Origin of the sequence: Kitasatospora sp. HPM-01-4, assembly GCF_051374625.1 — a bacterium.
Taxonomy (GTDB): Bacteria; Actinomycetota; Actinomycetes; order Streptomycetales; family Streptomycetaceae; genus Kitasatospora.
In genome coordinates, this window is sequence record NZ_JBPQGP010000005.1 from 8058226 (window position 1) to 8281794 (window position 223569).

The 223569-nt window shown below is 70.9% G+C and carries 213 protein-coding genes and 14 pseudogenes (1 of these 227 only partly in view); 116 read left to right on the plus strand and 111 right to left on the minus strand.

All coding sequences use genetic code 11. The features are described from left to right. Positions 1-496 carry the 3' portion of a class I SAM-dependent methyltransferase gene (locus tag ACSMTC_RS34855; RefSeq protein WP_436563734.1) on the plus strand. It extends 341 nt beyond the left edge of the window, so only the last 496 of its 837 coding nucleotides appear in the window; the start codon falls outside the window, past its left edge; its stop codon occupies positions 494-496. Positions 497-860: 364 nt separating this feature from the next. Here the strand turns inward: ACSMTC_RS34855 and ACSMTC_RS34860 are convergent, their stop codons facing one another. Next, positions 861-1376 (minus strand): DUF302 domain-containing protein, encoded by a 516-nt coding sequence (locus tag ACSMTC_RS34860; protein ID WP_436563735.1) that lies wholly within the window; start codon positions 1374-1376, stop codon positions 861-863. Further along, positions 1373-2131: a hypothetical protein gene (locus tag ACSMTC_RS34865; RefSeq protein WP_436563736.1), complete on the minus strand. Its 759-nt coding sequence runs from the start codon at positions 2129-2131 to the stop codon at positions 1373-1375. The genes ACSMTC_RS34860 and ACSMTC_RS34865 overlap by 4 nt, the downstream gene beginning before the upstream one ends. Positions 2132-2518: 387 nt before the next feature. On the opposite strand from ACSMTC_RS34865, the gene ACSMTC_RS34870 reads away from it, so the two are divergent. The 4 genes from ACSMTC_RS34870 (at position 2519) to ACSMTC_RS34885 (ending at position 7836) form a co-directional block, all read left to right on the plus strand. Next, complete coding sequence (locus ACSMTC_RS34870; protein WP_436563737.1) at positions 2519-4003, plus strand: glycoside hydrolase family 26 protein; 1485 nt, start codon at positions 2519-2521, stop codon at positions 4001-4003. A gap of 151 nt (positions 4004-4154) precedes the next feature. After that, positions 4155-4961, plus strand: coding sequence for a hypothetical protein (locus tag ACSMTC_RS34875; protein ID WP_436563738.1), 807 nt, complete (start codon positions 4155-4157; stop codon positions 4959-4961). Positions 4962-5056: 95 nt separating this feature from the next. Then, entirely contained in the window at positions 5057-6475 is a 1419-nt protein-coding gene (locus tag ACSMTC_RS34880) for a glycosyltransferase family 2 protein (protein ID WP_436563739.1), read from the plus strand. Between the two features lie 65 nt (positions 6476-6540). Further along, positions 6541-7836, plus strand: coding sequence for a glycoside hydrolase family 113 (locus ACSMTC_RS34885; protein WP_436563740.1), 1296 nt, complete (start codon positions 6541-6543; stop codon positions 7834-7836). A 32-nt stretch (positions 7837-7868) separates the two neighbouring features. On the opposite strand, the gene ACSMTC_RS34890 is transcribed toward ACSMTC_RS34885, so the two are convergent. Beyond that, on the minus strand, positions 7869-9896 hold the full coding sequence (locus ACSMTC_RS34890) for a hypothetical protein (protein ID WP_436563741.1): 2028 nt from the start codon (positions 9894-9896) through the stop codon (positions 7869-7871). A 690-nt stretch (positions 9897-10586) separates the two neighbouring features. Here ACSMTC_RS34890 and ACSMTC_RS34895 point away from each other — a divergent pair. Further along, positions 10587-11264: a DedA family protein gene (locus ACSMTC_RS34895; protein WP_436563742.1), complete on the plus strand. Its 678-nt coding sequence runs from the start codon at positions 10587-10589 to the stop codon at positions 11262-11264. A 43-nt stretch (positions 11265-11307) separates the two neighbouring features. Here the strand turns inward: ACSMTC_RS34895 and ACSMTC_RS34900 are convergent, their stop codons facing one another. The 12 genes from ACSMTC_RS34900 to ACSMTC_RS34955 form a co-directional block, all read right to left on the minus strand. Next, positions 11308-11559, minus strand: coding sequence for a hypothetical protein (locus tag ACSMTC_RS34900; RefSeq protein ID WP_436563743.1), 252 nt, complete (start codon positions 11557-11559; stop codon positions 11308-11310). Then, positions 11556-13109, minus strand: a complete 1554-nt coding sequence (locus ACSMTC_RS34905; RefSeq protein WP_436563744.1) for an FAD-dependent oxidoreductase — start codon at positions 13107-13109, stop codon at positions 11556-11558. Before ACSMTC_RS34905 ends, ACSMTC_RS34900 begins: the two co-directional genes overlap by 4 nt. Beyond that, complete coding sequence (locus tag ACSMTC_RS34910; protein ID WP_436563745.1) at positions 13106-13876, minus strand: ferric reductase-like transmembrane domain-containing protein; 771 nt, start codon at positions 13874-13876, stop codon at positions 13106-13108. The genes ACSMTC_RS34905 and ACSMTC_RS34910 overlap by 4 nt, the downstream gene beginning before the upstream one ends. A gap of 224 nt (positions 13877-14100) precedes the next feature. Further along, positions 14101-14988: a TIGR03621 family F420-dependent LLM class oxidoreductase gene (locus ACSMTC_RS34915; protein ID WP_436563746.1), complete on the minus strand. Its 888-nt coding sequence runs from the start codon at positions 14986-14988 to the stop codon at positions 14101-14103. Position 14989: 1 nt separating this feature from the next. Beyond that, entirely contained in the window at positions 14990-17932 is a 2943-nt protein-coding gene (locus ACSMTC_RS34920; RefSeq protein WP_436563747.1) for a condensation domain-containing protein, read from the minus strand. Positions 17933-17946: 14 nt separating this feature from the next. Next, the gene (locus ACSMTC_RS34925) at positions 17947-19509 is read right to left on the minus strand and encodes an amino acid adenylation domain-containing protein (RefSeq protein ID WP_436563748.1); all 1563 of its coding nucleotides are present in this window, start codon (positions 19507-19509) and stop codon (positions 17947-17949) included. Between the two features lie 35 nt (positions 19510-19544). Then, entirely contained in the window at positions 19545-19745 is a 201-nt protein-coding gene (locus ACSMTC_RS34930) for an MbtH family protein (RefSeq protein WP_436563749.1), read from the minus strand. A 4-nt stretch (positions 19746-19749) separates the two neighbouring features. Then, positions 19750-20502 (minus strand): thioesterase II family protein, encoded by a 753-nt coding sequence (locus tag ACSMTC_RS34935; RefSeq protein ID WP_436563750.1) that lies wholly within the window; start codon positions 20500-20502, stop codon positions 19750-19752. Further along, positions 20499-23660, minus strand: a complete 3162-nt coding sequence (locus ACSMTC_RS34940; RefSeq protein ID WP_436563751.1) for an amino acid adenylation domain-containing protein — start codon at positions 23658-23660, stop codon at positions 20499-20501. The genes ACSMTC_RS34935 and ACSMTC_RS34940 overlap by 4 nt, the downstream gene beginning before the upstream one ends. Further along, entirely contained in the window at positions 23657-25741 is a 2085-nt protein-coding gene (locus ACSMTC_RS34945; protein WP_436563752.1) for a type I polyketide synthase, read from the minus strand. The genes ACSMTC_RS34940 and ACSMTC_RS34945 overlap by 4 nt, the downstream gene beginning before the upstream one ends. After that, positions 25738-29025: a non-ribosomal peptide synthetase gene (locus tag ACSMTC_RS34950; protein ID WP_436563753.1), complete on the minus strand. Its 3288-nt coding sequence runs from the start codon at positions 29023-29025 to the stop codon at positions 25738-25740. The genes ACSMTC_RS34945 and ACSMTC_RS34950 overlap by 4 nt, the downstream gene beginning before the upstream one ends. A gap of 1 nt (position 29026) precedes the next feature. Beyond that, positions 29027-29365: a phosphopantetheine-binding protein gene (locus tag ACSMTC_RS34955; RefSeq protein ID WP_436563754.1), complete on the minus strand. Its 339-nt coding sequence runs from the start codon at positions 29363-29365 to the stop codon at positions 29027-29029. A gap of 552 nt (positions 29366-29917) precedes the next feature. Between ACSMTC_RS34955 and ACSMTC_RS34960 the strand changes: the two genes are divergently transcribed. Next, positions 29918-30415, plus strand: a complete 498-nt coding sequence (locus ACSMTC_RS34960) for a helix-turn-helix transcriptional regulator (protein WP_436563755.1) — start codon at positions 29918-29920, stop codon at positions 30413-30415. Between the two features lie 88 nt (positions 30416-30503). Here the strand turns inward: ACSMTC_RS34960 and ACSMTC_RS34965 are convergent, their stop codons facing one another. Continuing rightward, positions 30504-31145 carry a cyclase gene (locus ACSMTC_RS34965; RefSeq protein ID WP_436563756.1) on the minus strand — a complete coding sequence of 214 codons (642 nt, stop codon included), beginning with the start codon at positions 31143-31145 and terminating at the stop codon, positions 30504-30506. 302 nt (positions 31146-31447) lie between these two features. On the opposite strand from ACSMTC_RS34965, the gene ACSMTC_RS34970 reads away from it, so the two are divergent. Continuing rightward, complete coding sequence (locus ACSMTC_RS34970) at positions 31448-31981, plus strand: GNAT family N-acetyltransferase (RefSeq protein ID WP_436563757.1); 534 nt, start codon at positions 31448-31450, stop codon at positions 31979-31981. A gap of 101 nt (positions 31982-32082) precedes the next feature. Here the strand turns inward: ACSMTC_RS34970 and ACSMTC_RS34975 are convergent, their stop codons facing one another. The 3 genes from ACSMTC_RS34975 to ACSMTC_RS34985 all read right to left on the minus strand — a co-directional run bounded on the left by ACSMTC_RS34975 (position 32083) and on the right by ACSMTC_RS34985 (position 35276). After that, entirely contained in the window at positions 32083-32901 is an 819-nt protein-coding gene (locus ACSMTC_RS34975) for a GNAT family N-acetyltransferase (RefSeq protein ID WP_436563758.1), read from the minus strand. Between the two features lie 121 nt (positions 32902-33022). Further along, entirely contained in the window at positions 33023-34120 is a 1098-nt protein-coding gene (locus tag ACSMTC_RS34980) for a hypothetical protein (RefSeq protein ID WP_436563759.1), read from the minus strand. Between the two features lie 121 nt (positions 34121-34241). Further along, the gene (locus ACSMTC_RS34985) at positions 34242-35276 is read right to left on the minus strand and encodes a GlxA family transcriptional regulator (protein ID WP_436563760.1); all 1035 of its coding nucleotides are present in this window, start codon (positions 35274-35276) and stop codon (positions 34242-34244) included. Between the two features lie 209 nt (positions 35277-35485). Between ACSMTC_RS34985 and ACSMTC_RS34990 the strand changes: the two genes are divergently transcribed. The 8 genes from ACSMTC_RS34990 (at position 35486) to ACSMTC_RS35025 (ending at position 46268) form a co-directional block, all read left to right on the plus strand. Then, positions 35486-36202: a DJ-1/PfpI family protein gene (locus ACSMTC_RS34990; protein ID WP_436563761.1), complete on the plus strand. Its 717-nt coding sequence runs from the start codon at positions 35486-35488 to the stop codon at positions 36200-36202. A 396-nt stretch (positions 36203-36598) separates the two neighbouring features. Next, entirely contained in the window at positions 36599-37780 is a 1182-nt protein-coding gene (locus tag ACSMTC_RS34995; RefSeq protein WP_436563762.1) for a CaiB/BaiF CoA transferase family protein, read from the plus strand. Positions 37781-37810: 30 nt separating this feature from the next. Then, complete coding sequence (locus tag ACSMTC_RS35000) at positions 37811-38602, plus strand: enoyl-CoA hydratase/isomerase family protein (RefSeq protein ID WP_436563763.1); 792 nt, start codon at positions 37811-37813, stop codon at positions 38600-38602. Positions 38603-38629: 27 nt separating this feature from the next. Further along, the gene (locus ACSMTC_RS35005) at positions 38630-41017 is read left to right on the plus strand and encodes an acyl-CoA dehydrogenase family protein (protein ID WP_436563764.1); all 2388 of its coding nucleotides are present in this window, start codon (positions 38630-38632) and stop codon (positions 41015-41017) included. Between the two features lie 141 nt (positions 41018-41158). Then, positions 41159-42484, plus strand: coding sequence for a cytochrome P450 (locus ACSMTC_RS35010; RefSeq protein WP_436563765.1), 1326 nt, complete (start codon positions 41159-41161; stop codon positions 42482-42484). Between the two features lie 275 nt (positions 42485-42759). Then, a complete protein-coding gene (locus tag ACSMTC_RS35015; protein ID WP_436563766.1) occupies positions 42760-43620 on the plus strand; it encodes a PhzF family phenazine biosynthesis protein in 861 nt (286 codons plus the stop codon). A gap of 183 nt (positions 43621-43803) precedes the next feature. Next, positions 43804-44976, plus strand: a complete 1173-nt coding sequence (locus ACSMTC_RS35020) for a CopD family protein (RefSeq protein ID WP_436563767.1) — start codon at positions 43804-43806, stop codon at positions 44974-44976. Between the two features lie 557 nt (positions 44977-45533). Next, positions 45534-46268, plus strand: coding sequence for an MgtC/SapB family protein (locus ACSMTC_RS35025; RefSeq protein WP_436563768.1), 735 nt, complete (start codon positions 45534-45536; stop codon positions 46266-46268). 67 nt (positions 46269-46335) lie between these two features. Here ACSMTC_RS35025 and ACSMTC_RS35030 read toward each other — a convergent pair whose 3' ends face one another. Then, positions 46336-47724 carry an aminotransferase-like domain-containing protein gene (locus ACSMTC_RS35030; RefSeq protein WP_436564899.1) on the minus strand — a complete coding sequence of 463 codons (1389 nt, stop codon included), beginning with the start codon at positions 47722-47724 and terminating at the stop codon, positions 46336-46338. 72 nt (positions 47725-47796) lie between these two features. Between ACSMTC_RS35030 and ACSMTC_RS35035 the strand changes: the two genes are divergently transcribed. Next, positions 47797-48981, plus strand: coding sequence for a trans-sulfuration enzyme family protein (locus ACSMTC_RS35035; protein WP_436563769.1), 1185 nt, complete (start codon positions 47797-47799; stop codon positions 48979-48981). Between the two features lie 244 nt (positions 48982-49225). On the opposite strand, the gene ACSMTC_RS35040 is transcribed toward ACSMTC_RS35035, so the two are convergent. Next, positions 49226-50440 (minus strand): GNAT family N-acetyltransferase, encoded by a 1215-nt coding sequence (locus ACSMTC_RS35040; RefSeq protein ID WP_436563770.1) that lies wholly within the window; start codon positions 50438-50440, stop codon positions 49226-49228. A 364-nt stretch (positions 50441-50804) separates the two neighbouring features. On the opposite strand from ACSMTC_RS35040, the gene ACSMTC_RS35045 reads away from it, so the two are divergent. Further along, positions 50805-51431, plus strand: coding sequence for a CGNR zinc finger domain-containing protein (locus tag ACSMTC_RS35045; RefSeq protein ID WP_436563771.1), 627 nt, complete (start codon positions 50805-50807; stop codon positions 51429-51431). 113 nt (positions 51432-51544) lie between these two features. Here the strand turns inward: ACSMTC_RS35045 and ACSMTC_RS35050 are convergent, their stop codons facing one another. After that, the gene (locus ACSMTC_RS35050) at positions 51545-51703 is read right to left on the minus strand and encodes a hydrophobic protein (RefSeq protein WP_436563772.1); all 159 of its coding nucleotides are present in this window, start codon (positions 51701-51703) and stop codon (positions 51545-51547) included. Between the two features lie 247 nt (positions 51704-51950). On the opposite strand from ACSMTC_RS35050, the gene ACSMTC_RS35055 reads away from it, so the two are divergent. Continuing rightward, complete coding sequence (locus tag ACSMTC_RS35055; RefSeq protein ID WP_436563773.1) at positions 51951-52514, plus strand: hypothetical protein; 564 nt, start codon at positions 51951-51953, stop codon at positions 52512-52514. A 94-nt stretch (positions 52515-52608) separates the two neighbouring features. Beyond that, positions 52609-53217 (plus strand): hypothetical protein, encoded by a 609-nt coding sequence (locus tag ACSMTC_RS35060; RefSeq protein WP_436563774.1) that lies wholly within the window; start codon positions 52609-52611, stop codon positions 53215-53217. Positions 53218-53439: 222 nt separating this feature from the next. On the opposite strand, the gene ACSMTC_RS35065 is transcribed toward ACSMTC_RS35060, so the two are convergent. From ACSMTC_RS35065 to ACSMTC_RS35080, 4 genes and pseudogenes are all read right to left on the minus strand, one after another. After that, on the minus strand, positions 53440-53904 hold the full coding sequence (locus ACSMTC_RS35065; protein WP_436563775.1) for a DUF3147 family protein: 465 nt from the start codon (positions 53902-53904) through the stop codon (positions 53440-53442). After that, on the minus strand, positions 53901-54245 hold the full coding sequence (locus ACSMTC_RS35070; RefSeq protein ID WP_436563776.1) for a DUF3147 family protein: 345 nt from the start codon (positions 54243-54245) through the stop codon (positions 53901-53903). The genes ACSMTC_RS35065 and ACSMTC_RS35070 overlap by 4 nt, the downstream gene beginning before the upstream one ends. A 152-nt stretch (positions 54246-54397) precedes the next feature. Further along, positions 54398-54549 (minus strand): annotated as a pseudogene (locus tag ACSMTC_RS35075) (short-chain dehydrogenase); the annotation flags it as partial. Positions 54550-54663: 114 nt separating this feature from the next. Further along, on the minus strand, positions 54664-54837 hold the full coding sequence (locus tag ACSMTC_RS35080) for a CsbD family protein (RefSeq protein WP_436563777.1): 174 nt from the start codon (positions 54835-54837) through the stop codon (positions 54664-54666). A gap of 1079 nt (positions 54838-55916) precedes the next feature. Here ACSMTC_RS35080 and ltrA point away from each other — a divergent pair. Both ltrA and ACSMTC_RS35090 read left to right on the plus strand, forming a co-directional pair. Beyond that, positions 55917-57689 (plus strand): group II intron reverse transcriptase/maturase, encoded by a 1773-nt coding sequence (ltrA, locus tag ACSMTC_RS35085; protein ID WP_436558653.1) that lies wholly within the window; start codon positions 55917-55919, stop codon positions 57687-57689. Positions 57690-58275: 586 nt separating this feature from the next. Continuing rightward, positions 58276-58734, plus strand: a complete 459-nt coding sequence (locus ACSMTC_RS35090; RefSeq protein ID WP_436563778.1) for an SRPBCC family protein — start codon at positions 58276-58278, stop codon at positions 58732-58734. Between the two features lie 211 nt (positions 58735-58945). Here the strand turns inward: ACSMTC_RS35090 and ACSMTC_RS35095 are convergent, their stop codons facing one another. The 6 genes and pseudogenes from ACSMTC_RS35095 to ACSMTC_RS35120 form a co-directional block, all read right to left on the minus strand. Then, positions 58946-59230 carry a DUF6213 family protein gene (locus ACSMTC_RS35095; protein WP_436563779.1) on the minus strand — a complete coding sequence of 95 codons (285 nt, stop codon included), beginning with the start codon at positions 59228-59230 and terminating at the stop codon, positions 58946-58948. A gap of 236 nt (positions 59231-59466) precedes the next feature. Continuing rightward, positions 59467-59609 (minus strand): annotated as a pseudogene (locus ACSMTC_RS35100) (L-threonylcarbamoyladenylate synthase); the annotation flags it as partial. Positions 59610-59712: 103 nt separating this feature from the next. Beyond that, positions 59713-60924, minus strand: a complete 1212-nt coding sequence (locus ACSMTC_RS35105) for a cytochrome P450 (protein ID WP_436563780.1) — start codon at positions 60922-60924, stop codon at positions 59713-59715. A gap of 35 nt (positions 60925-60959) precedes the next feature. Beyond that, complete coding sequence (locus ACSMTC_RS35110; protein ID WP_436563781.1) at positions 60960-62330, minus strand: NAD(P)/FAD-dependent oxidoreductase; 1371 nt, start codon at positions 62328-62330, stop codon at positions 60960-60962. Continuing rightward, a complete protein-coding gene (locus ACSMTC_RS35115; RefSeq protein ID WP_436563782.1) occupies positions 62320-62529 on the minus strand; it encodes a ferredoxin in 210 nt (69 codons plus the stop codon). The genes ACSMTC_RS35110 and ACSMTC_RS35115 overlap by 11 nt, the downstream gene beginning before the upstream one ends. An 83-nt stretch (positions 62530-62612) precedes the next feature. After that, positions 62613-62849 (minus strand): MarR family transcriptional regulator, encoded by a 237-nt coding sequence (locus ACSMTC_RS35120; protein WP_436563783.1) that lies wholly within the window; start codon positions 62847-62849, stop codon positions 62613-62615. Positions 62850-63026: 177 nt separating this feature from the next. Between ACSMTC_RS35120 and ACSMTC_RS35125 the strand changes: the two are divergent. Beyond that, positions 63027-63438: pseudogene (locus ACSMTC_RS35125) on the plus strand (NAD(P)H-binding protein); the annotation flags it as partial. Here the strand turns inward: ACSMTC_RS35125 and ACSMTC_RS35130 are convergent. The 3 genes and pseudogenes from ACSMTC_RS35130 to ACSMTC_RS35140 form a co-directional block, all read right to left on the minus strand. Further along, positions 63404-63626 (minus strand): annotated as a pseudogene (locus tag ACSMTC_RS35130) (hemerythrin domain-containing protein); the annotation flags it as partial. The pseudogenes ACSMTC_RS35125 and ACSMTC_RS35130 sit on opposite strands and share 35 nt — an antisense overlap. 160 nt (positions 63627-63786) lie before the next feature. Next, positions 63787-63969, minus strand: a complete 183-nt coding sequence (locus ACSMTC_RS35135; RefSeq protein ID WP_436563784.1) for a hypothetical protein — start codon at positions 63967-63969, stop codon at positions 63787-63789. Further along, complete coding sequence (locus ACSMTC_RS35140; RefSeq protein ID WP_436563785.1) at positions 63944-64639, minus strand: HSP18 transcriptional regulator; 696 nt, start codon at positions 64637-64639, stop codon at positions 63944-63946. Before ACSMTC_RS35140 ends, ACSMTC_RS35135 begins: the two co-directional genes overlap by 26 nt. Before the next feature lie 109 nt (positions 64640-64748). Here ACSMTC_RS35140 and ACSMTC_RS35145 point away from each other — a divergent pair, with 109 nt between their 5' ends. The 3 genes from ACSMTC_RS35145 (at position 64749) to ACSMTC_RS35155 (ending at position 67037) form a co-directional block, all read left to right on the plus strand. Beyond that, entirely contained in the window at positions 64749-65183 is a 435-nt protein-coding gene (locus tag ACSMTC_RS35145) for an Hsp20/alpha crystallin family protein (RefSeq protein ID WP_436563786.1), read from the plus strand. Between the two features lie 451 nt (positions 65184-65634). Continuing rightward, entirely contained in the window at positions 65635-66039 is a 405-nt protein-coding gene (locus ACSMTC_RS35150; RefSeq protein WP_436563787.1) for a DUF2267 domain-containing protein, read from the plus strand. A 428-nt stretch (positions 66040-66467) separates the two neighbouring features. Continuing rightward, entirely contained in the window at positions 66468-67037 is a 570-nt protein-coding gene (locus ACSMTC_RS35155) for a type 1 glutamine amidotransferase domain-containing protein (protein ID WP_436563788.1), read from the plus strand. Between the two features lie 148 nt (positions 67038-67185). Here the strand turns inward: ACSMTC_RS35155 and ACSMTC_RS35160 are convergent, their stop codons facing one another. Continuing rightward, positions 67186-67392, minus strand: coding sequence for a hypothetical protein (locus ACSMTC_RS35160; protein ID WP_436563789.1), 207 nt, complete (start codon positions 67390-67392; stop codon positions 67186-67188). Between the two features lie 787 nt (positions 67393-68179). Between ACSMTC_RS35160 and ACSMTC_RS35165 the strand changes: the two genes are divergently transcribed. The 4 genes from ACSMTC_RS35165 to ACSMTC_RS35180 are packed head-to-tail and all read left to right on the plus strand — an operon-like array spanning position 68180 to position 74657. Next, positions 68180-69967 (plus strand): thiamine pyrophosphate-requiring protein, encoded by a 1788-nt coding sequence (locus ACSMTC_RS35165; protein WP_436563790.1) that lies wholly within the window; start codon positions 68180-68182, stop codon positions 69965-69967. 3 nt (positions 69968-69970) lie between these two features. Beyond that, positions 69971-73042: an FAD-binding and (Fe-S)-binding domain-containing protein gene (locus ACSMTC_RS35170; protein ID WP_436563791.1), complete on the plus strand. Its 3072-nt coding sequence runs from the start codon at positions 69971-69973 to the stop codon at positions 73040-73042. After that, entirely contained in the window at positions 73039-73554 is a 516-nt protein-coding gene (locus ACSMTC_RS35175; protein WP_436563792.1) for a DUF1360 domain-containing protein, read from the plus strand. The genes ACSMTC_RS35170 and ACSMTC_RS35175 overlap by 4 nt, the downstream gene beginning before the upstream one ends. Next, the gene (locus tag ACSMTC_RS35180) at positions 73551-74657 is read left to right on the plus strand and encodes an enolase C-terminal domain-like protein (protein WP_436563793.1); all 1107 of its coding nucleotides are present in this window, start codon (positions 73551-73553) and stop codon (positions 74655-74657) included. The genes ACSMTC_RS35175 and ACSMTC_RS35180 overlap by 4 nt, the downstream gene beginning before the upstream one ends. A gap of 166 nt (positions 74658-74823) precedes the next feature. Here ACSMTC_RS35180 and ACSMTC_RS35185 read toward each other — a convergent pair whose 3' ends face one another. Further along, positions 74824-75396 carry a hypothetical protein gene (locus ACSMTC_RS35185; RefSeq protein WP_436563794.1) on the minus strand — a complete coding sequence of 191 codons (573 nt, stop codon included), beginning with the start codon at positions 75394-75396 and terminating at the stop codon, positions 74824-74826. A 376-nt stretch (positions 75397-75772) separates the two neighbouring features. On the opposite strand from ACSMTC_RS35185, the gene ACSMTC_RS35190 reads away from it, so the two are divergent. From ACSMTC_RS35190 to ACSMTC_RS35200, 3 genes are all read left to right on the plus strand, one after another. Continuing rightward, entirely contained in the window at positions 75773-76768 is a 996-nt protein-coding gene (locus tag ACSMTC_RS35190; RefSeq protein ID WP_436563795.1) for a PHP domain-containing protein, read from the plus strand. A gap of 108 nt (positions 76769-76876) precedes the next feature. Then, positions 76877-77788, plus strand: coding sequence for a Rieske (2Fe-2S) protein (locus tag ACSMTC_RS35195; RefSeq protein WP_436563796.1), 912 nt, complete (start codon positions 76877-76879; stop codon positions 77786-77788). A gap of 281 nt (positions 77789-78069) precedes the next feature. After that, positions 78070-78285, plus strand: a complete 216-nt coding sequence (locus ACSMTC_RS35200; protein WP_436563797.1) for a hypothetical protein — start codon at positions 78070-78072, stop codon at positions 78283-78285. A gap of 598 nt (positions 78286-78883) precedes the next feature. Here ACSMTC_RS35200 and ACSMTC_RS35205 read toward each other — a convergent pair. Together ACSMTC_RS35205 and ACSMTC_RS35210 are read right to left on the minus strand one after the other, a co-directional pair. Further along, entirely contained in the window at positions 78884-79822 is a 939-nt protein-coding gene (locus ACSMTC_RS35205) for a TIGR03557 family F420-dependent LLM class oxidoreductase (protein WP_436564900.1), read from the minus strand. Positions 79823-79941: 119 nt separating this feature from the next. Continuing rightward, positions 79942-80328 (minus strand): STAS domain-containing protein, encoded by a 387-nt coding sequence (locus ACSMTC_RS35210; protein WP_436563798.1) that lies wholly within the window; start codon positions 80326-80328, stop codon positions 79942-79944. 527 nt (positions 80329-80855) lie between these two features. On the opposite strand from ACSMTC_RS35210, the gene ACSMTC_RS35215 reads away from it, so the two are divergent. Then, positions 80856-81149, plus strand: a complete 294-nt coding sequence (locus ACSMTC_RS35215; protein ID WP_436563799.1) for a helix-turn-helix transcriptional regulator — start codon at positions 80856-80858, stop codon at positions 81147-81149. Positions 81150-81514: 365 nt separating this feature from the next. Next, positions 81515-81973, plus strand: a complete 459-nt coding sequence (locus tag ACSMTC_RS35220) for an ASCH domain-containing protein (protein ID WP_436563800.1) — start codon at positions 81515-81517, stop codon at positions 81971-81973. Positions 81974-82031: 58 nt separating this feature from the next. Here the strand turns inward: ACSMTC_RS35220 and ACSMTC_RS35225 are convergent, their stop codons facing one another. Then, the gene (locus tag ACSMTC_RS35225) at positions 82032-82532 is read right to left on the minus strand and encodes a hemerythrin domain-containing protein (protein WP_436563801.1); all 501 of its coding nucleotides are present in this window, start codon (positions 82530-82532) and stop codon (positions 82032-82034) included. Positions 82533-82950: 418 nt separating this feature from the next. On the opposite strand from ACSMTC_RS35225, the gene ACSMTC_RS35230 reads away from it, so the two are divergent. From ACSMTC_RS35230 to ACSMTC_RS35245, 4 genes are all read left to right on the plus strand, one after another. After that, positions 82951-83940, plus strand: coding sequence for a 1-phosphofructokinase family hexose kinase (locus ACSMTC_RS35230; protein ID WP_436563802.1), 990 nt, complete (start codon positions 82951-82953; stop codon positions 83938-83940). Continuing rightward, entirely contained in the window at positions 83922-84722 is an 801-nt protein-coding gene (gene surE, locus ACSMTC_RS35235) for a 5'/3'-nucleotidase SurE (RefSeq protein ID WP_436563803.1), read from the plus strand. The genes ACSMTC_RS35230 and surE overlap by 19 nt, the downstream gene beginning before the upstream one ends. 237 nt (positions 84723-84959) lie before the next feature. Continuing rightward, positions 84960-85613 (plus strand): HemK2/MTQ2 family protein methyltransferase, encoded by a 654-nt coding sequence (locus tag ACSMTC_RS35240; protein WP_436563804.1) that lies wholly within the window; start codon positions 84960-84962, stop codon positions 85611-85613. Then, positions 85597-85833, plus strand: a complete 237-nt coding sequence (locus ACSMTC_RS35245) for a CDGSH iron-sulfur domain-containing protein (RefSeq protein ID WP_436563805.1) — start codon at positions 85597-85599, stop codon at positions 85831-85833. The genes ACSMTC_RS35240 and ACSMTC_RS35245 overlap by 17 nt, the downstream gene beginning before the upstream one ends. Here ACSMTC_RS35245 and ACSMTC_RS35250 read toward each other — a convergent pair. Next, the gene (locus tag ACSMTC_RS35250) at positions 85801-86814 is read right to left on the minus strand and encodes an iron-containing redox enzyme family protein (protein ID WP_436563806.1); all 1014 of its coding nucleotides are present in this window, start codon (positions 86812-86814) and stop codon (positions 85801-85803) included. The two genes, ACSMTC_RS35245 and ACSMTC_RS35250, sit on opposite strands and share 33 nt — an antisense overlap. A gap of 212 nt (positions 86815-87026) precedes the next feature. On the opposite strand from ACSMTC_RS35250, the gene ACSMTC_RS35255 reads away from it, so the two are divergent. After that, the gene (locus ACSMTC_RS35255; RefSeq protein WP_436563807.1) at positions 87027-88199 is read left to right on the plus strand and encodes a macrolide family glycosyltransferase; all 1173 of its coding nucleotides are present in this window, start codon (positions 87027-87029) and stop codon (positions 88197-88199) included. A 51-nt stretch (positions 88200-88250) separates the two neighbouring features. Here the strand turns inward: ACSMTC_RS35255 and ACSMTC_RS35260 are convergent, their stop codons facing one another. Then, a complete protein-coding gene (locus tag ACSMTC_RS35260) occupies positions 88251-89771 on the minus strand; it encodes an SDR family oxidoreductase (RefSeq protein ID WP_436563808.1) in 1521 nt (506 codons plus the stop codon). A 727-nt stretch (positions 89772-90498) separates the two neighbouring features. Here ACSMTC_RS35260 and ACSMTC_RS35265 point away from each other — a divergent pair. Next, on the plus strand, positions 90499-91041 hold the full coding sequence (locus ACSMTC_RS35265; protein ID WP_436563809.1) for a hypothetical protein: 543 nt from the start codon (positions 90499-90501) through the stop codon (positions 91039-91041). Between the two features lie 563 nt (positions 91042-91604). Here ACSMTC_RS35265 and ACSMTC_RS35270 read toward each other — a convergent pair. The 3 genes and pseudogenes from ACSMTC_RS35270 to ACSMTC_RS35280 all read right to left on the minus strand — a co-directional run bounded on the left by ACSMTC_RS35270 (position 91605) and on the right by ACSMTC_RS35280 (position 94064). Beyond that, entirely contained in the window at positions 91605-92018 is a 414-nt protein-coding gene (locus tag ACSMTC_RS35270) for a (R)-mandelonitrile lyase (protein ID WP_436563810.1), read from the minus strand. A gap of 37 nt (positions 92019-92055) precedes the next feature. After that, positions 92056-92820: pseudogene (locus tag ACSMTC_RS35275) on the minus strand (glucose 1-dehydrogenase); the annotation flags it as partial. A 227-nt stretch (positions 92821-93047) separates the two neighbouring features. Next, complete coding sequence (locus tag ACSMTC_RS35280) at positions 93048-94064, minus strand: zinc-dependent alcohol dehydrogenase family protein (protein ID WP_436563811.1); 1017 nt, start codon at positions 94062-94064, stop codon at positions 93048-93050. A gap of 207 nt (positions 94065-94271) precedes the next feature. Between ACSMTC_RS35280 and ACSMTC_RS35285 the strand changes: the two are divergent. Together ACSMTC_RS35285 and ACSMTC_RS35290 are read left to right on the plus strand one after the other, a co-directional pair. Next, positions 94272-94500 (plus strand): annotated as a pseudogene (locus tag ACSMTC_RS35285) (transcriptional regulator); the annotation flags it as partial. 210 nt (positions 94501-94710) lie between these two features. After that, a complete protein-coding gene (locus ACSMTC_RS35290; RefSeq protein ID WP_436563812.1) occupies positions 94711-95124 on the plus strand; it encodes a hypothetical protein in 414 nt (137 codons plus the stop codon). Between the two features lie 45 nt (positions 95125-95169). Here the strand turns inward: ACSMTC_RS35290 and ACSMTC_RS35295 are convergent. Continuing rightward, positions 95170-95565, minus strand: a pseudogene (locus tag ACSMTC_RS35295) (GNAT family N-acetyltransferase); the annotation flags it as partial. Between the two features lie 174 nt (positions 95566-95739). Between ACSMTC_RS35295 and ACSMTC_RS35300 the strand changes: the two are divergent. Further along, positions 95740-95958 carry a hypothetical protein gene (locus ACSMTC_RS35300; protein ID WP_436563813.1) on the plus strand — a complete coding sequence of 73 codons (219 nt, stop codon included), beginning with the start codon at positions 95740-95742 and terminating at the stop codon, positions 95956-95958. Between the two features lie 72 nt (positions 95959-96030). Further along, positions 96031-96876 (plus strand): class I SAM-dependent methyltransferase, encoded by an 846-nt coding sequence (locus tag ACSMTC_RS35305; protein WP_436563814.1) that lies wholly within the window; start codon positions 96031-96033, stop codon positions 96874-96876. Between the two features lie 522 nt (positions 96877-97398). Here ACSMTC_RS35305 and ACSMTC_RS35310 read toward each other — a convergent pair. From ACSMTC_RS35310 to ACSMTC_RS35330, 5 genes are all read right to left on the minus strand, one after another. Next, on the minus strand, positions 97399-97692 hold the full coding sequence (locus tag ACSMTC_RS35310) for a hypothetical protein (RefSeq protein ID WP_436563815.1): 294 nt from the start codon (positions 97690-97692) through the stop codon (positions 97399-97401). Positions 97693-97890: 198 nt separating this feature from the next. Next, positions 97891-98895, minus strand: a complete 1005-nt coding sequence (locus ACSMTC_RS35315; protein WP_436563816.1) for an alpha/beta fold hydrolase — start codon at positions 98893-98895, stop codon at positions 97891-97893. Positions 98896-99232: 337 nt separating this feature from the next. Beyond that, positions 99233-99643: a hypothetical protein gene (locus tag ACSMTC_RS35320; RefSeq protein WP_436563817.1), complete on the minus strand. Its 411-nt coding sequence runs from the start codon at positions 99641-99643 to the stop codon at positions 99233-99235. Positions 99644-99819: 176 nt separating this feature from the next. Continuing rightward, positions 99820-100068, minus strand: a complete 249-nt coding sequence (locus ACSMTC_RS35325; protein ID WP_436563818.1) for a hypothetical protein — start codon at positions 100066-100068, stop codon at positions 99820-99822. A gap of 91 nt (positions 100069-100159) precedes the next feature. After that, the gene (locus ACSMTC_RS35330) at positions 100160-100648 is read right to left on the minus strand and encodes a GNAT family N-acetyltransferase (RefSeq protein ID WP_436563819.1); all 489 of its coding nucleotides are present in this window, start codon (positions 100646-100648) and stop codon (positions 100160-100162) included. A 119-nt stretch (positions 100649-100767) separates the two neighbouring features. On the opposite strand from ACSMTC_RS35330, the gene ACSMTC_RS35335 reads away from it, so the two are divergent. Then, positions 100768-101277: an HAD family hydrolase gene (locus tag ACSMTC_RS35335; protein WP_436563820.1), complete on the plus strand. Its 510-nt coding sequence runs from the start codon at positions 100768-100770 to the stop codon at positions 101275-101277. Positions 101278-101279: 2 nt separating this feature from the next. Here the strand turns inward: ACSMTC_RS35335 and ACSMTC_RS35340 are convergent, their stop codons facing one another. Further along, the gene (locus ACSMTC_RS35340) at positions 101280-101939 is read right to left on the minus strand and encodes a transposase (protein ID WP_436563821.1); all 660 of its coding nucleotides are present in this window, start codon (positions 101937-101939) and stop codon (positions 101280-101282) included. A gap of 262 nt (positions 101940-102201) precedes the next feature. Here ACSMTC_RS35340 and ACSMTC_RS35345 point away from each other — a divergent pair, with 262 nt between their 5' ends. The 8 genes and pseudogenes from ACSMTC_RS35345 to ACSMTC_RS35380 form a co-directional block, all read left to right on the plus strand. Then, complete coding sequence (locus ACSMTC_RS35345) at positions 102202-102432, plus strand: hypothetical protein (protein ID WP_436563822.1); 231 nt, start codon at positions 102202-102204, stop codon at positions 102430-102432. 132 nt (positions 102433-102564) lie between these two features. Beyond that, positions 102565-102906, plus strand: a pseudogene (locus ACSMTC_RS35350) (transposase); the annotation flags it as partial. A 200-nt stretch (positions 102907-103106) separates the two neighbouring features. Next, positions 103107-103856 carry a glycerol-3-phosphate responsive antiterminator gene (locus tag ACSMTC_RS35355; protein WP_436563823.1) on the plus strand — a complete coding sequence of 250 codons (750 nt, stop codon included), beginning with the start codon at positions 103107-103109 and terminating at the stop codon, positions 103854-103856. A 243-nt stretch (positions 103857-104099) separates the two neighbouring features. Continuing rightward, entirely contained in the window at positions 104100-105395 is a 1296-nt protein-coding gene (locus ACSMTC_RS35360; RefSeq protein WP_436563824.1) for an MFS transporter, read from the plus strand. 54 nt (positions 105396-105449) lie between these two features. Further along, positions 105450-106250: an SDR family oxidoreductase gene (locus ACSMTC_RS35365; protein WP_436563825.1), complete on the plus strand. Its 801-nt coding sequence runs from the start codon at positions 105450-105452 to the stop codon at positions 106248-106250. 57 nt (positions 106251-106307) lie between these two features. Beyond that, positions 106308-107771 carry an FAD-binding oxidoreductase gene (locus ACSMTC_RS35370; protein ID WP_436563826.1) on the plus strand — a complete coding sequence of 488 codons (1464 nt, stop codon included), beginning with the start codon at positions 106308-106310 and terminating at the stop codon, positions 107769-107771. A gap of 89 nt (positions 107772-107860) precedes the next feature. Beyond that, positions 107861-109300, plus strand: coding sequence for an FGGY-family carbohydrate kinase (locus ACSMTC_RS35375; RefSeq protein WP_436563827.1), 1440 nt, complete (start codon positions 107861-107863; stop codon positions 109298-109300). A gap of 120 nt (positions 109301-109420) precedes the next feature. Beyond that, positions 109421-109612, plus strand: a pseudogene (locus ACSMTC_RS35380) (short-chain fatty acyl-CoA regulator family protein); the annotation flags it as partial. A gap of 58 nt (positions 109613-109670) precedes the next feature. Here the strand turns inward: ACSMTC_RS35380 and ACSMTC_RS35385 are convergent. From ACSMTC_RS35385 to ACSMTC_RS35400, 4 genes and pseudogenes are all read right to left on the minus strand, one after another. Next, a pseudogene (locus ACSMTC_RS35385) lies at positions 109671-110300 on the minus strand (transposase family protein); the annotation flags it as partial. Between the two features lie 208 nt (positions 110301-110508). Further along, on the minus strand, positions 110509-111108 hold the full coding sequence (locus ACSMTC_RS35390; protein ID WP_436563828.1) for a DUF4913 domain-containing protein: 600 nt from the start codon (positions 111106-111108) through the stop codon (positions 110509-110511). Between the two features lie 247 nt (positions 111109-111355). Further along, the gene (locus tag ACSMTC_RS35395; protein WP_436563829.1) at positions 111356-112513 is read right to left on the minus strand and encodes a DnaB-like helicase N-terminal domain-containing protein; all 1158 of its coding nucleotides are present in this window, start codon (positions 112511-112513) and stop codon (positions 111356-111358) included. Then, the gene (locus ACSMTC_RS35400) at positions 112510-112743 is read right to left on the minus strand and encodes a hypothetical protein (RefSeq protein WP_436563830.1); all 234 of its coding nucleotides are present in this window, start codon (positions 112741-112743) and stop codon (positions 112510-112512) included. Before ACSMTC_RS35400 ends, ACSMTC_RS35395 begins: the two co-directional genes overlap by 4 nt. Positions 112744-113199: 456 nt before the next feature. Between ACSMTC_RS35400 and ACSMTC_RS35405 the strand changes: the two genes are divergently transcribed. After that, on the plus strand, positions 113200-113541 hold the full coding sequence (locus tag ACSMTC_RS35405; RefSeq protein ID WP_436563831.1) for a DUF5713 family protein: 342 nt from the start codon (positions 113200-113202) through the stop codon (positions 113539-113541). Between the two features lie 212 nt (positions 113542-113753). Here the strand turns inward: ACSMTC_RS35405 and ACSMTC_RS35410 are convergent, their stop codons facing one another. Both ACSMTC_RS35410 and ACSMTC_RS35415 read right to left on the minus strand, forming a co-directional pair. Beyond that, the gene (locus ACSMTC_RS35410; protein WP_436563832.1) at positions 113754-115541 is read right to left on the minus strand and encodes a type IV secretory system conjugative DNA transfer family protein; all 1788 of its coding nucleotides are present in this window, start codon (positions 115539-115541) and stop codon (positions 113754-113756) included. A 152-nt stretch (positions 115542-115693) separates the two neighbouring features. Further along, complete coding sequence (locus ACSMTC_RS35415; RefSeq protein WP_436563833.1) at positions 115694-116191, minus strand: hypothetical protein; 498 nt, start codon at positions 116189-116191, stop codon at positions 115694-115696. Positions 116192-116578: 387 nt separating this feature from the next. Here ACSMTC_RS35415 and ACSMTC_RS35420 point away from each other — a divergent pair, with 387 nt between their 5' ends. Both ACSMTC_RS35420 and ACSMTC_RS35425 read left to right on the plus strand, forming a co-directional pair. Next, positions 116579-116935 (plus strand): PRC-barrel domain-containing protein, encoded by a 357-nt coding sequence (locus ACSMTC_RS35420; protein WP_436563834.1) that lies wholly within the window; start codon positions 116579-116581, stop codon positions 116933-116935. 42 nt (positions 116936-116977) lie between these two features. Beyond that, a complete protein-coding gene (locus tag ACSMTC_RS35425; protein WP_436564932.1) occupies positions 116978-117136 on the plus strand; it encodes a hypothetical protein in 159 nt (52 codons plus the stop codon). 384 nt (positions 117137-117520) lie between these two features. Here the strand turns inward: ACSMTC_RS35425 and ACSMTC_RS35430 are convergent, their stop codons facing one another. The 4 genes and pseudogenes from ACSMTC_RS35430 to ACSMTC_RS35445 all read right to left on the minus strand — a co-directional run bounded on the left by ACSMTC_RS35430 (position 117521) and on the right by ACSMTC_RS35445 (position 119833). Next, positions 117521-117787, minus strand: coding sequence for a DUF4235 domain-containing protein (locus ACSMTC_RS35430; protein ID WP_436563835.1), 267 nt, complete (start codon positions 117785-117787; stop codon positions 117521-117523). A 492-nt stretch (positions 117788-118279) separates the two neighbouring features. Beyond that, positions 118280-118666, minus strand: a pseudogene (locus ACSMTC_RS35435) (SRPBCC family protein). Between the two features lie 9 nt (positions 118667-118675). After that, positions 118676-119536: a non-homologous end joining protein Ku gene (gene ku, locus ACSMTC_RS35440; RefSeq protein ID WP_436563836.1), complete on the minus strand. Its 861-nt coding sequence runs from the start codon at positions 119534-119536 to the stop codon at positions 118676-118678. Positions 119537-119539: 3 nt separating this feature from the next. Continuing rightward, on the minus strand, positions 119540-119833 hold the full coding sequence (locus ACSMTC_RS35445) for a hypothetical protein (RefSeq protein WP_436563837.1): 294 nt from the start codon (positions 119831-119833) through the stop codon (positions 119540-119542). 446 nt (positions 119834-120279) lie between these two features. Between ACSMTC_RS35445 and ACSMTC_RS35450 the strand changes: the two genes are divergently transcribed. Further along, on the plus strand, positions 120280-120561 hold the full coding sequence (locus ACSMTC_RS35450) for a hypothetical protein (protein WP_436563838.1): 282 nt from the start codon (positions 120280-120282) through the stop codon (positions 120559-120561). Between the two features lie 112 nt (positions 120562-120673). Next, positions 120674-121795: pseudogene (locus tag ACSMTC_RS35455) on the plus strand (aminotransferase class I/II-fold pyridoxal phosphate-dependent enzyme); the annotation flags it as partial. 358 nt (positions 121796-122153) lie between these two features. On the opposite strand, the gene ACSMTC_RS35460 reads toward ACSMTC_RS35455, so the two are convergent. From ACSMTC_RS35460 to ACSMTC_RS35475, 4 genes are all read right to left on the minus strand, one after another. Next, entirely contained in the window at positions 122154-123119 is a 966-nt protein-coding gene (locus ACSMTC_RS35460) for a TIGR03557 family F420-dependent LLM class oxidoreductase (protein WP_436564901.1), read from the minus strand. A 320-nt stretch (positions 123120-123439) separates the two neighbouring features. Then, positions 123440-123613, minus strand: a complete 174-nt coding sequence (locus ACSMTC_RS35465) for a CsbD family protein (protein ID WP_436563839.1) — start codon at positions 123611-123613, stop codon at positions 123440-123442. A 272-nt stretch (positions 123614-123885) separates the two neighbouring features. Continuing rightward, positions 123886-124908 (minus strand): SRPBCC family protein, encoded by a 1023-nt coding sequence (locus ACSMTC_RS35470; protein ID WP_436563840.1) that lies wholly within the window; start codon positions 124906-124908, stop codon positions 123886-123888. Positions 124909-124911: 3 nt separating this feature from the next. Further along, the gene (locus ACSMTC_RS35475; RefSeq protein WP_436563841.1) at positions 124912-125691 is read right to left on the minus strand and encodes a histone protein; all 780 of its coding nucleotides are present in this window, start codon (positions 125689-125691) and stop codon (positions 124912-124914) included. A 569-nt stretch (positions 125692-126260) separates the two neighbouring features. On the opposite strand from ACSMTC_RS35475, the gene ACSMTC_RS35480 reads away from it, so the two are divergent. The 8 genes from ACSMTC_RS35480 to ACSMTC_RS35515 all read left to right on the plus strand — a co-directional run bounded on the left by ACSMTC_RS35480 (position 126261) and on the right by ACSMTC_RS35515 (position 130033). After that, entirely contained in the window at positions 126261-126647 is a 387-nt protein-coding gene (locus ACSMTC_RS35480) for a gas vesicle protein GvpO (RefSeq protein ID WP_436563842.1), read from the plus strand. Positions 126648-126716: 69 nt separating this feature from the next. Further along, positions 126717-127151: a gas vesicle structural protein GvpA gene (locus ACSMTC_RS35485; protein WP_436563843.1), complete on the plus strand. Its 435-nt coding sequence runs from the start codon at positions 126717-126719 to the stop codon at positions 127149-127151. 2 nt (positions 127152-127153) lie between these two features. Further along, positions 127154-127867, plus strand: coding sequence for a GvpL/GvpF family gas vesicle protein (locus ACSMTC_RS35490; protein ID WP_436563844.1), 714 nt, complete (start codon positions 127154-127156; stop codon positions 127865-127867). 11 nt (positions 127868-127878) lie between these two features. Then, positions 127879-128127, plus strand: a complete 249-nt coding sequence (locus ACSMTC_RS35495) for a gas vesicle protein GvpG (RefSeq protein WP_436563845.1) — start codon at positions 127879-127881, stop codon at positions 128125-128127. A gap of 40 nt (positions 128128-128167) precedes the next feature. Then, positions 128168-128614 carry a gas vesicle protein gene (locus tag ACSMTC_RS35500; protein WP_436563846.1) on the plus strand — a complete coding sequence of 149 codons (447 nt, stop codon included), beginning with the start codon at positions 128168-128170 and terminating at the stop codon, positions 128612-128614. Then, positions 128611-129393, plus strand: coding sequence for a GvpL/GvpF family gas vesicle protein (locus ACSMTC_RS35505; protein WP_436563847.1), 783 nt, complete (start codon positions 128611-128613; stop codon positions 129391-129393). The genes ACSMTC_RS35500 and ACSMTC_RS35505 overlap by 4 nt, the downstream gene beginning before the upstream one ends. Next, a complete protein-coding gene (locus ACSMTC_RS35510; RefSeq protein WP_436563848.1) occupies positions 129390-129632 on the plus strand; it encodes a gas vesicle protein in 243 nt (80 codons plus the stop codon). The genes ACSMTC_RS35505 and ACSMTC_RS35510 overlap by 4 nt, the downstream gene beginning before the upstream one ends. Beyond that, on the plus strand, positions 129629-130033 hold the full coding sequence (locus tag ACSMTC_RS35515) for a gas vesicle protein K (RefSeq protein WP_436563849.1): 405 nt from the start codon (positions 129629-129631) through the stop codon (positions 130031-130033). Before ACSMTC_RS35510 ends, ACSMTC_RS35515 begins: the two co-directional genes overlap by 4 nt. A 148-nt stretch (positions 130034-130181) precedes the next feature. On the opposite strand, the gene ACSMTC_RS35520 is transcribed toward ACSMTC_RS35515, so the two are convergent. From ACSMTC_RS35520 to ACSMTC_RS35530, 3 genes are all read right to left on the minus strand, one after another. After that, a complete protein-coding gene (locus tag ACSMTC_RS35520; protein ID WP_436563850.1) occupies positions 130182-131213 on the minus strand; it encodes a YihY/virulence factor BrkB family protein in 1032 nt (343 codons plus the stop codon). 128 nt (positions 131214-131341) lie between these two features. Continuing rightward, positions 131342-132976, minus strand: coding sequence for a phytoene desaturase family protein (locus ACSMTC_RS35525; protein WP_436563851.1), 1635 nt, complete (start codon positions 132974-132976; stop codon positions 131342-131344). After that, complete coding sequence (locus ACSMTC_RS35530; RefSeq protein WP_436563852.1) at positions 132973-133476, minus strand: SRPBCC family protein; 504 nt, start codon at positions 133474-133476, stop codon at positions 132973-132975. Before ACSMTC_RS35530 ends, ACSMTC_RS35525 begins: the two co-directional genes overlap by 4 nt. 355 nt (positions 133477-133831) lie before the next feature. Between ACSMTC_RS35530 and ACSMTC_RS35535 the strand changes: the two genes are divergently transcribed. Continuing rightward, positions 133832-134392, plus strand: coding sequence for a hemerythrin domain-containing protein (locus ACSMTC_RS35535; protein WP_436563853.1), 561 nt, complete (start codon positions 133832-133834; stop codon positions 134390-134392). Between the two features lie 449 nt (positions 134393-134841). Here the strand turns inward: ACSMTC_RS35535 and ACSMTC_RS35540 are convergent, their stop codons facing one another. The 4 genes from ACSMTC_RS35540 to ACSMTC_RS35555 form a co-directional block, all read right to left on the minus strand. After that, positions 134842-135201 (minus strand): antibiotic biosynthesis monooxygenase family protein, encoded by a 360-nt coding sequence (locus ACSMTC_RS35540; RefSeq protein ID WP_436563854.1) that lies wholly within the window; start codon positions 135199-135201, stop codon positions 134842-134844. Positions 135202-135321: 120 nt separating this feature from the next. After that, positions 135322-137004: a WD40 repeat domain-containing protein gene (locus ACSMTC_RS35545; RefSeq protein ID WP_436563855.1), complete on the minus strand. Its 1683-nt coding sequence runs from the start codon at positions 137002-137004 to the stop codon at positions 135322-135324. A 194-nt stretch (positions 137005-137198) separates the two neighbouring features. Further along, positions 137199-137957, minus strand: a complete 759-nt coding sequence (locus ACSMTC_RS35550; RefSeq protein WP_436563856.1) for a formylglycine-generating enzyme family protein — start codon at positions 137955-137957, stop codon at positions 137199-137201. Positions 137958-138192: 235 nt separating this feature from the next. Beyond that, entirely contained in the window at positions 138193-139185 is a 993-nt protein-coding gene (locus ACSMTC_RS35555; protein WP_436563857.1) for a LuxR C-terminal-related transcriptional regulator, read from the minus strand. A 128-nt stretch (positions 139186-139313) separates the two neighbouring features. On the opposite strand from ACSMTC_RS35555, the gene ACSMTC_RS35560 reads away from it, so the two are divergent. From ACSMTC_RS35560 to ACSMTC_RS35600, 9 genes are all read left to right on the plus strand, one after another. Next, positions 139314-139481 (plus strand): hypothetical protein, encoded by a 168-nt coding sequence (locus tag ACSMTC_RS35560; protein WP_436563858.1) that lies wholly within the window; start codon positions 139314-139316, stop codon positions 139479-139481. A gap of 62 nt (positions 139482-139543) precedes the next feature. After that, the gene (locus tag ACSMTC_RS35565) at positions 139544-140740 is read left to right on the plus strand and encodes an ATP-grasp domain-containing protein (protein ID WP_436563859.1); all 1197 of its coding nucleotides are present in this window, start codon (positions 139544-139546) and stop codon (positions 140738-140740) included. Between the two features lie 20 nt (positions 140741-140760). Further along, positions 140761-141855 carry a peptidogalycan biosysnthesis protein gene (locus ACSMTC_RS35570; protein ID WP_436563860.1) on the plus strand — a complete coding sequence of 365 codons (1095 nt, stop codon included), beginning with the start codon at positions 140761-140763 and terminating at the stop codon, positions 141853-141855. A 95-nt stretch (positions 141856-141950) separates the two neighbouring features. Further along, positions 141951-142601, plus strand: coding sequence for a GTP cyclohydrolase II (ribA, locus tag ACSMTC_RS35575; protein ID WP_436563861.1), 651 nt, complete (start codon positions 141951-141953; stop codon positions 142599-142601). A gap of 37 nt (positions 142602-142638) precedes the next feature. Next, positions 142639-142794 (plus strand): hypothetical protein, encoded by a 156-nt coding sequence (locus ACSMTC_RS35580; RefSeq protein WP_436563862.1) that lies wholly within the window; start codon positions 142639-142641, stop codon positions 142792-142794. Positions 142795-142832: 38 nt separating this feature from the next. Then, on the plus strand, positions 142833-143906 hold the full coding sequence (gene ribD, locus ACSMTC_RS35585; protein WP_436564902.1) for a bifunctional diaminohydroxyphosphoribosylaminopyrimidine deaminase/5-amino-6-(5-phosphoribosylamino)uracil reductase RibD: 1074 nt from the start codon (positions 142833-142835) through the stop codon (positions 143904-143906). 45 nt (positions 143907-143951) lie between these two features. After that, positions 143952-145229: an ATP-grasp domain-containing protein gene (locus ACSMTC_RS35590; protein WP_436563863.1), complete on the plus strand. Its 1278-nt coding sequence runs from the start codon at positions 143952-143954 to the stop codon at positions 145227-145229. Further along, positions 145226-145948 carry a histidine phosphatase family protein gene (locus ACSMTC_RS35595; protein WP_436563864.1) on the plus strand — a complete coding sequence of 241 codons (723 nt, stop codon included), beginning with the start codon at positions 145226-145228 and terminating at the stop codon, positions 145946-145948. The genes ACSMTC_RS35590 and ACSMTC_RS35595 overlap by 4 nt, the downstream gene beginning before the upstream one ends. Then, positions 145945-147222: an MFS transporter gene (locus ACSMTC_RS35600; RefSeq protein WP_436563865.1), complete on the plus strand. Its 1278-nt coding sequence runs from the start codon at positions 145945-145947 to the stop codon at positions 147220-147222. The genes ACSMTC_RS35595 and ACSMTC_RS35600 overlap by 4 nt, the downstream gene beginning before the upstream one ends. A 65-nt stretch (positions 147223-147287) precedes the next feature. Here ACSMTC_RS35600 and ACSMTC_RS35605 read toward each other — a convergent pair whose 3' ends face one another. Further along, the gene (locus tag ACSMTC_RS35605) at positions 147288-147968 is read right to left on the minus strand and encodes an HAD family hydrolase (RefSeq protein ID WP_436563866.1); all 681 of its coding nucleotides are present in this window, start codon (positions 147966-147968) and stop codon (positions 147288-147290) included. 112 nt (positions 147969-148080) lie between these two features. Between ACSMTC_RS35605 and ACSMTC_RS35610 the strand changes: the two genes are divergently transcribed. Next, entirely contained in the window at positions 148081-149145 is a 1065-nt protein-coding gene (locus tag ACSMTC_RS35610) for an SDR family oxidoreductase (RefSeq protein WP_436563867.1), read from the plus strand. A 156-nt stretch (positions 149146-149301) separates the two neighbouring features. Here the strand turns inward: ACSMTC_RS35610 and ACSMTC_RS35615 are convergent, their stop codons facing one another. Both ACSMTC_RS35615 and ACSMTC_RS35620 read right to left on the minus strand, forming a co-directional pair. Beyond that, entirely contained in the window at positions 149302-150342 is a 1041-nt protein-coding gene (locus tag ACSMTC_RS35615) for a LacI family DNA-binding transcriptional regulator (protein ID WP_436563868.1), read from the minus strand. A 152-nt stretch (positions 150343-150494) separates the two neighbouring features. Then, positions 150495-150647: pseudogene (locus tag ACSMTC_RS35620) on the minus strand (IS982 family transposase); the annotation flags it as partial. Positions 150648-150751: 104 nt separating this feature from the next. Here ACSMTC_RS35620 and ACSMTC_RS35625 point away from each other — a divergent pair. Further along, a complete protein-coding gene (locus ACSMTC_RS35625; protein WP_436563869.1) occupies positions 150752-151531 on the plus strand; it encodes an SDR family NAD(P)-dependent oxidoreductase in 780 nt (259 codons plus the stop codon). 188 nt (positions 151532-151719) lie between these two features. On the opposite strand, the gene ACSMTC_RS35630 is transcribed toward ACSMTC_RS35625, so the two are convergent. Next, on the minus strand, positions 151720-152889 hold the full coding sequence (locus ACSMTC_RS35630; protein WP_436563870.1) for an IS630 family transposase: 1170 nt from the start codon (positions 152887-152889) through the stop codon (positions 151720-151722). A 100-nt stretch (positions 152890-152989) separates the two neighbouring features. Further along, positions 152990-154558 carry an MFS transporter gene (locus ACSMTC_RS35635; protein ID WP_436563871.1) on the minus strand — a complete coding sequence of 523 codons (1569 nt, stop codon included), beginning with the start codon at positions 154556-154558 and terminating at the stop codon, positions 152990-152992. 128 nt (positions 154559-154686) lie between these two features. On the opposite strand from ACSMTC_RS35635, the gene ACSMTC_RS35640 reads away from it, so the two are divergent. The 3 genes and pseudogenes from ACSMTC_RS35640 to ACSMTC_RS35650 form a co-directional block, all read left to right on the plus strand. After that, complete coding sequence (locus ACSMTC_RS35640) at positions 154687-155079, plus strand: MarR family winged helix-turn-helix transcriptional regulator (RefSeq protein ID WP_436563872.1); 393 nt, start codon at positions 154687-154689, stop codon at positions 155077-155079. 343 nt (positions 155080-155422) lie between these two features. After that, a complete protein-coding gene (locus ACSMTC_RS35645; RefSeq protein ID WP_436563873.1) occupies positions 155423-155965 on the plus strand; it encodes a GNAT family N-acetyltransferase in 543 nt (180 codons plus the stop codon). 544 nt (positions 155966-156509) lie between these two features. Next, positions 156510-156635 (plus strand): annotated as a pseudogene (locus ACSMTC_RS35650) (IS982 family transposase); the annotation flags it as partial. A gap of 111 nt (positions 156636-156746) precedes the next feature. Here the strand turns inward: ACSMTC_RS35650 and ACSMTC_RS35655 are convergent. Continuing rightward, entirely contained in the window at positions 156747-157187 is a 441-nt protein-coding gene (locus ACSMTC_RS35655) for a nuclear transport factor 2 family protein (protein ID WP_436563874.1), read from the minus strand. Between the two features lie 118 nt (positions 157188-157305). On the opposite strand from ACSMTC_RS35655, the gene ACSMTC_RS35660 reads away from it, so the two are divergent. Next, positions 157306-157878 carry a TetR/AcrR family transcriptional regulator gene (locus tag ACSMTC_RS35660; RefSeq protein WP_436563875.1) on the plus strand — a complete coding sequence of 191 codons (573 nt, stop codon included), beginning with the start codon at positions 157306-157308 and terminating at the stop codon, positions 157876-157878. Between the two features lie 198 nt (positions 157879-158076). Here ACSMTC_RS35660 and ACSMTC_RS35665 read toward each other — a convergent pair whose 3' ends face one another. Together ACSMTC_RS35665 and ACSMTC_RS35670 are read right to left on the minus strand one after the other, a co-directional pair. Further along, the gene (locus ACSMTC_RS35665) at positions 158077-158868 is read right to left on the minus strand and encodes a hypothetical protein (protein WP_436563876.1); all 792 of its coding nucleotides are present in this window, start codon (positions 158866-158868) and stop codon (positions 158077-158079) included. A 490-nt stretch (positions 158869-159358) separates the two neighbouring features. Continuing rightward, positions 159359-161353 carry a heavy metal translocating P-type ATPase gene (locus ACSMTC_RS35670; RefSeq protein WP_436563877.1) on the minus strand — a complete coding sequence of 665 codons (1995 nt, stop codon included), beginning with the start codon at positions 161351-161353 and terminating at the stop codon, positions 159359-159361. 98 nt (positions 161354-161451) lie between these two features. Between ACSMTC_RS35670 and ACSMTC_RS35675 the strand changes: the two genes are divergently transcribed. Continuing rightward, the gene (locus ACSMTC_RS35675; RefSeq protein WP_436563878.1) at positions 161452-161862 is read left to right on the plus strand and encodes an ArsR/SmtB family transcription factor; all 411 of its coding nucleotides are present in this window, start codon (positions 161452-161454) and stop codon (positions 161860-161862) included. Positions 161863-161969: 107 nt separating this feature from the next. Here the strand turns inward: ACSMTC_RS35675 and ACSMTC_RS35680 are convergent, their stop codons facing one another. From ACSMTC_RS35680 to ACSMTC_RS35705, 6 genes are all read right to left on the minus strand, one after another. Then, a complete protein-coding gene (locus ACSMTC_RS35680; RefSeq protein ID WP_436563879.1) occupies positions 161970-162575 on the minus strand; it encodes a cadmium resistance transporter in 606 nt (201 codons plus the stop codon). A gap of 193 nt (positions 162576-162768) precedes the next feature. Next, a complete protein-coding gene (locus ACSMTC_RS35685; RefSeq protein WP_436563880.1) occupies positions 162769-162957 on the minus strand; it encodes a hypothetical protein in 189 nt (62 codons plus the stop codon). A 269-nt stretch (positions 162958-163226) separates the two neighbouring features. After that, entirely contained in the window at positions 163227-164093 is an 867-nt protein-coding gene (locus tag ACSMTC_RS35690) for a universal stress protein (RefSeq protein WP_436563881.1), read from the minus strand. A gap of 551 nt (positions 164094-164644) precedes the next feature. Further along, complete coding sequence (locus tag ACSMTC_RS35695; RefSeq protein ID WP_436563882.1) at positions 164645-165097, minus strand: universal stress protein; 453 nt, start codon at positions 165095-165097, stop codon at positions 164645-164647. A 458-nt stretch (positions 165098-165555) separates the two neighbouring features. After that, positions 165556-166353: a sigma 54 modulation/S30EA ribosomal C-terminal domain-containing protein gene (locus ACSMTC_RS35700; RefSeq protein ID WP_436563883.1), complete on the minus strand. Its 798-nt coding sequence runs from the start codon at positions 166351-166353 to the stop codon at positions 165556-165558. A gap of 362 nt (positions 166354-166715) precedes the next feature. Continuing rightward, the gene (locus tag ACSMTC_RS35705) at positions 166716-167141 is read right to left on the minus strand and encodes an Hsp20/alpha crystallin family protein (protein WP_436563884.1); all 426 of its coding nucleotides are present in this window, start codon (positions 167139-167141) and stop codon (positions 166716-166718) included. A gap of 330 nt (positions 167142-167471) precedes the next feature. Between ACSMTC_RS35705 and ACSMTC_RS35710 the strand changes: the two genes are divergently transcribed. Continuing rightward, a complete protein-coding gene (locus tag ACSMTC_RS35710) occupies positions 167472-167612 on the plus strand; it encodes a hypothetical protein (RefSeq protein ID WP_436563885.1) in 141 nt (46 codons plus the stop codon). Positions 167613-167720: 108 nt separating this feature from the next. Here the strand turns inward: ACSMTC_RS35710 and ACSMTC_RS35715 are convergent, their stop codons facing one another. The 3 genes from ACSMTC_RS35715 to ACSMTC_RS35725 form a co-directional block, all read right to left on the minus strand. After that, entirely contained in the window at positions 167721-168593 is an 873-nt protein-coding gene (locus ACSMTC_RS35715; RefSeq protein ID WP_436563886.1) for a universal stress protein, read from the minus strand. 144 nt (positions 168594-168737) lie between these two features. Continuing rightward, positions 168738-169019: a dsRBD fold-containing protein gene (locus ACSMTC_RS35720; RefSeq protein WP_436563887.1), complete on the minus strand. Its 282-nt coding sequence runs from the start codon at positions 169017-169019 to the stop codon at positions 168738-168740. Next, positions 169016-169864, minus strand: a complete 849-nt coding sequence (locus ACSMTC_RS35725; RefSeq protein WP_436563888.1) for a slipin family protein — start codon at positions 169862-169864, stop codon at positions 169016-169018. Before ACSMTC_RS35725 ends, ACSMTC_RS35720 begins: the two co-directional genes overlap by 4 nt. Before the next feature lie 448 nt (positions 169865-170312). Here ACSMTC_RS35725 and ACSMTC_RS35730 point away from each other — a divergent pair, with 448 nt between their 5' ends. Genes ACSMTC_RS35730 through ACSMTC_RS35770 form a run of 9 tightly spaced genes read left to right on the plus strand, consistent with a single transcriptional unit; the run spans position 170313 to position 177905 of the window. Next, a complete protein-coding gene (locus tag ACSMTC_RS35730; protein WP_436563889.1) occupies positions 170313-170750 on the plus strand; it encodes a V-type ATP synthase subunit E family protein in 438 nt (145 codons plus the stop codon). Beyond that, the gene (locus ACSMTC_RS35735; RefSeq protein ID WP_436563890.1) at positions 170747-171670 is read left to right on the plus strand and encodes a V-type ATPase subunit; all 924 of its coding nucleotides are present in this window, start codon (positions 170747-170749) and stop codon (positions 171668-171670) included. The genes ACSMTC_RS35730 and ACSMTC_RS35735 overlap by 4 nt, the downstream gene beginning before the upstream one ends. Continuing rightward, on the plus strand, positions 171657-173057 hold the full coding sequence (locus ACSMTC_RS35740; RefSeq protein WP_436563891.1) for a V-type ATPase 116kDa subunit family protein: 1401 nt from the start codon (positions 171657-171659) through the stop codon (positions 173055-173057). Before ACSMTC_RS35735 ends, ACSMTC_RS35740 begins: the two co-directional genes overlap by 14 nt. Beyond that, positions 173054-173473: an ATP synthase subunit C gene (locus ACSMTC_RS35745; protein WP_436563892.1), complete on the plus strand. Its 420-nt coding sequence runs from the start codon at positions 173054-173056 to the stop codon at positions 173471-173473. The genes ACSMTC_RS35740 and ACSMTC_RS35745 overlap by 4 nt, the downstream gene beginning before the upstream one ends. A 14-nt stretch (positions 173474-173487) precedes the next feature. Next, positions 173488-173697, plus strand: a complete 210-nt coding sequence (locus tag ACSMTC_RS35750) for a hypothetical protein (protein WP_436563893.1) — start codon at positions 173488-173490, stop codon at positions 173695-173697. Next, positions 173694-174206 carry a hypothetical protein gene (locus ACSMTC_RS35755; protein ID WP_436563894.1) on the plus strand — a complete coding sequence of 171 codons (513 nt, stop codon included), beginning with the start codon at positions 173694-173696 and terminating at the stop codon, positions 174204-174206. Before ACSMTC_RS35750 ends, ACSMTC_RS35755 begins: the two co-directional genes overlap by 4 nt. Next, a complete protein-coding gene (locus tag ACSMTC_RS35760) occupies positions 174203-175909 on the plus strand; it encodes a V-type ATP synthase subunit A (RefSeq protein ID WP_436563895.1) in 1707 nt (568 codons plus the stop codon). Before ACSMTC_RS35755 ends, ACSMTC_RS35760 begins: the two co-directional genes overlap by 4 nt. Beyond that, positions 175906-177282: a V-type ATP synthase subunit B gene (locus ACSMTC_RS35765; RefSeq protein ID WP_436563896.1), complete on the plus strand. Its 1377-nt coding sequence runs from the start codon at positions 175906-175908 to the stop codon at positions 177280-177282. The genes ACSMTC_RS35760 and ACSMTC_RS35765 overlap by 4 nt, the downstream gene beginning before the upstream one ends. Continuing rightward, positions 177279-177905 carry a V-type ATP synthase subunit D gene (locus tag ACSMTC_RS35770; RefSeq protein ID WP_436563897.1) on the plus strand — a complete coding sequence of 209 codons (627 nt, stop codon included), beginning with the start codon at positions 177279-177281 and terminating at the stop codon, positions 177903-177905. Before ACSMTC_RS35765 ends, ACSMTC_RS35770 begins: the two co-directional genes overlap by 4 nt. Before the next feature lie 167 nt (positions 177906-178072). On the opposite strand, the gene ACSMTC_RS35775 is transcribed toward ACSMTC_RS35770, so the two are convergent. From ACSMTC_RS35775 to ACSMTC_RS35785, 3 genes are all read right to left on the minus strand, one after another. Further along, positions 178073-179245, minus strand: a complete 1173-nt coding sequence (locus ACSMTC_RS35775; RefSeq protein ID WP_436563898.1) for a putative PEP-binding protein — start codon at positions 179243-179245, stop codon at positions 178073-178075. 51 nt (positions 179246-179296) lie between these two features. Next, positions 179297-181180: an FAD/NAD(P)-binding protein gene (locus tag ACSMTC_RS35780; protein ID WP_436563899.1), complete on the minus strand. Its 1884-nt coding sequence runs from the start codon at positions 181178-181180 to the stop codon at positions 179297-179299. Between the two features lie 434 nt (positions 181181-181614). Beyond that, complete coding sequence (locus ACSMTC_RS35785) at positions 181615-182970, minus strand: nicotinate phosphoribosyltransferase (protein ID WP_436563900.1); 1356 nt, start codon at positions 182968-182970, stop codon at positions 181615-181617. A 363-nt stretch (positions 182971-183333) separates the two neighbouring features. Here ACSMTC_RS35785 and ACSMTC_RS35790 point away from each other — a divergent pair, with 363 nt between their 5' ends. Then, positions 183334-183969: a CBS domain-containing protein gene (locus ACSMTC_RS35790; protein WP_436563901.1), complete on the plus strand. Its 636-nt coding sequence runs from the start codon at positions 183334-183336 to the stop codon at positions 183967-183969. Positions 183970-184128: 159 nt separating this feature from the next. Here the strand turns inward: ACSMTC_RS35790 and ACSMTC_RS35795 are convergent, their stop codons facing one another. Both ACSMTC_RS35795 and ACSMTC_RS35800 read right to left on the minus strand, forming a co-directional pair. Further along, positions 184129-184377 (minus strand): DUF1918 domain-containing protein, encoded by a 249-nt coding sequence (locus ACSMTC_RS35795; protein ID WP_436563902.1) that lies wholly within the window; start codon positions 184375-184377, stop codon positions 184129-184131. Positions 184378-184694: 317 nt separating this feature from the next. After that, on the minus strand, positions 184695-185303 hold the full coding sequence (locus tag ACSMTC_RS35800) for a TetR/AcrR family transcriptional regulator (protein ID WP_436563903.1): 609 nt from the start codon (positions 185301-185303) through the stop codon (positions 184695-184697). 72 nt (positions 185304-185375) lie between these two features. Between ACSMTC_RS35800 and ACSMTC_RS35805 the strand changes: the two genes are divergently transcribed. Together ACSMTC_RS35805 and ACSMTC_RS35810 are read left to right on the plus strand one after the other, a co-directional pair. After that, on the plus strand, positions 185376-186197 hold the full coding sequence (locus ACSMTC_RS35805) for a class I SAM-dependent methyltransferase (protein ID WP_436563904.1): 822 nt from the start codon (positions 185376-185378) through the stop codon (positions 186195-186197). Positions 186198-186387: 190 nt separating this feature from the next. Beyond that, entirely contained in the window at positions 186388-187098 is a 711-nt protein-coding gene (locus tag ACSMTC_RS35810; protein WP_436563905.1) for an SDR family NAD(P)-dependent oxidoreductase, read from the plus strand. Between the two features lie 48 nt (positions 187099-187146). Here ACSMTC_RS35810 and ACSMTC_RS35815 read toward each other — a convergent pair whose 3' ends face one another. From ACSMTC_RS35815 to ACSMTC_RS35825, 3 genes are all read right to left on the minus strand, one after another. Continuing rightward, the gene (locus ACSMTC_RS35815; RefSeq protein ID WP_436563906.1) at positions 187147-187344 is read right to left on the minus strand and encodes a hypothetical protein; all 198 of its coding nucleotides are present in this window, start codon (positions 187342-187344) and stop codon (positions 187147-187149) included. A gap of 348 nt (positions 187345-187692) precedes the next feature. Beyond that, the gene (locus ACSMTC_RS35820; protein ID WP_436563907.1) at positions 187693-188931 is read right to left on the minus strand and encodes an alpha/beta hydrolase family protein; all 1239 of its coding nucleotides are present in this window, start codon (positions 188929-188931) and stop codon (positions 187693-187695) included. Between the two features lie 252 nt (positions 188932-189183). Further along, positions 189184-189837, minus strand: coding sequence for a TetR/AcrR family transcriptional regulator (locus ACSMTC_RS35825; protein ID WP_436563908.1), 654 nt, complete (start codon positions 189835-189837; stop codon positions 189184-189186). Between the two features lie 131 nt (positions 189838-189968). Between ACSMTC_RS35825 and ACSMTC_RS35830 the strand changes: the two genes are divergently transcribed. Next, complete coding sequence (locus ACSMTC_RS35830; RefSeq protein ID WP_436563909.1) at positions 189969-190931, plus strand: alpha/beta hydrolase; 963 nt, start codon at positions 189969-189971, stop codon at positions 190929-190931. A 173-nt stretch (positions 190932-191104) separates the two neighbouring features. After that, positions 191105-191182, plus strand: a complete 78-nt coding sequence (locus tag ACSMTC_RS35835; protein WP_436564903.1) for a hypothetical protein — start codon at positions 191105-191107, stop codon at positions 191180-191182. Between the two features lie 51 nt (positions 191183-191233). Here ACSMTC_RS35835 and ACSMTC_RS35840 read toward each other — a convergent pair whose 3' ends face one another. Together ACSMTC_RS35840 and ACSMTC_RS35845 are read right to left on the minus strand one after the other, a co-directional pair. Next, on the minus strand, positions 191234-191935 hold the full coding sequence (locus ACSMTC_RS35840) for a helix-turn-helix domain-containing protein (protein ID WP_436563910.1): 702 nt from the start codon (positions 191933-191935) through the stop codon (positions 191234-191236). A 17-nt stretch (positions 191936-191952) separates the two neighbouring features. Beyond that, positions 191953-192849 (minus strand): universal stress protein, encoded by an 897-nt coding sequence (locus ACSMTC_RS35845; RefSeq protein WP_436563911.1) that lies wholly within the window; start codon positions 192847-192849, stop codon positions 191953-191955. A gap of 229 nt (positions 192850-193078) precedes the next feature. Between ACSMTC_RS35845 and ACSMTC_RS35850 the strand changes: the two genes are divergently transcribed. From ACSMTC_RS35850 to ACSMTC_RS35865, 4 genes are all read left to right on the plus strand, one after another. Further along, on the plus strand, positions 193079-195817 hold the full coding sequence (locus ACSMTC_RS35850) for a bifunctional acetate--CoA ligase family protein/GNAT family N-acetyltransferase (protein ID WP_436563912.1): 2739 nt from the start codon (positions 193079-193081) through the stop codon (positions 195815-195817). A gap of 5 nt (positions 195818-195822) precedes the next feature. Beyond that, positions 195823-196506: a CBS domain-containing protein gene (locus ACSMTC_RS35855; RefSeq protein ID WP_436563913.1), complete on the plus strand. Its 684-nt coding sequence runs from the start codon at positions 195823-195825 to the stop codon at positions 196504-196506. Continuing rightward, positions 196503-197294 carry an HAD family hydrolase gene (locus ACSMTC_RS35860; RefSeq protein ID WP_436563914.1) on the plus strand — a complete coding sequence of 264 codons (792 nt, stop codon included), beginning with the start codon at positions 196503-196505 and terminating at the stop codon, positions 197292-197294. Before ACSMTC_RS35855 ends, ACSMTC_RS35860 begins: the two co-directional genes overlap by 4 nt. Positions 197295-197513: 219 nt before the next feature. Then, positions 197514-198050 (plus strand): hypothetical protein, encoded by a 537-nt coding sequence (locus ACSMTC_RS35865; protein WP_436563915.1) that lies wholly within the window; start codon positions 197514-197516, stop codon positions 198048-198050. A 64-nt stretch (positions 198051-198114) separates the two neighbouring features. Here ACSMTC_RS35865 and ACSMTC_RS35870 read toward each other — a convergent pair whose 3' ends face one another. Next, a complete protein-coding gene (locus ACSMTC_RS35870) occupies positions 198115-198555 on the minus strand; it encodes a universal stress protein (protein WP_436563916.1) in 441 nt (146 codons plus the stop codon). A gap of 95 nt (positions 198556-198650) precedes the next feature. Beyond that, positions 198651-200075, minus strand: coding sequence for an MBL fold metallo-hydrolase RNA specificity domain-containing protein (locus tag ACSMTC_RS35875; RefSeq protein WP_436563917.1), 1425 nt, complete (start codon positions 200073-200075; stop codon positions 198651-198653). A gap of 163 nt (positions 200076-200238) precedes the next feature. On the opposite strand from ACSMTC_RS35875, the gene ACSMTC_RS35880 reads away from it, so the two are divergent. After that, a complete protein-coding gene (locus ACSMTC_RS35880; RefSeq protein ID WP_436563918.1) occupies positions 200239-200940 on the plus strand; it encodes a CBS domain-containing protein in 702 nt (233 codons plus the stop codon). A gap of 143 nt (positions 200941-201083) precedes the next feature. Here the strand turns inward: ACSMTC_RS35880 and ppsA are convergent, their stop codons facing one another. Then, positions 201084-203444 (minus strand): phosphoenolpyruvate synthase, encoded by a 2361-nt coding sequence (gene ppsA / locus ACSMTC_RS35885; protein WP_436563919.1) that lies wholly within the window; start codon positions 203442-203444, stop codon positions 201084-201086. A gap of 553 nt (positions 203445-203997) precedes the next feature. Between ppsA and ACSMTC_RS35890 the strand changes: the two genes are divergently transcribed. The 6 genes from ACSMTC_RS35890 to ACSMTC_RS35915 all read left to right on the plus strand — a co-directional run bounded on the left by ACSMTC_RS35890 (position 203998) and on the right by ACSMTC_RS35915 (position 208237). After that, on the plus strand, positions 203998-204144 hold the full coding sequence (locus tag ACSMTC_RS35890) for a hypothetical protein (protein WP_436563920.1): 147 nt from the start codon (positions 203998-204000) through the stop codon (positions 204142-204144). Continuing rightward, positions 204123-204578 (plus strand): CBS domain-containing protein, encoded by a 456-nt coding sequence (locus ACSMTC_RS35895; protein ID WP_436563921.1) that lies wholly within the window; start codon positions 204123-204125, stop codon positions 204576-204578. Before ACSMTC_RS35890 ends, ACSMTC_RS35895 begins: the two co-directional genes overlap by 22 nt. An 11-nt stretch (positions 204579-204589) precedes the next feature. Then, positions 204590-205216 (plus strand): CBS domain-containing protein, encoded by a 627-nt coding sequence (locus ACSMTC_RS35900; RefSeq protein WP_436563922.1) that lies wholly within the window; start codon positions 204590-204592, stop codon positions 205214-205216. After that, positions 205213-206043: a universal stress protein gene (locus ACSMTC_RS35905; protein ID WP_436563923.1), complete on the plus strand. Its 831-nt coding sequence runs from the start codon at positions 205213-205215 to the stop codon at positions 206041-206043. Before ACSMTC_RS35900 ends, ACSMTC_RS35905 begins: the two co-directional genes overlap by 4 nt. A 236-nt stretch (positions 206044-206279) precedes the next feature. Beyond that, the gene (locus tag ACSMTC_RS35910) at positions 206280-206969 is read left to right on the plus strand and encodes a response regulator (protein WP_436563924.1); all 690 of its coding nucleotides are present in this window, start codon (positions 206280-206282) and stop codon (positions 206967-206969) included. A gap of 281 nt (positions 206970-207250) precedes the next feature. After that, a complete protein-coding gene (locus ACSMTC_RS35915; protein WP_436563925.1) occupies positions 207251-208237 on the plus strand; it encodes an Acg family FMN-binding oxidoreductase in 987 nt (328 codons plus the stop codon). 11 nt (positions 208238-208248) lie between these two features. On the opposite strand, the gene ACSMTC_RS35920 is transcribed toward ACSMTC_RS35915, so the two are convergent. Then, complete coding sequence (locus ACSMTC_RS35920; RefSeq protein ID WP_436563926.1) at positions 208249-209967, minus strand: sensor histidine kinase; 1719 nt, start codon at positions 209965-209967, stop codon at positions 208249-208251. A 79-nt stretch (positions 209968-210046) separates the two neighbouring features. Beyond that, complete coding sequence (locus ACSMTC_RS35925; protein ID WP_436563927.1) at positions 210047-210400, minus strand: hypothetical protein; 354 nt, start codon at positions 210398-210400, stop codon at positions 210047-210049. 300 nt (positions 210401-210700) lie between these two features. Here ACSMTC_RS35925 and ACSMTC_RS35930 point away from each other — a divergent pair, with 300 nt between their 5' ends. Further along, complete coding sequence (locus ACSMTC_RS35930; RefSeq protein WP_436563928.1) at positions 210701-211072, plus strand: winged helix-turn-helix transcriptional regulator; 372 nt, start codon at positions 210701-210703, stop codon at positions 211070-211072. A 147-nt stretch (positions 211073-211219) separates the two neighbouring features. Here ACSMTC_RS35930 and ACSMTC_RS35935 read toward each other — a convergent pair whose 3' ends face one another. The 6 genes from ACSMTC_RS35935 to ACSMTC_RS35960 all read right to left on the minus strand — a co-directional run bounded on the left by ACSMTC_RS35935 (position 211220) and on the right by ACSMTC_RS35960 (position 216750). After that, positions 211220-212257 (minus strand): zinc-dependent alcohol dehydrogenase family protein, encoded by a 1038-nt coding sequence (locus tag ACSMTC_RS35935; protein WP_436563929.1) that lies wholly within the window; start codon positions 212255-212257, stop codon positions 211220-211222. A 249-nt stretch (positions 212258-212506) separates the two neighbouring features. Continuing rightward, a complete protein-coding gene (locus tag ACSMTC_RS35940; RefSeq protein ID WP_436563930.1) occupies positions 212507-213073 on the minus strand; it encodes an NAD(P)-dependent oxidoreductase in 567 nt (188 codons plus the stop codon). A 68-nt stretch (positions 213074-213141) separates the two neighbouring features. Further along, positions 213142-214311 carry an ABC transporter permease gene (locus tag ACSMTC_RS35945; RefSeq protein WP_436563931.1) on the minus strand — a complete coding sequence of 390 codons (1170 nt, stop codon included), beginning with the start codon at positions 214309-214311 and terminating at the stop codon, positions 213142-213144. Next, on the minus strand, positions 214308-215006 hold the full coding sequence (locus ACSMTC_RS35950; protein WP_436564904.1) for an ABC transporter ATP-binding protein: 699 nt from the start codon (positions 215004-215006) through the stop codon (positions 214308-214310). The genes ACSMTC_RS35945 and ACSMTC_RS35950 overlap by 4 nt, the downstream gene beginning before the upstream one ends. Positions 215007-215047: 41 nt before the next feature. Next, positions 215048-216133: a peptidoglycan-binding protein gene (locus tag ACSMTC_RS35955; protein WP_436563932.1), complete on the minus strand. Its 1086-nt coding sequence runs from the start codon at positions 216131-216133 to the stop codon at positions 215048-215050. Continuing rightward, positions 216130-216750, minus strand: a complete 621-nt coding sequence (locus ACSMTC_RS35960; protein WP_436563933.1) for a hypothetical protein — start codon at positions 216748-216750, stop codon at positions 216130-216132. The genes ACSMTC_RS35955 and ACSMTC_RS35960 overlap by 4 nt, the downstream gene beginning before the upstream one ends. 133 nt (positions 216751-216883) lie before the next feature. On the opposite strand from ACSMTC_RS35960, the gene ACSMTC_RS35965 reads away from it, so the two are divergent. The 5 genes from ACSMTC_RS35965 (at position 216884) to ACSMTC_RS35985 (ending at position 223530) form a co-directional block, all read left to right on the plus strand. Continuing rightward, positions 216884-217582, plus strand: a complete 699-nt coding sequence (locus ACSMTC_RS35965) for a response regulator (protein WP_436563934.1) — start codon at positions 216884-216886, stop codon at positions 217580-217582. 2 nt (positions 217583-217584) lie between these two features. After that, positions 217585-219003: an ATP-binding protein gene (locus ACSMTC_RS35970; protein ID WP_436563935.1), complete on the plus strand. Its 1419-nt coding sequence runs from the start codon at positions 217585-217587 to the stop codon at positions 219001-219003. Next, positions 219000-219518, plus strand: coding sequence for a GerMN domain-containing protein (locus ACSMTC_RS35975; RefSeq protein ID WP_436563936.1), 519 nt, complete (start codon positions 219000-219002; stop codon positions 219516-219518). The genes ACSMTC_RS35970 and ACSMTC_RS35975 overlap by 4 nt, the downstream gene beginning before the upstream one ends. A gap of 321 nt (positions 219519-219839) precedes the next feature. Further along, positions 219840-222590, plus strand: coding sequence for an SdrD B-like domain-containing protein (locus tag ACSMTC_RS35980; protein WP_436563937.1), 2751 nt, complete (start codon positions 219840-219842; stop codon positions 222588-222590). 130 nt (positions 222591-222720) lie between these two features. After that, a complete protein-coding gene (locus ACSMTC_RS35985; protein ID WP_436563938.1) occupies positions 222721-223530 on the plus strand; it encodes a hypothetical protein in 810 nt (269 codons plus the stop codon). Positions 223531-223569 lie beyond the last annotated feature (39 nt).

The window sequence follows — 223569 nt, forward strand, 5'->3', positions numbered from 1 at the left end:
CACCGTGGACCTGCCCGAGTCGGTGGCACTGCGCGAGCGGCTGCTGCCACCCGGGCCGCGGCAGCGCTACCTGGCCGCGGACGCCACCGACCTGAGCTGGGCCGACCAGGTGGACCGCAGCCGCGAAGTGCTTGTAACAACGCAGGGCCTGTTGATGTATCTCCGGCCCGCCCAGGTACGGGCCCTTCTCGCGGGCTGCGCCGAGCGCTTCCCGGGTGGTTCGCTGGTGCTGGACGCCGTGCCGCACTGGTTCAGCCGTCTCACCCTGAGCGGCAGGATCCGCACCCATGGCTACCAGGTGCCCCCGATGCCGTGGGCGATGGACGCGGGTGAGCAGGCCAAGCTCCGCACCGCTAGTCCGGCGGTGGTCGCGGTGCGGGACGTCCGGCCGATCGGCGGGCGCGGGCTGCTCGGCGCCCTGCTGCCGCTCGCGCTGGCCGTCCCACCGCTGGCCACCCGTCGTCCCTCGGTCGCCGTCCTGGAGTTCGCCGAGTAGGGACTGATGATCGGGGTGACCTCCTGGTCCATGAAGTCGCGGATCCGGTGGCGAAGAGTCTGCTGCTCGTCGGTGAGCAGGCCGCCGAGCAGGTAGTAGTCGGATTCCTCGGGCCCGCCCAGCACCGGAGGTTCCACCACCGGATGCCCGTTCCCCTCCGGGATGCTCTGCCCCGACCCGACTGCGGTGCCGCGCGTCGCGTCCATGTCCCGCTCCTTCCGGTCTGCGGGGATCAGATCGCGTCTGTGCACACGACACTAGAAGCGGGCGGCCGGGCAGCCACTGGGCGCAAAGCACCATCTTCGCGACGAAGTTCGTGCGGGTGTACCAAACCGGGGATCGCCGACGGCCACGGCCCCCGGCCTCACGCGGCTGCCAGGTGCGGGGGCACGTCGGCGCCGAGCAGGCCGATCAACCGGGCGAGCAGGGCGTCGAGTTCGCGGCCGACCTCGGAGATCCGCTCGTCGTGGTAGCTGGCGAACAGCAGGCTCGGCTGGTCGACGGCCAGCTTCGTGTCGCCGTCGGGGTCGGCGTAGAGGAGAGTACGCAGCGGCGCGTGCAGCATCACCGACGGGTCGTGGCGGAACATGCGCTCGGCGATGGTGTGGTTGCCCATCAGGTACTGCGTCGCCTTCCAGAAGGACTGCGATCCGGCCATCACGGCGGTGAGGTCGCTGCGGTAGTAGCGCATGAACCCGTGGGGGGCGTTGATCTCGGCGAGTTCGAGCGTGGCCTGCCAGGAGGCCATCTGGAAGAAGCGGGCGAGATCGACCTCCGGGACCAGGGTCTCGTACTGCTCGCGGGCCGCGTCGTAGGGCTGCGGGAGCGCTACGACGAGGCGCCGTGCGGGGTGGTCGACGGTCGTGGTGTGCGTGGTCATGGCTGTGCTTCCTCCGTGCCGGAGCGGACCGGTTCCACATCGTGGATGTCCAGGGTGATGGACGGCAGGTTGAGGTTCACGCTGTTGTCGGGGTTGCGGCGGAAGACACGCCGGCGGGTCGCCACCAGCAGGCCGTCGAAGGACCGGTAGCGGCCGGTGTAGTGGCCGACCAGTGTGCTGCCGTTGATTTCGACGACGTAGTCCATGCGTCGTTGTACGCCGAGGGCGTCGAAGTAGAACACCTGGTCGGGACTGTGGGTGGCGATCTCGGCGGGGAAGCGCACCCGCAGGCGTCGCCAGGTCTGTCCGGCCTCGTACCACGGCTCGATCTCCCGGGTCCGGATGCCCGGATGGGAGAACAGGAACGGTGTGGTGAAGTAGTTCCAGCACGCGTAGCCCAGGAAGTAGCCCAGGTGCGGCGCGTCCCAGGCGCTGTCGCGCAGCATGCCCCTGAAGCCGGCGCGGGCCGGAGCGAGGGTCTCGACCGGCTCGCCGTCGAGGGTCTGCATCGTGACCCGGTCGGCCGCGGCGTCGAAGACCATCTGCCGGTCCGGGCGCGTGAAGGGGCTGAACACGATGTGCTCCCGGCCCGGGTCCACCGTGATGACCTGGTCGAACGTCCGACCGGGCGGCCAGCCCTTCAACGCCCAGATCGGGCCCCCGATCGAGATGTCGACCCTCAAACGGCTTACGGTGCGCCACAGTTCGCGGCCGCCGGCCGTGGCGATGGCCAGGTCGAGCAGTTCGTCGGCCATGGACCGCGCTCCTTCCCATGGCGGCGCCCCGGTCGGCCGCAGGGCAGGGTCAGCGGCGGTCGCGGTTCCGCTCGCCGCTACGACCGGCGACCGCCCGGTCACCGCCCAGTGCGAGGTGGACTCCAAGACCAACGAGATCACCACTTGTCGGCTTCTGCTCGCCGAGAGGTACCGCACCGGTCCGGTCCGCTCGCCCTGAGTGGCGGTATGCGCACCCATGGACACCGGGCGCCGCCCGGTGCCGTCCGACCCGACCCGTTCCCGGTCCGTCCCATCGGACACCAGTAGTCTGACCCTCTATCAGTTCGCGTGAGGCCGGGGTCCGAAGAGATTTCACTGATCTTCCCGACGCTGCTCCTCTCGAACTACCGGAAGGGGTGCGGTGGGATGCTGGGGGGCAGAGGGTTCGGCGACCGGCAGGATGGGGCCGTCCTCCATCCGGACTCGCAACCCCCGTTCTGGAAGCGCCATGACGCGCGCATCCGGATCGCGGCCTTCACCGCCACCATCGGCCTGGTGGGCGGTCTGCTCATCGCCGGCGCCCCGTTCGGCGACCGGGCGCCGGCGCCGGCGGATTCGACCCCGCCAGAGCTGGTCGGTACCGCCCTCACGGATCGCGACCCCAAGGCCGCACCGAACGCGCAGGCGGTCTACCAGGCCCTAGCCGAGCTGGAGAACGCGGCCCGCGGCGGCGCCACCAAGGGCACCGTCCTCGGCCAGCACGTGGAAGTGCACAACGAGCGGCTCAATCCCGAGTACGGAGACCAGCCGGGACTCAAGCAGCCCGGCTACTACTACCGCAAGACCGAGGAGCTCACCGGCCGCCTGGCGGGCTTCGTGGAGGCCGACCTGGGCCCGGGGTACGACGAGCCGGGGTGGGCGGCGGGCGACCCGCGCAGCTACTCGACCGGCAAGTGGCCGACGTGCCAGCCGGGTTGGCAGTACACCGATGATGTGGTGGACCTGCTGCAGGGGGTCTGGTCCGGGCTGCCCCGGCCCGCCGACGGCAGCTACTACACCGGTGGCACCGAGCACAACTGCGACGGCTCGACCACGACGCTGCCGGAGAACGGGGGCGGTCCGGCGGGAATCGTCGGGATGTCCTTCCACGAGCCCTACCCGGGCAGCAGGATGAAGTCCTTCTCCGAGGTCCAGTGCTCCGGTTCGCCGGCGGCGCACGACCCGGGCTGGTTCGACCGGGTCGTCGACTGGCGCGACGACACGCCGGAGTACCAGGCGCTGCTCGGTGATCTCTCCTATCTGGCGGACCACTTGGCCTACCTGGCCGACCACGGCGTTCCGGTCCTGCTGCGGCCGTACCACGAGATGAACGCCACGAGTTGCGCCAACGGCTTCTGGTGGGCCGACCAGAAGCCTGAGAAGTTCAAGGCGCTCTGGCAGATCATGTACAACTACCTGGTGGGCACCCGCGGGCTGCACAATCTGATCTTCGTGTGGTCGCCTTCGGCCTGGGACGGCACCAAGGGCGGCGATCCGGCGGCCTACTACCCGGGCGGTCAGTACGTGGACATGGTCGGCGTGGACGACTACAGCACCACCCCCCAGGCGCCCGGGCGGTCCGCCTGGACGTCCCAGTGGTACGACGGCCTGGCCTCCTACCGGAAGCCGCGCATGCTGGCCGAGTCGTTCTACGTCCCGGTCAACCAGGCCCAGAAGGACACCCTCGGCCGGACACCGTGGGTGGTCTGGTCGGTCTGGGGGCAGGCGATCACCGCGGACAATGCCACCGAACCGAGCCGGCGCAACAGTCAGGACGACCTGACGGCGAGCTTCCGCGCGCCACTCGCCATCACGGGTGGCGGCAGGGCGCAGGGTTCGGCCTTCGACTGGCGGAAACTGCACCGGCAGTGACGGTCCGGTGCTCCGGCCACCGGGCTCCGGACGAACGACTTCGTCACAATCGGGCGCCGGCGGGGCGGAGGCTGGCAAACCGTCACTTCCCTTTGCCATGATGCTACTTGGCCTCATCCGACCATAAACATATTGACGCGAACTCCTAGAGGTGAGTGCGATCAGCGGGGGAAATCAGAACAATTCCGGCATCGGGTCGCACGACTCCGCCGAGGTGCCCAAGCTCTACCGGGTCGCCGCCTATGTCGCGCTCGGGTGGGCCGCCCTACTGCTGGTGCGGGCACTCTGGAACTGCTTCGCCGACGTGGGCATCGGCAACTTCCTGCTCGGAATCGTGTACTACGGCTCGACCGACAAGACCGGTCAGGCCGAGACGTCCAGCCTCAGCTATGCCGTCTTCTACGGAGTCGGCGCCTTCTTCATCCTGCGCGGGAGCCACTGGGCGCGCGGTCTCGTCTGCGGTGTCGCCCTGGTCGAGGGGTACAACCGGCTGCGCAGCCTCACCGGGGCGCTGTTCGACCACGCTCAGCGCGGTTGGTTCACCAGCAGTACCCAGGGTGAACTGCTGCTGGCCACCTTCGTCCTCGGTGTGATCGTCAGCGTCGGGCTGGTCCTGATGCTGACCCGCCGGGTCGGCGCCCATGTGCCGTGGCAACCGCCGGTCAACGCCTGGACGGCCGCCGCCCTTCAGGCCCAGCAGGCTCTGGCCGCCCAACAGGCCGCCCAGCAGACCGCGTACGCGCCCGGCCCGTTCCCGCAGCAGCAGTTGGGGCAGCCCTTCGCCGCCCCGGGGCCGGTGAACCCGTACCAGCAGCCGGCGACGCACCAGCAGGCGCCGACGCAGCAGCCGGTCGCCGGTCCGCCCGCGCCCGAGGGGTACGGCCGGCAGGGCCCGGCGTATCCGGGCACGGCGGCGCCGGCCCAGCCCGCGCCGGGGGACCCGCAGCAGCAGGGCTGAGCGGCCGACGGCCACAGCCGCAGGAGCAGGCCCCGAGGCGGTCCGGCCACCGGTCGGACCGCCTCGGGCGTTCAGAGGAAGGCAGTGCAACCCGTATGACCAGGGCAACCGACAAACTGGCTCACCGGATCGCCCAGTGGCGCCCCGGCCTGACGCCCTTCGCCCTGCCGTTCCTGGCCCTGCTCGCGTTCGGCCTGTGGACCTACCGGCCGAACCACACTCCACTGGGCTGGATCCTCACCGTCATGTGGTCGGTCCCGGCCGTAGGCGTCCTGGTGGGCCTCCAGGGCGCACTGCTGATCCGGCGCCGGATCCGGCACAGGCACGAGATGGCCCCCGCCGCGGAGGTGTCCGACGATCTCCTGATCGTGCTGGTGCCGACCATCGGCCGGCATGACACCTACCCGGCCCTGGAGCGGTCCGTCCAGTCGTACGTCGCCCATCTGCCGGTGTACTTCTCCCAGCTCCGGGTCGACGTCCTCACCGAGGAGGACTGCGAGGCCGCCGAGCGGATCGACACCCTCGGCGCCACGGATCCGCGGATCAGGATCGTCACGGTGCCGAAGGCCTACCGGCCGCCCAACGGCACCCGGTTCAAGGCCAGGGCCAACCACTACGCGCACGAGCTGCGGATCGCCGAGGGCGAGGCCAGGGACGAGGTGTGGGTCCTGCACATGGACGACGACACGGGCGTCGGGCCGGACACCGCCGAGACGCTCGCGCAGTTCATCAACCGCCAGCGCCGGTCCAGCCCCGACGAGGCCAAGCACATGGCGCAGGGCATACTCACCTATCCGCGCGAACTCGCCGTCAACCGCTTCACCTGGCTGGCCGACGCGGTCCGGCCGGCCGACGACATCGCCCGGTTCCGGGCGCTCACCGGCACCGGAACGCCCATCGCCGGCGTGCACGGCGAGCTGCTCCTGCTCCGGGCCTCCGTCGAGGCGACCATCGGCTGGGACTTCGGCCCCAAGGCCATCGTCGAGGACGCCCAACTCGCGCTCACCTTCTGCCGCCGCTACCCGGGCCGCAGCGACTGGTTCAACGGCCGCTGCTACGGGGCTTCGCCGGCGGGCGTCCGGGACTTCGTCAAGCAGCGGGAACGCTGGTCGTGGGGGCTGGTGGCGCTGTGCTTCAACCGGAGCATCCCGCTGCGGCACCGCTGGTTCCTGGCCCTGTGCGTCTCCACCTGGATCATCGGCCCGCTTCAGCACATCGCCATGGTGCTCGCCTTCGCCTGGCTGAGCGGCTCGCTGAACACCTCGCCGGTCGCGCAGTCCGTGGTGCTGCTCTGGGCGCTGAACTTCGGCTACGTCATCTGGATGTACTGGGAGGGGCTCCGGCTGAACGGGCTGGTCTCGGCGGGCGGCCGGCGCCGCTGGTGGGAGCCGATCGCCGTGGTCGCGCTCATACCCGTCTTCTCGGTGCTGGAAGGCATCGGAGGGTTCCGCGGCTTCCTGAAGTTCGTCCGGGGCGAGGAGAACAAGTTCGTGGTGATCGCGAAGCCCGCCTGACCCGCCGCGGGCCCCGTGCGGCGCCAGCGACCCGACCTGCTCAGACCTCACAGGAACCCCACGCCATGACCCGATCCCGTCGCCCCTGGCTCGCCGTCCTCCCGGTCACCGTGGTGACCGCCGTCGCAGCCGTACCGCTCGCCCTGGGAAGCCAGCCGCTGCACTGGGCGCCCGGCTCGGCCGTGCCGAGGCTCTCGACGGGTGCCACCCCCTCCCCGGTGCCGAGCCCCGTCAAGGAGTTCGCCGACCCGGTGATCAACGCCGCGGACCCGGTGACCGCCACCCCGTCGGCCGACACACCGACCGTGGCCCACCCCTGGGAGCCCGGGATGCCGCAGTGGGGTGCCCAGGTGTACTGGGAGGACATGCCGTCCGACGGTGAATCCGAGATCCGCGGGAAGGCCCAGCGCATCGCCGACTACCTGGTGGGTCTGGGCGCCAACTCCGTCGCGCTCTCCTTTCCCGTCTACATCGACGGCATCGACTCGAACAGCCTGCACACGGGCCAGAAGACGCCCTCCCCGGCCAGGCTCAAGCCGGCACTGGACACCTTCCACAAGGCCGGCCTGCGGATCACCCTGCGACCGATCATCGACGAGCGCAGTCTGCTCCCGCAGTGGCGGGGCGCGCTCGCTCCCGCGGACCGGGAGAAGTGGTTCGCCTCGTACGGCGGTCTGCTGGACCGGTACGCGGACGTCGCCAAGGACTCGTCCGTCACCACCATGGTGGCCGGCACCGAACTCGTCTCGCTGGAGGGCGATCCGCACTGGTCCGCGCTGGTCTCCGAGCTGCGCGGGCACTTCCCCGGCGAGCTGGCGTACGACACCAACTGGGACAACTACGTGGCGCACGACGTCGACGTGCCGGTGGACCAGGTCCAGGTGGACGCCTACTTCCCGGTCGACGCACCGGACAGCGCGGGTGCGGACCAGATCGCGGCCGCCTGGAACCAGTGGCTCGACCGCAAGCACTCCGACGACCTCTCCACCACCCTGCTCTCCGAGGCCGGCATCGGCGCGGAGAACGGCGCCTACCGGAGCCCCGGCGACTTCTACCGCTACGGGCGGGTCAACCCGCAGGTGCAGGCGACCTGGTACACCGCCGTGTGCCAGGTGGTCCGGGAGCGCAGGCTCGGTGGCGTCTACTGGTGGTCCGTCAACTTCCACACCAACCCGTCGATACCACCGGCCGACGACCACTCCCGGCTGGACTTCGCGGGACGCCCCGCGACCGAGCAGGCCGTCAAGTCCTGTTTCTCACAGTCGTACCGGCTGCCCGTCGGCAGCCAGGACACGGGCGCCGGAACCGGCCATGAGACCGGTTCCGGCGGCAAGCACCCCGTCAGGACGCCGAAGCACTGACCGGCCCTCGGCCACCCGCCCGGCGGTTCTGCCTACCGGGTGGCGGTCGGGGCCGTCGGGCGCAGCTGGTGCTCGAGCCACGGCGCGATCAGGGCCTGACCGTCGGCCGTCAGCCGGGTGCCGTCCACGGTCGCGTAGAACCGGCGGCCTTGCGGCGTGCCCTGGCGGCAGGCGTCCACCGGGCAGAGCTCGGCGTTGAGGTCGACCAGTCCGACCCTGCCCTGATGGGTGTCGGCGAACTCCTTGATCCGCTGGTTGTAGCAGGCGGCGCCGATCGGGTCGGCCGCGCTGTTGTCGAGCCGCTCGTTCATCACGAACACGGTGGCCTTCGGCACCACCGACTCGATCACCTGGAGGGCGTCGGCGAGCCGCGCGAGGTACAGCTGCCGGTAGGCCGGGTCGCACGCGGTCTGCTTCCGGCCCGCCACCGTGCGGTCCGCCGCGTCCCTGCCCAGGTGCAGCAGCACGGCGTCGGGCTCGCTGGCGGCGAGGCTCGTCCGCCACTGCTGCCGCCAGCCGTCGCAGCCGGGGTGGCCGTCCGCGCCCGCCAGCACCCCGCAGTCGACCAGGGGCCCGACGACCCCGCTCGCGCCGTTCAACGACCCGCGGGGCCGGTTGAGCGCGGTGGCGAAGTCGCCGGCCAGCCCGTCCCCCAGGCCGAGGACCAGTGTGGGGCCGTTCGGACGCAGCAGCTGGGCGGCCCGGGCGGGCAGCCAGTACGAGCCGCCGGCGACCACGAGGCATCCGGCGAGCACCAGCGGCAGGGCCCGTGCCGTGCTCCAGGGCCTGACGGCGGCCCGCCGGGTCGGATAGTGCACGCAGACCGCCACGAGCCAGCTGAGGCCGAGGCCCGCGAGCAGCACTCCGTACCAGGTGATCCGCGGCCAGCCGTGGCGCAGCAGCCAGAACAGCAGCGGCCCGACGAGCAGCAGCGGGTACCCGATCCGGCCGAACTCGACCAGCAGGGGGCGGCCGAGCAGCCCGCACAGCGGGCCGTGGCCGAGTGCCAGCACCAGGACGAGCAGGGCGAGCAGCAGCGCGGTGGCACCCTCGGCCAGCAGCGTGGCGGTCGGAGCCGGGACCAGGTGCGTCAGCCTCGACTCGGCGCCGGCGCCCGACCCGACTCCGGCCGCTGCCAGCCCGACCGAGAGCACGACCCCGGCGAGCGTCCAGCCGACGGCCGTGCGGGCACCGCCCGTACCGGCCTCGGCACCGCCCGTACCACGGCGTCGGAGCACGGTCACCGCGCAGCACGCGGCGAGCCCGCCCAGCGCGAGGTCGAGCATCCGCTCGGCGCCGGCGAAGAACACCTCGTGCGAGGCGAGCCCCCGCCAGGCCGCCGCGGGCAGCGTGAACGGCAGGGCGAGAAGGGCCGCGGCCGCGAAGAGGAGGAGCGCGCCGAGCACCCGCAGCGATCCGCGCAGCAGGAACAGCAGGGCGGTCAGCAGCAGCGGCCAGACCAGTGCGATCTGACCGACGACACTGAGCGGCCAGACCGCCCCGAAGGGCTCGGGTATCCATGAGCCGTCGTAGGCCGCCTTCGGCAGGATGCCGTCGGCATGGAACTGGGCCCAGTCCGCGCACTGCAGGAAGACCGCCGGCACGAACACGCGGAACACCTTGGCGATCGGAAGTCCGCCGACGAGTCCGACCGCGGCCACCGCCGCCCCGAGGCACAGCAGCAGTGCGGGGGTCTGCTGCTTCAGCAGGCGCCGCCAGCGCGGCAGCAGGCCCGGACGTCCGGACGCCAGCCGCTCCCGCAGTACCGAGAACGTGACCAGGAACCCGGCCGCGACGATGACCGCGTCGACGGCGGGGAGGGACCTCGAGCCCGGCATCCCGCCCGCCTCGGCCAGCACCCCCAGCACGGCGAGGCCCTGCAGACCGAGCACGGACGGTGTTCGGAGCGCGGCCGCCGGAGTGTCCGCCGCCGGTTCGGCCACGGCGGCCGAAGCACCGTCGAGGGCATCGGCCGACTCGCCGCCGGCACCCGCCACGCCGGCGGGTACGTCCTGGAGGACGGCGGTCCGGCCCCCGCCACCGGACCGCGCCCGCGGCACGGTTGCCGCGGCCTCCTCCGACTCAGCTTTCGTTGAACCTGGCCTGTCCGTCCTGAACCCAGCCATCGATGCCCGCCGTTCGCCCCTGGTTGCTCCGCCGGTCCCCCCGCGCAGACCCAGCTTCCTTGACAGCGCGGACCGTTGGCGGGCTCGTCACGTCCGCCCACCATCAAGCCAACCTTTATACCAAACGGTAACCGGCCCCCCGCGACGAGCTTCCTTCCTGGCGCAGGCAGCTGACGATCCGTCACGCCGGGATCTCCGTGTAAGGGCAGGTGCGTCCGACCGAGCCGTCCTGTCCGGTGGCGTCGGTTCCGGTACGAGGCTCTCCGGTGCTCGGCCGCATGCTCCTGTGTACGGTGCGCAGCCCACCACGCCGTTGGGGAGATCACCCCGGCCGATGTCCGACCAGTGGATCGCACCTGGCGCACCTCGCGGTGGAGGCCCTGAAGCCAGGGCCGCGGGCCGAGCGTGAGGAGAACCACACCTCTGCCGCCCGGTCGCGCCAGGCAGGGTCGGCCGCGGTGGTGACCGGCTGGTAGGAACCGGCAGCGGCTATCAGGCGTTTCAGATAGGGGAGGGCCGTCGGGTTAGGCTGCCCTCACGGGGACTCGTAGGGGAACGCGGGCCCTTTCCTGCTCGTTATGAGCGAGACGCGTCGTCTCGCGCTGCCCACGGAGGTAACCGGTCTTGCACATCGATCAGTGGATCGAGGGCGTCCCGCCCACGGCCGTCTACGCGGTGGTCGGGTTGATCATCGGGCTGGAGAGCCTCGGTATCCCGCTGCCCGGGGAGATCGCGCTGATCACGGCGACCATGATGGCCGTCGCCGGGACGGTCAACCCCTGGGGGGTGGCGATCTGCGCGATCCTGGGGGCGATCATCGGTGACTCGATCGGCTACTCGATCGGGCGCAAGGGCGGCAAGCCGCTGTTCGAGAAGCTGGGCCGCAGGTTCCCCAAGCACTTCGGACCCGACCACCTCGCCACCGCCGAGCGCTCGTTCCAGAAGTGGGGCATGTGGGCGGTCTTCTTCGGCCGGTTCATCGCCCTGCTGCGGATCTTCGCCGGGCCGCTCGCGGGCGCGCTGCGGATGCCGTACTGGAAGTTCCTGATCGCCAACGTGCTCGGCGGGGTCGCCTGGGCCGGCGGCACCACGCTGCTGGTCTACCAGGTGGGCAAGGTGGCCGAGAAGTGGCTGAAGGACTTCTCCTACATCGGCCTGGTCATCGCCCTCGTCATCGGCGCGTTCTCGGCCTGGCTGTTCAAGCGTCGGGCGGCCAAGGCCCATGCCGCCCATGCCGAGGCCGCCCACGCCGAGGCCGCGGACGACAGGAGCGAGGGACGGCTGGAGCCCGCAGGGGACTGACCAGCGCCGGGAGGGCCGTCGGCCCGGACGGGGGCACGGGCGCTCAGGGCCGCCCGGCCGCCGGCCGGGCCGCGCCGTCTCCGGACACCCCGGACGGAGCCCGGGACGGCGGCATCGGCGGTGCGGAGACCAGTAGGTACCCGTACGCGCCCATGGCGGTCACCATGACCAGGGCGATCAGCGCCCAGCGCACCCGGAGCCGGGCCGGCAGGCTCAACAGCCACGGCAGCAGCCCCCGGTAGGACGGCTTGCCGCGGCGGCGGGAGCGGCGTGAGCGGATGACGCGTCGGCTCAACGGGGACCCCTCGGGTTCGGGTGGGTGACGGGGGCGGGGGTGACCAGGCCGATCAGGTCCCGGTACTCCAGCAGCCGGCTCGGCAGGTCGAACGCCACCGCGGCCACGGTCTGCGGGCCGTGGCGGGTGTCGCGGTGGAAGGTGGCGACGAAGCGCTCGGAGCGCAGCGATCCTTCGGCGATCCTGATGCGCTCCGCCAGCGCCGGCAGGCCCACCGCCTGGATCCGGACGCCGTGCTGCTCCGACCAGAAGCGCGGCACCGGGGTGAAGCGCTGTGCCCGGTCGGGCCCGCGCAGCAGTGAGTCGGCGGCGTGCTGGCCCATCTCCACCGCGTGGATGAGGTGTTCGACCCGGCGGGGTACCGCGTCGAAGCGCTCGTTGGGCCAGCACGCCACGTCCCCGGCCGCCACCACGCCGGGTACCGGCCGGCCGTCGAGGTCCAGGGCCCGGCAGAAGCGGTCGCAGCGCACTCCGTCCCGGATGTCCAGCCCGCCGCCGCGCAGCCACTCGGTGCGGGGGGCACCGCCCACGCCGAGCACCACGAGGTCGGCCTCGACCGACGAACCGTCGTCCAGGCGCAGCCGCAGACCGTAGCCGGTGTCGGCCCAGTCGATGATCCGGGTGCGCAGCCGGACGTCCACGCCGGCGCGACGCTGGATCCGCTCGACCACCTCGCCCAGTTGTGGGCCGAGGACCCGTTCGAGCAGCCGTCCGCCGCTTGCCACCAGTGTCACGTCCATCCCGAACCGGCGCACGGTGCAGGCCAGTTCGCAGCCGACGAAACCGCCGCCGACGACCACCACCCGGCGGAGCCGGGCCTGCTGCAGGGCCGCTTGGAGCGCCACGGCGTCCTCAAGGGTGCGGACCGTGCGCAGCCGGGGGCTGAACAGCGGCCGTTCGGGCAGCTGGCGCGCGGCGACACCGGTGGCGATCACCAGTCCGTCGTAGCCGAGCCGTTCCGCGCCGCTCAGTTCCACCGTCCGCCGCAGCGGGTCGAGCGAGACCAGCCGGGTGCCCAGCAGCCAGTGCGCGTCGGTCTGCTGGTGGAAGGTCAGATCCTCGCCGCGGAGCTCGCCGGTGAGGAACTGCTTGGACAGCGGCGGGCGGCTGTACGGCGGCCTGGGTTCCTCGCCCACCACGACCAGTTCGCCGTCGAAGCCCCGTTCGCGGAGCCGGGTCACCGCACTGAGACCGGCCAGCCCGCCGCCCGCCACCACGATCCGGCCGGTGCTGCGCCGCGCCGCGCTCCTGGGCCGCGGCCGCCGTGCGGGAGCCTCCCGCACCGTGACGGCCTGCATGGGGCAGAGCCGCGCGGCCTGCTTGGCCGCTGCCGCGTGCTTGGCGGGGACGGCGGTCTCGTAGTGGAGCGAGCCGCCCTCCGAGATGCGGAAGGTCTCCGGAGCCTCCTGCTCGCAGATTCCGTAGATGTGGCAGCGGTTGTTGTCCACGCTGACCCGCACCGGCCCGGTGCCCGGCACCAGGTCGGGGCGGGGCGGCTGCGCGCGGGTCGGCTCGACGGCCTCGCGCGGCCGGGCGGCCGGGGCGCTCAACGGGCCGCCCCCGGACCGGCCAGCAGGTACTGCTGCCGCAGCCGGGAACGCGAGGGCAGCACCCGGACCAGGAAGAGCAGCAGGCAGGTCCCCGCGCCCAGGGCCACGCCGAGCGCGACCACGTCGAGGTGGCGCGGCTCGGGGTGGACGGTGAGGACGTGCAGCCAGACCAGCGCGAACGCGGCGTAGGCGAACTGGTGGATCCGCAGCCAGTGCCGGTAGCCGAGGCGCCGCTGCAGCCAGATGGAACAGCCCAGGGCGACGGCGAGTTCGGTGCCCAGGACGCCGAGACCGACCGGGATCCGCTGCTGCCCGCCGAGGAAGGGCACCAGGACGTCGAGCGCGCCCAGCCGCCAGATCGGCTGGTAGACGAAGGTGGCCCCGTGCAGGCCGCCGAAGATCAGGGCGGCCAGGGCCAGCACCATGTGCGCCCCGTACATGGTGGCGCGGTTCACGTACCGCTGGAAGTAGCGCAGCCGTAGCACGACCCCGAGTACCACGGTGGCGGTCATCAGCGCGTAGGCGGTCAGTGCGGCGAGCCTGGCGATGTGGTGGACGCCCGTGTCGTAGGGGACGCGGTGGTCGTAGGCGTCCAGTGGGGAGCCCGGTATCGGTGCGGCCGAGGCGTGCGGGGCCGACAGGGCGACGGCCAGCGAGGCTGTGGCGAGCAGGACGACAAGGACCGCCACGGCGGTGGCCGATCGGGGGCGGGCGGTGCTCGTCGGGATCCGGCCGAATCCGCGGGCGGGGCCAGCTTCCGTGGTCATGGGGGTGGATCGCCTTTCTGACGGACCATCAATAGCGATGGCACGGATTTGCGTTGGCCGATCCTATGAGCGTTTCCGGCTCGCGGATCCCGTCAGAGCCCCGGCTAAGGAAGCCTTAAGGTCCGCCGATCGCCTTCGGCATCCGTTCGGGCGGATTCCAGTCATCACCGGTGACCGTTCAAACGTCCGGGCCCGCCGTCAGGGGGCGGCGGGCCCGGGGTGGTTCAGCGGCCGGAGAGCAGTTCGACCACCGGGGCGAAGGCGGTCAGATCGCGCTCCTGCACACAGACGTAGGAGATGCCGTAGCGCTCCCGCCGCTCCAGCAGCGCCGCCGCCATCTCCTGCGCGGTGCCGAACAGGAGGGTCGGCACCTCCGCTATCTGGCTTACCGTCAGATAGGGGGAGCGCCGTCGCAGCGCCTCGGCTGCTTTCCGGCGGTCGTCCGTCTCCAGGACCGTCTGGATCAGGATGTTGCGCTCCAGTCGCGCGGCCCGGTCGCCGGCCTCCCGTTCGAAGAAGGCCACCCGCTCCGCCAGGGCCTCGGCGGAGATCAGCTCCAGGGTGCCCCGCGCCGAGCCCTTCGCCAGCACGGCGCCGGCGAAGGACACGATGTCCGCGTGGCGGGCGGCCAGTCGCAGGACCCGGTCGCCGTTGCCGCCGATCAGCAGCGGGACCTCGGACGGATCGCCGGGGAAGCCCAGTGCGCGGGGGGCCGCCAGCAGAGCGCGCAGCGCCGTCACGGTGTCGCCGAGGCGGCCCACCCGGCTGCCCGCCGTGCCCCACTCCAGGCCGGCCTGCTCGAACTCCTTGCGGACGTACCCGGTTCCGATGCCCACCTCCAGCCGGCCGTCGGTGAGCGCGTCCGTGGACAGCACCTCGCGTGCCAGCAGGACCGGGTTCCAGAACGCGCTGTTGAGCACATAGCTGGTGACCCGCACCCGTTCGGTGGCCTCGGCCGCGGCGACCATCGCCGGGAACGGGGACTGGACGCCGAGGTGGTCGGGGACCGCGATGACGTCGTAGCCCAGGTGTTCGGCGGTCCGGCAGCGCTGCTGCCACTCCTGGCGTCCGGACATCGGTACCAGGTTGACGCCGAAGCGGAATTCCCTCATGTCAGAGCTCCTTCGGGTCCGGGAGACCGGCCGCGGGTCGCGGCAGGAGCTCCTGGAAGTGGTCGAGGACGGCGGCGAGTTCGGTGGCCAGCCGGTGGGCGTCGGACGGGGTGAGGCAGTCGCCCCGGTAGGCGAGCGTCCCCTGGACGGTGCCCGCCGTCTCCGTGAAGGTCACGGTGAAGGGGAACTTACTGGTCTCCTCGTGCTGCAGTTCGTGGCCGAGGGAGACGACCCGCGCGTCACCGAGGGCGCCGGACCACTCGGTCATGCCGACGCTGTTGAGGACGCAGTCGACGAAGGGCGTCCGGCCCCTGGACCGGGCGGGACGCAGCTGCCCGACCACCTCCTCGAACGGGGCGCCGTTGTGCTCGAAGGCGCCGATGACCTCCTCACGGACGGTCTGGAGCAGCTCGGCCAGGGTGCTGCCGGCCTCGCAACGGGAGCGCAGCACAAGGGTGTTCATACAGGGCCCGATCACGTCGTCGAAGACGCCGGCCGCCCGGCCGGCCACCGGGACGCCGAAGGTGAGGTCCGTGAGCCCCGACCACCGGTGCAGCACGGCGGCCAGTGCCGTCGCGTTGATCATGAACTGGGAGACGCCCCACTCGGTCCGCACCGGGAGTAGCCGCCGGGCCAGGTCCGGGTCGAGCGGGAGGGTGAGGTTGCCGTGCCGCTCGGGGACGGCGGGTGCGGCCAGCCCGAGGGTGCTCGGCGCGCCGGTCAGGTGCGTGCGCCAGTGGTCCAGGTCCGCCGCCGCCCCGGCCCGGCCGCCGCCGGTCCGCTGGGCGAGGACGAGCTCCCGGTACTGCCGGGGTGCCGGGCCCTCGGCCTGCCCGAAGCAGCGCTCCAGTTCGCGCAGCAGGACGGGGACCGACTCACCGTCGATGACCAGGTGGTGCAGGCACAGGGCGAGCACCCGGCCACCGTGCGGCAGGGTGACCAGCGCGGCGGCCAGCAGCCGGCCCGAGGCGGGCTCGAAGCCGCGCCCCGCGGCGTCGGCCCAGGCGCTGAGCCGCGGCAGCCGCTCGGCCTCCGGGACGGAGCTCAGGTCCAGCAGGTCCACCTCGGGGATCCACGGTTCGGCGACCTCGTGGTGGAGGCGGCCGTCGCGGTCCACGAAGCGGGTGCGCAGGATCTCGTGCCGGGAGACCAGCCGGGTGAGCGCCAGGCCGAGCCGCCGGGGATCCAGCTCTCCCAGGACCTGCCAGAACAGCGGCACGTGGTAGCGGGCGTTGGCCGGGTCCAGGCGTTCGGCGAGCCAGATGCTCTCCTGGAAGCCGGTGGCCGGGAAGCCGTCCGCCCAGTCGGCGGCCTCGGCCGCCGGCGCCGGGGCGTGGGCCGTGGCGGCGGCGAGCCGCTCGTCGACGACCGAGGCGAGGTCGCCCAGCTTGGGGTGTGAGAACAGGTCGCGTACCGAGAGTTCCACCCCGAGGTGGTCGGTGATCCGCTTCGCCAGCGTGGTGGCCAGCAGGGAGTGGCCGCCCAGCTCGAAGAACGAGTCCTCGGCCGAGATGTCCTCGATGCGCAGCACCTCGCGCCAGATCCCGGTGAGCGGTGCCAGGGCGGCCGACGGCTCCGCGGTGTGCTGTCCAGTCGGTACGGGCCCCGGGTCGGCCTGTGGACGCACCACGGGGGACAGCCGGGCGGTGGCCTCGGCGAGCGTGCGGTGCGGATCGGCCGCCATGTCGGCGACGACGGCCAGGAAGTCCCGGGCCAGCGCGTCGACCGTGGGCCGCCCGACCGTGCCGGCCGGGTCCTTCCACAGCATCCGGCTGCCGGTGCTGCCCTCGGCCAGCATCACCGTGAGCCGGTAGTCGGCGGCGTCGGTCACGTCGAGCAGGCTGAGCCGGCAGCTCGAAGTGCCGTGGGAGAGCCGGAAGTCGTGGACGTCCAGTCCGCTGCCGCCGAGGGTGGCGTCCCAGTACTCGAACACCACCTGGTGGGTGTGCCGGCGGGCCTCGGGCCCCACCAGCCGGGCGGCCCGCAGAATGGCCGGGAGCGGCAGAGCGCCGTGCTCCAGGCCCGCCCGGATGGTCGAGCGCAGGGTACGCAGGACCTGCTCGTAGCTGTCCGAGGGGCGCAGCCGCTGACGGAACGGCAGCACGTTGACGAAGAAGCCCACCCGCCCCCGCAGCGCCTGGTCAGAGCGGCCGTGGTAGGGCGCGGACACGATCAGGTCCTCGCCGCCGGTGTGGTGGTGCAGGGTGACGAACAGGGCGCCGAGCATCACGGTGAAGTACGAGATGTCGAGGCTCTTGGCCAGTATGCGGGCCTGTTGGGCCAGTTCGTCGTCCACGAGGCAGGGCAGACGGCCGTCCTCGGACCGGGAGGCCTGGACCGGCAGGGGGAGCGCGGCGGGCATCGCCTCCAACTCCTCGCGCCAGAACGACCGCAGCCGCTCGCCCGCCGCTCCCTCGGCCGCCTCCCGGGAGCGCCGGGCGTGCTCCAGCAGTGGTGCGAGGTCGTCGGGACCGCCCAGCTCCTGTCCCTCGTAGGCCCGGCGCAGGTCCTGCAGCAGGAAGGGGACCGAGGTGCCGTCCAGCACCAGGTGGTGGACGGTGATCAGCAGGACGGTGTAGTCCGGCCCTTCCAGTACCTCGACCCGGGCCAGCGGGCCGCGGGCCAGGTCGAACGGCGCCTGGGCCGCGGTGAGCGCGGCCTCGCGCGGGCCGGTCACCTCCCGTACGGTGACCGGGACCGGAAGGTCGTCACCCCAGTCGAGGACGAGCCCGGCGGGGGTGTCGCGGACCCGGGCCCGCAGCAGCGGGTGCCGGCGGGCCAAGGCGGCCACGGCCAGGCGCAGCCGGTCCCGGTCCAGGGCCCCCTCGACCGCCAGGGCCAGCGGGACGATGTGCTCCCACTTGGCCGGGTCGAGCTGCCAGGTGACCCACATCGCCTCCTGGGTCACGGACAGCGGCAGTTGTCGCAAACGGTGGTCGTTCATCGGTTCTCCAGGCCCTAGCGCAGCTGCTCGGCGAGAGCGCGCTTGTCGGTCTTTCCGGACGGACTCAGCGGCAGCGAGGGCACGTTGACGAACCGGCCGGGGACCATGAACGCGGGCAGTGCGGCCCTGGCGTGGGCGGCCAGCCGCTCGGCGATGCCGTGCGGGGAGGTGCCGTCCGGGGTGGTGTAGAAGGCGACCAGCATGCGCTCGCCGATCCGGCTGGTGGCCGGCACCACGACCAGCTCGTCCAGTCCGTCCGCCGTCCGCAGCGCGGACTCCACCTCGCCGATCTCGATCCGGAAGCCGTTGATCTTCACCTGGTCGTCCGCGCGGCCGGCGAACTCCAGCGTGCCGTCCCGCCGGGCCACGGCCAGGTCACCGCTGCGGTAGTAGCGGCGCGGCTCCCGGCCGTCCAGGGCGAGCACCGGATAGCGCTCGGCGGTCAGCTCGGGGCGGTCCAGGTAGCCGATGGCCAGCTGCGGACCGGCCAGGTGGATCTCGCCGATCTCCCCCGGCGCGGCGGGCCGGCCGTCCTCGGTGAGCAGGGCCAGCTCGAACCCGTCCAGCGGTACACCGATGTTGAGCGCGGGGTTGGGGGCGTCCGGCTCACCGCCCGCCTCGGTCGGATCGATCTCGGCCTCGGGCAGCCGCCGGTAGGTGGAGAAGACGGTGGTCTCGGTGATGCCGTACATGTTGACGAACTCGACGCCCTTGCCGTGCTCCCGCCAGGCGCGCACCGCCTCGATGTCCACGGTCTCGCCGCCGAAGATGACGTACCTGAGCGCCAGCCGCGGCCGGTTCGGCCCCGAGTGCCGGTCGGCGGCGGCCCGGGAGAGGTAGCGGAAGACCGAGGGGACCTGGTTGAGGACGGTCACCCGCTCCCGCTCCAGCAGGTCCAGCGTCGACTCGGGGGATCGGGCGATGTCGGCCGGGACCACCACCAGCTTCGCGCCGTGCGACAGCGCGCCCCAGATCTCCCAGACCGAGAAGTCGAAGCAGTAGGAGTGGAAGAGCGTCCACACATCCCGCTCGTCGGTCTCCAGCACCCGGTCACAGGCGGACAGCAGCGCCGCCACACTGCGGTGCGAGACCACGACCCCCTTCGGCCGCCCGCTCGACCCCGAGGTGTAGATGACGTACGCCGGCGTCTCGGCGGTGACCGGGACCTCCCGCACCCGGGGCGCCTCGGGCGACCAGAGGCCCTCCTCCAGGGGCAGCACGGGTGCGGCGCTCACCGGCGGGTGGTCGGTGTCGGTCAGGACCAGGTCGACCGAGGCGTCATCGGCCATGTAGCGCACCCGGTCGGCCGGATAGGCCGGGTCGAGCGGTACGTAGGCGCAGCCGGCCTTGAACACCGCCAGGACCGCGACCACCACGTTGTTGCCGCGCCGCAGGCACAGGCCCACCCGCGCGCCGGGGCCGGAGACCCGGCTCAGGATCGCGGCGGCGAGCCGGGCGGCCCGGTCGTCCAGTTCGCGGTAGCTGAGCTCCTCCTGCCCGTCGGACAGGGCGGGGGCGTCGGGCCGGCGGGCGACCTGCTCGGCGAAGATCCGGTGCAGGCGGAGTTCTGGCGACACGGTACGGGTTTCCTCTTTCCGGTACGACGGCGGGTTCACGAGCTGAGCCGGCGCACGCTGAGCGGGCGCAGGTCGGTCCAGAGCTCCCTGATCCTGGCCAGGCACTCGGACTTGACGCCCGGCGCCTCCACCTGCTCCCAGCCGGCCGGAAGGTCCCGGCCCTCGGGCCAGATCGAGTACTGCTCCTCGTGGTTGCGCACCACGAGGTAGCGGCGGTCGTCGCCATCCTCGAACATGTCGTCACCGTGCTTTCTGCTGAAGGTCGTTGAGGTCGGCAACCAGCTGCGAGAGCATCCGGGCTCCGCTCGGGCCGTTGAGGAAGAAGTGGTCCCCGGGGAGCATCCGCAGGCTGAAGGCGCCCGCGGTGTGAGAGCGCCAGGCGGCCAGCTCGGCCTCGGAGACGGTGGGATCGGAGAGACCGCCGAACACGCTCACGGGGATGTCCAGCGGCGCTCGTTCCCGGTAGCGGTAGGTGAAGTCCAGCTCGAAGTCGGCACGCGTCGCGGGCTCGGCCAGCCGCAGGATCTCCGGCCGGTCCAGGACACCCTGCGGGGTGCCGCCGAGCCGCGCCACCACCTCGAACAGCTCGGCCGTGGGCAGGAGGTGGTGGGGCAGCCCCGCACTGCCCAGGCTCGGGGCCTTGTGCGCCGCGACGGCCAGCGACAGCAGCGCACCCTCGCCGGCGAGCCGGCTCGCCACCTCGAAGCCGACGAGCGCGCCGAGGCTGTGGCCGAAGATCACCGCCGGCCGGTCCAGCTCGGCGAGCACCGCTTCGGCCAGCGCCTCGGCCAGCACCTCCAGCCTGGTGAACGGCGCCTCGCGCAACCGGGCGCCCCGGCCCGGGAACTGGACCGCGCAGACCTCCACCTCCGCGGGCAGCAGCGCGGACCAGGACCGGTACATCGAGGCCGAGGCACCGGCACCGGGCAGGCAGAACATCCGCAACCGGGCCTCGGGACGCGACGGGAACCGCAGCAGCCAGCGGCTGTTCATCGCACCCCGCCTTCGTCCCGCCGCAGTTGGGCCGCGAGCTCCCGGACGTTCGGGTGGTGGAAGATCTGCCCCACGGTGAGGGAGAGACCCGCCGCGCGGGCGCGATGGACCACCTGGACGCTCTGCAGCGAGTCGCCGCCGATCTCGAAGAAGTCCTCGGTCACACCGATCTCCCGGCCGCCCAGCACCTGGGACCAGATGGCGGCCAGGGTCTCCTCGATCCCGTCCTGGGGAGCGACCCGCTGCTGCGCGGCTCCTCCGGCGGGCGCGGGCAGCGCCGCGCGGTCGACCTTGCCGCTCGCGTTCAGCGGGAAGGCGGGCAGCACGACCAGGAAGGCGGGGACCATGTACCGGGGCAGCAGGTCCCGCAGCCGCTCGCGGAGTCCGGCGGTGAACGCCTCGTCGTCCGCGGCCGGGCCGGACCTCACCAGATAGGCGGTGAGGGCGTGTTGAGTGCCCGAGGCGGCGGTGGTGACGACGGCGTCCAGTACACCGGGCTGCTCGCGCAGCAGGTGCTCGATCTCGCCCGGCTCGATCCTGAAGCCCCGGACCTTCAGCTGGTGGTCGTTGCGGCCCAGGAAGTCGACGGCGCCGTCGGACCGCCAGCGGACCAGGTCACCGGTGCGGTAGAGGCGGGCACCGGGCGTCGTGCTGTAGGGGTGCGGGACGAAGCGGTCGGCGGTCAGGTCGGGCCTGCCCAGGTAGCCGCGTGCGAGCGCGACCCCGCCGAGGTAGAGCTCGCCGGGCAGCCCGACCGGTACCGGGCGCAGCTCGGCGTCCAGGACGTACACCTCGACACCCGCGAGCGGGCGGCCGATCGGCACCCTGGCCTCCCTCGGGCCGTCGGGCCCGGCCTGCACGGGCAGGCACTGCCACTCGGTCACCTCGATGGAGGCCTCGGTGGGGCCGTACAGGTTGTACAGCCGCACCGGGAGCCGGGCCAGGGTGCGGTCCCTGAGCTGGACGGGCAGTGCCTGGCCGCTGCACAGCACGCGCCGGAGCGAGCGGCAGCGCTCCAGGTCGGGCTGGTCGAGGAAGACCTCCAGCATCGGCGGGACGAAGTGGACGGTGGTGACCGCCTCCTGTTCGATCAGCCCGACCAGGTACGCGGGATCGCGGTGCCCGCCCGGCTCGGCGACCACCAGGGCCGCGCCGACCGTCAGCGGCCCGAGCAGCTCCCACACCGAGACGTCGAAGGTGTACGGGGTCTTGTGCAGGACCCGGTCGGCGGCCGTGAGGTCCTGGGAGTCCCGCAGGCAGTGGATCCGGTTGGCCAGCCCCCGGTGCGGTACGCCCACCGCCTTGGGCTCGCCGGTGGAACCGGAGGTGTAGATCACATAGGCCAGGTCCTCCGGCGAGACGGGGGCCGGGGCCGGCGGCTCGCCGGGGGCGTCGTCCTTCTCGAGGGTGTCCACCGCCAGGACCGGCACCCCGGTGCCGGTGAAGGCGGCGGACAGCTCGGCGGTGGTGAGGACCTGGCCGGCGCCCGAGGACCGGAGCAGCCGGGCCAGCCGGCCGGGCGGGTCCTCGGGGGAGAGCGGCAGATAGGCGCGGCCGCTGCTCAGAACGGCCAGGATCGAGGGCAGCAGTTCGACCCCGCGCGGCAGGCAGAGCGCCACCACGGGTGCGTCCTCGGTGAGCTGCCGGGAGATGCGGCCCGCCCGGCCGGCCAGCTCGGCGTAGCTGAGCCGGGTGTCCCCGAAGACCACCGCCTCCGCTTCGGGCGTCCGCTCGGCCTGGCGGAGTATCAGCTCGTGGACCGGGCCGTCCCAGGGGTACGGCTCGGCGCTGCGGCTCCACTGCCGCAGGATCCGGTCGGCCTCCTCGGGCGTCAGCAGGGGGAGCCGGGAGATCCTGCTCTCCGGGGCGTCGAGCGCGCCCACCAGCAGGGTGCGGTACTGGCCGGCCAGCCGCTCGATCGTCGCCGCGTCGAACAGCTCGGTCCGGTAGCGGAAGGTGCAGACGGCCCCCTCGCCGTGCGGAACGACCTCCAGCCACAGGTCCGAGAAGGTCTTCGGCGGGCGGGTCGGGAGGAACCCGACCTCCAGCCCCGCCAGCTGGGGGAGGGGAGCCGGCTGCTGGAGGGCGAACATGGCCTGGAAGAGCGGATCGTGGCTGGTCGCCCGGTCGAGCCGCAGCTCGGTCACGATCTGCTCCAGCGGCACGTGCTGGTGGGTGAAGGCGTCCAGCGCGGTGCGGCGGACCCGGTGCAGCAGCGCGGTGAACTCCGGGTCCCCGGACAGGTCGACGCGCAGCGGCAGGGTGTTGACGAACATGCCGATCAGCGGCTGGACCGAGGCGCTGGTGCGCCCGGCCGAGGGGCTGCCGATCACCACGTCCTCGGTGCCCGAGAGCCGGGAGAGCAGCAGGGCGTAGACGGCGAGCAGGGTCATGAACGGCGTCACCCGGTGGGCCCGCGCGGTGCGCTGCACGGCCTGCCAGGTCTCCCGGTCCAGCCGCAGGTCGTGGCAGGCACCCTCGAAACCCTGGACGGCGGGCCTGGTGTACGGGGTGGGGAGCTCCAGGACCGAGGGTGCTCCGGCCAGCCGCTCCAGCCAGTGGGCGAGCGAGTCCCGGTACCCGCTGCCGGCCCGGGCCGCCTCCTCCTGCGCCGCGTGGTCGCCGAACTGGAGCGGCAGCGGCGGCAGTTCGGGTGCAGTGCCGGCGAGGTGGGCCGCGTACAGGACGGAGAGCTCCTCGCAGAGGCGGCCCATCGACCAGCCGTCGAAGATGCTGTGGTGGCAGATCACCGACAGCACGTGGTCGCCCTCGTCCAGGCGCAGCAGGCCGGTCCGGATCAGCGGTCCTTCGGCGAGGTCGAACTCGCGCAGGGCCTCCGACTCGACGATCGCGCCGGCCCGCGCCGCCCGCTGCGGCGCGGGGAGGGAGGTCAGGTCGGTGATCGGGAGCGGCAGGTCGAGCGCGGGTGCGATGTGCTGGTAGGGCTCGCCGCCCTCGGCCCGGAAGGTGGTCCGCAGCGTCTCGTGCCGGGCGACCAGGTCGCGCAGCGAGGAGTGCAGCGCGGCGGTGTCCAGCGGACCGTGCAGACGCAGTGCCGAGACCAGGTTGTAGGCGCTGTTGCCGGAGGTGAAGTGGTCCAGGAACCACAGCCGCCGCTGGGCGGAGGAGGCCGGTGCGATCTTCGCGGAGGGGTTCACGCGGTCCCCTCGGTGGCGTCCATGACCTTGAGCAGGTCCTCGACGACGGTGGCCAGTTCGCCGACGGTCGGGGCGTCGAAGACGGCCTCCAGGGGCGGGCACACCCCGAAGGTCTCCTCGACCAGCGCGAGCAGCTGGATGGCGCTCAGGGAGTCCCCGCCCAGTTCGAAGAAGTCCTGGCCGGCGACGTCCGCCTGCTCGCCCAGCACCTTGGCGAAGAGCTCGGCGAGCCGCTCCTCGGTCGAAGCAGCGGTGCCGGTGCCCGTGCCGGTGGCGGTGTCGGGCGCCGCCGGGGCGGTGGCCGAGGGGGCGAAGGGCTCCGGCTTGACCAGGTGCGTCCGCCGCTCGAACGGGTAGGTGGGCAGCGGCACCCGGCGGCGCCGCGCACCGTCGTGGAGCCGGGACCAGTCGATCGCCGCGCCCTGCTGCCAGAGCCCTCCCAACTCGTCCAGCAGCCCGACGAGTTCGCCGTCGTCCGAGTGGCTGCGGATCCGTTCGACGAGCTCGTCGGAGGACGCCCGCACCGTGCTCCGCCCGGCGGCCGGAGCGGACAGGGCCCGGACGGCCTGCGCGTGGTCGGAGCAGACGACGTACCGGCGGTGCGCGAACGGGTGCCGCCCCTGCTGCAGGGTGAACGCGACGTCCGCGAGCGGCAGTTCGGGGTTCTCGCGCAGGTGCCCGGCGAGGCGGGCGGCCATCGCGTCCAGTGCGGCCGGGGTCCGCGCGGAGAGCACCAGCAGGTGCCCGCCCGGGCCCGGCTCGGTGGTGGGAGCGGGTGCGGGGGCCTCCTCCAGGACCACATGCGCGTTGGTCCCGCCGATCCCGAAGGAGCTGACCCCGGCGCGGCGCGGCTGCCCGGCCGGCTGCCAGCCGCGGTTGGCGGTGTTCACGGTGAAGGGGGTGCGGGCGAAGTCGATGGCCGGATTCGGCTCCGAGAAGTGCAGGTTCGCGGGGATGACGCGGTGTTCGAGCGCCAGCGCGGCCTTCATCAGACCGGCGACTCCGGCGGCCGTGTCGGTGTGGCCGATGTTGGTCTTGACCGAGCCCAGCGCGATGGAGCCGTCGGCCACCGAACCGTCCTGGAACGCCTGGGTGAGCGCGGTGACCTCGATCGGGTCCCCGACCAGGGTGCCGGTGCCGTGAGCCTCGACATAGCCGATCGAGGCGGGGTCGACCTCGGCGGCCGCGTGCGCGATGCGGATCACCTCCGCCTGGCCGCGCACCCCGGGCGCGGTGTAACCGGCGCGCTCGCTGCCGTCGTTGTTCACCGCGGAGCCCCGGATCACGGCGTGCACATGGTCGCCGTCGTCGATCGCGTCCTGGGCGCGGCGCAGCACCACGACACCGGCGCCGTCACCGCCCACGATGCCCCTGGCGTCGGCGGAGAAGGTACGGCAGCGGCCGTCCGGCGACATCGTGCCGCCCTCCCGGTACCAGTAGCCGACGCGCGGCAGCCGCAGCGAGACACCGCCGGCCAGCGCGAAGTCGCACTCCCCGGCCAGCAGCGCCCGGCTCGCCTCGTGGACGGCGACCAGCGAGGTCGAGCACGCCGTCATCACCGCCATGCTCGGCCCGGTGAGGCCGAGCTTGTAGGAGACCCGGGTGGACAGGTGCTCCGGCTCGTTGGCGAGGTGCAGCGCCAGGTCGTCCACGCCCGGGAACCGGTCCGGCCGGTCCTGGAAGACGGAGGCGTAGCCGTTGCGGCCCGCTCCCGCGAAGACGCCCACCGTGCCGGGGGCCGCGTGCGGGTCGTAGCCGGCCCGCTCCAGCGCCTCCCAGGCGCACTCCAGGAACAGCTGGTGCTGAGGGTTGAGCAGGGTGGCGTCCCGCTCGGAGAAGTGGAAGAAGCCGGCGTCGAACTCCCCGATGCCGTCCACCGCGCCGTGCATCGCCACGTAGCGCGGGTCCGCCAGCCGTTCGGGGTCTGCGCCCCACTCCCGCAGCTCCTGCGCCTCGATGGCGCGCACCGAGTCCACTCCGGCGACCAGGTTGTCCCAGTACTGCTCGGGGGTCGAGGCGCCGGGGAAGCGGCAGGCCATGCCGACGATCGCTATATGGGTGTCGTTCTCGGCGTCGATCACGTGTCGGTCCTTCCAGCGGGAGTACTAGTGGATTGGGGAGCCGCGCCGGGTGCGTCGGCCGCCCGGCGGGCCTGGGCGCGCATCGCCCGCAGCCGGGCGCTGCCGCGCCGTAGCCGGGCCGCGCTCTCCGGGGCGCTCGGGGGGAGTTCGGCGCAGTGGTCGTCGGCCGGGGCGAGGTGGTGGGCGAGCGCGGCGACGGTGGGGTGTTCGAAGAGGGTGAGGATCGACACCTCCCGGGCCAACTCCCGTACCAGGAGCTCGCGTACCTTGGCGAGCAGCAGGGAGTGGCCGCCGATGTCGAAGAAGTTGTCCCGCACCCCGAAGGTCTCGTGGCCGAGCGCCTCGGCCCACACCGCCGCGATGGAGCGCTCCAGCGGTGACCGCGCGCCCTGGGAGAGCGGGGCGGCCGCCGGGCCGGGGTCGAGCGGTGTCGCGTGCTCCGCCAGCGCGGCGCGGTCCACCTTCCCGTTGGCGGTCAACGGCAGTGCGGGCAGCACCAGGTAGCGGTCGGGGCGCATGTAGGCGGGCAGCCGGCGGCTCAGGTGCGCGGTGAGCTGCTCCCGGTCGGGGGCGGGGTCGCCCGGTACCAGGTAGGCGGCGAGGGCGGGTTCGCCCTCCTCGGTGGTGGTGACGACGGCGTCCTGGATGCCGGGGTGCTCGCGCAGCGCGTGCTCGATCTCGCCCGGTTCGATCCTGAAGCCCCGGATCTTCAGCTGGTGGTCGTTGCGGCCCAGGAAGTCGACGGTGCCGTCGGAGCGCCGTCGGACCAGGTCGCCGGTGCGGTAGAGGCGGGCGCCGGGTTCGGTGCCGTAGGGGTGCGGGACGAAGCGGTCGGCGGTCAGGTCGGGCCTGTCCAGGTAGCCGCGCGCGAGCCCGGCGCCGCCGAGGTAGAGCTCGCCGGGCAGCCCGATCGGCACCGGGCGCAGCTCGGCGTCCAGGACGTAGACCTCGACACCGGCGATCGGACGCCCGATGTCCGGCTGTCCTCCGTGCCCGTGCGGGTCCGCCGTGACGGTGCCCGAGGTGGCGACGACCGTGTTCTCCGTCGGCCCGTAGTTGTTGACCAGCCGGAACGGCAGCTCCCGCCTTCCCGGGGACCGCAGCCGGTCGCCGCCGGTCAGCACGGTACGCAGGGCGCCCCCGGCCGGCCACTCGCCGTCGGCCAGCCGCTCGACCAGCGGGGTGGGGACGAAGCAGCTGGTCACCCCTCGCTCGACCAGCCACCGGGCCAGGTCGGGCGGGGAGAGCACGGTGGAGGCGTCGGGAACCTCCAGCGTGGCCCCGGCGGCCAGGGCCGGCCAGATCTCCCAGGCCGAGGCGTCGAAACCGGGAGCGGCGATCAGCGTGGTGCGGTCCTCGGGCCCGAGGCCGAACTCCCGGTGGTGCCAGCCGACCAGGTTGGCCAGGGCCCGGTGCTCGACCATCACGCCCTTGGGCCGCCCGGTCGACCCCGAGGTGTAGATGACATAGGCGAGATCGCCGGGCGCGGCCCCGGCGGCGGGCTCGGCCGGCGGCGGGGCCGCGCCCTCCCAGAGGTCCTCCAGGGCCAGCGGCGCTCCGCCGCCGACGAGCCCCGAGTTGTGACGGTCCGTCAGGGTCAGCAGCGGGCGCGCCTCTTCGAGGATGGCGGCCAGCCTGGTGGGCGGGTTCGCGGGGTCCAGCGGGACGTAGGCGGCACCGGACCTGAGGACGCCCAGCTCGGCGGTCACCAGGTCCGCGCCGCGCGGCAGGCAGGTCGCGACCAGGACACCGGGTCCCGCCCCGGCCGCGCGCAGCCGGGCCGCGACCAGCTCGGCCCGGCGGTCGAGCTCCGCGTAACTCAGCTCCTGCCCGGCGGAGCGCACCGCGACGGCGTCGGGGCGCCTGCGGGCCTGCCGCGCCACCAGCAGGTCCACCGGCTCGGTGGCGGGCATCGGCGGCTCGACGGCGCCGGCCAGGACGGTCCGCTCCTCCTCGGCACCGAGCACCGGCAGCCATGACACCGGGGTGTCCGGCGCGGCCAGCGCGGCTGAGAGCAGCCGCAGGTAGCGCTCGCCGAACAGGTCCGCGGTGCGCCCCTCGAACAGGTCCGTCCGGTAGCTCAGCCCGCCCTCGGCCCGGTCCGTGCCCCAGGCCAGGTGCACGGTCAGTTCGAACTTGGCGGTCTCGGTCCGGATCGCGACCGGGCTCGCCGCCAGGCCGGGGAAGGCGGTGGAGTCGGCGGGGATGTCCTCGTAGGTGAAGGCGCACTGGAAGACCGGGGGCCGTGAGGTCAGCCGCTCGGGCTGCAACTCCTCGACCACCTGCTGGAAGGGCAGGTCCTGGTACTCGTACCCGGTGAGGAAGGTGTCGCGGACGTGGTGCAGGAGCTCGGCGAAGGTCATGCCCGGCCGGACGCGGATGCGCAGCGGGAGCATGTTCACGAACAGGCCGACGACGCTCTCGACCTCCAGCGTGGTGCGGCCGCTGACCGGAACGCCGATGACCACCTCCTCGGCCGACGCCAGCCGGGACAGCAGCGCGGCGTAGGCGCTCAGCAGCACCACGAAGCGGCTCACCCGGTATCTGGGCAGTGACGCCTGGATCTGCTGGACGAGCCGGGGCGACAGCGCGAAGGACCGGCTGTCCCCGGCCTGGCTCTGCACCGGGGGGTGCGGGTGGTCGGTGGGCAGTGCCAGCTGGCCCGGCGCGGTGGCGAGTTGGTCCCGCCAGTACTCCACCGCCGCGGTGCGGCGCGGGCCGGCCAGCATCCGCTGCTCGGCGTCGACGAAGTCCTGGTACCGGTGGTCCAGGGCGGGGAGCGGATCGGGGGCGCCGGCCAGGTTGGCGGCGTAGACCGCCGCCAGCTCGCGTTCGACGATCGCCAGCGACCAGCCGTCCATGACGATGTGGTGGAAGGTCAGTACGAGAACGTGGTCGTCCTCGGCCAGCCGGATCAGGTCGGCCCGGAAGACCGGGCCGTGCACCAGGTCGAACGCCGCCAGGGCCGCCCGGTCGACCTCTTCCGACAGGCGCTGCTCCCTTGCCGCCGCCGGCACTTCGGTGAGATCGGTCAGGGTCAGCGGGACGGTGGCGTACGGCGACGTGAGCAGCACCGGTGCGCCGTCGACCATCGGGAAGGCGGTGCGCAGCATGGGGTGCCGCTCGACCAGGCGGGCGACGGCCCGTTCCAGGCCGGGCAGGTCGAGTCCGCCGCGCAGTCGGATCGCCTTCGGTACGTTGTAGTCGCTGCCGTCGGGCTGCAGTTGCCAGAAGAACCAGAGCCGCTGCTGCGCGGACGACAGAGCCGAGATCTCAGGCTCCACGCTAGTGCGTTCCCTTCGCCGGTGGCCGCTGCCGCAGGACGAAGGCGGTGAGTTCGGCGATGGTGGGGTGGTCGAAGACCGCGGCCAGCGGCACCTCGGTGTGCAGGGCCTCCCGCATCCGGGAAATGATCTGGGAGGCCGCCAGTGAATGGCCGCCCAGTTCAAGGAAGTTGTCGTCGGGGTTAAGGCCGTCGAGCCGAAGGACGTCTTCCCAGATCCGGAGGACGGTCCGCTGGACTTCTGCCTGTGAGGCGAGGTCCGGCCGCGGTGAATTGTGCTCCGGGGATTCGGAATTACCGCTCGGGACTTGGGGTTGCCCGGCGTGATTAATCGTGGTCACGAACCCAAGATGGGCAGTGCCCGGGGAGTTCTCAAGCGTTCCTGCCCGAAGGGGAAGGGGAAGCCGCCCGTTGGGGCACCGTCATTGCCACCGCCCGGTCAGGGGTGGAGAGTTGCGAGTCGTACCGGGTGCGGTGGCCGTCGGCGGCCGAGGCGGGCGCGCCGACCACGGCCGGTACTGTTTCGCCGGCGACCTGTTGACGGCGATCTGTCAAGGGCAACACGCGGAACTACCGGAAATGTGCCGGAGAACACTCGGGGAGCGCCGTGGGCCGACCGGCCGGAGGCTCTTGCGAATTCCTCATGATCATCCTAGCCTCTTGCCGTAAGCGGGAGCCACTTTGACGTGTCGTCACGACCTGTCGGCAGTCTCGGCGAAAAGGTTCCCGGCGGATCGCTATTGGGGGCCGGTACGTCAACGAAATCCATCTCCGTAGCCGTGCTCGCCAGCGATCCGATCACCGGTGAAGGCGCCCTGTCGTGGTTGTCCTCGTGCAGGGGAATCACCGCGAGCCACTGGGCCGGGCGGCAGCCGGCCGATGTCCTGCTGGTATTGGCGACCGAGGTCACCGGGCAGACACTGTCGCGGGTCGAACGGATCCAGCAGGAGGCCTCGGGTGCCGTCCGGCCGATGGTCCTGGTCGCCCACGATCTACCCGAGCACCATGTGCTGCGGGCGATCGACCTCGGGCTGGTGAGCTTCCTCTACCGGCAGGAGAGCGGGTTCGAGGACATCAAGCGGGCCGTGGTGGAGACCGCGGTGGAGAGCTCGGGGCCGTGCGGAGGGGTCCAGCGGGTGCTGATCAACCAGATCAGGACGATCAGGGACACGGCCCTCGTCCCGCACGGTATGAACATCGCCGGTCTGGCGGGCCGGGAGATCGAGGTGCTCGGCCTGCTGGCCGAGGGATGGACCACCAAGCAGATCGCCGGGAAGCTCAGCTACTCGGAGCGGACCGTCAAGAGCATCGTGCACAGCGTGGTCACCCGGCTCAACCTCCGCAACCGCACCCAGGCCGTGGTCTACGCACTCCGGACGGGGGTCCTCTGAGCGCCGCTCCGGCCACCGGGCCAGGGAGCCGGCCGGTGGGGCTCGGCGGCCCGGGAACAGTGAGCCGCCGAGTCGGTGGGGGAGTCGCTCAGCTGACGCTCGTGGAGCTGAGGACCGCCTGCGGCGAGGGGAAGCAGGCGGTGGGCACGTCGACGGTGAAGAAGCTGACGGGGACGGTCGCCGTGAAGGTCAGCCCGGGGTCGGAGTAGCCGGTGCCGCCGAGCGCGGTCTGCACCGTGCTCCCGGACGCACCGGCCGTCAGGTTCAGGGTGAGGGCGGGCAGCGTGAAGGTGCTCCCGCCGGTGATCGAACTGCTCACCGCCATGACGACGTCGTTGCCGTTGACGGCGACGCTCGCGCTGCCGGGGTCGATGCCGGAGCCGCCCGAGACCGACTCGGAGACCAGGGTGCTGTTCGCGGGCACCGGGACGGTGAGCTGGATGTTGCTGATCGACTGCAGGGTGTACGAGCTCACCGAGGTCGGGACCGTGAGCGGGTCGGGCGCCAGGGTGATGGAGAACTGACTTCCGGCGGCCACCGTCGCCGGCGCGGTGGCGTTGACCCCGGCGTTCAGGGTGAGGTTCTGCGCGGAGCCGATCGGCGGTGTCGCCTGACAGGCCAGGGCGAGCGGGGTGTCGGCGGCCGACGCGGGCGGAGCGAGCAGTCCGGCGGCGGCCAGGCCGCCGGCCAGTACGGTCGAAACACGGGTGAGGAGGGATCTCGTTCTCATGCGCACTTCTCCTGTCTCATCCGGGGGTTGGTGTCCCTGGCCATGCCAAGGCGGTTTCAGGATGGGCGCCTTCGCCGATCACAACAAGCCTTCGGGGCAGAGAAGATGAGACATTTTCAGCCATTCCTACACCTGAGTAGCCACCGGCGTGATAATGGATAGCGCCCGGCCTCGGAGTCCCGGCTCGACCCGGTGCGGCCGCCCGTAGACCTCCGGTCGGGAACTCCGGCGGCCGGCGGGCACCGGGCCCGGCCTCGGAGCGCGGCGGAGCACGGCGGACCGGCGGTGGGTACGATCAGCCGGTGATCGAACTCAGCGAGCCGTACCGCGTACTGACCGACCGTCTCGAACTACGGGCCGTCACTGCGGCGGATCTTGCGGACCTCTACGCCGTCAACTCTGATCCCGAGGTCTGGCGCCACTACCCGGAAGGCCGGCACACCAGTCCGGAAGTCACCGAGCGGTGGATCGAACGCTGCGTCGAGCACTGGGAGTCGACCGGCGTCAGCTACTGGACGGCCCGGCTCCGCGACAGTGGCGAGGTGGTCGGCGTCGGGGGCGCCCAGTTCCAGCGGCCGGGATTCTGGAACCTCTACTACCGACTGGCCCGCGCCCACTGGGGCAACGGCTACGCCACGGAGTTCTCCCGGGCGGCGATGCGGATCGCCGTGCGGCACGACCCCGGTCTGCCCGTGATCGCCTGGATCCACGCGCACAACGCGGGCTCCCGGGCACTCGCCGCCCGTCTCGGCCTGCGCGACCTGGGCCTGCGGCCGGAGCCCTGGAAGCACGAGCCGATGCACGCCTACGCCGACCGCGACTTCTCCTTCGCCTGATCCGGCCGTGACCTCCCGCCGCGCCGGCCCTGACCGGTGCTCGGCGGGCCGGGCCTGACGGTGGTGCCCACCGGGCCGGGCCGGTGACTTGGTGGTGGTGTTCAGCGGGCCGGGCCGGCCCAGTAGACGACGTCCTGGCGCACCGGGACGAAACCGGCCGCCTCGGCCAGGGCGCGGCTGGGGCCGTTGGAGGCGGGCACCGTCCAGGTGGGGATCCGGCCGCGGCGGCGGACGGCGCCGGTGACCGCGCCGACGCAGGCCAGGGCGAGGCCCGAGCGGCGGAACTCCGGTACGGTCACCACGGCCACGTCCTCGTGGACCAGTCCGCGCAGATAGGTGGCCGCCACCGAGACCAGCCGGCCCCGGAAGAAGGCGCCCCAGGCTCCGGCCGCCGCGGCCGGGGCGCGGTTCGGCCCGTTCGGCCCCCAGGTCTCGGTGATCCAGCCCAGTCCCGGTTCCAGGGAGGCGAGTTGGGCCGCCGCGGCGGCCGTGGTCAGCGGACGCAGCCTGATGCCGGGGGGAAGGTCCACCGGGCGGGGAGGGCGCTGCTGGACGCAGATCACCCGCACCCAGGGCATGACCGGGTCGAAGGTCCGGCCGAGCAACGGGAGGAAGCGCTCGGGCGCGCTGAACTGGCCCCGTCCGAGCGGGGCGAGCCGCTCCGGAGCGAGGAGGCGCGGCTCGCCGCGCAGGAGCCGGTGCGGGCCGCAGTGCACCAGCAGGGTGCGCGGGGAGAGCGGCCGGTCGGCCCAGTACGCGCCGTTCCCGGTGAGCAGGACGTGCGCCGCCAGGGTGCCGGGCCCGGGCGTCTCGGGGCGGAAGAAGGAGTCGAGGAGCGGGTGGCGGCTCGCGCCGCGGACCACCGGACGGGGCAGCACGGGCGCCACCCCGGCGGGCCTCGGGACAGGAGGGTTGGGCACCCTCCCAGTGAACTCCCTTTTCCGCCCGGGGAGGCGGAGGCTTGACGGACCACTTGCGGCGGACGGCGCGTCTCTGACGGATTCTTGGCGGCGCCGTCGGACCGCGGGTGCTCCGGCGTCGTCAGACGGCGGTGCTCCGGGGCCGGCGGTCGGCCGGGCGGCTGGGCGGGATCGGGGTGAACGGGAAGTCGCGGGGGCCGGACCAGAGGGCGGGGACGGCGTCCAGGCGCCGGGCCAGCTCATAGACGATCGACTCGTAGTTGACCCGCCAGCCCCTGAAGTGCGGCCAGGCGTCGGCGACTTCACGTTCCTGGACGTAACCGCTCGCCACGATCATGGCGACCGCCGCGTCGAACTCCTTGAACTCCAGCAGGATCGGGGCGTCCGGTTCGGGATCGGCGTCGAAGTCGATGTGCACGGTTTGCGCGATGTCGCGCAGCGCGGTGAACCCGGCGCGCAGCACCAGCCGGGCCTCCGGCGGAGCCGAGCTCGGGCTGATGGCGAGCTGGATCGCGGCCGCGTCCAGCACCGCGAGCAGTGCGATCAGCCAGCTGCGGTTGTGCCGCGGGGAGCGGAAGGAGAGCAGCATCGGGTAGTTGGAGTGTCCTTCGCCGATGTCGGCGGCCAGCCGCTCCCAGTCGCGGTAGAGCTGCGGCAGCGCCGTCTCGGTGTCCACCAGCCACTGGCGGGCCAGCAGTTCGGGCCCCCAGGCCGGCTCACCGGCCCGGGACTCCAGCAGGGTCACCTCCACCTCGCGCCGGTTGTAGGAGCCGTAGAGGGTGGGCAGGTAGCCGATCAGCAGGGCGATGGTCAGCGGACCGCTGGCCGCCGCCAGGAAGTCCAGCGCGCTCAGCCGCAACCGGTCGCTGCTGGCGAAGCCCAGGGTGAACAGGCTGGAGCCGGCCTCGCGGAAGGAGGCACCCCAGTCCAGCCCGGAGGTGCCGTGCAGCAGCAGGGTGTAGGCACAGAGCATCCCGATCAGCCAGGTGCCGAGCATGCCGACCAGCATCAGCGGGGCGAGCCAGGTCTGTGCCCGGTCGTGCGCCCGGTAGCCGTCGCCGAGCAGCACCGCCAGCCGTCTCAGGGTGGTGCGCAGGAAGGACCAGAGCCGGTGGACCAGCAGCGAGTACAGCCCGCGCGGCACCACCAGCGTGCGCAGGATGCTCGCCACCGTGATCAGCAGGACCAGTACTCCGGCCAGGATGTAGATCAAGGTCATGGCGACATTGTGGCCCGGTGGCCGGCCCGGGCCCGCCGGTGGTGCCCGCTGCCGGGTGGGTCGTGCGGCCGTGGAGGGACGGTGACGGCCGGTCAGCCGTCGTGGTGGGCCTACCTCGGCCTCATCCGCGGTCGTCGACGGCGCTCGCCGGAACCGCTTGCGACGGCACCGGTAACCCGGCGGAGGGCGGGCCGGCGCGGAGCGCCAGCCGGTAGGCCGAGGGCGAGATCCCGTAGTGGGAGTGGAAGGCCTGGCGCAGGGTCTCGGTGGAGCCGAAGCCGCAGCGCCGGGCGACGGCGGAGAGCGGGAGCGCGGTGGCCTCCAGCAGTTGGGCGGCCGCTTCGGTGCGGGCGGTGCGGATGTAGCGGGCCGGAGGCTGGCCCAGCCGGTCGAGGAAGAGCCGGGACAGGTGCCGTTCGCTGATGTCGGCCAGGGCGGCGAGGGTGGCGGCGTCGAGGTCGGTGTCGAGGTGGCCGGTGATGTGCAGGACGAGCTTGCGCAGGATCCGGTGCTCGGGCGGCGCGTCCTTGACGTAGATGGACAACTGCGCCTGGTTGCCGGGGCGTTGCATGTAGGTGACCAGCCAGCGGGCGACCAGCCGGGCCAGCTCGGGTCCGTGGTCGGCCTCCACGAGGGCCAGCGTGAGGTCGAGCGCGCTGGTCACGCCGGCCGAGGTGTGGACGTCGCCGTCGATGATGTAGAGCGGGCGCGGGTCGACCGTGACCGCCGGGTACCGGTCGGCCATTTCGCGGGCGTACGCCCAGTGGGTGGTGGTCCGCCGGCCGTCCAGCAGGCCGGCCGCGGCGAGAACGCTCGCACCGGTGCAGACCGAGGCCACCCGGCGGCTGCAGGCTGCCAGCCGCCGGACGTGGGAGACGAGACCGGCGTCCGCGGTGGCCGTCAGATGGCCGGGGCCGCCGGCGACCAGCACGGTGTCCAGGGGACCGCGGACCCGCTCCACGGCGACCTGGCTGATGAGGACCAGCCCGGCCGAGGAGCGGACGGGCCGGCCGTGCGGGCTCGCCAGCCGTACGTCGTAGGCGGGTTCGGCGCCGAGTCGGGTGGCGGCGTCCAGGGTGTCGGCGACGCAGGCGATGTCGAGCAGGTCCGCCTGGTCGTAACCGATGATCACCACCTGGCGGGAAGTCGTCGTCATGGCCGCCAGCCTACGCCGCCACCGGTCCGTCAGCCGGGGATCGCAGGATTCCGGACAACCGGACGGGGTGCCGGTTGCCGCCGCCCCGGGCCTGCGGCGACGGTGGTTCCAAGGCGGCCGCAGCGCGACCGGGACACGGCCGGAGCCTGACCGGGATTCCTTCGCAGCGCCGCCGCCCGTGCCATCCACAGCCACCGAGGAGTTCAGCCATGACCACCACCACCGGGACCGGACAGCCGGTCCGGACCATCGCCTTCGTCGCCTACCCGGGATTCACCATGCTCGACATGGGCGGGCCGCTCCAGGTCTGCTCCGCGCTGGCGGACACCGTGCCGGGCTTCCGGACGGTCGTGCTGGGCGAGCGGATCGAGCCGATGGGCACCGACACCCCGCTGTCCGTCGTGCCCAGCCACACCTTCGACGAAGTCCCCGACCCCGACGTGCTGGTGGTGCCCGGCGGTCTGGTGCCGACGATCGCCGCGATGGCCGACGAGACGCTGCTCGCCCGGCTGCGCCGGGCCGCGGCCGGCGCGTCGGTGGTCGCCTCGGTCTGCACCGGTTCGCTGCTGCTGGCCGCCGCCGGGCTGCTGGAGGGACGCAAGGCCGCGACGCACTGGCTCTTCCGCGACATGCTCGTCCCCTTCGGTGCGACCCCGGTGGCCGACCGCTGGGTCGAGGACGGACGGTACGTCACGGCCGCGGGCGTCTCGGCCGGCATCGACATGGCGCTGCACCTGGTCGGCCGGCTGGCCGGGGAGGACACCGCCCGGCAGGTGCAGCTGCTGATCGAGTACGACCCGAAGCCGCCGTTCGGCGCGATCGACTGGGCCGCCGCCGACGCCGCCCGCTACGAGCCGTTCGTCAAGCAGGCGCTGACCGAGGCCCTGGCCGGTCACCCTGAGCTGTTCGCCCGGCTCGGGGGCTGAGACCGGGGCCCGGGGCCCGGGCCCCGGACCGGCACGGCTCCGCCCGCGCCTCCGTGCGGGCGGAGCCGTCGCGTCCGGCCGACGCCGTGCAGGCCACCGGAGGCTCCGCTCCGGCCGCGAGGGCGAGCGGGCCGAGCAGTCCGGTGGACCGCTGGACCGCTGGACCGCCGCGTCACCGCCGTCCGACCGGTGCACGAGCGCCACCTGCTGGGCCGGCCCCGGCAGGGCGCCGGGGTGCGGTAGGGCGGAATCAGAGGAGGCGCTGGGTCGGATTCATAGGAAACAGCATATGAAATGGCGGGCCAGGAAGTATTGGACGATATCGCTTCCCCGGGAGTTGACTGACGGTACGTCAACCGGCGACCGGCCGGTTCCGAATGACACCGGAGGACCGCGATGTCGTCACAGCAGGAGCGGAAGGCGGGTGCCGGCCCGCTCGCCGGGGTACGAGTGGTGGAGCTGGCCAGTGTGATCATGGCGCCGTACGCGGCCCAGCAGCTGGGCGACCTGGGCGCCGATGTGATCAAGGTCGAGCCGCCGGCCGGGGACATGACCCGGCAGTTCCCTCCGCTGCGCAACCCCGGTATGGGAGCGGGCGCGCTCAACCTCAACCGGAACAAGCGCAGCGTCGCGATCGACCTCAAGACCCCGCGGGGCCGCGACGCGCTGCTGGCCCTGCTCGCCACCGCGGACGTGTTCATCACCAACGTCCGCCCGCACGCCCTGGCCCGCCTCAGGCTCGGCTACGACGAGGCCGCCGCGGTCAACCGAGGGCTGGTGTACGTCAACGCCCAGGGATTCCGCAGCGATTCGGAACTGGGCAACCACGCGGCCTACGACGACATCGTGCAGGCCGCATCGGGCCTGGTGTGGCTCAACGAGCAGGTCAGCGGCGAGCCGTACTACGTGCCCACCGTGCTGGCGGACAAGGTGTGCGGGCTGGTGATCGCGCAGTCCGTGCTGGCCGCCCTGCACCACCGGGACGCCACCGGCGCCGGCCAGCACGTCGAGGTGCCGATGGCGGACACCATGCTGGCCTTCAATCTGGTCGAGCACCTTGCGGCGACCACCTTCGACCCGCCCCAGGGGCCGATCGGCTACCCGCGCGCGCTCAGCTCCCAGCGCAAGGCCTCCCGGACGGCGGACGGCTGGATGTGCATCCTGCCCTACAGCGACCGCAACTGGCGGGACTTCTTCGGCTTCGTGGGCCGCCCCGAGCTCGCCGACGACCCCCGTTTCCGCACACTCGGCGACCGGGCCCACCATGCCGACGAACTCTACGGACTGGCCCGGGAGTTCACGGAACGGCACACCAGTGCCGAATGGCAGCGGTTCTGCGACTCGGTCAGCATCCCGGCCGCACCGGTGCTCAGCCTGACCGAGGCCGCCACCAACGCGTACGCGAGGGAGGGCGGTCTGCTCCAGCGGGCCGAGCACCCCACCGAGGGCGGCTACCACCTGATCGGCCAGCCCGTCCGCTTCTCGCGGACGCCAGCGGGTTTGCACCGGCACTGCCCCCGGCTCGGGCAGCACACCGCGGAAGTGCTCGCCGAGATCGGCTTCCGCCCCGCCTCCTGACCGGCCGTCGACACGAATCGAGCAGCGATCATGACCGAGCAGGAACCCCTGCACATCGAGCACCGGCCGGGCGGAGTCGCCGTGCTGACGCTCACCGACCCGGACCACCGCAACCCGATGAACGGCCGACTTACCGAGCGGTGGCGCGCCGCCGTGGGGTCGCTGAGCGAGGACCCCGATCTGCGGGCCGTCGTGGTGACCGGCACCGGCCCCGCGTTCTGCTCCGGAGCCGACCTCGGCGACCTGGCCGCCGTACACCACCTCGGCACCGCAGCGGCCCGGGCCCGGCTCTCGGCCTTCTACCGGACCTGGCTGGCCGTCCGTGACCTGCCCGTACCCACGGTCGCCGCCGTGAACGGCCACGCGGTCGGTGCCGGACTCGCCCTCGCCCTGGCCTGCGACCTGCGGTACGCCGCCGCGGACGCGAAGCTCGGCGCACCCTTCGTCCACCTCGGCCTGCACCCCGGGATGGCCACCACCGCGCTGCTCGCCGAGGCGGTCGGTCTGCCGCGCGCCCGCGAACTGCTGCTCACCGGACGGCTCGTCGACGGCGCCGAGGCCGCCGCGATGGGCCTGGTCCACCAGGCCCTGCCCGCGGACCGGGTGCTCGCCGCCGCACTCGCGGCCGCCGACACCATCGCCGCCGCGGCGCCGCTCGCGGTGCGGCTCACCAAGGACGGCCTGGGCCGCGGTCCGATGACCGTCGAGCAGGCCCTGGCCTGGGAGTCCCTGGCCCAGCCGGTGACGACCGCCACCGCCGACTTCCGCGAGGGCGTCCAAGCCCGCCGGGAACGCCGTACCCCGCACTTCACGGGCAACTGACCCGCCCACGACCACAGGAGCACCGCAATGACCCTGCCCACCACCGGCGCCCGCGCCGTCCAGCTACCGCCCGAAACGCGACAACTCCGAAAGGAGGTACGGGACTTCCTGGCCGAGGAGCGTGCCGCCGGGACCGTCATGGGCCGCCCCGACTCCTGGCTGACCGGTTGGGACCCAGGCTTCACCCGCCGGCTCGCCGAGCGCGGCTGGGTCGGCATGGCACTGCCCACCGAGTACGGCGGAGGCGGGCGCGGCAACCTCGAACGCTACGTCGTCATCGAGGAACTCCTCGCGGCCGGCGCCCCGGTCTCGGCCCACTGGGTCGCCGATCGGCAGGCCGGGCCGTCGATCCTGCGCCACGGCACCGAAGAGCAACGCCGCCGCTTCCTGCCGCGGATAGCCGCCGGCCGGTGCTTCTTCTCCATCGGCATGAGCGAGCAGAACGCCGGCTCGGACCTGGCGGCGGTGGAGACCCGGGCCGAACGGACCGAGAACGGCTGGAAGCTGACCGGCACCAAGATGTGGACCGGCGGCGCCCATGTGAACGACTACGCCATCGTGCTCGCCCGTACCGGCGACGAGTCCGACGACCGCCACGCCGGGCTGAGCCAGTTCATCGTCGAACTGCGCGACCCGCGGATACGGATCGAACCGATCCGCCTGCTCAGCGGCGAGCACACCTTCAACTACTTCCACCTGGAGGGCGTCGAGCTCGGCGACGACGCCCTGCTCGGCCGCCCAGGGGACGGCTGGCGGCAGGTGACCGGTGAGCTGGCGCTGGAACGCAGCGGGCCCGAGCGGTTCCTTTCCACCGTGCCGCTGCTCGCCGCACTCGTCGAGCAGCTGCGGCGGGGGGCCTGCACCCCCGAACAGCACGCCCGGGTCGGCCGGCTGACCGCACGGCTGTCCTCGATCCGGCAGCTGTCACTGGGAGTGGCCGCCGCCCTGGAGGCCGGCCGCCCGGCGGACGTGCGGGCCGCCCTGGTGAAGGACCTCGGCACCCGCTTCGAGGGCGAACTCGTCAACGAGGTACGGGAGATCCTCCCGGTTCCCGCCCGCACCGACACCACCAAGGGCACCTTCCCCGAACTGCTCGCCACGGCGATCCTGCACTCCCCGGGATACACGCTGCGCGGCGGCACCAACGAGATCCTTCGCGGAATCATCACCCGAGGCCTGCGAGGCGCGGGAGATCCTCCCGGTTCCAGCCCGCACCGACACCACCAAGGGCACCTTCCCCGAACTGCCCGTCACGGCGATCCCGCACTCGCCGGGAAACTCGCTGCGCGGCGGCACCAACGAGATCCTTCGCGGAATCATCACCCGAGGCCCGGAGCTCTCCTCGTGACCACCGATCACCTCGGTACTCCCGCCGCCGTGCTCGCCCGGCACCCGGGCGACGCACTGGATCGGCCCGCCGACGCCGCCCGCGCCCTGTGGGACTCCCTGACCGCCGCCGACGCGCTGCCCGCGCCGGACGCCGATCCGGCCGCCCTGGTCGCGCTGGTCGGTGAGGCCGGCTACCACGGCTGCCCGGGACCGCTCGCCGAGGCCCTGCTGGTCGCCCGCCCGCTGCTGGCCCAGGCCGGGATGGCCCTGCCGGCCGGGCCGCTCACCTTCGCCCGGGGCCCGCTCGAGATCCGGTTCGCCAACGTCGACACGGCCAGCCGGGTCGGCCCGCGGGGAGCCGCCGGCACCGACGACGCGGTGCTCGTCAACGGCACACTCTCCCGGGTGCCGTGGGCGCGGGCCGCGCAGGCCGTGGTCGTGCTGACCGAGGGTCCCGGCGGGCCGGTGCTGCTCGTGCTCGAACCCGACGACTACCGGCTGCTCCAGGGCGCCAACCTGGCGGGCGAGCCCAGGGACGAACTCGTCCTGACCGACACGGCCGTTCCCGCCGAACGGGTCCGCCGCGTCCCGGAAGCGGTCCTGGCCGAGGCCGAACGGCGCGCCGGGCTGGCCCGGGCCGCGCTGATCGCGGGTGCCGCGCGGCGCTGCGTGGAGCTCACGGTGGCCCACACCGCGGAGCGGTCCCAGTTCGGCCGTCCGCTCAGCCACTTCCAGGCCGTCAAGCAGGAGGAGGCGAAGCTGATCGAGGAGGCGGCCCTGGTCGACGCGGCCCTCGAGGCGGCCGCGACCGTGGCGGCCGACCCGGACAGCGCCGCCTTCGCGGCCCAGGCCGCCGCGGCACAGGCGTCCGCCTCGGTGGGGGAGATCACGCGCATCGCCCACCAACTGCACGGTGCGATCGGCTTCACCGAGCTCAGCCCGCTGCGCCTGGCCACCACCCGGCTGTGGTCATGGCGGGACGAGGACGGCAACGAGCAGGCCTGGTCCGCGCGGATCGGCCGGCACGTGGTGGAGAGCGGCGCGGGCCGGCTGTGGCCACTGGTGACCGGTACTCCCGCGGTCTGACCGCGGGGCCGGACCCACCGCCGCCGTGCGAGGCTACCGGCTCACCCCGCCGCTCGCGGCGATACTGGTACCCGCGGCCGGGTGCCCCCCGGGGGCGCCCGGCGCACAGACGGATCGGACGACCAGTCAGAAGGAGGTCCGATGACCATCCCCGGTCCTCAGCCCCGGCCGGACGGCGGGGTCGGCGCCATCACGGCGGCAGGCGGACTGCACACCTACCAGCTGTGGCTGCACACCGAGTACGGGCCCGTCGTACGGTTCCAACTCCCCGGCGCCGAAACCGCCGTGTCGATCGCCGACCCGGTACTGCTGGAGGCCACGGCGCACCTCGACCGGCGGCCGGAGCGCCTGTTCGCCTTCCTCGACCCGCTGTTCGAGTCCGGCAACCTGCAGGTGCTCCCCGCCGAGGAACACGCCCCGTGGCGCCGCCTCCTGCTCTCGGTGCTGGCCGGACGTCCCTCGCACGAACGGCACTTCGCCCGCTTCACCGCTCTGGCGACCGAACTCGCCGACCGCTGGGCCGCACTGCCAGACGGCGGACCCGTCGCCCTGCAGAAGGACCTCACCGCGCTGTCGCTGCGCATGATCTGCGCATACGCCCTGGGCGGCGACACCGTGGACCCGGACGGCGTCGTCACCGCCTTCGAGGAGGTACTGACCGAATACCTGGGACGGCTCTACCAGGCACCGCTCCCCGGCACCCCGGAGGAACGCGCCGGGCGGACCGAGCAGGCCCTCGCCTACCTGCGCACCACGGTCGACCGGGTGATCGCGGCGCACCGATCAGGCGGTCGAGCCGACCGCGGCGATCTGATCGGTGCGCTGATCGAGGCCGGTCAGAGCCCCGCCCGGATCCGCGACACCGTCCTCGTGACGATGCTCGCGGCCCACCACACCACCGGTGTCGCCGTCTCCTGGACCCTGCACCTGCTCGGCCGTCACCCCGAGGCCGCCGGACGCGTCGCGGACGAACTCGACCACGTGCTCGGTGACCGCACGGTGCCCGAGTACACCGACCTGCGACGGCTGACGTACCTGGAGATGGTCCTCAAGGAGTCACTGCGCCTCTATCCGCCCGGCCCGTACGGAGCCCGGGAGACCACCGAGCCCCTCGCTCTCGGCGGCTACGGGATCCCGGCCGGAGCCGTGGTCTTCTACCCGTTCTGGGCCGTCCACCTGAACCCCGACCACTGGCCCGAGCCCGAGCGATTTCGTCCCGAACGGTTCACGCCCGAGGAATCCGCGAAGCGCCCACGGCTGGCCTGGATCCCGTTCGGACTCGGCCCGCGCACCTGCGAGGGCGCCGGCCTGGCGATGGTCGAGGCAGAGCTGCTCCTGGCCGTCCTGCTCAGGCGCTTTCGCTTCCGACCGGTACCCGGCCACCAGGTGACCCCGATCGAACGGTTCGTACTCTGGGCCGCCGACGACATCCGGATGACCGTGAGCCCGCGCGTCCGGCAGGGTTGATCAGGTGGGACCGGCGATCGGTGTGCCGCGGAAGGCCGGTTCCGGAAGGCGTACGGGGTGAGTGCGAACTGGTCTGCCACGTGCCGGTGTTGCCGTGGCAGACCGCCCAACTCCCCCTCCAGGATTGGTGCTTCGAATTCCGAAGCGCTACGATCGGCGATCGCTTCGGAAGGCGAGACGAAGGGGGCCGGTGTGGCAACCGCCCTGACGACCCGGGTGCGCAGGATGCCGGGCCCGCTCCTCACCCGTTCCTGCTCGGCCGGCCTCCCGCTTCCGTGAGTCTCGCGGTCACCGTCGTCCACGCCTGTCAGCGCGCCGGCCGGGGCGGGAGCCCGACCGCGGTGGTCGACGAGGCGCGGCTGAGTGCCGCCGAGCGCTGTGCGGTGCCGGTCGCCGCGGGCACATCGCACGCCGTGTTCATCTCCACCGGGGAACACGGGGAAGGCCGCCCGGCCGTGTCGCTGCGCTTCTTCACCGCCGCCGGAGAGCTGCCCGCCTGCGGGCACGGCACCGTGGCCGCGCTGGCGGTACTCGCCGAACGCGCCCGGACGCGGGAGTACGAGGCCGTTCTGCGGGCCGGCGGCCGGACCTTCCTCGGCCAGGCCACCGGCGGTGACCACCGGTACGAGGCGGCTTTCGATCCCGGGCCCGTCCAGCTGCGCACCCCTGTCGCGGCGGACCGGCAACCGGTCCTTTCCGCCCTGGGCATCGGTCCTGAGCAGGCGTCGGTACGGTGTCGGATCGCCTCGGTGGGGCGCCCGAGGATGCTGGTGCGAGTCCCTGACCGTCAGGCCCTGGCGGAACTGACACCCGACATGACCCGGCTGCGGGACGCCTGCGACCGACTGGGACTGCTGGGCTGCTACGTCTACAGCACGCCGTCACCGGACGGACGCGCCGCGGCCCGGATGTTCGCACCCTCCATCGGTGTCCCCGAGGACATCGCCAACGCCAACAGCACCGCATGCCTGGCCGCACATCTCGCCGGCCACGGCCTGTCCGCACTGGAGGTCGACATGGGGGACTCGCTCGGCGAACCCTCCACCGTCACCGCCACCACCCGCCCCGGTGCAGTTGGTCCGCTGGTCCGTGTCGGCGGCACCGCGATGATCATCGAGGAGATCTCCCTCGCCTGATCCACGGGCGAGGGCAGTGGCGGTGCCCCTGTTGGCAGGTGTGAAGGTCGCCGCCGTGCGCGCACAGGGCCCCGAAGGCCGGTTCATCCTCCAGCGCAGTGCGGGATCCTCGCGATGAAGCGGGCAGTGCGCAACAGGCGCAGGGGTGGACATCAGGGCAAGAACTTAGGTTAGCCTTCCCTTATGAGTGATATAGTGCTGGCCGCGAACACGGCCGGATACGCCATGCCTCCGCTCTGGCGGATCCTCACCAAGTCCGGCTACTTCACAGGTCTGAGCGGAGCCATCGGCGCCACCGTCACCTACGCGACCACCGTCCGCCCGGCGCTGCGGGCGCCGGCGAGCGAAGCCGGTGACGTCGCGGTGCTTCGCCGCCGGTCGGCGCACTACCTCGCCTGGTCGGGCGTGGTGCTGCTGGTCGCCGGCTACTTCCAGCTCGCCGCCCGCCTCGCTCGCGCGGGCAAGGGCATGCCGTTCGCCGAGGCACTCGCACCCGGACGGATATGGCACTTCCTGCGCGCACCCGCCGCCAACGGGGCCTGGATCTCGCAGGGCACGATCTACCTCGTCCAGAACGCGGTCCTGGTGCTGACGGCCGCCGTCATGGTCGCCCTGTTCGTGCCGGCCGCCCGGCACCGACTGGACGCGCTCGCACTCACCGCACTGCCGCTCTCGCTCGCGACCACGCTGATCTCCGCCGTCCCCGCCACCACGCCGAAGGACACGGACCGGGTGCTGGATCTCGTATTCGACCAGATCCACATCGTCAGCGGCACGGTGTGGCTCGGAGGTCTGGCCCTACTGGTCGCCCTGGTCGCCGCCCGAGGCCGCCTCGGCGGCTCCACCGGTCTGCTGTGGGCCGACATGTGGCGCCGCTTCGGCCTCGTCGCGATGACCTGCGTCGGCGCCGTCCTCGTGTCCGGTCTCTGGATGAGCTGGCGGCACGTCGGTGCGATCGACCAGCTCTGGACAACCGGCTACGGCCTGGCCCTGCTGGTGAAGCTCCTGCTGGTCCTGGGCCTGGTCGCGGCCGGTGCCGTCAACCAGCTCTGGCTGATGCCCCGCATCGCGCGGGCCCGCCGCGCCGATGACACCGCCTCACTCCTGCGCCTGACGCTACGGCACTTCCCGAGGGTCGTCTGGGGTGAGGTCGCCCTCGGCCTTGCCGTGCTCGTGGTCATGCCCTTCCTCAGCGGCTCGGCCAGGACCGAGGCGCGCGGTCCACAGGCCGCGTCCTCAGCCGGCGTCCTCGCCGCCGGTGCCGCCCTCGCCATCGCCTTGGCCGTCTCGCTGTACGCCACGGCCAAGGCGTCCGACGCCCTCGCACGTCGACAGGCCGCCGCTGCCGCGCCTTGAGCCGGTCGATCGAAAGGTTCATCGGGGGTTCGCGCCCGAGCGCACCAGCAGGGTCGCCGACGGCCGCGCCCGTGTGATGGACGGCCGCGGGGCGCTGGTGGCGTCGTCCGAGGGGTTGACAGTTTGCCGCCGCCCGCCGTAACTGGAAGTAGCCTGGGGCACCTTGGGACACGCGCCATGAGCGCCTGGAGGCCAAGGGCGACAACGGGCGTCTCTGCACGAAGAGAACGCCGGCGTCGCGTCACTCACGGCCGCTGTCGACGGCCGGGATCCGTCCGTGACGCGCCCCGACTTCACTGGTCTTCAGTGGAGTTGGGCAACAGAGTGGCGAGACCTTGAGGTTGTCCGGCTGTCGACACCATCGGTCCGGGGGCGGGATTCTCCCCGGGTGGGAACCGGCGGCGCGACAGACGTCACCGGTGCCGGGGAACGATCGTTGTCTGCACAGGGGCGTTGTCGCACCCCCGCGTTGGAGGTCGGCGGTGCGGCCGTGCCATCGCGCATCGGAGACGGCTGCCGCCGCCGCGGGCGCTGCGGAAGAAGGGGGCGTCGTGCGTATGACGTTCGCTCAGTGGGCGAGTGAGCCCGCAGGGCAGGGGTGGACCCAGGTCGTGGAGTTCCTGCTCGCTCTGCTGCTCTCCGGCGTGATCGGGGTGGAGCGGCAGATCCGCCAGAAGGCCGCCGGTCTGCGGACCTATACGACCGTCGGCGCCGGCGCGGCACTGTTCACACTGGTGAGCAAGTACGGCTTCGCCGATGTGCTGCACGCCGGTACGGTCGAGCTGGACCCTTCACGGATGGCGGCGCAGATCGTCTCGGGCCTGGGTTTCATAGGTGCTGGTGTGATCTTCGTGCACCGGGGCTGGGTGCAGGGGTTGACGACGGCGGCCACGATCTGGCTCACGGCCGCCGTGGGTTCCGCCGCCGCCGCGGGTCTGCCACTGCTGGCGGCACTGACCGTCGTGGCCTACTTCGCCGTCTCCTACGTGCTCAAGCCGTTGCTGGACCGCTTGCCGGGACTGCGTAGGGCCACGGTCTCGTACCGGATCATCTACCGTCCCGGCCGGGGGGTGCTGCGAGAACTCCTCGATCAGTGCACACACGCGGGCTTCGTCGTTCTCGAACTGCGTACGCTGTCCAGCCCGACGGCCCTCCCGGGCGAGGACTTCGAGAGTCCGGTGGAGGTGGCCCTGTCGGTGCAGGGGCAGGGCGACGCCGGCCGGCTCACGGTGCGGCTCGCTTCGGTGGCCGGTGTGCTGACGTGCATCCGCAGCGGTTCCGAGGAGGAGTGACACGAGGCGGGCGCCGGCCCGGGGCGGTTCTGACGCGGGCGTGCCGGACCGTCACGCCGGACGCGGCTCAGCCGGCCTCGCCTGACTCGTGCTCGGCCCAGGCGCGGCGCAGCCTTTCGGCGGCGAGCCGTAGGTCGGCCGGCTCGGCGACGTAGGAGACGCGCAGGTGATCGGAGAACGCGCCGTCGGGTGAGGTCCTGCCGCCGGGCAGGACGCGTACGCCGTGGCGGAGGGCGAGTCGGGAGAACCCCTCCGTGTCGCCGGTGGGCAGCCGTACCCACAGGAACGGTCCGCCGTGCGGGCGGGTCCACGACCAGGTGGGCAGGTTGGTGCGGAGCAGGCCGGAGAAGAGGTCGAGCCGTTCGGTGAGTTGACGGTTTCGGTGGGTCCTGGTCCCGTCGATGGCGGGCAGGGCGCGCTCGGCGAGGAGCTGGGCGACGTGCGAGGTGCCGAGGTCGGTGACGACCTTGAGGCGGCCCAGCCGGGTGATGAGGTGGCGCGGTGCGCGGATCCAGCCCACGCGCAGGCCCGCCCAGAACAGTTTGCTCAGGGAGCCGATGGTGATGACGGTGCCGCCGCCGGGAGTGGCGGCGAGGCTCTGCCCGGGCCGTGCGTCGAAGGCCAGGTCGGCCAGGGTCGCGTCGTCGGCGATGACCGTTCCGGTGCTTCGCGCCAGGCGGGCGATGTCGTGCCGGCGCGCGGAACTCATCACCGTGCCGGTCGGGTTGTGGCATGTCGCCATGAGGTAGATCAGCCGGGCCGGTGACCGGTCCAGTGCCTCACGCAGCGCGCGCACCTTGATCCCCTGCTCGTCGACGGGCAGGGCGAGGACGGTGGCGCCGGCGGCGCGTGCGGCGTCGAGGGCCCCGGTGTAGGTCGGGTTCTCGGTGATGATGGTCCCGCGGTCCTTGCCGAAGAGGGTGAACAGCAGGTCGATCGCCTGCTGGGCGCCGCTGGTGACCAGGATCTCGTCGGCGGTGGTGGTGAGCCCGAGTGACGTGCAGCGATCGGCGATCGCCGCGCGGAGCGAGGGCAGGCCGAACGGCTCGTAGTCGAAGCGCGCGGCGAGGCCGCGCAGGTCGTGGGCGGTCACGGTCAGGGCCTCGTCGGACAGGCCGCCCAGCCCGGGGAGGACGGAACCCGCGCAGTCGATGACCCCGTCGAGCCGTTCGCCGGGGAGTTTGGACGCGGGCAGGTCCGCCGCGGGCACGGCGGGTCCGACCGAACGGGCCGAGGCGGCCACGCGCGTCCCGCTGCCGCGTGCGCTTTCGAGCAGGCCCTCCTCGCGCAGGTGCCGGTAGGCGGCGATGACGGTGGTACGGCTGAGCCCCAGCGATCGCGCCAGGTCGCGTTCGGACGGCAGGCGCGAGCCGACGCCGATCTCGCCCCGCCGGGCCGCGTCGCGGATGCGGTCGGCCAGTTGCCGGTAGAGCGGCCCGGTGCCGCGGAGGTCCATCAGGTTCACCGGGTCCAATCTCCCGGCAAGTGGATATCGATTTCAAGCCCGGTTCGCCAGCAGGCTGAGCCCATGGACACCGCCATGACGCTGGAGACACTGCTCGTGCACGCGGACGCCGACGACGGCGAGCCCGACATCGCACCACCGATCCACCAGACCGTTCCCTTCGCCTCCGCCTCGGCCGAGGACTTCGAGGAGCTGAGCTCCGCCACCAGGGCGCAGCGGTTCTACCGCCGTTACGGCAATCCGACACAGGCGCGACTGGAGAAGGTCCTGGCGGCCGTCGAGGGCGCCGAGGCCGCACTGGCCACCGCGTCCGGTATGGGGGCGATCTCGACCACCGTCCTGTCGCTCGTCGGGGCGGGCGACCACATCGTCGCGCAGCGGAGCATGTACGGGGGGACCCTGAGCCTCCTTCAGGACCTGGCACCGCGGCTCGGGATCGAGACCACGCTCGTGGACCAGACGGACACGGCGGCGTTCGAGCGCGCCCTCCGGCCGAACACGAAGCTCATCATGCTGGAGACCCCCGGCAACCCGCTGCTGCAGATCACGGACCTGGAGGCGGTCGCCGGGCTCGCCCGTGACCGAGGCATTCCTACCCTCGCCGACAACACGGTCGCCACACCGGTGAACCAGCGCCCGCTCGACCATGGCGTGGACCTCGTCATGCACAGCGTCACCAAGGCCGTGTCCGGCCACTCGGACGTCCTGGCCGGGATCGTGCTGGGCCGGTCCGACCTCGTCGACCGGATCTGGCAGACGCACACCCTGATCGGGTCGGTCATCAGTCCGCACGACGGCTGGCTGGCGCTGCGCGGTCTGCGGACCCTGGCGATGCGTGTGGAGCACCAGAACCGGACAGCGCTCGCCCTCGCCCGGTTCCTGGAGGACCATCCGGCCGTGGCGAAGGTCAACCACCCGGGGCTGCCCGGTCATCCGCAGCACGACCTGGCGAAGCGGCAGATGCGCGGATTCGGCGGGCTGCTGAGCTTCGAGCTGCGCGGCGGCAGCGATACGGCGGAGAGGCTCCTCGCCGCGCTCCGTGTCCCCGCGCGCTCCGCGAGCCTGGGCGGCGTGCGTTCGCTCGTCGTCCGGCCCGCCGCCATGTGGGGGCAGGAGCTGACCGAGGAGCAGCTCGCCGAGGCCGGCGTCCCGCCCGGCCTCGTCCGGTTCGCCGTCGGCCTGGAGTCCGAGACCGACCTGATCGCCGATCTCGAACGCGGGCTCGCCGCGGCGTTCCACGGCCGCTGACGGCGTGGACGCGGCGGTGCGGCCGGCACCGGCCGGTACGGCCCGTACCGGCCGTACCGGCCGCTCCCGATCCGCGCTCCGCCGCGGCGCCGGCGATCACGGAGCCGCGGAAGTGCCTTTGCTCCGCCACGAATTGGGCACCACGGCTCTCGTCCGTGATGTCCGAGTGGCTGCGAGACGGCGCCACCGCCGATGTCCGGTACGCCGGACGGGTCCACCGGTTCGTGGTGGCCGTGGCTTCGGCTCAGAACCAGTGCACGCAGTGCGGACGGCGCTCGGCTGCGAAGAGTGCGTCGGCTCGGCCGACCGCCTCGGGACGGTGGGCGCGGATCCGGCCGGCCCGGACCAGGGTGCTCGGGGCGACCCCGCCCAGGTAAGCCGAGCCGAGGTCGCTGATGTTCAGGGACAGGTCGGGTTCCCGGTCGGTGGGTTCGCACTCGGCCGTGCCGTTGGTGACGGTGAGCAGGTAGCGCTGGTTCTCCCGCAGGAACGGGTCGTCGACGTCCAGGACGAGCTCTCCGTCGGCGAGGTAGCGGCGGGCGGCCAGGGCGCGGGGTACGTCCAGCAGGCGCACCCACAGGCCGTCGTGGTCGGCGGCCACCTCCGCGGCGCGGAAGTCCGCCAGCTGCCAGCGGAGCGGGTGCTCCGGCGGGAGGTTGGCGAAGACGACCGTGGTCACGAGGTCGTGCTCCAGGCAGTGGCGGGCGAGGGCGTCATGGGCCTCGTCGTTGGTGGCGATCACCTCGTCCACGGTGAGGGTGCGGGCGTAGGCGACCGGATCGGTGACGGCCACGGAGTAGCTGGCGTATCCGTCGGGTGTGCCGTCGGCGTCCCGGTGGAGGGCGATGTGGCGCTTGGCGCGGGAGACGGGCGGTCGTCCGGCACCCGACCGCCACCAGTGGCCGGGCCGGGAGAGGGCGCCGGGCTGGGTGCGCCGGTAGCGGTCGTACAGGTCGTGCAGTAGCTCGTCGTTGCCTGCGCGCTCCAGCAGTTCCACCGTGCCGGGGGCCGCGGCGGTCGCGAAGGCCGCGCGGTGGCGCGGTACGGACAGCCGCTGGGTGTAGGTGGCCGGCCCGTATCCGAACCGGCGGTAGATGACGGCCTCCGACGCCAGGAGGACGGAGAGGAACTCGCCTTCAGCGCGCAGCTGGTGCAGCTGGTGGCGCATCAGCGCGGTGAGGACGCCTTGTCTGCGGTGGGTGGGCAGTACCCCGACGGCGGTGACGCCGGGGACGGGTACGGAGACTGCACCGGGGAGCGTCAGCTCGAAGGTGTAGGCGCCGGCGGTGCCGACCGGGCGGTCTTCGTCGGTGGTGGCCAGGAGGTTGCGGTCCATCTCGTAGGCCGACCACCAGGCGCCCTCGCCTTCGGCGGGTGGTGTGGGGAACTGTCCGAACGCGCTGAGCAGAGTTCGCAGGAAGGTCTCGCGGTCGGATTCGGAGGTGGAGCGGATCTGCATGGTCTCCTCTTCGTGAGGGATGAGAGACGGATACCTGAAGAAGCAGCGACAGCCCGCCGTCCGGGACGGAACGTCCCGCCCGGACGACGTGTCAGGCGACGCGTGAGGCAGCCCACCGGGTGGCGGATTCCTCGCCGCCGCCGGAGCCCGAAGGATCCGTCCGGTTGCGGCACGCCGCGTCAGGTGGACGGAACGATCGGAAACCGGCACAGGCGGGGCCGATCCCGGTGCCGGCAACCACCGAAGGGGGAGCGGACCGCCGTCGACGGACGCCAACAGCCGAAATTCTCACGGATGCCACTGTTGTGTCCCGTGAGACGCTAGTAGATCTTCACGGAAAGGGTCAATGGTTACCATGAGAGCCATGACCGGGAGCCCAGCCAGCGACACCGCATCCACCCGTCGGCCCGATCCGCTGCCCGCCGCACCGGGCGAGGACCGTTCGCCGGCGCTCGCCCTCGTGAACACCCGGACCGTGCGCGGAGGCATCCCCGTCGACATGCTCGACACACCGGAACAGGTGGCGGCCTGGCTCCGGATACACACGGAGGCCGAAGCTCCGCCGAGCCTCGACGCGGACGCCGTGGAGGGTTTCCATGAACTCCGCGACGCGATCCGCGAGTTGCTCACCGCCGCGACCGACGGCCGGGAACCGGAGCAGGAGGCCGTGGTCATCCTGAACGCCGCGCTGCGTGCGGCACCGGCGGTGCCCAGACTCGACTGGCCGGCGGGAGGCCGGCCGCGTCGCCGGGACATCTCCGCCGCCGTCGCGCCGATCGCCGGGGCCCTCTCCCGTATCGCCGAGGACGCCCTCGGCCTGCTGTGCGGACCGGAGGCCGAGGAGCTGGCCGTCTGCCCGGCCGACGGTTGCGGCCGGCTGCTACTGCGCGGCCACGGCAGGCGCCAGTGGTGCAGCACCCGCTGCGGCGACCGGGTCCGGGCTGCCCGCTACTACGCCCGCAGGCGTGCCGCCGGAAGCGATCGGGACTGAGACCGACCGGGCCTCCTCGGCCCGGTCGGCTGATCAGAGCCCGCCGACCCGATGGCCGGGCGGGCACGTCCTGTCGCCGGGCCGTGGAACCGGGAGCGGCGAAAGGACGGACCTCACCAGCGGTACCATCTGGCGCCGCCCAGGTGACCCACGGCGAAGCCGACGAGCCAGAGGACGAACACCACGAGCGCGATCCACCACAGCACGTGGACGGCGAAGCCGAGCCCGCCCAGGATCAGGGCCAGCAACAGTACGAGTAGCAGCACAGCCATGAGAATCAACCTCCGGTCCCGGCGCTTGCCCAGGAACGGCGGTCTCACACACCCGGCGCCCGACGGTCCGCCCTGTCGTGGCGGCCGGACGCGCCGGGGGCGTCGGCCGCCGGGCCCCTCCGGCGGGACCCGGCGACTTCTCGGTGGGGGAGCGGCCACCGGAGAAGCAGCCCCTGACGCCGCGATCCGCGTTTCGGGATGCCGGTTCCGGGCAGCCGCTGGCTATCCGAGCCTCAGGGAGGACTCGATGTCGACAGGAACGCTTATCGAGATCATCGTTCCCATCGCGGTCGTTCTCATCCTGCTGGCCGTCACGGCGTGGTACCTCACCCGCCGTCGTCGGCTCCAGGAGCGCTTCGGGCCCGAGTACGACCGGACCGTCCAGCGCTCGGAGAGCAGGTTCGCCGCCGAACGGGAGCTGCACGCCCGCGAGCAGCGCCACGACCGGCTGGACATCAAGCCACTGCCGGCCGCGGCGCGGGAGCGGTACGCCGAGGACTGGACACAGGTGCAGCAGCGGTTCGTGGACCAGCCGGACGAGGCGGTGCAGCAGGCCGACCGACTGGTCACCGTGCTCATGCGCGAGCGCGGATACCCGACGGAGGGCTACGAGCAGCAGCTCCGGGACCTGTCCGTGGAGCACGGCCGCACTCTGGAGCACTTCCGGGCCGCCCACGCGGTGAACGCGGAAGTCCGCGACCACCAGGCGACCACCGAGGAGCTCCGCGGCGCGATGGTGCACTACCGGGCGCTCTTCGACGAGCTGCTCGGTGATGGTCGCGAAGGACGACCGGACGGGGGACGGAGATGACACGGCGTTCGGGACCGTCCGACGCGCCCGGAACGAGGGTGGGCGGCCGGCGGCACGGACATGGGATGAAGCAGCGGAAACGGGGTTGGAGCAGATGAAGTACGAAGGCAGTGCCGGAAGCAAGGAAGAGCGCCTGACCACCGAGGATCTGGCCCGCACCTCCGACACCCAGGAGGAACCCCGGCGCCAGGACCGGGAGGGGACGGAGGCAGCCGGGGGACGTCCGACGTTCCCGGGCGAGGCCACCGGGGGACTCGCCGGAGCGGACGCCGGGACGGCGATGGGGGAAGGCGGCCCGGTGGAGGAGGAGCCGGAGCGACGGGAGACCCTTGAGGAGCGTGAAACCGCCCAGGACCAGGAGACCCCGGAGGAACGCGGAAACCAGCAGGGGAGGGAGCCCGCGGAGCGGACGGAGGGGGAGCCGGGCATCGGTGAGGAACCGCTGTTCGCTCCGGAGGACGAGCATGAGCTCAGGTCCCGCTGGCTGGAGATCCAGAACCAGTTCGTCGACGACCCGCGGGAGGCGGTCAGCTCGGCGGACGCACTGGTCGCGGATCTGATGCAGCGTCTGGCCACCAGCTTCGCGGACCACAAGCGGGGCCTGGAGCAGCAGTGGAACCGAAGGAGCGAGGTTCAGACCGAGGATCTTCGGCTGGCGCTCCAGCAGTACCGCTCCTTCTTCCAGCGGATCCTCACCAGCTGAAGCCCCGACCACAGAGCCCAGGGCGGAACCCCGGAGGTGTCCAGTCCCGGGCTCTCGACGAGCCGCCCTCTCGACGGGCTACGGCGAGGCCGCCCAGGCCGGTGGGACGGCGCACCGGCCGGAGCCTGACGACGGCTTGGACGGCGCGGCCTGCTTCTTCTGGAACATCTCGCACGGATGACGGTAGGTGGGCGACCCGACGCCGAGCGGACCGCCGCCCGGTCAGCCGTCCATCGACCGGCGCGACCGCTGACGGCCGTCTTCCTCGGGTGAGCCCTCGTCGCCCCCGTGACCGGTGATCCGTGCGACGGCGTAGGCCGAACCGGCGACCACCGCCCAGGCCGCCGTTGCGGCGGGCAGCGCCACCCAGGCGGAAACGCGAGGCATCAGTACAGCGGTGGCCAGGGCGAAGGCGAGGAGCCCGAACGTGCCCAGGGCCGCGCCCCGGGCGTCGTCACGGCTGGAGCGAAGACCCTCCTCCTTCGCCACCAGGGTGAGGCTGGCCACCAGGATCGCGGGGAAGGCTAGCAGCACCCCGCCGGGGAAGGGCCCGAGGAGTACGGTCACCGTTCCGGCAAGGGCGGAGACGCCGGCACCGAAGGCGAAGCGGACCAGCAGGTCCCTGGAACGCACCCGCCTGACGGCGCGCAGCTCCAGCCGGATGCCGTCGTTCCGGTGGCTGGTCATCCGGCCATCGCAACGGCCAGGATCGCCGCCACACCGCACCAGACCAGCAGGGCGAAGGCCGAACCGCGCAGGGCACCGAGACGACCGAGTGCCGGGACCGCGGCCAGGCAGTAGACGGTGAAGGCGACCGCACCGACCGCCATGCCGCGCGCGGCGACGGTCGCGTCGTGATGGCCCTTGAAAGCGACGGTGGCGATGAGACTGCCCAGGGCGACCGAAGGCGCGGCGGCGAGGACTCCGGCCAGACGCTTGGGCTGGAGGGCCTCCGCGAGGAGTGCGAAGGCCAGCACGAACAACCCGCCCATCACGGATTTCACTCCGACCTCGAGAACGGATGTCATCGGACCACCGTAGAGTCCGGGGCCGCCGCGCCGGCGGATCGCCACGACAGCGGCCGGGGCCGCGGGCACCGGCCAGGGCCGGACCGGAACGGTCGGCCGGCGGCACGGTGACCGGGTCGGCGATGATCTCCGTACCACGGACCGGTTGCCTGCCAGGGTAGACGGCCCACCGCGCCGAAGTGGCCGCCGGTCGGGCCGTCCGGCCCCAGCTGAGCCATCCGAACGACGATCTCGGCGCCCTGCTCGACGGTCTGCGTACGCTCGTGCCGGTTCAGGACCGCCGAGTGTAGCCGGGCTGGAGCGATCGGGACGAGCGCGACGATCCCGGAACACACGATGGCCACGACGAAAGGCTCGCCGCGGCCATCACCCGGTAGTTCTCGGACAGGTCGAACCGACATCCGACTGTCGTGGAGAGTCAGTCCTTGAAGGCGTCCTTGACCTTCTCTCCCGCCTGCTTGACGTCCGCGCTCACCTTGTCAGCCTTGCCCTCGGCCGCCGTCGGACGGTCGCCGACAACCTTGCCGACGGCTTCCTTGGCGTGGCCCTTGGCCTTCTCCGCCACGTTCCGGACCTTGTCCGCGCCGCTCATGCCTGCCTCCTCGACTCGGGACGACTCTTCGACCATCGCGTCTGCCCACGATCGGCGCGGCCATGCGAAATCCGACAGCCCGGCCACGGGGCCCGACACCCAGGGTGCCGAGGACGGAGAACCCGATCACGCTGGCGTTTTGGCCGATCAGGACACTGAGTCCGCCACGCCGCGCCACGCTGCCCGGCCCTCGGTGAAGGCGCTGACCAGTACCGAAAGGCCGTCGTCGGCGATCATCAGATCGGCCGCGTTCCTTGCCGCGGACCACGTACAGCTTCTGTTTCCGGCCGACGGATCCGTGCAGCCGGGCCAGGGCGGAGAACCCGGCCTCGGCCTAGGCGTCCGGTCCGGTCCGAGGCGGCGGCGTGTAATTGGATGGCCCCTTGGGATATCCAATGCGACAACTTGCTGTGCGGCGTGAGGTCGCTTGTTCGAAGTGAGGTTGATCGTGTGAAGAGGTAGTCATAGCGAGATGCCTCCGGATTTGTGTCCGAATCTGTCCCCGCGCTCACATGCGTCGCTGGCAACGGCGGGGTGTGAAGCTGAGCGTTCAAGCCCAAGGGCGCCTTGGCCATCGAGGAGCAACAGGCGAGGGGAAGGCTGGACGGGCGAACGAGAGTGAACCCTTGAGGAATCCTCGTCATGTCGGACCCGCGCTGATGGTCAGTAGTCGGCGGGCAGGACCCGGACGCTGTAAGGCGTCAGGTGGCCCCTGGATCGAGCAAGTCCAGGGAGCCGGACACCGCTGGTCCCGGGGAGAAAGGGCGCCCACCCCAGCCGCATCTTCGACATGCGGAACACGAAAACCCTGATGAGGTCCAGGAGTTCGCTCCTGGTAGGCCGACCGTAAGGAGAGCGGAATCCCTCAGCAGGAACAGGATGGCCCAAGAAGCGAACGCCGGTTGGTCGAAAGACCGGGGGAAACCGGGCAGCGGACTCTTCACCCGCTGTCCGCCATAACCCGTCGGATACGGGCTCGTGCCCGGCCTGAAAGGGAGCTGACGTGGGCCAGGTGAGCCTTTGAAGCACCGACGCGAGGAAGCCGGAACCGAAGGACAAGTTATGCAACGGAGGCACTGATGAGCGAACAGGCCATCGAGCCTGCCGCCCTCGCCGCCCCGGTGAACGGACCGGAGGGCGAGGGCCTCGACTGGCACAGCATCGACTGGGCCAAGCACGAGGCGCACGTACGGCGGCTGAGGCAGAGGATCTTCAAGGCTTCGCGGGAAGGGGACCTGAAGAAGGTCCGCAATCTCCAGAAGCTCGTGCTGCGGAGCTACAGCAACACGCTGGTGAGCGTGCGGCGGGTAACCCAGCAGAGCACCGGACGTGCAACCGCGGGCATGGACAAGGAGGTGGCCCTGACGCCACAGGCGCGGGGCCGACTGGCGACCGAGCTTCATCGGTCCCAAGTCCCTTGGCAGGCCCGGCCGGTCAAGCGCGTGTACATCCCGAAGTCGAACGGTCAGCAGCGCCCGCTCGGTATCCCGGTCATCCGTGACCGGGTGATGCAAAGCCGCGTGAAGAACGCGCTGGAGCCCGAGTGGGAGGCCAGGTTCGAGCCCAGGTCGTATGGGTTCCGGCCCGGCCGCAGCTGCCAGGACGCGATCCGGGCGGTCTTCCTCACCTCGAAGGGGAAGGGAGCCAAGCGCCTGTGGGCGCTGGACGCGGACCTGAAGGCGGCGTTCGACCGCATCAGCCACGACCACCTGACCGCCACCATCGGGCAGTTCCCCGCGAGGGACCTGATCCGGGGCTGGCTGAAGGCGGGCGTGCTGGAGCGTGGACGCTGGGCACCCACGGAAGAGGGCACCCCGCAAGGCGGGGTGATCAGCCCGCTGCTGCTGAACATCGCCCTGCACGGGATGGAAGAGGCGGCGGGCTGCCGCTACCGACGCGGAAAGGGTGACCTGATGCGCGCGGTGGCCGGCACACCCGTGCTGGTGCGGTACGCCGACGACTTCGTTGTGCTCGGTCACGACGAAGCTCAAGTACACCGCGTCAAGGAGGAACTGGCCAGATGGCTGGAGCCGAGGGGTCTGCGCTTCAACGAGGACAAGACCCAAGTGGTCCACCTCACTGAGGGGTTCGACTTCCTCGGGTTCTCCGTGCGCAGGCACGGAGACAAGCTGCTGGTCAAGCCGAGCAAGACGGCTTGCGCGAGACTCCGGAAGCGCATGCGCGACGAGGTGCGCGCCCTTCAGGGCAGCAACATCGGCGCGCTGCTGAAGAAGATGGTGCCCATCGTCCGTGGATGGAGCGCCTACTACCGGAGTGTGGTGTCCAGCGACGCGTTCCAGGCGATGGACAACCACATGTTCAAGCTCGTCTACCGGTGGGCGAGACGCGGGCACCCGAACAAGTCGGGCCTGTGGATCAAGCACCGGTACTTTGGCCGCTTCAACAGGACCAGGCAGGACATGTGGGTGCTGGGTGATCACGAAAGTGGGGCCTATCTCCCGAAGTTCTCCTGGACCAGCATCGTTCGACACGAGATCGTGTTCGGGACGGCGTCGCCAGACGATCCGTCCCTGGCCGCTTACTGGCACAAGCGCCGCCGCCGGAAGGAGCCGCCGCCGATGGACAAGACGAGTCTTGCCCTCGCCGCGACCCAGAAGGGACGGTGCCCACTGTGCAAGCAGGCGCTCATCGCCGGAGCCGAGTATGAGCCCGACAGCCCACGCGAGTGGATCGAGTGGTTCACGGCGTCGAAGAAGATGCTGAACAAGCATCACTTCGTCTACCGGCGACACGGCGGGTCGAACGAGCGAAGCAACCTCCGCCTCGTCCACGCCGACTGCCACCGTCAGCACCACGCTGGGGACGGCAGCCGGTCCAGCGGAGAAACCTGACGAAGCCCATGCGGCTTGCTTGAGCCGGATGCGGTGAAAGTCGCAAGTCCGGTTCTGAGGGGGGCGGGGCGCAGCGATGCGCTCCGTCTACCCGACCCGCCAATAGCCTGAGTGCGGTCAGGGCCCGGTCCTGTGGTGGTCGCGGCCGGGTCGGTGCGGTCATTGGCTGGCCCGTGCTGGGTGCGGAGCTTGTCCATCGGCTGGGGCAGGGTGTAGCGGCATCCTAGCGGGCGATGGCCAGCAGTTCCGGGTGTCCCGGTCAGCACCAGCCCGGATGCCCTGGCCACTAACCAGGGCGGTCACCCGGACAGTACTGGCTGGTCAGTACCGATCAGTCTGGAAGGGGGACGGCAGCGTGAGATCGTCAGCAGGGCGAACATGAAGCCCCGCCGCCTCCAGTACCTGGACGGCCGCGATGCCGACCTTGGGTTCGAAGACATCGGTGAAGTTGCCCGGCCACAGCTACGGCGCCGCCGGCCGCTTCCGCGTCTGCGGCGTGATTCGATCCGCGCGATCAGGGCAGACGCGTGTTCGCGGTCCGCAGAGCGGGACCGCTCGAAATTCGCCGCGCGAAGGAGGGCAGGCCATGGGCAAGGTTCAGGAATCGATCGAAGTCGACGTTCCGCTCCACACGGCTTACAACCAGTGGACGCAGTTCGAGGAGTTCCCCCGGTTCATGGAGGGTGTCGAGGAGGTACGGCAACTGGATGAACGCCACAATCACTGGCGGGCCACCATCGCCGGTGTCACGCGGGAGTTCGACACCGAGATAGTCGACCAACTGCCTGACGAACGCGTGGCCTGGCGGACGGTCGGTGGCGACGTTGCGCAGAAAGGTGTGGTGACCTTCCAGCCGCTGGATGAAGCCCACACCCGCGTCAGGCTCGCCATGGAGGTCGCACCGGAGGGTCTGGCCGAGCGAGCGGCCGACATGCTCGGTGTGCTCGACCGCAGGGTCAAGGGCGATCTGCGGCGTTTCAAGGACTTCGTCGAGTCCCGCGGTGAGGAGACCGGCGCCTGGCGCGGCCGTATCTCCCCCGGCTGACGAAAGGGTCGTCCGAACCGGCCGCCCGGCACCCGGTAGACCTCAGATGTCGGGCGGTCATCGCTGGAACAGGACACGGTGGAGAGGAGCCGTCAGCGGACGGGACGGACCTGCCTGCAGTGTGCGGATCGCCACCGTGGTAGGACCGGGCCGGATCGATCGCTGCGGCGGCGCACGCCACCGCGTTCCCGCCGATTCGAAGCCAGTGAATTCAGTCGGCATGCTTCCAAGACGCGAATGCGATGCACTCGACATCCACCTGGTCAGCGAGATCGATCAACACGTTTGCAAGTGTGCGGACAGTCTTCTGGTCCAGATCAGTCTCACCGTAGTCCGGCCATTCCAGCCACTCGTTCGCAACCATGCGCAACAACGCCGTGGCCTGCTCCGAAGGCATCAGTATCTCGTGATCGGGTGTCGACATCACTGTGACGGATATGCGGAGCATGGAGTGCCTCCGGAAGTCATTACCGTGCTGCCGCTCAGGCTCGGTCATCCTGCTCCGCGGATACCCGCTCCGCCCGAACGGAAGCACAAAAGTGCCGGATTGACCGTCCGCTTCACGACGGTGGTCCGTGGTCAGGGGCGGGTGAGGGATTGCGGTACTCGCCACCGTCCGGTCGCCCATGGTCGGCCGGGATCAGGTGACCGGTGCCGGCACTGGCGATGGTCCGGGGCGGGCCCGGGGCCTGGAACGGGTGGTGGCTGGGGGGCTGGCTCAGGTCGCGGTGGCGGGTTGAAGGCATCGGCACCCACGCCGTAGACGGTGTCGGTGGGCAGCACCACGAGCTGCTCACCCCGACACACCGCCGAGACGGCCTCGCGCAAACCCATGGCACGCTCGGAAGATCCGAGCAGTCGAAACGACGCGGCATCGCAGTTCTCCAACCGAGCGGGCTCCCCGCCCCTTTCCTCCGCGCCGAAGAACCCGGCACGGCTCAGCCGCGTCTCCTGAGCCGACGCGCGCTCCATAAGCGGTCAGAGTCGGACGGGGAGGTGGCGGGGTCCGCGCAGCATGGCGGAGCGCCGGTAGGGGGGTGGGTCCTGGAGGAGGGTTGCACCGGTGAGGCGGGGGATCAGTGCGCCGAGCGCGGCCCGGGCTTCGACACGGGCGAGTGGTGCGCCGTAGCACAGGTGGATGCCGCTGCCGAAGCCGAGGTGCTGGTTGTCCGGGCGGGTGGGGTCGAACCGGTCGGGATCGCGGAACCGCTTGGGGTCGCGGTTGCCGGAGGCCAGCGCGAGCACGACGGAGGTGCCTTTGGGGAGGGTGGTGCCGGCGATGTCAACGTCGGCGAGGGGGATGCGTTGGCGCATGTGGACCGGGGGCTCGTAGCGCAGCAGCTCCTCCACCGCGGCCGGTAGCAGGTCGGGTTCGCGGCGCAGTTGCTCCAGCCGGTCGGGGTGGCGCAGCAGGGTGAGGACTCCGTTGGTGATGAGATTGACGGTGGTCTCGTGTCCGGCGATGAGGAGCAATACGGCGGTTTCCGCGAGTTCCTCGTGGGTGAGCCGCATGGCCGGGTCGGGTTCGTTGATGTAGGCGGAGAGCATGTCGCCGGTGGGATGGTCGCGGCGTTGTTCGGCGAGGTTTACCAGGTACTGGCCCATCTCGATCCGTGCCTGCTCGCCGGCCCGGTCCCGCTCGGCGGAGGACTCCTCGTCGGGTCTGACGTCGGCGGAGGCGACGATCGCGTCGGACCATTGCCGGAACTGTGGTTCGTCCTCCTGCGGGACGCCGAGCAGTCGGCAGATGACGGTGACGGGCAGCGGGTAGGCGAAGTCGTCGACGATGTCGATCCGGGTGGGGTCCTGGAGGTTCTGGAGCAGTTCCGCGGTGAGTTCGGTTATCCGGCCGCGCATGGCATCGATGCGACCGGGGCTGTGCGGCGGACCGAACGGCCGCATGGCCAGGCTGCGCAGTCTGTGGTGCTCGGGGTCGTCGAGCCGTAGGAACGGCGGCTTCAGTGTCTCCTGGGCCGGTTGCGCGGACGGGGCGGTGAGGCTGCGGGGATCGGCACTGATTCGTGGGTCGTGGAGGAGCGCGGTGATCTCGTGGTAGGTGCCAATCAGGTAGCTGCCGTCCGCCTGCCGCACGACGGGACCGGCTTCGCGCAGTTCCGCGTAGAGCGGGTAGGGGTCGGGGCGGTTGGCGTAGTCGGTGATCCGTTCCAGGAGGGTGTCGGCGGCGGCCATGGGGTGCGGCTCCTCGTGGTTGGGCGGGAGATGGGTCAGGTGGGCTGCACCACGGTCAGCCGGCGGTTGGGCAGGTGGCCGGTGAGCGCGACGGTGGGGCCGTGGGAGAGTCCCCTCGGATCCGGCACGTCGGAGGGGATCGGGACCTCGGCCGCGAGTGGGCGGTCGGACGCGCCGGGCGGGGGCGGGAAGGGGGCGGCGGTCTCGATCAGGCGCGTGTAGTAGTCGAGTGACTTGGCCATGTCGACGGTGACCGCGGCGGTGACCCGGCCCTTGTAGCCGTAGACCATCGCCAGGCGACGTTCCTCCAGCGTGCCCTGGGCGATGACCACGTGGTCGGAGAAGGTGGGCACGCCCACGGACTTGATGTTGAGCCCGAACTGGGTCGACCAGAACGTCGGGAGGGCGAGGTGCGGGCGGCGCAGGGGTCCGGGATTGACCATGTTGTGGGCGGCCACCTCGGCCTGCGCGACCGCGTTGCCCCAATGCTCCAGGGAGAGCATCTGGTAGCCGAACAGCGGGTGGGGGAAGCGCGAGACGTCACCGGCCACGAAGACGTCGTCGGTGACGATGCCGTACATGTCGAAGGCCCGGCACCCGGCGTCGCAGGCGATCCCGCGCGGGCCTGCTGCCAGTCCGGAGTCCGCCAGCCATTCGACGTTGCGGACCGCCCCCAGGGCCGCGACGCACACGTCCGCCTCCACAGCGCTGCCGTCGGACAGGTCCGCACCGGTGAACCGGCCGTTCCCGTCGCCCCGCAGGGCGGTGACGGTCACCCCGCAGCGCAGGTCCACCCCGTTGTTGCGCTGCATGGCGGCCGCGAGCTTCGACAGGGTACCGCCGAGCGCGCCCACCAGGGGGGCGGGGCCGCGTTCGGTGACCGTGACGTCGAGACCGCGTTCCCGGCAGGCCGAGGCGATCTCCGAGCCGGTGAAGCCCCCGCCGATCACCAGCACCCGCCGCGGCCCCGCGACCAGCCGCTCGGCCAGCCCGGCGGCGTCCTCGCGGGTGCGCAAGGTGAACACTCCGTCCAGGGCGGCCTCCTCCGCCTTGGGCCAGGGCCTGGCCCGGGTGCCGGTGGCGATCAGCAGCCGGTCGAACGGAAGCGATTCGCCGTCGGCCAGCACCACCCGTTTCCCGAGAGGGTCCAGGCCGGTGGCACGGACGCCGAGCCGCCAGTCGGCGTCCGGGTCCCGGCGCATCGGCAGAGCGGTGGACTGCGCCGCGACCCGGCCGAGCAGGACCTGCTTGGACAGCGGCGGCCGGTCGTAGGGCGGATGGGGCTCGTCCCCGACCACGGTCAGTGAGCCGCTGAAACCCTCCTCGCGCAGCGCCTCGGCGGCCCGCAACCCGGCCAGTGACGCGCCGACGATGACGATCCGGCCTTCTCGAAGGTCAGCGGCCACCGCAGCTCACCTCCTTGCCGAGGAGGATGGCCTGGACCGGGCACGCTGCTGCGGCCTGGCGCACGCGCTCCAGCTGGTCGTCGGGAACGGCCGGGGCGTACAGCAGTCCCTCCTCGCCGTGTAGCTGGAACACCTCCGGCGCGAGGAACACGCACTGCGCATAGCCCTGGCAGCGCGTGAGGTCCACAACGATCTGCATCCCCACCACTCCCTCCGTCGCCTCACCCCCTCCTTTCCAGAGTGGCGGAGGGAGCGGAACCTCGCACGGCTGACCCGGGTCGGTCAGCGCAGGAGAACGGCCAGGAGTTCGGCGAGGCTCGGGCCGGCGTCGGCCGGGTGGCGCAGTTGCTTGGCGGCCTGGACGTGGTAGTGGTTGCTGCGGCCGGTGCGTTCGTGGGTGAGGTAGCCGGCCTCTTCGAGGTCGACGACGATCCGCTGGACGGCGCGCTCGGTCAGCAGGCAGCGGTCCGCGATGGCGCGCACCCTGATGCCGGGGTCGCGGGCGATCTGTACCAGCACGCGGGCGTGGTTTGTCAAGAAGGTCCACTGCCGCGCCGTCGAGGGGCCTCGCGGCCCGGCACCCCTATTTGTGGACCACACTCTGGTAGACCGCGCCCGGCCGGTCGGCACCGAATCACGGGCGGAGCCCGGCGTGCGGGGGATCAGCGGGTTGCCCTTTGCCATCTGGAGGTCCCGATGAACGATCCGGCCGCCACCGGCCTGCGGTGCCTGGTCATCGGCGCCACCGGCTACATCGGCGGCAGGCTGGTGCCGGAGCTTCTCGCCGCCGGGCACCGGGTGCGCTGCCTGGTCCGCGGCCCCGAGCGGCTGCGCGACCACCCCTGGCGCGCCCAGGCCGAGGCCGCCACCGCGGATATCACCCGATCCGGACGCCTTGCCGCCCGTCTTCGAGGGGGTGGACGTCGCCTACTACCTGGTCCACTCACTGACCACCGGGCCGGGCTTCGAGGCCACCGACCGAGCGGCCGCCCGCGCTTTCGCGCATGCGGCGGAGGCGGCCGGGGCGGGCCGGATCGTCTATCTCGGCGGCCTGGTCCGAGAGGGCGTTCCGGCCGACCGGCCAGCGCGTCGCCGCCGGGCACGTGCTCGCGCACCGCCGGATACAGGTACTGCTCCTCGGCCACCGAGTGGCGTACCAACTCGATGGTGAACTCGTCCGCGATCGCGCGGCGCCGGTCGTCCCCGGCCGGCAAGGCCTTGATCTCCTCGAACAGCTTCGCGGTGGTCGGTGGTGAGCTCCGCGATGACGTTCCCGCCGTGCGAGGGGGCGACCAGCAGGGGCAGGCGGCGGGCGGCGGTGGTGGCCGGGAAGCCGTGGTACCCGACGAAGGTGCCGGTGACGAGCAGGACTGTGCCCCGGGCGCGGGCCGCAACGGGGCCGGCTTCTTCGGTGGCCGGGGCGGGGTGCGGGGACCACTACATGGCCATTGACAGCTCAGGGGTGGTCGGCGAGATGGCGGCGCAAGGTGTCGAGTTCGGCCAGAGCGGCGTCGATGGAGGCGATGGCGGCTCGCATCTCTTCCTGCACGCGGGCCCGAACCTGGACGAGCCTGTCCTGGATGTGGCACCAGCGGTCCTCATCGGAAGCGGGATCAGGCGCGTCGGCGGTTGCTGTCATGGCGGATCTGATCGGTGTGGCGGGTGAGGTCGTCGAGACGGGCGGCCAGGTCCGGGTGGTCGGCGCCGAGGTGGGGTCGCATGCCGGCCAGGGGAGTGAGGAGGTCAGCAGCATCTGCGGCGGCGAGCGCGGTGCGCACGGCGCTCTGGGCCGGCAGGGCCTCGGCTGTCAGGTCGGTGAGAGCTGCGAGCTGGGCGGCAAGGACGCGCAGGTCCGCAGCGCTGGTGCGGGCCCAGGCGGTGACGGTGCGGTCGGCGGCCCGGCGGTCGCGCACGGCCTTGACCCGTTCGGCGCCGGTGGGGGCCGGTTCTGCGGTCGTGCTGCGGGTGGGCCGCAGGCGCAGGTAGCGGTTCTCGGCGGCCTGACGGCTGGCGACACCCATGGGCTGGGCGAGGTCGGCCCAGGTGGCGCCGGCGGCACGGGCGTTCTCCACCAGTCCCGCCTCCCAGCCGGCGAGTTCGGTGCGCACCTCGCGCAGCAGCATCAGGGCGGCCAGGGCCGGTTCGGGACCGCCCTCGGTCGCGTAGCCCGTCGTCTCGGCGGGGGCCGGGCTCTGGGCGGTGCGGACGGCGGCGTCTATGGCAGCCAGGGCCGCGGCGGCGGCCAGGAATGAGACCGGCTCGGCGCGTGTGGTCGTGCCGTTGAGGCGCGGAGCGGGTGTCTCTCGCATCAGTGTCACTCTCTAGGCGACGAGGCAAGTTGTCATCGGATAGATGACATGTTAGAACGGTTTCAGACGAAGCGCACTGGCACCCGTCAAGTACTGGAGGTGTTTCGCGATGCTGATGCGCACCGATCCGTTCCGCGAGCTGGACCGGCTGACCCAGCAGTTCCTCAACACGACCGGCACATGGTCGCGGCCGACCCCGATGCCGCTGGACGCCTACCGCGCCGGCGACGAGTACGTGATCTGCTTCGACCTGCCCGGGGTGGACCCGGATGCGATCGACATCGACGTCGAGCGGAACATGCTGACCGTCAAGGCTGAGCGCCGACCCCGCCACGAGAGCCAAGGCGTGAAGTGGGAGCTGGCCGAGCGCCCGCTCGGGGTCTTCTCCCGCCAGGTCATGCTCTCCGACACCCTCGACCCGGAGGGGATCAGCGCCGACTACGACGCCGGCGTGCTGACCCTGAAGATCCCGGTCGCGGAGAAGGCCAAGCCCCGCAAGATCGCGATCAGCCACAGCGGGACCCGCAAGGAGATCCAGGCCTGAGCGCCCCTGCACGTTCCGCGCCGCCTCGTCCCCCCGGGGGCGGCGCGGAACGCCTTCAAGCCGACCTCGCACAGCAGGCCAGGCCCGAATGCGGGCCGAAAAAGGGGCGAGAGACGCCATGCGCGAGCACAGCCCCGCCTCTGCCGTGGTGCGGGCGAGCGGCGACATCGACCTCGCTTGCGCTGCAGCACGCCCTGACCGACGCGCTGCGCAGGCACCGCGAGGTCGTACTCGACCTGTCGCAGGTGACGTTCATGGACTGCGCGGGCGGGGCGTCCTCGTAGCGGCCCGCAACCAGGCCGACCGACAAAGCCGGCGTGCTCGGCGTAGGCCGCTGCGTGGCACGGCTGCTGCAACTCACCGGCCTCCACCAGCGACTTGCCGCCGTATCCTGACCGGCCTGCCGAAGACGGCGCGGCCCGCCTTGGGAACGGAAGGGAGTGAATTCGCGGTGACTCTTCGATGGGAGGCGTTCTTGGACACGGTCCAGGAACGCGGCGAATACGACACACCCCGGGATGCCGACCGGGCCACCCGCGTCGTCCTGGCCCTACTCGGCGCCCACCTGGTCGGCAAGGTGCGCGCCGAACTCGCGGCCCGCCTGCCCGAGACCTTCGCCCTGATCCTGCTCAACCCCCTGCAGGCCGCCGAGCCGCTCACCCCCGACCGGTTCGTGCGCGCCACCGCCGCCTGGATCGAGGGCGCCACCGAGATAACGGCCCTTTGGGACATCGGTGCCGTGCTGTCCACGGTGGCCGACGCCGCCGGCGACGACCTCATGGAGCGCGTCCTGTTCCAGCTGCCACCCGGCTACGACGTCCTGTTCGGCCGCCCTGCCCACGGCCACGAACCCTGACTGTCGGCGTACGAGTTGTCTTTCCACTCTGGTAGGCACGAAAGAGGTCAGCTGCTCGGCCGCCACATGGCCGGGGCCAACCGATAGCCAGCCACTCTCGGGACAGCGCGGGCTGTCCCCGACACCTGACCCGCGTTCAGTGCCGCCGCTCGTGCCGGGCGACCCCGACGCCGATCGCGTAACCGTCCACGCCACCACGACCGGCGACCTCATATCGCGAGGCGGACGCGTCCGGGAGTTGACCGCGACGTCGGGGGTGTGGCGGGGCCAGAGGTCTTGGCGGAGAACGTCAGTCACGACCGTTCATGATCGCGGTTCCGGTGACGCTCCGTGGCCTTGGCACGGAAAGTGATCCAGAACCGCGTTTCGGCCGTCGCATGCGGCGCAGATGCGGGGAGGGGCCCGTACCTGGAGAGAAGGTGGTCGGCATGACCGGGTTGCAGAACAGGACCGTGGCATTCCTGGTCGCACCCAAGGGCGCGGAGCAGGAGGAGCTGACGTCTCCCTGGCAGGCCGTGGCCAAGGCCGGCGGCACCCCGAAACTCGTCTCCACCGAGGAAGGCCGGGTGCAGGCCTTCAAACACCTCGACCCCGGGGACACCTTTCCCGTGGATGCAGTCGTTTCGCAGACCTCGGCCGACGACTACGACGCACTGGTTCTGCCGGGAGGCGTAGCCAATCCGGACTTCCTCCGGGTGGACGAACAGGCGGTCGAGTTCATCCGGGGCTTCTTCGCCCGAGGCAAGCCGGTGGCGGTGATCTGCCACGGCCCGTGGACGCTGATCGAGGCGGACGTGGTCCGGGGACGTTCCCTCACCTCCTGGCCGAGCGTGCGAACCGATCTGGTGAATGCCGGGGCCGACTGGGTCGACCGCGAGGTGGAGGTCTGCGAGCGGGGACCGAACGTCCTGGTCTCCAGCCGCAAACCCGACGACCTGCCGGCCTTCAACGCCGCGCTGGTCCATCGGTTCGCTGAGGCCATGGCCGCCCGGACATGAAGGATCGGCTGCACGACAGCTTCCGGGATGGACCGGTCCCACCCCTACCCACCCGGCGGCTGGTCCGCCGCAGCCAGCAGCCCGTAAGTTCGCGCTTCTGCTGACTGCGGCACCGATCAGCGACAACCGGGCCGTGCCGCAAGTGGGGCTACGAGTGTTCGACGGCCACTCCGTCAGGGTGCAGCAGGATCTTCGTCCAGCCCTCGTCCCGCCGGTCGAAGTGCCGGTAGCCTTCCGGCGCCCGGCTGAGCGGGAACTCGTGTGACACGAGGAAGTACGGCCTCGCCCGGCCTGCCACGATCAGGTCCCGCAACCGCCGGTTGTAGCGCTTCACCGGGCATTGCCCGGTTCCCATCCGCTGGCCCTTGGTGAAGAAAGTGCCGTAGTCGAAGCCGGGCCTTCGGGTTCTGCGGGACGTAGACGCCGACCACTCCGATGCCGCCCGTGGTTCGGACCGCTACGGCTGTCGCGCCGATCTGCTCAGCCAGGGCGACTGTGGCGCGCCGCGGAGCACTGCGCTGTGGGCGGCGAGCAGGCCCACGGGGCCCGCACCGAACACGGCTATGCGGTCGCTTGGCCGCATGCCGGCCAGCTCGGTACCGTGCCAACCCGGTGGGAAAGATGTCGGAGAGCATGGTGAAGTCCTGCTCGTGCTCGGGCCCCCGGGGCAGTTAGAGCAGGTTGAAATCCGCGTAGGGCACCCGCAGGTAATCGGCCTGACCACCGTCATGGGCCCTATGCCGGCATAGCCGTGAGCAGCGCCGTCGACCCTTTCGGCTGGATTGGTGCGCAGGCGGAAGGCGGCCGATCCGTCCACGCAGTTGCGGCGGCTGCCGCACGCGATGTTGAACGGCACCGAGACGCGGTCACCGACGCGGACTCGGGTGACGCCCGGGTCGGGTCGGACGGTGTCGCCGGCCTGGCCGTCACCGGGTGGCCGCCCCCGCTCGGGGCATCCGGATCCAAGCGTCCGGCATGCCTGCCTGTCCGGCGTGCCCGCTGCGGGGATACTGCCCGAAGCCCGGCGCTTGCCGCGATCGCCGCTGCGCGACCGCCGTTTGACCGCGGCCTCAGCGGTTACCCGCGCTCATGGGCCTGCTGTTTCTTACCGAGGTTCCAGGACGCTGTGGAGGAGTTGGGTGATGAAGGTTTCCGACTACGTGCTCGAGCGCCTGCGCGACTGGGAGGTCGAGTACGTCTTCGCCTATCCCGGGGACGGCATCAACGGGCTGCTCGCCGCCTGGGGCCGCGCGGAGGACCGGCCGCGGTTCATCCAGGCCCGGCACGAGGAGATGGCCGCCTTCGAGGCGGTCGGGTACGCGAAGTTCTCCGGCCGCACCGGGGTCTGCGCGGCCACCTCAGGGCCGGGTGCGATCCACCTGCTCAACGGGCTCTACGACGCCAAGCTCGACCACGTTCCGGTCGTGGCGATCGTCGGCCAGACCGACCGGAGCGCCATGGGCGGTTCCTACCAGCAGGAAGTCGATCTCCTCACCCTCTACAAGGACGTGGCCTCGGAGTTCTGCGAGATGGTCACCGTTCCCGCCCAGCTGCCGAACGTGCTGGACCGTGCGATGCGGGTGGCCGCCACCCGGCGGACGGTCACCGCGGTGATCATCCCGGCCGACGTGCAGGAGCTGGACTACGAGCCGCCGAGGCATGCGTTCAAGCAGGTCCCTTCCAGCCTCGGGGTCGGACACTACGCCCCTGTCCCGGCCGAGGAGGATCTCGCCCGGGCGGCGGAGGTCCTCAACGCGGGCGAGAGGGTGGCGATGCTGATCGGGCAGGGTGCCCGGCATGCCCGCCCGGAGGTCGAGCAGGTCGCCGAGCTGCTCGGTGCCGGGGTGGCGAAGGCGTTGCTCGGCAAGGACGCGCTGCCCGACACGCTGTCGTATGTGACCGGCTCGATCGGTCTGCTCGGCACGCGGCCGTCGTACGAGATGATGCGGGACTGCGACACCCTGCTCGTCGTGGGCTCCAGCTTCCCCTACACCCAGTTCCTGCCCGAGTTCGACCAGGCGAGGGCGGTGCAGATCGACCTCGACCCGTCCTTGGTCGGACTGCGCTATCCGTTCGAGGTCAACCTCGTCGGCGACGCCGGGGAGGCGCTGCGCCGGTTGATCCCGCTGCTGGAGCGCAAGACGGACGGCACCTGGCGCAAGACGGTGGAGGAGAACGCGGCCCGCTGGTGGGAGGTCATGCAGCGTCGCGCCGAGGTCTCTGCGGACCCGATCAACCCCGAGTACGTCGTCCATGCCCTGGACGCGCTGCTGCCCGAGAACGTGATCGTGGCCGCGGACTCCGGCTCCGCGGCGAACTGGTACGCCCGTCACCTGCGCTTCCGCGGCACGATGCGCGGCTCGCTCTCGGGGACGCTGGCGACCATGGGCCCGGGAGTGCCGTACGTGATCGGCGCCAAGTTCGCCCACCCGGACCGCCCGGCGATCGCGATCGTCGGCGACGGCGCCATGCAGATGAACGGCCTGGCGGAGCTGATCACCGTCGCGAAGTACTACCGGGAGTGGTCGGATCCGCGCCTGGTCGTGGCGGTGCTGAACAACCACGACCTGAACCAGGTCACCTGGGAGATGCGCGCCATGCAGGGCGCCCCGCAGTTCGAGCCGTCGCAGAGCCTGCCCGACGTGCGATACGCCGCCGTCGCCCAACTGCTCGGCCTGCACGGGGTGCGGGTGGAGACACCCGAGGAGGTGGAGCCGGCGTGGTACCAGGCGCTGGCGGCGGACCGGCCGTTCGTCATCGACTTCCGCACCGACCCGGCGGTGCCACCGATCCCGCCGCACGCCACCTGGGACCAGATCAGAGCGGCCGCCACAGCGGTACTGCAAGGTGACAGCGACCGTGCCAGCGTGGCGCGCCAGGGCCTCAAGGCGAAGATCCAGGAGTTCCTGCCCGGCCACGGACGGAACTGACCCGTGTCCGGCACTCAGAAGGTGGATCTCGGCGCACTCGAGCGGGCGCTGCGCGCGGAGGTGGACGGCGAGGTCCGGTTCGACGCGGGCAGCCGTGGCGCGTACGCGACGGACGGCTCGAACTACCGTCAGGTCCCGCTCGGCGTGGTGGTGCCCCGGACCGTGGAGGCCGGAGCCGCCGCGGTGGCCGTCTGTGCCCGGTACGCGGCCCCGGTGCTGTCGCGCGGCGGCGGTACCAGCCTCGGGGGGCAGTGCACCAACGAGGCCGTGGTCATCGACTGGACCAAGTACTGCAACCGGCTGGAGTCGGTGAACCCCGCGGCGCGTACCTGTGTGGTCGAGCCGGGCATCGTCCTGGACGAGCTCAACCGTCAACTCGCGCAGCATGGTCTGAAGTTCGGTCCGAAGCCGGCCACGCACAGCCACTGTTCGCTGGGCGGGATGATCGGCAACAACAGCTGCGGCGCATCCGCCCAGGCCTACGGCAAGACCGCCGACAACATCCGCCGCCTGGAGGTGCTCACCTATGAGGGAACCCGGTTCTGGGCCGGGGCCACCAGCGAGGAGGAGTACACGCGGATCGTGGCTGAGGGCGGCCCCAGAGCCCGGCTCTACCAGGGGCTGTGGGAGATCGTCGGCCGCCACCTGGCCGACATCCGGCGCGGCTATCCCAAGATCCCGCGCCGGGTCTCCGGCTACAACCTGGACTCCCTCCTGCCGGAGAACGGCTTCGACCTGGCCCGCGCCCTGGCCGGAAGCGAGGGAACGCTGGTAACCGTCCTGCGCGCCGAACTGGAGCTGGTCGAGGTACCGGCCGCGGAAGCGCTGCTGGTACTCGGCTTCGACGACATCTACGCCGCCGCCGACGCCGTCCCCGCCCTGCTGGAGCACAGCAGTCCCACCCAGCTGGAGGCCGTCGACGGGCGCATGGCGCAACTGATGCGCGAGGAGCACGCCTACCTGGACTCGCTGGAGCGCCTGCCCGAAGGCGAGAGCTGGCTGCTGGTCCAGTTCACCGGGGACACGACGGAGCAGGCCGACGCGCAGGCGTACGAGCTGCTGCGGGCGCTGGGGCGCGACGAGGACGACCCGACGGTGGCGCTCTCCGACGATCCGGCGCGGGAACAGGAGATGCTCAAGGCCCGGGAGGCGGGTCTCGGCGTGACCGCCCGGCCGCCGGACGGCTCCGAGACGTGGGAAGGCTGGGAGGACTCCGCGGTGGCCCCGGAGAAGTTGGGCGACTACCTGCGCGACCTGGAGCGGCTCTTCGACCGGTACGGCTACCAACAGGCCTCCCTGTACGGGCACTTCGGGCAGGGCTGCGTGCACACACGGATCCCGTTCAAGCTGCGCGAGGGCAAGGGCGTCGAGGCGTTCAGGGCGTTCCTGTTCGACGCGGCCGACCTGGTCGCCTCCTACGGGGGGTCGCTCTCGGGCGAGCACGGCGACGGGCAGGCACGCGGCGAACTGCTGCCCCGCATGTTCAGCCCCCGGCTCGTCGATGCGATGGGCGAGGTCAAAGCGCTGTTCGACCCGGGCGACCGGATGAACCCCGGCAAGGTCATCCACCCCCACCGCGTCGACGACGACCTGCGCCTGGGCGCCACCTGGCGGCCCCAGCCCCGGCAGACGCACTTCGCGTTCTCCGACGACGACCACGACTTCTCCCGCGCAGTGCTGCGCTGCGTCGGCATCGGCAACTGCCGCACCCACCACGGCGGAGTCATGTGCCCCTCCTACCGGGCCACCCGAGAGGAGGAACACTCCACCCGCGGCCGGGCCCGCCTGCTGTTCGAGATGCTGGGCGGCCACGACGACTCGCCCGTCACCGCCGGATGGCGCTCCACCGAAGTCCGCGACGCCCTCGACCTGTGCCTGGCCTGCAAGGGCTGCAAATCCGACTGCCCGGTCGGCGTCGACATGGCCACCTACAAAGCCGAGTTCCTCGCCCACCACTACCGGGGACGGCTCCGCCCCCGCGCCCACTACGCCCTGGGCTGGCTCCCGCTGTGGGCACAACTCGCCAGCACCGCACCGGGTTTGGCCAACGCCGTCCTCCAGGCCCCCGCCGTCGGCCGGATCGGGAAGGTGCTCGCCGGGATCGACCCGCGCCGCGGCGCGCCCGCGTTCGCCGCCGACTCGTTCCAGGACCGCCGGCGCAGGGCCGGTCGGGCACAGCCCGATCCGTACGATCCGCGCACCGTGCTGCTGTGGCCGGACACCTTCACCAACCACTTCCACCCCCACATCGCCGACGCCGCCATCCGTGTCCTCGAGGACGCGGGCTTCCGCGTCGCCGTCCCGGACAAGCCGGTGTGCTGCGGTCTGACGTGGATCTCCACCGGGCAGCTCGCCACCGCCCGCCGTGTCCTGAAACGGACGACCCGGATCCTGCGACCATGGCTGGAGGCCGGCACGCCGGTCATCGGGCTCGAACCCTCCTGCACGGCCGTCTTCCGCGCCGACGCCCCGGACCTGCTCGCCGGGGACCAGGACATCGCCCGCCTGGCGGCGCAGACGCGCACCTTCGCCGAACACCTCGCCAACCACGCCCCCCAGGGCTGGCGACCACCGCACACCAGCCGGGCGGCGACCGTACAGACGCACTGCCACCAGCACGCCGTCCTCGGCACCGAGGCGGACCGTGAACTGATGAGACGCGCCGGTCTGGAGGCGACCGTGCTCGACGAGGGCTGCTGCGGCCTGGCCGGCAACTTCGGCTTCGAACAAGGCCATTACGACCTGTCCCAGGACATCGCCGAGCAGGGCGTCCTGCCCGCTGTACGCGACACCGCCCCCAGCGCCTTCGTGCTGGCCGACGGATTCAGCTGCCGCACCCAGATCGACCAGGCGGCCACCGGCCGACGCGCCCTGCACCTGGCCGAAGCCCTCGCCCTGGCACTCGACGGGCCGCCACCTTGCGACCACCCCGAGAAGGCGGTCCCACGTCCGCAGTCGCACAGCGCGCCGGCCCGTCTACTGACCGTGGGCGTCGCGGGCAGCCTCACCGGCCTCGCCGCGGGAGCGGTTCTCGCCGCCCGGCACCGCTACCACGCCCGGAGGAGGACACGATGAGGTCGCTGCACGAGCGGTTCCACCATGAGGTCCGCGCCTACACCGGAGGTGACGACCGCCCGCTGACCGCCTACACCGGCGTCATGGCCCTGTACGCCACCACGGTGCTCGGTATCACCGCCGCCGCGCGGGCCGGCCGCCGGAGGATTCCCGACCCGACCCCGTGGGATGTCGCCCTCAACGCGCTGGCCACCCACCAGCTCTCCCGTCTGATCGCCAAGGACCCCGTCACCAGCCCGCTGCGCGCACCGTTCGCCCGCTTCGAAGGGACCTCCGGGCCGGCTGAACTGGAGGAGGACGTGCGCGGCACCGGAGCCCGCAAAGCAGTCGGGGAGCTGGTCACCTGCCCGTTCTGCACCGGCCTGTGGGTCGCCACCGCCTGCACCGCAGGATCCCTCTTCGTCCCACGCACCACCAGGCTCGCCACCGCCACCCTGGCCGCCCTGGCCGTGGCCGACTTTCTGCAGTACGCGCGCGCGGCCGCCCAGCGCGCGGCCGACGAGACGTCATGACAGTCACCGGCCCGACCGTCGAGGCCCTGCAGGTGCAGGTCCTCGACATCCCCACCGACACCCCGGAGGCCGACGGCACCCTGGCCTGGGACTCGACAACCATGGTCCTTGTTCACGCACGCTGCGGGGACATCACCGGCCTGGGCTGGACCTACGGCGCGCCCGCCACCGCCCGGGTGATCACCGGGCAGCTGCGCGACACCGTCATCGGCCGCCCGGTGTTCGACGTCCCCGCCGCGAACGAGGCGATGTGCCGCGCCGTGCGCAACGCGGGCCGCCCCGGCGTGGTCGCCGGTGCTGTCTCCGCCGTCGACATCGCCCTGTGGGACCTCAAGGCCCGACTGCTCGACCTGCCGCTGGTTGTCCTGCTCGGCGCCGCCCGGTACGAGGTTCCCGTCTACGGCAGCGGCGGCTTCACCACCTACGACCACCGCCGACTCGTCGAGCAACTCGCAGACTGGGCCGAACAGGGCATCACCCGTTTCAAAATCAAGATCGGCGAGTCCTGGGGCACCCGGGAGCGGCGGGACCTGGAGCGCACCGAGCAGTCCCGCCGGCTGGTCGGCGATGACGCCGAGCTGTACGTGGATGCGAACGGCGCCTACACCCGCAAACAGGCCGTCCGTGTCGGAAGCGCCCTGGCGGGACTGGGGGTGACATGGTTCGAGGAACCCGTCTCCTCTGACGACCTCACCGGTCTCGCTCTCGTCCGCGATGCCCTCACCGCCGACGTCGCGGCCGGCGAGTACGGCTACGACCTGGCCTACTTCGCCCGCATGCTCCCGGTCGTGGACTGCCTGCAGGCGGACGCCACCCGCTGCGGCGGCGTCACCGTGTGGCTGCGCGCCGCCGCTCTCGCCCAGGCACACGGTCTCCAGCTTTCCGGGCACTGTGCTCCGCACGTCCACGCGCATGCGGCCGCGTCGATCCCCAACCTGCGCCACCTGGAGTGGTTCCACGACCACGTCCGGATCGAGAACCTCCTCTTCGACGGTGCCTTCAGTCCGGTCGACGGATCCGTGCTTCCCGGCCGGAGCGGGGAGCCAGGCCTTGGCCTGACCCTCCGGCCGGGGGTGGCGGAGCGTTTCCGCGCCCGCACCTGACGCCCATCGGCGGCTCTCGATGACGGCCACCGGCGCACGCGACCGTCAACATGGGTAACCAGGCGATCCGGGTGCCGTATCCGTGTCGTCGCCGACCAGGACGGCGGGTTCGACCGGGAAGGCCCGGCCACTCGCGGCGGCACAACACACCATGCCCATTCCGGGCTCACAGGTCGAAGCCCTGCTCACGCAGGGCTTCGCGCATGGTCTCCAGCTTCCGCCGGGCGGCGCTGAGGTTGTCCTCGATCACCGTGAGGGTCCTGGCCAGGGTCTCCTGGTCGATCCTGGATCGGTTGACCAAGCTGAGTAGATCAGCAGCGACCAGCATCGCCGGGTCGGCCACGTCGGTGAACAGTTTTCCCTCGCCCGCGACGCCGGTGTGCAGCTCGACCGAAGTACGGTTGATGCGATTGCCGAGCACCACCGCCCAGCATTGGGCGGCTTTGTGCGGATCGTCTCCCGAGAAGGCCATCAGCGCGGACATGAACCCTTCGAAGACCTTCAACAGGTCGATCCGTTCCAACCGCCCGACGTGCGTCTCGGTCAAGGCGAGCAGCACACCGAGCAGGAACACCGGATCGCCACCTACCGGCTGCTCCTCCAGTCCGCGAACACCAAGCGCTGACAGCGCTTCGCGGTACCGGTCGGCGGGGAACAGCGGGAGAGCGTCATTGGTCGCCATGGTCAGCGATCCTGGCAGAGCCGCCGCCGAATACAGGCGCGACGCCTCGGCTGCCACGCTGATCCGAGTGCACCCGGGTGACGCCTCACCAATCTGCAGGCCGCCGACCCTCCGGATGCTGGCCTGGGCCTCGGTAGCCCACTTCCTCGTCCGTTGCGCCAGGACGTTCGCCGCACGGCCTCTTTCAGTCAAAGCCCGATGAGAGAGAACGGAAGTCCGGAGCTCGCCGTGCCACCAGGACGGTGGTGGCGGCTACCGGGCCCGGGCCGGGGTACGTCTGGGTTCGGCGTGGCCGCGTGCGCCAGCAGCTTCGGCGAGTTGGAATTCGTCTCGGCCGCGGCGTAGTCAGCCCGCATCCGCTTGTAGGGCGACTGTCGCCGCCCCTTCTCAGTCGAGAAGGGCAGGTCGATGGCGGACGGCGAACACTGGAGGCATGGACCCAGTCGAAGCGCTGCGGCGCATCGCCTTTCTCCTGGAGTGGTGCGGCGCCTCTCCATATCGGGTTCGGGCCTTCCACACGGCGGCTGAAGCGGCCCGTAGCCTGCCGACCGGTCCGGTGGACACAGCACAGGCCCAGCGGCTGCGTGGCGTCGGTCCGGTCACCGCCGAGGTGATCATGGAGGCGTCGGTGGGCGAAGTGCCAACCTATCTCGCGAGGCTGGAGGCGGACGCCGGGCCGGCCGCCTGCGCGGGCTGGGACCTGTGGGCGGCGGCTGAGGGGGACTGCCACGTGCACTCCGATTGGTCCGACGGCGGCAGTCCGATCGAGGAGATGGCCGATGCGGCCCGCGGACTGGGGCACCGATGGGCCGTGCTCACCGACCACTCGCCCCGGCTCACGATTGCGCATGGCTTAAGCGCCGACCGGCTGTGGCTCCAGTTGGAGGCGGTTGCAGCTGTCAACGCCCGGATGGAGTCCTTTCAACTCCTGTCGGGAATCGAGTGCGACATTCTGGAAGACGGTTCGCTCGACCAGGAGGAGGAGTTACTCGGGCGGCTCGATGTGGTGGTCGCCTCGGTGCATTCGAAGCTGCGCGCAGAGCCGGGGCCGATGACTGCCCGGATGGTGGCGGCGGTGTGCAACCCGCATGTCGACGTGCTCGGACACTGCACCGGTCGGCTCATCACTGGCAGAGGGCGGCCGCAGTCCCGGTTCGATGCCGAGGCCGTCTTCTCGGCCTGTGCCGCAGCCGGAACCGCCGTGGAGATCAACTGCCGCCCCGAGCGACGCGATCCGCCGGACGACCTGCTGCGGCTGGCGGCCGACGCGGGCTGTCTGTTCGCCGTGGATACGGACGCCCATGCCCCGGAGCAGTTGCACTGGCAGGCGTCCGGATACGCGCGTGCGGCGCGTGCGGGTCTGGGGTCGGACCGGTTGGTTACCACCTGGCCGGTCGGGAGGTTGTTGAAGTGGACGGCTCGGCCCTGACCCGGACACGTTCGCGTGACCCGCCGCCGACCCGGCGTGGCCGCGAGCTGCTCCGCCCGGCCCACGCCGACGCGCGCGACAGCGCCTACTGCGTAGAAGCTGATGCCCATGACGAGGAGCCTCTTCACCCGCATCGGGCACACAGCCGACGAACCGCAGGACAGAAGGATCTTGAAGGCGCTCGACGCGGTCGGCGATGCCGACGAACTGGATGCTCTGACCGAGCCGCTCAAGCGGATCGTGCACGGCCTGCCGCTGGGCCGACTTCGCGGGTTGCTGCACGGCCGTCCCCTCGGTCACCCCCTGCACCCCGTGCTGGTCCAGCTGCCGGTGGGCGCCTGGATGTCCGCGGCCGTCCTCGACCTGATGCCGAGTGACCAGCGCCCGGCCCGCCTCCTGGTGGCCGTTGGGGTGATCACCGCTGTCCCGGCGGCATGGACGGGCTGGGTCGACTGGGCCGAGCAGCACGAGCAGCAGAGGCGCACCGGCCTGGTGCACGCCGTCTCCGTCACCACGGCGATCGCCCTGTACAGCGGATCATGGGCCGCCCGTCGACGCGGCCGCCACGGGCTCGGCCGGACCCTCGGCTTCACCGGCCTTGCAGCAGCCGGAGCCGGGGCCTTCCTGGGCGGACACATCGCCTACCGGCAGGGCGCCGGGGCGAACAAGGCGGAACCAGTGCCGTATCTGGTCGAACCCGGCTGGCATCCACTGGGAAGGCCTGAGGACTTCCCCCTCGGCCGGGCCTGCCGCCGTGTGATCGGGGAGGTTCCGGTACTGGTGGTACGCGAAGCGCAGCACATCGTGCACGTCCTCGCCGACCGGTGCAGCCACCTTTCCGGCCCGCTGTCCGAGGGCGAACTCGTCGACGGGTGCGTTCGCTGCCCCTGGCACGGCAGCCTGTTCCGCCTCGCCGACGGCTGGAACGTCGACGGACCCGCCACGGCCCCCCAACCGAGGTTCGAGACCCGCACTGATGCCGACGGCACCCTGCATGTGCGGCTCCGCGGCTCGGGCTGACCGTCCGGGCCCGGCCCTCACCCGCAGACGTCCCCGTGAATGCTCCCCACGACGCTATGACGCCACGGCCGTCGGCGCGCTTCGGCTACCGGCGGGATGCCGACCAGATGGTTCTCCACGGCCTCGGCCCGCCAGGTCGATCCGCTGCTGCGGACCGCGCGCCGAGCCCAGCCCGGTCCGGGCAGCGATCCGCGCCCGGGCACGGCCTCCGACCGTTTGACTGCCGTGTCCACGGGTTAGACGCGGCATAAACACCCTCACACCGCGAGAGGAGGGAGAACATGACCACACAACACCGACGCCGTCCCGTACTGCACTGCCAGTTGGACGACGACGATCTGGAGGCCGTCCAGCGGCTGGCGGCCCCCCTGTCCGGGAACACCAAGTGGTCTGCCAGGCCGGGAGCACCCGCCAAGTCCGCGGATGCCGAGCAGCGTGCCGACGTCACGGAGGGCAGGCGGCCGCAACCGCCAGCCGCCGACTCGGTCGCCCCATAGTTAGTCCGGGCCGCCGACCCGCGGGATTGACGGGTGGGAACCAGGGATGGGAGCTGCCGCGTCACTGCGGCTTCGCCGTCCACAGCCTTGGCGGATGTCGGCGTACACACGAACCCCGTACGCCGATAGCGGATGAATCTCGGCGGCCCTGGTCCGCTGGTGCTTCGGCTTCGTCTCAGACGCTACCCGGGGTAGGCCAACCGTGGCCCCCGAGGAGTTCCAGCGAACTGCAGGAGGAAGTCGGCGGGCACCTGCTGCGGATGCGCCACGCCCTCGGCCGGGCCGCCCGGGAGGAAGGCTGTCGATTCGCGGCATGCGCCGCCGCTCGCCAACCGTCTGCCTGTGCCGGTGAGGCCCTCGGCCTGCTACCGCCGACTGCCCGTCGACGCGCCGCGGCTCACCGACGAAAAGCTGATCGCGGGTACGGACGTCCACCTCGGCATTCCTACCGCGCCGCTGGCGTCATCATGCTGAACCGGTTGCGCCCGTGGGCCGGTGGCACTGGCCGCTAATGACCTCGGCGGCGCTGGCCTGGGCCTGTCCACCGTCCGCACGCTGTCGGTGTAGCGGGTGGTGCCGCAGCCGGTCTGGGCGTGAGTCAGCGGTTCAGGGCGGGCAGGACGATCTCTCGGTAGGCGTCGAAGAAGACTTCCTGATCAGGACCGATCTGCCCGATGTACACCTCGTCGAATCCAGCCCGCGCATAGGCGCGCACCGCCTCCACGTGCTCCTCCGCCTCGTCGCCGCACGTGACGGCGTCGGCCACCATCTCGCGGGTGACGAGCTCGCTGGCCTGCTCGAAGTGCGCCGGTGTCGGAAGGATCTGGGCGAGTTCGCCGGGCAGCAGCTCGGTCGGCCACAGACGGTGCACCGTGTCGATGGCCGCGTCCCGGTTGCTGCTCCAGCACACTTTGACCCCACCCACCACTTTCTTGCCCGCGCCGCCGTTGTCCTGAAAAGCGCCCACGAGATCGGCGTCCGGAGACATGGTGACGAGTCCGTCCCCGACCCGGCCGGCCAGGGCGGCGGCCTTCGGCCCGAACGCGGACACGAGAATCGGCAGCGGCTGGTCGGGGGCGGTGTAGAGGCGGGCGGTGTCGACCTGGTAGTGCCGGCCGCGATGGCTTACCAGGCCGCCGGTGAACAGCTTCCGCATCACCTCGACGGCTTCCTCCAGCATCTCGGCCCGGATCTTGAACGACGGCCACGCATCGCCGTGGATATGCTCGTTTAGCGCTTCCCCTGTCCCGACGCCCAGGACGAAGCGCCCGCCGAGCAGCACGCCGGAGGTGGCGGCGGCCTGCGCGGTGACGGCCGGGTGCAGCCGCATCGTCGGACAGGTCACCAGTGTGGTGACCGGCAGGCTCACGGCCTGGGAAAGCGCGCCGACCATCGACCACACGAACGCACTACTGCCCTGCGCGTCGTTCCACGGATGGAAGTGATCGGAGATGGCCAGCCTCGTGAACCCCGCATTCTGCGCCCGCCGGGCCTGATCGATCAGCTCCGCCGGGGCGGAGCTGGGCCGGGCTTGCAGCTGTGGCCGAAGCCAGGCGTTTTGAAACGTGGCGAGGGCGAGAGCCAAGAAGATCGCGGCCCGCACCGGTGGGCAAGAGGCGGGCCCGGCACGGGGAGCCGGGAACAAGAAGCAGCTCGTCAACCTCCTTTCACCGGGCGGTCATGTGCGGTGTGCTCGGTTTCGAAGGGGGCGCATCTGTGCAGGGCCTCTTCGGTCAGGGCCGGGAGCACCCGGAACACGGTGTCGGTCTGGGTGATTTCCAGCACCCTCTGTGCCTGCGGGCTGGGTGCGGCAAGCACGAGGGGAACGCCCGCAGCGAGCGCGGCCCGGCGGGCGGTCAGCAGCACGTGGAGGGCGCTGGTGGTGAACAGGTCGACGGCGTGCAGGTCGATCACGAGGAGGACGGGGCGCCGGGCGAGGGCCTGGCGCAGTTCGTGGCGCAGGTGCTGTTCGTTGTCCATGTGGACGTAGCCGACGATGGAGCAGACCAGGGCGTCGCCGATAGCGGTGGTGGATGTCTTCATATCCGGGGCGAGCATGGTGTGCCTTCCGGGCGGCCCGGGTCGAAGTGCTGGAAGCGCGTCGGTGGGCGTGACGGGGAGCCGGACGACGTGCGTGCGGGGTTTGCCGAGGGCAGTGCTGGGGTTGCGGATCGGGCGGCGGGCGGTGGCCATGGCTTTCCTCACCCTGTGCCGAGGTGGGAGGCCGGGCCCCCGCCTCGCTGACGGTTTCCTGCTGGTAGTCCAAAGTGTCTTGAGGGGATGCGCCGGCAGCGAGGTGCGCCTCGGGGCGGTGACCGCGTGACGGACCGTGCGGCGCAGCGGCTCGACCTGACAGGTCTGGTCGCTGTGCTCGCGGGGACGGCCGATGTGGTCGTAGAGGAAGCCGACGAGGCTGTCCACGGTGACCTCTTCGCACAAGCAAGGATCCTGGCCGCAAGGCGGCCTGGCTTGCCCTTCAACCATTCGCCCACTAGCGATCCATGTCAACAGTTACACGGATTGTTTTTCGTGCTTAGGGTTGCGTGAATCGGCGGTCGTATGCTGGTGTCATGGACGAGTGCCCCGCGGCGGCGCGGCGGTGGACTTTTTTGACCAACCACGCCCGCGTGCTAGTGCAGATCGCTCGTGATCCCGGAATCAGGGTGCGCGACATCGCGGCGCGGTGCCTGCTGACCGAGCGGGCGGTGCAACGGATCATCGTCGACCTCGAAGAGGCCGGCTACCTTACCCACGAACGCACCGGGCGCAGTAACCAGTACCAGATCCAGGCCGCCAAACAATTGCGCCACCCGGCCGACGCCGGCCCCAGTCTCGCCGAACTCCTGGCCGTCCTCCTGCGCTGATCACCTGACCGCTTGCACCCGGTCGGGCAGGGCGGACAGGCCTGGCAGGATCCAGTGATGACGAAGGCGACTCGAGGCGGAAGCGACGAGGGGCGCCAACCCGTGTCCGCAGTCGGTCGCTCGGCCGGTGCAGTCGCTGGCTCACAGGTTGGAAGTACAGCTGACGGGGCCGCGAAACGTGGCGCTGTGCCGATGGGGGACGGATCCTGTGAGCGTGCCGAGCGCGGCCTGGGCTTGGAAGCGGGCGAGCGGGTGCCGGGAGCAGCGACGTTCCGGCACCGAGGACCAGTACGTCAGCCACAACGGCTGCTACCTGCCCACATCGGCGCCGGCGGCGAACACTCCGACGGCGAGGGGCGGCACCTGTGACCACCGCGAGAGCACTTACCGTGCGCCAGCCGTACGCCGACGCCATCGTGTACGGCCCGAAACGGATCGAGAACCGCCCCCGACCCACCAAGTACCGCGGCCTGCTCCTCATCCACGCCGGCCTGGTCACCTACAAGGGCCTGCTCCCGCCGGCGGACCCCGATTGGCCGGACGAGAGAGGCGCCGTCATCGGCACCGCGCAACTCGTCGGCTGCCACCACGCCACCGAGGGTTGTTGCCTCGATTGGGGTTTCCGTGACAGCTGGCACTGGGAACTCGCCGACGTCCAGGCTCTTGCCGCACCTCTTCCGGTAAGGGGAGCACTCGGCCTGTGGACCCCCGGTGAGGATGTCCTCCGGGCCGTTCGCCAGCAACGCCGTCCCGTGCGCGACGAAGCCAGAAGCGACTCCCGGATCGGCTGCCCGCCGGATGCCGCCCACGGAGTGGGGCCCTGAACGGCTGCCCCGGTATGGCGCCACGCGGCCGGGGTCCCCGCGCAGGGCCGGGTAAGGGCTACCCGAGGATCGCGTCCGCTGCCTTCTGCAGGAACCCGGGGTGCTCAGGCCTGCGGGGCGCGGCGTCGCGGATCTCGATCATGCGGGCACCGATCTGCTGGAGCGCTGTGCGTCCGAGCGCTGCCCGCACCTTCGGGAACCAGTCGCCCTCCTCCTCCTCGATGTGGCGGCGTACGGCCTCGATGAGAACCGCCGTCTTGGCGTCGAAGCGCTCGTCCTCCGGGCGCATCACATCCAGCTCCGCGCACAGCAGGTCGGCGACGTGGTGCTCCTCGAAGGACTCCAGGATGTCGCGCTCCAGTGCCGGCACGAGCTCGCGGACCTTCGGGTACATGACCTCGTTCTCGATGTAGGTGTGGACCGTGAGCGCCTCCACGATCTTGTCGACGAGGTTGTGCTTGGTCGCCTTGGCATCTTCGCCGGTGGCCTCGAACTCGCGGAACAGGCGCCGGATCTCTTTGTGGTCCTCCTTCAGGACCACAATGGCATCGGTCGACATGTCATTCCTCCAAGCGCTGCACGAGATCGGTCGTTCAACCCGAAAACGCGTCCACTGCAACGGACCTGCGCGGCTGCCGCGCTCCCGGTTCAGGGGGCGGTGCCCGGAACACCACCGTCCGTCGAAAATGCGGCCGCAGCAAGTCCGGCTGTCCGGCCAGCTCGCTGGGCCTGTGCCCAGCTGTGCTGGAGCAACGGTCAGGGGTGCCCGAGCGCCCGTTCGGATGACCCCGGGCGGCACAGCCGTAATCAGGCGAGCGGCCCTCACCCGGGATCGCCGGGAGTCCGACGCGGAGCATTTTCGGGGCTTTTGAGGTGCCGATGATGGGAACCAGCCCCGTAAGGAGACGGCCTGTTCGGAAGCCGTGCAGGCCTGGAGCAGACGAGTTCGCACGGCCGAACGTGAGGTGGTGGTGACGGTGACGGGGACAGCAGTGGTGTTCGCGCCCGCGCCGGTGCTGACGGTGACCGTGGAGGAGCGGGCCGGAGACCCTGATGTGCACCTGCACGCCGGCGGGCAGGGGGTGTGGCAGGCACGAATGCTCACCGGCCTGGGCGGTCGCGCGGTTCTGTGTGGCGGTTTCGGCGGCGAGAGCGGCCAGGTGGTGCGTGCGCTGCTGGAACAGGAGGGCATCGAGGTCGCCGCGGTGGGCGGCGAAATCCGCAACGGGGTGGTGGTGCAGGACCGCCGCGAGGGCGGGCGCCGCATGGTCGCCGAGGCGACGGCGACCGGGCCGTCGCGGCACGACCTGGACGAACTGCACAACCTCGTCCTGGCCCGCGGCATGGAGGCCGGGATCGCGGTGCTCAGCGGCCCGGCCCCACCCGACCGGCACCTCGTGCCGCCCGATCTCTACCGGCGCCTGGCCGCCGACCTGACAGCAGGCGGCTGCCGGGTGATCGCCGACCTTGCCGACGAGTGGCTGTCGGCAGTCGTCGAGGGCGGCGCCTACCTGCTCAAGGTCAGCCACGAGGAACTACGGGCCGGCCATCTCGCCCCCGCCGGCACTGTCCCCGAGCTGGTGGCGGTGATGCACACCCTGCATGCCGGGGGCACCGAGGCGGTCCTGGTCACCCGTGCCGAACAGCCCGCTCTGGCCCTCGTCGACGGCTGCCTGCACGAGATCGTCACCCCCCGCATGGCACCCGCCGACCCTCGCGGAGCCGGCGATTCCATGACAGCCGGCATCATCGCCGGCCTGCTGCGCGGCGACCACCTGCCCGACGCCCTGCGTCTGGGTGCGGGCGCCGGAGCCCTGAACGCCACCCGGCACGGACTGGGAACCGGAAGCCGTCAGGCTGTCGAGCGCCTGGCCGCGGCAACCGAACTGCGCCTTCTCGACGACCAGGGCTCCCACCACCTGCGCATGAACCGACGGGAGCTGGCCGCATGGATGACACGGATGTGACCGGGCGCCCACGGATCCTGGTCACCAACGATGACGGGATCGACTCCCCGGGCCTGCACCACCTCGCACGCGCGGCCTGCGCCTTGTCGCCGCACGTGGTGGTGGCCGCGCCTCGGGAGGAAACCAGCGGCAGCAGCGCGGCGCTGACCGCGGTGGAGGACCAGGGACGGGTTGTCGTCGAACGGCGCGATCTGCCGGACCTGGACGGTGTGCTCGCGCACGCGGTTGCCGCCGCGCCGGCGTTCATCGCGATGCTCGCCGGCCGGGGCGCCTTCGGTCCCGCTCCGCACATCGTGCTGTCCGGAATCAACCGTGGCCCGAACACCGGTCGTGCCACCTTGCACTCCGGCACGGTGGGCGCCGCGCTGACCGCCAGTCTGGACGGCTGCCGCACGATGGCCCTATCCCTGGACGTCGGCGACACCTGGCACTGGGAGACCGCGGCCGCCGTCACCACCCGGCTGCTACCGCTCCTGGCCCTGACCGATCCAGGTGCCGTGATCAACGTCAACATCCCCAACCTGCCGCTGGGAGAGGTCCGCGGAATCCGCCACGCCGTACTCGCGCCGTTCGGCACCGTGCAGACCACCGTGACCGACCGCGGCCATGGCTACATCGCCGTCACCCTCACCGAGACCGACACCGAACCCGGCCCCGACAGCGACGCCGCCTTGCTGGCCGACGGCTGGACCACCCTCAGCCTCCTGAACGCCCTCTCCACCACTGCGGCACCAGACCGTCTGATGCAGGCCCTGCACGACCTGTCAGCCACCGGCTGGTGATTCCGTTGGGGGCTATCAGGATTCCTTGACCGGTGGCGCGAGGGCGCGACCGGTGGCACAGCGCCCGCCACGGCTGCACTGGACCCGGGCAGGGGGCGGCTATCGCCCCCCTGGTGAGGTGGTGGCCGCGCTGCTCGACCTCATCGGCCCCGCGATCGACAAGACGAGCGGTAGGTGAGCAGCCTCAAAACGGTGCATCCGCCGTGTGGCCTCCGTGGCACCGGGCACACGTGCAGTATGTGGTTGGTGAGACTGCCCGGGGTCTATCCGCCGCAGGCCGACACCGTCCTGCTGGCGGAGAGCTTGGCCAGGGAACGGAATTGTGACGGTGCCGAACTGCTCGACGTGGGCACCGGCAGCGGCGCGATAGCGGTAACTGCTGTCAGGCTCGGAGCGCGGGTGACCGCAGTGGACGTCTCCCGGCTCGCGCTGGCCACAGCCTGGATCAACGCCACGCTCCACCGATGCCGAATCCGTCTGCGGCACGGTGACCTGATGGTTCCCGTCCACGGGCACCGGTATGACCTCATCGTCAGCAATCCGCCGTACGTGCCGGCGGAGCGTCTCCGCCCGCCGCAGCGCGGTGCCGCCCGTGCCTGGGACGCCGGGCCGGACGGCCGACTGCTGCTGGACCGGATCTGCGCCCAGGCCCCCGCCCAGCTGGTACCCGGCGGAGTCCTGCTGATCGTGCAGTCATCCCTCGCGGGGATCCCAGCCACCATCGCGGCCCTCGAACGCTCAGGGCTCGAGACCGGGATAGTGGCGCGGCAGTGGCAGCGGTTCGGGCGGGTGATGTCCGCCCGCGCCGATTGGTTCGAGCGGCGGGGGCTGATCCGGGCCGGGGTCCGGGAGGAGGAACTGGTGGTGATCCGCGGTGTCCGTCAACCGTGAGCTCGATGCTCGCCGGGTCTGGCCGACGGAGGACGGTCCGATCCTGGTCGAGGGGCCGGTCGAGATCGTCCTGGCGGACGGTTCGGTCATCAGGTGTGACCGGCCTACCGTGGCGCTTTGCGCCTGTCGGCGCAGCCGCTGCTACCCGTTCTGCGACACCAGCCACCGGCGCCACCGGTCCGCAGCCTCAGCCACCGAGGAGAACACCGCGGCGCAGTGAGCTCTCTCGTCTGCGCCAGTGGCTGACCAGGTGCTCGGTAAGTCGTTCCTCGACCGCACAGGCCGCCGCCGCACCGAAGGCGATGTCTTGTTCCAACTCCGGTTCGGCGAGCAGAAGTTCCCGGACGACGCCGTGGCGCACCAGTTGCTCGTGCACCGCGTCGGCCTCCACGTGCTCGCGGTAGAACCTGATACCTGCCGGTCCGGCCCCCAGCCGCTCGAAGGCCGCCACCAGGCGGGCGGAGCTGGGCGAGGAGGTCATCTCCACTGCCGCGAACTGCCCCACCAGGGCGCCCCGGAGCGAACGGTGCAGTCCGAACATCGACATCAGATTCACCACGGCCAGGGCAGCCCCGGCCGCGACGTCCAGGTAGTGCCCGTAGCGGGAGTCGAGTTCGAAGTCGGCCATCATCTCAGCGAAAAGCCGGGTGTGTGCCCGTTCCGCCCGGCCCGCTCCGTACTCGTCGAATTGAACGGCCATCAGCGCCGCCTGGGCGGCGCCGGGCAGCCTCGGCACCACCCAGGTCTGCGGGTCGGCCTCCTTCAGGTGGTAGAGGGAGCGGTGGACCAGATACTCGCGGGCCTGCCAACGCTCTCCGTGTGCGAGCAGGAAGTGCGAGGCTCCACTGCCGTCTCTCGGTTCGGTCAGCAGCCGTTCGAAGAGGGCCGGGAGGCGGGGCAGCGGTCTGGTGCCCGCGCGTAGGGCGGTGAGGAACGGTCTTTCCAACGCGCGGCGCAGCCGCAGCAGTTCGGGATCCCACTCCCACTCGGGCGAGACGGCGGCGAAGCCCCCGTAGTGGAGTTCGTAGCACAGGTACAGCGCCAGCTGGTGGTCCTCGCCCCACGGGTCCGCACCGACGCGCTCCGGCAGAGGCGCGAGCGGACCGGTTCCAGGCGGTCCAGCGAGCAGCAATGACCGGATACGGTCGGAGAGCGGGCCGCGGGCGGCCGGCATCGGCGGGGCGAATCGTGTGACGACCATCATTCCTCCCTTCGATTGTGGCGTGGCCCGGCGAGTGCCGCACCTCGCGCGCCGGTCCCACAGAACCAGGGTCCGTGCGGTGTCCGGCGGCCGTGCCGAGCCCTCCAGGACATTGATCGCGTGCTTGACCGGGAAACGGGTGGGACGGCAGTGGCTGCGGCGAGTCGCGAATCTCGATGGCGTCGCGGCGCTGGTGCTGCCAGGGTGTCCCCGTGCTGAAGAAGTTACTCTTCATGACCCTGGCCGGGCATGGACACATCAATCCGATGCTGCCGTTGGTCGAGGAACTCGTACGGCGCGGGCACCGGGTGGACTACGCCACTGGGGCAGGCCACGCCGCCGCGGTCACCGGTGCCGGCGCACGTTGGTTGGAGCTACCGCCGCTGGAGCCGTTCACACCGCCGTCAAAGATCGGCCCAGAGGCCGTAGCCGGCTGGTTGCGCCACTACTTCGCGGCAATGAGTGCGACCTACCCGGTGCTGCAGAGGTACTGTGCCTCGGAGCCGGTGGACGCAATCTGTTACGACACGACGAACTGGCCTGCCCGGATCATCGCCAGGAGGCTGGGGGTCCCTGCCGTGCAGTGCTTCCCTCACCTCGCCTCGAACGAGGCGTACTCGCTGGACCGGCAGTTGACCACAGGGCTCGACGCGGACTCTCCGGCGATGGCCTTGCTCGCCGCTGACTGTGAGGCCTTCTCCGCCGAGTACGGCGTCCCGCTCGGTGTCGCCGACACCATGACGATGGCGGACGGGCTCAACCTCGTGTTCGTCCCACGAGAGTTCCAGCCGGCCGCTGACAGCTTCGACGAACGTTTTCACTTCATCGGCCCCTCGATGGGCAGGCGCGAGCAGGCCGAGCAGTGGTCACCGCCTGGCCCCGACGCACCACTGCTGTATGTCTCACTGGGCACCGTCTTCAACGGCCGCCCGGAGTTCTACCGCGCCTGCATCGACGCTGTCGCCGACGGGCCGTGGCAGTTGGCGATGACCGTGGGCGATACGGATGCCGCCGTACTGGGCGCCCTCCCGAACCGGGTGGACGTCCGGTCGCGGTTTCCGCAACTGGCGGTACTCCGCCATGCCACCGCCTTCGTATCGCATGCCGGAATGAACTCCGTCATGGAGGCGCTGCATTACGGGGTTGGCCTCGTCGCCGTCCCGCGGACGCCTGAGCAGGCCGCCAACGCCGGGCGCCTGGGGGAGCTCGGGCTCGGCGAACGCCTGAACGCCGACATGGTGAGCGCCGGAGCACTGCGGGCGGCGATCAGCAGGGTGGCCTCAGACCCGGCAGTACGCATCAATCTTGCAGGAATGCGCCAAGCCATCCTGCGAAGTGGTGGAGTCACGCGCGGCGCCGACGTGATCGAGCAGTACCTCCGTTAGTACTGCTGCGGTTGCCGGCCGACCGCCCTCCGCGACCTGCTGCCGGCGGGTTCACCACCGAGGCTGGCCCACCGCCTCGCCGACGGCGGTCGTGCACCGTTCGGTGATGTTGTGGGCCATCCCGCCAAAGACGATCGCGTGGAAGGGGGCCACCGCCCACCAGTAGGCGTGGCCGGCCAGGCCGCGGGGGTGGAACAGGGCCCGCTGGCGGTAGTACGAGCCGCCCGCGCCGTCGGGGGCCACGGAGAGTTCCAGCCAGGCCAGGCCAGGCAGTCGCATCTCCGCGCGCAGCCGCAGCAGCCGTGGCCGCTCGATGGCCTCAACCCGCCAGAAGTCCAAGGAGTCGCCCACCCGCAGGCGCGTCGGATCCCGCCGACCACGGCGCAGGCCGACGCCGCCGACCAACCGGTCCAGCCAACCGCGCAGCGCCCAGGCGAGCGGGAAAGAGTACCAGCCGTTCTCCCCGCCGATGCCCTCCACCACCCGCCACACCGCATCCGGAGTCGCGGCCACCCGGCGCTCCCGAACGTCCTGGTAGAGGCTGCCGCCGGCCCACCCCGGGTCGGTGGGCAGCGGATCGCTGGGCGCGCCGGGCAGGCTGGCGGAGGACCAGCGGGTGGCGACCTCGGCGTCCCGGACCCGCCGCAGGGCGAGCCGAACGGCCTCGTCGAAACCGATCAGCCCCTCAGGCGGGCCGGGGACGTACCGGGCGATATCGTGCTCGGCACACACCACCTCGTGACGCAACGACTCGACCAGTGGCCGTGCGATCGCGTTCGGTACAGGGGTGACCAGGCCGACCCAGAGGCTCGACAGGCCGGGGGTGAGCACCGGCACCGCGATGATGCGCCGTGGGCGCAGGCCGGCCACCTCGGCGTAGTGCTGCATCATCTGGCGGTAGGTCAGGATGTCCGGGCCGCCGACATCGAAGGCGCGGTTGACGTCGGGCGGCAGCATCGCGGCGGCGGTGAGGTAGCGCAGCACGTCGCGGACGGCGATCGGCTGGATCCTGGTGCCGACCCAGCGCGGAGTGACCATCACCGGCAGCCGTTCGGTCAGGTAGCGCAGCATCTCGAATGAGGCCGACCCCGAGCCGAGGATCACGGCCGCGCGCAGTTCGGCGGTGGGCACGGCGCTCTCCCGCAGGATCCGGCCCACCTCAGCGCGCGAGCGAAGGTGGGGGGAGAGCCGGTCGGCCGGGACGCCTTCCGGGACGAGGCCGCCGAGGTAGACGATCCGGCGTACCCCGGCGGCCTCGGCGGCCGTGGCGAAGGCCCGGGCCGCGGCACGGTCGGTGGCCTCGAAACCCGGCCCGGTGGCCAGCGCGTGCACCAGGTAGTAGGCCACGTCCACGCCCTCGAAGGCGGGCGGCAGGGTCTCGGGCCGGGTGACGTCTCCGGATGCGGCCTCGACGCGGGCGCGCCAGGGGTGGTCGCGCAGCCGCTCGGGGTCGCGGACCAGGCAGCGCACGTAATGCCCGGCGGCGAGGAGTTCCGGTACCAGCCTGCCGCCGATGTAACCGGTGGCGCCGGTGACCAGGCACCGTAGGCCGGGGACGGCCGGATCGTACATCGGGACCTCCAGTACTGGGACAGGCGCCGCAGGTCAATGGTCCCCCCGCGAGCCGGGCTCCGCCCAAGACGTCGTTGCTACGCTCCTTCGGACTTCCGCTGCACTCCGATGACTTCACCATCGTCACCCCTGTACCCCGAGGGACTCGACGGGCCGCCGCGGAGCAGGGCCCGCCGGACAGGTCTTCCCCGAAATCTCGTCGAAGCCCGATCGGCCGTCTGACGCGGCGTGCGCCGTGCACATCCGGCACGGTGGAGAGGCGGCCGGATGCCGCGACGGCGGTGGGGCCACCGTTCGGCCCCTGAGGTGTGGACCCGCCGCCGACTCAGGTCAGCTCCGCCGGCGGCCGGTTCGGAGGGACTTCGGAATGGTGGCGGACCGGTTCTACGCTCTCGCGGCGGGCCGGTTCACCACGGCACCGCGACCACTGTGATCGGCCTGGCGGCCATCGCCGAACCGGTGGTGCAGAAACCGCACCCCCCGGCCGGCGGCAGCGCCGTGCTCCCAGCGAGCGACAGCTCCGGCGCGGCGTGGGTTTCCGCACACGATCCTTTGAAACCATCCATTTCGTTCGAGTGCAAATCAGCTCTGTGGTCCGATTCGACGAATCCTCCGAGGGCCGCCGGAAGTTATTCACAGTGAGATCGCACTGATAGTGAGCGGGCTCGAAGAACTCCTTCGAGTCTATCGGGCTGGCATCGCATGCCCCAGAGAAAGGGATTCACGAATGAAATACGGCTTCAGAGGCCTGTCCACGGTAGCCGGAGCGGTAGTCGCCGGGCTTCTCCTTGTCTCGCCCGCGGCTGCCCAGAACGGCATGGTCACGACGGCTCGAGCCAACTCCACCACCCCCGGTCTCCAGTCCGGGAACTCGGCCCACTCGCAAGGCGGCAACGGGGGCGACAAGCGCTGCGAACGAGAAGAGCGTGACTTCAGTGCCGACGTCGTGGACTACGGAGATTTCTCGGGCACCGAGTTCTACCTGGCTACGAACCGCAAGGGCGAGGCATTCCTCAACGACAGTCGGAACCCGGGAGTGTGGGTGGACGTCGACGTCATCCCCGGCGCCCCGAAGTGTGTGGTCGACACCGCCGTGTCCACTACCGAAAGCGATGGAAATCCCCCCAATACGCTCTACCTCAACGTGGAGACGGACAAGGGAGCGATCTACCGGGCCGTGTGCAACATCACTGCGACGCCGTTCGACTCCGTGAACCTGGCGGCTGCCTGCGGCTCGGGGTTCACCCTGGTTCCCGGCACCCCCGTGTGATATCGCTCCGCGTGCCGGCCCCGGTTCTCCCTCCCGGGGCCGGCGCAGGGCGGCGGGTCCGTGGTCTCGGTGACCGGACCTTCGTACAGCGGCCGTCGCACGCGATGAACGAGCCCCGACGTCACCCGTGGCGCCTTGGGCCCCGGGGCCGCGGCCAGCACCCCCGCAGGTCGTCATCGTTCACGCCAACGCCACCGGCGAGACCACCGCCGGCGGCGTGCCGTTCTACGCGGACACCGGCGCCGGACTTTCTCCAGGGACTCGGTTCCGGTGACAGTACGCGGTAACTCTGCCCGGCGCCCCGGCGGACGGGCACCCTGGCCCCGAAGCCGGGTGAGACCGTGGACACGTCTGCACACCTGGCCAGCGATCTCCACTCGGAAGGCGCCTTCAGGAGGAACGGCGCGTTGCCGAGAAAGCCAGGATCCGGCCGACCGAGTACTGCCAGAGGTTCTGACCAGGTCCTGACCAGTGGAAGCAGGCCTTGCCCGGGATCACCGGCCGTGAGCACTGGTGCTCTCTGGTCGTCGCTCGCCCGGGAGATGTCTCGGTCGGCCCGTGCTCTACGGCCGACGGGTGCGGGAGCCGTCGTACTGCTGATCGGTGACGGGTTCGGCCCACGTGGTCTCGGGGGTGCCGTCGCCGGTGGCCTCCCACATCGCGATGTGTTCCATGAAGCGGTCGGGGGCGGCGCCGTGCCAGTGTTCCTCGCCGGGCGGGCAGCTGACCGTCTCGCCGGGGTGGGCTTCGAAGAGGGTGCCATCGCGGGTGCCGATCAGGGCGGTGCCGGAGACGACGTGCAGGGTCTGGCCGAGCGCGTGGGTGTGCCAGTGGGTGCGGGAGCCGGGGGCGAAGCGGACCAGGTTGGCCCGGAGGCGGGAGGGAGCCTGTCCGGCGGCGATGACGTCCCACCAGACGTCGCCGGTGAACCGGTCGGCCGGGGCCTTGCTGGTGGGCTGGGGCTGGACGAATTCCATGGAGATCGGCCTTTCTCGGGTGGCGGTGCTGGGTTCGGCGGGCGACGTAGCCGCCGTCGACGGGCAGGGCGATGCCGACGGCGAAGCTCGCGCCGGGGCTGCACAGCCACAGGGCGGCCTGGGCGATCTCGTCGGCGGTGCCGAGGCGGACGATGGGCTGGTTGGCCTCGGCCTCGACGCGGTCGAGTTCCCCCTTGGCGATCATGTCCTGGACTATCGGGGTGTCGATGGTGCCGGGGCAGATCGCGTTGATGCGGATGCCACGGGGGGCGTATTCGAGGGCGGCGCTGCCGGTCAGGCCGATCACGCCGTGCTTGGAGGAGTGGTAGGAGGCGCGGCCGGGGATGCCGACGAGTCCGCCGAGGGAGGAACAGTTGACGATGGTGCCGCTGCCCTGGGCGCGCATGTGGCGCAGTTCGTGCTTCATGCTCGCCCAGATGCCGCGCAGGTTGACGGCGTGGACGCGGTCGAAGACCTCGGCGGCCTCGTCGGCGGCGTCGCCGGGCGGGATCTGGATTCCTACGTTGTTGTACGCGGCGTCAAGGCGGCCGACGGTGGCGACGGTGCGGTCGACCGCGGCGGCGACCTGCTGCTCGTCGGTGACGTCGCAGGGCAGGGCGAGGACCAGGTAGCCCTGGTCGGTGAGTTCGCGGGCGGCCCTGTGGAGGGCGGGCCGGTCGAGGTCGGCGAGAGCGATCGCCGCGCCGGAGGCGGCGAAGGCGCGGGCGGTGGCCAGGCCCATGCCGGAGGAGGCACCGGTGACGAAGGCGACCTGACCAGTGAAGTCGTAGGCGGGGTTCATCGCGGTGTTCTCCCAACGGGGTCAGGGATCAGAGGGCGACCGGCACCGCACGAAACCGGTGTGCGGGCGGCGGCTGCGGAGGGCGAGGGCGGTCAGCGCCACCGCGGCGGACGCGGCGGGGCAGAAGCAGAACGGGACGGGGTGGGAGGCGGTGCAGTCGAGGGCATCGTCGTTCTGCCGGTCGGGCCCGCGGGGCGGCAGGGTACGGCCGCCCCCGGGGGGCCGGGTCAGGGCTGGAGGAGGGCCTTGATCGCGCGGCGTTCGTCCATCGCCCGGTAGCCCTCGGCGACCTGCTCCAGGGGCAGGGTGAGGTCGAAGACCTTGCCCGGGTCGATCCGCCGCGACAGGACTCGCTTGATCAGGTCAGGCAGGTAGCGGCGCACGGGTGCCGGGCCGCCGCGCAGGCCGACGTGGGAGAAGAACAGCTCCTGCCCGTCGACGGCGACCTCGTGCGGGATGCCGACGAAGCCGACGCTGCCGCCGGGACGGGCGGAGTGCAGGGCTTGCTGCATCGCCTGGGAGGTGCCGACGCACTCCAGGACGCTGTCGGCGCCGATGCCGTCGGTCAGCTCCTTGATCTGAGCTACGCCTTCCTCACCGCGCTCGGTGACGATGTCGGTGGCGCCGAACTCCCTGGCGAGGTTCTGCCGGGACTCGTGGCGGGACATGGCGATGATCCGCTCCGCGCCCATTTCCTTCGCGGCGATCACACCGCACAGGCCGACCGCGCCGTCGCCGACGACCACCGCGGTCGAGCCGGGCTTCACCTCGGCGGCGTCCGCGGCCCACCAGCCGGTGCCGAGCACGTCCGAGACGGCCAGCAGGCCCGGCCAGAACTCCTCGCCCGGCACCTCGGCGGTGGCGACCAGGGTGCCCTGGGCGTTGGGGATCCGCACGTACTCGGCCTGGCAGGTGCTCATGAACTCCCGGTGCAGGCAGTTCGACTGGAACCCGTTGCGGCAGTTCGGGCAGGTGTTGTCCGAGGTCGCGAACGAGCCGACCACGAACTGGCCCGGCCGGACGGCGGTGACCTCGGAGCCGACCTCCTCGACGAAGCCGACGTACTCGTGGCCCATCGGGTGCGGGTCGCCGAGCGGCTCCGCGCCCCGGTAGGGCCACAGGTCCGAGCCGCACACACAGGTCACCGCGGTGCGGATGACCGCGTCTGTGGGATCCAGGACCCTCGGGTCGTCCAGGGTCTCGAAGCGGACATCCCGAGGGGCGTGGATGACTGCGCCGCGCATGAGAGGGCTTCCTTCGCATTTCGGGGGAGGCGTGGGGTGCGGATCGCACCGCCGCCGCGTACGGGCCGGCCGCACGGCCTTCACGACCCGGGCGGACAGCCCCACGCCCTCCAGACAACCCCCTCTTGCGGCGCGCAGCGAGTTACCAGTGAGGGGTGTACCCGCAGTCCACCCCTCGCGGACCCTGCGCGCCGTAACGTCGAAGGCGTGGACAACAGCCAGGAGGTCCGCGAGTTCCTCCACCTCGCGGCGAGCGAAGATCACCCCCGAGCAGGCGGGCACGCCCTCGGGCAGCCGCCGCCGGGTGCCGGGCCTGCGCCGCAGCGAGGTCGCCGCCTTGGCCGACGTGAGTGTCGAGTAGTACGCCAAGCTGGAGCGCGGCAACCTGGCCGGCGCTCCCCCCGCCGTCCTGGAGGCCGTGGCCCGCCTTGTACAAGGCAGCGGCCGATGGCCTACTGACAGTGATTCCCAATGACGTTGTCAAGTCGGCGGGGTGACGTACTGTGACTATGTCAGAGCGCTGTGGAACCGGCTCGTGCAGCGGCGGTCTCGAAGGTGGGGCTACATCGGCGCGGGCATCGGCATCCGCATCCCTGTCCGACGCCCAAAGGGCAAGTCCGAACACGCACTTCACGTCGACACGCGCATGTTCAACACGCTGCTGTGGCACGCCAGGGCCCTCGGCGAGCGCACCGCCGCCGAGCTCAAACAGCGATGGCGGGCCCTGCAGCACGTGACGCTCAGCCTGAGCCGGATCGGCGAAGTCGCCCGTGCCAGGGCAGGCCCGGATGTGCGGCTGGAGATGACCTTCGCCCGCCGGCTCCACGCCCACCACCGTCACTGCGACGCCCGGGAGAACTCGGTCACGTACCTGGCGCAGAGCGTCTTCCAGCCCTGCGCCGGCACGCCAGCCCGGACGCCCGCCGATGTCTCCTGGCCCACACCGGAGGAGACACACCTGGTGCTGCGCGGTGAGAGCCAGGACTGCGACTGGCTGTGCGGCTACGTGGAGCAGGCCACCAAGGGGTTCGAGACGTACGCGGCTGAAGCGAGGGTGTAAGGCAACGTTCGCGCCGTCGATTGCCCTTGCGGACTGAAGATCGAGTCACTCACCATCGGGGGTGTCGGGGGAGTTCGTGAACTGTGCTGCTTCGCGTGCCATCTCAGTGGTGATGGCCCAGCGTTCGTGGTCCATCCATTCGCCGTTGATGTACTGGAAGGCAGTCGAGGAGCCCTCGTGCTGGAAGCCCAGGCGTCTGACGAGGTTCAGCGAGGAGGCGTTGTCCGGCTGGATGTTCGCCTCCAGCCGGTGCGGGTCCAGCTGGCCGAAGGCGAGCTGGATCACGAGCCTTGAGTCCTTCGGTCATGTAGCCACGGCCGGTCGTCGAGGCGTAGGAGGGATAGCCCAGGGTTCCGCTCCGGAGGGTGCCCGGACGATGTTGTTGATGTTAACGCCGCCTACGATCGCGCCGGTGCTGCGCAGGCAGATCACGAAACCCTCTGAACCCGCGTTGACACTGGACGCGCCCGCACACCGCACTGTGCGGGTGCGTCCGACGCTTCCGACGCCTTGCCTGACCGGCCGGGCAGGGTCGCGCGTGATCAAAACAGATTGCTCGAAATGATCTTCCTGGCTACGCTGCCCGAGGTAATTTCGCAACCCGGAGGCTATGCCATGGAGCTGAGTAATCGTCACGGCGTCTTGATCGGCGCCGCCACTGCGGCCCTCGCCGCCGCCGCGGCCGTGGGAGTGAGCACGGGGACGCTGCCCACCTCGTCCCACGGCATCGTGGTCGAGGCCCACATGGCACTCTCGAACCCTGCGGTCGCGGACACCCAGCCCGCGGACGCCACCGACAGCCTGGTCGTCCCGGACCACGGCTACGTGCAATGAGTCGTCACAGCCATGACCACAACCAGTGGACCCTAGACGGCTCCTGACGTGTACCCAGGCAAGGCCGCCCCCTTGGCAGCAGACCCCGAGAACCCCACCCCCGACGGCACGGCGCCGACCGGGCAGTCCGGCGACCGGTCCGCCGCCAAGGCGGGCGACCCCGCCGTCCGGCTCATCGCCGAAACCGCCGAGCGGCTGGTCCGGCTCTGGGCCTCCTGCCCCGAGCTGCACCACGCCGGATGGGACCGGCCGTTCCGGCCGCTCGGCGAGTTGCTGCCCGAGCAGGACGTCGAATTCGCCGCACAGAACCCCCAGATGGTCCCGCTGCTCTGGTATCCCGCGCTGCGCCACGGTACTCCCCGGGCGCCCGTGATCGACGTCTTCGACCACCTGCCCGCGGAGTCGGGACCGCCGCTTCCCCGGCGCCAGGAGCTCTCCCGCATCTACAGCTGGGCGCTGGCCTCGCGCACCGCCCTGGACTGGATCGGCGACTGCCTGGAGGGGCGCGGCCTGCTGGAGGTCGGCGCGGGCAGCGGCTACTGGGCGTGGCTGCTGCGCGCCCGGGGCGTCGACGTCCTGGCCACCGACGCCGAGGCCCGCGCCGAGCACAACGGCTGGACCGATCGCTTCCAGTTCACCGAGGTCCGTCCGGGCCGGGCCGCCGAGGACGCCGCCGCACACCCCGAGCGGGTGCTGGCGCTGCTCTGGCCCCCGCACCGCGACCCGATGGCCGCCGACGCCCTGCACGCCTACCAGGGCTCCGGCCTGTTCTACCTCGGCGACGGCGCCGGCGGGATCTGCGCCGATGATTCCTTCTTCACCGAGCTTGCCGCCCGCTGGCGCCCGCTCTCCCGGTGCCCGCTGACACTGCGCTGGCTCGGCAACCGCGACACTGCCACCTTCTACGTCCGGCGCTGACCAACCGGCCCCGGGGAGACATCGGCCGCGACGGGGGCCTCACGGTGATCAACACGCGGCGGCCCCCACGATTCCGCCTTCTGTGATCTTGCCGCCCTTCTGGCAGATCCGCGAGGCCTCCTCTTGGAGCAGGCTGCCGAGGGGTTCGAGAAGTACGCAGCCGCGATGACGGCGTGATCCGGTTGAGTTGGTCGTGCGGGCGGCGAGCCAGCCCGCCAATCATTGACAGGCGGGCGTCAACGGCGCTTGACTCGGAGCACTAATCAACAACCCACAGGGGGACTCGTGAAGCTCAAGTCCGTTGTTGCCGCTGTCACCGGGCTGGTCCTCGGCACGGCGCTGCTGTTCGTGGCAGTGCCGAGCTCGGCGACTCCGGCGCCCGCGCCGCTGGCCCAGAGGGACGGCAGTGTTTCGGGGGGCTGCTGCTGACGCGGCGTCGGACCAGCAGGACGTCCAGCATGTCGGCCGACTGACCGCTGGCTGCGCCCCGCCGGATCACGGCGGGGCGCAGCCGCGTTGGTGCTATTCGGCTTCGAGGAGCGTGTCGAGCAGCTCCTGGATCTCCCCGCGGCTGGCCCCGGACGGGACAGGGACGGCGTCCGGGTTGGATTCGACCATGGCGACCACCGGCGCCCCTTGGGGCAGGAGTCCGATTAGGCCCGGTCGTCCGCGGTGCCGAAGTTCGGCTGGCGGTCGGGCAAGGCGGCGGTCCAAGCGGCCGCGGAACAGGGGCGCCCGAGCGCGGTCGTCCTGGGCGAGGCGCTCACGGAAGTCGGCCAGCACGCTGTGATGGAAGCCGGGATCGTCCAGTTCCATGGCGTGAAGTCGGCCCGGAGCGCGGTTCCGGCCTTTCGACCGGCCCGTTGATCTTCTACCGCTTCGGCGAACTCGCTCCGCTGCTGCGCAAGAACGGCCGAACTCTGGCGCGCCGGCCGGCCGCCGGCCGCCGTCGTGGGGCTGCGGACTTGCTCGTCCGCGACTGACGACGGAGGCGATGGAAGCCGTGGCAGGCGCTCAGCGGCACAGCCGTGCGACGAGCTCCAGCTCGTGTGCCAGTAGTCCCGGGTCACGCGGGCCGGCATGCGGCGCGCTCAGCGACCGCACGCGGAAGCGGTTGTGCGGTGTGACGTCGTCCGCCTCACGGATCATGAGGTCCTGGAGCGGCAGTGGGATGGTGCGGTCCTGCGTGTAGCGCACGAACGTACGCGGCACCCGGCCCCACTTCGCCGGCAGCCCGCGGGCCTCCTCGCTCGCGCCGACTGCCGCCGACTCGTCCGGCTCCAGGATGTTCATCAGCGCCCGGACCTCGGCGTCCGGCCGGTCGGCGGCGATCGCCTCCTTGATGATCGCGAAGAACGCAGGGTCGCCCGAGCGCCAGTTGACCCGGCTGACGCCCAGCTCCGGCGGCGTCTGGACCGCGGGGATCTTGGACATGGAGCTGGTGGCCGCCTCAGGGGTCATCATCAGCTGCAGCACCGAGGGGTGCTCGGTCGGGCAGAACGCGGAGACGTACACCAGGTGCGCGACCAGCTCGGGCACCTGGTTGGCGACCGCGTTGAGGGTCACACCGCCGAGGCTTCCGCCGACCAGCACTACCGGGCCGTTGCGGCGCGCCCGCCGCACCACGCCGATGACATGCGCGGCGAAGTCGCTCAGCGTCACCTTGGATATCGGGGACGGCTCGGTGCGCAGCCGCTCAAGGTCCTGCGGGCACTGGTAGGACTCGGGGAGGTACGCCCCGAGCCCGTGCCCGGGCAGGTCGACCGCAATCGCGCGGTGTCCGCGCAGACCCAGCTCGCGCAACAAGGGCTGCCAGTAGAAGGAGTTGCTCCCCGAGCCGTGGACGAGGACGAAGGTGGGCGCGCCGCGCCCGGGCCCGTCCGCGTGCGCGACGGAGGCCGCCGCGCCCACCGCGGTGACCGCCCCAGCCCCAACCACGGCCGCCTTCAGCGTACTGCGCCGCGACGTCCCACCGGCCTTCGCGTTGCCGCTCTTGGCATTGTGCTGTTCCTTGGCCATTAACGGCCTCCTCCTTGAGTGTTGAGTGAAGCTTTTCGTTCATGGGCCGTGACGGGTTCCGGCCCCGCAACCGGCACCGGCCACGGCACAACCAACCGCACAGATGCTGGTCCGTGCAGCACCCGGCCCCCGGCTCCCGTCTGGTCGAGCCCCCGGGTGAACGTGTCGCGGCGCACCTCGGGCTCCATCCCCACTAGGCCGGGCGGCCATGTGCCCGGCAGCACGAGATCGACCAGGACGGCGCCCCTGTCCTCGGCCGCGGCCAGCCAGTCGGGCGTCACTTCGACCCGCCAGTTCGGCTCCAACCCGTGGCGACCGTCGGCCAGCACCAGGCGCGTCACGAGGTCGCCGCCGATCTCGGGCGGCGGGGCTGCTCGGCGGGCACGAAACCGCTGTCGACCGCGGCCTCCACCAGCCGATCGTGGAACTCGACACCGACCTCCACGATCAGTTCCGCGAACGGCGGACCGTCCGCTACCTCGAGAGCCGCCAGCGCCGGGGGCGGTGATCGTGCCTGGCGGGAGCGCTCGGCCTCTGGTAGCCGTGGTCCGTTGTGGCCGCGGCCGGGCCGGGTGACGGCGGCGGCAGGCCGTGACCAGGGGGCCACCAGGGTCATCAGGGCCACCAGGATCAGGAGGACCAGGGCGCCTCCCGCGGCGAACTGGATCCAGGCGGAGACCGGCAGGCCCGCCCACCCGAATCCCGTACCGAGCGTGGCGGTGACCGCGGCGGCCACGGCGACGGCCAACCGGTTCGAAAGGCCACAAGGTCATGCCCCGCATTCTCGCCCGGCAACGCACTGTGGCGCAGTGGCACGTGTCACCTGACTGGCCATCAACCTTTCGCTCAAGCAGCCGTGATCGAGCTGGCTTGGCTCCGGTGCGGCGGAGGGAGCCGGAAGCCGGCCTCGGATGCGGGCCGTCGTCATGTAAGGCGTTTGACGTAACGGCGGGCGGGCAATCGTACGGGCCCCTGGTCGCTGGGCGCGTGGTGGTCGAAGAGCCCTGTGTCGATGGCGTACCGCTCCCAGTCGGCGGGCCGACGGAATTGTTCGAGGGTGGTGACCACCAGGTCGAGCCGCGCGGAGCGGTAGCCGTCCAGCGCGGCCAGCTCGCTCGCCGCGTCGTCGGCGAGGATGACGTAGAGGTCGTGGTCGGAGTGACGGGTGGTCATGCCGTCGAGGGCCCCCGGGAGCCCTTGAGGACGAGCCCGACGACGGCCGGGTCGGCCGTAGCATCGGCGACGAACGCCGCGAAATCCAGCGTCACGTCAGGTCCTTGCGCATCAGCGTGCACATCGTCTCGTACCGCTGGAGCGAGCCGTCCTCGGCCTCCACGTCCCAGGAGTCGAGCTCGCGGCCGAAGGCCCGGTAGCCCAGGCGTTCGTAGAGGGCGCGGGCGCGCGGGTTGCTCTCCTCGACGCCGAGTTCGGCGCGGGTCAGGCCCCGGGCGCCGATCCGCTGCTCGGCGGAGCGGATCAGCAGCGTGCCGATCCCGCAGGACTGCAGGGCCGGGTGCACGCTGAGTTGCCAGAGCGTGCCGGCACCGGGTTTGACCGTGTAGTCGACGCCGCCGACCGCCACGGGGAGCCCGACCGGCGTGCACACCGCCAGGTAGTCGATCTCGCCCGCCTCTGCGCGGCGGAGCTGGTGGACGAGTTCGCGCACGTGCTTGGGGGAGCCGGCCCAGCCGCAGGAGGGCAGGTCCGCGTCGGTGAGGCCGCGCACCGACAGGTGCAGCCTGATCTCGGTCATCGCCGCATCCCTTCGACTCCGACAGCGGCCGTCTGCCATTTCAGCAAGCCGATCCCCTTGCCGTCCAAGGGGTTTCGGCTCAGGGCCGTGTGTTCCGAGCCGGTTCCCGCTTGCTGTCAGTGGTCAGCACCATGGGCTGGTTCGCGGGACAGGTTGCGGACGTACCGGTCGAACCGGTTGCCGTCCGCGTCCAGGACTTGCTTGATGTAGGTGAAGCCCGCCCTGAGGGCGACCGCGGCCGAGCCCTGCTACGCGCGAACGACGTCCCGCAGGAAGAGGTGGACGTCTTGGCCGAGGAACTGGTCGCGCTGCTCCCGGAGTTGCTCGCCGAGCGCACCGAGGAGCTGAGGAGCACCGGCCAGATGATGCCTGGTGCGCGGGAGGCTCTTGCCGCCGCCCACGGAGCGGAGGACCTGCTGCCCACGGTGGTTACTGGCAATCTGCAGGGACGCGCGGAGATCAAGCTCCGGGCTTTCGGGTTGGCCGACTTCGTGGACCTGAGTATTGGTGGCTACGCCTCCGATGACTCTTACCGGCCGGCACTCGTGGCCGTGGCACAGCAGCGCGCCGCCTCCAAGCACGGCGGGGCCTTCCACCGTAAGATTTCAAGTCCAGTGAGACGGTCGTGACGCTATGAGGTTTGTGGTGCGGGTTCCCTGCGCTTGGCCGGATCGTTGATCCAGGCCGCCTGCGGTATCTCGGGCGGTCTGGGACGGCGCCCGAAGCGTTCGGGATGCCGGGCGTATGCCTCGACGAGGGTGACGGCCCGCTGCTCGCGGACCTCCTCGGCAGTGCCGAAGTGCACGCTGGCAGGCGTGTGAAGACCAATGCCAGAATGCCGGTGCTCGTGGTTGTAGTACAAGATGAAGGCGTCGAACCATTCCCGGGCATGAGACAGGGAATCGAATCGCTGCGGGAAGTCGGCCATGTACTTGGTGGTCTTGAACTGGGCCTCGTTGTACGGGTTGTCGTTGGAGACTTTGGGGCGCGAGTGGCTTTGGGTGACGCCGAGATCGATCAGCAGCTGGGAGACCTTCCTGGAGGTCATCGCGGTGCCGCGATCGGCGTGCACGGTCTCAGGCACGATGCCGTTGCGCTCGATGGTCTCGCGGATCAACTCCTCGGCTCTTGCAGCCGATTCGGCCAGTTCGACGGTGTGGCCGACGATGTAGCGGCTGAAGATATCGATGATGACGTAGGTGTGGTACCAGATGCCCTTCCTGGGGCCGGCCGCCTTGGTGATGTCCCAGGTGAACACCTGAGAGGGCGCGGTGGCGACCAGTTCGGGCACCGTTTTTGCCGGTGGGCGGCCTGGCGGCGTCGCTCACCGCACTGCCCTCGCTCGCGCAGGATCCGGTACATCGTGGAGACCGAGCAGTGGTAGCGTCCGGCGTCCAGCTCGCGGACCCAGATCTGCGCGCGGGAGGAAGCTCGGCGTACTCGGCGTTGTTCATAAACTCCAGTACCGCTTCGCGCTCTTCGGGTTTCAAGGCTGACGGCTGGAGCCGTGGCTTTCTGGGCCTGCGTGGCGCTGGCGGTTTCAGTCTGCGGTAGTGGGTGGCCCTGGAACGGCCGGTCAGCCGGCACGCGGCCGTGACGCCCAGCTCCTGCTCGACGCCGGTGAACGCCTCGTCCACGACGGGGTCGGCGACGTGCGTCAGTCCGCGCTCTCGGAGATCATTTCCAAGAGTGCCGACGCTTTTCCCAGGACCTCCAACGCGGCCTTGTTCCGGGCCAGTTCCTTCTCCAGTCGTTCCACCTGGCGGCGCAGCTTCTCGTTCTGAGGTGGGCGAGCCGCACGCTGTCGCGGTCGACAGGACACCGGTGACCGGGTGGGGCCCTCGTCCGGGTCCTATCCGGCCAGTCCCCGGAGCAGGCCTTCCAGATCGCGCTCGCCGTCGCGGGTCAACCTGCGGGGCAGGGACACCGAGCTCCTGCAAGAGCTCACCATCGCCTGCCCCGAGATGAGCGAACTCACACGCCTTGTCCGGGAGTTCGCCGGGCTCCTCACGCCCGCAACCAGCAACGACATCAAGCTCACCGAGTGGATCGCCACCGTCCGCATCTCCAGCCTTCCCCACCTGCACGCCTTCGTGAACGGCCTCGAACTCGACCGCGCCGCAGTCAACGCCGGCCTCACCCTTCCCCACCACAACGGCCGGACCGAGGGCGTCAATACGCGAACCAAGCGGATCATGAGGCAGATGCACGACCGAGCCAGGTTCCCCCTGCTCCGCCACCGCATCCTCCTCCAGTGACCGCTACACAGTGCTACCACCGAATACGGGCCAGAGCCGTTCGCTGGACAGACCCCCTACGGTGAGCGGACTGCCGAGATCGTCGGGAGGTACGGGCTGGACAGTGCCGTGGGCCCAGGTTCACCCGCCGGGCAGAGCCGTGGAGCGCGTCGAGTCCCGTCTTGCCGGGTGCCGCTGACGAGCCGCTGGAGATGTTCCCGATGTCGCTGCGCATGACGGGCGTCGGTTTCGCCGCCGCGATGAGCCGGGTGGGCGCGGGCGTCGGCACGTTCCTGCTGCCGATGGGACTCGATCACTGCGGCGCGTGCACGGAGACACGCCGTAGGCTGTGCGGAGCATGCTGTTCCGCACAGCCTTCCCGCCGTTCTCGGAGGTCAATTTTGGGCACCCCGTCCCTGCCCGCACTCCTGGAGGAGCACCCGGTCGTCGCCAGCGTCAAGGACGAGGCCGATCTGCAGGCCGTGCTGCGCGCGGACTGCCGCATCGTCTTCCTGCTGTACGGCAACCTTCTCGACCTGCCGGACATCGTGCGCCGACTCAAGGATGCCGGGCGGATTGTGCTGGTTAACGTCGACCTGCTCGAAGGGTTCGCGAGCAAGGAGATCGTGGTGCGCTACGTGAAGGAGCGCACCGACGCCGACGGCGTCCTCAGCTCCAAGGCGTTCATGGTGCGCGCCGCCCGCGAGCAGGGCCTCTTCGCCGTGCACCGGTTCTTCCTGATCGACTCGATGTCGTACCGCAATCTCGCCACGCAGGTGCGCCAGTCCAAGGCGGACTGCGTGGAGATCCTGCCCGGCTGCATGCCGCGCGTGATCTCGTGGGTGGTCGCCGACATCGACGTCCCGCTGATCGCTGGCGGCCTGGTCTGCGACCGTGAAGACGTGTTCGCCGCGCTGAAGGCGGGGGCGAGCGCGATCGCCTCGTCCAACCACGACGTATGGGGTATGTAAACCTGCTATTGACACTCTCAATCACGCCGGTTTACCTTGGTCGGGCGGTCCAAAGAGGGGCCGCGATTGATCGACAATCGCATATCGGCCTGCGGACATGAGCGTCGTGCTCGTGCGCCCAGGCAGTTACTAGAGACCAGAGAACAGTAACCTTCCGAATTTTCGCGGAAGCTTGCTGTTCTTTTTTGCATACCGATGTCCGTTTTGGGTGGACTTTCGGGAACTCCACGAAGAGGTGGCAGGGTGACCAGAATCCAGAGACAGGTCAGTTTCCTGATCCTGTCGATGACCGGCGGAATCATCTTCCAGGTCATCTACCTCCGCTTCCTCTTCCTGGAGCCGACCTACCAGGCCCTGCACCTCAGCGCGCAGCAGTACGGCAACATCATCTCGATCGTCGGCGTCGTGGCCATGGTCATGTACTTCGTCGGCGGCTGGTTCGCCGACAAGTTCGACCCCAAGAAGCTGATCGTCGTCGCGCTGGCCGGCACCGGACTCGCGGATCTCTACCTGGCCACCACGCCCGGCTACTGGGCGGTCCTCGCCGCGCACGTCGCGATGGCCGTCATGGGCATGGGCCTCTACTGGTCGGCGGTGGTCAAGTCGATCGGCATGCTCGGCGACTCCTCCCAGCAGGGCCGGCTGTTCGGCATGAACGAGGCGGTGCGCGGCATCACCTCCACCGTGCTGGGCTTCGTCGGCACCGCGCTGGTCTCGGCCGCCGTCGTCGCCTCGAACGGTGTGCTCGGACTGATCCGGGTCTACGGCGTGCTCGCCCTGGTCTTCGCGGTCCTCGTCTGGTTCTTCGTGGCGCGGGACGAGGAACGCCTTGCGCAGCAGGGCAGTTCCACGGTGACGCTAAAGCAGCTGGCGGCCGCGGCGAGGAACAAGTACACGTGGCTCATCGGCGGCACCGTGATGATGATGTACTGCTTCTACACGACGCTCGGCTACTTCTCGCCGCTCCTGGAGAACCACTACGGGGTCGCGGCGGGCACGGTCGCCGTGGTCGGCGTGATCCGCACCTACGTCTTCCAGTTCGTGGGCGCTCCCGTCGGCGGGTTCCTCGCCGACAAGGTCACCCGCTCCTCGCCGAAGCTGCTGCGCCTGCTCTTCGCCGCCTCCGCGGTGATCGCCGCCGCCTTCCTGGTGCTGCCGACCAGCTCCTCGCTGACCTGGCTCGTGCTGCTGCTGATGTTCGTGCTGACCTTCATGGTGTTCGCGGCCCGCGGCGTGTACTGGGCGACCGTCGGCGAGGTCGAGATCCCGGAGCGCGAGCGCGGCGGCGTCATCGGCCTCGCCTCCGGAGTCGCCTACCTCCCGGACGCCTTCCTGCCCGCCGTGTGCGCGTGGTGGATCGGCGATCCGGCGAACGGGGTGCCGGAGCAGGGCGGCGGATACAGCGCGATGTTCGCCTTCCTCGCCGTGATGGCCGTGATCGGCCTGGTCCTCGCCACCCTCACGATCCGCGCCTGGGAACGCGAACTGAAGTCCCGTACGCCCGCCGCCGGCGCCGCGCCCGAACCGGTCGCCGCCTGACCCCGCCGCCGTACACCGCCGTACACCGCCGTACACCGCCGTACACCGCCGTACATGCAAGGAAAGAGCCAACTCACCATGGACATCACCGAGTTCAACTGCGAGTTCTTCTCCCTCGACGGGAAGAACGCGATCGTCACCGGCGGCAACACCGGCCTCGGCCAGGCCTTCGCCCTGGCCCTCGCCAAGGCGGGCGCCAACGTCTTCGTCCCCTCGATCGCGGACGACGACGGCACGACCCGCGAGCTGATCGAGGCGGAGGGCGTGCGCTACGAGTTCCTGGAGGCCGACCTCACCGCGCCCGGTGTGCCCAAGCAGGTCATCGACACGTGCGTGGAGCGCCTCGGTTCCCTCGACATCCTCGTGAACTCGGCCGGCATGTGCATCAACCGGGAGGTGACGGAGTACGGCCGCGAGCAGTGGGACCCGATGGTGGCCCTCAATCTGACCGCCGCCTTCGAGCTGAGCAGCGAGGCGATCCGCTACCTCATCCCGCAGCGCTCCGGCAAGATCATCAACATCGCGTCGATGTTCTCCTTCCTCGGCGGCCAGTGGTCACCGGCCTACGCCGCCACCAAGCACGGCATCGCCGGGTTCACCAAGGCGTACTGCGACGAGCTAGCCCAGTACAACATCCAGGTCAACGCGATCGCGCCCGGCTACTTCGCCACGAAGATCACCGAGCAGACGCGGGCCAACCCCGAGACCAACCAGCGTGTCCTCGACCACATTCCGGCGGGCCGCTGGGGCGACGTAGCCGACCTGATGGGTACGACGGTGTTCCTCGCGTCCCGCGCATCGGATTACGTCAACGGCCATGTTCTCCCGGTCGACGGAGGCTATCTGGTCCGCTGACACCGAAGCCCGAAACGACTCCACCGCATACGCACCACCAGAGGCAGAGGTAACACCATGGCCAAGTCGCTCTCGAAGCTCAGCCGTCAGGACATCGTCGAGCAGCTGAAGGGGCTCGTCGCCGGCGAACAGATCATCACCGACGAGCAGCAGCTCAAGGAGGCGAGCGTCGACCGCTTCAAGAAGTACCAGTCGGTCCACGGCATCTTCGACGGCCCGATCCCGGCCGCGATCGTGAACGCCCGCTCCACCGTGGACGTACAGAAGGTCCTGGCCTTCGCGAACGACAACCGGATCAACGTCGTCGCCCGCACCGGCCGCACCGGCACCGAAGGCGGCCTAGAGGCCGCGGTCGAGGACACCCTCGTGCTCGACGGCTCCGGCATCGACGAAATCATCAAGATCGACACCGAGAACATGCAGGCCACCGTGGGCTGCGGCGTCCAGCTCCAAGTCCTGGAGGATGAGCTGCGCAAGCAGGGCCTGACGACCGGTCACTCCCCGCAGTCCAAGCCGCTCGCCCAGTACGGCGGCCTGGTCTCCACCCGCTCCATCGGCCAGTTCTCCACCCTCTACGGCGCCATCGAGGACATGGTCGTCGGCCTGGAGGCGGTCTTCGCCGACGGGACCGTCACCCGCATCAAGAACGTCCCGCGCCGCTCGGCTGGCCCGGACATTCGCCACATCGTGATCGGCAACGAGGGCGCCCTCTGCTACATCACCGAGGTCACCGTCAAGATCTTCAAGTACATGCCGGAGAACAACGAGTTCCACGGCTTCCTCGTCGACGACATGGCCACCGGCATCTCCGTGATCCGCGAGGTCATCACGAACGGCTTCAAGCCGTCCGTCGTCCGCGTGTACTCGCCGGAGGACGCCCGCCAGCACTTCGCCGACTTCTACGACAACAAGGTCGTCGTGGTCTTCGTCGCCGAGGGCCCCAGGGGCATCGTCGAGGCGACCAGCGAGGAGATCACCCGCGTCATCGACCAGCACCCGCACGTCAAGGTCGACCCGCAGCGCATCGAGAACTGGTTCGACAACCTCAACTGGGGCGTCGAGAAGATCGAGGCCGAGAAGCAGGTCATGCTCACCCAGGCCGAGCTCGGTTACACCACCGAGGTCTCGGTCGACTGGTCGCGCACGGTCGAGCTGTACGAGAACGTCATGGGCCGGATCCGCGGCGAGTACCCGCACGCTGCCGACCTGACGATGCTCGGCGCCCACTCCTCGCACTCGTACCAGACGGGCACGAACCTGTACTTCGTCTACGACTACAAGATCAACTGCGAGCCGAGGGAAGAGATCGGCAAGTACCACATCCCGCTCAACGCGATCATCGTCGAGGAGGCCCTGAAGGCCGGCGGCTCGATCGTCCACCACCACGGCATCGGCAAGTACCGCGCCCCGTGGGCCGCCGAGGAGCACGGCAGCGCGTACACGATCCTGACCAAGCTCAAGGAGACCTTCGACCCCAACGGGATCATGAACAAGGGCACGATCTTCCCGATCGAGGACTGAGCCCCGCCTGCACGCCCGTGCGGCCGGCCCTCCACGGCCGGCCGCACGGGCACCCCTACCTTCCTCCTCTCGCGACCCCCGGAGTGGGCATGACCAGCACCCGTCCCCGCTACTTCATCGGCATCGACAACGGCTCCCAGTCGTCGAAGGTGACCGTCTTCGACGTCCACGGCCGGGCCGTGAGCGAGGGGCGGGCCGCACTGCGCCCGTACGACACACCGCGCCCCGGCGTCGTCGAGCATCCGGACGACGACCTGTGGACGTCGATCGGCGAGGCCGGCCGCGCGGCCATGGCTGCCTTCGACGGCGACCCGGCGGACATCATCGGCGTCGGCCTGTGCACGATCCGCTTCTGCCGCGCGGTCCTCAAGGCCGACGGCACCCTCGCCCAGCCCGTCATGAGCTGGATGGACAGCCGGGTCGGCATGCCGTACGCGCCGACGAACCCCGAGGCCGCGTACGTCACGACCTCCTCCGGCTACATCAGCCACCGCATGACGGGCACCTTCCGTGACACCGCCGCCAACTACGCGGGCATGTGGCCGCTCGACCCGCACACCATGCGCTGGACGGACGACGAGGCCGCGTACGCCAAGGCGGGCATTCCGCGCTCGATGCTCTTCGACCTGGTCCAGCCCGGCGACATCCTCGGTCCGGTCACCGAAGCGGCCTCCGCGCACACTGGCATCCCCGCTGGTATCCCGGTCGTGGCTACCGCCAACGACAAGGCGGTCGAGGCCCTGGGCTGCGGACTGCGCACCCCGGACACGCTGCTCGTTTCGCTCGGCACCTACGTCGCGGGCATGGCGACCGGCCCGCGCCACATCGCCAACTCCTCCGACTTCTGGACCAATTACGCCTCCGAGCCGCACGCCTACCTGTACGAGTCGGGCGGCGTGCGGCGCGGCATGTGGACGGTCAGCTGGTATCGCGACCTGCTCGGCGAGGAGGCGTCCGCGTACGCCCGCGAGCGGGGGCTGTCCGCCGAGGACTACCTCAACGCCGAGGCCGCCGCGGTGCCGCCGGGCTCCGACGGCCTGATGACCGTTCTCGACTGGCTCGCCCCCGACGAGGCGCCGTTTCGCAAAGGCAGCCTGCTCGGCTTCGACGGCCGTCATGGACGGTTCCACATCTACCGCTCGATCCTCGAGTCGCTCGCGATGACCGTGCACCACACCGCCACGCGCATGGCCAGTGAGCTGGGCACCGAGTACCAGGAGGTCATCGTCTCCGGCGGCGGATCGCACTCGGACCTGATGATGCAGATCCACGCCGACGTGCACGGCGTCCCGGCCCGACGTGCCGAGGCCTCCAGCGCGGCCGGTCTCGGCTCGGCGATCTGCGCGGCCGTCGGCGTGGGCGCGTACGCCGGTTTCGACGAGGCGGTGGCGGCCATGGTCCGGCCGGGCGAGATCTTCCTGCCGAGCCAGGCCCACCACCACCTCTACCGGCGCCTGGAGAAGGTGCACCGCGACGTGCGCGGCCACACGGACGCCATCTACCGGCGCACCTACGACATCTTTGGCTGATCCCGCAGGAGTTCGCGCAGGCGAGCGGTGCCGATGAGGTGGGCCCGCGACGGGAACACCTTGTCGAGCAGCACGCGGTGGACTCGGGGCCGGAGTCGACGACGCCGTCCTCAGGACGTAGCTGACCGGCTCGTCTACTCCGACAGCCTGGACCTGAGTAGACGGTCCGCCGCCATCCCGGTCGGCACGGGCTGCCGCGTCTGCGAACGCCTGGACTGCCCCAACGCGCGGCGCTGGCCTTGGGGACAGCAACTGTCCGTCGACGAGAACAGCAGCACCTTCGTGCCCTGCCCCGTCGAGCAGACCAGTTGAGGTCACGGCTCGTCCGTGCACCGCGACGTGCGCGGCCACACCCGCGGCGGGGATCGAAGACGACCTCGACACCGCAGTGCTCGCGCAGCCACGTCTCCAGGGCGTCGGCGCCTCGCCCCGCAAGCACGTCGACCCGCTCGCCACTCTCGGCGTCGATCAGGACGGTCACGTACCGGTGGCGCCGCTTGAGAGCGAAGTCGTCCACGCCGAGGACCCGCGGCACCCGCCTCATGGGCAGCGGCAGACGCATCAGCACCCGCAGCGCCGTCGAGCGGGACGCCGGAACCGCCAGAGCATGCAGCAGCCGCGCGCCGGCGCGGCCCGCTAACTCCTTGACGACCGCCCCGAGCTGGGCGGCCAGCCGGGCCGTGCGACGCTGGTAGCGCTGCAGCAGGCCCGGCACCTGCTCGCGGAACGTCTGCCGTCCGCACCCCAGCACCCGACACACCATCCGCCGTGTCCGCACGGATACCAGCACCCGTCGGCCGTCCACCGGCACGTCCGCCACCGTCCGCCGATGGAAACTGTGCACCCTCTCGGTCATCGCGCCGCACGCGGGACACGGCACCGGACTGTCCCGGGTCCGCGCCAACACCCGGACAACCCCGCCCTCGTCCACCACGTCCACGACGACCAGCGCCGACAGCCCCGAAAACACCGTGCCCACAAGCTCATTGACATCGCGCACGTAACGTCAACGAAGGCCATCACTCTTGGTTACCACCGAATACGGGCCAGAGCCGTTGGCTGGACACACCCGAAATTGGCTCTGATTCGGCTGGGTGTTCGTCCTACCCGGCCAGTCATGGGCACACGCTTTTGAGCGGGCGTCGGGCGCTTGGTCTTTGGTTCCGTCGGGGCTGCGGGGTCGCGTGTGGCGGGGTCGTGGTGGGTCGTCACGTGGCGAGTTCGAACTCGGCGGACACCGGGCCGGCCAGGAGGCGATGGTTGGGCCGGGCCGGGCTGGTGGTGCAGGCGGCGAATGGTCCGTCGGCAGCGCGGAGTTCGAGCAGCGCTGGGGCGAGGTGGTCGCGGTGCCAGGTTGAGGGACCAGCGAGTCCGGCCTCAGCGTCGGTCATCTGTTGCCATGCCAGCCACAGGCCGTGCAGGCGGGCGACGGCTTCGAGGTGTTTGTCCCACTCGTGGCACCAGGGACGGGTGGTGCTGATCTCGCGGCCGTAGACGGGCAGGAGGAGGTGGTCGACCCAGATACGCAGTGCGGCGAGTTCGGCGTCGTACGCTTCACCGACCAGCGCGAGGATGAATACGGAGGCCGGCTTCTCGGCTTCGACGGCTACTTCTTCGGTAGTGGGCGAGGCTTCTTCGGCTGCTGAGGTGTCGGAGGTGGTGGCGTCCTCGGAGGTGAGGTGGTCGAGGAGGACGCCGTGCTGACGGACTTCGGCGATGGTCCGGGTGAGCGCGGAGGCGAGGTCGTGGAAGTCCTCGACGGGTATGCGGATCGGCTTCTCGGAAGGGCCCTGGATGGCTTCGGACATGAAGGTGCCTCTTTCTGGAGGAGGGCGGGGTGCGGCGGGGTCGGCTCGCAGCAAGCGCCGGCCTGGTGGGACGGCCTCTGGCGCAGGGGTGTCGGGTGTCGGGTGCAGTGGTTCTCATCGGGCAGGGAAAGATGCCTCTGTGTGTAGGGCCAGCGTGTAGGAGGACGTGGTCACGGAGGCTCCTCGGGGGTGGTGGACGAGGTAGCGGGCAACCGGTGTGGTCTGCGATTCAGTGCGGTGGTGGTGCTCACGAGCGGCTCCTTAGCGGTGGGCGGGCGGTGGGCGTCCAGGTGGAGGCGGGGAGGGCCAGGGAGAGCGGAGTTGACGGTCGGGGCTGGCTGCGGGTGAGCGCGGCGTCGGCACATTTCGTCCTGGCCGGTGGATCCGTCGGCGGGGCTTGGGGCGGTGATGCCGCGGCGCGTTGCCAGCGGGCCCGGACCTCGTCGAGCGGCCCGAGGGCGTGCAGTGCGTGGTTGATGAGGCGGCCGGGTGCCAGTGCCTTGTTGTCGGCGAGTTCACCGATCGCGCGGGCCGAGGTGGCGGCGGTGCGGACGATGGAGGAGCGCATGATCCGTTCGCCGAGGTACTCGGCGGATCCGGCGCCGGGCCCGCCGCAGATCTGCTGCACCCGCTCGACGGTCAGCGTGCCGTCCGCCAGGGTCCCTCGTCGCTGGGCTTCCCAGAGCGTGGTCAGCTGGTCGATCGGCTCACCCCGGTGGTGCAGTGCACCCAGGCAGTGGTAGAGCTGGCCGTGCCCGTGGTCGGCGAAGTCGTCAGGCCGGAGCCAGTCGACGACCTCGTCGATAGCGCCGGGTTTGTTCACCAGTACGCGTAGCAGGAACTCCTCGTCTGCTGCGTGGTCAGTGCTGATCGGTGGATGTGCGCTGGCCGGTGGTCGGGTGGTGGCGGAGGTGGTTGGCCTGGGTTCGATGCCCCAGCGGCGGGCGAGGTCGGCGAGGACTTCGGCCAGGACGTCGGCTTGGTGCAGAGTGCCGTCGACCTTGCCCTGGAGAGCGTCCGCTCGGGCGGCCTGGTGGAGGCGGATGGCGTGCTGGGTCACGGTGCGGTGGATCGCACCCTCCAGCACCATGCGCCCGTACACCGGGGCATTGCCGGGGCGGGGGCAGGCCCCGATCAGGGTGTGGGCGTAGGAGGCGGTCAGGCCCCGGACGTTGCGGCCGGCCTCGGCGACGGTGTCGGTCACCCAGGCGAGCGGCACCTCCTGCCCGTCCGCCGCGAATGCGGAGTGCTGGTCGGCGTGGAGCTTACGCATCGCGGCGAACATCGCCCGGTGGATGGGGCGGTAGAAGTCGTCCGGGGTGAGCCAGGAGAGGCGGTCGAGCTGGCCGGGATCGATCAGGACGCCACCGAGTACGGCCTGCTCGGCCTGCAGAAGCGGGCTCATCCGCGCCGCCGGTCATTGCGATCGCATCGGTCGGCACGAAGGTCTGCAACCGTCTGGTCGGCGGCGGCCATCGCTACTGCGAACCGGTCCAGTTCGCCGGTGAACGTCGGGTCGGTGGCCAGGATCGCCCCGTTGCCGGTGACCAGCCACCACTGGCCGGCGTGCCGGATGACCGGGGAACCGGCCAGAGAACCGCAGCCAGAAACAGAAGGTGGAACGGGAGAAGACACGATGAATCTCCTGAAAGAGATAAACGGGGAACGTAGTTCAGGCAGCGAGGCCGTAGTCGCCGGTGATGGGTACGCCAGATCGGCAGGATCAGGGGGAGCAACCGCTCCGCTCGCTGGTCTCCAACTCGCCATCCGCGATGGCGTCGAAGATTTCGCTCGGGTGTGAGCGGCGCAGGTATGCCGGGCCGAGCAGTGGAGCACCCTCCATATCGGCCTTCGCGCTTCCGGATCGGATCGTGGCGTTGAAGGCCACGACGTCGCGTCACTTCTCCATCAAAGCCGTCACGAAGGGCTCGCCACTGCAGTGCCGTGGGGTGGGCCCGTTATTGAGAATCGAGATACAGGCGTGGTCCCTCTGGGGGCATGGATATCGCGGTGCCCAGGTCAGCCGGTTGTCAGTGCGCGGGTGCAAGATCAGGGCGTCCGACACGACCGACGAACCGGAGCAGACACAGCATGCCGATTACCAACGATCAGGTTGCCCAACGTCGCTTCCTGCGGGCCTTGTACACGGATGAGTACTACCCCGACGCCGTCGTCGACCGCGGCCGTGACATTCTGCTGCGGCTGTGTGAGCGGATCGAGGCGGACCCGCCGTCTGACCTCGCCTCCCTCTACGCTCTCACCGCCTCCGCCACAGAGGAGTTCAATGCTCTGCAGGAGGCGTTCGAGGCCGCCGGTAGTGAGATTGAGACGGTCGCACGTGAGGAGATCGCCGAGGATTTTGCCTTCATCGCCGCCGCATACGGGTTCCAGGACGCGGATGTGGAGGAGTTGATTGCAAGGCGCGATTGGTGATGTCGCGAAGTTCGACGCCGTTGCCTTTCCGGCGTACGCTGCGCGATCACGCGCCAGCCCGCGCCGCGTAGTCTCGCCCCTGTGCTGCACGCTGTCGTTGTCGGCGGCTCCGATGGCGAGGACCTGTCCGATCGGTGGGGCGTGGTGGCAGTGCCAGGCATGAGTGAAATTGCGGGCGTTGAGGGAGCGGACTGAGTCCAGCTGCAGATTGATCACGCCGAGAGCCCGAAGTCGTTGTGGGAGGCGGACTTGGCGATGGCGCGTTCGGTGATGGCCTTTGTCGCGCGGGTGGAGGCTGCGCCGATCTCCTTGGCGGAGCGTTCCTTGTACCAGGGGCGCAGGTCGAGCATGGCTGCGCGCAGGCCGGTGGCGAACAGGAAGGCGCGGCCCTTGGGGAGGGCGCGGATGGCGTCCGGGGGCAGGATTCGTTCGGTGCGCATGCTTATGGAGGTGGATTTGCCGTTGTCGCTGGTGGAGACGGAGGTGGTCTGCACGTCGTGGTCGCCGATCATGCGGGAGAGGCGGTCGGCGAAGTCGGCGTCGTCGATGCCCGATCCGATGATTTTGGTGGTGGCGGCGGACCAGAGGGCGTCCATGCCGGCTTCGCCCCAGCAGCGTTGTCCCTGGCGGTAGCTCTGGAGGATCGTCATGGGGATGACGCCTCGGCTGCCGAGGTGGCTGTAGAGGTCGGGGAGGTCGCTGATGCGGCAGACGTTGGCGGCTTCGTCCAGGACGCACAGCGTGGGTGGGTCGAGTCGGCCGCCGGAGCGTTCGGCGACGATGACGGCCGCGCGCATGACCGCGTCGGCTGCGGCGGCGATGATGGCCGAGGCTGAGCCGCCGCCGTCCTTGCTGAGCAGGTAGAGGGTGTCGCGGGAGGTGGCGAAGTCCGTGGGCTTGAACTGCGGGATGTCGTCGGTTGGGGTGACCCAGGCGGCGATCTCGGGGTCGAGCAGGCAGCTGGCGTACTGGCGGGCGGTCTCAAAGATGCCGTCCCGGGTCTCGGTCGCACCGGAGACGGTGCCCTGGAGCTGGGCGGCGACCGCGTGGTGGCCGGCATCGGTGAGCAGGTCGACGGGGGTGCGGTCGGCCGGGGAGGAGAGCCAGGCCAGCACGTCCGTGATCGGGCGGCGTGAGCTGGCGGCGGCCAGGAACAGGGCGCCGAGCGTGTTGCTGGCCGCGGTGGACCAGAAGTCGGAGCCGTTGGACTCGTCCACGCTGGCGGCGACGAAGTGCCCGGCCAGGCGCTTGGCGCCGGCGAGAGTGTGGGCGTCGGCGAGGATGTCCCACCACATCTGGCGGGGGTGGTGGGCGATCTGCTGGGGGTCGAGCGTCCAGATCCTGCCGACGTTCGCGCGGGCGTCGACGGTTGCGGTGTAGGCGTCGTTGGCCGCCTTGTTACTGGTGAGTAGGACCGGGCCGGGGGCGGCGAGGATGGCGGGGATCGCCAGGCCGGAAGTCTTGCCGGACCTTGGGGCCATGATCGCGACGAGGACGTCCTCCCAGGAGGCTCGGACCTCGGTCTTGCCGGGGGTGAGGGTGCCGACCAGGATGCCCCGGTCGGCCGGGAGTATCTCCTTCGGTTTGAGGTCGGCCAGGCTCGGGCGCAGGCTCTTCGCCTTGGCGGTGATCTCCGGGTCCATGAGCGGGGCGAGGTCCTGCTTGCGGGCGAGCCCGGTCTTCGCGCCGCCGCGCCGCCGCAGCCAGATGGTGAGGGTGCCGGTGGTGGTGGCGAGGGTGAGCAGGCCGGGGATGATCCGTGCGCCGATGAGCACCGCGATCGGTGTCAGGTGCGGCCAGAGCACACCGGGGTGGAGGAGGGCGTCGACGGGCTTGAACGGCGCCCAAGGCCCGGAACCGATAAGGCTGTTGGTGGTGTTGCCGGTCAGCCAGGCGAAGCTGCCGAAGCCGAGCGCGGTGCCGACGGCGCTGAAGAGTAGGTGGAGAAGGCTGTCGCTCCCGGTGGTGGTCGAGGGCGCGCTGGTGCGAGGGGTGGGCATGAAAGGTCCAGGAAGAAGTGGTGGGGAGGGGTGGGGCGGGGCGCGCGGTGTTCTTCTGGAGGTCATGGCGGAGGTTCCTTCGTCGGGCGGGTTGTGCGCGGTCGGCGGGGGTGGCGGTGCCCTGGTGGCCGGGCACCGCCACCGCGGTCGGGTCAGACGAACGGGTTCTCGGTGGGCCGGTCGCGCTCGGCTGCGGCGTCCAGCAGTTCAGCGAGGTCGTCGGGATCGGAGGCACGCTGGTCGATCCACCACCCGGCCCGGGTAATCGTCCGGGCCGCGGTCTCGATCTGCTCCCACGCCGTCTCGTCCATGGCGCCTTCGAGAACGAGCGCGGTGTAGGCGGCGGCGAGGATCTGGTGGCGGCAGCGCACGCCCCAGGCAACAGCACGCTCGGTGCCCTCCAACGGCGGCATCCGGTACCGCTGCGACCAGGCATCGGACTCGGCCTGCTCCTCGGCGCGCTTGGCCGCCAGCCAGGCGGCCTTGTCCTGCGAACTACCGTCCCCGGCGGTCTTCCAGCAGTCGGTGCACTCCTGCTTGGCGAGCCACGCGGCGAAACCGGCACGGCGATCTGCCAGGCGATCGGACAGGTCACGCTCGACCTCGTGCCCGCACGAGTGGGCGATCGTCCAGAACTTCTTCACAGCCATGGGCCTTGCTCCTCAGTTGAGTTGGGTGTCAGTGGGTGCGGACTACCGCGGTGCGGGGATTGATGGGCCGGGGTATCGAGGCGCCAGGTGCCGGTGCGGCCGGCCTGCTGGGCAGGGCGGCCACGGCTGGACTGGCGGCGAGCGCTGCGCCGCTGATCGGGAACCTGCCGCTTGCCGCGTGTTGGCCCGAGCGATGCGCCGTCGACCTGGGTGGGATTATGGGCGAGGAGGCGGCTGGTGAGCTGATCGCCTTGCGACCGGAGAGTTCCGTCCTCCCCACTGCGCGGCCCGCAGCCGCGTCGATGCGCTCGGTTCGGCGCTCCGCGCGGGCGCGGCGGTGGCCCAGGTAGGAGGATAGGAGATGCCCACTGATCTCGGAGGTTGCTGGTGTTCGAAGCGGATGACATCCGGGAATGGCGCGGCCACGACGTGGTCGATGCCGAGCGTCATAGGATCGGCACGCTGGAGTCCGTCTACGTGGACACCGCGACCGACAGGCCCTTGTTCGCCACCGTCACAGTCGGGCTTCCCACGCACCGCCGTCTGGTGTTCGTCCCCCTCGCCAACGCGAGGGTCGGCCCAGGCTATCTGCGGGTCGCCCACCCCAAGAGCCAAGTCAAGAAGGCACCAGCGATTGACATCGACGGCGAGCTGCCGGCCGAGGACGAGGCGGCCGTCTTCGCCCACTACAAGCTTGACTACGTGCCGGGCGCGGGCGGGGAACGGCGCCTAGCGCGCCGATAGGACTCCGACACCCCACGAAGGGGACCGAAGAAGATGGCCTGGGTGCTTTTCTTGATCATCGTGGCGATCGTGCTCGGCATCGTCGGCGTCGTCGCCAAGGGCCTGCTCTACCTGCTGTTCATCGGGGTCGCCGTGCTGATCCTCGCACTGGCCATCTCCGCAGTCCGGTTCCGGCGCGGCGGCCGACGCCGCACCCGCTGACACATCCAACTCACCCTGCTATACGGCACGCGGCAGGTGCACCGGTGGGCCCGCAGATCAGTACTCGGAACCGCTTCGCCGGTGGTGCTCACCACCTGGAGCCGCGCAGTAGAGCCGAAGTCCTGCTCGCATCGGACCGTCTGTGTGACCGTCCCGGCCGGGTGGAACCAGATCGGGCTGCTCCCGGCCCCGGTCACCAGTGGGACATCGACACCGTCCTTCGCCACCATGGCCGACGCCGCTGGCGACCAGCTCATGGAGCAGGTACCGCTCCAACCGTCGCCCGGCTACAAACATCGTGTTCGGCCGCCCGCCCCCATCACGGGAAGGGCGTCCTGCGCCGTGTCGGCCGGCTATTCGCCGGCGTCGTCGCAGGCGCTGCCGTCATCCGGGCCAAGTCCCCGCGATGCGCCGGGTGGCTGCAGCCCCGCAGCGGTCGACTGCGGCCTTTACCGCAGCGAAGATCGCGCCCTGAAGCGCCGCCGCGACCATGATGCGGCGCAGGTCGCGGTGCTCGTCGGTGGCTTGCGGGGCGTTCTCTTCGTGGGCCACGAACTTCCATGCCAGCTTGAATGCCGCCCCGGCGATCACGCCGCTGAGGGCGCCGAGCAGCAGGCCGACCGGCTTGTAGGCGATCTTCGTGAGGTTCATCGGTTCCTCCGGCCGGGTAGTTGGGGCGTTGTACTCGAGCCGGGTGGCGAGCGGTGGGCCCGCTGGCGCTGTTCGTCGTTCCACCGGGAACAGCGCCAGGATCCCGCAATTGTCAGCGTCACGGCCCGGACGCCCAGCTGATCGGCCTTGAACCCCTTGACCGTCCGGCCCGCCGCCGCCCGCCAGGACCCGCTCGGCAACCGCGAGGGTCGGTCCGGTGCGCGGCGCGTCGACGTGCATTCCGGCCCGGCTCTCATCTCCCTGACGCGGTTCATACGCTGCGACTTTCCGCTGCCGGGGCTGGCAAACAGATCGGGCAACGGCAGCAGCGACAGCTGATCCGCCACCGGCCGATCTGCAGGCCTGACGGATCGCAGGTCAAAGCACGCGGTGCGGACCAGGTCCTGATCGGACGGCGGCCGCTGGCGTGGCCCGGAGGGTGTGCCTCGAATCCGGCAGGCGCAGAGCAGCGTAGCGGCGCGGCCGGTGCCGCTACGGCAGCCGCGCGCAGCCGACCGGGACCACAGCGAGGACGCGGGGCGAACAGCCGATATCGTGCTGGGACAACCGCCTCGCCGGCCAGTCGGTGATGCCGGGTGCCTTGGCGGTCGCAGCGACGATCTCGGCCCACCCCGCGACGGTGGAGCCCCGCTTCTCCAGACGACAGTGGCCCGTCCGGTCCCCTACGGCGGCTGCCGACGAACGACCTCCAATGGGTCGTCGAAGTGCAGGCGGCCGACTCCGGTGCGGGCCACGAATAGTGGTCACGGTGATTCCCGTGAACGGCACCCGTTGCGCATGCCGTTCCCAGTCGGTGAGCCGTCGCCGCACCTCGCCGACAGACAGCCGCGACAGGCGCTCGATCCGGACCAGGGCCACGACATCAGCCTAAGGCTTCACGGCCTTGCGGGTGCGGCCGCGCGCGGGTTTGGTTTCCTCGGCTTCCCGCCCGGCTGTGGCGTGGTCTTTGGCGGTGGCCAGGCTGCGGTTGAGGACTTCCATGAGGTCGACGACGTTGGTGGGCGTCTCCTGCGGGCCCTGGGAGACGGCGATCTCCTTGCCGGCGGCCTTGGCCTCGATGAGGTCGCGGACCTGTTCGGCGAAGGTGTCGTGGTACTCGTCCGGGTCCCAGTCGACGGCGAGCATGCCGATCAGCTGCTTGGCCGCGGCGAGTTCCTTCTCGCCGACCGCGGTGCCGGCGGCGGGCAGGTCGTCGACCTCCCGGAGAGGGTCGCGGACCTCGTCGGCGAAGTGCATGGTGTGGGAGACCAGCATCCCGTTCTCGGCCCGCACCGCCGTCAGGTACTCCTTGCCCCGCATCGAGAACAGGGAGATCCCGGCCTTGTTCGACTGCTCCAGGGCCCTGACCAGCAGGGCGTAGACCTTCGTGTACTCCTTGCCCTTGGGGCCGAGGTAGTAGGTGGTGCCGAAGAAGATCGGATCGACCTGGTCGAGATCGACGAACCCGCGGATGTCGATCGTCTTCGACCGGCCGGGAGAGATCTGCTCCAGCTCCTCGGGCTCCACGATCACGTACTCGCCCTCGGCCAGCTCATAGCCCTTCACGATCTCGCCGTAGGGCACCTCCTCGCCGGTGCGTTCATTGACCCGCTTGTTGCGCACCCGGTCGGCCGTCCCGCGCTGAATCTGATGAAAACTCACCGTGTGGGACTCGGTCGCCGAATACAACGCCACCGGCACCGTCACCAACCCGAAGGACAGCACCCCGGTCCAAATCGGCCTCGCCATCGCTCACCGGCCTCCTCTTCTGCTCCGGGCGGCCTCAACCGCCAACTCCTCCACCTGCCGCCGCGCCGCCTCAGCAGCCCACTCGGCCTTCTTCACCACCCGCCGGGCGTCTTCCCACTCGGCCTGCTTCCTCACATACGCCCGCTCCGCTTCATCCCGCTTCTGCGCCGCCTGTTCGGCCTCGGCCCGGGCCTGCCGCAACACGCCGGTAGCGCGTTCAACCCGCTGAACGGCCCTCTCACGAGCAGCGGCCAAACGCTCCAGCTCACGGCCGATACGGCCCACCGCCTGCCGCACGAGATCGCCATCGCGCTGCGCCCGGGTGAGGGCCTCGCTGGCCTGGTCAAGGCGCTCGGCCCACTCCTGCTGGGTGCGGTCCGGCTGATCGGCGGTCGCCGCTGTGCCGGGCCTGGTCGGCGGCGGCGTTGCGGGCCGCAGTGAACCGGCCCGGCGCGAGAGCGTAGAGCCGGTCCGCCACCGTGTCGAAGTCCTCCACTCGGTACTCCCGAACTGGCCGCCTGCGGAGATGATCTGGGGGTCGGCGGCGGGTCCACGGATCAGGGCCCGAACGGTGTCCCCGCCGCCGTCGCGGCATCCGGCCGCCCTTCCACGGTGCCGGATGTCCCCGGCACACGCCGTGTCAGAGGGCCGATCGGACCTTCGCCCGGGAACGCACGCCCCATAGTCTGGCGCTGGTCCGAAACCTTCACCGGCGGCCAGCCGATTCGTCCGCGCCGTGGGCGGTGGCCATCGTCGCCGAGGCGGTCCCCCTCGACGGGGCTGGAGAACGTGGCCTGGTGATCCGCAGGACCGTCGCGCTGACGACGCCGTCGTTCAGGCGAAACCCGGGTGGACGTGAGCCTGCCTCCGACCGGGCACCGCTCATCGATCCCGGCAACATCTCGCAAGGCCGCGGCGACCATCCCTTGATCCCGCCCGTAGGCGACGCACAACCCTCACGCCCCGGCAAGGACATCGCGCTGCCGCTGTGCCAGGACGCTTTCCGCACTGCGGGCGGGGGCTGAACATGCGCTCGCACGTGACGGCGCACTTCCAGCCAGCCTCTGCGCTCCTCGCCGGTGCGCCAATCGCCTGGCGGTGCGGTTTCCGTCCGTCGAACCCGGGAAGCCGCCGGACATGGACCATGACCGAGCACTGGTATTGGAAGCCCTGGCCGCCTATCACCGCTTGTCGTTCACGCCGCCGGGCCACAAACAGGGCCGTGGCGCCGACACGAGAGTTCTCACGGCGCTGGGAGACGCGGTGTTCATCTCGGACATCCTTGCCACCGCCGGACTGGATGACCGCACTGCTTCCCACCACGTGCTGGAGGAGGCCCAGGCGCTGATGGCGGACGCTGTCGGGGCACACCTTCTTCTCCACCTGCGGAAGCTCGCTGTCGGTGAAGTCGGCGATGCTGGCAGTCGCCTGCCCGCATGAGGAGTTGGTCGTGGGCCGGGACGCCCACAAGGCGGTCGTCTCCGGCCTGGAACAGAGTTCGGTCTTCCACCTACAGGGCGACCTTATCGACCCGCGGCTCCTCAAGCAGCGCGAGGACCTGCTCGGCACGACCAGCCCGTCCGTGCTGATCTACGCCGCCCTGGACGGCTGGCGTCGGCAGCTGGTCCAGTACGGCCAACAGCTCTACGACCACGCCCTGGAGCTCGCCCATCGCACCAGGCAGTCGATCGAGCGGATCGAGGGCATGCACGTGCACGGCCGCGACGACTTCTGCGGCCCAGGCCGCGCCGCCGACCTGGATCCGCTGCAGGTCTCATCGACATCTCGGCTCTGGGCGTGAGCGGCTACGACGGCGGCGACTGGCTGCGGGCCGAGCACCGCATCAACCTGCACATCTGCGACCACCGCCGTATCAGCGCCCAGCTCACCCACGCCGATGACGAGCACACCACCGGCAGGCTCCTTCACGCCCTGACCGACCTCGCCCGGCACGCGTCCGACCTGCCACCCGCCCGACCGGTCCCCATTCCGGACCCCGCCCACCTGCGCCTGGAGCAGGTGATGCTCCCTCGAGACGCCTTCTTCGGCCCGACCGAGCAGGTGCTCTGGCGCGAGGCCGCCGGCCGGATCACCGCCGAGATGCTCACCCCCTACCCGCCGGGAATCCCCGTCGCCGTGCCGGGCGAGCGCCTGACCGCGGACGTGCTGGACTACCTGCACACCGGTATCGACACCGGGATGGTGATGCCGGACGCCGCCGACCCGCGCCTCGACAGTGTCCGGGTCGCCACCGATCCGCCGTGCTCGGGCACCGGTGCCCGTCCACCGCGAGCGCCATCGAGTCTCAGTCGGCTGGCCGCCGTCCCCAGACGATGCGCTGAACGGCGGAAGCCGCGATCCAGGTCTCGTCACCCCCTCCCGGTGGCCGGAGGCGCACCCAGCGCCCGCTCACCCGTACCAGTCCGGTGATCTGGGCGGCTCCCGTGTCCGCCGCCGTCAGCTCGCCCTTGCGGCAGTGCACCGTGGCCGGTGCCCACTCATTCTTGGCCATGACGTCAATGTGCACCGGCGGAGCCGTACCCAGCACCTCGGAAGGCCTGCCGAGTGGTCGACGTACGGTGCCCCGGGGTTTCGTGTTACTGCGCGAATCAGTCGGTCACAGTTCGCGCAACGCGGGCAGCAGGCGGTCGCGCGCCCAGTCGATGAAGGCCGACTGGCTGTCACCGCCCACCTGGACGAGGGCGACCTCGGTGAACCCCGCCGCGATGAACTTCCCGACGCCCTCGGCGACCTCCGAGACGCGATCGCCGCACGGGATCGCCTTCGCCACGTCCTCGGGGCGGACGAAGGCGCTTGCGGCGGCGAAGGCGTCCGGACTGGGCAGGTCGGCATTGACCTTCCAGCCGCCGGCGAACCAGCGGAACTGCTCGTGCGCGCGGGCGAGGGCCGCGTCCCGGTCGTGGTCGAAGCAGAGTGGCAGCTGGCCCACCGCCGACCGGCCGTCACCGCCGTTCCGAGTGAAGCCTTCGACCAGCGACTGCTTCGGCTCGACGGCGATCACGTAGTCCGCCAGCCGCCCGGCCAGAGCACAGGAGCGGGGGCCTGAGACCGCGATGCCGATCGGCGGCGGAGGGTCGGGCAGGTCCCACAGTCGGGCTGACTCGACCTGGAAGTGCTTGCCGCGACGGCTGATCACCCCACCGCCGAACAGTTCCCGGATGATTCCCGCAGCCTCGGCCAGCATCTCCTGCCGGACTGCGGCCACGGGCCATCCGCAGCCGATCACGTGCTCGTTGAGGTTCTCCCCGCTACCCAAGCCGAGCCGGAACCGGCCCTCTGACAGCAGCTGCACGGTCGCCGCCTGCTGGGCCACCACCGCCGGGTGGTATCGCATGGTGGGACAGGTCACGTACGTCATCAGCGGGATCCGCCTGGTCGCTTGGGCCGCCGCACCCAGCACTGCCCAGGCGTTGGGTGAGTGGCCCTGGGAAGCCAGCCATGGAAAGTAGTGATCGGAGATCACTGAGAAGTCGAAACCAGCGCGTTCAGCGAGCACCAAGTCGTCCACCAGGCCGCACGGGTCGCGCTGTTCGGTCATCATCGTGTAGCCGATTCGCACCATGTGGTGCGGCTGCCCGGAAGCCATCCGCGAAAACGCCTGCCGGAGGGGCGGCCGCCAGGCCAGTCCGGTTGGAGGGTCCCGCCGGTCAAGTGCGGAATGCGCGGGGCCGGCCGTCGGCGAGGAACGCTGCTGCCATGCGCCCCTGCGTGTCGTCTGTGAGCGGGCCCTGGCCAGATCTGCCAGCCGAATGTCGACGTGAGCAATGCCCGATCGGCCGCCACGAGTACCAGGCACTCCAACGGCGATGGCGGCCCGCGTATCGTCGGGCCGCCATCAGTCCGGTTGTGAGTCCGCCGGAGCCGAGGGCTGAATGATGTCGGCTAGTGCTTCAGGGCGTCCTTGATCTTCTGGCCGGCCTGCTCCGCATCGCCCTTGACCTGCTTGCCCTTGCCCTTGGCGACGAGACTCTCGTTGCCTACCACCTTGCCGGTAGCTTCCTTGACTTTGCCCGTGGCAGTTTCGGCGGCATGCTTGATCTTCTTCGTCGTGCTCATAGCTCCTCCTTCGCGGAACTAGCATCTCGTCTGCCCGTTTTCTATGTAACTAACCTGCTCGCGGAAAAAACTTTCTGAAAAGCGGAAATGGCCTCTGTCCTGAGGTCGACTGGAAGGCACCTCGTCCGCCAGACGGACTCTGGTGTCGATGAGGATTGGTTCGTCCTTCCGAAAGTGGCACGGCGATCGGCTCCGCCATCACCAAGCGGAGCCGATCCGCCCTCGATCGACGTCGGGATCGGGTGGGGAACCACTGGCAGCGGTAGGGGAACTCAGGCCTCGCGGTTCTCCGCGTCCTCGTCGCCCTCCTCGTCCTCGCCCTCCTCGTCCTCGTCGCTCTCCTCGTCCTCGCCGTACTCGTCTTCGGGTTCCTCGTCGTACTGATCCTCTTCCTCTTCGTCGGCGTACTCGTCTTCGTCGGCGTACTCGTCCTCGGGTTCTTCCTCGTCGTACTCGCCCGTTGGCTGCTTGTCCTGGGCTTCCTCCTCCTCCATGGCTTCCTCGTGGGTGCGGACGACCTCGCCGTCGCTGATCTCACCGCGCCAGCCCTCAGGTTCCTCGGTGGTGAAGGAGACGTGCCGTTGGAAGTTCTTGAAGTCAAGGCGCAGTCGGCGGCCCTGGGCCCGCCAGATGTTGCCGGTCTTCTCGAAGAACCCCGAGGGGTAGTACTCCACCACGAGGATGACGCGGGTGAGGGTCGGCGTCAGTTCGTGGAAGCTCACGGATCCCCGAGTGGTGCCTTTGGCACCTTCAGAGGTCCAGACGATGCGTTCGTCCGGGACCTGTTCCTGGACGGTCGCTTTCCAGCCACGGGTCGAGGGCCCGACTTTCACCTTCCAGTTGGTGGACACCTCGTCTACCTGGGAGACGCTGCGCACGCCTTTGGTGAAGCCGCTGAAGTCCTGGTACTGGGTCCAGTGGTTGTACACGGTCCGCACAGGCAGACCGATGTCGAGAGCCTCCACGATGTTCATGACCTTCTTGCCGGCCTTACGGCCGGCCTTGCCGCCGCCGAATTTCTGCTTGACCTTGTCAACGACGCTGTCCTTGATGCTCTTCGCCTTTTCACCGAGGAAGGCCTTGACCGGTGAGTCACCCTGCAGGACGCGGACACCCACCTTGGGCAGTATGCCTCCGTTCGCCGCGATATTCGTGAGCTGATCGGTAACGTTGGTGATCTTGTCTCCCGCCTTCTCGGCCAGGTGCTCCAGCTGGGCACCGAGGTAGTTGACGACTTCGTCGCCAAGCCGGTCGAGGTTTGAGAGCGCGGAGGGCTCCTGTTGGGTCCTGGGCATGATCTACCTCCGCCGGGTGGACTGCTTGGATGCCTTGGCGGCGGCATCCCTGCCTGCGGCGGTCTTGGCCGGGGCCTTCGTCGTCGACGCGGTTGTCTGCTTGCCTGTGGCCTTGGGAGCGGTGGTCCTGGACGGCGTGGAGCGGGTCGGGGCCCTCTTGGCGGATGCCGTCGTCTTCGCTGCCGGAGTGGTCTTCTCCGAAGCGGCGGCCTTCTTGGCGGGCTTTCGCCCGGTGGGGGCCGCGGACGTATCCCTGGCAGCTGCCCGCGAGGCGCGCGGACGCTCGCGCTCCTCGGCCGCAGGGGCAGTGCGACGGCGGCGCGGGGGGCGCTCCCGGCGCGCTTCTTCGGGCTCTTCCTCTTCTTCCTCTTCTTCCTCTTCTTCGGGCTCCTCCTCTTCCGGCTCCTCGGCTTGGAGCTCATCCTCTTCCTCGTACGCCTCTTCCTCTTCCGGCTCCTCCTGGGACTTCGGCTTTCCCACGGCGAGGGTGCGTTCCCGCAGGGAGTCCGCGAACTCCCCGATGCGGCGGTTAGCCGCGGCGGCCACCGCATGCTTGCCGGCTTCCAGAAGTTCTCCCCTGACCTGTTCGTTCAGCTCCGCCACCTGCGGTACTTCGCCAAGCCGTCGCAGTCCCTCAGTGGCGAGCTGCCGCGGATCGAGTCCGACCTTTCGGCCTGCAAAGTAGGTCGCGACGGCGAGTGCGAGACGCCCCTTCTTGGCCCGGCCCAGCACGTACCCGCCGGCGACCGCAGCCGCGAGAGCGACTTTGGTGGTGTTGTTCATGGGGGTCATTCCTTTCCGGCATTCGCCCCTCCAGTGACGCCGCAGGCCTGCTCAGGGTGCCGAGCCTGGAGGCTCAGCAGCAGTCCTGCAACCAACGGAAGGCGCCGACCTCGTTGCACAACTGTTCACGAATCACGTTGCGGTAGTCCGCAGCTCCATGAGGCCAAAGCGGGGCTGCCGGTGATTCAGGGACGCCCACTTTCGGCCCGGCGCTTGATGCCATCGCCTCGTCCGGCGTCCTCGAACCCGATGTCCGCACCGGTGCGCTTCGGTACTTTCAGTCTGGCCAGCCAACCCGGCGTGCGCACGCGGGGCGCCAGGCCCGGAACCGGCCGTTACACGAGCCGGGCGTCTCACGGCAGGCCGTACTTCAAGACGCATAGGTCTATGGCGAGTTGAATCCGCGAAGACGGGTACACGGGGGAGCGAGACGGCTGGCATTCCACACGCGGGGCGCGCCCGCGCCGTAGCCCCAGCCGGGATGGTGGCCCCCATACGATGAAGAGGGTTGCCCGCAAGTGCAAGTCAGCACGGCGCAGGACGTCGTCTCCAGTTTCCGGAGAAGGAAAATGGTCCCAGACAAGGAGGATGGCGCCAGACCACGGAGGCCTGCCCACACAGACCCGCCCACTGGTCGCGCCGGTCCCGGCCGGACCCGCCGCGAGGTGGGGGAGACGAGACGACCTCCTCAGCGCCGGGTTTCAGCGCCGCAAGCGATGCGCTACGCCGCGCAGCAGCTCACGGAACTGCTTGGGCGCACCCCGGAATCCGTCTCGGCGCTCAAACCCATCGAGGACGGCTGGCAGGCCGATGTGGAGGTGGTGGAACTGGAACGCGTCCCTGAGACGACCAGCGTGATCGCCAGCTACCGGGTGACGCTAGACAAGGAAGGCGAACTCATGGCGTACGAGCGGATCCGCCGCTACACCCGAGGACAGATCGACCGGTCCACCTGAGATTCCAGCTTCTCGGACCAGGTGAGACATCCGCTCCCGCCGCAGCGGCGGGCACGGAAGGGAGGCGCCATGACTGTGGTGCCGCAAAGCACAGGCAGTGTTTCCAGGAGCGGGAGCACCGCAAATCTCTACGACATCCTCGAACTGATCCTGGACCGCGGGCTCGTCATCGACGTCTTCATTCGCGTGTCCCTGGTCGGCATCGAACTGCTCAAGATCGATGTTCGGATCGTCGTCGCCAGCGTGGACACCTACCTGCGCTTCGCCGAAGCCTGCAACCGCCTGGACCTGGAGGCCGGCCGTAAGGCGCCGGCCCAGCTCACCGACGTCGTCGGACAAATCACCGAAGGCGGAGCGCGCGGCAAGAGCAAGGGCGCACTCAGCGGAGCCGTCGAGGCCATCACCGACTCCCTGCAGCGGGGGAGCGACCGCGACGACGACAGAGAACCCGAGCCGAAACGCGAAAGGTCCGTGCGCCGACCCGTTAGGCGGCGTGAGGAGTGACCATGGCCGTCTACGTATACTCCATCACCGCCGCCGGCCACCCCCAACACCTGGACGGCCTCACCGGTGTGGGAGACCCGCCAGCCCAGCTGCGCATCGTGCGCGCCGGACCGCTGTCCGCGATCGTCAGCGACACTTCCGAGGACCTGCGACCGAAACGCCGCGACCTCCTGGCCCACCAAACCGTCCAGGAACGGCTGATGGCCGACGGTACCGTTCTTCCTCTGAGATTCGGCCTCACCGCCGGCGACGACGACGCCGTACGGGAAGTGCTCGAACAACACTGCGACGAGTACACCCAGCGATTGGCAGCGTTGGACGACTGTGCCGAGTACCACCTCAAGGTTTCCATCGATGAGGACGTGCTGCTGCGTCAGGTCCTTGCGGAATCCGGCGACGCCAGACGTCTCAACGATGACATAAAAGCCGGCAACAGCAACCCGGACCTGCCTCTGGCCCTCGGCGAGCTCGTCGTCAAGGAAGTTCAGGCCCGTCACCAGGCCATGGGTGCAGGAATCACCGAATCGCTGCGCCCCCACGTCCGCGAGGAACGAATGTCCGAGCCGACCGGCGGTGACTTCCTGAACATCTCCTTTCTGGTGGACGGAGAGAACCGAGAGCGGTTCCTCTCCGCTGAAAAGGACCTCACTGACGAGCTCGGAGAGGTATTCAACTTCCGGCTGTACGGCCCGCTTCCCGCCTACAGCTTCGTCTAGGAAGGAATTCCATGGGACTGTTCACCGAGATCCTCGCTCTACCAGTCGCTCCCGTGCGCGGCACGATATGGGTACTGGAACGCGTAGTCGAAGCGGCCGAAGACGAGTACTACGACCCCGTGCCCATCCAACAGGAACTCGTTGCACTCGAAAATGCACTCCTGGCAGGAGACATCGACGAAGAAACCTTCAACCAGCGGGAAGACGAACTGCTGGACCGGCTCGACGAAATCAGAGCCCACAAGCACAACGACATGTGACCACATCCAACGCACCGTCAGGGAGATGAGGTGAGAGGCCGTGACTGAACCCATCGCCAACCGCCTCAGTTCGCTTCCCTCCCGGGCTGCACCACCCTATGGTCAGTCCTCGGCCAATCTCGCCGACATTCTGGAACGAGTCCTCGACAAGGGTGTCGTCATCGCCGGCGATATCCAGATCAACCTCCTCGATATCGAACTGCTCACCATCAAACTGCGCCTGTTGATCGCTTCTGTGGACAAGGCCAAGGAGATGGGCATCGACTGGTGGGAGCACGACCCCTCCCTTTCCTCCCGCGCCAGTGGTGAGTCCTCGCTGGAGGACGAGAACCGGCGCCTGCGTGCACAGATCAAGGCTCTTCGCAACGGTGCGGCCGCTCTGCCGTCGGCGGAGGACATCGATGAGCGTTCCACGGCTGTCAGTCGTCTTTCCCACGTGAAGCGAACGGAGCCCCGGCCCCGGCCCACCACAGGAGATGAGTCATGACCGCCGGCTCGCTCACCTACACGTATGCCGTCGCACAGAACGCCGACGCCCTGCGGCAGACCGTGGACGGCCTCGTCGGCGTCAGCGGTGCCCCAGTGCACCTCGTGCACACCGCTCATGGCGGCGTGGTGGCCGCCGTGAGCCAGGTACCGGAGGAAGACTTCGACGAGGCCGCGCTCAGCCGCCATCTTGAGGACCTCGAGTGGCTGGAGGCACTCGCCCGCGCCCACCACCGCGTCATCGAGGCGATCGCGGCGTGCACCACTGTCCTCCCGCTGCGCCTGGCGACGGTGTACCTCGACGACAACCGGGTGCGGGCCGTGCTCGACAACCGGTGGGACGTGTTCCTCGGCCAGCTCTGCCGTCTGGCCGGTCACGTGGAGTGGGGCGTCAAGCTCTACATCGACGCGCCGCCGATCGCACCCACACCGAGCCCGGACCTCAGCCCGGGACGTGCCTACCTGCGCCAACGCCGGGCGGAGAAGGACTCGCGCCAGGATGCCTTCCGGGCGGCCGAGCGTGCCGCTGAGCGTATCGAGGCTGTGGCCCGTGTCTATGCCGTCGACCGAGTCCGCCACCGGCCCCAGGAAGGAGAACTGGCAGTCGGACCGGGTGTGAACGTCTGCAACGACGCCTACCTCGTGCCACTGGACCGGGCGGATTCGTTCCGGGCCGACATCCTGCACTCGACCGAGAGTCTGGCCGGAGTCCGCGTCGACGTCACGGGGCCGTGGGTGCCCTACTCCTTCGCCGCTCTGCAGGAGGAGGGAGCGCCATGACGACGACCGACTTCCTGCCCGCCCGGCCCGAGACGGCCGTGCCGCAACGCCAGGTCGCGCTCATTGACCTGCTGGACCGGCTGCTCAGCGGCGGTGTGGTCCTCACCGGTGACCTCGTGCTGTCCATCGCGGACATCGACCTCGTGCGTATCTCGCTGCGCGCGCTGATCGTGTCCGTCAGTGAGCACAATCCCGCCCCCCAGGCGCTCAGCGCCCCGTCGCGGAGACGACAGCCATGACCGGTGAAGCCCGCCAATCTCCCAGCCGCTTCGAAGAGGTGGCGCAGGCGGCTGCTCGCGCCTTCCGCCTCCTGCCGGCCACACCGCAGAGCCTCCCCACAGACCCCGGAAGTCCACATGAGCGGCTGCGAAGGATCACCACGAACCCGGAAACGGTCGAACGGGACCTGATGAAACTCGTCCTCACCGTCGTCGAACTCCTGCGCCAGCTCATGGAGCGCCAAGCCCTCCACCGCGTCGAGACCGGCGAACTCAGCGAAGAGCAGGAGGAGACGCTCGGAGCCACCCTCATGGCCCTCCACGACCGAATGAGTGACCTCTGCGCGCGATACGACCTGACCATGCAGGACCTCAATCTGGACCTGGGCCCCCTCGGCACCCTGCTTCCACCTCCTGACTAGAAGCGGTGGGCCCGCGCAGCTCTCACTCCGGCACTGATGGGGAAGACCGTAGATTCCTGGACACCCGCAGCGATCCCGACGGGCAATCAGCTCTGTTCTCCTGGCCGTTGACGTTACCCGTATCCGGTACGGGCGATGCGGCGGAGGGTCAGCGAGGGGGCTCCTCTGCCCGATCGGTGGCAGCGGGAGGCGGAGCAGGTGCGGCCGGTAGGTCGAGCGGCTGTCGGTCGGCCTCGGCGCTGAAGGTCACCTCGACCGTCTCCTCCGGTCGGCGTTCCTCCATCTTCGCGAGCAGGGCGAACGCGTCCTTGTCCTGCGACGTGAAAGGCGGCTGGGTCATAGAACGCGGCCACAGCCGGTAGCGCAGGACGACGTTGATCTCCGCCGCCAGGAGGGTCAGTCGAGCTCCGGTGAACACCCAGGTCAGCAGGCCGATCACGATCGCGAAGAAGCCGTACACGTCGGCGGCGTGGCTGATGACGTGGCGGACGTACACGTTCCCCACCGCCTGCAGCACTTCCCAGAACGCGGTGGCGACCGCCACCCCGATGAGCACGTCCCGCACCCGTACGGTGGCAGCGGTGAGCATCGTGAAGGCAGCCAGGAAGACACCGAAGTTAACGATCGTTGACGCGACCCAGGTCCACGCGCCGGCCAGCGGCCCGAATCTGGGCGCGAATCCGACCAGGGCGCTCGACAGCAGAACCCCGAGCCCCAGGACCACGAGGATCGCGAATCCTCGCACCCGACGGCCTACGAATCCCGGCCACTCCTTGAAAGGCACGTTCCACACCGTGTTCATGGCGTTCTGCGCGGCCTGACCGACCCCCTGCGCGCCGTAGAGCGCCCCGGCCAGGCCGACCGCGAGCGCCAGGGGACTGCCCTGCATCGGGTGCGCCGCGTTGCGCAACTGGCTACCGATGATCGGGAAGTCGGCCAGCGCGGAATTGACCAGTCGCTGTTGCAGAGCGGGATCCCCGTTCAGGACGAAACCGAGGATGGTGGAGAAGACCAGGAGCAGAGGAAAGATCGCGAAAAGCCCGTAGTAGGCGATGATGGTGGCTTTGCCGCCAGCCTGATCGTTGCCGAACTTCTGAATGACCGCGAACGGTATCCCAGCTACGGCATGGCGCTGCTGGAAGCGGTCGATCCGGCGCACAAAGACTTCCACACGATTCATCGGCCCTCCCGAACACTCCGGCAGGCTCCCTATCCATATCCATCCTGTGCCCGTGACGGCGACAGGCAACCCGCACTGTGCGGCACTGTCTCCTCACCCGTCACCCGTCACCCGTTACCCGTTACCCGTCACCCGTTACCCGGGCCGGACAGTACACGCTGCGCAGCCGACAGTACGGGGCTGAGCAGTCGGCCGGTCACCGGATACTGCCCGCGTAGCGCCGCCCGGGCCGCGTTCGCGCCGCACGCTCCGTGCACGCCTCCACCGGGGTGGGCGGACGAGGACGCCAGATAGAGTCCCTTCACGGGGGTCTCGGGTCGACCGGTGCCGGGCACAGGTCGCAATACGGCTTGCTGATGGGCAGCAGCGGTACCACCGTTGATGGCTCCGCCGACCAGATTCCCGTCCAGCGACTCCAGCACCGGTGGGGTGAGCACGCGCCGCCCGACCACCCGCTTGCGGAAGCCTGGAGCAAACCGTTCCACCTGCTGCTCCATCCGCCGGGCGAAGGCATCGCTCTCGCGTTCGTCCCAGCGGCCGCTGATGCCCTCCGCTCCGAGGTCGTCCAGGACGCGCTGTGGGACATGGGTGTACATCCACGCGGACTCGGTGCCCGTCGGTGACCGGGTATGGTCCGCAGTGGTCATCTGACCGAGCAGCCCGAACGGCCGGGCCGGGATCCGGCCGCTGGCCACCTGGAGCGCGTAGTCGCTCAACTCCGCCAAGTCCGCGCCCAGGTGGACGGTGCCGGCCCGGGCCGCATCCGTCGCGGTCCACGGGATCGGACCGTCCAGCGCCCAGTCGACCTTGACCGTGGAGAAGTCCCACTGGAACCGTCGAAGATCGTCACGAAACCGGTCCGGCAGATGCTCCTCGCCGACCAGTCGGCCGTAGAGCTGCGGGGCGGACACGTCGGCGAGGACAGCACGGCGCGCCACCACGCCGTCGCCGTCCGCGGTCCGCACGCCGACCGCGCGGCCCGAGCGCACGACGACCTCGGTAACCCGGGCGTTGCAGTGAACCCGGCCGCCGTGGGCCTGCAGCCGGCGCACCAGCGCGCCGCTCAGTGCCGAGGCGCCGCCTACCGGCACCGGCCAGCCGTACTGCTGCCCCAGCATGGCCATCAGCCAACCGAACAGGCCGCTGCCCGGGGACTCCGGCAGAAAGTCGGCGTGCAGCGCGCAGCCGGCCAGGAGCAGTCCTGGGCCGGCCTCGGCGAACTCCTCCTGGGCCAGTCGCCGCACCGGCAGCGCTGCGAACCGGGCGAAGCGCAGCCCGCCCGCGGCGCGCAGCCGGGCGACGAGCGCGAGGCCGGCGCGTACGGGCGGGAACGGCGCGAACATCGCCCGGATCAGCCAGGGATCCAGCTCGCGCCACGTCTGTGACAGCCGCTGCCATGCATGAGCATCCCGTGCGCCGAAGACGCGTTCGAACACCTCGGTGTTCGCCGCCTCGCCGCGATGAAGCAGCGCACACCGGCCCTCGAGCAACGGGTGCGCAAGCACCAGCGGAGCGTGGCTCCAGGCCAGTCCGTACTCCGACAGATGGAGTCCCTCGATCACCGGTGAGGCCGCCGCCAGCGGATAGAAGGAGCTGAACAGGTCGTTGACATAGTCGGGATGGACACCGCGGTCGCTGCGCACGGCGCCGCCCGGGCGGTCCTGGGCCTCCAGGACCTCCACCTGCCAGCCCGCGTCCGCGAGCACGTTCGCCGCGACCAGGCCGTTCGGTCCGGCACCGATGACGACGGCGTCGTCGGTCATGCCGCGCCTCCTGGGGTGGAGGCCGTGGTCTGCCGCGGGTGCTCCCGGGCCGGTGCAACGGTGCCAGGTGACGTCTCCTCCACCGCCCGGGACAGGCGGGCCAGCATCCGGCGGTGGCGCAGGTGGAGCAGCAGGTCGGTCGGCGCTATGTGGAGGCCCCCACCGACACCCCGCAGCGGATGCTCGTCCACGATGACGACCGTGTCCGTACCCCAGGGCACCAGCTCGACAGCGATCCGCGCGCTGCCCAGCGGGCCGGCATACGCTTCGAGCTCCAGGCGGCGCAACGGCTCGCAGATCCGCACGACGGTGCGGCCGCTCAACCGGAACGGCCCTGCTGCCAGCGTGTAGTGCAGGCTGGCGTCGACATCGGGCCAGTCTCCGCCGCTCGGCCGGGTTCGCCTCGTCCCGGGTACCCAGGTCGCGTACCGCGTCGGATCGCCGAGCACCCGCCACACCTGATCCGGCGGTCGCTTGATCAGCACGTGTCTGACGGCCATGACGTCCTCCTCTTCGCCACGACTTGGTCCGGCCGCCCACGTCAGTGGTGATCTCGGGTAACCGGCCCATCCAGGCGGCTGCCCGGCAAGTCCGTTTTCACACCGGGCGGACGCCGCTCATGCGCGAGGACGCCGTCTGCGCGCCACGCCGCATCAGCTCCGGCAGCGAATCGGAGATCCGGGCTGCCCGCGGACGATCCTGGCGTCCGGAGTCTTGGGAACCGGTGGCGGTCGGGCTGCTCCGGGTTCTGGAGGCGAACGGTCGGTACCTGTTCCCAGGATGACGAAAGTTAGCCCGGACACAATGTGGGCAGGCGCCAAGGGCGAGACGTGGACTAATCGAGGAGTACCGGCCATGGGCAACGGAGGAGACATCCTTGAGGAACTGACCGCGGATCACCGAGGTGTGGAGGTCCAGTTCAGCCGTATCTCCGGTCTTCCTCTCGGCGACGACGAGCGAAAGGAGATCATCGACAAGGTGACCACCGCGCTGGTCCGTCACTCGGTAGTGGAGGAGACCCATCTCTACCCCGTGGTCCGTCGCGTTCTGCCGGACGGTGACGCCATCGTCCGTGAGGAACTGGCGGACCATGCCGGCGTGGAGGATCTGCTGTGGCAACTCTCGAGACTCAGCGCCACCTCCGCAGGTTTCGATCGCCTGGGCGCCCGCTTGGCCGAGCAGGTGACCGGCCATGCGCACGCGGAAGAAGCCCAACTGTTCCCAGCTCTCCGCGGGACTGTGGAGGCCGACGAACTGGAGAGCCTGGGGGCGATGGCAAGGGATACCAAGGAGAGAGCCAGGACCCGGCCTCGACCACACCTCGGGGCGGCTCCGCCGGACCGCCTTCCGCCACCGGAGCTGGGAGTGATGGACCGCGTTCGGGACCGCTTGCACGGGCCTTCCACAGGCCGCTGAGAACGCATGAGCAGCCGAGGTGTGGTCCGGCGGGTGCTCCGATCACGTGGCACCACCCGGTCGCGGTGGCGTCAGGCCGCCGTGCGGTACTGTCATGGGCTGCTCCAGGGAAAGGCTGTGCAGCCTGCGTCGGATGTGTCCTCACGCTGCTGCGGCTATCGGGGCCGCGTAGCGGGCCGGGTCCGCGAGTGCGCTGCCGTCCAGAGACGATGGGGAGGACGGCGTCGGTGCGTCGGCCGCCGGCTTCGGCGCAGGCCTCGTTGGAGTAGCCGGCGGCCTGGCCGTCGTGGCCCCACATGGCGCACGGGAAGAGGATCTTGCGCAGCCCCGGCCCATAGCCGTTCCCGGTCGACTGTGCCGGGTTTTCGGGAACGGTGGTCGTCATCTCGTCGAGCTGGGCGGCGGGAAGCAGCTTGCCGCTCAGCAGGCCTGGGTGGTCGACAGCACCCTCATCGGATCTGCGCCCGACCGACTTCGCCGTCCACCAACAGCCCGACGGGAAGCAGCCCCGCATCGTCCAGGAGATCTCCCACAATGGTGAACTCCTCGGACGGCAGCTCTTCCGTGATCGCTCCGTGCATCAGCCGGAACCCGATCGGGTCCACCCGGTAGTGATCCCGATAGGCGAGCCGGTCCGACTCGTGATGCCAGCGGGCGTAGGACATGTAGGTGCCGTCGGGGGAGCGGTGCAGCCGTGAGCCCAGGCTGCCGAACTCCTTCTGGACCCGGATCGAGAGCCGCTCCCAGCCTTCTTGGAAGGCGGCCTCCTCGCCTGGGTGCACGCGCCAGCGGTAGACAGCGGCAAACATCGTGTACTCCGTTCTTCTGGCCAGAGTGCGTATTCTCGCGCCTTCGCGCGGACCGGACAGCCGACGGCTCCCAAGCGCACGTGGGCACCCCCGGGAGCCGCCGGGTGGGGCGGTGGCGGGTCAGCCGGTGATCGAGTAGACGGTGCCGTCGTACGACCCGGCGAGGAAGCGATCGGCGGTGGCGTCCCAGTGGAGCGACGAGATGCCCGCAGTGGTGGGGCGCTGGACGGCCGACCAGGTCCGAGACGCCGTGTTGTACACCGCGACCAGACCGTTGTACGCGCCGGTGGCGACCAGCAGGCCGTCATCGGAGGCCGCGACGCACTTGATCGAGTGGTCGTGCGGGGTGTCCAGCGTGGTCGCGGTGTAACCCTCCCAGAGGCGGAGTTTGAGATCCCGGCTGACGCTCGCGAAGGAGCCCAGCGCGCCAAGCGCTGCGCAGCCGTTGGCGATCTTGTCGTGGGCGGCGTCGGCCCGGTGCTGGAGCTCGAGCGTGTCAGTGGAGAACCAGGCGGCGGCGGCGTCTGCGGATACCGCGAAAATCCTCCCTCCGGAGGCGGCCACGCCCTTCACGGCGTTCTCATGGAGCTCAAGGGTGGCTTCGTGGACCACGGTCCCGTCGCTCCGGACAGAGAAGACCAGCCCTTCGCCGGTGTATGCGCCGAGGACGACATGCGGGATGCCGTCCCGCTCGAAGGCGGCACCGCAGTTGAGCGGCGAACGGTGGCGGTACAGCACCTCACCGGTCAGTGCGTCGAAGACGACGCCCATCTGACCTCCGGTCAGCACCCTGTCGCCGACCTGGACCAGGAAGTTGCACAGACTGCCGACCTCGGTGTGTGGCACACCGTCGCTCCACAGGAGCCCGGCGTCCCCGATGGTGAGCGTCCTGCCGTCCACGGTGGCGACGGCGTTCACACCGGGGGTCGCCTCGATGCCGTCCAGGTTCCAGGTGTCAGACGGAATGTCATACGTCGCGTAGGACGAGCCGAAGGTCGCGAAGATCAGCGTCGACTCGTTGAGGAAGGCGCAGGACCGGGGCCAGATGTCGGAGGGCAGGGAGGAGGAGCCCGCCGGGGTGAGCCCGTCACGGGTGTCCCACAGGCGCAGCGTGCGGTCGTAGCTGAGGCTGACCAGAATCCGGAGGGCCGCGTTGTAGACGAGGCGTTTGATCCCGGCCTCGTGCGCCGGCTCGGTGCTGGTCCCCGAGGCGTGGACCGTGATGATCTCCCCGTCGTCGTTGCCGGCGTAAATGGTGCCGTCACGGGTGATGGCGACGGTATCGGTCTCCACACCCTGCAGGTCGATCTCGGAGATCAGTCCTCCGGTCCGGAGCGACCAGCGCTTGATGGTGCCATCGTCGCTGGAGGAGATCAGTTCATCGCGTTGGGCGTCCCATTCGGCCGAAATCACGTCGGCGGTGTGTCCGGTGAACACCGCCTTCAGCGCGCCGGTGAAGTCGTACACGCGCACGTTGTGGTCACGGGAGGCGGTGGCGATGAGTTCCTTGTGCGGATGGAAGACCGACATCTCCACGTCGTCCCGCTGGTCGGCGAGCACGGCGACCAGCTTGAGATCCGGCACGGTCCACAGGCGTGCCGTGTAGTCGCTGGACGAACTCAGCAGGAAGCGGCCGTCAGGGCTGAAGGCGGCCTGGTTGGCCAGGTGGTCGTGGGTGACCCGGGCTATCGGACTCTTGGTCGGCGCCTCCCAGAGAATGAGCTGGTTGTCGTAGCCCGCGGTGGCAACGTACATGTCGTTGAACGCGGCAACGCCGCTGATCGGTCCGCGGTGGCGCATCATGAGGTAGGACCTCCAGGTTGGTTATGTGTCCGCGTGGGCGGCCCTGACGTCCAGGTGCCGCTGCTTGTGCGGGTTGGCTCGGGCCCCGGCGTCGATGGCGCGCACCCTCGCACCGCGAGCGCCTGGCCGCGCGGCATCGGCGGGGTTGCCGGAGCCGGATGCGAAGCCTTGACCGGCTCCTGGCCGGGACCCCGTCAGCGGGTGACGGACAGTCGGAACCCGACGAAGGCGGGCGCCTGGTAGACGCCGTGCCGGCGGGCGCAGCGCCCGGCGTCGCGACAGTGGTTCCAGCCTCCGCCGCGGGTGACGAAACGGCTCAGCGCGTGCGTCTCCTCGACCGGTACCTCCGGTCCGCCACCCGGGTACGGGTGGTACTCCGTAGCGGTCCACTCGTCGAGGTTGCCCGCCATGTCGAGCAGGCCGAAGGCGCTGGCTCCCTTGGGGTAGCTGCCGACCGGGGCGGTGGTGCCAAGGCTGTGGCGGTCCATGTTGGCATGGTTGGGAGTGAAGTGATCGCCCCACGGGTACTCCCGCAGGTCCGCTCCGCGAGCGGCGCGCTCCCACTGCTCCTCGGAGGGCAGGGTGATCTCAAGTCCCGACCGCTCTGCCAGCCATGCCGCGAACGCGACGGCGTCGTCGTGACCGGCAACGGCCGGGTGGTCGTCGGCCGCGATGGGCTGCCAGGCGTATCCGGTGCGCCGGGTGAACTCGCGCATCTGAGCGTTGGTCACCAGGTGCGTGGTGATGAGGAAGGCCGCGACCTGGCGTACGTGGCGCGGTGTCTCCTTCACGAACCAGGCCCTGCGCACGTCCAAGTCCGGCAAGCCGGCAAGAACCTCGTCGATCTCGTCCAGCGGTGTTCCCATCGCTACCTGGCCGGCGGGGACGTCAGTCCAAGCGAACCAGTCCATGACGGTCGGGCCGCTGCCGGAGAACTTCACTGTCGGGTCCATCGTCGCTCCTGGGTGTACGTCTGGCTGCTGCGATGTCAGGGATTCCTGAATTCGGCAGCCCGGGAACCAGACCCTGGTAGTGGCGGATTCCTCTTCGGTCGGTGAACGCTTCGACTCCGACCGAGCGCCATCCTGTGGGGTATCAACCTCCCGTTCAAAGATCTGCTGAACTGCGCACATGTACATTTCTTAGTTGTGAAGCCGAGACAGATCTTTACAGAAGTGGACAATAGCCTCACCTGTTAAGCAATCCCGACTTCGCGAGCACGTAGCCCAACTGCGCACGGCTGTTGGTGCCCAACTGCTTCGAGACCTTGCGGACGTGCTCGACCACACTGCGCCGGCTCATGCCGAGCCGGCGCGCGATGACGTCGTCCGTCTCACCCGCGACGACGTGGGTGAGGATGGCGCTCTGGATGTCGGACAGCACGGATGCCACGTGGCGCTGCTGCTCCTCGCGCGCGGCCGGATCCAGCGGCGTGGCACGTTCCCACATGTGATCGAACATCAGGACCAGGTACCGGATGAGGCCGGGATGCCGGATCTCCAGTGCCGCGCTGCTGCGGATCTCGCCCACCGGAATGAAGGCGACCTCCCGGTCGATGACGATGAGCCGCTCGAAGACCTCCGGGACGGTTCGGACCTCGGCCCCCGCGGTGGTGACGCGCTGCGCATAAGCGAGCGTCGGCTGGTGGAAGCGCACGGTGTGCTGATAGAGGGTCCTGCGGCGCACCCCCCGATCCGCGAAGGCCTGCTCGCGGGCGACCGCCTCTTCCAGGACCTCGACGGGGCGACCCCCGCCCGGCTGCGCCGTCAGCAACTCACTGCGACACGCCAGGGCGGCCGCGTCCAGGGCCCGGTCGATCACGGGCTTGCCGGAGAGCAGGCTGATGTCGATCCGATTGCCGGCCTGGAACTGCGCGTACACGCTCTCGTACACCGACAGGGCCGCCCGTACGGTGGCTCGCCGACGCTTGATCTCGGCGAGCTGGTCGTCCAGCGGCTGCAGGGAGGCCAACGCCCCGACGGTGGGCGGCAGAGCCTGCGACAGTCCGGGCACGTCGTCGCGCTCCACCATCATGCCGAGAGCAGCCAGGCACGGCGGCACGTCGCTGGTCCGAATTCCCTCACCGGCCAGCGCGCGCTCGTAGCACTCCAGCGCCTCTATACAGATGCCATCGCTCTGCGGGCAATTGTCCGTTTCTAAACAGGTCTGTGTCGGCTTCACAACTAAGAAATGTACATGTGCGCAGTTCAGAAGCTCTTTGAACATGACATTGATACGCCACAGGATGGCGATCGGTCGGAGTCAAAGCGTTCACCGGCCCGAGAAGCAGAGCAGAGGGAAGAGCCGTGATGAAGTCTCGAACCCGCACCTTTGTCGTCGTCCTCGCGTTCGGGGTGTTCGCCGTGCTCGCCGGGGTCACCGCCGAGCAGGCCACCACCCGTCCGCCGCACGTGCATGTCCTGATGGACATGGGCTGGAACGAGGCCCACGGCACAGCCCGGGTTGCCACCTCGTGAAGGGCACCCTGGTCCGTTTCGGGAGCCCGCGTCGGCTCGGCCGTCCGCTATGGCGATCTGCGGTGCACACAGCGACCTCCCTCGGCATGGAGGTGCTCGTCGTCGCCCCCGACGACCCCGAGCTGCTGCGCGAGGCGCGCGCCGTCGGCGCGCAGCAGCACTGGCTCCTGCCCGCGACAGGCCCGGCGGATCCGGCAGGCGTGGCAGCTGTGGCCGACCGGGCGTGCGCTGTCCTGACACGCTCGGCCGCACCTGTGGTGATCACAGCCGAGCCCGATTCAGCGGCGCTGGAAGCCGCCTGCCTCACCGAAGCGGCCGGACGCTACGACGCAGCGGCCACGCGGCTCCTGCTGGACAAGGGGGCAACCCGGGCCTTGGCCATGGAGACCGGGGTCCGCGTCGCTCCAGGCGCGGTCTGGAGTTCGGAGGCGGGCCGGGAGCGCGGAGCCGAAGCGGTGCGACGGCTGGGCGAAAGCTCAACCGCCGGTGTCGTGGTCAAGGGGGCCCTGGCCTGGGCCGGCCAGCAGCAGGCGCGCGTCGGCACCGGTGCCGAGGCCCTGGCGGCCGCCCGGGAGCTCGGCCGTCGCTACGGCACGCACGTCGTGGTCGAGGAGTTCGTCGCGGGAGTCGAGTGCTCGCTGGAGACCGTGCGGTTCGCCGACGGCACCTGCCACGCCACCGGCTGGAGCGTCAAAGGACGTACCGACGACGACCGGCACCCGCTTCACCGGCCCCGAGTCGCGCCCGCCTGCGCGCCGCCCGTCCGCCTCCTCCAGGCGGCCGAGGCCATGCTCGCCGCAGCGAACTACCAGGGCATCGCGGACTTCGACCTGGTCTGCACCGACGACGGCGATGTCGTGGTGCTCGAATGCAATCCGCGGACCTCGTGGGCAACGCTGCTGCACTGGACCAGTCGGGGCTTCTCCTCCGTCGACTGCGCGCTTGCGAGCGGCCCCCCTGCCGGAGCGGCCGTGCCGATGCTGGCCGCCGAGTTCATGCTGCCCGACGACGAGTCGGCTTCGGCCGCTGTCGCGGCCGTGGCCGAGGCCGGTGGCTGGGTGCACCCGGTCGTCGAGGGATATCGAGCGCGCGGCTTCGTCCGAGCTGCCGATGCCGACGCCCTGGCCGCCTTGGCCGTGTCCCTGGAACGCACGGGCGCGATCTCGCTCGTACCGCACCTGCAGGCCGCGGAGACGGCGCGGAAGCTGGTGGCCGGCTTCGGCGACTCTTCGGAGCGGAAGCCGGTGGGCGTGGCATGAAGGTCACCGTCACACGCAGCTTGGACGACGTCGATGCGGACGCCTGGGACCGGATCGCCGGCGACGCGGGCTTCTACCTGAGCCACCGCTGGTTGCGCCACGAGGAGGACAGCACCACCGCCACGGCCCGCTATGTCCTGGTGACTGATACGAATGCCCGGCTCGTGGCCGCGACCCCCGTCTACCTCGTGGAATCCGAGCTCAACCCCGGCTATCGGCCACATGAGCAGCTCACCGGGGTCGCTGAGGCGAAGCCTCTCGTGGTGGCCGGGGCTCGACGCGGTTACCACAACTCTCCGCTCCTCGACTCCGAACTCGCTCCGGAAGACCGCGCCGACTGCCTCCGGCTCCTGGTGCAGACCGTCGAGGAACTCGTCCATGCGTACGAGGCCGAACAAGCGTGGTGGCTGTACGTCCGCGACGAGGTCGCCGCGGAGTTGAAGGCGGCTACCGGAGCCGAAGTCGCGCACCTGCAGAAGCTGGATGCGGCTATCGCTCTGCCCGGCGCGGACTTCGATTCCTACCTGCGCTCCCTGCCGAGCAAGCGCCGCGTCGTCATCTCCAGGGAACGGCGGCGCTTTTGCGAGGCCGGCTACGAGGTGCGCCGACTGAAACTCTCCGAGTGCTGGCAGGAGACGGGCGGACTGCTGGCCGAACTGCAGGGCAAGTACGGCCACTCCGCGGCTCCCGAGCCGATGCGGCGACTGCTGCGCGCCCAGGCCGAAGGCTTGGGCGACACGGGAACCGTCATCGGATGCTTCCTCGGGGAGCACATGGTCGGCTTCAGCCTCTGCTACGAGTTCGCGGGCACGTGCTGGATCCGCGCCACCGGATTCGACTACGACCGGCTCCACGGTGCCGCTGAGTACTTCTCACTGGTCTTCTACGAGCCGATCCAGGACGCATACCGCTCACAGGGGTTGCGCCGGCTCCATCTGGGCACCTCGTCCTCCCGGGCCAAGGCGCTGCGCGGGGCACAACTCTCACCCCTGTGGGCGATTCCGAACAACCGTGGGTACGGTGGCGCACCCGCCCCGGTCGTCTCGGCCAATCGGCGACTGGCCGGGACCTGGGAGGCCGAACTCGGCCACTACGCCCCGGTGATCACCATCTGACCTTCCCTAAGCCGCACGTCACCTCTTGAAGTCCGCGGCGCAATCACCACCACCACCACTGACAACCCGCCCTTACCGAGAAGGCTGGCACCACCATGGCCGTCTACATCCGCAATGACACGACTGAAGCACGATGCACCGTGCGGGCACGTGTGCACGTCCCGCTCAAGACGCCGCTCGGCGAGTGGCTCGAAGCCGACGTGTTCAGCTTCGCCGGGCTGGGCGACGACGGCGAACACGTCGCGATAGGGCTCGGCGACTACCGCGGCAACCCCGAGCCGTTGGTGCGAATCCACTCCGAGTGCCTGACCGGCGATGTGCTCGGCTCCGCCCGTTGTGACTGCGGCCCACAGCTGGGCGAGGCGCTTCGCGAGATCGACAAGGCCGGCGGCTATCTGCTCTACCTGCGCCAGGAAGGGCGCGGAATCGGCCTCTACAACAAGATCGATGCCTACGTCCTGCAGGACGCGGGCTTGAACACCTACGAGGCCAACGAGCGTCTCGACCTTCAGGCGGACTCGCGCGACTATCGGGTCGCCGCGGACATGCTCCAGGCGTTGGACGCCGCCCGGGTACGGCTGCTGACCAACAATCCGGAGAAGGTCCGCCAGCTCCGCGACTACGGAGTCGACGTCCTCGAGCGCGTCCCCACGGGGGTCCACATCACCCCCTACAACCGCCACTACCTCGAGACCAAGGCGCAGGTGACCAACCACGCGATCGAGATGCCCCGGTATGTCGAGTGAACAATCCGCCCCGCAGCCAGAAAGGTCCCCCGTGCCCATGCGAGCACTGCTTGTCAACGGAAGTCCCAACCGCCCCTCCGTCACCGCTGCGATGGCAGCGGTGACGGGCGCGGCCATGCGCGCGGCCGGAGCTCAGCAGGCGGCCGAGCTGACCAGGTGCGTGCGCATGCTGCGTGTCGAGGTCTCCTCGTGACGATCGTCCCGCGGGTGTCGGCAGAGGAACGGCGCGCCATGCGGCGGGCGGTGGAACTGGCCGGGAGCAATCTGGGGGCGACCACGCCCAACCCCACAGTGGGCTGCGTCATCCTCGACCGAAGCGGTGTGCCGGTGGCGGAAGGACGGCACGAGTTCGCCGGCGGTCCGCACGCCGAGGCCGTCGCGCTGCGGCGGGCCGGGAGCAGCGCGTTCGGCGGGACCGCCGTGGTGACGCTGGAACCGTGTGCACACGTCGGCCGGACCGGCCCGTGCGCCCATGCTCTACGTGCGGCCGGAATCCGCCGAGTCGTGTACGCGGTCGCGGACCCGACCCCGATCGCCTCGGGTGGCGCGGACTACCTGCGCGCGGCGGGACTCTCCGTAGTCGGCGGCGTACTGGAGACGAAGGCGCGGCGCGCGAACCGCTTCTGGTTGCACGCAGTCGCCAAGCAACGCCCCTATCTGACATGGAAGTTCGGCGGCACCCTGGACGGCCGCGCCGCCGCGGTGGACGGCACCTCGCGTTGGATCACGGGAGTGGAGGCCCGTCGGGACGCACACGAGCTGCGGGCCGTCCACGATGCGGTGCTTGTCGGATCGGGCACCGTGCGTGCGGACGATCCGCACCTGGGGCTGCGGCACGGGGTACGGGGGACGCCCCCGGCCCGAGTCGTTCTCGCCGGCTCCGCGGCGGACCTGCCGGCCGATGCCCGGATCTGGGATGAGTCCGCTCCCACCCTGCTCCTCTTGACGGACGCCGCCTCCGCTGCCCATCTTCCCGAGCGGGTGCACCGCATCGCGGTTCCCGCAACGGCGGAGAGTGGTGCGGACGTCTCCCGCGCTCTGGAGGAGTTGTACGCCCGTGGCATCCACTCGGTCCTGGTGGAAGGCGGGCCGAGGATCGCCGCGGCACTGCTCCGCGCCGGGCTCGTGGACGAGATCGTCGGCTATGTGGCACCGCTCCTGCTCGGGGCCGGCCCGAGCGTGCTGGCCGACGCGGGCATCGCCACCCTGGCGGACGGCGTCCGTCTCGATGTCCTGGAGACCAAACCGATGGGCCAGGACCTGCGCATCACCGCACTTCCCGGGAGAGCCGCACCGAGCCAGTGAGAACCGGCTGGGACATCCCGATCTCGACCACTGGAGACAACCCCCATGGCAGTAAAACGACTTCTCGTCCTCGGTGCCGGCGACGGCCACCAGTCCGCCTTCGCGACCTGGATTCGCGACGGCCTGCAGCTCACCCTCGCCGACGGCTTCTCCAAGCCGCGGTACGAGTTCCTGTGTGACCGCTTCCTGGCCGTAGATGTCCGCCGAGCGCACCCGGGGCATCCGCAGTTCGACTCCGAACTCGCTGATTTTCTGGTGCGGTCGGCCAAGGAGCACGACGGCGTGGTCACACTCTCCGAGGAGTGCGCGGCGGTGGCCCCGCTGATCGCCGAGCGAGCCGGCCTGCCGCACGCGGGCAGCAGGGCCTCGACCCTCGCCCGCGACAAGTACCTTCAGCGGTTGTCACTCCAGAAGGCGGGACTGCCCGTCCCCCGCAACGCCGAAGTCACCTCACTCGATGCGCTGTTGGCCTTCCAGGCGACGTCCGCCGGGCCGCTCGTGGTCAAACCGGTGGACAGCGGCGGAAGCGCTTCGGTGCGGATCGTGCGCACTGCCGAGGAGGCTGCCCGGGCCTGGGAACGGGCCGTGGTCTACAGCGGCTCGGGCCGGTGCATCGCCGAGGAGTTCGTCGACGGCCCGGAGATCAGCGTCGAGACCGCCGTTCAGGGAGGCCGGGTGCAGCTCCTCGCGGTGACCCGCAAGGAGCTGGCCGGGCCGGAGTTCTTCCTGGAGCGCGGCCACGCGGTCGCGCCGAGCGACGAACTGGATGCGGTGGCACGAGCGGCGGTCCAGCAGTTGGTCGACGCCCACGGAGTGCAGGACGCCTTCCTGCACGCGGAGTACCGGATCCGCGGCGAGGAACTGGTCAACATCGAGTTCGCGGCCCGGCCGGGCGGCGGCCACATCATGGACCTGGTCCGCCGAGCCCGTGGCTGGAACCCGTACACCGTCCAGGCCCGACTCGCGCTGGGTGAGCCGGTCTTCGCGCAGGACCCGGCGGGCGGCGGGCACCGCCATGCCGCGGTGCGTTTCCTCATCGCCTCCGGCTATGTCCACCGGTTCGCCGAGACAGCCCCGCTGCTGGCCGGCCTGCCGTTGGTGGAGACCGTCTGGCAGAGCATCAGGGAGGGACGCACCATCCCCTTCCCCGAGGCCAGTTGGCACCGGGCCGGTGCCGCGCTCGGGACCGGCGACGATCAAGCCGAACTGCAGAGCCAGTTGCGGACCGCGATCAGCAGGCTCGCCGAATCCCTGGGCGTGAGCGAGATCGGGAACCGGCGGGACTCCGAGTACCCCGACACCCCTGCCGAAGCGGCGCGATGAAGGGGCGAGCGTTCGCGGCGGCCTCCCGAGCCCGGGGCTGGTCGACGGAGGAGGGGCCCGGCACGACGCTGCTCCTGCTCCGGCACGGCCAGACCGAGCTGACCCCGCGCAAGCTGTTCTCGGGATCGGGCGCCGATCCCCGACTCAGCGCCCTCGGCCGGACGGAAGGCGAAGCGGTCGCCCGTCACCTGGCCCACGGCCGCGCGGACGAGAGCGTCGACCCGGCTCACAGCGTCGACGCGATCGTCTCATCGCCGCTTCGCCGGGCGCAGGCCACCGCCGAGTACTGTGCGCGGGCGCTGAGCCGGCCGGTGACCATCGACGAGCGGCTTCGCGAGATGGACTTCGGCCTCTGGGAAGGGCTGCACCACGACGAGGTCGCCTCCGGCTGGCCGGCCGAACTGGCCGCCTGGAAGAGCGACGAGACCGCCGCTCCGCCGTCCGGCGAGAGCTTCCGTGACATGACGCGTCGAGTGACCGCCGCGCGGGACGCGATCCTTGGTCGCCACCGCGGCGGCACGGTGTTGGTCGTCAGCCATGTCGGACCCATCAAGGTCCTGGTGGGCGAGGCGCTGGGGGGCTCGGCGCAGGCGCCGTTCCGGATGGAGCTCTCCCCGGCCTCCCTCACCGTCATCCGCTATGACGGCCGGGGCACCGGTTCACTGCGGTCCTTCAACGACTGCTGCCACCTGCCCGTTCACACAAGGATCCGCCCATGACCACGCACTCCGGCGAGGCGCGCGCGGTCGCGCGCCAGTACCGGCTCGCGGACCGCCTCGGCCTCCCCGACCTGCGCGGGAACGGCCGGTTCGTCGCGGCCAATGCGATCGACAGCCTCGGCAACGGCCTGATGATGTCGTTCCCGGTGATCTTCTTCGCCCGCACCACCACGCTGTCACTGGTCTACGTCGGCGCGGCGCTCACGCTCGGCCGGATCCTGGCCATGCCCGCGCCCGCTCTCGTCGGCACGATGATCGACCGCTACGGGCCGCGGCGGGTGGTGGTCTGCGGGAACCTGATCTCGGCGCTGGGCTACGTCCTCTACCTGCTCTGCCGCTCCGAGTGGTCGATCGTGCTCGCCGTAGTGGTCGTCCAGTGCGGGGCGAGCGCCTACTGGACGTCCAGCCGCTCCTTGGTGGTCCTGGCGGCGAAAGACGGCGAGCGCACGCGCTGGTTCGCCTTCACCCGAGCCCTGCGCAATGTCGGTGCGGGTGCGGGAGCCGCCGGCGGCGCGATGGCCGTCAGCATCGGGAGCACGACCGGGCTGCGCGCGGTCGTGGTGGCGAACGCGGTGAGTTTCGTCCTGGCCGCCTGGCTCATCGGCAGCTGGCGCCCCACCGGAGTGTCCACACCGGGCGTGCAGGGCTCGGCGGCCGGCGGCGCGACCCCCGGCGCGCCGCGCAGGCGTGGCGGATATCTCAGCGTGCTCCGGGACTTGGCGTACCTCCGACTGGTGGCCGCCAACCTGGCGTTCGTCCTGGCCGGGCTGGTGCCCTCGGTCCTGCTCGCGGTCTACGTCACCCAGACCCTGAAGACCGGAACCTGGCTGGTCGGCCTGCTGGTCGTGATCAACACCGCGCTCGTCGCGGTGGTCCAGACGCCCGCCGGGCGGTGGACAGAGCGCTACCGGGCCAGTCGAGTCGTCATCACGGCCACGCTTCTGAACGCCGTGGCCTTCCTCGGCTTCGCCCTGCTCGCCTCGCTGCCGACCTGGACGGTCCCGGCTGCGGCGGTCGTGGCCATGCTGGCGTTCACCGCGGGGGAGATCCTGGGTTCCCCGCCGATCAGCGAACTCAGCGTCGACATGGCGCGGGAAGAGTTCCAGGGACGCTACCAAGCGGTCTTCCAACTCGCCTGGACGCTCGGCGGAGCGGCCGCGCCGTTGCTCTTCACCACGTTGCTCTCCGCTGGCCCGTCCTTCCCCTGGCTCTTCCTCGCGGCGGCGAGCGTCCTCGCGGTCCCGGCTGTCGCCGGTCTCGGTCGGCGCCCCTGAGCCTACGCGGGGATGGTCGATGGAGCCCACGGCCGCGGGTGGAACCTCACCTCACGCTGCTGCGGCTATCCGGGCGCGTAGCGGGCCGGGTCCGCGAGCGCGCTGCCGTCCAGGCGGGCCAGGAGCTCGGTGACGCTGGTGTGGACCTCGAGGGCTCCGGACGAGCGCAGGGCCTGTTCGCCGAAGCCGCCGGAGAGCACTGCGATGCACGGCACCTTGGCCCGGGCGGCGGCCTGCACGTCCCATGGGGTGTCGCCGACGAACAGTGCCTGGTCCGGCTCGACGCCGGCCTTGGCCAGGGCGGCGTGGACGATGTCGGGGGCGGGTTTGCTGGCGTCCACGTCGTCCGCGCTGGTTGCGGCGTCAATCACGTCGTCGGCACCCAGGGCGCGGCGCATCACTGCCAGGTCCCTGGCGGAGGCGGAGGAAGCGAGGACGATCTTCCAGCCGCGCCGTTTCAGTGCACGCAGCAGATCGGCGGCGCCGTCGAAGGCCCGCAGGTTGGGCCACAGCCGGGCGAACAGCGCCTGGTGCGCCGTGCTGATCGCCTTGTCCTCGTCGCGGTCACGCCGGTCGTCGAGCAGGTGGTCCAGGAGCTGGTCGCCGCCCATGCCGATCGCACCGTGGATCCGCGCCATCGCCGGCGTATGGCCGAACTGGGCGAGCGCCTCCGTCCACGCGATGGTGTGCCAGTAGCTGGTGTCGAGCAGAGTCCCGTCGACATCGAAAAGCGCTGCGGCCGGCATCAACCGCCTCCCTCGAATCTCGTTCGCCGGTCTTCGACGCTACGGTCCGCCCACGCCCCTCGCACGGCCGCCGCGCCCGTTTGACGCTGCCTGTCGGGGAAACGCGCACCGTATGACAGTTCACGAAATCGCCGGCAGGACAGTGGTGGTCACCGGGGCCAGCGGTGGCATCGGACGTGCCTGCGCCACCGCATTCGCCGCCCGAGGGGACCGGCTCGCGCTGATCGCCCGAGGCCGTGCCGGCCTGGACGGGGCGGTGTGCGAGGCCGAGCTGGCCGGCGCCACGAAAGTGATCGCCATCGAGACGGACGTCGCGGACCCGGGGGCAGTGGAAGCCGCCGCCCAGCAAGCGGAGGACGAGCTGGGCCCGATCGACGTGTGGGTCAACGTCGCGTTCACCTCCGTCTTCGCCCCCTTCACCGACATCACCCCGGAGGAGTTCCGGCGCGTCACCGAGGTGACCTACCTGGGCTACGTCTACGCCACCCGTGCTGCCCTGCGCCGCATGCTCCCGCGCGACCATGGCGTCCTCGTGCACGTCGGCTCAGCGATCGCGTACCGCGGCATCCCCCTGCAGAGTGCCTACAGCGGCGCCAAGCACGCCATCCAGGGCTGGCACGAGGCGCTGCGTTGCGAACTCCTGGCCTCCGGCACCCGGGTGCGTTCGACGATGGTGCAGATGCCGGCCGTGAACACCCCGCAGTTCGACTGGGTCCGCTCACGCCTGCCACGGCGTGCGCAGCCGGTGCCGCCGATCTACCAGCCCGAGGTCGCCGCGCGCGCCGTGCTGTACGCGGCCGACCACCCCGGTCGGCGAGAGTACTGGGTCGGCGCCAGCACGGTGGCGACCCTGGTGGCCAACGCGATAGCCCCCGCCCTACTGGACCGCTACCTGGCGCGCACGGGCTTCGACTCCCAGCAGACCGGCGAGAGACGGCGCACGGACGACCCGGACAATCTCTACCACCCGGTGGATTCGTGCCAGGACTTCGGGGCGCACGGTCGGTTCGACGACGAGGCGCGGGCCCGTAGCCTCCAGCAGCAGGCCGCCCACTGCCTCGGCGCCCTCGCCCACCAAGTGCGGCGGGCGGCAGGACGGGTGAGAGCGGGTATGCCCGCCCCAGCTGCCGGGTTCGTCTCACGGGTCCGGGGCGGACGCGCCCCTCACGAACAGTAGGAGTGGGTGAGGGGCAAGCGGATCGAGCTCCAATCGGAACGCCAGCTACGAGCAAATCAGGGACAGCGCGCTGGAGCGCGGCGAGATCCCGCGCCCGAAATCCTGGCGATAAGTCAGCTGACACACAAGTGAAAGGGAATCCCGACAGAGTCGAGCTCAGATGAGCGCAGGGCCGATGGGTGCGCCGCTGGAGGCGCGGGTGACAAGCCCGGGGCGCAGGCGTTGGGAGGTGGCGGGTTCGCCGGCGATGCGGTGCAGGAGTTGGCGTACAGCGGCGCGGCCGAGTTCGGCCATGGGTGAGTGGACGCTGGTCAGCGGTATGGGGAGTTCGGCGGCGAGAGGGGTGTCGTTGAAGCCGACCAGTGCGAAGTCGCTGCCGGGGCGCAGGTCGAGGTCGCGGGCGGCGCCCATGGCGCCGATGGCGGCGAGGTCGTTGACGGCGAAGAGCGCGGTGGGCCTGTCGGGAAGAGAGAGCAGGTCCATGGCCGCCTGGCGTCCGCCGACGGTGTCGAAGCGGCAGTGGCGCACCCGGTGGCCGGGCACCGGCAGACCGGCCTTCCGGTAGCGTTCCAGGAAGCCCGCCACGCGGTCCGTTCCGGTGCTGGCGAACGGCTCCCCGGCGATCACCCCGACCCGGCGGTGCCCCAGGCCCAGCAGGTGTTCGGCCGCCAGCCGCCCGCCCAGGACGTCGTCGCAGGTCACTGCGGGATGGTCCCCGTCCGTGCGGCGGTTGACCAGTACGAACGGGACACCGTGCAGCGCGGGGTCGGTCAGTGCCGCACCGTCGAGATGCGCGTCGCCGATGATCAGCCCGTCCACCCGGCGCCCCAGCACCATGGCGATCCGCTCCCGCCGTACGTCCGGATCGTCGCGGGTGTTGGTCACGAAGACCGACAGCCCGTGCTCGGCCGCTTCCTGCTCCACGCCTTCGTAGATGGTGGCCACCACGATCTCCGACAGACGCGGGAAGAGTACTCCCACCAGGTTGCTGCGCCGGGTGCGCAGACTGGTCGCGTGGGGATTGGGCTGGTAACCCAATTCCCGGGCCAGCTCCCGGATCCGTCGCGCCGTCTCCCCGGACGCCGCCCGGTCCTGCACGCCTGCCCTGCCGTTGAGGACCCGTGACACCGTCGAGACGTGCAGCCCCAGTTGCTCCGCGATCCCCTGCAGCGTGACCGGCCCGTCCACACCTGCCATACCGCCACCGCCCTTTCCGTCAGCCCCTATTGTGGCCGAGGCCGCCGCGCTCGCCGAGGCGGGCGGTCGCACGGCCGGACCGCTGTCCGTGCCCATGGCGGTCAGGCCGGTCGATGCCGGTTTGAACTCTCGGATTGACAGCGGACTTTCACGCTGGACGAGCCGAGGAGTGCCTGCGCGACCGCGGGACACACGAGTTCGGCGTCGATGAGTCGGGGCGGGCGGCCCATCCATCGCGTTCCTCCGATCTCGTCATCGACCTTCACGTACAGTGCGGTCAAGAGGGTGTTCGGGGCGGTCGTCACAAAAGGATCTTGGACACCTTCATCCCTTTGACAGCACGGAACTTCGGACTCACTCGAGACCGGTCCTGGATTCGACCGGGGCAACACGGAGGGGAGAGGCGATCGTGGGCGAACTGGACGGCAGGACCGCACTGGTAACGGGCGGCTCGCGCGGGATCGGGCGCGCGGTCGCCTTGCGGCTCGCCGCCGAGGGGGCGCTGGTCGCGGTCCACTACGGTGGCAACGACGCGGCCGCCGCGGAGACCGTGGCGCTGATCGGCAAGGCCGGCGGGCGGGCGTTCGCGGTGCAGGCCAGGTTCGGTGAGAGCGGTGCGCTGGACCGGTTGTTCGAGGGGCTCACCGCCGGGCTGGCGGACCACGGCGCGGAAGGCCTGGACATCCTCGTCAACAATGCGGGCGTCCACTCGATCAGCTCGATCGGGCAGCTCACTGAAGAGGAGTTCGAGCGGCTTCTGGCTGTCAACGTGAGCGCGCCGATCTTCGTGATCCAGCGGGCGCTGCCGTTGCTGCGGGACGGCGGACGGATCATCAACGTGGGCTCGGCGGCCACCCGGATCGCGAATCCCATGCAGATCGGCTACACCGTCACCAAGGCGGCGCTGGCTGCCCTCAGCCCGTCGCTCGCCAACGAGCTGGGTCGGCGCGGGATCACCGTGAACACGGTCGAACCCGGGGTGGTGCTGACCGACATGACCGCCGGGTGGACCGGCGCTCCCGAGGCAGTGGCCGGACTTGAGTCGGTCACGGCGCTCGGACGGATCGGCGAGCCGGGGGACATCGCAGATGTGGTGGGCTTCCTGGCGGCTCCGCAGGGCCGCTGGGTGACCGGCCAGACCATCGACGTCTCCGGCGGCACCTACCTCGGCCCGATCACGGGCGGGTGATCCGCTACCCGGGGCGGAAACCGGGACGTTGACGTCGGACTGGGCGGAGCGGAACTTCGGATCTACCCGTCCAACAGTGCCAACACCAGTGAATTCGGCGGCTGTTGGGGCTTGCGGCCGGTTGCGTTTCCGCACGTCGGAGGCTCGAGGAGCTAAGTGGTCGGCTCTCGAAGTCCTTCGGGGGTTGATCAGGCCGCCAGGGCGACGGAGGATTCTTCTTGTCGGTCGGCGAGTGTGTGTCGGTCGAGCCGGGCCAGCAGATCGTCCAGGTCGGAGGTGGTGAACTTCCACTGGAATGGCTGTGCCGTGGCGTTGTAGCGGTCCTCGAAGGCTCGGAGCCGGTCCCCGACCTGGGTGAGGTCGGTGAAGTCGTTGGGCGAGACGACCTTGCGTTGGATGACCGAGAAGTAGACCTCGACTTGGTTCAACCAGGAGGCATGGACTGGTGTGTGGACCATGACCGCGTTCGGGTGGGCGGCGGTCAGCCGGTCGGCGGCGGCCTGGCCGCGGTGGGAGGAGCCGTTGTCGACGATCCAGAACACGCGCTTGGCGCTGGCGTAGGGCTCCTGGGTCATGACCCGGGTGACCAGGTTCATGAACAGGTCGATGCCGGTGCGCGGTTCGGTGCGGCCGAACACCTGCGCGCGGTGGACGTCGTAGGCGGCCAGGTAGGCCAGCGCGCCGCCACGTTGGTAGGTGTGGTTCACCCGCATCGCGCGGGCCTGGCCGGGGGCGAGGGTGGGGTGGCAGCGGCAGCGGGCCTGGATGGAGGTCTTCTCGTCGGCGCTGATGACGTACTCATCCTCTCCCAGAACCTGGCCCTGCCAGATGCGGGCGTACAGGTCCAGCACGCGCTCGGCCTTGGCGCCGAAGTCGGGGTCCGTGATGAAGATCCAGGAGCGGTGCTGCCAGGGCTTGAGCGAGTCCTGCGCCAGCCAGCGGCGGACGGTGGAGGCCGACACGAACGTGGCGATACCGCGCTCGATGGCCTCGCGGGCCAGCTCCGGGCACGACCAGCGCGTCAGCGGCACCCCGGTCTCGGCGGGCAGCTGGCAGGCCAGGGCTTTGACCTGGGCGGTCTGCAGTGGCGTGAACGCGGGCGGGCGGCCCGAGCGCTTGCGGTCGGCCAGCCCGGCCAGTCCCTGCTCGGCGAACCGGCCCCGCCAGCAGCGGACGGTGTCCAGGTGCAGGCCCGTCTCGCGGGCGATGCGTGCGTTGGAGCGGCCCCTGGCCGCGTGCAGTACCACCTGCGCGCGGATCCGCAGGCGGTGCTCGGTCTTGTGGCCGTAGGCCATCTTCTTCAGGCGTTCGCGCTCGGCAGCGGTCGGGGCTATCGGGCGGGCAGTGGCAACGCGCAAGGCAGGCAGGCCGATCGGGAGAAGCGGATCACGACGGGCCGCAACTTGCAGGTGGGGCTTCGCCCTCTACTGCGCCGGCAGCGACCGCTACGAAGACTTCCTACTGTCCGTCGGCGGCCATGTCCGGCAGCTTTCTGAGCCTCGGGGGAACCGCAGTGGGCTTTTGGGTGGGACGCAAGGCGGTCACCAGCAGGGCTGCTCCGGAGAGTGCGATGAGCATGGTCCAGACGGCGCTGACGTGCATGGCGTGGATGAACGCGTCATCGGCGGCGTGCGCCAGGGCGGGCTGGTGGATCGTGATGGCAGCGTGCCGGGCCCCTTCCGCGGAGACCCGCGCCTGGTCTTGCACCGGGCCGGCGTACTCGTGCAGGGAGCCTTCGATCGCGTGCCGGTAGGTGATCGACATGATCGTGCCACCTACCGCGATCCCGAGCAGACTGCCGGTCTGTCGCACGGTGTTGATGACGGCCGATCCGGCGCCGGCCCGTTCCAGGGGCAGGGCGCTCATGAGTCCCCCCGTCACCGGGCCGATCACCATGCCGATCGACAGGCCCTGGGTCATGTAGGCGATCTCGTTGAAGACCAGCGGGGTGTGCAGTCCGAAGAGCATGTTGCAGCCCATGGCCAGCCCCGCCGTGGTCAGCGCCGTCGCGGTGACCACGCGGAGCGTCCAGCGGCGGGCCAGCCGGACCCCCAGCGGCGCCCCCACGATCGCCCCGAGCGCGGTCGGGGCGAACGCCAGGCCCGCCTGCAGTGGCGAGAAGCCGCGTGCGCCCTGCAGGTAGAAAGCGCCGTAGAAGCTGGCGGCGGTCATGGCGAACATCAGCAGCCCGAGCGCCACGTTGGCGAGGCCGAACACGCGCTGGGCGAGCAGCCGGGGGTCGAAGCTGGGCTGCCGGTGGCGTAGTTCGACGAGCACGAAGCCGGTCAGCAGGACCACTCCGACGGCGATCGAGCCCCAGACCGACAGCGGGTTCCAGGAGGCCACCTGCCCCGCGTGGATCAGCCCGTAGGCCAGGAAGGCGAGCCCGCTGATAGACAGCAGCAGCCCGGCCGGGTCCAGTGGACGCGGGGTGGGGCTGCGGAAGTTCGGGACCAGCGTGGCGATTCCGATCAGCGACAGCACCGCGATGGGGATGTTGACCAGAAAGATCGAGCCCCACCAGAAGTGGCCGAGGAGGACGCCGGCCAGCAGCGGGCCCGCGGCGATTCCGACGCCGGCGGACGTCGAGGAGATGCCGATCGCGGTCGCCCGGGCGGGACCGCTGAAGGTCCACATGAGGATGGCCATCTGCGCGGGCATGATCAGTGCGCTCCCCATGCCCATCGCGGCCCGAGCGGCGATCAGTTGGCCCGCGTCGCCCGCGTACGCCGCCCACACCGAGGCGCCGGCGAAGACCGCCATCCCGGTGGCGAGCACGGTCCGGTGCCCGAAGCGATCGCCCAGGGCGCCAGAGGTGAACATCAAGGTGGCGAAGACCAGGGTGTACGAGCCGGTGGCCCACTGCAGCTGGGCGGGGTTGGCGCCCAGTCCGCGGACCGGATCGGCCAGGGTCTCGAAAGCGGCGGTGAGGATGGTGTTGTCCAGCCAGATCAGCAGCGAGGACAACAGGAGTACGGCGAGGATCAACTGCTGCCTGGACTTCGGCAACGTCGGAGGCGTCGTCATGGAAACCTTCGGTACGATCGTCAAGAACCTGACGATCGGATCATGGCATAATCGTCAGGAACCTGTCGATCCCTGAGGAGAGCTGAGCATTGGATCCCCATCGGGACGCGGTCGGGTCACTGACCTTCATGGTCCGCAAGGTCTGGCTGAACATGCGGTCTGCAATTGCCGCAGAGCTCAAGGCATTTGGGCTGTCGACCTCGCAGTACGCCACCCTGCTCATGGCCGAGACACAGCCCGGGCTGTCGGCCTCGGACGTCGCCCGGGAGGTGGCAAGCTCCCGGCAAGCCGCCAACGAGATGCTCGGCAGTCTCGAACTGGAGGGCCTGATCGAACGGCGCCCGAATCCGACCGATCGGCGCAGTCACCAGATCCATGTCACCGAGTCCGGGCGGGCACGCCTGGCCGAAGCTCGCATCGCCGTCGACCGCCGTGAAGCCGAACTGGAAGCTGCGTTCACACCGGAGCAGCGAGGCGCGATCCGCGACTGGCTCGAAGGCATCTCCGAAGCCTGCCGCTGAGTGAAGCCCGCACGGCCGCATGCCATGCGTTCCGGCGCCTGTTGTCGGGGGCTGACTCAGAGTCAACCCCCGAAGGACTTCCGGAGCCGACCACTAAGACCGACCGGCAATAGGGCCCGCGGCGTCGCGTGCCGATAGCTCTCGCCTGGACGCACATCCCTCGTCGCGCGCAGCGCCGCTGCGCTCTCCTCACGCTGCACGCCCAGACTCGGCTCTCGACCCGCTCCTTCACCCACGCTCCCTATTGCCGGTCGGTCTAAGTCACTGGCATAGCGTCCAGGGCGTGTATCGAGAGTGCCTGGTGAGGATGGCGGAGAGCCCATTTGTGATCCAGAATGATCGGATGGTCACGCTTGAGACTCCCCGTTTGATCCTGCGTCGCTGGCGCGAGGAAGACGTCGCGCCCATGGCCGCCGTCAATGCCGACCCCGAGGTCATGCGGTGGATCCGTGACGGCAGCGTCCGTGACGAACAGCAGACTCGCGACGGGGTCCAGGCATGGGAGAGCGAATGGGAGTCACAGGGCTTCGGTCTGTTCGCCGTGGAGATCCGGTCCACTGGCGAGCTGGCCGGGTTTACCGGCCTTTCGGTGCCCCACTTCCTGCCGGAGGTACTGCCGGCGGTTGAGGTCGGCTGGCGGCTGGGACGTTCTCACTGGGGGCAGGGCTTGGCTACCGAGGCCGCTGTGGCCGCTGTACGGTTCGGGTTCGAAGAGCGAGGGCTGGAGCGGATCGTCAGCATCGCTCAGGTGGGCAACGACGCCTCCGAACGGATCATGACCAAGCTGGGGATGCATCTGCTCCGTGAGACCGTCAATCCCACCGGCGGTCGGCGAGTACGGGTGTTCGAGTTGTCGTCGGACCAGTACGTCACAACCACTCGTTGATGGCGGCGACGAGGACGGTAGCCTCGTAGCGGACCGAGATTCTGTCGTACCTGGTGGCCACGGCTCGATGGCTCTTGAGGCGATTGATGCCGCACTCGACCGCGTGCCGGGCCCTGTAGTCCTCTGGGCCGAACTTCGGTGGCCGGCCACCGCCGGACCCGCGCTTCCTGCGGTAGCGGATCTGGTCGGCCTTGTCCGGAACGGTGCAGCGGATACCGCGACGCCGCAGGTAAGCGTGGTTCTTGCGGGACGCGCACCCGCGAGGACCCGCAACACCAGGACGCGGTCGTTCTGCTCTCGGTAGGCGAACCGGACGATCTCGTGCGTCACGCCCCCCAGGGCCGCAGCCCCGGTTGCCCCCCCGCGCGAGCAGACCTACCGCCACCGCCCGGTCCGTGACCGCACGCGGCGGCCCAATCGTTTGCTCAACGAATCCGGCACTGCCGACGGGCCGCTCCCACTGGATAAATGATTCCAAGGGCTGGCTGCGGACGTGGGACGAGGGAGGCCAAGGTCAGGATGTGACGCCAGACTTGGACTCCCGCGCGACCGCACTCCTGGTGGGGTGATGGTCCGTGTGCTCCAGCGGATCCTCGCGATGACCGCCGCCATCTGGCGCAACCGCCGCACCGGCCAGCCCGTCATGCGCTCACTGAACGCCTACGACTGACTGCGAGGCTGATCGTCGGCGCATCACGGGGGCGGAGACCGAGTCCCGCTGTCGGCGAATGCGCCGCGGTCGAGCATCGGAGAACTCGCGACCTGCGGCGCCGCACTCGCGTTACTCGCCGTCCAGTGCTGCCACCAGCTGCGGCAGGGCGCCGCTGGCCGCAATGAGGGCCAAGTGGTCGTGGAAGTCCCTGCTGTGGACGATCACGCCGTCGCGGACCCTCAGTACCTGGATGTTGGCGGACTCGAAGGTCTTCCCAGTCGGCCGGTGGTGCACCTGGTAGTCCCATTCGGCGACGATCAGCTCTGGGTCGTCGGTCTCCCGGATCACCACGTTCGCCGGGGTCAGCTCCACCGGACTGGCTGCGGCGACCTGCGCGAACCGCTCCTTGAGTGCGGCCCGCCCCTCGGTGCGGCGCGGGCCGACCGGTTCGAAGACGGTCTCCACCACGGCGTCATCGGCGTAGAGCCCGGCCAGTTCGGAGTATCGGCCTGCGGCGATGTTGTCGAGCAGCTTGGTGAAGACCTCGCGTGGCGTCAGCGTTTCGGGCATGGTCAGCCTCCGTCGGAATCCGTCGCTAGAATCGGACTAGCGAGTCCGCTTTGACGATAAGGACTGGACACTCCGCTTGTCCAGCAGGGCTCTGCGGAGGCGAGGAAGGTTGTAGGGGATGAGTGGTGCCAAGGAGCGCCCGCTGCGGGCGGACGCGGCCCGTAACCGCGCCAGGCTGCTGGACGTCGCCACGGAGGTGTTCACTGCCCATGGCGTGGGTGTGCCGACCGAGGAGATCGCCCGGACCGCAGGGGTCGGAGTCGGCACACTCTTCCGGCACTTCCCGACCAAGGAAGCGCTGCTGGAAGCCGTGATGGTGCGCAGGCTGGAGGCGATCGCAGCCCAGACCGCCCGTCTGGCCGCCGAAATGGAGCCCGCCGACGCCTTCTTTGCCTGCTTCCGCCTGGTTGTCGAAGAGTCCGCAGGCAAGAACGAGTTCGCCCAGGCACTCGCCGCAGCGGGCATGGACGCGCATGCGGCCCTACGGGAGTCCAGCGAGGTGATCCAGGCCCAGCTTGCCGCACTTCTGGACGCGGCACAGCGGGCCGGAGCCGTCCGCCCGGACCTCAGCCTGCCGGAACTGATCGCCCTGCTGGCCGGCACCAGCATGACGATGGAACACCTCGGAGCAGACCCGGCGTCCCGGCAACGGATCTTCAATGTGGTCTTCGACGGACTCCGACCGCACTGACTGACCACGTGCCGCGTTCGCCGTGCCCTTGCTGAAGGGAATGAGGGCCAGACGGTCAATGAGGGCGCTGGACTCAGGCGACTGACCCCTTGGAATCGATCGTCCTAGCCCTGTCGAGGACCGCGGTGATCGAGGGGCCCGGCGGAAATCCGGGCCGATCACTGCACTGGCAGCTCGACGCGGACCAGGCCTCGTCACTCAGGCTTCCCTGGCGGGGCGCGCCACCGAGTGGGTCTGTTCGATGAGGCGGAGTACCGCGCGGGCGTTGGCGACCTCGACGGGTACCGGGTGCCGGAGGGTGCGGGCATGGATCAGGAGGGAGCTGTGTGCGGGTTGGGTGACGGCGGTCAGTTCCGTCCAGGCGACCATCGTGCGATGCCCGGCGGAGTCGGTGACAACGAGGCCGTCCTGGGTGAGCGTCAGTTCCCCGCCCGGCAGTTCGGCGAGGCCGCGGGTGCGCAGGCTTTCCCGGAGTCGGGCTTCGACGGCCGGTTCGATCTGGGCGTCGATCGACTCGATCAGGGAGCGGTGGCGCCGTACATGCAGCAGTTCCACCGGTACGTCCATGCCTACGATCCAGATCATGCTCATCTCATGATGGACGGTCAGCCTCTCCCGGCCGCCGCTGATCCGCTCCGTGTCGTGATCGCCCACCATGTGGACCGTCCACTCGACGAAGGCCCAGGGAACCCCCACGGACCGCTTGTCGGCGGCGAGGACCAGGCCTCCGTCGTAGACCAGAACGGCTTGCAGTCCGCTGGGCACCGTCAACAGGCCGATCCCACCCAGCACCGCGAGGCCGCCGGTCAGCACACCGACGGCGGGCCACAGGTGGCCCGCGCGTACGATGAGCAACGAGGCGACCAGCAGGGAAATCCCACCCCACTTCCAGACGACGAGCGGCACGTAGCGGTGCAGCCGGTGTACCGACCTGCGCTCGCCGAGCTCGACCACGGCCGCGATCTCGTCGCACTCTGCCAACTTCAGCATGCGCTGCCTCCCCTGGGATGCGACCGTCAGTATGCTCGGCCCAAACGTTTGGCGCAATCGTTTGGGTAGGGCATGCGTACGCCGAACCGTCCTGGCGCCAGGAGGGTTGACGTTGAATCAGAGAAACCGAGAGAGCGCCATGGCAGCCGAATCGGACCGCCTCGTCGAACGGGCGGATGCCCGCAAGCGCCGGTCGGCGACGAGTTGACGGGGTTGTTTGGATCAGGAGACCGTGCTGCCCAAGCGCCGTTCCCGCCGCTGCCCGCTTCGATGGATCAAGACCTGACACCCACGAATGACATGCCGTCAGGAAAGTCTCCATCGGGCCGGGATGCCCGACCAGCCATCCGTGATCATCAAGATTCACAGGTCCACGCGGGCGCGGTCAGAGTCATCTTGGGGGAGTCGTAGCGCCAGCCCCGCCAGACCGTGATGGTGCAGCGGGGCGTCGCTCGCTTCTCGGAGGTGGCGGCCTGGTGGGCGCGCTCGTTCACTTGCCGCCCTCGGCGCCGGCGCGCTTCCAGGCGGACTCGCGCAGCAGGCGAAGGCCGTTGAGGCCGACGATGACGGTGGAGCCCTCGTGTCCGAGGACACCGAGCGGTAGCGGCAGGGTCCATGCGAGGTCCCAGATGACCAGGCCGGTGATGAACACCGAGGCGATGACCAGGTTCTGGACGACGAACTGGCGGGCCCGGCGGGAGAGGGCGACGACGGTGGGGACGGTGGCGAGTTCGTCGCGCACGATCACCGCGTCGGCGGTCTCCAGTGCGAGGTCGGAGCCGGCCCGGCCCATGGCGATGCCGGTGTGGGCGGCGGCGAGGGCGGGGGCGTCGTTGACGCCGTCGCCGATCACCAGGACCTTGCGGCCACGGGCTTCCAGGCGGCGGACGGCCTCGACCTTGTCCTGGGGCAGCAGTCCCGCGTGGACCTCGTCGGTGACGATGCCGACCTCGGCGGCCAGGCGGGCGGCGGCGCGCGGGTTGTCGCCGGTGACCAGCATCGGCGCGTTGCCGGTCAGCGCGGCCAGCGCGCCGACGGTCGCGGCGGCATCCGGGCGTAGCCGGTCCGCGATGCCCAGGACTCCCACCGGCACGCCGTCGACCACGGTGAGCACGGCGGTGCGGCCGCCGTCCTCCAGCACATCCGCGATGGTGGCCGCGCCGGCGGAGACCGCGTCCTGGGCGCCGTTCAGCAGCCGGGCCGGGGCGCCGACGGCGACCGCGGCGCTGTTCACGGTGGCCCTCACGCCGATGCCGGGAGCGGAGCTGAAGCCCTCGGCGACCGGGATCTCCAGGCCGCGGGCGCGGACGGCGTCCACGACCGCGCGGGCCAGCGGGTGCTCGCTGGGGTGCTCGGCCGCCGCCGCGAGTGCCAGCAGTTCGTCCTCGTCCAGGCCGGAGCCGGCCAGTGGGCGGATGTCGGTGACGCGCGGGGTGCCCTCGGTCAGCGTGCCGGTCTTGTCCAGTGCGACCGTGTCGACCTGGCCAAGGCGCTCCATCACCACGGCGGACTTCACCAGCACACCGTGGCGTCCGGCGTTGGCGATCGCCGACAGCAGTGGCGGCATGGTGGCCAGCACCACGGCGCACGGGGAGGCGACGATCATGAAGGTCATGGCCCGCAGGAGCGAGCCGGTCAGCGCGGCGCCGAAGGCCAGCGGGACCAGGAACACCGCGAGGGTGGCGACGACCATGCCGATCGAGTAGCGCTGCTCGACCTTCTCGATGAACAACTGGGTCGGGGCCTTGGTCTCGGAGGCCTCCTCGACCATCTTCACGATCCGGGCGATCACCGAGTCGGAGGCGTCGCGCTCGACCTTGACCCGCAGTGCACCGGTGCCGTTGAGGGTGCCGGCGAAGACCTCGTCGCCGAGCTCCTTCGCGACCGGCAGCGGCTCGCCGGTGATGGTCGCCTGGTCGACCTCGCTCACCCCGTCCAGGACACGCCCGTCGGCGCCGACCCGCTCGCCGGGGCGGATCAGGATGATGTCGCCGACGGCCAGTTGCTCGGTCGCGACGCTCTCCTCGGTGCCGTCGTCCAGCAGCCGGGTGGCGGTGGTGGGGGCGAGGTCGAGCAGGCCGCGGACGGAGTCGGCGGTGCGGGCGGTGGCCAGTGCCTCCAGCGCACCGGAGGTGGCGAAGATGACGATCAGCAGCGCGCCGTCCATCACCTGCCCGATCGAGGCCGCGCCGATCGCGGCGACGATCATCAGCAGGTCGACGTCGAGGGTCTTCTCCTTGAGCGCCATGAGGCCGGCCCAGCCGGGCTCCCAGCCGCCGGTGGCGTAGGCGAGCGCGTACAGCGGGCCCCAGGCCCAGGCGCTCACGCCGGTCAGCTGCAGCACCAGTGCGAGCAGGAAGAGGACCGTGGCGGCCGCGGCCCAGCGGGCCTCGGGCAGCGAGAACACACGCGTGCGCCGCCTGGGAGCGACGGTCGGGTGCGCGGCCGCGGTGGGCGCGGGGCGCGAGATCAGGGCGGAAGACATGGCAGACGGGATCCTTCGCGCAGGGCAGGACTGACGACGTCAATCACCATACAGGAATACATGAACATCTCTTCATCTGTCGTCGGTATGATGGACGCATGGGTCATGGAGCCGTTACCGCAGCCGAGAACGCCGTCCCGCGTGCGCGCCTGGACGCGGCCAACGCCGCGAAGGTCGCCACTACGCTCCAGGCCCTGGCCACCCCTTCCCGGCTGCTGATCCTCGCCCGCCTGCGCGAAGGCCCCTGTGCCGCCACTGAGTTGGCGAACGAGGTCGGCATGGAGCAGTCCGCCTGTTCGCACCAGCTGCGACTGCTGCGCAACCTGGGGCTGGTGGTCGGTCAGCGTCGCGGCCGTTCCGTGGTCTACGCGCTGTACGACAACCACGTCGCCGAACTCCTCGACCAGGCCGTCTACCACATCGACCACCTGCGCCTGGGGATGAGTGACGCCGCCGACACCGAGGACGCCGCCGGCTTCGAAGGCACCGAGGTGGCCTCCGCGCGCTGAACCGCCGCCGGGGAAGCCGGGACGGTCAGGATCGCGTGCCGGGGCGTCCGACCGGTGCGACGCCGATCGGCCGCCCCGGCACGTTCGATCGGCGGCTGATGAACAGATCAAAGGAGCCTGGAGAGGACGCCGGAACCCACCAGGATGATCGCTCCGACGGCGATGAACACCGAGGGGACGATCCAGCACCCCCACCGCTCGATGACCGCCACGACCTGCTCGTGCGAGCCGAGCCAGGAGCCGAGCAGGCACCACAGGACCACTCCGGCGGCGAAGACCGCGACCGTGACCAGGGCCGGACCGGCACCGATGGTGCGGAACACCGGCGGATACACCGCCAGGTTGTCCGATCCGTTCGCGATGGTCAGCATCATCACCGACACCAGTCCGCTCGCCGGAGCCGCCGGGACCTCGCCTCCCGCCCGGTGTGCCCGGGCGGCTCTGGCCAGGCCCCGTACGCCCAGCGTCAGAGGAATGAACCCGAGCAGGCCGACCCAGGCCTCCGGGACGATGGCCAGCCCCAGTGCGGCGACCACCGAAATCAGCACCAGGACGGCGAAACCGGACGCCTGCCCGGCCCAGACCTGCCTGGCGCTGGGCCTCCCGGTCGCGCGGCCGGCCAGGAACAGCACCGCCAGCACGATCACGTCATCGACATTGGTCCCCGCGAACAGCCCCGCAGCCGTCACGACCGTCCTGATGGCCTCACCCACGGCGCGAAGCTACCGGGTCGCCACCCGCCGTGTCTCCGAGAAGGCTCTACCGCTGGGGCGGACGTCCGATCGCCGCCGCGGCCCGAGCACACTCAGGCACCCTCCTGGGTCCAAGTACGCCGCCCGGCTCACGGTGCGCCCTCCGCGCACCCTCCCGAAACCGATCCACAAGTCCTGGGCTGAGCACTGCTCGTCATGCCTTCTCTATGTCGTCCTCCCCGAGGAAGAGGTCAGGCCCAGAAGGATCCGAGTCGCGCTGAACCTCGTAGTGGGTACGCCCCTTGCGATCCTGTGCGACATCGACGATGGTGCCCTCTTCGGTCCGTTTCTCTTCATCGGGCCGAGGTGAGAAACGCACGTGGTCACCCTTGTTGAACGGCATGGGGAGTCCTTCCTCTGTCGTGGGCCGGCATGGCTGGCGTGCCCTTCAGAGCCCGTTGCCATCGAATCCGAACCCGTGTTTTGCGGCGATCGGTGTGGTGCGGACGGGTGACATCCGCTGTCAACTGCCCCGCACCAGAAGCGAATTCGTGGCAGAGCCGTTCACCGGAAACATCCTGAGGCTGACATCCCTGCACATCAGAGGTGCCGGCCTTCGGTCGAGTCCGGGACCGATCCGGCGCACGACGAGGCCGTCACCGACCACACCCGTCACGCTGGGGTCCGCTCGGGGCGAGGGCGTACGACGGCGATGGGGCAGGTGCCGTAGTGCAGCAGAGCGTGGCTCACTGAACCGAGGGCCAGGCCGTGGAAGCCGCCCCGGCCACGGGAGCCGACGACCGCGAGATCCGCCCGGTCGGAGGCACGGATCAGCGCGGGGGCGGCCTTGCCCCGGATCAGCTCCGTCTCGATCTCCACGTCGGGATACCGCTTGTGAAGGTCGGCCAGCTGCTCCTCCACCTCCCGCCGCTGCTCGGCCTCGACCTCCCCGGGATCGGGCTGCCGCTCCGGAGCCTCGGCCGGCACCGGCATCTGCCACGCGCGCAGTACCCGCACCTTGGAACCGCGCAGGGACGCCTCGTCGAACGCGAACTCCATCGCGCTGACGGAGTGCGGCGACCCGTCGGTCCCGACCACGACGCGGTGGTGACCGGTGGTCAGCTGGCCGACCACCACCACCGGGCCCGCCGCGTGGCCGGCGACCTGCAGACCGATGGATCCGAACAGCAGGTTTCCCAGGCCCCCCTCGCCACGTGCACCGAGAACCACGCTGTGCGCCTGCTCGGACACGGAGCAGAGGACCTCGGATGGCGAACCGGAGAGCTGCTGGCAGCCCACCTCGAGATCAGGATGGCTCTCCCTGGCCATCGCCTCGGCCTCGGACAGGATCGCCGCACCGCGCCTGCTCGCGCTCTGCCACCGGCCGGGCGGATGGAACGGGAAGTCCATCTCCCAGGACGGCAGCACATGGACGATGTAGAGGGGGCAGCCGCGCAGTGCCGCGTCGTTCGCGGCCCAGATCAGCGCGCGCAGGCTTCGTTCGGAGCCGTCGAACCCCACGATCACCGGGTCAGTCATCACTACTCCTGCCGGTCGTTCCGCCGTTGATACGAGAGCGCGGTCGTGTGGAGCGGCGCATGCCGCCCAGGTCCCGCCGAGTCCCGGCGGGCTCCTGACCCGCTGCGGCCGTCGCAGGTCCTCCGCGCGGCGTTCCGCCACCGTGTCCCGCTGTCCCGGACGCAGCGACCGGGGCGGTCGCGAGACCGGTACGACAGGCGGACGGCGGCCGCACGGCGTCGCGGCGCACGCACCCGTGTCGGCGGTTCATCGGACACCCCTTCGGCCGTTGCCCCATCTCCAGGCTCACTCTCCCGAGTCCAGTCCGCCATCCGGATCGGAGGTGCCCGCGAGGAGCCGAGAACCTTGCACTTTCCCTGAGCCGGGTCGGCGGGACGGCCGCCGAGCACCGTCCTGAGCGGTGGTGGACGGGCGATGGGTTGCGTGCACCAACGGGAGACAGAGGGGCGGACGTCGCCCACGCGTACCTGCCGAGTCGACTTCGGCGGGTCGAGGACCCGCGTGAGGTGCTCGACGGTGCGCAGCAGACGCCGGGGAGCGGCTGAGACGTCTCAACCGTTGCGACCACGGACGACGACGACCGGACAGGGGGCGTGCTGGACGCAGTGCTGGCCGACGGAGCCCAGCAGCGCCCCGGTGAAGCCGCCGACACCCCGGTGGCCTACGACCAGCAACGACGCCCCTTGGGCGGCGACGTTCAGCAGTGCCTGCGCCGCCACTCCTTCGACCGTGCGCGCCCGGATCTCCACCGGCGGCTCGGAACCGACGACCTTCTCGATGTTCTCGGCCAGCGCCTTCCGGGCGATCTCGCCGATCTGGTTCCGCTGCTCCACGGAGACCACGTCGCCCAACCCGGAGAACGGCGGCTCCCAGGCCATCACCGCCTCCACCACCGCATGGGTCGACAGGGCCTGCCGAACCGCCCATCGAAGGGCCCGTCTGGACTGCTCGGAGCCGTCCACACCGACGACGATCCTCTCCTCGTGGTCCGGTTTCTCGATCATGGTGCCGTCCCTCCCTTGCGAAGCTGGGGTCGTCGACGGTGAGCCGCTACGGCGACAGCCGAGTCCGCAGCGATGGCACGACCCGCGTTCTGCACGGATCCGAACGGGACGTCCTGCTTGAAGCATCTCCCAGGTCCCGCCGGTCTGCATGCCGGTTCCCCCTGGCACGGACGGTACGGAGCACCTCGTTCGCTCGCATGCTCGATCCGGCCGCAGCGCAGCGCGGAGCTGCGGTCAGGTTGCGTTCCGCAAGGAGGAGCGTGGCGTCTTCGAGCGCGCTGGGCCGTGGGTGGTCGTCCCCGCAGCGGCGGCAGCCGACGCGTCCGGAGCTCCTCCGGTCTGTGCGGCAGCCGGTCAAGGGCGGCCAGGTAGCCGCGTCGGTGGCTCCACTGCCGGCTCGATGGCCGGCAGAGCGTTCCTCAGCGTTTCGGTCGTGGTCGGATCCTCGGGGTCAGGGATCACTCGGCGGGCGTGATCAGGCCGTAGTGCCCGTCGTATCGGCGGTAGAGGACGTTGCCCCGCCCGGTGATGTCGTCGGTGAAGAAGACGAACGGCTGCCCGAGCGTGTCCATCCGGCGTTTCGCGTTGACGAGGTTCAGCCGGGGTGCGGGGAAAGGGCTGACGGTCAGCGGGATGGCGACAGCGCCGAGCTGCCGCGGGTGCACCTGGGCGAGCCGGTAGCCGGTCGGTGCCGCGCGGTAGAGGACGCTGTCCTCACCGGTGGTGAGTTCGGAGAACAGGCGGAAGCCGTAGTCCATGGCGTCCATCTCGAAGGCGGCCTGGTCGGGGGTCTCGCGCGGCAGGGGGACGGACTTGTGCCGGACCACTTCGCGCAGCTCCGCCGGGCGCGGACAGTGGTGGGGGCGGTGCGTGGGCTCCGTCCGGAGCAGCCGCTTGTACTCGTCGGACTCCGGTACACCTTCCCGGCGGACCTCCGAGTGCCGACTCAGCCGGGCGAGTTGCAGGACGATTCGGTCGTGCAACAGATCGAGGGCCTCGGTCATGGTCCCGGCGGCGACGTGGGCGCGGGCGAGGCGACCGTTGACGTCGAGGTTGGCCTGGGCGAGGAAGGGCCGTTCGGCCGCGGGGTCGGCCATCCGGGTGAGCCGGATCCGGGCGGACAGCACAGGCTCGGGTGCCTCTCCGAGCACAGCCAGCATCGCGCTGCGGGCGGACTCCGCCGTACCGGGCGGTAGATCGCCCTGGATCTCGATCCGGACTTCGGGCGTCTGCCCGGTCATGGGCTTGTTCACCATCGGATCTCCTAGGTTCGCTCCGCCTAGATCAGGACCAGCCGGCGGCAGCGAGCGCTCGAGGGGCCTGTGCCCGCAGCACCCGGGATCGCCGGACCGGAGCGCACCGAGGCGGTGAACATGGCGAAGTTCGCGGCTCACGTCCGCTTCACCGGTAAGGCTCCTACAAGGAGGTCACGGAGCACGTCCGGCGGGCCCGTTCCGGGACGGCCCGCACGGCCTCCGGGGCTGGGGGTGCGTACGGGCGTGAGAGCGGCTCTGATCACGCGTCACAGGGCAGCGGATGAGGCTCCATCGCCGGGCGGACGGGCGCCGAGGACACACCGCGTCCACCGGCGCCCATCCGGATGGGGCGTGTTACGGCCTCAGGGACCGCTGGTGATCTCGACCCGCCGTGGCTGCTTCTTCTCCGCCTTGGGCATGGGCGCTTTCACGGTCAGCAGGCCCTTGTCGTAGCTGGCGGTGATGTCCCCCTCCTCGCATCCTTCCGGGAGCCGGATGCTGCGCGTGAAGGAGCCGTAGTGGAACTCCGAGCGGTGCTTCTCCGTCTTCTCCTCGCGGCGTTCGGCGTGGACGGTCAGCACACCCCCTTCGACGGTGATCTCGACATCCTTGGCCGGGTCGATCCCCGGCAGCTCGGCCTTGATGACGTACGCGCCCTCCTCCTGGCTCTCCTCGACGCGGATGATGTGTTCTTCCGGGGAGATACGCAGGTCGAAGGGGAAGTCCTCGAACAGGTCCGGCATCGAGGGCCACCAGTGGGCACGCCTGCGAAGCAGTTCACCGGCCATCGTCGTCCTCCTTACGCGGTTGACCACTTCCTTCATCCTGCGGTGCCGGACCAGGCTCCGCGATCGGACGAGTCGAGGCTCAAAGGACGGACGCGGAGACAGCCGGGACCAGCCGGTGGGTCGCCACCGGCTCCTGCGCCTCACCGAGGCCGCCACCACCGTGGACCTCGCGGCGGAGCGGGCCGGCCGTGAGGACGCCTTCCGCCGTCGCCGGGCGGTGGGTAAGCGGTGAGGTCCATCGCATTCCCTTCCGGCCAGCCGGCCCTTCGTGGACGATGGATGGCTCCGGTCCGTTGCCGGGAGCAGCGATCAAGCGAAAGTCGGTCGACCATGGGTGAGCACGTGCATGTCCGTCTGCGCCACGGACTTGATGTGAACGAGCAGGGCGAGCTGGTGGAGCATCTCCGCTGCGGCTGTGGCGAGGCCTGGACCAGGGTCCACCGCGTGCAGGACGGTGAACCCGAGCGGTAGGCCGCCTGGCCGCCTCCGTTGCTCGACCGCGGCGAAGCCGTCCGGGGCGGCGGAGACCGAGCCACTTCCGGACCGGACCAGAGAGCGGATGACCGTCCGGGCCTGCGATCAGTGTCCGTCGGATTCCGGCACGGTGACGACCGGGCAGTGGGCGCGGTGAAGCAGGCCGTGCGGGACGGAGCCGAGCCTCATCCCTGTGAATCCGCCCCGGCCTCGCCGTCCGACGACGACCGCCAGCGCGTGCTCGGAGGCCCTTGCCAGTTCCTCGACAGGGTGACCACGCACTACTCGGCGGCTCACCGTGACGTCCGGATACCGCTCTTCCCGTTCGGTGATCGCTTCGAAAAGCAGGCGGCGGCACTTCTGGAGTACGAGGACCTCGTTCGCGGAGTCCAGCAGCGTGGGCTCCCAGACCCAGAGTGCCTGGAGGTCCGCGCCGCGTACGGCGGCGGTTTCGAAGGCGTAATCAACGGCCGCTTCGGAGGCCGGGCTGCCGTCCGCCCCGACCACCAGGTACGGCGACTGGCAGGCGGCGTGCTCGGGCTCCGGTACCACCACGACCGCACAGGCTGCCTGGGCGCTGACCGGCACGGCCACCGAACCGAAGCTCAGGAACTCCTCCAGCCGGTTCAGCCGCCGAGTGCCGAGAACGACCAGCTGTGCCTCCTCGGACTGCCGGCACAGCACCTGTGCAGGGACACCCTCCACCACGAAGGCGGCGACGTCGAGGCCGGGATGCCGCCGAGTGACGAAGGCGGCGGCTTCGTCAAGCGCTTCCTCGCCGGGGCCGCGACCGGGCTTCCGGTACGCGACGCCCTCGAAGCCGCCCAGGCCGAGGCGGAAGGGCGGTTCCGCGTGCACCATCCGTAGCGGTGCCCGGCGCCGCTCGGCCTCGTCGGCCGCCCAGGCGAGCGCCGACAGCTCCGGGTGCCTGACGTCCACACCGAAGACGACGGGACGGGACTCTCCAGGATCGGCCACTGTTCCTCCAACCGCGAGTCGTCTATCCGGTCGCACTGTACGGACACCGAGCCTCCGCCGGCGGGGCCGAGCGGTCTTCCGTGCTCGCCTGGTTGTTCTGGGGCGGGTGCCGTCGATGACGGTCCGTGGCTTTCGTGCTCAGTCTTACTCAGGTGCGGACGGCTCGTTCGCGGCGGCGTCGGCCGTGCCGGCGCGTAGCAGCTGGTTGCCGAGGTCGACGAGGGCGCGTCCGGCGGCGTACTCGTCGCCGATCTCCGGTACGGGCGGATCATGGGGGTTGCGGTGGGCGGTGGTGCGGCTCTCCAACTGGTTGTCGCCGGTGTCGAGTACGGCGTGCACCTTGGTGACGTCGTCCTCCTCGAAGAGGTCCAGACGCAGGGTCCACCGCTTGGTACGGAGCTTCGGGGCCGCGGTGTTCGTACTCATGTCCAGGCCTGTCCTTTCAGCGGATCGGTGAGGGTGTCGTCCCGAGGGAAGGGCCAGTCGGGATCCGGCCTCCGGTCGCCGACCGGGACTGCCGGTACGACGGGCGGGGTCCGGGCGGCTTCGGTGGGCCGCCTCTCCTGGTCGACGAAGCGGGACAGGGCTCGTGCGCTCTCGAGGAACTGGGCGGGGAAGATGATGGTGGAGTTCTTCTCGCTGGCGATCTCGGCCAGGATCTGAAGGTTGCGCAGCTGGAGAGCGATCGGGTGGTCGGCGATCACGTCGGCGGCCTCGGCGAGGCGGTCCGCGCTGAGGGCCTCGCCCTCGGCAGCGATGATCTTGGCACGCTTCTCGCGTTCGGCCTCGGCCTGGCGGGCCATCGCCCGCTGCATGGTGGTCGGCAGCTCGATGTCCTTGAGCTCCACGAGCAGGACGAGCACGCCCCACTGCTGGGTGAGGTGGTCGAGGAGCTCCTTGATCTGCTGGTTGAGGGCCTCGGTGTTGGTGAGCACCTGGTCGAGCAGGGACTGGCCGACCACGTTGCGGACGGTGGTCTGGGCGATCTGGCCGATCGCGCTGGCCACGTCCTCGATCTCCACGATCGACTTCACCGGGTCCACCCGGCGGAAGTAGGTGACCGCGGCGACGCCGATGGAGACGTTGTCCCGGGTGATGACCTGCTGGGAGGGGATCGGCATGGTCACCGTCCGCAGGGGGACCTTCCACATCCGGTCGGCCAGCGGGATCATGAACCGGATCCCGGGGTTGCGCACTCCGCGCAGTCGGCCGAGCCGGAACACCACGCCCCGCTCGTACTGTCGCACGACCGCGACTCCCAGGTTCGGCATGGCACTCACCTTCCTCGGTTCGGAGCCGTCTCCAGCGTGTGGGAGGGTCGTCCCCCAGGGCTTGGGCCACTCGGCCCTGCTCAGGAGACCGGACGGGCATCTCCAAGGCCATCCGTGACCGGTCCGCCGACTCGTCCTCGCCGCCACCCCTCCGGCGCAGGGAACCGATGTGAGGGAAGATCTTCCCGGCACAGGCCGACGTCCTCACCGTCGACGACCGGATCACGTCGATCAAGTGACCCGTGCCCGGCGCCTCACGTCGCCGCGGGCCCGGAAGGCAACTCGCCCGCGGCGAGCACACGCCGCGGGCGGCCGAACGACACGTCGGCCCACCCGCTGCGGGCCACCCGGGAGCGCCGCCGGTGGCGAACGGCCTCATCCCGGGCGACAGGGGCCGTCGCACGTGGACACTGAAGTGGGGGAAATCACCCACAGGGGAGTTCCACTGGTGCGAGTCCGCGACTTCCTGGCACGGTTCCGGCCCACCGGCACACCGGGGGCCGCCGCGACCGGCGTCCCGGCCGACCGGGCTGCCGAGCTGGCCGCCGAACTGGGACCGTCCCTCAACCAGCTGACGCAGGCCCAGAACGAAGCGGCCACGATCCGGGCGGACGCCGCTGACCGGGCGGAGCAGGTGCGCAGGGAGGCAGCCGAGCAGGCGGCGGAGCTGATCGCGCAGGCCCGGGCGGGAGCGCCGAAGGTGCGGGAGGAGGCCGGCGCGGCGGTCCGGCGATCGGTCGAGGCGGAGGTGGCGCGGTTGCTGGACGCGGCTGAACGTTCGGCCGAGCAGGTACGCCGACGGGCCCGGGAGCGGATGCCCGCGCTGGTCGACCGGATCGCGGCGGAGGCGTTCCGGCCGCCGGAGGAGAGAGGAAGGCCTCGGTGAGCGCCGAGTGGGTCGGCGGAGTCACCCGGGCGAGAGGCCTGCTGTCCCGCTGCCTCGGGGCTCAGACGGTCGGACAGCTCGCCGCCTCCGCGTCACTCGGTGATGCCCTGCGGCAGCTGGCGGCCACCCCCTACCGAAGGGCCCTGACGGCCGACGCCACGGTCGCCGAGGCGCAGCGGGCCGTCTCCGTGACCCTGCTCTGGCACCTGCGGGTGCTCGCAGGCTGGTTGCCGCGCTCCGGGGCGAACGCCGTGCGCGTGCTGGCTGCGGGGTTCGAGATCGCCAACACCGAGGACCGCCTGCGGGCGCTCGAGGGTGCGCGGACGCCGCAGCCCTACCGGCTCGGCGCGCTGGCGACGGCGTGGAACCGGTTGGCGCGGGCCGGCACCCCGGCCGAGGTCCGGTCCGTGCTGGCCGCCTCGGCATGGGGGGACCCGGGCGGCGAGGGCCTGGCGGCCACGGGAACGGCGATGCGGGTCGCGGCCGCCGTCCGGGCTGCCGACACCGTGCCTCCCGCGCACCGCTGGGCGGCAGGCCGCGCCGCCCTCCTGGCGGCCCGCGGACGGTTCGTCACCGGCCGGCCGCTGGCGGGCCAGGCCGCCCGGCACGCGGCCCGGCTGCTCGGCCACAGGGCCGTCGAGACGGTTTCCTTCGAGGACTTCCGACGGCGGTTGGTGCCGGCGGCACGCTGGGCGGTGGACGGCGTCGAGAGCCCGGACGAACTGTGGCGGGCCGAGGCCCGCTGGTGGAAGGCACTCGACCGGGACGGCCGCGAGCTGCTGCGCGGCGCCCGCTACGGTCTCGAACCGGTGGTGGGCGCCGTCGCCGTACTGTCCGCGGACGCATGGCGGGTGCGTGCCGCTCTGGAGCTGGCCGAGCGCGGCGGAGGCTCGCTGGAGGTGCTCGGTGCGCTGGTCTGAGGCCGTGGCTCCGGTACGGATGCGGCGGGTGGCGATCATCGCCCCGCAGGCGGTGCTGCGCGAGGTGCTGGTGCGGATCGCCGAGGCCGGATGCGTGGAGATCGACCGGATCGAGGAGGCCGTCCCGGGGCCGGCCGGGCGGCGGCTCCAGCGGACGGCGGCCGCCCGCCCCGTCCCGGCCGTCGTCGCCGGAGTGCCACCGGACCCCGGCGAACTGGAGCGGGAAGGGCGCCTGGACCTGCTGGTGGGCGAGGCCCAGGTCGAGGAGTATCTCGCGAGCGCCGTCCACGACGGTGAGGCGGCAGCGCTCGGCGGCTGGTGCCCGGCCGCCGAAGTGCCGCGTGTGGCCGGGCTACTGGCTGCTGTCGGCGGAACCCTGGTGCCGCTGCGGAAGCCGCGCGGCACCGATCCGCCGACGCTGCTGCGCAGCCGGGGCCCGGTGCACCGGGCGTTCACTCCGCTGGTGACGACCTACGGCACGGTGCCCTACGCGGACCTCGACCCGACCTGGCCGGCCGGGATCGCGTACGTGGTGATGTTCGGCTTGATGTTCGGCGACGCCGGGCACGGGTTGCTGCTGCTCCTGGCGGCTCTGCTGCTGCGGCTGGGCCGCCCGCGCCGGCTGGCACCGCTGCGTCGTCTCGTACCCTTCGTCGCCGGAGCCGGGCTGGCCAGCACGCTGGCCGGGGTGGCCTACGGGGAGTTCTTCGGGCCGACCGGTGTGCTGCCGGTGCTCTGGCTGGACCCGCTGGAGCAGCCAGAGCGGCTGCTCGCCTCGGCGGTGGGCCTCGGCGGCGTGCTCCTCTCACTCGCCTATGCGGTCGGGACGGTGAACCGGTGGCGCGAGGGCGGTCCGGCCAGAGCCCTGTACGCGACCTCGGGCGCCGCCGGGTTCGCGCTCTTCCTCGGTCTCGGTGCCATCGGCGCCGGTCTGTACCTGCACCAACCACCGTGTACGGCTGTTGGATCGGTGCTCGCCCTGGGCGGAGTGGTGCTGGCGGGCGCGGGTCTGTACGGGAGTGGTGCGGGCGGCACCGGGGGTGTGCTGCAGACCGGGGTCCAACTGCTCGACGCGGTGGTGCGGATCTTCGCGAACACCGTCTCGTTCGCCCGGATCGCGGCGTTCGGTCTCACCCATGCGGCTCTCGGCCAGGTGGTCTGGCGTGGTACGTCCGCCCTGGCCGGGCGAGGGGTGGGCGGGCTGGCCGGGGCGGTGCTGCTCTTCGTGGTGGGCAATGCGCTCACCTTCGCGCTGGAGGCACTGGTGGCCGGGGTCCAGGCACTGCGACTGGAGTTCTACGAGCTGTTCTCCCGCGTCTTCGAGAGTCTGGGGCGCCCTTTCCGTCCCTGGCACCCGTCCGTTCGACACACGGAGGCTAACCAGTGATCACCTGGCTGATCGCACTTCCGGCGCTGGTCGCGGCGCTCGCCGGTGTCCGTCTGCTGACCCGCCGGCGCCGGCGGGCGGCGGTGCGCTGGCTGATCGGAGCGAACGCCGTGCTCCTGGCCGGTGCGCTGGTGCTGCTGGTGGCGGCGCTCGACGGCTCCGCGCGGGCCGCCGCTCCCGCCGCGGCCGCCGCGAGTACGGGGCTGGGTTCGGCCGCGCTGATCGGCGCCAGCATCGCGGTCGCCGGGGCGTCCATCGGTGCCGCGCTCGCCGTGGCGTACACCGGCGCCGCGGCCATCGCGGCGCTCAGTGAACGACCCGAGCTGTTCGGCCGGGCGATGGTCATCGTCGGCCTCGCCGAGGGCATCGCGGTCTACGGGCTGGTGGTGGCGATCCTGCTGATCGGGAGGGCCTGAGGGTGGGCGCGGTGGTGGCCCTTGGGGAACGGACCAGGGTGGCCGGGTGGGCCCTGGCCGGAGTGACCGCGTTGGTCGCCGAGCAGCCGGAAGCGGTGCGGCGGGCCTGGGCGGACCTGCCCGAAGACGTCGAACTGGTGATCCTCACCCCGGCGGCGGCCCAGGCACTCGGCTCCCCGCTGCCGGAGGGCGTCGGACCGCTCACCGCGGTGATGGCGCCATGAGCGCGGCACCGGGGACGGATGCCCTGGGACCTGTCCGGTCCGAGCTGTTGCGTGCCGCCCGAGCGGACGCCGAGGCGCTGCTCGCCTCGGCACACCGGGAGGCCGCCGAGGCCGTGGCAGCTGCCCGGGCGAAGGCCGAGGCGATCGTCGAACAAGCCCGCAGCGAGGGCGCGGCGGACGGGGAGAGGGCCAGGCGCGAAGAGCTCGCCCGAGCTCGCCGCCAGGCCAGAGCCACCGAACTCGCCACCCAGGACGAGGCCTACGCGCAGCTGCGCACCCGCGTCACCGAGCGCCTACGCGAGCTCTACCAGGCGGACCCGGCGATCGGCGACGGGCTGCGGGAGCGGGCCCGCCGACTGCTCGGACCGGACACGCGGCTGACCGAGCACCCGGAGGGCGGGGTGGTGGCCTCGGCCCCGGGCCGTCGCGTCGACCTCGGTCTGCCGGCGCTGGCCGCCCGGGCACTGGACCGGGCCGGTGCGGAAGCGGAGACGCTGTGGGCGCCGTGAGCCGGATCCTGCGGGTGGCCGGGCCGTTGGTCGAAGTCGCGTACACCGGGGACACCGCCATGCACGACGTGGTGCTGCTCGGCCCGGACCGGCTGCCGGGAGAGGTGGTGGCGATCGGCGGCGAGGTGGCGACCGTGCAGGCGTACGAGTACACGGGCGGCCTGGCTCCGGGCCACCCCGCCGTTCCGCAGGGCGGCCCGCTGCGGGCGGCGATGGGGCCCTGGCTGCTGGGCGGGGTCTTCGACGGCCTGCTGCGCCCGCTCTCCGGTGGCGCCGACCGGCTCGTTCCGGGCGGCGACATCCGTACCGACGCCCGCACCTGGCGATTCGTTCCGGGAGTGATGGCGGGTGAACAGCTGGGGGAGGGCGGAGTGTTGGGCGAGATCCGCACGGGGCCGGTGCCGTTTCGCCTCATGACGCCGCCGGGGCACGCCGGGACGGTGGAGCGGATCGCCCCTGAGGGCGACTACCCCGCGACGGCGGTACTCGGCGTGGTGGGAGGCGTCGAGCTGAAGGCGACTGTCGAATGGCCGATCCGCAGGCCGCGTCCCGCCCGGGAGCGGATCGAGGCCCGGGGACCCCTGAACACCGGTCAGCGTGCCATCGATCTGCTCTTCCCGGTCGCCAGGGGCAGCACGGTCGCGGTGCCGGGCGGCTTCGGCACCGGCAAGACCATGCTGCTGCAGCAGATCGCCAAGTGGTGCGACGCGGATGTCATCGTCTACGTCGGCTGCGGAGAGCGCGGCAACGAAATGGCCGACGTCATCGCGGAGTTCGCCGAGCTCGACGACCCGCGTACCGGCGGCCGGCTCGCCGACCGGACCGTGGTGATCGCCAACACCTCCAACATGCCGATGATGGCCCGTGAGGCGAGCGTGCACACCGGCGCGACCGTGGCCGAGTACTTCCGTGACATGGGCCTCGACGTCGTGGTGATCGCCGACTCCACCTCGCGCTGGGCCGAGGCGTTGCGCGAATTCGCCTCCCGGATGGGTGAGTTGCCGGCCGAGGAGGGCTATCCGGCCGGTCTTGCCTCGGAACTCGCGGCCTTCTACGAACGCGCCGGAGCCGTCCGCACCCTGGGCGGCGCCGAAGGCTCCGTAACGGTCCTGGGCGCGGTCTCGCCGCCGGGCGGGGACCTGGCGGAACCGGTCACCGCTCACACCGAGCGCTTCGTCCGCTGCCTGTGGACGCTCGACCGGGAACTCGCCTACGCCAGGCACTACCCTGCCGTCTCCTGGTCCGGGTCGTTCTCCCGGGACGTCCCCTCGCTCGCCGCCGCGCACACACGCTCCGGCGACCCGGCCTGGCCGGAGCGCCGCGAGCAGGTCACGGCCCTGCTCGCCGAGGCGGACCGGCTGGCCGACCTGGTGGACCTGGTCGGCATCACCGCACTGCCGGCGCAGGAGCGGATCAGTGTGCTCGGCGGCAGGCTGGTCCGGGAGGGAGTGCTCCAGCAGAGCGCCCTGTCCCCGAAGGACGCGTACTGCCCGCCGGAGAAGACCGCCGCGCTGGTCGAGGCCGTACTCGCGGTCATCGCCGAATGCCGCGAACTGATCGACTCCGGCACCCCGGTGGACGAGGTGGAGGAAGTGGACTTCACACCGCTGCTGCGCGCCCGCGAGGAGGTGGAGCCGCAGGACGCCGCCGCCGTGGCGGCCCGCAGGGACGCCGTGCTCGCCACGCTCCGGGAGCTGCCGTGACGGTGTGGGGCGAGGTCGAGTACACCGATGTCCGCGAGCTGCGCGGGCCGCTCCTGGTAGTGGGCCAGGTGACCGGAGTCGGCTGGGACGAGTTCGTCCGGATCACCCTCGACTCCGGAGAGGAGCGGCACGGCCTCGTCCTGGAGGTGGACCGTGACCTCGCCGTGGTGCAGGTCCTGGAGGACACCGCGGGCATGGACCCGGCCGCCGCCACAGTCGCCTTCGCCGGCACCCCGCTGCGCATCCCGGTCGGCACCGGCTGGCTCGGCCGGGTCTGCAACGGCCGGGGTGAACCCGTCGACGGCGGCCCGCCCGTCTTCGGCACCACCGACGCGGCAGTCGGCGGCGCCCCGATCAACCCGGTGCGCCGTAGGCCGCCCGCCGAGCCGGTGCTGACCGGTGTCGCGGCCATCGACGTGCTCACCACCCTGGTACGGGGGCAGAAGCTGCCGGTCTTCTCCGCAGCCGGTCTGCCGCACCTCGAACTGGCCGTCCAGATCGCGGCCCAGTCGAGCTGCGGCGGCGAGACGTTCAGCGTGGTCTTCGCCGGGATGGGACTCACCCACGCCGACGCCTCCTTCGTCCGCGACGCGCTCGCCGAACGCGCCGGTGCCGGAGAACTGGTACTGCTGCTCAATACCGCCGACGACCCGGTGATCGAACGGCTGCTCACCCCTCGCCTCGCGCTCACCGTCGCCGAACACCTCGCCTTCGACCAGGGCCGCCACGTCCTGGTGGTGATGACCGACATGACCGCCTACGCGGAGGCCCTGCGCGAGGTGTCCGCCGCACGCGGAGAGATCCCCGCCCGACGGGCCTACCCCGGCTACCTCTACAGCGACCTCGCCTCGCTGTACGAACGCTGCGGACGGATCCTGGACCGCCCGGGCTCGGTCACCGTCCTGCCGGTCCTCACCATGCCCGCGGGCGACATCACCCACCCGGTGCCCGACCTGACCGGCTACATCACCGAGGGGCAGATCGTCCTGTCCCACCAGGCCCACGCGCGCGGGGTCTACCCGCCGGTGGACCCGCTGTCCTCGCTCTCCCGCCTGATGCGCAAGGGCGCCGGGCCCGGCCGTACCAGGGGTGACCACCTCGACGTCGCCGCCCAACTGCTCGCCGCGCTCGCCCGGGCCCGTCAGGTGCGCGAACTGGCAGACCTGATCGGCGAGTTCGCGCTCAGCTCCACCGACCACCGGTACCTGGACCTGGACGAGGCCTTCCTGCACCGCTTCCTGGCCCAGCGGACCGACGAGAACCTTCTCCTGGACGTGGCCCTCGACCGCGCCTGGGACGTCCTGCTCACCCTGCCGAGAAGCCAACTCCCGATGATCCCACCGGAATTCCTCGACGCTCACGGTGCGACATGACCGCGCCGCGCCGCACCCCGCCGGGCCGGGCAGGACGGCTGCGCCTGCACCACAGCCTTCAGGTCGCGTTGCGCGGTGCGGACCTGCTGGAGCGGAAGCTGCGGATCCTGAGCGAGCGGCACCGGCAGCTGCGGAAGGCCGAGGCCGCGGCGGAGCAGAGCTGGCACCGAAGGCTGGGCGAGGCCGAGACCTGGCTGCTGCGAGGGCTGCTGCTGGGCGGCGAACGGGCCCTGGAGGCAGCCGCCGTGACCGACCGGGTGGACGTCACCGTCGAGTGGGCCACCTCGATGGGCGTGCACCACCCGTCCGCCGCCTCCTGCACCGACGCCGTCCGGCCCGCTGACAGGCCGGCCCCGGGCAACACCGCCCTGGCGCATGCCGAGACCGCCTACCGCGCGGCGGTACGGGCCGCCGCCGAGTACGCGGTCGCCCGTGCCGCCGCCCTCCTGGTCGGAGTGGAGAAGGACCGGACCAGGCAGCGGGTCCGCGCGCTGCGCCGTCACTGGATCCCGCGTCTGACCGCGGAGTTGGCCGCTGTCGATCTCACTCTGGAGCAGGCCGAGCAGGAGGACTCGGTACGGCGACGCTGGGCGGCGCGGACCAAGGAGGGCAGGACCGAGTGAGGGCGAACGAGCGGGGAGCGCGGACGACCGGGGCCGCCACGTCATCGGGTGGACGCACCGCTCCTGGTTCCGCTCCGCGGCACCGCCCCGCCGCGGGGCAGAACAGCGGTGTCCCGCCGTCCCGGCCCGGAAGCGGGCGTCGAACGCTTCCCGTCCGTCCGGCCCGGTCAGGGCCGCGACTGGAGGAGGACCTGCCGGAGTTCGGCGGTGCACATCATGTAGCCGTCCGGGGTGGGCAGGCGTTCCAGGCAGTGGGCGAGGTCCGCGCCCAGCGCGAACACCCTCACCGGGGTACCCGCGGCGCGCGCGGACTCCACCACCCGTCGCACTCCGTCCATGACGGCCGGATGCCGGGTCTGGTAGGACTCGGCCACCAGGTGGTTGCTCCGGTCCGCGGCGAGAAAGAACTGCACCAGGTCCTTGGTGCCGACGAACAACTCGCTGGCGCCCGCGGCGCAGATCGCCGGGGTGGCGTGCACCGCCGCGGGCGTCTCGATGAACGCGGCCACCGGCACCCCGGCCGGCACCTCGAGGTGTGCCCTGAGCCGGGCGAACTCCTCCGCGTCGTTGAGGAACGGAACCGAGAGGTGCACCCGGCCCGCCTCGTTGCCGAGCCGCTCGCTCAGAGACCCGAGCATGGCGTGCAACGCGTTCCGGTAGGCGGTCGAACCCAGCAGCCAGCGTGCGCCGTGCAGGCCCAGCTCGGGGTTGGGTTCGACCGCGACCGGGGCCAGCTCGGTGACGCTGGCGGCGTGGTCGGAGCGGAGGTCGAGGAACCTCAGGACCAGCCGCTGTCCGGGCAGGAGCGCCTCGACGAAGGCACACAGCCGGTCCGCCACGGCCCGCCCGTAGAGCGCGATCTCGCCGGGGCCGCCGGCCAGGGAGTCTAGCGGCCGCAGGCCCGCCGCCAGGCAGAGGAACTCCTCCCGGATGAAGAAGCAGTCGACCCGACTTGCGTTCGGACCACAGGAGTTGATCGTCTGGATGTCCTGCAGATCCGCGATGACCGCACAGGCCGAGCCGAGATCGTCCGGCGAGGGGCTCCCGGCCTCCGGAACCGGGGCGCCGGCACGCGGGTCGGCCCCGATGACGATCGTCTCGCTGTCCAGGTGAAGCGTCACCTCGCCGACCAGGTGGGCGAGATCCGCCTGGTCGACGCGGAGCACCGGTATGCCCCTGCCGCGGCAGAGGGACTGCATATGGCCGGTCGGCCCGCCCGAACCGCAGACGACCGCACGCGCCGCCACGATCGCTTCGTACAGACCCGCTTCGAGGGAAGGAGCGACGAGAATGGATCCCTCGCGCGGGGCGCTGGTGCGGTTACAGGTACCTCGTAACACGCTCTGTGTGCCACCGGTCAGCAGGAATCCCTGAATCCGTCGCCCATTCACCTACTCCTCCAGATCTTCGGCGTTCGCCAACCCCAGTTGTCGACGCAGCTGCCGCGGCGTCACGGAGACATCGGTGAGCCGTTCGACGGCGGCCCGGTTGACCACCGCCCTCATCAGGCGGTCACGCCGGGAAGCATCCAGCGGAAGGGTGGGAATTTCGCCTATGGACCTGATGCGGGCGTCCACCCTGGAATCGAGCAGTTCCCGCTCGCTTCGAGCACGCGCGGCCAACCTTCTCACCTCCAGGTCCACAGCGTCTTCGAATCCGGCCCGGTTCGCTTCCTCCATGTTGCTGACAAGTTTTTGACGATGAGTCATGTTCTCTGCCGCAACGCCTTCTTGCAGTTCCAGCCGCTCGATCACGCACGCGGCGACCGCGATCGACTGGTTCTTGATGGCGGCGAGATTGAAGGCGAACGCGCCCGTTCGGCCGTTCCGCACGATCTCGTCGCCCTCTCTCAGTACGCCGACCGCGGAGATCGGCCCGGCCGGCTCCCCGTCGGGATCGAGCAGCACCCCCTGGTCGTCGACCTCCAAGCCGCGCCCGGTGCGCTCGTGGGGCACCGCCATCCCCTTCCGGAGGAGATTCCTCCAGAGTGACTGGCCTACCCTGCCGTAGTCCCACTCCCTGCCGAAGTTGGACACCACCAGATCGGCCTCGACGGCGTGCTTCTCCTCCGAGGCCGCGACCGAGACGACCAGCCGCCCCGACCCCACCGGCGTGATCCTCTCCACCTTGCCGACGAGCAGCTCCACCGGACCGTCCGCCGGGTGCATCGCTCGCTCGATGACCGCCATCGTGTACTCCACCGCGCCGACCCGGATCGCGGCTATCGCGGTACCGAACTCGTCGAGCAGGCTGCGCAGTTCCGCGGAGGGAATCCGCTCGATGGCCTCGGGGAGATGCGGCTCCCACGCCTTGGCCACCCGCTCCGCGACCACCATCGGATCGACCTCGGGATGCTCCCGGACCACCGCCGAGCGCGCCGTCTCCCACTCGGTCCGGACCCGGGCCAGGAACTCCTCACGATTCCGGTACGGCTCCAACAGTGTTCTCGGGCAGGGAAGTTGTAACACTCCGTGCTCATGTCCGCCGGGGTACGCGCGGAACACCGTCCCGGTCTTGGAGATCAGATGGATCCTCCCGGTGTGGCCCTGGCGCAGCAGCAGGCCCGCGGAGTCGTACGCGCTCAGCACGGAGCCGACGATCGCGACGGTCGCCTCGGGCGGGAGTGCCGCGAGCTTGCGGACGCCGGCCGCCGAGTACGGGTGCCGCACGAAGGAGGCGTGCGCGAGTACCTCGGCGGCGAAGGGCGGCTCCCTGAGTTCGAGACCGGTCGCCAGAACGACGTGTCCGGCGAGCAGTACGGTCACGTCCGGGCCCTGTCCGACCTTGAGGCCGCCCTCAGGAAGCTGACGTACCGTCACATCCACTCCTGTGGAGTGCACGTCCATGTCGACCGCCTCGCCGTCCATCTCGACGAGCACGACGCCGGGGCAGGCCTCCCGCCTGGCCTCGGCCAGCCGATCGGTCAGGTAGTCCTGGAAGATCCGCCGGGGCGCCGGGCCCTGCTCGACGAACTCGAACTCGGCCCAGGGCTCCGGCCAGTCCCGGCGGTCGGCCTCGCGGTTGGCCCAGCGGACGAAGTCGTGGACGTCCTCCCGGAACGCCGACATCCGACCCGCCTGGATGTTGAACACATGGTCCCAGGGGTTGCCGTCGCGATGGTAGGCGACGCCGGCGGAACGGTAGTCGGCACGCCGCTCAAGCAGGACGATCTCAAGCGGCCTGCGCGCGAAGCGGAGCATTCGAATCGCGGTGGCGGTACCGGCCAGACCGGCCCCGACGATGAGGACCCTTGGGCATATGCCTGTTCGACTCATGGGGAAGCCTTCCCGCTGAGAGATGGAGACTGACGAGGTGTCACATCGAAGGAAGGAAGTGCCGTACGGGCTGCGGCGATCAGTCTTTTCCGGGGGCTGATGATCGGTAATGCGGACGAGGATTGCCGGTGCACAAGGCTAGTACTGCCATCACAGTTGTGGGTGGGACCGTGACTGAGTCGTGCTGTGCCTTGAGTCCTGCGGTGTGTCAGTTCACCGTCAGGAAGAACGGGGAGTCGGCGGATCCGCATGCGCGGCTCGCGAGTTCGAAGCCGTGGGGCCGGGTACTCGTGGCCGGGCTGACCGCCCCATCGGACCGCGAGAACGGCCGGTCGCCGGCCGAGCGGGCTGGCGAGGTGCTTTTGGCCGGGGGAGCGGTGGCAGCCGGGTAACGCCGACTGGGACGTGAGGGCCTCCTCACCCGCCGCGCTCGGTCAGTGTTGCGGGGCGGGTACGTCCCGTCCGCAGTGCAGTCCTGCTTCGAGCTGTCGCCGCACGTCGGCGGTCAGCCGACGCAGCCGCTCGGAGGTGGCGGCCTCGGGCGGGGCGGGGCCGGTGATCCGGCGTGCGGCGGGCGGGAGCTGGGCGAGGTCGGCCTCGAAGGCGGAGTGGGCTTCGGCCAGCGGGCACGGAGGCCGGGTGCGCTGCCCGCAGGCCATCACCGTCTCCAGCAGTGGCCGGGAACCGGGCGGCACCGGCTCGTCCCGCAGCGCGATGGTGTCCGCGAAACCGGGGCTGCGGAAGACCTGCTTGGCGCCCGGGACGGTGGACTTGTCAGCGGACAGCTTCATCGTCGGCCGGCCGTCGTAGTCGACCAGCTTGTACGCCGCGTCCAGGTACGGCGCGTCCGCCGACACGCCCACCAACGTGCCGACGGCGAACAGGTCGATCGGGGCCCGCTCGCGGACCAGCCGTTCGATGGCGAACTCGTCCAGGCCGCCGCTCGCCGTGATCCGCACCCCGGGCAGCCCGGCGGCGTCCAGGATCCGCCGCGCCACGATGGCGAGCACTCCGAGGTCCCCGCTGTCCAGCCGCACCGCGCAGCCCTGGTGCAGCCCCAGCTCGCGCAGCACCCGGGCCGCCACCGCGACCCCGGCCCCGGTGTCGTAGGTGTCCACCAGGAAGGTCACGGGCCCCGGATGGGCGTGCGCGTACGCGCGGAACGCCTGCGCTTCGTCGCCGAAAGCCTCGACGTACGAGTGCGCCATCGTGCCCACCGCGCGCAGCCCGTAGCGGTGGGCGGCGGCGACGTTGCTGGTTCCCGCGAAGCCGACCATCGCGCCCAGCCGGGCGGCCTGTTCACCGGCGTCGACGCCGTGGGTGCGCCGCAGTGAGAAGTCCACCACCGGCCGCCCGGCTGCCGCGATCACGCAGCGTGCCGCCTTGGACGCCACCGCCGTCTGGTGGCACACCTGGTTGAGCAGGTAGGACTCGACCAGCTGCGCCTCGGCGATCGGCGCCGTCACCTCCAGCAGCGGCTCACCGGCGAGCACGATCCGCCCCTCGGGCACGGCCCGCACCTCACCGGTGAAGCCGAGCCCCAATAGCGGCCTGAGCTCCCGTGCCGGGCGGCCGAGCGCGGCGGCGAACGCCGCGAGGTCCTCCTCGTCCACCCGCACCTCGGCAAGGTGGTCCAGGACCGGTTCCAGTCCGGCCGCGACCAGGAAACCGCGCTCCGGCGGCAGTTTCCGGACGAAGAGGCTGAACGTCGCCGGGGCGGTCATCCCCTCCAGCAGGTACGAGTGCGCCATCGTCACCTCGTACAGGTCGGTGATCCGGGCGTTGGACATGGCACGGCTTCCAGGGCGAGACGGGGTGACCGGGGAGCCACGACTGGTGCACCGTCGGAGGGCCGGTGGCGGACCGGTCGGGCGACCGACTCCAGGGGGCTCCCTACCCGGCCAGCCTCTCACTCCGGCGTCCTTGTGCCATCAGCCTCAGGGCCCGTGTCCGGTGGGTCCACCGGCCCTCTTCCGGCTGCCCCCGTGATCGCATCGGCCAATGGGGCGCAGCGCCTGCCACGGCCATGGGCCGTTGGACCCTCGGACCGAGGTCCCGGAGCCTCTCGTGACGTCTCCTGGGCCCTGAGGCATCGTGGAACCGGCACACTCCGGCGAATGTGCTGGGGCAGGCCGTGGGAGAGGTGACGAATGATGCAGCATCGCAGCGTTGCGGACGTGATGACCCACGAGGTCATCCGGGTGGCGCCCGATACGGGCTTCCGGGGGATCCTGGCCCTGCTCACCGAGTTCGACATCACCGCCGTGCCGGTGGTCGACGGCGACGACCGGCCGATCGGCATCGTCTCGGAGGCCGACCTGCTGCGGACCCAGGCCGCCCAGGACGACCCGGCCAGTCTGCTCGCCGAGCCCGCGGCCGGCGATGGACGGCAAGCCGTCACCGCAGGGGAGTTGATGACAAGCCCGGCCATTTCCACCTCGCCCGGCACGAGCGTGGTGTCCGCCGCCCGGCTGATGAACAGACACCATGTCAAGCGGCTTCCGGTGGTCGACGACGACGGCCGCCTGGTGGGCATGGTCAGCCGGAGCGACCTGCTACGAGTCTTCCTCCGTGATGACCACTCCATCCGCAGCGAGATCGTGGAGGACGTCCTCGCCCAGGTGACGGGCGTCAGCCCGGCGGAAATCGGCGTGGAGGTCGACCAGGGCAGGGTGATGCTCAGCGGCACGATCGCGGCACCCTACCTGGTGCCGATCGTGCTGCGCCTGTGTCGTTCGGTGGACGGCGTGGTGTCGGTCACCGACCGCCTGGAGTGCACTGCCGACTGAGAAAGCCGCGCTACCGTGTACGGACAGGCGGCGGTGGGCACGCGATGGGACAGAGAACCGGCCTTCGCCTCGGCTCTCGTGCTGATCAGGCTGCGGGGCCGCGGAGTTCGACGACTCGCAGCGGTGATACCCCTTCGCGGCCAGTCGGCGTAGACGCGGTCAGTCCGCGAAGAGGTGCAGGATTCCGGATTCCGCGGTGTGCTCCTTTTCGGGCTCCGGGTGCTGGTAGTGGTGGACCCTGGCGTCCGGGCCGGGGAAGAACTCCGACACCCTTCCGGTGTCCGCCCAGCGCACGTCGTAGGGCGGGCTGCCGTCGGCGTGGTGCAGCGCCACGACCTCGCCGTCGCGGCGCGCGGTGCCGGGCCGGGTGCCTGCCACGATGATCCGGTCTCCGACTGCGGCTTTCATCTCGTGCTCCTTGAATCACCACGGCTCCGCCGGGTGCCCGGGGCGAGCCGCTACCTCCATGGCACCGCGCCGCCGCCCCTCCGGCCAGGGGCCGACCGCCCCTCCGGCTGGGCCTCCCGGCGTATCAGGAGGCCCGAAGGGCCCTGCGGACTCCGCATGGCTGCCGAGCAGACCGGTCGGCCTGCCTCCGGCGTGAGCGGCGTGCCGTTGCGGCGGTGGGCGGCGCCGCGGCGACCGTCGGGCTCATCAGCCTGCTCGCGCCCGGCGACAGTCGACGCTGATGCCCCTTTTCGGCGCGAACCGTTGCCCGCTGCGAGTCAGGTTCGGCGTGGCCGCCGTTGCACGACGTCGGCGAGCACCGTGGTCACCAGCCTGTTGACGGTTGCCGTGGTCGGTGGGTCGGGGTCGCGGTCCGCGAACAGGAGATGCCCGCCTCCGACCAGGGAGAGGGCGAGTGAGTCGATGTCGGCGTCGGCCGCGATACGGCCCATAGCGCGCTCGTCGGCCAGGTAGGCGGAGACCGCGGTCGTGACCTGGGCGAGGATCGCGATGCCGCCTCCGGGCCTGGCTTGCCGCAGCCGCGCGCGCAACTCGTCCCGGAAGGTGATGAGCGGGATGATCGCCACGGGAACCGGTCCGAACAGGGTGGTCAGCGCGTCAGTGAGGTTGTCGGCCACGGTGCCGGTGCCGACGGTCTCGCGCAGCGCATGCGCTTGTGCCTCGAGCCGTGCGGCCCGATCGAGCACGAGCTCGGTGAGGAAGGCGTCGAAGTCGGTGAAGTGCCGGTGCAGGACGCCTTTGGCGCAGGCTGCCTCGTCGGTGACGGCCCGGCTGGTCAGCCCGTTGGGGCCATCCCGCAGCAGCACGCGTTCGGCGGCGTCGAACAGCTGCTGCCGCGCGTCGCGAAGGTGTACCCCGGTCGGCACTTGCGGATCCTCTCGTGGTCCGGGCTCCTGGCGTCCATTGGCATGTGGGCACCTGCCCACTAGAGTGAACGCGTGCCCACTTTACCGCGAGAGCAACCCGAACCGGCGCAGCCGCATCAGGCCCGGCAGACGGCCGAATCGTTCGGCACGGACGCGCAACGCTACGACCAGGCCCGACCCGGCTACCCCGATGGACTGGTGGCGCGCATCGTCGCCGGGAGCCCAGGGGCTGACGTGCTCGACGTCGGCTGCGGCACCGGCATCGCGGCCCGCCAGTTCCAGGCCGCCGACTGCGCCGTGCTCGGCATCGAGCCGGATGCGCGGATGGCCGCCCTCGCACAAGCCCGCGGCCTGCAGGTCGAGGTGGCGACCTTCGAAGCCTGGGAGCCGACTGGCCGAATGTTCGACACACTGATCGCCGCCCAGTCGTGGCACTGGGTGGACCCGGTCGCCGGTGCCGTGAAGGCGGCCCGGGTGCTGCGTCCGAACGGGCGCCTGGCGATCTTCGGGCACGTATTCGAACCGCCTGCCGAGGTGGCCGAGCCGTTCGCCGCAGCTTTCCAGCGGGTGGCGCCCGACTCCCCGTTCAGCAGTCAGCCGGCTCGACGTCCGCTGGAGATGTACCAGGCGGGGTACGCGAAGATCTCCGACAGGATCCGCGAGACCGAGCAGTTCAACGACCCGGAACAGTGGCGGTTCGACTGGGAGCAGGCCTACACGCGCGACCAGTGGCTGGACCTGCTCCCCACCACCGGCGGCCTCACCCGGCTCCGTCCCGATCAGCTGGCCGAGATACTGGGCGCGGTCGGCCATGCCATCGACGCTCTGGGCGGCCGCTTCACGATGCACTACACCACTCTGGCGACCACCGCCGTACGCGCCGGCACCCCTTGATCCGCTGTCGCACGGTCGCACGGTCGCACGGGCCCGCGCAGGTCGCTCGTCCTCGGTCGTGCCCGACCTGGCCGATCACCCGGCAACGTACCTGTGATCGGCTGCGGGGCGACGGCCCGGCTGAGTACGCTTCAGCAGACCCCTCGGCGCGGAGACCGAGCGCACCGGGCCCACTTCACGGGAGAAGCCAATGGAAGCCGCCGTGCCTGATCCTGCCTCAGCGATCGCGCTGGTCACCGGCGCAAACCGGGGCATAGGCCGGGAAATCGCCCGCCAACTCGCCGAACTGGGGTACACGGTACTGGTGTGCGCGCGACGGTCCGAGGCTGCCGAGGCGGCCGTCACCGACATGGCCGGCCGGGCCTTGCCGCGTCGACTCGACGTCACCGACGACCGCAGCGTCGACGAACTCGCCCGCTCGGTGACGGCCGAGTTCGGCCGGCTCGACGTGCTCGTCAACAACGCGGCCATCAACTACGACACCGGTGCGCGTGCTGCCGACGCCGATCTCGACGACGTCCGCCGCACTCTGGAGACCAACCTCTTCGGTGCCTGGCGGACCGCCGCCGCGTTCCTCCCGCTGCTGCGCCGCTCCCCGCATCCCCGGATCGTCAACGTCTCCAGCGAATCGGGGTCGCTGGCCACGATGTCCGGCGGAACACCTGCCTACGGCGTCTCCAAAGCGGCCCTGAACGTGCTCACGCTCAAGCTCGCCGACGAACTCCGCGCGGACGGCATCCTCGTCAACTCCGTCTGCCCGGGCTGGGTCGCCACCGACATGGGCGGCCCGAGTGGCGGCCCGGTCGCCTCCGGTGCCGCCGGAGTGGTCTGGGCGGCCACCCTCCCCGACTCCGGCCCCACCGGGGGCTTCTTCCGCCACGGTCAACCGCTGGACTGGTGACGGAAACCGCGCCGTACGGGACACCCGGGGTGCTGAAGGGTCGTTGCATCAGACCGACTGCTGACGCGCGTGGCTGCGGCCCAGGCCGCGCAGGTACGGCTCCCGCGGGGGGCGCAGCGGATCGTTGTTGTGCTGGCGGGGCAGCGTGGCCGGCGGAGCAGGCCGGGCCGGTTCGGCGGTCCCGGTCGGTACCTCCTCGGCGCGCTGCTCCTGGTCCTCGTCGACGGCCGCGGTTTTGCCCCGCAAGGCGGATTGGGGCCGTTCTGGTCGTCATCGAGGCCGGGGACCGAGGAGTTCGGGTCGAAGGCGGGGATCTTCCACGGGTCGACCCGTTCCAGCGTCCTGCGGCGGCGGCGCTCGTCCTCGATGGTGTCTGGTCGGCGGGCCTTGTCGCGGATTTTCTGCCCGATCGAGTAGCGGGGGAGTTTCACTGGGGCAGAACTCGCCAGGCTCCGGAGTGAAAGCCACCAGCGGTCGGCGGCCGCCGGGCGACGGTCGGTCAAGATCGAATGGCAGTGTTCTGCGGCAAGTGCTCTTGACCGCCTGCCAAACGATCTTGACCGTGGATCCCTTACGCGTCGTACTCCCGGGTACTCACGGGAGGAACGTCACCGCCGGGAAGGCCGGGGACGGCCCGTCGAGCAGGTGCCCCCGACGGTGGCGCAGGTGCTCGTCGAAGAACGCGAGCGGGTACGCCTGCTGGATCTTCACTCCCTGGTCGGGATCGAGGGTGCCGATCGTGCCCTGGAGCTGCTGCCCGGTCCATCCAAACAGCTTCGCCACCTGCGGGAACAGCGCCTCGTTGTCGCCGTACGACACGTGGACGGCGCCCTGGGCCTGGATGTTCAGCCGCCACCCGCGCAGGTGCGACCAGAACGCGGCAGCTTCGGGATCCGTGGCCCGGGTGAACACGGCGGACATCATCATGAACGGCCGGTCCAGGTCGCCGGCCAGGGCCGGCTGCATAACCATCGGGCCGTCGAGGCTCAGCCCGGCGCGGATGCGGTCGTCCGCGAGCGTGGCGCAGGCGGTGGCCGTCCCGCCCTTCGACCAGCCGAACGCGCCCATGCGCTGGGGGTCGAGGGAGCCGAGCAGCCCGGCCGGCAGCTCCCGCTGCTCGACGTCCGGATTGCACCCGGCGGCCAGCTGTTCGACGCAGTCGAGGACGAAGCGGAGGTCCGCGGCGTAGTCCCCCGGGGCGGCGGGGGCCTTCGGGTCGTGGAGCGGGACGGCGACCCGGCCGTCGGGGAACTCGGTGTACGTGTCGTACTGGTGGGCGATCGTCACGACCGCGTATCCGTGGCTGGCGAGTTCCTGGACCATGATCGTGTGGTCGCCCTGGTGGCTGTGCGCACCGTGCGAGTACACGAGGACGGGGAGCCGCCGGCCCGACCGCCGCACCGGAGCGCCCACGTGGCCGGAGGTGAGCGGCGCCAGGTCGGCCACGGCGCTGAACCCCACGTCGGCGAGGAACGCCTTCAGTGCGCCGGCCGGCATCCAGGGCGCCACCGGGTACCGCTCGACGTCCCGGGCGGGGTACCAGACGGTGGCCATCAGCTCGCGGAAGTGCCCGGGGCCCGCGATGGCGTCCGGGCGCGACCGGTCGACGAGGTGCAGCTGGACCGTGCCCACCGGGTGCGGCCCGGTGGGCTCGGGCAGCGTGAGCCGCGTCGGGGCGGGGGCGGGCGCGCCCGGAGCGGCCGGGTCGCCCGGGTCCGCCCACGCGGGGCTGGCGACGGCGGCGAGCGGCACGGCGGCCCCGGCGGCAAGTGCGGTTCCCAGCATGCGGCGGCGCGTCATGGCCTTCCGGCCGGTGAACGGCGTGGCGGTCACGGTCCCTCCCGTGGTCACGGATCGTCAGTCGTGCCGCGACGGCCAGTCCGTGGGCACAGGGGAACGCTGTCACGTGCCCCTCCCGTGCGGCATCAACCCACCGATTGATCACTTGCGCGGGCATCGGCCCACGGGTTTACACCTTGGGGTTGATGCGGTCGGCGGTACCGCCCTCCCGGTGCCAGGTCGCCTGCGGCACCGGGCTGGCGGCAGTGGCGCGACCCGACCGCACGGCACGCGTGATCCGGCACGTCAGGGGAGCTGGGCCTCGATGTGGGCGAGTTGGGCGGCGAGGATCTCTTCGAATGCGGCGCGGCGGTCTGCTGCGAGGGGGCGGATGTCGCGGGCGAAGTGGGCCAGGGCGGGGAAGCGTTCGGGGTCGGCGCCGAGCACCGCGACGCGGAACTGCTCCATGGCCTGTTCGTACTCCTTGGGGGTGATGGTGCTGACGCCGGCCTCGGAGGCGATCAGCGCGGCGAGGAGGATCACGATGCGGTGGTATCGCATCGGGATCTCCTCGTCGGGCAGGCCGGAGGCGCGCAGGGCCTGCAGCAGTTCCTCCATGACCAACCGGGATCCGGTGCCGCCGGACGCATAGCGTCCCCACACCGTGGCGAGTTGGGGTTGCTCGCCGAAGGCCTCACGCAGGCGCAGGGCCAGGGCGGTGATGCGCTGCTTCCAGTCGCCCTCAGGGCGGTAGCCGTCCATGGCGGCCAGCAGGATCCGGTCGGCAACCGCGCGCAGCAGTTCGGTCTTGTTGCGGAAGTGCCGGTAGAGGCTGGAGGAGTCGGTCCCGAGCGCTGCGGCGAGTTTGCGCACGCTGAACGACTCGGTGTCGCTCGTGCGCAGCAGTTCCGCCGCCGTGTCCAGGATCTCCTCGGTCGACCATCGCCTTCGGCCAGTCATCTCGCCCCTCTCGTCCGGGCTCAGCCTAACTTATGCACTTGGTGATGCACGCACTGCGTGCATAATGAGGGCAATGCACTGTCCGGCCACGACGACGCACCCGGCATCCGGCCGGGAGGGGAGAAGGACACATGAGTGGGACCACTGCCGCGACACGGCCGCCGGAGCCTGACTTCTCGGCGATCACGACCGAGGAACTGCGCACCTACCGCGACGCGGAGAACCGCTGGCGGGCGTCCGGCACGGCTCGGGCAGTGCTCGGGGAACCGAACCCCGGCGCCGAGATCGTCTGGCAGCAGGTGGCGTTGCCCGGCCGTGACCTCCCGATCCGGGTCTACCGGCCGGTGTCGACGGGAGACGGCGAAGCCGACACCCGAACCGACCTGCCACTCGTCGTCCATGTCCACGGAGGCGGCTTCGTCGGCACGGCAGTGCAGTGCGACTGGACCAACAGCCACCTCGCCGCCCACCTGCCCGCGCTCGTCGTCTCGGTCGAGCACCGCCTCCTCGCCCCGGACAGCTCGCTCGCGAACGCCGCTGACGACGGCTGGGAGGTACTCGAGCACGTGGTGCGGCACGCCGCGCAGTGGGGTGTCGACCCGGGGCGCGCGGCCGTCTTCGGTGAGAGCTGCGGGGCGCTGATCAGCGCGCTGACGGCCGTCCGGGCCAGGGAGGCCGGCCTGGAGCTCAAGGCGCAGGTGCTGGTCAACCCCGTGGTCGACGTGACCGAGACGATGTTCGACTACCCCTCGATCGCCGAGTACGCGTACAGCCCGACCCGGGCCCTGCCGCAACTGCGGCTCATGCAGCGGCTCGCCGTCCCGCCGGGGGCCGACGCCGGCGCATTCTCGCCGCTGTACGCGGACGACCTGGGCGGGCTCGCCCCGGCGCTCGTGGTGGTGCCCACCCGGGACGCGGTCGCCGACCACGGCCGCCGCTACGCCGAGCGGCTGCGCGAGGCAGGGGCCTGCGTGCGGCTCTCCGAATACCCGGGCGCGAGGCACGCGTTCCTCACCTTGCCCGGCGTGGAACCCCAGGCCGAGGCCGCCCAGACGGAGATCCTCGCGTTCCTCCGCGCGGCCCTGGCAAAGTGACGGAGGAACGAAGCACCCCACCCTTGGACCCGATGGCCCGGCGGTCTCCCGACTCGGCCTGGCTGCATGAGCATGACCGGTACCTACGGCACCACTGACCCGCACCGCCGAGGGCCTGGTTCCCGTCGGCTCGCCCAACGATCTGCGATCTGCGGCGTGCCTGCGAAGCGTCGTTGCGCCGGCTGCGCACCGATCACATCGACCTGTACTACCTCGCCCGCATCGCCCCCGCCGTCCCCGTCGAGTACTGATGGCCCGTTCGTCGCTGTCCGCCTTCGTGCGGAACAGGGCCGTTGCCGAGTTCAGCGGCCGGAGGGCGGCGGCGTCTGCTCGGTCCGGATGGTGCGGCCGGTCACGGCGGTGGGCTCGATCCGTACCCAGACGTCGCGGTCTCCTCCGGCCCAGGGGGAGGGGAAGCCGCGGTGCTCGAGGTGTTCGGTGGTCTCCTGGTCCTCCAGGAGCGCGGCGGTGCCGGTGGCGAGGACGCTCCAACCGGTGCACAGCGCCTCGTCCAGCTGGTCGACCTCGAAGGCGACCTTCCCGCCCACGGCGGAGGCCAGCACCCCGGTCGCGGTGGTGCGAAAGACCAGGGCGCCGTCGAGCACCCGGTAGTTCACCGGAAGGACGACGGGCCCCTCGGCGGAGCTCAGGGCCACGCGGCCGACGCCGCCCGGTGCGAGCCTGGCCCAGCACTCCGCCGTACTCAGTTCGGCCAGCACCGGATGGGCGTTGGCCCGCTCCCGCCCCGGCGGCAGGTCGAGACCGCCGCCGAGCAACTGCTGGGTCGTTGTGCCGAGCGTTCCGGCCAGCCTGGTGAGCGCGGCGATGTCGACCGCGGCGGGCGAGGACTCCACGTACTCCAGGTATGTCTCGGCCATGCCCGCCCGGGCGGCCGTCTCCCGGAGGCTGAGCCCGAGTTGCCGCCGGCGCAGGGCGATGCGCCGACCGATGTCGCCGGGGTCGGCCGGGCGCTTCCCGGCCGAGCCCGCGTTCTGCATGAACATGGCCTGCCTCCTTGTCGTCATCGGCCCAGGGAGCCGGGCGGGACCACCACGAGCGGGCTGTGGCAGCGGTTGACCAGGACACGGCCGGTTGAACCGAGCACCAGTCCCTGGAAGCCGCCGCGCCCTCTGCTGCCGATCACCAGGCAGCGGGCATGCCGCGCGGCGGTGGAGAGCATCTGAGCGGGGTCGCCGGTGAGCACCTCATGCCTGACCCTGACATCCGGGTACTTCTCGCGCCAGCCGGCGAGTGACTCGGAGAGGTCGAGGAGCGACTCCTCCACCAGGTCAGGGCGGTCAGCCTCGCGCGGGCGGCGGACTTCGACCGCCTGCAGGTCCACCTGTCCGAGAGCCGCCTCCTCGAAGGCGAAGCCGATCGCGGCCTCACAGGCGGCGGAGCCGTCGATACCGACCACGACCGGACCGGAGCCTGAGGTGTCCGGTTCGGGTTCGGGGACGAGTACCACCGGGCACGGGGGATGGCCCACCAGGGACGCGCCCTTGGAAGCGATCATCAGGGTGGCCTGCGGCTCGGCCAGGTGCCGGCCGCCGAGGACCAGTTGCGCCGCGTTTTCGGCGGACTCGCGCAGCACGCGAACCGGCCGTCCCTCGGCGAGCCGAGTGTCGATCTCCAGCTCGGGGTGGCGTTCGGAGGCGAGCAGCCGGGCGCTCTCCAGCAGCTCTTCGCCGTGGGCCCGCAGTGCGACGATCCAGTGGTGCTCCGGCCGTTCGGCGTCGGTCTGCGGGGAGATGCCGGTGGGCCAGTCCTGGGCGTGCAGCAGGTGCAGCGGCAGGCCGCGCCAGGCGGCTTCGTCGGAGGCCCAGCGCACGGCCCAGCGGCTGGCCTCGGAGCGGGAGACGCCCACGACCACGGGGTGGCGGCCTCCTGCGCCGGTCGGGGCTGTGGAGCCGTTCATCAGGAGCTCCCTTCGGTTCGGAGTCTGCACTTCACCGGTCTGCTCCCAGTCTCGGCAGCCCGGACCGTCGCCCGGGAGGGCCGTTCGGGCCGATGCGCGGGGCCGCGCGCCCTCGCCGCCGGGAGCGGCCGGGGAAGTCCCGGGGCCGGTCGGCCCTGTCGGGAACGCGCGGTGCGGACGGATGGTGGAGGTGTACCGCTCGGGGAGCGTCACGGACCGAGGAGGTGCCATGTCCACCGCCCAGCACCCGCCGCGCACCGTCGAGGCGCTGCTCGCCGACGGGACCACCGTCTCGATCCGGCCACTCGGCCCGTCCGACCGCGCGGCCGTTCTCGACCTGCACGAGACGCGGATGTCGGATGACAGCCGCAGGCTGCGCTTCTTCGGCGCGAGCAGACGCGCCCCGCAACTGGCGGCCGACCGGCTGTGCGGGCCGCCGAGAGGGGACCTTCTGGCGCTGGGCGCATGGGCCGGCGGGGAACTGGTCGGGGAGGCCGACTGCGAGACGGCCCCGGGGCACCCGGAGACGGCCGAACTCGCCCTCGCGGTCGCCGACGACTGGCACCACCGGGGCGTCGCCACCCTGCTGCTGGAACACCTGGTCCACGCGGCGAGGCAGAACGGCATCCGGACCTTCGAGGCCGACACCCTGGCGGACAACCGGGCCGTGCACCGGGTCTTCGCCGACCTGGGCCTGCCGGTGCGCCGCCGCTTCGAGCAGGGCGAGATCCGGCTCCGCGTCCCGCTCGACGAGGCGGATGAGCGCTACCGCGAGGCCGTGGACGAGCGGGGCCGCAGCGCCGATGTCGCCAGCCTGGCCGCCCTGCTGCGCCCGGCGTCCGTAGCGGTGGTCGGCGCCTCGCGGCGGCCGGGCTCGGTCGGGCAGTCGGTGCTGTCGAAGATCCGGCAGGCCGGTTTCACCGGGGAACTGTGGCCGGTCAACCCGTACGCCGCCGAGGTCGCCGGCGAGCGGGCGTACCCCTCGCTGAGCACTCTGCCCGGCACCCCGGACCTCGCCGTGCTGGCGGTGCCGCCGGTCGTGGTGGCGGGCGCCGCCGAGGAGTGCGGGCAGGCCGGGGTGCGGGCGCTGGTGGTGCTCACCTCTGGGCTGGACGCGGACGCCGCACGGCGGCTGATGCACGCCTGCCGCCGCCACTCGATGCGGCTGGTCGGCCCGAACAGCCTGGGCATCGCCCAGACCGACCCCGGGATCCGGCTGGACGCCGAGTTCGGCGGCGCCTTCCCGGTGTCCGGTACGGCCGGGGTGGCGGTGCAGTCCGGCGGGGTCGGAATCGCGCTGCTGGAGCGGCTGGCCTGGCTGGGCATCGGGGTCTCCAGCTTCGTTTCGCTCGGTGACAAGTACGACGTCAGCGGCAACGACCTGCTGCAGTGGTGGGAGAGCGACGGCCGTACCGACCTCGCCCTGCTGCACCTGGAGTCCTTCGGCAACCCGCGCGCCTTCTCCCGCACCGCGCGCCGGGTCACCCGCCGGTTCCCGATCCTCACCGTGGACGCCGGGCGCTCGCCCGCCGGCCGCCGGGGCGCCGCCTCGCACACCGCCGCGGCCGCGACCCCGACCGTCACCCGCGAGACCCTGTTCCGCCAGGCGGGGATCACCGCGACCCGCAGCCTCGCCGAACTCGTCGACACCGCGGCCCTGTTGCACAGCCAGCCGCTGCCCTCGGCGCGGTGCGCGGTGGCCGTGGTCTCCAACGCGGGCGGTGTCGGAATCCTGGCCGCCGACGCCTGCGCGGACACCGGCCTGACCCAGCTCGAACTGCCCGGCGACCTCACCGCCGAGCTGCGCGACCTGCTCCCCGGCGGAGCCTCGACCGTCAACCCGGTGGACACCACGGCGGCCGTGACCCCAGACCAACTGGCCGCCTGTATCGACACGTTGGCGCGCAGCCGGGCGGTGGACGCCCTGCTGGTCTGCCTGGTCCCCACCGCACTGACCGCCGCAGCGCAGGACGACCCCGTCCGCGCCCTGCTCGACGGCCCCGCACGCCGCCGCGTCCCCCTCGCCGCCGTGCTACTCAGCCAGGAGGTGCCGGTCCGCCTGCTGACCTGCGCCGACGGCGGGCGGATCCCCTCGTACACCGACCCCCAGGACGCCGCGCGGGCGCTCGCCCACGCCCGCGACCGGGCCCGCTGGCTGGCCGAGCCGCCCAGCCCCGAGGCAGCGGCCCCGCCCGGCTGCGACCCCGAGGGCGCCCGGCGGCTGGCCGACGCCTTCCTCACCGCGAACCCGGACGGCGGCTGGCTCGACCCGGCCCTGACCGTCGAGCTCTTCGACTGCTACGGCCTGCCGCTGACCATCTCGATCTGGGCCCCGGACGAACACGGAGCCGTCATCGCCGCCCGGTCGCTGCGCGAACTCGGACACCGGTGCGAGGTCGTGCTGAAGGCGTACTGGCCGGGCCAGGTCCACAAGAGCGTGGCCGGCGCGGTCCGCACCGGCCTGGCCGCGGACGGCCAAGTCCGCCAGGCGTTCCGGGAGTTCACCGAGCGGTTCGGCCACCGGCTCACCGGCGTGGTGGTCCAGCCGATGGCCGCACCCGGGCTGGAACTGCTCGCCGGAGTCGTCCAGGACCGGGTCTTCGGGCCGCTGGTCCTCCTCGGGCTCGGCGGCACCGCCACCGAGGTACTTGCCGACCGCTCCGCCCGGCTCGCCCCGCTCACCGAACGGGACCTGGCCACCATGCCCACCGAACTGCGCGGCTCCGTACTGCTGTCGGGCCACCAGGGCGCGGCGGCCGTCGACCTGGCAGCCGTCCGGGACGTCCTCGCCAGGCTCTCCCATCTCGCCGCCGACCTCCCGCAGCTCGCCGAACTCGACCTCAACCCGCTGATCGCCCGGCCCGACGGCGTGCTCTGCGTGGACGCCCGGGTCCGCCTGGAACCCCGCCCGTCCTTCGACCCCTACCTGCGACGGCTCCGCCGACCGGCAGCCACCGAAGAGGACTGAGCACCATGAACCACAGCATCCTCGACGGCACCCCGACCGAGACCTTCGCCGATCCAGGCCACGCGCGCATCCCCGGCCGGGCCCTCGTCCGGACCTGCATGAGCCGCCCTGCCGTCGCCGTCACCCCCGACACCGACTTCGCCACCATGGTCGCGGCCATCACCGCCACCCGGCGCGGCGCCCTGCCCGTCGTCTCCCCGGACGGCACCGTCACCGGCGTCGTCGCCGCCTCCGACCTGCTGGCCGCCTACACCGAGCCGCATCCGACGGAGCTCTTCGCCCGCGACCTGATGACCGCCCCGGCCGTCACCGTGGCCGAGGACCGGACCGTCGCCGAGGCGGCGGCCACCGTCCACCGGGAATCGATCCACCATCTGCCGGTGGTCGACGGCGAGAACCGGCTGACCGGCATGGTCTCGACGCACGACCTCCTGGACGCCCTGCGCCGCGACGACGAGGGGATGCGCAACGAGGCGCTGACCCTCGCCCTCACCCCCGGTACCGGCGTCGTCCCCAGCTCACTGCACATCAGATGCGAACGCGGCCGCCTGACCGTCACCGGCCGCACCCGTACCCGCAGCGACGCCGCAGCGCTCTGCCTCCAACTCGCCCGCATCGAGGGAATCGCCGGCCTCACCGACCGGCTCCACTGGGACCTCGACGACATCGAGGGGAAGGCCGACAGATGACCGGCTTTGGGACAGTGACCCGCCTCGACCCCCGCCGCACCGATGCCGTGGTGTTCGACGCCGACGGAGTGCTCACCGACTCCCTGCCGCTGCGCACCGCCGCCTGGCGGGACACACTGCACGCCTTCACCGCCCAGTACGCCCGCGTCACCGGCGAGACACGGCCGCCGCTGGACGCCTCGGCGGACCTGCCCGCCCACCTGGCCAGCCTCCTCGACGAGGACATCGCGGCGGCACTGCTCCACCCGCCCTCCCACCGAATCGACCTCGCGACCTGCCACCTCGGCCCGGCCGAGGCGGACCTCCGCCGGATACTGGCCCGCCACGAGGACCAGCGCTTCATGGAACTGCTGGACTCCGAGGGGTTGGAGGCGCGCCCCGGTGTCCACCAGGCCCTGCTCGACCTACGCGGTGCGGGTGTCGCCGTGGGAGCGTTCTCCAGCAGCGGCCACTGCGGTTCGATGCTGCACCGGGCCGGGCTCGACCAACTGGTGGAGGTCTTCGTGGACGCGGAGGACACCAAGCACTACGGGCTCGCCGGTCCACCCAGCCCGGCGCTGCTCCAGCTCCTGCTGCGGCTGCTGCACACCCGGCCCGAGCGAGCGGCGCTCTTCGCGGACACGCCCGCCGTTCTGGAGGCCGGGGAGCGGAGCGGGTTCGCCCTGATCATCGCCGTCGACCACCACGACCAGGAGCGGGCGCGGCTGCTGAGCGACCGTGAGCCGCTGGTCCACGACCTCGGCCGGACCGAGGAGAAAGCCGGCCGTCCGATGCCGCTCGGGTTGTGACCGGTCCGCGATCGGGCCGGCGCATGCCCGACGGCAGGTGCACGGGCGACACGAAGAGGGTGGAGCCCGGCCTCCCCTCCACGGGGGAGGGAGCCCACGCCACGGTCGCTCCCGGGCACGAGTGGTCGTCGACCTGAGCGCGGATGTGGTGGTCGGCACGCCTCTGGAACAGTGCGACGTGAGCGCGTTCTTCGTCGCCCCGTTCCCGGAGGTCCGATCATGTCCCAGGTTTCCGTTCCCCGCCCCGAACCCGCAGCGGCCGATGTTCCGCCGCCGTCCCGGCGGGCCCTCAGGGCCGCCTACGCGTCAGCGCTCTCCGCGACCGTCGGCTTCATCCCGCTGCACTCGGTGTGGGCACTCGGCACTCCGCTGTGGGCCGACGGGAGCAAGTTCCGCACCTGGTACGCCGGCGGTGGCGGCCCCTACCTGTTCGTGCTGTGCGGGATGGCCGCGATGGCCGGTGTGCTGGCACTGAGCATGGTCAGGCCGTGGGGCCTGGTGTTCCCGAGGTGGGTGCCGCTCGTGGCGGGACGCAGGGTCCCGCCACGGACACTGGCCTCCACAGCATTCACGGTCGCGGCATTCCTGCTCCTGTACACCGTCTGGGCCGCAGTCCTGACTGCCGTTCAGTGGAACGAGCCGGGCATCTTCAGCCGGTGGATCGTCGTCTACGGCATCCCACAGTTCCTGGTGTGGGGAATCGGCCTTCTCATCGCCGCGCGGTCCTACCGCCGCCGGACGATCACGCAACACTGACCCGAACCCATGGATACCGGCGGCCCGCAGCGGACCTCCGGAGCCGACCACTCAGGTGATCGACTCAGTCCGCCGGACCGCGCAGGACCACCACCGGACAGTGCGCGTGCTGGGTGCAGTGCTGTCCGACGGATCCGAGCAGCGCGCCGGTGAAACCTCCGTGCCCGCGGTTGCCGATCACCAGCAGGGAAGCTCCGTCGGCAGCCCTGAGCAGCACCTCGGCTGCCGGGCCCTGGCCGACCTGGGACTGGATCTCCACCGGCGGCTCGGGCCCGACGACCTCGTCGACGGTGGCGCTCAGCACCGAGCGGGCGACGCCTTCGGGGGTGGGCTTCTCCGGGGTGGGCGCCCATGAGGACAAGCCGTACAGCTGCGGATACTCCCAGGCGATCACGGCCAGGACCACCCCGTCCACCAGCCGGGCCTGCCGCACCGCCCACCGGAGGGCCTCCTGGGACGGCTTGGAACCATCCACCCCGACGACGATCCGCTCCTTCTCGGCCATGACCTCTCCTCACGTGGAACGCTGCGCCCAGCCTGCCCCGGAAGCGCCCTCTTCGCATCAGGGCCGCCCGCCGCCGATCGGCCCATGCCCGCCGTTCAGCGGATCAGGACCCGCTCGCCGGAGCGTGGCACGACGGCGGTCCAGCCCAGTTCGCGGTCGATCCGGTCGCGCAGGGCCTGCGACCCGTCCGGCTCGCCGTGCACCAGGTAGGTGGCGCTCGGCGGAGGGGCGGTGCGCAGCCACTCGATGATCTCGGCGGCGTCGGCGTGCGCGGAGAAGGCGGGTACGTTGACCACCTCGGCGCGGACCGGGGAGTACGTGCCGTACATCTTCAGCACGCGTGCGCCGTCCACCAGGTCGCGGGCCCGGGTGCCCTCGGCGGCGAAGCCGACGATGACCACGGTGTTGCGCGGGTCGGGCAGCAGTCGGCGCAGGTGGTGCACCACCCGCCCGCCGGTGGCCATGCCGGAGGCGGAGACCAGGACCGAAGGCACTTCGGAGTGCTCCAGCGCGAGGGACTCCCGGAGTGAGTGGATCGGCGAGAACGGTTCGGGGTCGAGGGCTCGCCCGCCCTCGTCCAGCACCTCGGGGCGCAGCTCCGGGGAGCGGGTGGCGAAGGCGTCGCGGTAGATCTGCAGTGCGGCCAGTGCCATCGGGCTGTCCACGTAGACGGGGGCACCGGCGGGTAGGCGGCCGGTGAGGCGCAGCTCGGCGAGCTGGTGCAGGACGACCTCGGTGCGGTCGACGGCGAAGGACGGGATGAGGACGGTGCCACCGCGGGCGAGGGTGCGTTCGACGGCGCGGGCGAACCACTCGCGGGCCGCGGTCTCCTCGTGGTGCCGGTTGCCGTAGGTGGATTCCATCAGCAGCACGTCCGCGCCGCTGAACGGTTCGGGCGGGCGTAGCAGCGGGTGCACCGGGCGGCCGAGGTCACCGCTGACGGCCACCGAGTGGCCGTCCTCCAGGGTGAGGCGGGCCCAGGCGGAGCCGAGGATATGCCCGGCGTGGTGCAGGCGCAGGACGGTGCCGGTGGTGATCTCGACGTCGGTGTCCAGCGGTACCGGGTCGAACATGGGCAGGGCGTGTTCGACGTCCTGGTCGGTGTAGAGCGGTTCTGCGGGGCGGTGTTTGGACCAGCCGTGCTCGTTGGCGTGGTCGGCCTCCTCACGGAGCAGGTGGGCGCTGTCACGCAGGATCAGCTCGGCCAGCCGCATGGTGTCGGGGGTGGTCAGTACGGGGCCGCGGAAGCCGTCCCGGACCAGCCGGGGGAGGTAGCCGCAGTGGTCGAGGTGGGCGTGGGTGAGCACGACGGCCTGGACGTCGGCGGGATCGAGCGGCAGCGGGCGGCGGTTGCGGCGGCGCAGTTCGGCCAGGCCCTGGAAGAGGCCGCAGTCGACCAGGACCCGGGCATGGTCGGTCTCGACAAGGAACTTGCTGCCGGTGACGGTACCCACGCCGCCGAGGAAGGTCAGCAGGCCCGGCCGGGGCATCGGGTGCGGCGCAGTGCTTTCCGTCGTCATGGCGACCTCCAGAAGACCTGGGATCCACCCATCGTCCCGCCCGGAGCGGCCGCTGTCCGCTGGACCGGGCCGGCCCCCGCAGTGGGACCGAACGGCCCTGTGCCGACCCGTCGGGCCGGGCGGAGAGTGTGAGGTAGAGGACACTCGTGGAGGAGTGAGGACGATGCAGCACCGCACTGTTCACGACGTGATGACCCAGGAGGTCGTCACCGCCCGGCCGGACACGCCGTTCAAGGAGATCGTGGCGCTGTTCCACCGGAACGACATCACCGCGATCCCCGTCATCGACGACCAGGAACGCCCGCTCGGCATGGTCTCCGAAGCCGACCTGATCCGCAAGGAAGCCGTCCTCCCCGACCCCGAGGGCCGTACCCCCGGTCGCTGGCTGGAACCGCAGGACCGGGCCCGCGCGGAGGCCGAGACCGCCGGAGGCCTGATGACCAGCCCCGCCGTCACCGCCCGTGCCACCTGGTCCGTACCCGAGGCCGCGCGCGCCATGGACAAGCACAAGGTCAAGCGGCTCCCGGTGGTGGACGAGGTCGGCCGCCTGGTGGGCATCGTCAGCCGCCGCGATCTGCTCCAGGTCTTCCTGCGGCACGACGCGGCGATCCGCGAGGAGATCACCCACGACGTGTTCGGCCAGACCCTGTGGGTCGCACCCGGAGCTGTCCAGGTCGCCGTGCACGAAGGCGTGGTCACCCTCACCGGACGGCTCCCGCGCAAGAGCCTGGTTCCGATCGCCGAGCAGCTGTGCCGGGCCGTGGACGGCGTGGTGGCGGTCCACCAGAGTCTCGACTGGACCGAGGACGACACGGAGGTCCAGCTCGAACACCCCCACGCCTACCAGGCCGGCCGGCGCCAGTGAGGCCCTCGGCGGCAGCGTGAACGCCTGGGCTGGTCCCCCATGACGACCGGTGGCTCGGATCCGGGCGGAGCGGTTGTGAAAGCAGAGCGGTTGTGAAACCCGTGCCACGCCCGCGCCACTCGCTCAGCTCAGCTCAGCTCAGCTCAGCTCTGCTCGGCAGCGGCCACGTGCCGTTTGACGGCGGCGAAGCTGTCCGGGGTGACCGAAATGGAGTCGATTCCGGCCTGGACCAGGAAGCCGGTGAACTCCGGGTCGTTGCTCGGCCGTTGACCGCAGAGTCCGACGTGTCGGCCGGCTTCGTGGGCGGTTGCGATCAGGGTCTCGATGCTGCGGGTGACGGCGGGGTCGCGCTCGTCGAAGAGGTGGGCCAGCAGGTCGGAGTCGCGGTCGACGCCGAGGGTGAGCTGGGTGAGGTCGTTGCTGCCGATGGAGAAGCCGTCGAAGCGCATCGAGAACTGCTCGGCGAGCAGGATGTTGGCCGGGATCTCCGCCATCACGTAGACCTGCAGACCGTTCCGGCCCCGGCGCAGCCCGTTGTCGGCCATCACATCGAGGACCCGGTCGGCTTCCTGCGGTGTGCGGCAGAACGGGATCATCACCACCACATTGGTGAGGCCCATGCCGTCACGGACCTTCCGCAGGGCCTGGCACTCCAGTGCGAAGCCGTCCCGATAGCCCTCGCTGTAGTACCGGCTCGCGCCGCGCCAGCCGATCATCGGGTTGGCCTCGACCGGCTCGAAGGGCGCTCCACCGGTCAGCCGCGCGTACTCGTTGGTCTTGAAGTCGCTGGTGCGCACCACCACCGGATCGGGCCAGCGGGAGGCGGCGATCCGCGCCACTCCCCGGGCGAGGCGGTCGACGAAGTACTCCGTCAAGTCCGTGTAGCCACCAGCGAGTTCCTCGACCTGTCGGCGGTCCTCGGCGGACAGCCGCTCGGGGTGGGCCAGCGCCATCGGGTGCACCCGGACCTGGTGAGCCACCATGAACTCCATCCGGGCCAGTCCCACGCCGTCGGCGGGCAGCTGCCACCAGCGGAAGGCGGCGGCCGGGTCGGCCAGGTTGAGCATCACCCGGGTGCGTGTCGTGGGCAGTGAGCCGAGGTCGGTCTCGGTCTCCTCGTAGTCGATGAGACCGGCGTAGACGTGGCCCTCGGCGCCTTCCGCGCAGGAGACCGTGACCTCCTGGCGGTCGGTCAGCACGGTGGTCGCCCGTCCGGTGCCCACCAGGGCGGGGACCCCGAGCTCGCGGCTGACGATGGCGGCGTGCGAGGTCCGTCCGCCGTGGTCGGTGACGATGGCGGCGGCCCGCTTCATCAGGGGTTCCCAGTCCGGGTCGGTGATCGAGGTGACCAGCACCGCACCGGTCGGGAAGCGTTCCAGCTCGACGGGGCTGGCGAGCGAGCAGACCCGCCCCGCACCGACCGCCTCGCCGACCGCGATCCCGTCCACCAGCCGTTCGCCCTTCCCGGTCAGCCGGTACCGGCGCAGCACGGCGCCCCGGCGGCGGGACTGTACGGTCTCCGGCCGGGCCTGGACGAGGAGGAGTTCACCCGTCCGGCCGTCCTTGGCCCATTCGAGGTCCATCGGGCACTCGTAGTGCCGTTCGACGGCCACGCCCCACCGGGCGAGCGTGCGGACCTCGGCATCGTCCAGGACACGTCGCCCCTGCTCGGCCGCCGTGGTGTCCACCGTGCGGGTCAGACCGTCCTCGGCGTACACGGCCTTGCGGCGCTTGGGGCCGATCTCGGCATGGATGACGGGGTTCAGGGCGGGGTCCTTGAGCAGCGGCTTGAACACCACGTACTCGTCCGGGTCCACCTGCCCGCTCACCACCGTCTCGCCCAGCCCCCACGCGGCGCTGACCACCACCACCTCGGGAAACCCGGTCTCGGTGTCCAGGGTGAACACCACCCCGGCCCCGCCCAGATCGGAACGGACCATCACCTGTACGCCGACCGACAGCGCGACCGCGAGGTGGCCGAAGCCCATCCGCTCGCGGTAGTCGATCGCCCGGTCGGTGAAGAGTGAGGCGTAACAGCGGCGGCACGCGTCCAGCAGCGCCGTGCGGCCCCGGACGTTGAGGAAGGTCTCCTGCTGACCGGCGAAGCTCGCCTGAGGCAGGTCCTCGGCGGTCGCGCTGGAGCGTACGGCGACATCCGGAGCGGTGCGCCCGAGGTCGAGGGCGAGCCGCTCGTACGCGTCGGTGAGCTCGTGCTCCAGCTCGAGGGGCAGCGGCGTGGCCAGCATGGCGTTCCGGATGGCCGAACCGGCCTCGGTGAGCGGGGCTCCGCCGTGGAGGAGGTCGATCTGCTCCGTGATGACCCGGCACAGCCCGCCGGTGTCCAGGAACTCCCGGTACGCGTCGGCGGTCGTCGCGAAGCCGTCCGGCACCCGGATGCCGGACGGGCTCAACCGCGTGATCAGTTCGCCGAGTGAGGCGTTCTTCCCGCCGACCAGGCCGACATCGTCGCGGCCGAGTTCGGCGAACCGGATGACACGGCGCATGGCGTTCCTCCACGGGGTCACGGTCGGTCGGATCAGCAGGGCAGCGGACGGTCCAAGGGGGTGCGCGGGTCGAGCGCCGGAAGCTCTCCGGCACGCGAGGGGCGCCACACGGTCCTGATCCTGGTCACCCGACCCACCTCCTCGGCTGTTCGGGCTCACTGCGGGCGAAAGGGCTCCCGGATTCCACGATCGCGCGTGAGCCCGTCTGTCTCCAGCGGCCGCGGTCCCCCCTGTCCAGGCCGACCGGGGCGCTCCCCGCCTGGGCCGAACGGCCCAGGTTCGGCGGGAGTCCGTCAGCCGGGCGGACGGTACCGGCCAGCCCTGTCCCGGCGCGGTCCGGCGGGCTCGGCTGGAAGGGGGGAGGTCCGCGCCGATGGGCAGTTGAGGAGCACGGAGGCCGATCATGTCCACCCAGACCGCCTCCACACCAGTGGAGCCCGTAGCCTCCCCGGCCCACCGGAGGAGCCACTACCTGAGCCGGCGCAACGAGGCTGGGAGCCGACCACCCGGTGGCCGACGACGTACCGGTCCGTGTCCCTCGATCGGCGTACGGGTGGACGCACCCGCACTGCAGCGCGAGCGGGCCGGCGACCTGCTCGCGCTGGTGTCCCACCGAACGGCCCACGACTCGCTGGACCGGCGGCCGGAGGTGACCATCGAACTGAAGGAGCCCAAGAGATGCGCGTCGCCGATCTCATGACCGCACCGCCGGTCACCGTCACGCCCCACACCACGGTCAGGGACGCCGCCCGGCGCATGGACGAGGAGGCGGTGGGCTGCGTCCTGGTGGCCGAGGGCGGCACCCTGCACGGCCTCCTCACCGACCGGGACCTGGTGGTCCGGGCACTGGCCTGCAACGCGGACCCCGGGACACAGGTGTCCGAGCTGATGTCCGCCCCCGCCGTCACCCTCGACACCACCGATGACCTTGCCGCTGCCTACCGGGCGTTCCGCCGCACGGGTGTGCGCCGGCTGCCCGTACTGGACGGCCACCGCCTGGCCGGTGTCCTGACCATCGACGACCTCTTCCTGGATGTCCTGCAACGCCTCGCCGACCTGCTCGGTCCGGTCTCCTGGAGCGCCCTGCGCGAGGGCAGCCCCGGGCCGGGACCGGCGACCTGGCCCGCACCCTGAAGGAGCACATCGTGGAACAGCGCTGGGACACCGTGGGCGAGGTGATGACCCACGCTGTCATCGCCGTCGGACGCGACACGAGCTTCCAGGAGGTCGCCGAGACCCTGCAACGCTGGAGGATCAGTGCGGCACCGGTGCTCACCGGGGACGGCCGGGTCATCGGGGTGGTCTCCGAAGCCGATCTGCTGGGTGCCCAGGACCGTGCCCCGGAGAGCACCGACAACCTGACGGCGGGACAGCTGATGTCGGTCCCGGCCGTCACCGTGCACGCCGACAGCCCGACCGCCGAGGCCGCCCGGGCCATGGCTCGCGGCCACCTCAAACGCCTGCCGGTCGTGGACACCCAGGACCGCCTGGTCGGCATCGTCAGCCGCGGCGACCTGCTCAAGGTCCACCTCCGAACCGACGAGGACCTCGCCCAGCAGGTCCGCTTCGAACTGCTCGCGGCGCTGGGGCCCGGGTACGCGTCGGGGGTCGACGTCCACGCCGAGGAGGGCCGGGTCACCCTCACCGGCTCGCTGCCCGAAGCCGCGCCGAAAACGCTGCTGGAACGTCTGGTCCGGGCCGTACCCGGAGTGGTGGCCGCCGAGGCGCGGCTCACCGCCGCGAGCGGTGGCCCGGAGCCGGTGACCTCGTGAACCGGCCGGTGCTCGCCGCCGTCGACGGCTCGCCAGCGAGCCTGGCCGCAGCCCGCTGGGCGGCCGACGAGGCGGTCAGGAGCGGTGCACCACTGCGCCTGGTCCACGCCTGGCCGTGGCCGCAGCGCGCGGCCCCGGGACTGCCGGGCGTCAGCGAGGTGCGCGGACGGGCCCTGGGCATGCTGGCCGAAACCGCGCTGGAGCTCCGCTCGGACCACCCGGACCTGGAGGTGTGCACCGCGCTGCTGGATGAGCCGGCCCGGCAGGGGATCGTGACCGAGACACGCAGCGCCCGCCTCGTGGTACTCGGCTCGCGCGGGCTCGGCGGCTTCACCGGCCTGCTCCTGGGCTCGGTGAGCCTGGCGGTCGCCACACGCGCCGACTGCCCGGTCGTCCTGATCCGGGATGAAGCCTCCCAGCCGCCGTCTGACGAGGTCGTGGCCGGCATCGATGCCCACGACCCGTCCGAGGCCGTCCTGGAATTCGCCGTCGAGGCGGCCCGGTCGCGTGGCGTGGACCTGCGGGTGGTCCACGTCTGGGCCCCGCCACCCTGGTGGAGGAACTCCACGGAGGAGCGACGGGCCGACTGGGCGCACAAGGAGCTGGGAGACATCCGGAAGGTGGTGCGCGATCGCCCGTCCGGCGACGTGGAGGTCATCGAGGAGGCGCGCCCGGGTGGCACCGCCGAGGCGCTGCTCCATGCAGCCGGGCACGCGGAGCTACTCATCGTGGGCAGGAGCAGTGGCGGCCGTCACCGCCTCGGATCGGTCGCCCATGCGGTGATCCACCACGCACGGTGCCCGGTCGCAGCCGTCCCGACCGGCTGACCCCGGCCGCACCGTGGGCCGGGCCGGTGGAGAGCCCGCCCACGACACTCGGACCGACGCACCGGGATGCCGCGTGCTGCCTCCTCCCGCTCGACGGCCCGCAGTCCTGCGACACCTCGATCGGAATCGGGTGGGTCCCGCGGGTGCCCCGGAACATCGGCATGGCGGGGAACCCCGAGCGTCCCGGGACGCGCAGAATCGAAGGAGAGAACCGCCCGCCGGTCAGGAGCACAGCGATGGACACGACCGAGCCCAGCGAATCCGGACAGCCCGTGCGGGTCTTCCTGCTGGACGACCACGAGGTGGTCCGGCGCGGGGTGCGCGATCTGCTGGAGGCGGAGCCGGACATCGAGGTCGTCGGCGAGGCGGGCAGCTGCGCCCAGGCCCTCGCCCGGGTGCTCGCGCTGCGCCCGCACGTGGCCGTGCTGGACGTGCGGCTGCCGGACGGCGACGGGGTGACCCTCTGCCGTGAACTCCGGGACCGGATGCCCGAGCTGGCCTGCCTGATGCTCACCTCCTTCGACGACGACGACGCCCTGCTGGACGCGGTCATGGCCGGGGCCGCCGGGTACGTGCTGAAGCAGGTCAAGGGCGCCGACCTGGTCAGCGCGGTGCGGACGGTCGCCGCCGGGCAGTCGACGCTGGACCCCGCCACCACCCGCAGGCTGATGGAGAGTCTGCGCCACCACGACGAGTCCGACACCGACGCCGCCCTCGCCCAACTGACGCCACGCGAACGGGAGATCCTGGCGCTGGTCGGTGAGGGCAAGACCAACCGGCAGATCGGCCAGGAGCTCTACCTCGCCGAGAAGACCGTGAAGAACCACGTCTCGCGCATGCTCGCCAAACTCGGCGTCGAGAGACGCCTCCAGGCGGCCGTCCTCGCCGCCCACGCCGAACCGGCGCATCCCAGGCACCCGCGCTGAGCCGCGCGGCCCAGCACAATGATCCGAACGGCCCAAGCGCCGCCGACCGGACCGGTCGCACCATGGGCGAAGAGGGCATCCGCGTTACGGCACAAGCGTGGAGCCCGCGATCACGTACTGGTACGACCACGGTACGAACGCCAGGGGCTTCGGCCTGATGGTCACCGGCATGCCGCTCTTCCGGACACTCATCCTGCCGGAGGTGCCGGCACCGCCTGGAGGTCCTGCGCTCCGGAGCAGAGCCTACGGCTAGCTGACCCAACCCACCCCGGGAGACCGCCATGGTCACCATGGCTCTGGACGGTGCCACGGTGGAGAAGCTCGTCTCCGCCGCGGTGGCCGCCCCGTCCATCCACAACACCCAGCCCTGGCACTACCGCCTGCGGCCCGAGACCAGCACCCTGGAAGTCCGCTCCGCCCGCGAGCGGTCGCTCCCCACCACCGACCCCGAACAGCGTGCCCTGCACATCTCGGTCGGCGCGGCGGTGCTGAACCTCCGCACCGCCGCCCGCCACCTCGGCTGGGCACCCGACGTGCACCTGCTGCCGGACCCGGCAGACCCCGACCTGCTGGCCGCCGTCCGTCTGGACGAGCCGTCGCGGGCGCGGCTGCCGCGGACCGCCGAACTGTACGACGCGATCTGGCACCGGCATACCATCCGCACCCCGTTCCACGGCCCGCCGATCCCGCCCGAGGTACGGCACGACCTGGTCGAGGCCGCCCACATGGAGGAAGCGGTGCTCTACTTCCCCGGCCGGGAGGAGACGCCCCGGCTGCTCCACCTCACCGCCGAGGCTGAGCGCCGCAACGTCACCGACCCCGAGCACCGCAGCGAGAGCCGCAGCTGGATCCAGGGGCCCGGTAGTGAGCCGTACGGCATTCCGGCCGCCTCGCTCGGTCCGCAGGACGCCGCCGGGCACCTGCCGATGCGGGACTTCTCGGCCATCCACCCCTCCGAACACCAGGCCCCCGAGACCTTCGAGACCGAACCGTGCATCGCGGTGCTCGCCACCGAGCGCGACCTGCCGGTGGACTGGCTGCGCGCCGGGCTGGCCCTGGAGCACGTCCTGCTGACCGCGACCGTCCGTCAGGTGCGGGCTTCGCTGCTTCACCAGGCGATGGAGTGGCCCAACCTGCGGTGGGAGGCCCGCGACCCGCACCAGGGCCCGGGGCACGTCCAGATGCTCATCCGCCTGGGCTACGGCCCCGAGGGCGCACCCACGCCCCGGCTGCCGGTCTCCGAGGTGCTGGAGGCCGACGGCAGCTGAGACCACCGGCATCACGCGGGCGGCAGCGGGACCCGCCAGAGCACTTCGGTGCCGCCGTGCGGGAGTGCGTGCGCGTCGAAGGCGCCGCCCAGCGCCGCCGCCCGTTCGGCGAGGTTCGCCAGTCCGCTGCGGCGCCCGCCGCCCTGGGGGAGCCCTACACCGTTGTCCGTCACGGTGACCGTCAGCTCGGCGTCGGCTGCCAGGACCACCTCCACCGAGGTCGCGTTCGCGTGCCGGGCGGCGTTGGACAGCGCCTCCTGCAGGACGGCGACGGCCTCGTCAGCGGTCCGCGGCGGCACGGTGACGTCCAGCAGGCCGGACATCCGCAGGCCCGGGGTGAAACCGAGTACGGCCGCCGCCCGTTCGACGACCTCGACCGCCCTGGCGCGCAGCCCCTTGGCCGCGGGTCCCGCTTCCCGGGATCGGAGGCCGAAGATCGTGGACCTGATGGTCTTCGCGGTCTCGTCGAGGTCGTCGATGGCGCGCAGCACCCTGTCTCCGGCTTCCGGGTGGTCGATGAAGCGGATCGCGCCCTGGAGGGTCATGCCGGTGGCGAACAGCCGTTGGATCGCCAGGTCGTGCAGGTCGCGGGCGATCCGGTCCCGTTCCTGGAGCAGGGCGATCTGTTCTGAGTCCCGGCGCCGTTCCGCCAGCTCCATCGCGAGCGCGGCGTGTCCGGCGAAGCTCAGCAGCGGCCCCGACTCATCGGACTCGAACAGCGGACTGCCTTCCGCGCGGGCCAGCATCAGTACGCCGTGTACGCCGTGTTCCGGGGTGCCGATCGGCACCGCCACGGCCGGCCCCAGCCCCTGCCAGCGCGGCGGCCCGGCGGTGATCCGCGGGTCCTGCCGAACGTTCGCGCTCACCACCGGTTCGCCGGTGCGCGCCGCCGCGCCCATGAACGAGCCCTCCAGGGGCAGCACCAGACCGCGGTGCTCCCGCTCGCACAACCCGGCGGCGATCTGGACCTCCAAGGCCTCGGAGTCGGGCAGGGACAGGGCGACCACCGCGAGGTCCGCCCCCGCGATCTCGCCCGCCCGGGTGACCAGCAGGTCCAGCACCTCCTTCTCGGAGCTCCCGGACAGCAGGCTGCCGGTGATCTCCGCACTGGCCGCCAGCCACCGCTCGCGCAGTCTGCCCCGGGCGTACAGCCGGGCGTTGTCGATCGCGACCCCCGCCGCCACCGCGAGCGTGGACAGCACGGCCTCGTCCTCGGCGTCGAACTCGCCGCCGCCGCGTTTCTCGGTCAGGTAGAGGTTGCCGAAGACCTTGTCGCGGACCCGGATCGGCACGCCCAGGAAGCTGTCCATGGGTGGGTGGTTGGCGGGAAACCCGTAGGAGGACGGGTGCTCGGAGATCCGGCCGAGCCGCAACGGCACGGGGCACCGGATCAGTTCGCCCAGCAGGCCGTGGCCCGACGGCAACGCCCCGATCCGCTTCACCTGCTCGTCGGTCACCCCGACCGGGATGAACTGCGACAGCCGCTGGTCCTCGCCGATCACCCCGAGGGCGCCGTACTCGGCGTCGACCAGGCTCACCGCCGCCTCCACGATGTGCCGCAGCGCCTGGGCCAGCTCCAGGTCCCGGCCGACCGCGAGCACCGCCTCCAACAGGCTGTGGATCCGATCGCGGGTGGCCCGGGCGGCATTCAGCCTGGCCTGCAGTTCGTCCAGCAGGTCGTCCAGACGCAACTGCGGCAGCGGTACCGAACCCTCCGATGCGCTCCCCACCGCTACCTCCGAGGCTCGCCGGACACCACCACCCAGCCTAGAAGGCCCGAACCGGGCACGCCCCGCGCAACCGGCGCGACTATGCGAGGCGGCAGGGGACCTCGAGATCCTCGCTGAGATAGTAGATCGCGCACACGCGGTGGTAGCCGTCGGCGATGATGAGCGGCCGGCCGCGCACCAGCAGGACCGGGGAGAGCTTCTTGCCCTGCCGCACCTTGTCGATGTTCTCGGCGACGTGCACGTTCTCCTTCGGCAGCAGCGAGAGCTGCGACGCCCGGAGGATGTCCTTCGCCTTCTTCACCATGGTGGGCGCGCTCTTGAGCCTCTCCACGGCCTGCTGTGCGGCCTCGGGCTCCAGCACCAGTTCCAGGTAGTCCATCGCCGCGGGGAAGTCGTGCTGCTCGGGGTCCGTCTTCCAGGCTGGTGAGGGCATCTCGTCTCCCTTGGTTCGGGGTTGGTTCCTGCCTATTTCCCGTTCGACAGCCGCTTTATCACGTCAGGTCATCGGGCGCGTCCCCTCTTGGGCTCAACCCGCACGTCATCCCGAGGCTGAGAGCTCCGCACACGTTGCCGAATCACAGCCCGGAGGGCCGTCGTGTGGACTCCTGAAGATCGTGCGGTGGCCGTTCCAGCTCTCACACGGGGCCGACGCGATCGCGGATCCCTAGTGTCGTCCCGGTTTCACTGACAGGTCACTGCAAGGAGGTCAAACTGCTGGGGCACCATCTGGTAAGTGACCACTGACCACGGCTTCATCGCCGACTGCCGAGCCCGGCTCGCCTTCGATCTGCTCGCCAACACCTGGAACGCCGTCGTGCTGTGGGCGCTGCGCGAGGGGCCCTCGCGGCCCGGTGAACTGCGCGAGCGGATCGGCGGGATCAGCCCCAAAGTTCTCACGGAGACACTGCGTCGACTCCAGTTCGACGGGTTGGTGGAGCGCCGCGCGTACGCCGGCTCGCCGCCGCGCGTGGAGTACACCCTCACGGGGTTGGGGCGGACACTCCTGGAGCCGATCGAGGCACTCGGCGTCTGGGCGTTCGAACACGGCGAAGACGTGATGGCAGCCCGGGAGCAGGCCGAGGAAGCCGGACACAGTCGTGATTGACGCCGATGACGGGCGGGGAACCGACCCGGATGACGTCCGGATCGGCGGTGGGGGACTACCGCAGGAGGCGGCCGTAAGCATCGGCGGGGACATCGCGTTCAGCCGTGCTTCCGGCGCCCGCGTCGCGGGTGGCAAGACCGGTCCCCGCTACTTCCCGAGTACGAGGAACACCTTTCCCTGCCGGCCCTTCTGCTCTGCTTGGGCGACGGCTTCACCGATCTCGTCGAGGGAGTACTGACGCCCGGGAGAGGTTTCAAGGATTCCCTCTCGCATCAGCGCTACGATATCCTCCCCCAACTGCCGTCGTTCTGCGTCGGTGAGTCGCGGAAGCCAGTATCCGAGCCAGAAGACCTCCACGATACGGCGGCCCGCCAGGATGTACCGCGGGTCGTCGCCGACGCGGATCGGCTCGCCCGTCAGGGAGCCGTACACCAGCATCCGCCCGTCCTCGTGGAGCGCCTTGAACATCTGCGTTCCGGTCTCTCCGACCACCGGATCGATGGCGTACTTCACACCCTCGGGCCCGACGATGCTGCGGACCTGTTCGTCGATCGGCCCCTCGGTGGACACGATGACGGCGTCAGCGCCGAGAGCTTCCAGCGCGGCCACCGACTCGCGTCTGCGGACGACGTTCAGGGTGCGGAATCCGTCGCGTCTGGCCAGCCTGATGACCATGCGTCCCAGCTCGGAACCGGCCGCGGACTGCAGGAGCCACTCCCCCTTGGGGACCGCCAGCAGACGACGGACCATGAGGATCACGGAGGCGGGATTGACGACGAAGGAGGCCACCTGTTCATCAGGGATCTCATCGGGCACCGGGAACAGGTCACCCGCGGGGACAACAGCGTATTCCGCCCAGTTTCCCCCCTGCCCGTTGACGACCGACACCCGCTGCCCACTGGTCAGGCCGTTCACCCCGGGCCCCAGGGCATCCACGATGCCGACGCCCTCGAATCCGACCGGCGCCGGGAACCTGGCCTGGACGCCGGCGTAGAACCCCCGCACGTACAGCAGGTCCGACGGGTTCACGGGGGTCGCCAGGATGCGAATCCTCACCTGCCCGTCCCCGGGCTCCGGGACAGGCACGTCCTCGACTTCCAGAACCTCGGACGGCTCACCGTGTCGGGCTAACCGAATAGCCTTCATCACCTCGACCTTTCTGCGTGAGAAAGCGCCCAGAAGCATGACTGGATTGCCGGAAAGTCTGTCGACTGTCGAGACCAGGAGATGTCGCGGGGGTCAGTGCCTGAAATGTGCTGGAGCCCGCCGGCCGCGCCATGGCGAATGGGCATTGTCAGAGCCGCCCTCTGCAGGGATCGTAACCGGCACACCTCGGCCACGCTCACCGGAGGCACCGGCACCTCGGCCGGCGCAGCGACGGCACTCCTGCACCACGAATCCGGCCGCCGGGCCCTTTCGCCGCCCCGGCGGAGGCTAGGTGAGGGTGCGTATCGGTCGTCCCGCCTGGAAGGCGGCGATGTCCTCGACCGCGTCGCGGTAGAAGACCTCGTAGAGCTCGCGGGTCACGTAGCCGATGTGCGGGGTGAGTACGGTGTTCGGCAGCGTACGGAAGGGATGGTCGGCGGGCAGCGGCTCGACGTCGCAGACATCGAGCGCCGCGCACCGGATCGCCTTGCGCCGCAGGGTGTCCAGCAGGGCGTCCTGATCGACGATCGGCCCCCGCGAGGTGTTCACCAGGATCGCGGACGGTTTCATCGCGGCGAGTTCCGTACTGCCGACCAGCCGTCTGGTGCGGTCGGTGAGCACCAGGTGCACCGACAGCACGTCCGCGGTGGCGAACAACTCCTGTTTGGTCACAGCCGTCACCCCGTGCTCGGCCGCGCGTTCGGGTGTGAGGTGCCGGCTCCAGGCGATGGTGCCCATGCCGAACGCCTGGCCGATCCTGGCCACGCTGCTGCCCAGGTTTCCCAGCCCGAGAAGGCCGAGGGTCTTCCCGTGCGGCCCGGTGCCGACCGTGTGTTGCCAGCCGCCGTCCCGCATCGCACCGGGCGGAGGGGGCGACCGAATCCCGGCCTCCGCCCGGAGCGGACCGTACGGGTGACGGACGGTCAACTGGCTGCCGACAGGGCTTCGGTCGGGTGCAGCCGGGCGGCTCGGGCGGCCGGGTAGAGGCCCGCCAGGAGTCCGATGAGCAGGGTCGCACCGAGCCCTCCGACGGGTGCCCAGAGCGGGATCACCGTGGTCCACCCCTGGGCCTTCGCGAAGCCGATTGTGGCCAGCGCGCCGAGAACCGCGCCCGCCACCCCGCCCAGGGCCGACAACTGCAGCGCCTCGGTGAGGAACTGGAGGCGGATGTGGCCGCGGGTCGCGCCCAGTGAGCGGCGGAGGCCGATCTCGGCCCGGCGTTCGAGCACGGAGATCACCATGGTGTTGGCGATGCCGACCCCGCCGACCAGCAGCGCCACCGTGCCCAGTCCCAGCATGAGCGTGGTCAGGCCCTTGTCGGCCGCGGCCTTCGCGGCGAGCGCGTCGGAGGGCCGGGAGACCCTGACCGTGCCCTCGTTGCCGGGGTTGACGGTACGGGCGAGCACCGCGCGCACCGCCTCAACCGAGGCGTCCGTGGAGCGTTCGAAGACCGTGGTGGGGTGGCCGTCGAAGCCGAAGTACCGTTCGGCGGAGGGGAATCCGACGAGTGCGACCCGGTCGAGGGTCGGGACCAGCTCGACGGGTTCCAGGATGCCGACGATGACGAACTGCTGGTCGTTCATCATGATCGTCTCGCCGGGGGCGGTGACTCCCAGTCGTTCCGCGGCGATCGCGCCCAGCACGGTGACGGGCAGCCCTTCGCCGGGTCCGTCGAGCCAGACGCCCCGGGCGGTCCGGGCGCCGAGGGCCTCCAGCAGATCGGTGCGGGCGGCCTGGGCGGTGACCCCGGCGGTCTGCTCCTCGGGAACGACCGCGCTCCGGCGGATACGGACGTCGAGGTCGGCGGTCGCGGTCGCGTGCTGGACCGCACCGATCCGCTCGACCATGGCGGTGGCCGTCTTCGGGAGCTTCACCTCCTGGCCGAGCGCGTCCTTCCCGGCCTCGGCGGTGAGCAGGTTGGTGCCCAGCCGGTCGAGCCGCTCCATCAGGTCGGCACGGCTGGAGGTGGACATGCCGACCACGGCGACCATGGTCGCGATACCGATGGCGATACCGAGCGCGGAGAGCACCACCCGGGCACGCCGGGCACGCAGACCGACGGCCCCGACCCGGAGGATGTCGAGCGCGTTCACCGGGCGGTCCCCCTCTCATCGGCGACGATCTCGCCGTCGCGGAAGCGGATCCGCCGTGGCAGCGAGGCGGCGATCTCGTTGTCGTGGGTGATCACGCAGATCGTCGTCCCGGCCGCGTTGAGTTCGTGGACGAGCTCCATGACGAGCTCGCCCGACGCCGTGTCCAGCGCACCGGTCGGCTCGTCGGCGAGCAGGAGCGCGGGCTCGCCGACCACTGCACGGGCGATGGCCACCCGCTGCTTCTCTCCGCCGGAGAGCTGGTGGGGGCGGTGGTCCAGCCGGTGGCCCAGGCGTACCCGCTCCAGCGCGGCCCGGGCCCGGGCGCGCCGTTCCCGTAGCGGGACTCCCGCGTAGAGCAGCCCGTCGGCGACGTTGTCCACCGCGTTCCGCCCGGCCGCCAGGTGGAAGTGCTGGAAGACGAAGCCGATCCGGCGGGCGCGCAGCGCCGAGAGCCGGCGGTCGGAGAGTGCGGCGACCTCCTGCCCGGCGACCCGTACGGTGCCGGCGGTCGGCCGGTCGAGGGTGCCGATCAGGTTGAGGAGGGTGGACTTCCCGGAGCCGGAGGGCCCCACGATCGCGAGGAGTTCGCCCTGGTCGATCCGGAGATCGACACCGCGCAGGGCGTGCACCTCGCCGGGGTAGGTCCGGACCGCGCCGATCAGTTCGACCACCGGGGTGGGCGGGGGAGGGGCCATCGCTTCGGCCTGGGGCGGGGTCACTGGTTCCTGAGGTGCGGTCACTGCTTGGCCACCCCGACCTTCATGCCCGCCCGGAGTCCCTCGCCCTGGACCTCGATCCGGCCGTCGGCGGTCATCCCGGTGGTGACCCGTACCGTCTTCACGCTGTCGCCCTGGACCACCTGGAGTCCGTAGCCGCCGTTCTCCCCGCGCAGGGCGACGACCGCTTCGACCGGGACGGTGAGCACGTCCCGGTGTGCCTCGCTGACGAACTTGACCGTCGCGGTGGCCGTCGCCGGCCCGTCCGCGGGCGTACCGGGCGAGCCGTCCAGAGCGATCTCGACGGTGATTCCGTCGCCGTTCCTGCCCGGAGCGGAGGGTTCGGCGGCCTCGGGGCGGACCGTTCCGGAGACCTTTCCCGGGAGTGTGGCTCCGTCCGCCAGGGTGACCTCGGCCCTGGTGTCGGGTGCGGTCAACGGTGCGTCGCCCTGGTCGAGTCGGGCCCGTACGACGGGTCGGACGGACGCGACGGTGAGGACCGCCTTGTCCGGGCCGACCCGGTCGGCGAGCGCCGCGTCGGCCGCGACCACCTTGAGCCGTTCGGGCTGGAAGACCACGTCCCCCCTGCCGACCGTGCCGGTCGTCTCACGGTTCAGCGACTTCTGCCAGCGCTTGACGGCCGTCTCGGTGGCCTGGTCGAAGTGCACGTCGACGTGGAGGCCCGCCCCGAACCCCAGGTCGCGCAGGTTGCGTTCCAGCTGGAGCACGTCGGAACCGCTGTCGCCCGTCTTCAGATCGCGGTACATGGGCACCTGTCCGTACAGCAGGGTGACCGGCCGGTCGTCCAGCCGGTACAGCTCCTGGCCCGCGCTGACCGTGCTGCCGGGCTTCGCCGCGACGGTGACGGTGCCCTCGACGGCAGCCTTCACCGTCCGCCGTCCGGCGAAGTCCAGCTGCCCGTCGACGCTCTTGCTGCGGACCAGGTCGGTACGGGTGATCTCGGTGGTGGCGGGCGGCAGCCGGTCCTTTCCGGCACCCGCGCCGGTCTCCCGGTGACCGATCGTTCCGGCGCCCACCGCCACGGCACCGGCGAGTGCGGTCGTGGTCGCGACCGCGGCGAGCAGGAGCCCTCTGGAGCGCTTCACTGCATGCCGTCCAGACCGTCGAGCAGCTTGTCCTTGCAGGCCTGGCGGGCTTGCTTGTAGGTGGCGGAGTTGCGATCGAGGGAGGAGTTGACCGGATCGGGGTCGCCGCCGGGCAGGACGTTGCCGTGGGACATGGTCGGGTTGGTGAACTTGGACACGCCGTTCTCCCGCATGCACTTGGCGTGCGCGAGCATCGACTCGAAGTCCTTCTGGGCGTCCCGCTTGGGTTCCAGGTTCATCGCGGCCGTCATCTCGGGTGCGCAGACGCCGTTCCTGCCGCCCTTCTGCTCCTCTCCGTGGCCGTTCGGGTCGGCGATCTCGTCGATCCTGGTCCAGTCCAGGTGGCCGCTGAGCTTGGGATCGGGGAAGTTCTTCACCCCTCCCTTGGTGCGCATGCACCGGACGTAGGCCAGCTGGGCGTCGTAGAAGGCGCTCTTGCCGCCGCTGTCCGGCCCGGCGGCCGCCGGCGCGGAGCTGCCGCTGGAGGCGGTGGCGGTCTCGGGGGCCTCGGCGATGCCGTCCGCCTTGCCGCCCCCCTCACCGCAGGCGGCCGCGAGGGCGAGGACGGGGAGGAGGGCGAGGGCGGCCAGGCGCCGCCGGGTGCTTCTCGGGTTCATGGCGACCACTGTCGGCACGGCACGTGGTGAGCCAGGCATGAACAGATGATGAGAACGTAACAATGTCCGACGAGCTTCGATTGATTGCCCGTACCGGTACTGAAGCGGACAAATCATGACCATAATCGTCACCATGCCGCATGTTCTGCTGATCGAGGACGACGCTTCCGTGCGCGACGGAATGGAGCTCGTCCTGCGCCGCCACCGGTACGAGGTCGATGTCGCCGGCAGCGGCGAGGAGGCCCTCGCGCTGCTGGACGGGCCGGACGGCGGGCGAATAGAGCTGGCGGTGGTGGACCTCATGCTCCCCGGACTCGACGGCTTCGAGGTCTGCCGACGGATCCGGGCGCGCTCCACCATGCCGCTGATCATGCTGACCGCGCGCGGCGACGACCATGACGTGGTGACCGGCCTGGAGGCGGGCGCCGACGACTACGTGGTCAAACCGGTGACGGCGCCGGTCCTGGAGGCCCGGATCAGGGCGGCGCTGCGGCGGGCCGATCCCGTGTCCCGGCCGGGGCAGCGGGCCGGTGTCGAGGAGTACGCGGGCCTGGGCCTGGACCGGTCCGCGCTGACCGTCACCAAGTACGGTGCGCCGATCGCCCTGCCGCCCGTCGAACTGCGGCTGCTGCTGCAGCTCTCGGCGTCGGCGGGCCAGGTGTTCAGCCGGGAGCAGCTGCTCGAATCCGTCTGGGAGCACGGCTTCCTGGGCGACTCGCGCCTGGTCGACGCGGCCGTGGCACGGTTGCGGGCCAAGATCGAGGATGTCCCGGCGAGACCGCGCTACATCCAGACGGTCCGGGGCTTCGGCTACCGCTTCGGGCCGCTGTGAGGGTGTTCGCGGGCCTGCGGACCAGGCTGCTGGCCGCCTTCGTGCTCATCGCGCTGGTCAGCGCGGCCACGGCGACCATGCTGGCGTACCGGGACGCACGCACCGCCGTACTGCAACGCGCCCAGTCCACCGCGACGGCGGACTTCCGCTCAAGGGTGAGCGAGGTCGCGGCGGAGTTCGACGTGCCACCGGACGCGTCCTCGCTCAACGTGTTCGCCGATCGGGTGGCGCAGGGACTGCGGGGCGGGACGAAGGTGGTGGCGGTGTACGGGGAGCTGACCGGCACCTCGGACGCGCGGACCGACCCCTCGCGGATCCCCACGGAACTGCGGACCGCGGTTCACGAGGGTACGGGGCTGAAGCTCCAGCGGACCCGCTGGCAGGACGAGCCGTACCTGGTGGTCGGAACGCCGGTGACCTTCACCGAGGACGGACAGTCCTCCGGTCTGGAGGCGTTCGCGATCACCTCGCTGCGGGCCGAACGGGACGACACGGCCGCACTCCTGAGGAACGTGAGCCGGGGTCTGTGGCCGGCCCTGCTGGTCGCGGTGGCCCTGGCACTGCTGGCAGCGCGGACCGTACTGCGGCCGGTTCGCGTTCTCTCGAGCGCCACCCGGGAGCTGGCGACCGGTCGGCTCTCCAGCCGCGCGGTGGTCCAGGGCAGGGACGAACTCGCCGAGCTGGCACGGACGTTCAACGCCACCGCGAGCGCACTCCAGGCCTCGGACCGCGAGCTGCGCGACCAGGAGGCCAGAGCCCGGCGCTTCGTCGCGGACGTCTCACACGAACTGCGCACCCCGCTGGCGGCGATGACGATGGTGACCACGGTGCTGGACGAGGAGGCGGCCGCGGGTCAACTGCCGCCGGACGCCGCGACGGCGGCCCGGACGGTGAGCGCGGAGACCGCGCGGCTGACCCGACTGGTGGACGACCTGATGGAGATCTCCCGGTTCGACGCCAAGGCGGCCCGACTCAACGCGGTGGAGACCGACGTGGCCGCCACGGTGCGCGCCTCGCTGGAGCTGCGCGGCTGGACCTCCTTGGTCCACACCGAACTCCCTTCCGAGGTAAGAGCAGTGATCGACCGACGGCGGATCGACGTGGTGGTGGCGAACCTGGTCGGCAACGCGGTGCGGCACGGCGCACCGCCGGTGGAGCTGGTGCTGACCTCGGACGGCGACGGCGTGGCGCTGTCGGTCCGGGACCACGGCCCCGGACTGGCACCCGATGTCCTCCCGCATGTCTTCGACCGCTTCTACAAAGCGGACTCGGCCCGCACCCGGTCGGAGGGAAGCGGTCTCGGCATGGCGATCGCCCTGGAGAACGCGCGGCTGCACGGCGGCACGATCGAGGTGTCCAACGCCCCGGACGGCGGTGCGGTCTTCACCCTGCGCCTGCCCCGTGCGGGAGCCGCCGGATGAGCGGATCGCGCCGGCTCCGGGCCGCGCTCACCGCAGGGACGCTCCTCCTGCTCGCCGGATGCGGGATGCCGTCCACCGGGGTCCCGCCCACCGGAGTGCTGGACGGCGGGCCGGCGGCCTCCGGCCTGACCAAGGGGCTGCGCATCTACTTCGTCGGCGACGACGGACTGCGCGGGGTGGCCCGGCCCGGCGTCCGGGTGCAGCAGCTCGGTGACGTGTTCAAGCTGCTCGCCGAAGGGCCTTCACCCGCCGAGCAGCGCGCCGGACTCACCACTCTGATGTGGAACGGCCCGTACTCGGTCGAGGGTGACGGGCGGCGGGTGACCGTCCGGGCACCCGGGATCTCCTTCGAGCCGGGCCGCGACCAGAAGGCGAACGGCCAACTGGTGTGCAGCCTCGCCCGGGCCCAGTCGCTGCTGGTCGACGGCGTACGGCCGAACGACGTGCAGGTCACGCTCGTGGGATCGGGCCGACCGGTCGGGCCCTTCCCGTGCTCGTACTACCTCGGCGGGTGAGACTGCTGCGGCGATCGCCCGGCGGGGCGGTACGCCGGGCTCGGCAGCCCTTGCCGCTCCCTCAGGCACGGCCTCTGGCGGGCTTCGGAACCTTCCGGCCGCGACAGGCAGGCGAGTTCTCGCCCGCCGCCTTGTCGGACCGCCCCAGCGTGCGAGCAGGAACCGTTACTTGATCCTTTGACGGAGGGTCAAGTTCCGTATTTTGCCACGTGCTTGTGTAAATCCGCTTTAAGCTTCGTTCACGAGGCGGTTTCTCCGCCATCGCTACGTACTCCCTCACACGGTCGGGCAGCAGGCCCTTCTGAACGATGAGAGCAGGGGATGACAGCTACGAATGAACAACCGAGCGGCGCCGCGCGCGTGCCGGGCCGACGGCGGCCGGGTGTGCTCGGCCGCCGCGCCGTAGGCCGTGTCGCGGCGCTCGCCGTGGGAATCGGCGGCTGCTCGTTGGCTGCGGCTCCGGCGGCGTACTCCCAGGCGGGGGACGGGTCGGTGACGGTCCGGGTGATCCGGGCCGTGGACGCCAGCGGGGTGTGGACGCCCGCGCTGGAACCCGGCATCGCGGGCGTCAAGGTGACGCTCACCGACGACGCCGGGGTCGGCATCGAAGGGCTCACGGCGGCCGACGGCACGGTGACCCTGGCCCCGGCCACGAGCAAGGCGACCGGCGGCAAGTACCGGGTCCAGGTGGTGAATCCGAAGCCGGGCGTGCTCTTTCCGGCCTTCGCCTCGCGGCAGGGGCTGGACGGCGCGCCCAACCAGCTCAGCAGCAACGAGGAGTTCGTCGACCTCTCCGGCGGGAAGAACGCGGCGTACACCACCGGGCTGTGGAACCCCGGTGACTACTGCCAGAAGAACGCCCCGTTGGTGACGACCTGTCAGTCCGCCTCGCGCGAGGGCGGGTCGCAGCGCACGCTGGTGTCCTTCCCGTACAGCGCGCGCGGCCAGGACGGCGTGGACGTCAACGTCACGAACATCGCCACCGACGCGGAGACCGGCACGCTGTTCGGCATCGCCTGGAACAAGGCCGACAGGCGGGTGTTCTCCTCGGCGGCGGCCAAGCGCACCACGGACTACGGTCCGGGCGGCGCCGGTGCGATCTACGTCACGGACCTCGGGCAGAAGAAGACCACACTGTTCGCCACGGTTCCGGACGCCGGGACGACGGCGCACGGGCCTGGCACCGACGACGCCTTCCTCGACGTGCCCGGCAAGGAGAGCCTCGGCGGCATCAAGATCACCGACGACGGCAAGGACCTGTTCGTCGTCAACCTCAACAACCGCAAGCTGTACCGCTACGACGCGAGCGTTCCCAGCGCGACCGCGCCGAAGGCGGTGTACGCGATCCCGGACCCGGGCTGCCCGGCGGCGGGGGACTGGCGCCCGTTCGGGCTGGGGCTGCAGGACGGCACCGGCTACGTCGGCGGAGTGTGTTCGGGAGAATCCACCGGGAAGGTCTCGGACCTGCGCGCGGTGGTCCTGCCCTTCGACCTCGGCACCGGGGCGTTCGGGAAGGCGGTGCTGGACCAGCCGCTGGACTATCCTCGCCAGTCCACTGTCGGCTCGGGGCCGTGCGACGGCGCCGGGTGGTTCCCGTGGACGAACACCTACCCGACCTCGCAGAACGGGCGGCAGTGCGGCAACTCCACCATCGCCAACCCCGAGCCGGAGTTGGGCGAGATCGGCTTCGAGACCGACGGCTCGATGCTGCTGGCCTTCCGCGACCGCTTCGGCGACCGCGCGCCGGCCGGTCCCAAGCCGGGTTCCGCCGCCGTCGTGATGTCGGGCGGTGACCTGGACAAGGCCTGCCCGTCGAACGGCACGTACGTGATGGACACCGACAACGGCTGCGGGCTGTCCCCCCGGGGTACCCGGTTCTTCGACACCGCCTGGGCCGGGGTGGGTCACCACAACACGGCGTTCGCCGGCATGGCGCTCTCCAAGGTGGAGAACACCATCGCGGTCTCCGCCTTCGACCCCAACCACACCGCCCTCGGGTACGGCACGTCGTTCCTCCAGCGGGACGGCAAGCAGGACCCGAAGCTCGGGCTGCGGCTCAACCCGCCCGGGAGCGTCGCCCCGTTCGGCAAGGGCGCGTCGATGGGCGACCTGGAGGTGCTCTGCGACCAGGCCCCGCTGCAGATCGGCAACCGGGTCTGGTACGACCCCGAGCGCAAGGGCATCCAGAGCCCCGGGCAGCGGCCGGTCCCGGGGGCGACCGTCCACCTGTACGACGAGTCAGGGAAGATCGTCGGCACGACGAAGACGACGGCCCGTGGTGAGTACTACTTCGACGACTCCGACGTCGACGGCGGCCTGAAGCCGAGGACGAAGTACACCATCCGGATCGACAACCCGGCGGACTACGCCAAGGGCGGCCCCCTGTACCAGTGGGTGCCCACGGACGCGGACGTCGGGGACAACCACTTCATCGACTCCAAGGGCATCGTCCCGCCCGGCGCCAAGTTCCCCGAGCGGGCGCTGACCACCGGCGGACCGGGCGAGAACAACCACACCTATGACTTCGGCTTCCGCCAGCAGGAAGGCGCGCTGCGGGTCGTCAAACACGACCAGGACGGCAAAGCGCTGGCGGGGGCGAAGTTCCAGCTCTGGAAGGAGACCAACGGCACCGACGGCCTGCAGACCACCGGTACGAAGCCGGACACGCCCGTCGGTGAGCCCTGCACGACCGGCACCGACGGCATCTGCCAGGGCACCGGCCTACCGGGGACGTACTACTGGCAGGAGATCAGCCCGCCGGCGGGCTACGAGGTTCCGGACGTCACGGTGTTCGGCCCGCTGGTGTTGACCTCCGACAATCTCGACGACGGAGTCTCGGTGACAGCGGTCAACCGGCTCATCCCCACACCGTCGCCGTCGCCGACGCCCACCCCGACGCCCACCCCGACGCCCACACCGACACCGACCACACCGGCCGCGCCCGACTCGCACCTGGCCTACACCGGTGGGGGACAGGAGTTTCCGCTGCTCCTGGGCGGCGGTGCGGTGCTCACCGTGATCGGTACGGCGGTGCTCGTGCTGGTCCGCAGGCGCAGGGCCCAGCACCACTAGCCCTCCCCTCTCCGACGCTCGGCGCCCGGCGTGCCGGCCGTCGGAGAGGGCCGGATCGGGCGGGTTCGCGGACCATCGGTCCGGGAACCCGCCCGTGTGTTGTGACCGACCGAGAAGAGAAGGCAACCGCATGGCCCGGAAGACGAGGACCGACGTCCGTACGCCGCGTCGGACGTTCTGGTTCAGGACACTGATCGCGATCGCGGTGTGCGGCACCGCGGCGGGCGGCCTGGCCGTCTACCGGACCGTCTCCGCCGACGCCACCGAGCGGCCGGTGACGGTTGACGAGGCGTCACGACTGGCCCTGTCACGGCTGAACCTGTACCAGGCCAGTCCGGTGACGGTGACCCTCACCGCCACCGAGGGCGGCGGAGTGGTGGTGCGGGTCAGCGGGGTCGTGGACTACCGCACCCACCGGGGTGTGGGGAGCTACCAGGTCACCGGGGCGGCCGGGGCCGCCGCCGGGCAGCTCGATCACGGCCTGGTCGTCTGGGACAGCGGCGGTCTGGGCCTGGCGCCCGCACCGGAGGGCGACTCCGGCCCGCCCTGGCAGCAGGCCGAGCACGTCCCCCGGGCGGGCTGGTCCCCGCGCTCGTACACGGCGGATCCGCTGGACGCCGGGCTCCAGCTGCTGGTCCAGCTCGGAGCGGACCGCCCCGACAACCCGCTGCTGCTCGCCCAGTCCGGGGCACGCTGGCTCGGCCGGGACCGGATCGACGGCCGCAGCTACGACCGCTTCGCCGGACCGCGCGCCCAGGGCACCGCGCCCGACGCGGGGCCCGACGGTGGACGGTCGCCGCTGACGTACTGGGTCGACGGCGACGGCACGCTGCGGAGGGTCACCATGCGGATGGCGGGCCTGGGCACCCCGACCACCGTGGAGTTCTCCGGACGGAACGGCGCCGCGAAGCTCCCCGAAGCACCGTGGGTCGCCGGCTGACGCCGGATCGCTGATGTCGTCTTCGGCCAGGAGAGTCCG

Coding starts and splice junctions, on each gene's coding strand:
- ACSMTC_RS35670 (WP_436563877.1), bottom strand. CDS start 161,353: ATGTCTTCCGCCCTGATCTCGCGCCCCGCGCCCACCGCGGCCGCGCAC.
- ACSMTC_RS35060 (WP_436563774.1), top strand. CDS start 52,609: ATGAAGTACGAAGGCAGTGCCGGAAGCAAGGAAGAGCGCCTGACCACC.
- ACSMTC_RS35070 (WP_436563776.1), bottom strand. CDS start 54,245: ATGACATCCGTTCTCGAGGTCGGAGTGAAATCCGTGATGGGCGGGTTG.
- ACSMTC_RS35265 (WP_436563809.1), top strand. CDS start 90,499: ATGAAATACGGCTTCAGAGGCCTGTCCACGGTAGCCGGAGCGGTAGTC.
- ACSMTC_RS34885 (WP_436563740.1), top strand. CDS start 6,541: ATGACCCGATCCCGTCGCCCCTGGCTCGCCGTCCTCCCGGTCACCGTG.
- ACSMTC_RS35865 (WP_436563915.1), top strand. CDS start 197,514: ATGTCCCAGGTTTCCGTTCCCCGCCCCGAACCCGCAGCGGCCGATGTT.
- ACSMTC_RS35655 (WP_436563874.1), bottom strand. CDS start 157,187: ATGCCCGAAACGCTGACGCCACGCGAGGTCTTCACCAAGCTGCTCGAC.
- ACSMTC_RS35330 (WP_436563819.1), bottom strand. CDS start 100,648: ATGACCGAGATCAGGCTGCACCTGTCGGTGCGCGGCCTCACCGACGCG.
- ACSMTC_RS35370 (WP_436563826.1), top strand. CDS start 106,308: ATGGCCAAGTCGCTCTCGAAGCTCAGCCGTCAGGACATCGTCGAGCAG.
- ACSMTC_RS35260 (WP_436563808.1), bottom strand. CDS start 89,771: ATGTACGATCCGGCCGTCCCCGGCCTACGGTGCCTGGTCACCGGCGCC.
- ACSMTC_RS35530 (WP_436563852.1), bottom strand. CDS start 133,476: ATGGCCGTCAGACACGTGCTGATCAAGCGACCGCCGGATCAGGTGTGG.
- ACSMTC_RS34985 (WP_436563760.1), bottom strand. CDS start 35,276: ATGACGACGACTTCCCGCCAGGTGGTGATCATCGGTTACGACCAGGCG.
- ACSMTC_RS35470 (WP_436563840.1), bottom strand. CDS start 124,908: ATGCCCAGGACCCAACAGGAGCCCTCCGCGCTCTCAAACCTCGACCGG.
- ACSMTC_RS35135 (WP_436563784.1), bottom strand. CDS start 63,969: ATGACAGCAACCGCCGACGCGCCTGATCCCGCTTCCGATGAGGACCGC.
- ACSMTC_RS35550 (WP_436563856.1), bottom strand. CDS start 137,957: ATGGACCCGACAGTGAAGTTCTCCGGCAGCGGCCCGACCGTCATGGAC.
- ACSMTC_RS34980 (WP_436563759.1), bottom strand. CDS start 34,120: ATGACCTTGATCTACATCCTGGCCGGAGTACTGGTCCTGCTGATCACG.
- ACSMTC_RS35065 (WP_436563775.1), bottom strand. CDS start 53,904: ATGACCAGCCACCGGAACGACGGCATCCGGCTGGAGCTGCGCGCCGTC.
- ACSMTC_RS35985 (WP_436563938.1), top strand. CDS start 222,721: ATGGCCCGGAAGACGAGGACCGACGTCCGTACGCCGCGTCGGACGTTC.
- ACSMTC_RS35645 (WP_436563873.1), top strand. CDS start 155,423: ATGGTCACGCTTGAGACTCCCCGTTTGATCCTGCGTCGCTGGCGCGAG.
- ACSMTC_RS35160 (WP_436563789.1), bottom strand. CDS start 67,392: ATGGGAACCGGGCAATGCCCGGTGAAGCGCTACAACCGGCGGTTGCGG.
- ACSMTC_RS35535 (WP_436563853.1), top strand. CDS start 133,832: ATGGGCAACGGAGGAGACATCCTTGAGGAACTGACCGCGGATCACCGA.
- ACSMTC_RS35755 (WP_436563894.1), top strand. CDS start 173,694: ATGAGCGCGGCACCGGGGACGGATGCCCTGGGACCTGTCCGGTCCGAG.
- ACSMTC_RS35155 (WP_436563788.1), top strand. CDS start 66,468: ATGACCGGGTTGCAGAACAGGACCGTGGCATTCCTGGTCGCACCCAAG.
- ACSMTC_RS35115 (WP_436563782.1), bottom strand. CDS start 62,529: ATGCAGATCGTTGTGGACCTCACGCGCTGCCAGGGCTATGCGCAGTGC.
- ACSMTC_RS35525 (WP_436563851.1), bottom strand. CDS start 132,976: ATGACCGACGACGCCGTCGTCATCGGTGCCGGACCGAACGGCCTGGTC.
- ACSMTC_RS35665 (WP_436563876.1), bottom strand. CDS start 158,868: ATGCTGAAGTTGGCAGAGTGCGACGAGATCGCGGCCGTGGTCGAGCTC.
- ribA (WP_436563861.1), top strand. CDS start 141,951: ATGGCCGTCTACATCCGCAATGACACGACTGAAGCACGATGCACCGTG.
- ACSMTC_RS35950 (WP_436564904.1), bottom strand. CDS start 215,006: ATGGCCCCTCCCCCGCCCACCCCGGTGGTCGAACTGATCGGCGCGGTC.
- ACSMTC_RS35180 (WP_436563793.1), top strand. CDS start 73,551: ATGACAGTCACCGGCCCGACCGTCGAGGCCCTGCAGGTGCAGGTCCTC.
- ACSMTC_RS34995 (WP_436563762.1), top strand. CDS start 36,599: ATGTCGTCACAGCAGGAGCGGAAGGCGGGTGCCGGCCCGCTCGCCGGG.
- ACSMTC_RS35915 (WP_436563925.1), top strand. CDS start 207,251: ATGGTCACCATGGCTCTGGACGGTGCCACGGTGGAGAAGCTCGTCTCC.
- ACSMTC_RS34990 (WP_436563761.1), top strand. CDS start 35,486: ATGACCACCACCACCGGGACCGGACAGCCGGTCCGGACCATCGCCTTC.
- ACSMTC_RS35795 (WP_436563902.1), bottom strand. CDS start 184,377: ATGAAAGCCGCAGTCGGAGACCGGATCATCGTGGCAGGCACCCGGCCC.
- ACSMTC_RS34935 (WP_436563750.1), bottom strand. CDS start 20,502: ATGAACAGCCGCTGGCTGCTGCGGTTCCCGTCGCGTCCCGAGGCCCGG.
- ACSMTC_RS35880 (WP_436563918.1), top strand. CDS start 200,239: ATGCAGCACCGCACTGTTCACGACGTGATGACCCAGGAGGTCGTCACC.
- ACSMTC_RS35705 (WP_436563884.1), bottom strand. CDS start 167,141: ATGGCCGGTGAACTGCTTCGCAGGCGTGCCCACTGGTGGCCCTCGATG.
- ACSMTC_RS35210 (WP_436563798.1), bottom strand. CDS start 80,328: ATGAAGACATCCACCACCGCTATCGGCGACGCCCTGGTCTGCTCCATC.
- ACSMTC_RS34870 (WP_436563737.1), top strand. CDS start 2,519: ATGCTGGGGGGCAGAGGGTTCGGCGACCGGCAGGATGGGGCCGTCCTC.
- ppsA (WP_436563919.1), bottom strand. CDS start 203,444: ATGCGCCGTGTCATCCGGTTCGCCGAACTCGGCCGCGACGATGTCGGC.
- ACSMTC_RS35225 (WP_436563801.1), bottom strand. CDS start 82,532: ATGTCGACCGATGCCATTGTGGTCCTGAAGGAGGACCACAAAGAGATC.
- ACSMTC_RS35540 (WP_436563854.1), bottom strand. CDS start 135,201: ATGTTTGCCGCTGTCTACCGCTGGCGCGTGCACCCAGGCGAGGAGGCC.
- ACSMTC_RS35615 (WP_436563868.1), bottom strand. CDS start 150,342: ATGGCAGGTGTGGACGGGCCGGTCACGCTGCAGGGGATCGCGGAGCAA.
- ACSMTC_RS35010 (WP_436563765.1), top strand. CDS start 41,159: ATGACCATCCCCGGTCCTCAGCCCCGGCCGGACGGCGGGGTCGGCGCC.
- ACSMTC_RS35840 (WP_436563910.1), bottom strand. CDS start 191,935: ATGTTCATGCAGAACGCGGGCTCGGCCGGGAAGCGCCCGGCCGACCCC.
- ACSMTC_RS35975 (WP_436563936.1), top strand. CDS start 219,000: ATGAGCGGATCGCGCCGGCTCCGGGCCGCGCTCACCGCAGGGACGCTC.
- ACSMTC_RS35590 (WP_436563863.1), top strand. CDS start 143,952: ATGGCAGTAAAACGACTTCTCGTCCTCGGTGCCGGCGACGGCCACCAG.
- ACSMTC_RS34920 (WP_436563747.1), bottom strand. CDS start 17,932: ATGAACGACCACCGTTTGCGACAACTGCCGCTGTCCGTGACCCAGGAG.
- ACSMTC_RS35675 (WP_436563878.1), top strand. CDS start 161,452: ATGGGTCATGGAGCCGTTACCGCAGCCGAGAACGCCGTCCCGCGTGCG.
- ACSMTC_RS35490 (WP_436563844.1), top strand. CDS start 127,154: ATGGCCGTCTACGTATACTCCATCACCGCCGCCGGCCACCCCCAACAC.
- ACSMTC_RS35980 (WP_436563937.1), top strand. CDS start 219,840: ATGACAGCTACGAATGAACAACCGAGCGGCGCCGCGCGCGTGCCGGGC.
- ACSMTC_RS35485 (WP_436563843.1), top strand. CDS start 126,717: ATGACTGTGGTGCCGCAAAGCACAGGCAGTGTTTCCAGGAGCGGGAGC.
- ACSMTC_RS34880 (WP_436563739.1), top strand. CDS start 5,057: ATGACCAGGGCAACCGACAAACTGGCTCACCGGATCGCCCAGTGGCGC.
- ACSMTC_RS35005 (WP_436563764.1), top strand. CDS start 38,630: ATGACCCTGCCCACCACCGGCGCCCGCGCCGTCCAGCTACCGCCCGAA.
- ACSMTC_RS35410 (WP_436563832.1), bottom strand. CDS start 115,541: ATGCCCACCCCTCGCACCAGCGCGCCCTCGACCACCACCGGGAGCGAC.
- ACSMTC_RS35660 (WP_436563875.1), top strand. CDS start 157,306: ATGAGTGGTGCCAAGGAGCGCCCGCTGCGGGCGGACGCGGCCCGTAAC.
- ACSMTC_RS35520 (WP_436563850.1), bottom strand. CDS start 131,213: ATGAATCGTGTGGAAGTCTTTGTGCGCCGGATCGACCGCTTCCAGCAG.
- ACSMTC_RS35925 (WP_436563927.1), bottom strand. CDS start 210,400: ATGCCCTCACCAGCCTGGAAGACGGACCCCGAGCAGCACGACTTCCCC.
- ACSMTC_RS34860 (WP_436563735.1), bottom strand. CDS start 1,376: ATGACCACGCACACCACGACCGTCGACCACCCCGCACGGCGCCTCGTC.
- ACSMTC_RS35035 (WP_436563769.1), top strand. CDS start 47,797: ATGGACACCGCCATGACGCTGGAGACACTGCTCGTGCACGCGGACGCC.
- ACSMTC_RS35460 (WP_436564901.1), bottom strand. CDS start 123,119: ATGGTGCGAATCGGCTACACGATGATGACCGAACAGCGCGACCCGTGC.
- ACSMTC_RS35280 (WP_436563811.1), bottom strand. CDS start 94,064: ATGCGCGGCGCAGTCATCCACGCCCCTCGGGATGTCCGCTTCGAGACC.
- ACSMTC_RS35165 (WP_436563790.1), top strand. CDS start 68,180: ATGAAGGTTTCCGACTACGTGCTCGAGCGCCTGCGCGACTGGGAGGTC.
- ACSMTC_RS35810 (WP_436563905.1), top strand. CDS start 186,388: ATGGAAGCCGCCGTGCCTGATCCTGCCTCAGCGATCGCGCTGGTCACC.
- ACSMTC_RS35040 (WP_436563770.1), bottom strand. CDS start 50,440: ATGCAGATCCGCTCCACCTCCGAATCCGACCGCGAGACCTTCCTGCGA.
- ACSMTC_RS35045 (WP_436563771.1), top strand. CDS start 50,805: ATGACCGGGAGCCCAGCCAGCGACACCGCATCCACCCGTCGGCCCGAT.
- ACSMTC_RS35965 (WP_436563934.1), top strand. CDS start 216,884: ATGCCGCATGTTCTGCTGATCGAGGACGACGCTTCCGTGCGCGACGGA.
- ACSMTC_RS34930 (WP_436563749.1), bottom strand. CDS start 19,745: ATGTTCGAGGATGGCGACGACCGCCGCTACCTCGTGGTGCGCAACCAC.
- ACSMTC_RS35055 (WP_436563773.1), top strand. CDS start 51,951: ATGTCGACAGGAACGCTTATCGAGATCATCGTTCCCATCGCGGTCGTT.
- ribD (WP_436564902.1), top strand. CDS start 142,833: ATGCGGCGGGCGGTGGAACTGGCCGGGAGCAATCTGGGGGCGACCACG.
- ACSMTC_RS35790 (WP_436563901.1), top strand. CDS start 183,334: ATGCAGCATCGCAGCGTTGCGGACGTGATGACCCACGAGGTCATCCGG.
- ACSMTC_RS35140 (WP_436563785.1), bottom strand. CDS start 64,639: ATGCGAGAGACACCCGCTCCGCGCCTCAACGGCACGACCACACGCGCC.
- ACSMTC_RS35850 (WP_436563912.1), top strand. CDS start 193,079: ATGTCCACCGCCCAGCACCCGCCGCGCACCGTCGAGGCGCTGCTCGCC.
- ACSMTC_RS35250 (WP_436563806.1), bottom strand. CDS start 86,814: ATGGTCGTCACACGATTCGCCCCGCCGATGCCGGCCGCCCGCGGCCCG.
- ACSMTC_RS35870 (WP_436563916.1), bottom strand. CDS start 198,555: ATGGCCGAGAAGGAGCGGATCGTCGTCGGGGTGGATGGTTCCAAGCCG.
- ACSMTC_RS35600 (WP_436563865.1), top strand. CDS start 145,945: ATGACCACGCACTCCGGCGAGGCGCGCGCGGTCGCGCGCCAGTACCGG.
- ACSMTC_RS35560 (WP_436563858.1), top strand. CDS start 139,314: ATGAAGTCTCGAACCCGCACCTTTGTCGTCGTCCTCGCGTTCGGGGTG.
- ACSMTC_RS35415 (WP_436563833.1), bottom strand. CDS start 116,191: ATGGCTGTGAAGAAGTTCTGGACGATCGCCCACTCGTGCGGGCACGAG.
- ACSMTC_RS35780 (WP_436563899.1), bottom strand. CDS start 181,180: ATGAGTCGAACAGGCATATGCCCAAGGGTCCTCATCGTCGGGGCCGGT.
- ACSMTC_RS35020 (WP_436563767.1), top strand. CDS start 43,804: ATGAGTGATATAGTGCTGGCCGCGAACACGGCCGGATACGCCATGCCT.
- ACSMTC_RS35695 (WP_436563882.1), bottom strand. CDS start 165,097: ATGATCGAGAAACCGGACCACGAGGAGAGGATCGTCGTCGGTGTGGAC.
- ACSMTC_RS35910 (WP_436563924.1), top strand. CDS start 206,280: ATGGACACGACCGAGCCCAGCGAATCCGGACAGCCCGTGCGGGTCTTC.
- ACSMTC_RS35935 (WP_436563929.1), bottom strand. CDS start 212,257: ATGCTTCTGGGCGCTTTCTCACGCAGAAAGGTCGAGGTGATGAAGGCT.
- ACSMTC_RS34865 (WP_436563736.1), bottom strand. CDS start 2,131: ATGGCCGACGAACTGCTCGACCTGGCCATCGCCACGGCCGGCGGCCGC.
- ACSMTC_RS35610 (WP_436563867.1), top strand. CDS start 148,081: ATGACAGTTCACGAAATCGCCGGCAGGACAGTGGTGGTCACCGGGGCC.
- ACSMTC_RS34965 (WP_436563756.1), bottom strand. CDS start 31,145: ATGAGAACGAGATCCCTCCTCACCCGTGTTTCGACCGTACTGGCCGGC.
- ACSMTC_RS35505 (WP_436563847.1), top strand. CDS start 128,611: ATGACCGCCGGCTCGCTCACCTACACGTATGCCGTCGCACAGAACGCC.
- ACSMTC_RS35395 (WP_436563829.1), bottom strand. CDS start 112,513: ATGAGCCCGCTTCTGCAGGCCGAGCAGGCCGTACTCGGTGGCGTCCTG.
- ACSMTC_RS35030 (WP_436564899.1), bottom strand. CDS start 47,724: ATGGACCTCCGCGGCACCGGGCCGCTCTACCGGCAACTGGCCGACCGC.
- ACSMTC_RS35240 (WP_436563804.1), top strand. CDS start 84,960: ATGTGGTTGGTGAGACTGCCCGGGGTCTATCCGCCGCAGGCCGACACC.
- ACSMTC_RS35875 (WP_436563917.1), bottom strand. CDS start 200,075: ATGACGACGGAAAGCACTGCGCCGCACCCGATGCCCCGGCCGGGCCTG.
- ACSMTC_RS35720 (WP_436563887.1), bottom strand. CDS start 169,019: ATGAGTACGAACACCGCGGCCCCGAAGCTCCGTACCAAGCGGTGGACC.
- ACSMTC_RS35000 (WP_436563763.1), top strand. CDS start 37,811: ATGACCGAGCAGGAACCCCTGCACATCGAGCACCGGCCGGGCGGAGTC.
- ltrA (WP_436558653.1), top strand. CDS start 55,917: ATGAGCGAACAGGCCATCGAGCCTGCCGCCCTCGCCGCCCCGGTGAAC.
- ACSMTC_RS35845 (WP_436563911.1), bottom strand. CDS start 192,849: ATGAACGGCTCCACAGCCCCGACCGGCGCAGGAGGCCGCCACCCCGTG.
- ACSMTC_RS35290 (WP_436563812.1), top strand. CDS start 94,711: ATGTTCAACACGCTGCTGTGGCACGCCAGGGCCCTCGGCGAGCGCACC.
- ACSMTC_RS35855 (WP_436563913.1), top strand. CDS start 195,823: ATGAACCACAGCATCCTCGACGGCACCCCGACCGAGACCTTCGCCGAT.
- ACSMTC_RS35860 (WP_436563914.1), top strand. CDS start 196,503: ATGACCGGCTTTGGGACAGTGACCCGCCTCGACCCCCGCCGCACCGAT.
- ACSMTC_RS35480 (WP_436563842.1), top strand. CDS start 126,261: ATGGTCCCAGACAAGGAGGATGGCGCCAGACCACGGAGGCCTGCCCAC.
- ACSMTC_RS35545 (WP_436563855.1), bottom strand. CDS start 137,004: ATGATGCGCCACCGCGGACCGATCAGCGGCGTTGCCGCGTTCAACGAC.
- ACSMTC_RS35770 (WP_436563897.1), top strand. CDS start 177,279: ATGACCGCGCCGCGCCGCACCCCGCCGGGCCGGGCAGGACGGCTGCGC.
- ACSMTC_RS35270 (WP_436563810.1), bottom strand. CDS start 92,018: ATGGAATTCGTCCAGCCCCAGCCCACCAGCAAGGCCCCGGCCGACCGG.
- ACSMTC_RS35475 (WP_436563841.1), bottom strand. CDS start 125,691: ATGAACAACACCACCAAAGTCGCTCTCGCGGCTGCGGTCGCCGGCGGG.
- ku (WP_436563836.1), bottom strand. CDS start 119,536: ATGGCGAGGCCGATTTGGACCGGGGTGCTGTCCTTCGGGTTGGTGACG.
- ACSMTC_RS35190 (WP_436563795.1), top strand. CDS start 75,773: ATGGACCCAGTCGAAGCGCTGCGGCGCATCGCCTTTCTCCTGGAGTGG.
- ACSMTC_RS35050 (WP_436563772.1), bottom strand. CDS start 51,703: ATGGCTGTGCTGCTACTCGTACTGTTGCTGGCCCTGATCCTGGGCGGG.
- ACSMTC_RS35025 (WP_436563768.1), top strand. CDS start 45,534: ATGACGTTCGCTCAGTGGGCGAGTGAGCCCGCAGGGCAGGGGTGGACC.
- ACSMTC_RS35895 (WP_436563921.1), top strand. CDS start 204,123: ATGCGCGTCGCCGATCTCATGACCGCACCGCCGGTCACCGTCACGCCC.
- ACSMTC_RS35495 (WP_436563845.1), top strand. CDS start 127,879: ATGGGACTGTTCACCGAGATCCTCGCTCTACCAGTCGCTCCCGTGCGC.
- ACSMTC_RS35940 (WP_436563930.1), bottom strand. CDS start 213,073: ATGCGGGACGGCGGCTGGCAACACACGGTCGGCACCGGGCCGCACGGG.
- ACSMTC_RS35785 (WP_436563900.1), bottom strand. CDS start 182,970: ATGTCCAACGCCCGGATCACCGACCTGTACGAGGTGACGATGGCGCAC.
- ACSMTC_RS35825 (WP_436563908.1), bottom strand. CDS start 189,837: ATGACTGGCCGAAGGCGATGGTCGACCGAGGAGATCCTGGACACGGCG.
- ACSMTC_RS35310 (WP_436563815.1), bottom strand. CDS start 97,692: ATGGAACTGGACGATCCCGGCTTCCATCACAGCGTGCTGGCCGACTTC.
- ACSMTC_RS35215 (WP_436563799.1), top strand. CDS start 80,856: ATGGACGAGTGCCCCGCGGCGGCGCGGCGGTGGACTTTTTTGACCAAC.
- ACSMTC_RS35325 (WP_436563818.1), bottom strand. CDS start 100,068: ATGACCACCCGTCACTCCGACCACGACCTCTACGTCATCCTCGCCGAC.
- ACSMTC_RS35515 (WP_436563849.1), top strand. CDS start 129,629: ATGACCGGTGAAGCCCGCCAATCTCCCAGCCGCTTCGAAGAGGTGGCG.
- ACSMTC_RS35300 (WP_436563813.1), top strand. CDS start 95,740: ATGGAGCTGAGTAATCGTCACGGCGTCTTGATCGGCGCCGCCACTGCG.
- ACSMTC_RS35375 (WP_436563827.1), top strand. CDS start 107,861: ATGACCAGCACCCGTCCCCGCTACTTCATCGGCATCGACAACGGCTCC.
- ACSMTC_RS35510 (WP_436563848.1), top strand. CDS start 129,390: ATGACGACGACCGACTTCCTGCCCGCCCGGCCCGAGACGGCCGTGCCG.
- ACSMTC_RS35105 (WP_436563780.1), bottom strand. CDS start 60,924: ATGGCCGCCGCCGACACCCTCCTGGAACGGATCACCGACTACGCCAAC.
- ACSMTC_RS35700 (WP_436563883.1), bottom strand. CDS start 166,353: ATGGTGAACAAGCCCATGACCGGGCAGACGCCCGAAGTCCGGATCGAG.
- ACSMTC_RS35595 (WP_436563864.1), top strand. CDS start 145,226: ATGAAGGGGCGAGCGTTCGCGGCGGCCTCCCGAGCCCGGGGCTGGTCG.
- ACSMTC_RS35175 (WP_436563792.1), top strand. CDS start 73,039: ATGAGGTCGCTGCACGAGCGGTTCCACCATGAGGTCCGCGCCTACACC.
- ACSMTC_RS35640 (WP_436563872.1), top strand. CDS start 154,687: ATGGTCCGCAAGGTCTGGCTGAACATGCGGTCTGCAATTGCCGCAGAG.
- ACSMTC_RS35195 (WP_436563796.1), top strand. CDS start 76,877: ATGACGAGGAGCCTCTTCACCCGCATCGGGCACACAGCCGACGAACCG.
- ACSMTC_RS34910 (WP_436563745.1), bottom strand. CDS start 13,876: ATGACCACGGAAGCTGGCCCCGCCCGCGGATTCGGCCGGATCCCGACG.
- ACSMTC_RS35465 (WP_436563839.1), bottom strand. CDS start 123,613: ATGAGCACGACGAAGAAGATCAAGCATGCCGCCGAAACTGCCACGGGC.
- ACSMTC_RS35725 (WP_436563888.1), bottom strand. CDS start 169,864: ATGCCGAACCTGGGAGTCGCGGTCGTGCGACAGTACGAGCGGGGCGTG.
- ACSMTC_RS35355 (WP_436563823.1), top strand. CDS start 103,107: ATGTCGCTGCGCATGACGGGCGTCGGTTTCGCCGCCGCGATGAGCCGG.
- ACSMTC_RS35710 (WP_436563885.1), top strand. CDS start 167,472: ATGGGTGAGCACGTGCATGTCCGTCTGCGCCACGGACTTGATGTGAAC.
- ACSMTC_RS35605 (WP_436563866.1), bottom strand. CDS start 147,968: ATGCCGGCCGCAGCGCTTTTCGATGTCGACGGGACTCTGCTCGACACC.
- ACSMTC_RS35690 (WP_436563881.1), bottom strand. CDS start 164,093: ATGACTGACCCGGTGATCGTGGGGTTCGACGGCTCCGAACGAAGCCTG.
- ACSMTC_RS35090 (WP_436563778.1), top strand. CDS start 58,276: ATGGGCAAGGTTCAGGAATCGATCGAAGTCGACGTTCCGCTCCACACG.
- ACSMTC_RS35635 (WP_436563871.1), bottom strand. CDS start 154,558: ATGACGACGCCTCCGACGTTGCCGAAGTCCAGGCAGCAGTTGATCCTC.
- ACSMTC_RS35405 (WP_436563831.1), top strand. CDS start 113,200: ATGCCGATTACCAACGATCAGGTTGCCCAACGTCGCTTCCTGCGGGCC.
- ACSMTC_RS35830 (WP_436563909.1), top strand. CDS start 189,969: ATGAGTGGGACCACTGCCGCGACACGGCCGCCGGAGCCTGACTTCTCG.
- ACSMTC_RS35080 (WP_436563777.1), bottom strand. CDS start 54,837: ATGAGCGGCGCGGACAAGGTCCGGAACGTGGCGGAGAAGGCCAAGGGC.
- ACSMTC_RS35960 (WP_436563933.1), bottom strand. CDS start 216,750: ATGAACCCGAGAAGCACCCGGCGGCGCCTGGCCGCCCTCGCCCTCCTC.
- ACSMTC_RS35095 (WP_436563779.1), bottom strand. CDS start 59,230: ATGACCGAGCCTGAGCGGCAGCACGGTAATGACTTCCGGAGGCACTCC.
- ACSMTC_RS35390 (WP_436563828.1), bottom strand. CDS start 111,108: ATGTCCGAAGCCATCCAGGGCCCTTCCGAGAAGCCGATCCGCATACCC.
- ACSMTC_RS35430 (WP_436563835.1), bottom strand. CDS start 117,787: ATGAACCTCACGAAGATCGCCTACAAGCCGGTCGGCCTGCTGCTCGGC.
- ACSMTC_RS35315 (WP_436563816.1), bottom strand. CDS start 98,895: ATGGCCAAGGAACAGCACAATGCCAAGAGCGGCAACGCGAAGGCCGGT.
- surE (WP_436563803.1), top strand. CDS start 83,922: ATGGATGACACGGATGTGACCGGGCGCCCACGGATCCTGGTCACCAAC.
- ACSMTC_RS35685 (WP_436563880.1), bottom strand. CDS start 162,957: ATGCCGTTCAACAAGGGTGACCACGTGCGTTTCTCACCTCGGCCCGAT.
- ACSMTC_RS35580 (WP_436563862.1), top strand. CDS start 142,639: ATGCGAGCACTGCTTGTCAACGGAAGTCCCAACCGCCCCTCCGTCACC.
- ACSMTC_RS35200 (WP_436563797.1), top strand. CDS start 78,070: ATGACCACACAACACCGACGCCGTCCCGTACTGCACTGCCAGTTGGAC.
- ACSMTC_RS34915 (WP_436563746.1), bottom strand. CDS start 14,988: ATGAGGGAATTCCGCTTCGGCGTCAACCTGGTACCGATGTCCGGACGC.
- ACSMTC_RS35365 (WP_436563825.1), top strand. CDS start 105,450: ATGCAAGGAAAGAGCCAACTCACCATGGACATCACCGAGTTCAACTGC.
- ACSMTC_RS35145 (WP_436563786.1), top strand. CDS start 64,749: ATGCTGATGCGCACCGATCCGTTCCGCGAGCTGGACCGGCTGACCCAG.